The following is a 230,686-nucleotide window of genomic DNA, read 5'->3' on the forward strand; positions in this document are numbered from 1 at the left end:
TTCGTGGATCAGGTCCCGCAACGCACGCTGCACAACTGGCAGAACGCGGCCGCCCGGATCGTCGCCGCCGATCTCCGCGCCGGGCTGCACCCCGATCGGGTGCCACCACCCGGCCGCTGACCTGGGAATGGCAGTATTCGGCAGTCGTTGTGGTGGTTCCGGCAGTGCCGATCGGGCCACGGTCGAGCGGTCCGGACCCACCGACGAAAGGACCGATGGTGATGATCACCTCCACCGCACCCCGCACGGCCGGCACCACCCCGCTGCGACTCGCCCTCAACGGTGACGGCGCCGCCACGCTGGCGACCGGTGTGCTGCTGATGCCGCTCGCCTGGGTGCTCGATTCCGTGCTCGGCCTGGCCACTGCGTTGCTGTTCGGTGCCGGGGCACTGTTCGTGGCGATCGGAGCCACGGTCCTGTACCTGGGTACCCGCAGGAGGATCCCGCGCCGGGGCGCGTGGGTCGTCGTCGCGATCAATATCGGCTGGACCGTGGACAGCCTGATCACCTTGGCCGCGGACTGGCTCGATCCCACCGCACTCGGCACCGCGGCGATCCTGCTGATCGCGGCATTCACCGCGGTCATGGGCGCAGCGCAGCTCTACGGTCTGCGTTCGGAACACTGATCGGATCGCAGATACGCAGCAGGGCGCGCCCGCAATCGCGGGCGCGCCCTGAGTGTCGAGCGTCAGTCCTTGACCAGGAGCACCGGGTCCTCGGCCGGTTCCTCCGACGGATCCGCCGGGGAGTCCGCGCGGTTCGGCAACAGCACCGCCATCACGATGACGATCACGGCCAGGGCCGCCGAGATGCCGAAGGCCAGCGCCATGCCGTCGAGCTGGGCGGTCGCCGGATCTGTGCCCTCCTCGATCAGCGAGGTGGCCCGGGCCGACATCACGGTCACCACCAGCGCGGTACCGAACGCGGCGGAGACCTGCTGCAATGTGCCCAGCATGGAGCTGCCGTGCGAGTACAGATGCGGCGGCAACGCACCCAGGCCGAGGGTGAACACCGGGGTGAACGAGGCCGCCAGCGACACCATCAGCAGGCAGTGCAGGGCGAGCAGTTGCCAATACGGCATGGTCATGGAGATCTGGGTGAACCCGGCCAGGGACAGGGTCACGCCGATCGCCCCGGGGATGACCAGCGGCCGGCTGCCGAACCGGTCGAACAGGCGTCCGACGGTCGGGCCGAGCAGACCCATCGCCAGGCCGCCCGGCATCACCAGCAGGCCGGTCTGCAGTGGGCTGAGATCCCGCAGGTTCTGCAGGTACAGCGGCAGCAGGATCATCGAACCGAGCATCGCCATGAATGCCACCGACATCAGGACCAGGGCCTTGCTGTAGGTGCGCGACAGCAGGATCCGCAGGTCCAGCAGCGGTGTGCCGGTCCGCTGCAGCTGGATCTGCCGGGCGGTGAACAGCGCGACGAGCACGACACCGGCGGCAACGATCAGGGCCGGGGTGGCGACGCTGCCGACTTCGAAGCGGCTCAGCCCGAACACGAGGCCGCCGAAACCGACGCCGGCCAGTGCGACACTGAGCCAGTCGATGGCACCGGATTGCGGTTCACCGACGTTCTCCAGCTGCCGCAGCCCGAACCAGGTGACCGCACCGGCGATCGGGAGGACCAGCACGAACAACCAGCGCCAAGAGGCGACTTCGAGCACCAGCCCGGACACCACCGGCCCCATGGCAGGCGCGACCGAGATCGCGAGGGTCACATTGCCCATCACCCGGCCGCGATCCTGTTCCGGCACCACCGTCATCAGCGTGGTCATCAGCAGCGGCATCATCACCGCGGTACCACCGGCCTGAATGATCCGGCCGATCAGCAGCACCGCGAACGTGGGTGCGACCGCCGACAGCGCGGTACCGGCCAGGAAGACCCCCATCGCGATGGTGTAGGCCTGCCGGGTGGTGACCCGCTGCAGGAACCAACCGGTGACCGGGATGACCGCGGCCATGGTCAGCATGAAGGCGGTGGAGACCCACTGCGCGGCCCGCTCGGTGACCTGCATATCGGCCATCAGACGCGGGATCGCGTTGATCATGATGGTTTCGTTCAGGATCACCACGAACGTGGCGAAAACCAGCAGTCGAACGACCGTGGGGGTCCGCCGCCCGGTCGGGGGATCGGATATTTCGGCGGGCATGCATACCTCCGGTTCGTTCGTACGTGCTGGTTCCGGTGACCGAGACGGCACCGCCGGCCACATCGGATACGACGGGCTCTCCGGGCTCAACTCATCGGCCGGGCGAGTATTCCTCCGGGCACCGACAGTCGGCCAGTGGTTTTCCGTGAATGACAGTGTCCACCACTGAGTGGACGGTACTCCGACCTGGCAATATCCCCGGATCAGCTAACCGAATGGTGACACTCGTCACCGCAACCACGGAAGTCGTTTCCGGCGCAGATGTGTTTCCAGCCACTGCCGACCACACCGCAAATGACCGAATCGCCACTTCCCCTACCCGAGGCACAGTCCGATAAGCGCAGGTCAGTGGCAGCACACCCGGAAACGACGGGTGAATCCACGGAGAACCGTCGCCTGACCCCGAGCCCACGGCACGGCTGGTTCGGACACCTTACCCTCCGGTAAGCTGCACCGGCGTCGCGGCAGGACCCCGGATCGGGCGAACAGAAGCGGCACCACTGTTCGACACTTCCGGGGGGACGAGGATTCATGCACGACGCGGCACGCCCACTACCCGAACTCGGCCCCGGGACGACACCGGACACCGACGGCCACACCCCCGCCCCGGCACGGCCCCGGGTGGAATGGGTGGACACGGCCAAGGGCATCACCATCTGTCTGGTCGTCCTGCTGCACGCCGTCGATGCCCTGGACCGGCGCGGACTCACACCCGACCTGTGGCACGCCGTGAACGGGTTCGTGCAGCCGATCCGGATGCCGCTGCTGATCGCCGCCTCGGGTCTGTTCGCCGGCGGTATGCTGGCCATGCCTTGGTCGCGCATGCTGCGCACCCGGGCCGCGCATCTGTTCTACCTGTACGCACTGTGGTTGCTGGTCTTCTTCGTCGTCCACAGCCTGCTCCCGGCCGAGGCCCGCATCAGCGGATATGCCCAGCTCGACACCATTCCGGGCCGGTTGATCGACCCCAGCAACTCGCTGTGGTTCATCTACGTGCTCGCCCTGTTCGGCATCCTGGCGAAACTGATCGCGCCGCTGCCGCTGAGTGTCCAGTTCGCCGGCGCCGCGCTGATGGCGATCGCCACCTACGGCCGATACGGGTTCATCGCCGACCTCGACTTCGCCTGGCACAACTTCGGCAGTTACTTCATCTACTTCCTGCTGGCGGTGCACGCCCGGACGCTGATCGTCCGCCTCAGCAGCAGGATCGCCGGCTGGATGGTCCTGCCCGCCCTGGCCGGCTACGCCGCTACCTATCTGCTGGTGATCGGCACCGATGTGCTCGACCTGCCGGAGCTGCGGCTGATCGTCACCACCGCCGGACTGATGTTCGGGGTCGTGCTGGCCAACTGGCTGGTGCGGACTCCGGTGGGCCCGATGTTCCGCCGGATCGGCGGCCGCACACTCGCGGTGTACGTGATGATGGACATCATGATCGGCTCGGCGGTGTACCTGCTGCTGCAGCTTCCGGGCCTCGGGGAGCTGACCGCCCTGACCTTCGTGCTGCCGGCGTTGGTCACCGCCACCGCGGTCGGCGCCGCCTACTTCCTCGAGGGCGGCCTTCGCGGGATCGGGATGAACTTCCTGTTCGAGCTGCCGCCGCGGCTGCGCGGTACCGTACCCCGCCGCCCGGTCGCCGCCTGAGGCCCGGCCGGTTACACCAGGTGGTTCTCGTGTGCGAAGGCCGCCGCTGCCGTCCGCGATCGCACCGAGAGCTTGGTGAAGATGTTGGACAGGTGCCGGGCAACGGTTTTCTCGCTGAGCACCAGCCGCGCCGCGATCTCCGGGTTCGAATGCCCGGCCGCGACCAGCCGGAGCACTTCGACCTCGCGGGCGGTGAGGCCGCCGGGGAGTTGCGGGCGCGCGAGCTGTTCGGCCTGCCGCCGAGCCGGTTCGGCTCCGATCCGGTGCAGGATGTCCTGCGCGGCGCGCAACTCCGGTCCGGCCGAGGAGTCGTCCCCCAGCGCCCGTAACGACCGGCCGATACCGATGCGGCAGCAGGCGGTTTCGTAGGGGGCGTCCAACACGGTCCAGCCCCGGGCGGCCGCGCGGTAGGCCGTGAGCGCGGGCGCCCAATCGGCTCGCGCCGCGGCGATGCCGGCGGCGGCATGGTCGGCGGTGGCGCGGAGCGCCGAGCAGCCGAAGCCGGTGCCGATATCGTCCAGCTCGGCACCCAGTTCCGCGGCCTCGTCGACGGCACCGTCGGTGAGCAGGATCTCCACCGCGGCCGGCAGGATTCGACAGCGATGCACCGGATCGCCCGTCTCGGTGAGCAGGCGGCGCGCGGTGGCAGCTGCGGCCGCCGTATGGCCCTGCGCCAGCCGGAGCAGCGCGAACCCCGGCTGCGGGTCGTGGCCGTGCTCGGTCGCGTCGGCGTAGGCCCGTTCCGCCGCCGCATACTCGCCGCGCAGCCGGTGCACCTCGCCGGCTTCGGCCCGGGCCAGGCCGGCTGCCCCCGGCGTGCCGAGCGCGGTGTAGCGGCGGACGGCGCGGCCGAACTCGTCGAGCGCGGCATCGTAGGCACCGTGCAGCCGCATCAGCTGCCCGCGGTGGACCGCGCACTGCCCGGTGAACATCACCAGCCCCGGTTGTCCGTCACACCAGCCGGTCAGCGCCATCGTCCACTGTTCGGCGCGGCCGAAGTCGCAGATCTCCTGACAGGCCTCGATCATCGCGCAGTACGCCTGGCCGGCGAAGAACGTCGACACTGCGCCGCTGACCACCCCGGCCAGCGCCTCGTCCAGCTGTTCCAACCCGGCCCGGACCCGGCCGCTGTACAGCGCGAACCGGCCCTGCGCAACCAGACCGGTCGCGATCAGGTCCGGATCGCGGAACCGGTGCCCGCACGCGGTGATCTCCTCCGCGCAGCGCAGCGCGGCGCCGAAGTCCCCGGCTCCGAGCGCCGCGAACATCTCCGGGATCAGCAGGTAACCGTGCTCCACCACCGGTTCGGGCAGATCGGCGAGCAGCCGCCGGCCCCGGGCCACCCAGCCCCCGGCGACCGCCGCTTCACCACGTTCGGTCAGCACCTGCGCCAGCCAGAACGCCGTGCGGACCGCCGCCCGCGGGTCGGGAACGGCCTCCTGGATCCGGTAGGCCCGTTGCAGCGCCTGGATCGCATCGTTGCTGTGCCCGGTGAGATAGGCCGCGGCAGCCAGCCGCGCATAGTCGTCGCCGGCCAGCACGGCCGGCTCCGCCGCCTGCAACCCCGTGTAGGCGGCCACCCAGTCCCGGCGCTCGTAGTCCTCCCGGGCCTGCACCAGCCGGTCGACGATGCCCATCGCTCTCACCGCCCATCGCGATCACCCGCTTCGGACGATACGCGCGGCAGGTCACGCGCTCGGCACGATCGCGACGGGCGATCCGGCTCAGGCCGCGGCCGCGGTGGCCACCGGGCGGCGGGCCGCGATATGCCGCGCCACGTGTTCCGCGTCCCGGCCGACACCCGGGAACACCATCGAGGAGAAGGCGTACTGGAAGCTCAGCCCGCAGAAGTACAGGCCCGGCGCCTCCGCCACCACGCCACGGTACTCACGCGGCCACCCGTCCGCACCGACGACCGGCAGTTCGAGCCAGTCGAACACCTGCCGGAAGCCGGTCGCCCACACAACGGTGCGGATGTCCTCGGCCACGGTGCCGTCGTCGAACAGCGGCAGGCCGTCGCGTACCCCGCTGACCCGGGCGGTCACCCGCCGCACTCCACGGCGCGCCAGATCGGCGCGCTTGACCCGCAGCATCGGTCCACCGTGTGCCCGGGTCTCGCGCATCTGCTTGCGCCCCATCGGAGTGCGCCGGGTCAGCACATGCCGCCAGAGGAACACCAGGACCGGCAGCGCCGTCCGGATCCGGCGGGAATCCCAGCGCAGCGGGATCTCCCCCGGGTCCCGCCCGCAGAGTGTGGTCGGCCGGGTCCGGGCGAGTTCGTAGGCGATATCGGTTCCGGAATGCGAAGCACCCACCACCAGTACCGGTCCCGGCGGCAGCTGTTCGGGCCGCCGGTAGGAGCTGGAATGCAGCTGGGTGATGCCGGGGGCGAGCCGGTCGGCGAAGTCCGGAACGTTCGGTGTCCGGCCGAAGGTTCCGGTCGCGACGACCACGTTGTCGCAGGTGATCGCGCCGTCGGTGAGTTCGGCCCGGTAGCCGCCGCCGGGACGCGCGGTGAGCCGCTCGACCCGGGTGCTGGTGCGCACCGGGAGTTCCCATTCGACGGCGTAGGTCTCCAGGAACTCGGCGACCGCATCGCGGCCGGGGTAGCTCCACTTGTCCGCGGCCGGGAACGGGCTGCCGGGCAGGCCGCTGTACTTCGCCGGCGTGTACAGCTGCAGCGAGTCGTAGTGGCAGCGCCAGTTGTCACCGAGCCGGGCATTGCGCTCCACGATCAGGCAGGCGCGGCCGAACCGGCGCAGGTGGTACGCCGTGGCCAGGCCCGCCTGGCCGGCCCCGATGATCAATGTCTCGACGTGCTGGGTAGTCATGGCGACCTCCTGGTCCGTTGTCGGACCTCGACGCTATGACCGGGGTCACATCTACGGCATCGGCCGTTTCACCCATTCGGCGGCGGCACCGCATGGGTGGTCTGCCGCAGTGGCGCCGCCGACCGGTACCGTAGGCACAGATCATCTCGAGTGCCGGATCATCGACGAGAGGCGCAGCGATGAACGATGCGGAGACCGATCGGCCCCGACCCTGGCTGCTGGATCCCATCGAAGACGCGCTCACCGCACTCGCGCGCGGCCTGCCGATCGCGGTGGTGGACGCCGAACACCGCAAGAACGAGGGCGCGCTGGTACTCGCCGCGGAATGCGCCATTCCGGAATCGCTCGGATTCCTCATCCGCTACACCGGTGGGGTGATCTGCGCGCCGATGACTGCGGACCGGGCCGACCAACTGGATCTGCCGCCGATGGCGGCGCACGGCGCGAACCGGCACCGGGCTGCGTTCACCGTCTCGGTCGACGCCACCGCCGGGGTGAGCACCGGAATCAGTGCCGCCGACCGGGCACTCACCCTGCGGCGGCTGGCCGATCCCGGCACGGTGCCTGCCGATCTGCACCGGCCGGGGCATGTCTTCCCGGTGCGGGAACATCCCGGGGGGCTGGCCGCCCGGCCCGGGCACACGGAGGCGAGCACCGAACTGATGCGGCTGGCCGGGTGGCAACCGGTCGCCGCGATCAGCGAACTGTGTCACGACGACGGGACGATGATGCGGTTGCGGGCGGTGCGGAGCTTCTGTGATGCGCATCGGCTCAAGCTGATCGCCATCGATCAGGTGATCTCGTTCCGCGGCACCCCGGCAGCGCTCCGCGCCCTGGTGTGAATGCCCGTAGTGGCCCGCCGGAATCAGCCGACGTGCCGGTGCAGCCAGGTGACCTCGGCGCCGGTGGCGTCGGTGCCGCGCCGATACGATTCGAGATCGTCGTCCCAGGGGGTCCCGAGCGCCCGCTCGAGTTCGGTGGGCAGGTCGTAGGTGCCGTGCGCGTCCAGTTCCTGGGCGGCCTGCAGCATGGCGCGCACCCGCATCTCACCGAGCATGACATCACCGCTGGCGCTGGTGGAGCCGTGCCAGAGGCCGAGTCCGGGGACGAAACTGTAGCGTTCGCCGTCCACGCCTTCGCTGGGATCCTCGGTGACCTCGAAACGCAGCACCGGCCAGTCCCGTAGGGCCTGGGCGATGCGGGATGCGGTGCCGACCGGCCCGATCCAGTCGCTGGCAGCACGTAACTGTCCGTCGGCGGGCTGCGCCGTCCAGCGCAGGCCGGCCGGAGCGGACAGGGTGGTACTCAGCGCCCACTCGACGTGCGGGCACAGCGCGGCAGGCGAGGAGTGGATGTAGACCACACCCGCCGTCGCATCAGCGAACTGACTCGATGCGCGCACCAGCAACACCTCCGGCTCGACCAGGGACGTCTTCCCCAACGACCCGTCGACCCGGCGCTGCCCGAGTGTACTCGAGTGCCCGGTGTTGCACGTGGTACTTCAGGTCCCCCGGCGTGTTTCGGCGATCACGGCATCGCTGAACGGCGGCCAGGCGGCCCGCGCCCAGTCGCCGAAATCCCGGTCGGTCAGTACCACGCACGCCGTGCCGATTTCCGGATCGACCCAGATGAACGTGCCCGACTGGCCGAAATGACCGTAGGTCCGCGCCGAGTTGTCCGCACCCGTCCAATGCGGTGTCTTGCCGTCGCGGATCTCGAATCCCAGCCCCCAGTCGTTGGGCCGCTGGGACCCGAATCCGGGCAGCACTCCGTTGCGGCCCGGGAACTGCACCGACACGGCCTCGGAATGGGTTTGCGGGGAGAGTAGTTTCGGCTCCAGCAATTCTGCGGCGAACCGGGTCAGATCGGCGACGGTCGACTCCGCGGCGTGCCCGGCCGATCCGCGCAGCACCGAATTCGTCATCCCCAGCGGGACGAACACGGCTTCGTGGAGATAGTCCGGGAAGGCGATCCCGGTCTCCGCGGCCACGAAATCGGCCAGCAGCGCGAACCCGGCACTGGAGTAGATGCGGCGCTCCCCTGGCGCGGCGAGCACCTCGGCCGAGTCGAACGCCACCCCGGAGGTGTGGGCGAGCAGATGCCGCACCGTCGAACCGGGCGGCCCGGCGGGCTGGTCCAGTTCGATCGCACCTTCTTCCACCGCCACCAGGACCGCATAGGCGACCAGCGGCTTGGTCACCGAGGCCAGGCGGAACACCCGGTCGATGTCTCCGGTACCGGACGACCCGGCCGCGGTGACCACCGCGGCGGCCGCGTTCCGGGCAGGCCACTGCTCGATCCGGTCGAACGCTCGCATACCGGCAGCCTACGAGACGTCGCTACGATCGACTGCATCATGGCAGCGGTACCCACCATCCACGGCGACGTCGAGGCCGGTTACGGCCCGGTCGCCGACGCTTTCCGCCGGAACTTCGCCGAACACGGTGAGATCGGCGCCGCGGTCGCCGTCTACGAGGGCGACCGTCCCGTCGTGGACCTGTGGGCGGGTTTCCGGGACCGGCATCGGACCGTGCCGTGGGAGCGGGACACGATCGTGCCGATCTTCTCCTCCTCCAAGGGGCTCTCGGCGTTCACCCTGGCGGTCGCGGCGTCCCGGGGCCTGCTCGACTACGAAGCACCGGTGGCGCAGTACTGGCCGGAATTCGCCGCGCACGGCAAGGACCGGATCACCGTCCGTCAGCTCATCGACCACCAGGCCGGGCTGTCCGAGCTGGACCGGATCGTGAAGCTGCCGCAGCTGGCCGATCCGGACGGGCTCGCCCGCATTCTGGCCGACCAGCGCCCGGCGTGGCGGCCGGGTACCCGGCACGGCTACCACGCGCTCACCCTGGGCCTCTACCAGAGCGAGCTGCTGCGACGGGTGGACCCGGCGGGCCGCCGGCTCGGCCGGTTCTTCGCCGAAGAGATCGCCGCACCGGTCCGGGCCGATGTGTTCATCGGCCTGCCCGCCGCGGAGCCGATGGACCGGATCGCGGTGCTGTCGGCCACGAAAGGCCTCGACATCCTCCGCTACGAGCGGGACCTGCCGCTGCGTATCGGCGCGGAGGTCTACGCCAAGCGTGGGCGTTCCTATGCGGCCCTGACCAATCCGCGACCGGGCGCTCCGGCCCGAGCCGCTCGCCGGGAGTTCCTGGAGGTCGAGTGGCCCGGGATGAACGGGGTCGGCAATGCCCGGGCCCTGGCCGCCGTCTACGGCGCGGCGGCCGCCCGGACCGGTGCCCTGCCGATCTCGGACGCGGTTCTGGACCGACTGGCCGCCGCCGATACCGCCGACGATGTGCCCGCCGCGGATCTCGTCCTGCACACCGCGAGCCGCTATCATCTGGGGTTCCGGAAGTCCTGCGGCAGTTTCCGGTTCGGTTCCGACAAGCGCGCCTACGGAACCACCGGGCTCGGTGGCTCCTTCGGATTCGCCGACCCGGCGACCGGTCTCGGTTTCGGTTACACGATGAACCGGCTGGGCATGGCGATCCTCGACGACGTGCGCAGCCGCAACCTGCGCACCGCCCTCCTGGCGGCGCGCAGGCGCGGCTGATCCCCGGGGCGCTCTTACCAGTCGGCTTCGGTGTAGCGGATGATGCCGCGGATGTTCTTGCCGTCGAGCATGTCCTGATAGCCCTGGTTGATCTCCTCCAGCGAGTAGCTGCGGGTGACCATATCGTCCAGGTTCAGCTGGCCGGCCTTGTAGAGCTCCAGCAGGCGCGGCGCGTCCTGCCGGGCGTTGCCACCACCGAAGATGCAGCCCTTCACCGTCTTCTGCAGCATGCAGAGCAGGAAGCTGTTCATCTTCACATCGCCGGCATCCATCCGGCCCATCGAAGTGACCACCAGCGTACCGGCCTTCGAGGTGAGGATCAGGCCCTCCTCGACGTAGTCGCCGTGCATCTCACCCATGGTGAGGATGGTCTTGTCCGCCATCCGGCCTTCGGTGGCCTCCATCAGCGGCACCACCGCCGCCGACATGCTCTCGTAGGTGTGTGTGGCGCCGAACTTCGCCGCCTGCTCCCGCTTCCACGGGTTCGGGTCGATCGCGACCACCTTGGACGCACCGGAGAGCACGGCACCCTGCAGGGCGCTCATACCGACACCACCGACGCCGGCGATCACCACCGTCTCGCCCGGGGAAACCTCCGCGACGTGGGTGGAGGACCCGAATCCGGTGGGCACACCGCAGCCGACCAGGCAGGCGACCTCGAACGGGATCGACGGATCGATCTTCACGACCGAGGTGTGGTGCACGGTCATGTACGGCGCGAAGGTGCCGAGCAGGCACATCGGGATGACGTTCTCCCCGCGCGCCTGGATCCGGTAGGTGCCGTCACTGATCGCCTGGCCCATCAGCAACCCGGCGCCGAGATCGCACAGCGCCATATGTCCGGCCACACAGGCCGGGCACCGGCCACAGGCCGGGATGAAGGACAGAATCACGTGATCGCCGACCTGCAGGTCGGCCGGGCAGTTCGGCCCCAGTTTGGTGATGACACCGGCGCCCTCGTGCCCGCCCATCACCGGGAACGACGGCATCGGCGTCGCACCGGTGACGATGTGATGGTCCGAGTGGCACATCCCGGCGGTTTCCATGCGGATCTGCACTTCACCCGCGACCGGATCACCGATCTCGATCTCCTCCACGGACCAGGGCTCGTCGAGCCCCCACAGCACCGCACCCTTCGTCTTCATCCCGGTCGCCCTCTCACCACGGCAGTAGATCTCTGTGACAGCACTCACCCTACGAGGAATCCGGCAAAAATGAAACGTGTTCTAGAAAATTTCCGGGTGGCTCCCGCTGGATGGGATCAGTCCATCAGCCGCGACGCCCGGCCGAACAGCTCCACCGCCACGCTGTGCAGGAAATCGCCGATGGCGACCGGCGCCTGACCGGCGAAGGCGCGGGCATGGGTGCCCTCCAGAACAATGCCCAGCTTGAAGCACGCCAGCACGGTGTACCAGGGCACGGCATCGAGGTTGCGGCTGGAGAACCGGGCGTAGTGGGCGGCCATCTCCTCGGGAGTGGGCAGGCCGCCGACACTGCCGAGCGTGCCCATCAACGCGGCGCCGGCGGTGCCGGGTTCGGGCCGGGTGGCCAGCTGCCAGCCCAGGTCCAGGAGCGGATCACCGATGGTGGACATCTCCCAGTCGACCATCGCCCGCACCTGGGGTCCGGTGTAGTCGAACATCATGTTGGCCAGGTGGCAGTCGCCGTGCAGGATGCCCGGCGTCCAATCCGCCGGACGGTGCCGCTCCAGCCAGTCGGCCACCTGCTCGACGCCGGGCAGTTCCGGCCCCGGATAACCCGCGGCCGAGCCGTACGATTCGAGCTCGCCGAGCCAGCGCGGCACCTGCCGTTCCAGATAGCCTTCCGGGCGCCCGTAGTCGGCCAGGCCGAGCGCCCGGTAGTCGAGCTCACCCAGCCGGGCGATCGCCTCGACCGCGGACAGACCCATCGCATGCCGCACCGCCGGATCACCCGCATGCAGCGGCGGCAGCTCGGTCTGCGGATTGAAGCCCTCGATCGGTTCCATCAGATAGAAGGAAGCCCCGATCACCGACTCGTCCGGACAGGCGGCGATCACCTGGGGTGCGCGCACCTCGGTGGCACCGAGCACCCCGAGCAGCCGGGCTTCCCGGCGGATCACCTCGTTGCTCTTGGCGCGCAGGTGTTTCGGCCCGCGCCGCAATACGTACTCGCGGTCACCGCGGCGGAAGCGGAGCATGATGTTCTGGGTGCCGCCACCGAGCGCGACCACCTCGGTGATCGGACCGTCCGGCAGCCCCTGCCCTTCCATCCATGCACCGATGGCCGCGAAGTCCGCGGTTTCACGATCGACACCGTCCGGCTGCGAAACAGACATGGGCGACATTCTGCCGGACACCGGGACCGGGCCGGGTCCGAACGCCGAGGGTTCGCCGGAAGCCCCGCGGCGTAGGGTTCTAGCCACCATGCGCACGTTGCTGATCGACAACTACGACTCGTTCACCTTCAATCTCTACCAGCTGATCGCCGAGGTGAACGGGGTACCGCCGACGGTGGTGCGCAACGATGCGGTGGCCACCGTCGCCGACCTGCATCCGGAGAACTACGACAACATCGTCATCTCTCCCGGACCGGGCCGTCCGGACCGGCGGCGCGATATGGGTATCTCGACCGCGGTGATCGCCGAGACCGAACTGCCGCTGCTGGGCGTATGCCTCGGCCACCAGGGCGTCGTCGTCGCGGCGGGCGGTGTGGTGGACCGGGCGCCGCAGCCGCATCACGGCCACCTGGATCGGGTCCGACACTCCGGTAGCGGAATGTTCGCCGGACTCGCCCAGGACTTCACCGTGGTGCGGTACCACTCGCTGTGCGCCCGGCAGCCGCTCCCGGACGATCTGGAGGTGACCGCCAGCACCGAAGACGGTGTGGTGATGGGGGTGGCCCATCGCGGCCGCCCGCAATGGGGGGTGCAATTCCATCCGGAGTCGGTGGCCGGGGAGCACGGCGCGGCCCTGCTCGCCAACTTCGCCCGGCTGACCGAAGCGCATCACCGGGGTTCCGGGGTGGGTGGCCCCGCCGCACCGGCAGCGAATCACCCACCGGCGGCGCGCTCGATCACGGTAGGTGCGCCCGGCGCCGCGTCGGCACCACCGGTGGCCCCGACCGTGGGCAGCGGGCCCCGCAACGCACAGCCGTCCGGTGGCGCACAGCCGCCCGGTGGCGAGCCGGATGGCAACGGACCGGGCCTGCACTGGCGCCATGAGGTGCTCGAGCGGGCGGTGGATACCGAAGCGGCGTTCCTGCGGCTGTTCGCGGCCGCGCCGACGGCGTTCTGGCTGGACAGCGAACACGTCGAACCGGGGCTGGACCGGTTCTCGTTCCTCGGTGACGCGAGCGGGCCCCGGGCGGAGGTGGTGCGCTATCGGGTCGGCGACGGTGCGGTGACCGTGGAAACAGCAGCGGGCCGCCGGACGGAGGCGGGCGGGATCCTGGACTATCTCGACCGGGAGTTGCGGCGGCGCGCGTGCCCACTGCCCGATCTGCCGTTCGACTTCGCCGGCGGCTACGTCGGGTATCTGGGTTACGAGGTCAAGGCCGACTGCGGTGCTCCTGCTCCGCACCGTGCGACGACACCGGACGCCCAGTGGATCTTCGCCGACCGGTTGGTGGTGGTGGACCACGAAGCCGGGCGCACCCACCTGCTCGCCCTCACCGACCCGGCGGAACCGGACACCACCTGGTTCCGGCAGGTTCGCACCGCACTCGAGACCGTTCCCACCTGGGCGAATCCACCGGATCTCGAGGTGCCGGCCGACCCGGAGGCGGTGGCCGACCGGCTCGCCCGCGGACGCGACCGCTACCTGGCCGATATCGCGGTCTGCCAGGAGAAGCTGCGCGCCGGTGAGTCCTACGAGATCTGCCTGACCGACAGCGTCACCGCCCCGGCCCGGCCCGGTGACGGGCTCGACTTCTACCGGCGGCTCCGGCGGTGCAACCCCGCCCCGTACGCCGCCTACCTGCGTTTCGACGATCTGCACGTGGCCTGCTCCTCCCCGGAGCGCTTCCTCAAGATCGACCGGGACCGAACGGTCGAGAGCAAGCCGATCAAGGGGACCGCGCCCCGCGGCGCCACACCCGAACAGGACGAACGGCTGCGCCGGGCGCTGGCCGACGACCCCAAGACCCGCGCCGAGAATCTGATGATCGTCGACCTGCTGCGCAACGACCTCGGCCGGGTCTGCGAGGTCGGCAGCGTCCACGTGCCGAAGCTGATGGCCACCGAGACATACACGACCCTGCATCAGCTGGTCTCCACTGTTCGCGGCACCCTGCGCCCCGATGCCGGTGTGGTGGACTGCCTGCGGTCCTGTTTCCCGGGTGGTTCGATGACCGGTGCCCCGAAGCTGCGCACCATGGAGATTCTCGACGAACTGGAGACCGAAGCGCGTGGGGTCTATTCCGGCACCATCGGGTTCCTCGGCCTGGGTGGAACCGCGGACCTGAACATCGTCATCCGCACCGCCGTCCGACACCGGGACCACTGGCGGATCGGCGCAGGTGGTGCGATCGTCCTCGACTCCGATCCCCGGGCCGAATACGACGAAATGGTCCTCAAAGCCGCGGCCACCTACCGCGCCGGGGCGGTGACGACCGAAACCGGTGCTCCGGCGTGACCTCCCGACGCTCCGGCGTGACCGCCGGTCTCACGGTCGGCGAGCACGGTCGACCACACCGGCCTGCCGCACGAGGCCCGGCCGGATACCTGTTTCCCGAACCGCCCACCTCTGAGCGACAATCGCCTGACCTGGACGGGTGACCGGACATTTGTCGCTCAGAGGTGGGCGGTTTGCGACAGGTACCCGGAATCCGGGCGGCAATCGGGAAGATCTCCCGACTGCCGTCAGCTCCGGCGCCGAGGCCGTTTCCGCTGCGGCGGCTCGGGCGGTGGTTCCGGCTCGTCGCCGCGGCCGGTGATCCGGCCGAGCAGCCCGACACCCGGGAGTTTGGCCAGCGCCCCGAACAGGTCCTCGCCGAGCGAGATCATCGCCTCCAGCCGGGGCAGCAGCCGGTCGTAGGCGGCGAATGCCGGGTCCGCCAGGGCCAGCGTGCGGTCCAGCCGGTCGATGGTGCTGTTGAGCCGGTCGATGGCGATGCTGAGGTTGTCGATCAGTTCCGGCAGTTGCGCGGCCAGCTGCGCCGAGGCCGGTGGGAGCTTGACCGCCGCATCGAAGGCGTAACCAGCGGTCTGCTGGGCGGCTTCGACCGCCTGCCCGGCAGCAGCCTGCGCCGAGCCGACCGCGGCCTGCGCAGCGGCCAGCAGATCCGCCGGATTGGGTACCCGCCGCGAGGCGGGATCAGGTTCGGGTTCCTGCCCCCGGCCCCGCTTCTTCGGGTTCGTCATGAGACCACTGTGCCGCACCCGGTGCCGGATCAGCCGGTTTTCCGGCGTGTCGTACCGGCGTGGCATAGTGCGAGCACGATGAACCTCAGCAAGGGCGCGCACGCACCGGTCCCGACATCTCTTCTGACCGTGGTGATTTCATGGCGGTCCGCGCACGCCGTCGATGCGAATGCACTGCTGCTCGACGAGTCCGGACGGGTGCGCACCGACCGGGATTTCGTCTTCTACAACGCGCCCCGGCACATCTCGCAGGCCGTCACGCTGGACCAGCAGCCCGATCCGGGCACCGCCCGGCTGAGTATCTCGCTGCCCAGAACCGAGGCGGCCGTGTCCCGCATCGTCATCGGGGCCTCCCTGGAGAACGGCACCTTCGGCCACCTCGACGAGCTGACCGTGACGGTGCTCGACGCGAACGGACCGGTCGGCCGGTTTCCGGTCACCGAGGTCGAACCGGTATCGGCGCTCATGTTCGGCGAGTTCTACCGGCACCCGGACGGCTGGCGATTCCGCGCCGTAGGACAGGGCTGGGCCGGTGGACTGCCGGCACTGACCACCGAATTCGGCGTCGGCGGGCCGGACGACGACGAAACCGCCCGGGCGAACACCGCACCCGCGTTGTCCAGGCACCGGTACACGCCACCACCACCGCCGCCGCCCGATCCCGACCGGGCCGATTGGCATCCGGACCCCGGCGACGGCAGTCGCCTGCGCTGGTGGGACGGCACCGAATGGACAGGCGACCGACGGGATCGTCCCGGCGGGCTACCCGGCCGGTGCCCGCGTTGCGACCGTCCGCTGCGCCGCCGGCTGCTGCGCGGATTCGCTCCCTGCGCACCGTGCGCCGACGAGATCGGCGAGTACCTCGTGCACTGGCACAACCGGGCGGTGCGGGTACTGGCGACCGAGGGAACCGGCAGCACGACCTGGGACGAGCTGTGGTCGGCGCTGCGGTACCACCGCATCGAGGCCGAACGCGGCCGGGCGGAGCTGCGCGGGGCGGGCTTCGCGCAGGTCGAGCGGTTCGTGGCGTTCGCCTTCGCGGACGGCGAGGTCGCCCAGGACGAACTGGACGAATTCGAGCGCACCGTCACCGCACTGGACCTGCAGGGACCACTGATCGACGACCTGCGGCGCCGGATGCATCGCGGTCGCACCCTGTCCCGGCTGCGCGGTGGCGAACTACCGGTGGTCGACGCGCCGCAGCTACACCTGGATCCCGGCGAACGCGTCCACCTCGATCTGCCCGCCGAGCAGCTGCGGCAGTTGAGCCGCGGGCCGAAGCGCAGCCCGGGGCGGCTGATCGCCAGCAGCAAGAAGCTGCGGTTCGTCGGCGTCGGTGCGGGAACCGAACTGCCCTGGAACCGGATCGTCTCGGTGCACCCGGAACACGGCACTGTGGTGGTCGCGGCCACCTCGGCGCGCGGCGGTGCGACCTTCGGTGTCGCCGATCCGGACTATGTGGCCGCCGCGCTCGAGGGCGCCCTCCGGATCGCGAAGCGCCTGGTGCTGGCGCCCGGCAAACGGGACACCCGCAGCATCCCGCAGGACATGAAGGCGCAGGTGTGGCAGCGCGATGGCGGCCGCTGCGTGGAGTGCGGCGACGGGCACTACCTGGAGTTCGACCATGTGATCCCGCTCAGCCGGGGCGGTGCGACCAGCGTGCCGAATCTGCAGATCCTGTGCCGCGCCTGCAATCGCGCCAAGGGCGCCCGCCTCTGAATGACCGCGACACACCCGGAAATCGGCTGTCGTCGCAGATCAGGTGCCTATAATCGCGTTCATGATGGTGCCGCCACTGGTGGCGATGACACCGCCGGCCATGGCGCCGGCGATCATCTTCGGCGACTGCATCGCGCCGCCGCTCCACTTCTCCCAGGCGAACTTGCCGCCGGCGAAGGTGATCGCCACGACCCCGGACAGGATGGCGAACCAGGTGAAGTACTGGACCATCTGCATGATCTTGTCCTCTAGCGGCGGCGCCTCCGGGGTAGGGTTCGCGACCTGCGCAAACGTGGTGACCGCCTCGGCCGCCGACGCCATGACGATGCTCATCGACCTATCCCCTTTTCCCGCTTCCCGCGAACCGTGTTCTGCCGGTGACACATTCGAACAGACCTCCAGGATACGGCCCCTGACCGGGAATTCACACCTGCCGCAGCTCGATCCGGCGGCGAGGTACCTGCATCCGCGCGCCGGACCGGATACGATTTGCTGCAGTGCCCATGTTCCCCCCATCGCGAGTGAAGTGAGCAGACACATGATCCTGGCCGCCGTCACCGACACCCTGGCGCAGCTCGGCAACCCCACGCCGGAGGCGCCGCCGGTCTCGGACAAGATCCTCCAGCTGGTTCGCTACTTCACCTGGTTCGTGCTGCTCGCCGGCGTCACGGCCATCACCTACGCCGGTGGCCGGTTCGCCTGGGAGAAGTGGACCGGCGGAGGCCTGGAGTCCCCGAAGATGGTCGCCGGCGCCATGATCGGCGGTGCCGTGGCAACCAGCGCCGGAACCATCATGAACGCGGTCCTCTGACACCGGCTTTCGAGGGCGCGAGACGAACGAGGCGGTCCGGGTATCGACCCCGGGCCGCCTCGACCGTGTCGCCCCGGCGCCCGGCCGGGTCCGGATATCGAGTGTCGGCGCATGGCGCCTGCCTCCGTTCGAACAGCTGCGGTCATCGGTGGTTACCGGGATGGATCAGGCGTACAGGCGCTCGATGAACGCCGTCAGGTTCGCCTGCACCCGGGCCGCCTTCTCCTCGACGGTCAGATCCTCGCGGTAGCGACTGCCCGCGGCCGGCCGCAACTTGTTCCGGGCATACAGCGAGCAAGCCAGATCGGTGCAGAGATAGCTGCCGACCGTGTTACCGCGCCGCCCGGCCTCGCCGGTCTTCTTGGCCGTCATCAGCGCCACCCCGCCACCGGTGTGGGTGGTCAGGCAGAACGCGCACATCTGCGCCTTTCCCGACCCACCGGTCTGGAATCGCATCGCCACCCCGACCAGCCGGTCTGCCTGCGGCGCCACCAGATAGCACCGTCCGGCGTAGGACGCATCGTGCCAGCCGAGGAAGTCCAGTTCGTCCCAGGGCCGTTCGGCGAGATCCCGCGGCACCGACAGCCGCTTCGCCTCTCCTTTGGAACAGTTCACGAACGCCGAGCGGATCTCCGCTTCCGTGACCGACTGCATGGATTTCTCCTCTCCGTTCGCCGTTCGGCAAACAGTCGGCGACGCTACGGGGTGCCGACTGCCCGGGTCAACCGAATTTCCGCAGGTAGCCGTGGCGACTGCGCTCGCACGGAAGTCCTGTACCCCGGATCACATCCGCTGGATAATGCAACCTGATGCGCGGAGGCCATCGATGTGCGATTGTTCTGATGATGCAACGTCGGCTCCACGCCGCCACCTCACACGCCAGGGGGAGCGACCCGATGACCGAGACCACAGCTCCGGGACAGATGCGGCTCGACCCGGACGCGATCGACACCCATACCGCCACCGCCGTACGGGCCGCCACTCGGCTCGGTGACGCCGCCGCGGCGACGGCCACCGCCACCGCGACCGCCGACCTCTCCGGCCTCGGCATCCTCGGCCGCCGCTTCGCCGCGGCCTGGACGCAGGCGGCCGCCGACCACACGGTCACCCTGGACACTGCAGCTCGCCTGATCGACGCGATGGGGACCACCCTGCACACGCACGGCGACACCATGGTCGCCATCGATACCGAGACGGCGCGCCGGATCGAGCGCACCGAGGAGATCGTCTGATGGCCGTGAAGATGAACCGGGCGCCGGAGTCGTACTACGGGCCGACGATGGAAGCGTCGGTACTACCGACGATCGAGGTCGTCACCGGCCAGCTGCAGGAGATCCGGTCCTGGCTGGGCACCGGAACCGGCACCGCCGACCCCGAGCTGCTGGCCACCCTGGGCCGAGGCACGGAACTCACCGCCGACGCCGAACCTCCCCAGCGGCACGGCGTCCACGCACTGGAGTCGACCGACACCACACCGGCGGCGGTGCCCGCACTGCGCACCACGGCCCGCGAAGTCGCCGACGCCGCCGACCGGGGCGCCCAGCTGTCGACCCTGCTCACCGACGCGCACGCCACCCAGGCCACCCGCGCGGCCCAGATCGATGGGATCATCGCCCGATTCCGTGCCCAGGCCACCGCAATGGCCCGCGGCACCACCACCCCCGCCCAGGTGAATGCGATTCTCGATCTGGGGACAGCGGCGATCCGGGAAGCGGTCACCGTGGCACAGGCCGCCGCTACCGAGATGGACGATCACACGGCCCGCGCCGAGGCGCTCACCAGCGGGCTCGGCGGCAGCTGGAACACCGGGGTGACCGTCCCGCCCGGCTTCTCCTACGACCCGCAGGGCGGTATCGGTGGACCGGGTCTGTATTCCTCGTTCGCCGCACCCGCGCAGGACCTGCCCGAGGACCCGCAGCTGCGCGCCCAGGTGCTGGTGCAGCAGTACGCGATCAATGCCGGTGTGCAGTTGGCCAACAGCGCCCTGTCGGCCGGCGTCGAGGTCGGCGGCAAGCTGATCTCCGGCGTCGTCGATGTGGTGACGCACGGCATCGACGCCGGAGTGGATGTCGCCCGGCACGGCATCGACACGATGGCCGCATCGGCCGAACCCACCATCGGAAACGCGCTCGGCGGCGACCAGTCCCGGCCGGCCGGGACACCGCCCACCGCCCCCGGTGGGGAACGCGCCGGACTGTTCGGCGGGCTCGGTGGCGCACCGGCGGCGCCTGCGCCCAACGGTGGTGCGCCGCGCAGTGACGACTCGCCGGACGAACCGGAACGTGGGGCCGGGATGTTCGGCGGCCCGGCACCCGCTCCGCCCGCGGAGCCCGCGGCTCCTGAGCCCGCCCCGGCACCGGAACCGGCCCCTGACACCGAACCGGACCCGGGTCCGGCGGGCGGTGTGGTGCCGCCACCGATCCGACCGGCACCGGAGACCGAACGTCCGCGGCCGCCGGCACCGGAACCCGCTCCCGGGGAACCGACGCCCGAGCTGGCCCAGCCGGGGGTGATTCCGGACGAGGAGGGCGATCGGTGACCGATTCCGACCTGCCCCGGGCCGGGCAGCGCCCCGGCCCGTTCGACGGACTGGCGGACGCCCCGACCACCTACATCCCGGCCGCCACGCCCCGACGCACCGACCGCCCCGGCGCACCGGGGTCGGGGCGCCCGCTGCGTCGCCCTAAACCGGGACCGGCCGGCTGGCGGGATGCGGTCAGTCCCCGGGCCGTCCCCCTGGACCGGTCGCCGAACGATCAGCGGCCGCAGCCACCACCGAAACCCGCCGATCCGGAACCGCCGCAGCAGTTCTCCGGTTCCTGGAACTCCTGGGTGGAACCCGGCGATGCCGAGGCTCCGGATCAGCAACCCGTTCCGGACCACCCGGCCGAACACGACGACCCCTATCGGCCGTTGGAGTCGATCGACCTGCTCGACGACACCGACTACTACCCTGCCGAGCGCCGCCGCACCGGAAGCCGTGCCGGGATGCTGATCCTCGGTGCCGTGGCCGCCGTCTTCGGCCTGGTGCTGATCGTGATCGTCAACGTCGCCCTGGCCGGTGGCGAGGACCCCGAGCCCGAAGCCGCCCCCGCCGCAGCATCTTCCGACGGCGAAGCACCGACCTCCGCCCCGGTGGCCCCCGCTCCCCTGGCCCTGGCCGACTGCATACCCACGAAGACCGCCTTGGTCCGGATCGGCGCCGACGCCGGCGGCACCACTGCCCCCCAGGACGTCATCCTGGCCTTCCAATACCGTTACTACGTGGACCGGAACGCCACCGCCATGCGGGAATTGACCACCCCCGACGCCCGGGTCGGCTCCGCCGAGGCGATCCAGCCAGGCATCGACGCCCTCCCGACCGGCACCCGCTACTGCACCACCATCACCCGCGGCGACGGCCCCGGCACCTGGAACGTCACCATCCGCGTCCAACGCCCCGACGATCCGGACGAAAGCCTGCTGCGCCGCAGCATCACCACCACCGAACTCCCCGACGGCACCTACCGCATCACCGCCGTCGGGGCCGGGTGATGCGGGCCTGCACCGGCGGACAATACATCGCTGATGGTGCGCGGCCGTGTACCGAAACCTACGAACTACCGAGCATCACCCCAGTTCAGAGGCGATAAGTGGGGCGGGCGGGGCTCGAACCCGCGACCAATGGATTATGAGTCCACGGCTCTAACCGACTGAGCTACCGCCCCGTGTGCGGGTTACCACCGCGCGCCCGGATGATACCTGACATCCGGGCGCGCGGGCGAAACGGGTCAGGGGCCGGGGTGGACGTGCTGACGTTCCGGGTGTTGCTTGGTGCGCGCAACCTTCTTTCCCGGACTGCTCGCCAGCTGGACCACTCCGGCCACGAGGAGAAGAACACCGACTGTCACCGCGAGCACGATCAACATTTGCACGCAGGCACCGTAGCGCTCTCAACCGCGGAACGCAGCTCTTGTGATAGATACCGTGTCGATCACAGTTGCCGAGCAATCCTTTTGCCGGCCAACGTCATCCGGTATGAAAGGTTAGTTCTGCAGTAACCTCCGGCAAGTCTTTCACAACGGGTCGTTCACACAAGCCGGGTACGGGCGGCGACGAACCGGACGGCGCCGGGAACCCACCGGTTCACGCGGTACTGCAACCAGGATTCCGGTGTGACCGGGACGATTTCGCGACCGGTCCGGACGGCGTCGACGATCCGGTCGGCCACCTTCTCCGGGCCGTAGCGCCGCGCCCGGTACAGCTTGTCGAAGTGCTGCTGCCGTTCCCGCTCGTCCTCGGCGGACAGGCCCGAGAAGCGGGTGGTGGACACGATATTGGTGTGCACGATGCCGGGACACACGGTGGAGACGGCGATTCCGGAATCGGCGAGCTCGGCGCGCAGGCAGTCGGAGAACATGAACACCGCCGACTTGCTGGTGGCGTAGGCACTGAAGTTCTGCTGCGGACTGTAGGCCGCCATGCTTGACAGATTCACGATGGTGCCGCCGAGACCCCGCTCGGCCATGGCAGCGCCGAAGGCCCGGCAGCCGTTCAATACGCCACCGAGGTTGATCCGCAGCACACGTTCGAACTCATCGGACGGGGTATCGAAGAATCCGCCGGCCTGACCGACTCCCGCGTTGTTGACGAGAATGTCGGGTACGCCGTGGGTGCCGATCACCTCTTCGGCATGCCCGCTCACCTCGGCCTCGTTCGCCACGTCGAGCCGGTACGCATGGGCGCGCCCGCCTTCGGCGGCGACCAGCTCGGCGGTCTGCTTGACCGCCGCTTCGTCGATATCGGAGACCACGATCTCGGCACCGAGCCGGGCGAAGGCGAGTGCGGTCTCGCGGCCGATGCCGCTGCCCGCGCCGGTGATCACGACCAGGCGGTCGTCGAATTCCCTACGCTCGGGACCGACTTCGGCACGCCGCAGCGCGCGGGCCGGTTCGCCGCCGCCGACGGCGTCGGCCAGTTCGGTGGTGGCGGTGGCCAGCAGCTCGGGGTGGGAGAACGGCATCCAGTGTCCCGCCGGCACATTGCGGCGCCACAGCCGCGACACCCATTTGTCCTCGTCGTCGTAGCCGGCCGGCCGGACCGCGACGTCCCGGCCGGCGACGATGAGCTGCACCGGGACCTCGGTGCGCCGTTCCCGCGGCGACAGCAGCCGCTGCACGATATTGGCCCGGTAGATGAGCAGCCCGTCCACCATGTCCTGCCGGAACGTGGGACCCAGCTTCACGTTCGCCGCCGAGGTGTCGTTCATCAGCGCGACGACCCGCTGCCAGAGCCGTTCGGTGCCGATCACACCGAAGGTGGCACGCGGCAGCCCCGGGGTCATGAAGAAGAAGGTGTAGGCCGAGGAGAGCAACTGGGTGACCGGCTGCCACACATTGCGTGGCGACGGCCGGGACAGCCGATTGCGCACCCAGGCGGCCAGGTGGTCCAGGTTCGGGCCGGAGACGGAGGTGAACGAGGCCACTCGGGCGGCGGCCTGCGGTTCGCATACGGCCTCCCACACCTGCACCGATCCCCAGTCGTGGGCGAGCACGTGGACGGGCCGCTCGGGGCTGACGGCATCCAGTACGGCATAGAAGTCGCGGGACAGCTCGTCGAGGCGGAAGTCGGTGGTGCGCCGGGTGCGGGTGGAGGCGCCGTGGCCGCGGGTGTCGTAGGCGACGACGTGGAAGCGCTCGGTGAGCAGCGGGATCACCCGGTCCCACAGGTGGTGGGTATCGGGCCAGCCGTGCACCAGCACCACGGTTTCGGCGGTCGGGTCACCGTATTCGTAGACCGCGATCTCGAATTCACCGCTGCGGACGGTCCGTTCGGTCGCGTCCAGGTGTTCGTCGGTCGTCATGGATCGTCTCCTGGTTCGAGAAGGGCATCACAGGTCAAGCACGAGGCGTTCGCCTCGGCACCGCGATACACAGATGAGCATGGCACCGGCGTCGTGTTCGGCGTCGGTGAGAACGTTTTCCCGGTGTTCGGGTGCGCCGTCGAGGACCCGCACCGTGCAGGTGCGGCAGAAGCCCTGCCGGCATGAGTAGGCCTGATCGGGGCGGGCGCCGAGGACGGCGTCGAGGGCCGACCGATCGGCAGGCACCTCGATGACCTCGCCGGTGCTCGCGAGTTCGATCTCGAACCCGGCGCCGTCGACGATCGGCGGCGGCGAGAACCGCTCGGAATGCAGTTCCACTCCTGGTTCTTCCCGCAGGGCGGCGGCCACGGCGGCCGTCATCGGCACCGGACCGCAGCAGTACACGGCGGTGCCGGAGGCGACTCCGGGCAACAGGTCGGCAGCGGTCGGCAGGCCGTGCTCGTCGTCGGTGCGCACCTGCACCCGGTCGCCGAAGCCGGCCAGTTCGTCCAGGAACGGCAGGGCGTCCCGGTGCCGGCCGGTGTAGATCATCGTCCAGTCGATGCCGAGCCGGTCGACCAGGCGCAGCATCGGCAGGATCGGCGTGATCCCGATTCCACCGGCGACGAAATGCAGGCGCCGGGCGGGCGATCCGTGCCCGGGGACGGCGAACGGGAAGGCATTGCGCGGCCCGCGCAGCGTCAGTTGTGTACCCGGCGGCAGTTCGTCGTGCACCTCCTTCGACCCGCCCCCGCCGTCGGGAATCCGCCGGACGGCGATCCGGTAGGCCCGGGTGTCGGCCGGGTCGCCGCACAGCGAGTACTGACGCAGCCGCCCGGACGGCAGTTCCACATCGAGGTGGGCGCCGGGCCGCCAGCGGGGCAGTTCGCTCCCGTCCGGGGCGGTCAGCAGCAGGCTGACGACGTCCTGGTCACGCGCCTCGACCCGCCGTTCCCGCACGACCACCCGGAACCGGTGATCGTCGACCCGGGGGCGCAGGTCACGGCGGTTGACCAGCACGCTCCAGCGCAGCCGGGCGGCCGCGATCGCGTCCAGCATCCGGGTGGTGCGGTCTCGGTCGTGCAGTCCGTACAGGTCGGCCGGGATGCTCTCCGGAACGTCGCGCACGGTCACGAGGCCGCCGCCCGGGCCGCCGGGGATTCGGCCAGATATGCGATGGCCTGCGCCGTGGAACCGACCTTCTCCGGGTCGTACCCGGGCTCGAAGGTGGACAGGGCACTGCGCAGCAGCGACGGCACGCCGGGCAGCGCGCCGCGCCACATGGCCCCGAACACCCTGGTGATCAGGCGCGGATAGCCCAGGTCCGGCAGCGTGGGGTCCTGATGGACCAGGAATTTCGTCCCGCGCACCACCAGCGAGATGAAGATCGGGAACACCAGCACCATGGCCGAGGCCCGGCGCAGGTAGCCCGCACCGAAGTAGACCGCGACATCGTGCGCGACATGGCGATGTTCGACCTCCTCGGCGCCGTGCCAGCGGAACAGATCGGCCATCCGCGGATCGGCACCGAACTTCTCCAGGTCGGCATTGAGCACCCAGTCGCCCAGCCAGGCGAAGAAGTGCTCCAGGCAGGCGATGAATGCCAGCCGCTCCACCAGCACCTGCCGGGCGGCCCGGTCGTTCCCGCCCCGGGCGCCCAGGGTCTTGCGGAACAGATACTCCATCTGCCGGACGTAGGGTCCGCTGTCGATGCCGTCGGCGGCGAAGACTTCGTGCAGCACCTTCTCGTGCGTCTCGGCGTGCATGGATTCCTGCCCGATGAAGCCGAGCATGGCCTCCCGCAGCTTGTCGTCCTTGACGTAGGGCAGGGCCTCACCGTAGGTCGCGCAGAACATCCGCTCGCCCTCGGGCAGCAGCATGTTGAGCGCGCTGATCAGGTGCGACGCGATCGGCTCGGCGGGCATCCAGTGGATGTCCACCTCGGACCAGTCGAACCGGACATTGCGCGCATGCAGGGCGACCTCACCAGGGTCGACCGCCACGACGCGCCGGTCCCGTCGAAGTAGCTTCATCGATACTCCTCGATTTCACGCGGCCCGCCGGATCGAGCACCTGCCGCACCCGGCATCCCGCGACCACCTGAATCATACATCTGTGTAGGACTTCGAGTATCAGATACTTCCGCGATTGCCGCAACCGTCTCCCGGGCGCGGGTCGGCCTGGTGCGATCATGGTGGCGTGAACAACCCGGCCCTCGACAGCAGCACGCGCAAGTACCGGGGCGCCGGCCCGCGGCAGCGGCAGCAGGAACGCCGCGCCCGGCTCATCGAGGCGGCGATGGACGCGTTCGGCACCGAGGGCTACCGGTCCACCACCATCAACGCCCTGTGTGCCCGGGCCGGCGTGGGCAAGCGGTACTTCTACGAATCCTTCGACGACAGCGAGGCCCTGCTGGTCGCCACCTACGAGGTCGCGGCCGGCCGGTTGCTGGAGGGCATCGCGACCGGGGCCGGCGATCTCGCCGCCGACCTGGACACCCGGGTGCGCGGCGCACTCAGCGCATACTTCCGGGTGATCGTCGACGATCCACGGCTGGCGCGGATCATCTTCTTCGAGATCCTCGGCGTGAGCCCGGCCGTCGACGAAATGTACCGCGGCACCATGAAGTCCTTCGTCGACGTGTGCCAGGCGCTCATCACCCCGGAACTCATCGACCCGGAGGCCCCGCCGGCACATCTGCGCACCGCGATCACCGGGCTGGTGGGCGCGGTGCTGCTGATCGCCCAGCAGTGGGTGCTGGACGGCTGCCGCCGTCCGATCGCCGACGTGGTCGAGTCCGCCCACCTGGTGGTCACGGCGATCCTCGACCGCGCCGGCGCCCGGCTCACCAGCCCGGATTCCGGTCCAGCGGCACGTTGATCCAGCTCGGTCGGTTCGGGTCCAGCTCCAGGTGCTGGGTCCGCAACTGACTCTCGTTCAGCAGCGGTCGCAGCATGATGCTGCTCGGGAAGTTCCCGGCGAACACGTCCACCCGCAACCGGTGCCCCGGGAGCAGCACCCCGTCGGTGGCCCGGACGTTCAGATCGACGATGGTCGGTTCCCCCGGCACCACCGGCTGCCGGGTGCCGAGGCTCAGAATCGGATAGGGGTCGGTGTAGTCCCCGTTCGGCGAGAAGCCGGACTTACTGTCGTCGATCGCCCGCAGCGAGGCGGTCAGCTGTCCGGTGGACCACACGGTGGACCGTCCATCCGGGGCCACGTCGTTGATCGTGACGGTCCAGTAGCCGTCGGTGGCATCGAGCACCGTGTTCAGGTGGACCCCGATCGGCCCGGAGATCCGAGTCGGCTCGTCCACCGGTGCGGTGGTGAAGGTCAGCGCGGCTCCTTCACTGATCCGGGCGTCCTTGTTGCACACATCCGGCACCGGGATCAGGCCCGCCGAACCGTGCGTGGTGTCCCGGGAACAGATGGTCAGCAGGCTCGGATCCACCGACACCCGCGCCGCCCCACCGGGTGCGCCGATCAGGCTGCCGTCGTAGCGGGCACCCGGCGCGGTCCCCGACGGGGCCGGGTCCAGGTACAGCCGTCGATGCGTCATACCGGGTCGCGGGAAGGCCACATCGGAGGTCCACTGCTCGCTGCCCAGCTGCCACAGGGTGACCGGGTCGTAGCGGTCGATGCCGTTGTCGATGCCCTTGAGCCACTTGTCGAACCAGGCCCGCTGCAGGGCGTCGACCGTCGCGGGGGCGCCGGGCTCACCCATTCCGGCGGTGACGCTCACGTGGAAGTTGTCCCCCATCACGAGCTTCTTCTGCTCGGCGGGAACGTCGACGGCGTTGTAGATGCGCGGGGTGGAGTAGGTGAAGATGTCGTGCCAGCCGCCGTAGAGGAAGGTGGGCACCCGGACGTTCTCCGGCTGCGAAACCCAGGCGGTGCGCAGGTCGCTGCCGTCGTCGAGGATCGACTCCATCTCCGGCGGGATCTGATCGATGGTCGGGGTCGTCAAAGCCGCGATCAGCACGTTGAAGAAGGTGAACGGATCGCGCACCCGGTCGGCCAGCCACTGCCAGTCGAATCGGCCCTCCAGGATGGACACCAGGTCGGGCATCAGTTTGGCGCCGTCGACGGCGAGCAGCCAGGCCGGGATGAACCCGACGCCGAGCGCGCCGCCCGGTGCGGCGACATCTCGGATCAGATCGGCGCCGGGCACGACCGGGAAGATCGCCTTGAGCGCCTCGGGCTGCCGCTGCGCTGTCTGGATCTGGTTGATGCCCGAATAGGAGATGCCGCTCATCCCGATCCGGCCGTTGGACCAGGGCTGGGCGGCGGCCCAGTCGACGACCTCGACGCCGTCGAGTTGTTCGCGCTCACCGAAGACCTGCCAGGTGCCCTGCGAGAAACCGGTACCGCGAACGTCGACGACGACCTGGGTGTAACCGGCCCGCACCAGGTTCCGGTCCACCCCGAAGGTGCGCGCGGCGCCGCCGGGCAGCGCCCGCAGCATATCGCTGAGCGCGCTGAACCCGAAGGCGGAGAAGTCCAGGTTGCGCAGGATCGGCATGAGCAGATCCGCCAGGCCCGGCACCGCCAGCGCCGAGTCGGCGATATTCGACACCAGTTTGGTGTAGGGCGTCAGGTTGACGATGGTCGGCGTGGGTTCCGTGATCGGCTGTCCGTCCGGCCCCGCGGGGTGATAGACGTTGGCTTTCAGTACCGTTCCGTCGCTCATCGTGATGGGTACATCCCATTCGATGAAGACGTTCGGATACTGCTGCGGCCCGGTATGGGTGGCGACGAACTGCTCGTCCAGCGGCGTGCGCGCCGCCTCGGCCTGGCCCGCCGGGCCGGCGACCAGGAAGCCGGCCGACAGCACGATGGATACGACCGCCGCGCCCAGCACGGCGATCGGATTCCGACGTCTCATGAACTCCCCAACCTTCGAATCGGGAACCACAGCGTTCCCATCTCATCGGGCACAGTAACGTGACTCACGTCATCGATCAACAGTGACCCACGGCACGACCTGTTCCGGACAACAACACGGCGACGGTGCGGCAGTTGATCTGCAGGACGGCAATCCGTGCAGTACCGTCCTCACATCACGCCGATCGCCGGGGCCCGCGCCCGGCGGTCCAGGAACGACGGGCGGTGGATGCACGTGAACGACTTCCTCAGCGATGCAAGTAGTTTCATCTGGGGACCCTGGCTACTGATCCCGCTGCTGCTACTGACCGGGCTGTACCTTTCGGTCCTGCTGCGCGGCATCCAGCTTCGCCATCTGGTCCTCGCCTTCCGGCTCGCCTTCGTCGAACGCAAGGACCCCGAAGGCGAAGGCGACATCACCCACTACCAGGCACTGTCCACCGCATTGGCCGCCACCGTCGGTGTCGGCAATATCGCCGGCGTCGCGACCGCGATCGCCCTGGGCGGGCCGGGCGCCGTGTTCTGGATGTGGTGCACCGGTCTGGTCGGGATGGCCACCAAGTACAGCGAAGCGTTCCTCGGCGTCCGGTTCCGGCGCACCGATTCGGCCGGTGAACAGGCCGGCGGTCCGATGCACTACCTGCGCGAAGGCATCAAGGGCCCGCTGGGGATGGTGCTCGGCGGATTCTTCGCGATCGCCGGGGTACTGGCCTCGTTCGGTATCGGCAATATGACCCAGGCCAACACCGTGGCGGCCAATGTGGAGAACCAGTGGGGCGTGCCCACCTGGGTGACCGGCCTGATCATCACCGGCCTCGCCGCCGCGGTGATCCTCGGCGGAATCAAGAGCATCGGCCGGGTCACCAGCCTGTTCGTCCCGATCATGATCGTGCTCTACGTCATCGGCGCGGCCGTCGTCCTCGGCGTGCACATCGACGCGGTGCCCGACGCCCTGGAACTGATCGTCACCGACGCCTTCACCGGTACCGCCGCCACCGGCGGCTTCGTCGGCGCCGGGATCGCGGCCGCGATCCGCTACGGTGTCGCCCGCGGCATCTTCTCCAACGAGTCCGGCCTCGGCACCGGCGGGATCGCGGCAGCCGCCGCGCAGACCACCCACCCGGTCCGGCAGGCACTGGTGTCGATGACCCAGACCTTCATCGACACCCTGGTCGTGGTCACCTTCACCGCGCTGACCATCATCGTCACCGGGGTGTGGACCCAGGACGGCGATCTCGCCGCCACCTTCACCGCGGACGCCTTCAGCGAAGGACTGCCGGGCACCTGGGGCAGCATCATCGTCACCCTCTCGGTGATGTTCTTCGCCTTCTCCACCCTGCTGGGCTGGTCCTACTACGGCGACCGGTGCACCGAGTACCTGTTCGGCCGGCAACTGGTGCTGCCCTACCGGATCGTGTTCATCATCGTGGTCTACATCGGCGCCACCCAGGAACTGACCACCGTGTGGACGTTCTCCGATGTGATGAACGGCCTGATGGCCCTGCCCAACCTGATCGGCCTGCTGATCCTGTCGCCGCTGGTGTACCGGGAGACCAAGGCCTACTTCGACCGGAACCGCTCCGGTGAGGTGAGCGCCGGCGGCAAGGTCTGAGCAACGACCGGACCCGGTGGCGGGGCCGCCCAGCCGACGCACTCACGGTCTCGGCGGCCCCGCCACCGGATACGCCGGGACGATCACCCGGCCCGAGGACCGGGTGGCCGCTCCCGGGTCGCCCGCCAGTAGACTCGTCGGCGTGGCCGGACGAATCCCAGATCGTGATATCGCCGCGATCCGCGAACGCGTCCGGATCGAAGACGTGGTCGGCGAATACGTTGCCCTGAAGCGCGCGGGCGCCGACTCGATGAAGGGGCTGTGCCCGTTCCACGACGAGAAGTCGCCCTCCTTCCACGTCCGGCCCAACCACGGGCTGTTCCACTGTTTCGGCTGCGGTGAGGGCGGCGACGTCTACAAGTTCCTGCAGCAGATCGAGCACATCGGCTTCGTCGAGGCCGTCGAGCAGATGGCCGACCGGGTCGGCTACCGGATCAACTACGAAGGCGGCGGCACCTCGGTCCAGCGGGACCGCGGCACCCGTTCCCGGCTGGTCGCCGCCAATGCCGCTGCCCACGAGTTCTACATGAACCGGCTCCGCGAACCCGACGCCGAAGCCGCTCGTAAGTTCCTCACCGATCGCAGCTTCGACGGTGCCGCCGCCCAGCACTTCGGCTGCGGCTACGCACCCGGCGGCTGGGACACCCTCACCAAGCACCTGCTGCGCAAAGGCTTCGAGTTCAAGGAGCTCGAAGCCGCCGGGCTGGCCAAACAGGGACGGCACGGTCCGATCGACCGCTTCCACCGGCGGCTGCTGTGGCCGATCCGCAATCTCGGCGGCGAGGTGATCGGCTTCGGCGCCCGCAAACTGTTCGACGACGACGGGATGCCCGGCAAGTACGTCAACACGCCGGAAACGATCCTGTACAAGAAATCCCAGGTGCTGTTCGGCCTCGATCTGGCCAAACGCGAGATCGCCAAGGGCCATCAGGCCGTGGTCGTCGAGGGCTACACCGACGTCATGGCCATGCATCTGGCGGGCGTGAAAACCGCGGTCGCCTCCTGCGGTACCGCATTCGGCGAGGAACACCTCCAGGTGCTGCGCCGGCTGCTGATGGACGACAACTTCTGGCGCGGCGAGATCATCTACACCTTCGACGGCGACGCGGCCGGGCAGGCGGCGGCACTCAAGGCCTTCTCCGGTGACCAGCGCCTGGCCGGGCAGACCTACATCGCGATCGCGCCGGACGGGCAGGACCCGTGCGAACTGCGCCAGTCCGCCGGCGACGCCGCCGTGCGGGACCTGGTCGCCCGCCGGACGGCGCTGTACGAGTTCGTGATCCGCGGCATCGTCGAGAAGTACTACGACGACCCGGTGACCAAGGATATGAGCACCGCCGGTCAGGTGAACGCGCTGCGCGAGGCCGTCCCGGTGGTCGCGCAGATCAAGGACAACGCCACCCGGAAGGGGTATGCCACCAAGCTGGCCGGCTGGGTCGGCTGGGACGATATCCAGCAGGTGGTGCGGCGGGTCGGCGAAGAAGCGCGGAAGAACCGCACCGGCCGGCGCGCCGACGGACCCGGGACACGGGGCCGGGCGACGCACTCCACCACCACCGATGCTGCGCCCGCCGACCGGAGCACCAGCGCCGAGGCAGCCGCCCGACCGGCCCCCGACGATCCGGCACTGCTACCGCAGCGGCAGGCGCTGTGCGCGGCGCTGCAGTACCCGGGTATCGCGGGTGCGGTGTTCGACGCCATCGACGCCGAGGCCTTCTCCCACCCCGCCTACGTCGCCGTCCGCACCATGATCGCCACGGCCGGCGGTACCGCCGCCGGACTCGACGGCGCCGAATGGGTCGGCGCCGTCACCGGACAGGCCGAAGACCTGACGGTGGCGGCACTGGTCTCCGAACTCGCCAACGAGCCGCTGCCGGTGCGTTCCGAAGCCGATATCCCTCGGTTCGTCACCGGCGTACTGGCCCGCACCCAGGAAGCCTGGGTGGGCCGCCAGCTCGCCGCGCTCAAGTCCCGGCTGCAGCGCATCTCCTCCACCGAGGAACCGGACGCCTATATGGCGCTGTTCGGCGACCTGGTGGCGCTCGAGCAGTACCGCAAGAGCCTGCAGGCGCAGGCCATGGGCAACGCGGACGACTTCGCCGACCGTTGAACCGGGCTCAGATCCGGCCGTTCTTCCGGCCGATCTGATCCTGCGGCACCATCAAGGTGGTGCGCTCGTCCACCGGCTGCATCGGCTCCAGCTTCGGCTGCGTGCTCAGCTTGTCCGACAACCGCTGCCGGCCCACCAGGACCAGCTTGCGGGTCACCGGGCTCTCGGTCACCGCGCGGGTGGCCGCGCTGATCTGTTCGTAACGCACCCGACCGGCCTTGCTACCCAGCACGTACCCGGCCGCAACGCCGATGATCACCCGCAGCATGTCGTCGATCTCCTCCTGATTGCCTGTGCGCCGCCTATCCTGCCCGACCGCACCGACAGATGTCGATCCGCCCACATCCGCCGCGGATCCGCACCTCACAACGACACCCCGGCCACATCCACACCACCCGCATCACCCCAGGTCACAGCCCGATTTGGGAACCCGGCCGGGCATAGGCTAAAGTTTCTTCTCGGCCGGACCGATACGGATCACCCGGCAGACAATCCCCTGAGGATAGTCCCCAATAGCTCAATTGGCAGAGCAGCCGACTGTTAATCGGCAGGTTACTGGTTCGAGTCCAGTTTGGGGAGCAGCACACTGAGCCCCGGACCGAATCGGTTCGGGGCTCGTTCTTTTCGTGAGACCTCCCTTCGGGACGCCCCGCGGTGGCGCGACTCCGGGAGCCGCGCCACCGTTCGGATCAGCGCTGTTCGCCGAGGAAATCCAGGATGTGCCCGAACACGTCCACGGCGGCACCGCGGCCGATGAAGGCGTCCATATGCCCGTATCCGGGGATCTCCCGGTAGCGGACATCGAGTTGCGGGGCGCGGTCGGCCAGCACCTCGTGGCACAGCTTGTTGGCTCCGGGCCAGAAGGCGTTGTCGGTGCCGGACAGCAGCAGCACCGGACAGTCGATCCGATCCGCCCGGTCGAGGGCGTTGTCCGGCAGCGCCCGGTAGCGGTCGTCCCGGTCGTTCCAGCGCAGCAGGCTGTTCGCCAGCACGACCCGGCGCAGGTGCGGCAGAATCCACAGCGGCGCCGGGCCGAGGAGCTCGGCGAGCCGGTCGTGGGTCCGCGGATGCAGGTTGTCGTGGGCGTACAGCGGGGCACCGAGACCCCAGGCGCTCTGCAGCAGCCGGCAGGTCGGATCGGTGCAGCTGCTACCCCGACCGGCGAGCGCGAACAGCGGCGTGTACTTCGAGCGGAACCCGACGCGCCGGAAATCGGTGGGCACATGGTCGATCCGGGACCGCAGCAACTCGGTGCCGACCGTCAGCCGCCGCTGCACCCGGCCGCTCATCCGCGGCGTCAGGAACACCCCGTGCGCCACCACGCCCGCCAGACCGGGCACCAGCCCCGCCGTCATACTCATCGCCAGGGTCAACGCCCCGATGCAGTGCGCGACGACGAACAGCGGCCGATCACCGATCCGGGCCCGGATCGCGGCCACCGCCGCCGGTATGTCGTGCACGGCGACGTCGTCGTAGCTGAACCGGGTGCCGTTGTGGTTGTACGGAAGCCGGCAGCTGCCGCGCCAGTCCAGTAACCACGGCTCGTATCCCGCGTCGTCGAGAACCTGAGCGAGGCTGCGGGTCTCGGGCAGCAGGAACATATCCGAGGACGCGGCGTGGCCGTGCAACAGCAGCACGGCAGGCCGGGTGTCGTCCGAGCCGGCGGCGTACCGGCGCAATGCCAGTTCGGTGCCGTCCGTGGCGGTCAGCGGGTATTCCTCGGCGGCCTCGCGGTGGACCGGCCGGGCGGGCAGGGCGGGGGGAAGCATCAGGGCAACTCCAGAGTGTCGGCATCGCGGCCGAGGTCGAGCAGTTCGGCACCGGCGCGCAGCAGCGGGCGCAGCAGACCGCGGCCCACCTGGGATCCGAACCAGGCCAGCCAGATCACCTTGGCCCGGCGTTGTTCACGTTCGGGCAGTCGCGGATCGACCCGGATGCCGTCGATCTGGTCCCGCACGTAGCTGTCCGACGGGACGACCACTTCACCGGACCACCGGACGGGTTCGTCCACCCGGCCGAGCTCGATGCGCAGCGCCCGCGCCTGCCGCCACAGATCCCGGCCGGCGCGCGCGGTCTTCCGTCCCGACAGCCACCAGCGGCCGCCGTCGGCGTCGGCGAGTTCGAGGTGATAGCGCAACAGCGGGTGTTTCAGGCCGGCGCCGTGCGGTACGCCTTCGTGCGGACGCACCAGGATGCGGCCCGAGGTGACCGTGAGTGGTTCGGGGTGTACTGCCGGGCAGGATATTTCACCGGCCACGTCCACGGTGCGGTCGGTGACGAGCTGGTACATGCCGGCAACGGACAGGGTCAGCGACAGCGTGCACGGCTGGTCGGCGGGCCCGTCCGGTGCACCCACCTGCCCGGTCATCGTTTCCGGGAACCACAGGTACGGCGGATCCTCGGGCTGCGGCAGCCGGGCCACGCCGAGACCGGCCAGTTTCTCGAACGTCTTCTGCTGCGCGCGGGCGTCGTAGCGGGTCGCGGGCGGCAGGCCGTGGGCGGCGACGAAGGCGTTGGTCCGGGCCATGGTCGCGGCCGGGGCGGTCATCGACGCCTCGCACAGTTCCCGGGCGGTGGGGCTCTCCAGCATCCGGGCCAGGAATTCCAGCTCCCCGATGCCGTCGCGGCGGATCCGGTGCAGGGTGTCGGTGCGCCAGTCCTCCCAGTCCTGCACCACCACCCCCATACCGGCCAGCGACATCTCCTGCCGCACATCGGCCAGGGTGCTGGGGACACCGGTGAGGTGGTAGTTGTAGCCCCACGCATCCGGCTCGCCGACGACGACCGCCGCGACCCGGCTCACCCAGTTCACCGGGGCGACATTGAGGTATCGGAAGGCCGGCATGGTACGGAAGCGGGAGAACGCGGCCAGGAAGGCGCTGCTCAGATCTTGCGGGTTGTGTGCGCCGGTGTGGGTGTTCCCGCCGATGCCGGCCGGCCGCAGGAAGGTGGCGACCAGACCGTGTTCCCGAGCCCGGCGCAATGCCGCCTCGGCGGCCCATTTGGACTTGTCGTAGCCGGCGCCCAGCCGATCCACGTGCGCGACCGGGTCGTCCTCCCCCATCGACGGCGCACCGACCTCGTTGAACACGGCGACCGACGAAATATGGTGCAGCGGTTTCATCCGGCCGGTCATGGCGAGCTCGGCGAGCCGCAGCGGTCCCAGCACATTGCTCTCCCGCAGCGAATGGTAGCCGCGCAGGAAATCCACCGCCGCCGCCACATTCACGATGGCGTCGAGCTCGCCGGCCAGCAGCTCCCACCACGGGTCGGTGAGTCCGAGCCGGGTCCGGCGGACATCGCCGGCCAGTACGGTGACGCGCCGGCTCACCTCCGTCGACCACGGCAGTCCGAACCCGGTGACGGCATCGGCCAACCGGGTCAGCGCCGCCTCGTCGCTGTCGGCCCGCACCACACACACGACGTGCACATCGCTGCTGCGCAATAGATCCAGCAGCAGGTGGCTACCGAGAAAACCGGTGGCGCCGGTCAGCAGGACCCGTTGCGGCGGCCGCATCGGTGGCGGTCCCACCCAGGGCAACCGGTCCGCGAGTGCGGTATCGGCGGTGATCTGCGCCAGTTCCTCGTCGAGAAACGGGTCCCTGGCACCGGTCTCCGAGCCACTCGCCGAGACCCGGTCGGCGTGGGTCACCTCGCTGCCCACCGGGCCCGGCGTCGATCCGGCGCCGCCGGCGACCTCAGCATTCCGGTCGGCCGGGCCGGGCGGGGGCTCGGCAGACCTGGGCGCCTGTGCATCGACTCGGACACCCGGACCGCCGACTGCACCGGGATCGGGTGTTCCGGCGCCCGGGACGATCGATTCGGGGTGCGGCGGGTGCGCAACCACCGGTGTGGGAGCCATACCCCGGCGGTACAGCCAGCGCTGTGCGAGACGGCGGGGGCGGGCGTCGGCGAATACGTCGTCCAGGCTCAGTTCGACACCGTGGCTGCGGATCATGGTGGCGACCAGTTCCACGGCGGCGACGGAGGTGGCGCCGCCGTCGAAGAAGTCGGTATCGGCATCGATCGGTTCGGCCAGCAGGTCGTTGGCAGTCTCGGTGATGGTCGCGGCGAGCCGCGGCTCATCCCACTCGACAGCAGGAGCCGGCGCGGCGGCCTCCTTCGGAGGTTTCCCCGCCGCAGCCTGCCGCGGTCCGCTCGGTGGCCCACCGGTCGACGATCCCGACAGCCCGTTCGGCGCCGCCTGGGACAGTCCGGCGGCGGGTGCCGGATCGGCTGCGGCGACGGCGGGTGCCGGTGGGCGGGCCGTTTCGGTCATCTCGGCCAGCAGGGCCGCGACGGTGCGGGAGCTGCGCCCCTCCTCCAGGGACTGCGCCCGGGCAGCGTGCCGCCCGCCGGGCGGATCGCCGGGTGCACCGTTGCTCGGTCCGGTCGTCATATCTCGCTTCCACCTCATTGTTTCCAGGACCGGAACTCGCGCAGCCGGGGCGCGGTCACGGTGATGTCGATATCGCCGTCCGGTTCGGTGCCGCCGAGCGCGGCGAGCAGCCGGCGGGCAGGCACATTGCGTGGCGTCTGCCGGGCCTGCAAGCGGATCTGCGGGCAGCCGGCCTGCTCGGCCCGGTCGGCGAGCCAGGTGAGCAGGCGTTCCTCGACGCCGCGGCCGAGGGCACGGCAGCTCAGGTGCCAGCCGTCGACGTGCAGCACCGCACCGGCCGGGCGGATCGCCAGCACGCCGATCCGGCCGTAGTCGCCGAACCGGTCGCGGGCGGTCGCGGTCCACACTTCGCCGGCGGTGCGCCAGCGGTCCAGTTCGCCGTCGGGAACCTTGCGCAGCGCGAACTGATTGGTACGCCGGATCAGTTGCGCGGCCCGTTCCGCGGTGTCCTCGGTCAGCGGCTCGATGTCCACCTCGAGCTGCAGATCGGCCAGGAACTGCTCGAAATCGGTCCGGGCCTGCAGCGCGTCGCGTTGCTTCTGCTGCTGATAGAACTCGGCGCGGGCGGCGTCCTCGGCGGTGACCGGCAGCGGCGCGATCGGCCACACCCGCTTCAGGAAGGCCGGCAGACCTTCGACCGGCGGGCAGGTCAGGCTCAGGACTTCCGGCAGCGCGGCCCGCACCCCGGCGATCTCGACCGGGTTGTCGTCGATGAACACGAAACTGTCGGTGCCGAGCCGCAGTTCCGCGGCGGCGGCCTCGAGCCGCCGCGACTTCCGCTCCCAGCCGGCCGAGATCACGGCGAAGTGCTCCGGGCTCAGCAGGCTGTCCGGGCGGTCCAGGACCGCGCGGACGGTGGCTTCGTCGTTGTTGCTGACCAGCACCAGCAGGACGCCCGCGGCCCGCCACTGCAGCAGGCGCCGGGCCAGCTCCGCCCGGGCCCCCGACAGGTCGACCCGCTCGGGACCGAGTTCACCTGCGATTCCGCTCCACAGGGTCTCGTCACCGTCCACCGCGATCACCTTCGGTGGTGTCGCGGTGACCTCGCGCACCACATCGGCGAGGACGAGAGCGGCAGCGGCCTGGAATTCGGGGGTGAACGGCAGATGTGCTAGCGCATCGGCATGTTCGTCGAACCGTTCGGCGACAGCGTGGCCGTACCAGTCGTCGCCGGCGAGGATCGCGATACCCGGTACCCCGCGCAATTGCCCGGCCACCTCGGTCTCCCAGCGGTCGAGTCGCGCCGGAGTGTCCCGGGCGGGCAGGAACCCGACCACGATCGGTGTCCGGGTCCGATCGACGAGGGTGCGCAGTGCGGCGACGTACTCGGCGGCGAGCCCGGCCGGATCCGTCACCGGGCCGAACCGTTCCAGATCCGCGGCGCGCAACAACACCACACCGGCAGCCGTTTCCGGCCGGGTGAACACCCCGGCGGGGTCGCGCAGCGCTGCCAGAACCTGGTGGTACGGCGCCTCCGCCACTCCGGTGATCGGACTCTCCCACCAGGCGATCCGGCACAGATCGGGCAGCCGCCCGACCGCGAACGTGGCCGCCAACGCGATCTCGCGGGCAGCGGTGGCCGGGCCTTCACGGACCCCGACCCGCACCGCGGGGTCGTCGGCCGCGGCGGACAGCAGTTCCAGGAACTCCGTACCCAGGTCTGCGCACGCTGTTTCGTCCATGATGTCGAGGTTGTAGTTGAAGCAGATCCGGCCGAGGTCTGCCATCACGGTGATCATCAGGTCGAGATCGGAGTAGCCGGTGCCCGCCGGAAGCATCTCCAGGTGCTCGAACGCCGAGTCCGAACGCAGGAAGTTGAAGTACACCTCCACCATCGGGGCGTTGTCCCGGTAGAGGCCCTCCGCGGCCAGGGCGGCCAGGGTATCGGAGAAGTTGGCCCCCTGGCTCAGCAGGGGCCGCATCCGTGCCGCGGTGCGGTGCAGGACCTCGGCGACGGAATCGTTGCCACCGGCCTGGACGGGGAACGGCACCGGGACACCGAAGTAGCCGACACCGCGCAGTGCGTCGGCGTGGATGCGGGTATCGACCGGGACGGCGAGGGCGAACCGTTCCTGCCCGGTGCGCCGGGCCAGCAGCGCGCTCAGCGTGCCCAGGTGAAAAGCGGCGGGCGTGATGCTCAGTTCCCGGGCCCGCGCGCAGGTCCGGTCGAACAATCCGGCGGGCATGTCCAGCACCAGGGTTCCCGCCCGGTAGCTACGGACCGGCGGCCGGTCGACGGCCGGCACCAAGTCCAGACGGCGGCTGCCCCGGAAGTGCGCACGCCACCGGCCGAGCCCGGCATCGGCGACGGGCGCATCGCCGGTCGCCTGTGCCTGCACGACATGCTGGATGTCGATATCGGTGCGGGCGGCCGCCGGGCCGGAACCGGCGAGCTCGGCATCGATTTCGGCGGCCACGATCAGCATCGATTGGGCATCGGAGACGCCGTGGTGGGCACCGAAGACCAGAACCTGTTCCCCGGCCGGTGATTCGAGCAGTTCGAAACGCCACAGCGGGGTGGTGTCCAGCACGAATTCGGGTTCCAGCAGTTCCCGCAACCGTTGTGCGGCCACCGCATCGGTGACCGCTTCGACCGCGGAGCACCGCAGCAGCGGGAGATCCGGCCCGGACTGCACCACCAATTCGCGGCCGTATTCGCGGCTGGGCCGGATCGCGGTGCGCAATGCCGCATGCCGGTCGGCCAGCCGATCCACCATCGCCGACAGGTCCGCCCGGGTGACCGGGGTGGTCAGCCGGACTGCCAACCCCACGGTGTGTGCCGCACCGGGTACGCCGTTTCCGCTGCGCAGCAGCCGCATCACATCACGGGTCGCCGGGAACGTGGTCGATGCCCCGGCCTCGGCGGCTGCCGGTGCCGGAGCCGGCGTCGCGGTGGCCGCTTCGTCCAGCAGGTACCGGGCCAGTGCCGCGGGCGTCGGATGGTCGAACATGACCGACACCGTGAGCGGCAGTCCAGTCGGTTCCCGCAGCGCGTTGCGCAGCTCCACCGCCATCAGCGAATCGAAACCGAGGCTCTGGAATTCGCGGTCCGGGTCGATCGCGGCGGCATCGGTATGGCCCAGCACCCGGGCGGTGTGGCAGCGGACCAGTTCCACCGTTTCGGCCAGGGCCGCCGTTTCGGAGAGGGCGGCCAGGCGGGCAGCGAAACCGGCGGGTCCGGCCGAAGGATCCGGCCCCGCAGCGGCTCGCCGGGTGCGGGACGGCACCAGTCCGGTGAACAGTGGTGGCAGCTCCGGCCACGAGCGCAGCGCTGCGTGGTCCAGGCGGGCTGCGATCACCGCGGGTACCTCGGTGGCCAGCGCAGCATCGAACATCGCCATTCCGTGTGCCACCGAAATGGGGTGCAGGCCGGACCGTTTCATGCGGGCCCGGTCGGCTCGGTCCAGTTCACCGGCCAGCCCGAGATCCCACATCCCCCAGGCCAGCGAATGCGCGGTGAGCCCGGCGGCGCGGCGACGCACCGCGAGCGCATCGAGGAAGGCGTTGGCCGCTGCGTAGTTCGCCTGGCCGGGCGAGCCGATGGTGCCGGCCAGCGACGAGAACAGCACGAACATGGCCAGGTCGCGATCGGCGGTCAGTTCGTGCAGATGCAGGGCGGCATCCACTTTGGGGCGCAGCACGCCGGCCAGCCGGTCCGGTGTGAGGTTCGCCAGCGTCGCATCGTCGACGATGCCCGCGGCATGTACGACACCGGCCGGGTCCAGGTCGGCGAGCAGCCCGGCCAGCCGGGCCCGGTCGGTGACATCGCAGGCGACGAGCTCGACGTCCGCGCCGAGGGCCTGCAGTTTCGCCGTCAGTTCCGGCCCGCCGGGGCTCGCCGGACCCCGTCGGCTGACCAGCACCAGCCGTTTGACGCCGTGCGCGGTCACCAGGTGCTCGGCGACCACGGACCCGAGGCCACCCGGCGCACCGGTGATCAGCACCGTACCGCCGGCCACCGTGGCCGGCGGATCACCGGCCGGTACGGGGAGCCGGGCGAGCCGGGCGGCGTGGCTGCGGCCATCGCGGATCACGAGCTGTGGTTCGGCCAGGCCGAGCACCGTTGCCGGGTCGACCGGGCCGTCGGTGTCGACCAGCACGTAGCGGCCGGGGTTCTCGGCCTGGGCGGCGCGCACCAGGCCCCAGACTGCCGCGCCGGCGGGATCGGTGACCTCCGCGCCCGGCAGGGCGACGGCACCGCGGGTCACGACGAGCACTGGGGACCCGTCGTCCGGAATCTCCTGCAGCTCGGCGAGTATCCGCCGGGTAGCGGCGTGTACGGCGGCCGCATCCGCGCCGGGCACGGTCTCCACGACATGGGACTGCACCACCGCACCGCCGCGTTCCGGAACCGGGCGCCACTCCAGCCGGTACAGCTCCGCCGCCGCGGCGGCGCGGGTGGCGAGCCGGGCCGCCGACACCGGCCGCAGCAGTAGTGACGCCACGGCGAGAACCGGCAGGCCGGCCGGATCCCAGGCCTGCAGGGTCGCGGTGTCGCCGGTCGAGCTGATCAGCACCCGTAGCTCCGCCGCGCCGGTGGCGGCCGGTTCGACGCCGGTCCAGACGAGCGGTACCACGGTGTGCTGTTCGTCGGCCGCGCCCAGGGCGAGGGCGTGCAGTGCCGCATCCAGCAGGGCCGGGTGCAGGTGGTAACGGCCGGCGTCATCGGCCGCGGTGGCGGGCAGGGCGACCTCGGCGGCGATATCGTCGCCGCACCGCCAGGCAGCGCGCAGACCGCGGAAGGCGGGCCCGTAGTCGTAACCGCGGGCGGCCAGTTGCGGGTACAGGTCGTCGATACCGATCGGTGTCGCCCCGGCGGGCGGCCATGCCGCCGGGGCGGAGATCGGGCGCGGGCGGTGCTCGGTGAGCGTGCCGGTGGCATGCCGCACCCAGTGCTCGGCGCCCGTATCGGCAGGGCTGGAGTGGATGGTGACGGTACGCTGCCCGGATTCGTCCGCGGCGCCGAGCGCGACCTGCAGGCGCAGACCGGATTCGGGAATAGTCATCGGTTCGGCCAGCACCAGTTCCTGCAGGACCGGGCAGCCCGCCTCGTCGCCGGCTCGTACGGCCAGTTCCACCAGGCCGGTGCCGGGCATCAGCACGGTCCCGGCGACCGCATGCTCGGCCAGCCACGGCTGGGTCCGCGGCGACAGCCGGCCGGTGAAGGTCATCGCATCGGAATCGGGGTGCCGCAGCACGGCCGCCAGCAGCGGATGCCCGGTATCGGCCAGCCCCAGGCCGTCCGCGTCCACCGCCGGGACGGCCGCTTCCAGCCAGTACCGGGAACGCTGGAAGGCATAGGCGGGCAGCGGCACCCGGCGCGTGTCGAGATCGGCGAAGTACGCCGGCCAGTCGAGGTCGCCGCCGGTGACGGCCAGTCGTGCCGCGCCGGTGAGGAACGCGGCCCGGTTCGCGGCGTCCCGGCGGACGGTGCCGCCGATGAACACCTCGGCGGCGGGGTCGATCTCGTCTACGGTCTCACCGATCGCGGCGGTCAGCACCGGGTGCGGGCCGACTTCGAGGAACGTCCGGTGCCCGAGCCGGTAGGCGGTCCGGACCGCATCCCGGAATCGCACGGTGTCGCGGACATTGCGCAGCCAGTACGGCCCGTCCAGCTCGGCGGTGTCGCAGAGCTCGCCGGTGGTGGCGGAGACGAACGCGATCGCGGTCGACCGGGCCGGGTACCCGGACAGTGCGGGTGCGAGTTCGTCGGCCACATCGTCGATCCGGGACGAATGCGAGGCGAATTCGATGGCGACCCGGCGGGCCCGTATCCCGTCGGCCCGGCACCGGTCGATCAGGTCCTCGACGGCGGCGACCTCCCCGGACACCACGGTGGATCGTGGCCCGTTGATCGCACCGATCTCCAGGCGGTCGCCGAAATCGGCCAGCCGTTCCCGAACCTGGTCGACCGGCAGCGCGATCGAGGCCATCGCGCCGAGACCGCGCAGCGGCAGCAGTGCCCGGCCGCGGGCGGCGATCAACGCGACGGCATCGCGCAACGACAGCGCGCCCGCGATATGGGCGGCCACGATCTCCCCCTGGGAGTGCCCGAGCACGGCGGCCGGGCGCACCCCGATCGATTCCCACATCCGGGTCAGCGCCACCTGCACCGCGAACAGCACGGGCTGTACGACGTCGAGCCGGTCCGCGGGCGGCGCGCCCGGGGCACCGCGCAGCACTTCCGGCAACGACCAGTCGACGAATTCGGCCAGGGCTTCGGCGCATTCGGCGATCTGCGCAGCGAAGACCGGTGCGGAGTCCAGCAGTTCGACGGCCATTCCGGGCCATTGCGCACCGTGCCCGGAGTACACGAAGACCGGCCCGGCGGCGGGCGGCCGCCCCCGGCCGCGGAGCACGGCGGGGTCGGGACGATCGGCGGCCAGCGCACGCAGCCCGGCCAGCAGGGTGTCGCGATCCTCGCCGATCACGACCGCGCGTTCGGCGAATCGGGACCGCTGGGCCAGCGACCGGCCGATATCGGCCGGGTCCGGGCCGGGGTCGCGCTCCAGCCGATCGAGCAGGCGGGCCGCCTGCGCCCGGAGCGCGACGCCGTCGAGAGCGGACAACACCCACGGCACCGCTACCGCGGGTCGCTGCTCCGGCCGGGCAGCGACCGGATCGGCCGGGGGCTGCTCCAGGATGACGTGCGCATTGGTGCCGCTGATCCCGAAGCCGGATACGCCGGCGCGCCGCGGCCGGTCCGATTCCGGCCAGGGGCGGGCCTCGGTGAGCAGGGCGACCTCGCCTTCGCCCCAGTCCACATGCCGGCTCGGGGCGTCGACGTGCAGGGTCGCGGGCAGCGTGGCATGCCGCATGGCGGCGACCACCTTGAGCACACCGGCCAGGCCGGCGGCGGCCTGGGTGTGGCCGATATTCGATTTCACCGATCCCAGCCACAGCGGCCGTTCGGTACTGCGGTGCGCGCCGTAGGTGGCGAGCAGTGCCTGCGCCTCGATCGGGTCGCCCAGTGCGGTGCCGGTGCCGTGTGCCTCCACCAGGTCCACGTCGGCGGGGGTCAAGCCGGCGTCGGCCAGCGCCCGGCCGATCACCCGCTGCTGGGCGGGGCCGTTGGGGGCGGCCAGGCCGTTGCTCGCACCGTCCTGGTTGATCGCCGATCCGGCGAGGACCGCGAGCACCTGGTGACCGTGCTCCCGGGCCCGCGACAGCCGCTCCAGCACGACGACCGCGGCACCCTCACCGAATCCGGTTCCGTCGGCGGCGTCGGCGAAGGCCTTGCATCGCCCGTCCGGCGCCAAGCCGCGCTGGCGGGCGAAACCGATCAGGGCGCCAGGCGACGACATCACGGTGACCCCGCCGGCCAGCGCCATCGAGCACTCCTCGTTGCGCAGCGCCTGTGCTGCCAGGTGCAGTGCCACCAGCGACGAGGAACAGGCGGTGTCCACGGTGACGGCCGGACCTTCCAGCCCCAGGGTGTAGGCGACCCGGCCGGAGGCGACGCTGACGGTGCTGCTCTCCCCCAGATACGCTTCGACACCGTCGGCCACCGGCCCGTGCAGCCGGGCGGTGTAGTCGGCGTAGGTGACGCCGGTGTAGACACCGGTATCGCTGCCCTTCAGCAGTTTCGGGTCCAGGCCCGCGTGTTCGAGGGCTTCCCAGGACACCTCCAGCATCAGCCGTTGCTGCGGGTCCATGGCGAGCGCTTCCCGGGGACTGATCCGGAAGAAGGCGGCATCGAAATCCGCCACATCGTCGAGGAATCCACCCACCCGGGTGTAGGTGGTGCCTTGGACCGACGGATCCGGGTGGTACAGCCGATCCAGATCCCAGCCGCGGTCGGTGGGCAGGCCGGACAGCACATCCCGCCGCTGCGCTACCACCTCCCACAGGTCGTCCAGGGAGGCGATCCCGCCGGCGTACCGGCAACCGGCACCGACGATGACGATCGGGTCGTCGGCATCGGCTGCTCGGGCCGGGCGGGCCGGAGTAGGTGCGGACTCAGGTGTGGTGGCATCGGTGCCGGGAGCGACGCGGCTCCGCAGCCATGCCGCCAGCGTCTGGGGCGTCGGATAGTCGAACACCGCGGTGGCGGGCAGGGCGGTGCCGAGCGCACGCTGCAGCCGGTTGCGCAGTTCCATCGCGCCGAGTGAGTCGAAACCCATTTCCTTGAAGGAACGGTCGGCACCGATGGCGCTTTCCGAGGGATGCCCCAAGGTGACGGCCGCATGCTCGCGGACGATTCCCAGCAGCAGCCGCTCCTGTTCCGCCGGGGTCTGCCCGGTCAGCAGTCCGCTCGCCCCGGCCGCGGCGGCGGCGCTCGGTGCGGGGGCGGCGGCCCGGCGGCGCCGCGCCACCAGCGAACGCAGCACGGCGGGCAGCGCTTCGGGGCGGACGGCGCCCGAGTCGGCCAGCCGGGCCGGGACACTCAGCGTCTGTCCGCTGTTCAGGGCTTCGTCGAACAGTGCGAGACCGGCCGCCGGTGGCAGCGGCGCGACGCCGCCGCGGGCGAGCCGGGCCCGGTCCCGGGCATTCAGCGCGGCGGTCATCCCGTCCTCGGTGTCCCACAGTCCCCAGGCCAGCGAGGTGGCGGGCAGGCCGTGGTGGCGGCGGTGCTGGGCGAGGGCGTCGAGGAAGGTGTTGGCGGCGGCGTAGTTCGCCTGGCCCGCACCGCCGACGATGCCGGCGAGCGAGGAGAACAGCACGAAGGCCGCCGGATTCAGGTCGGCGGTCAGCTCGTGCAGATGCCAGGCGGCATCGACCTTGGGCCGCAGCACGGCCGCCAGGTGCTCCGGGGTCAGGGCGTCGAACACGGTGTCGTCGAGGACCCCGGCCGCATGGATCACGGCGGTCAGCGGGTGCTCCGGCGCGATCTCGGCGAGCACGGCGGCAACGGCGTCCCGATCGGCCAGGTCGGCGGCGACGACCCGCACCCGGGCCCCGGCGCGTTCCAGCTCGGCCACCAGTTCGGGTGCGCCCGGGGCATCGGGTCCCCGCCGGCCGGCCAGGAGGAGGTGCCGGATTCCGTACCGGGTCACCAGATGCCGGGCCAGCAGCGCACCCAGGGCACCGGTCCCGCCGGTGATCAGTACGGTCCCGGCGGTGTCCAGGGGTGCCGGAACCGTCAGCACGTTCTTGCCGACGTGCCGGGCGGCGCCGAGGTATCGCAATGCTTCCGGGGTCCGGCGGACGTCCCAGGCGGTGACCGGCAGCGGGGTCAGCGCACCGTTCTCGAACAGGCCCGTCAGTCCGGTCAGCATGCGGGCGATCCGGTCCGGGTCCAGATCCGGCAGCGAGAACGCGTGATAGCGGACCCCCGGAAACCGGGTGGCCACCGTATCCGGGTCGCGCACATCGGTTTTACCCATTTCCAGATAACGGCCGCCCGCGGTGGTGAGCCGCAGCGACGCGTCGACGAATGCACCGGCCTGCGATCCGAGCACCACGTCCATGCCGCGACCGCCGTTCGCCGCCCGCAGTTCGGATTCGAAATCGACGGTGCGGGAGTCGGCGATCCGGCCGAGGTCGAACCCGTTCGCGCGCAGCACCGGCCACTTGGCGCGGCTCGCGGTGGCATACACCTCGGCGCCCAGCTGCCGGGCCAGTTGCACCGCCGCCATCCCGACTCCGCCGGTGGCCGCATGTACCAGTACCGATTCGCCTTCGCGCAGCTGCGCCGCTTCGACCAGCGCATAGTAGGCGGTGAGGAAGGCGGCGGGAACTCCGGCCGCGACCCGGAAACTCCACTCCCGGGGGATCGGCGCGAGGAAACGGTGATCGACCACGACCTCGGGGGCGGTGGCCGGTAGCAGACCGAAGACGCGGTCGCCGGGCGCGAATCCGGCCACATCGTCGGCCACCTCGACGATCACCCCGGCCCCTTCCCCGCCGAAGGAGTCGACCGCACCGGGGACCAGGCCCAGGGCCATCGCCACATCGCGGAAGTTCAGTCCGACGGCCCGCACCGCGACCCGCACCGTTCCTGCGGTGAGCGGGGCCGATTCGCCCGCCACGACCGCGACGGTGCCGTCGCCCAGATCGCCCGAGCCGGTGACCCGCAGCTGCCAGTCATCCGTGAGCGTGCGCTCGGGTCCGGCGATGCTGCCGCGGACGCCCCGGACCAGCCGGGGTACGAACAGTTCGCCGCGCCGCACCGCGAGCTGCGGTTCCCCGGCCGCTACGGCGCAGGCGGCGGCTCGGGGCAGTTCGGCGCGGTCGTCGACGTCGATCAGCACGATCCGGTCGGGATGTTCGGACTGGGCCGCCCGGAGCAGTCCCCAGACCGGGGCGTGCCGCAGGTCCGGCACCCGGTCGCCGCCGTGCACTGCGACCGCGCCGCAGGTCGCGACGATCAGCGGCCGATCGTCCGGACGGGCCAGCGCCTCCTGGACGCGGGCCAGGCCGGCCGCCGTCGCCGCATGGACGGCCGCCGGATCGAGATCGCCGGTGCCGGTGCCGGTGCCGGACAGGTCGATGATCGCCGGTTCCGTCGGTTGCCGGTCCGGCTGCTCGTCCGACAACGCCAGCGGCGTCCAGTCCAGGGTGTACAGGGATCCGGCCGAGGCCGTCGCCACCGGCGCCGGGTCGGTGAGTGCGCGCAGCGTCAGCGATTCGACCGTGGCGACCGGCGCACCGGCAGCATCGGTGAGCCGGATCCGGAGCCGGTCCGGCGCGATCGGCGTCAACCGGACCCGCAGCGCGGTGGCACCGGTGGCGGACAGCGAGACCCCTGCCCAGGCGAACGGTACGGGTACGGCGTTCTCGGTCCGGACCACGCCGGTGAACCGGGCAGCGTGCAGGGCCGCGTCCCACAGCGCCGGATGCAGCCCGTAGTGGGCGGCATCCGATGCCGCCGTCTCCGGGAGCGCGACTTCGGCGAGGACGTCCGCTGCGCCCGCCGGTGCGTCCGGCGCCGAGGGTTCCGTGGCCCGCCACACCGCGCGCAGACCCCGGAAACTCGGACCGTATTCGTAGCCGCGGTCGGCCGACTCGGGGTAGAAGTCGGCCATCTCGACGGGAACCGCGCCGGCGACCGGCCATTCGGCCGGGCCGGACCGCACGGTATCGCCGACGGTGTCGTCGTCGGGGCTCAGCGTCCCCTCGGCATGCAGCGTCCATTCCGCGTCGGCACCGCCGGGCCGGGAGTGGACCGAGACCGGACGGTGTCCGGCCGGATCTGTGCCGCCCACGACGACCTGGAGATCCCGGCCGCCGACGACGGGCAGCGGAGCATGCAGTACGAGTTCCCGGATCTGCGGGCAGGCGACCGCATCACCGGCCCGGATGGCCAGCTCGACCAGCGCGGTGCCGGGCAGCAGGGCCGTTCCTGCGACGACATGCTCGGTCAGCCACTGCTGCGCATTCGGCGAGATCCGCCCGGTGAGCACCGCGCCGCCCGTGTTCGGCTGCAGCAGGAGTGAATTCACCAGCGGGTGACCGGTACGGTCCCAGCCCGAACCGGCTGCTGCGGCCGGTTCGGTCCAGTACGACTGCTCGTCCCAGGCGTAGGTCGGCAACGGCGTCCAGCCGCGACCGGGGGTCAGCACGGCCCAGTCCACGGGCAGTCCGGTGGCGTAGAGGGTTGCCAGCGCGCGGTCCAGGCACCGGGCACCGTCCTCGGCACGGCGCAGCGAGCCGACCGCCACGACCGGGTGGCCGGCGTCGGCGGCTACCGTTTCGACGGCAGTCAGCAGCGACGGGTGCGGACTCATCTCGACGAGGTAGCCGATCCCGTCGGCGATCATGGCCGCGACCGTTTCGGCGAACCGCACCGGTTCCCGCAGATTGCGGTACCAGTATCCGGGCCCGGCCGGCGCATCGGCACGCTGTCCGGTCACCGTGGAGTACCAGTCGAGTCGTCCTGCCGTGGTTTCGATTCCGGCCAGCTCGCGCTGCAGGAGGTCCCGGATCGGCTCGACATGTGCGGTGTGCGAGGCGTAGTCCACCGGGAGTTCCCGGGTGAACATGCCCGCCTCCGACAGCTGCGCGAGCAGCTCCCGCAAGGCGGTGCGATCACCGGCGAGAACGGTCGACCGACTGCTGTTCGTCGCCGCCACCGACACCCGGTCGTCGAGGTAGGGGGCCAGGTCCGCCGGGGCGGCCGCAGCGACCGCCATACCGCCGTCCGGCAGGGCGGACAGGGCGCGGCTGCGCAGCACCACCACGGTCACCGCATCGCGCAGCGACATCGCACCGGCCACGTAGGCGGCCGCGATCTCGCCCTGGCTGTGCCCGACCACGGCGGCGGGCTGCACACCGGCGGCCTGCCAGGACGCGGCCAGCGAGACCATCACCGCGAACAGCGTCGGCTGTACGACATCGTCGCGGGCGAGGTCCGGTGCACCGTCGGCGCCGATCAGCACGGCACGGGGCGACCAGCCGGTCAGTGCCCGCACCACCGGGTCGCACCGATCGAATTCCGCCCGGAATGCCGGGTCGGCGGCAAGCAGGTCCCGCGCCATCCCGGCCCACTGGGCGCCCTGGCCGGGGAAGACGAACGCCACCCGCCCGCCCGGCCGCGCCACGTCATCGGCCAGCGCGACATCGTCGGACACCACACCGTCGGCGAGCGCCTGCAACCCGTGCAGCAATTGCGTCCGGTCCCGCGCTGCGATTCCGGCCCGCCGGTCGAAATGCGACCGATGCCGGGCAAGTGTCCGGGCCACCACCTGAATATCGAGATCCGGGGCGGCGGACAACGCCGCATGCAACCGCGCGGCCTGCCGCCGCAACGCTGCCGCGCTCCGGGCGGAGACCGGGACCAGCCGGACCGGGGGCGAGTCGGCCGCTACGACATCCGATTCGGCGGGCGCTCCCCCGTCCCGCCCGGCCGACGGGGGCAGCGGCGCCTCCTCCAGGATCAGATGGGCATTGGTGCCGCTGATCCCGAACGAGCTGACTCCGGCGCGCCGCGGCCTGCCGGAGCGCGGCCACGGCTGCGCTGCACCGGGAACGGTCAGACCGCTGCCGGCCCAATCCACCCGCGAATTCGGTTCTTCGGCATGCAGCGACGGCGGCAGGACCTCGTGCTGCAACGCCAGTACCGTCTTGACGACACCGCCGATTCCGGCAGCGGCCTGCATATGCCCGAGGTTCGATTTGAGCGACCCCACCCTCATCGGCCGGTCGGCGGGCCGGCCGGGACCGAACACTCGGGCCAGTGCCTGGGCCTCGATCGGATCGCCCAGTTCGGTGCCGGTGCCGTGTGCCTCCACATAGTCGATATCGGCGGGCTCCAGGGCGGCGGCGGTCAGCGCGGCCCGGATCGCGCTCTCCTGCGCGGTACCGCTCGGCGCGGTCAGTCCCTGGCTGCGGCCGTCGGAGTTCAGTGCCGAACCGCGGATGACGGCGAGGATCCGGTCACCGTCGCGTTCTGCATCGGTGAGCCGCTTCACCAGCACCAGCCCGCAGCCCTCGGCCCACACCATGCCGTCGGCGGCGGCCGAGAACGGGCGGCACACCCCGGTTCGCGACAGCGCACCGAGCCGGCTGAACTCGACGTGCGCATTCGGCGTGACCATCAGCGTCGCACCGCCGGCCAGCGCCGCATCACATTCGCCGTTGCGCAGCCCCTGCACGGCCAGATGCAGCGACACCAGCGACGATGAACAGGCGGTATCCACCGTAACCGCCGGGCCGTGCAGGCCGAGGGCGTAGGCGATCCGGCCGGAGGCGACGCTGCCCGCGGACCCCACCGCCACGTGCCCGTTCAACTGGGTGAGGTCGGCCGCGGCGAGGTAGCCGCTGCCGTAGAGACCCAGATACACCCCGACCGAGGTGCCGGTCAGGGTGTCCGGGTCGATTCCGGCCCGTTCGAGGGCTTCCCAGGCGGTCTGCAGCAGCAGCCGCTGCTGCGGATCCATCGCCGCCGCCTCCCGCGGACCGATCCCGAAGAAGGCGGCATCGAAACGATCTATGCCGTCGACGAAGCCACCTCGCAGGGAGTACGCCTTCCCGGCGGCCTCCGGATCCTCGTGCCACAGCCGATCCACCTCCCACCGGCCCTCCGGTGGGTCGCCGAGCACGTCGGCGCCGGTGGCCAGCAATTCCCACAGGGTGTCCGGATCGTTTGCGCCGCCGGGGAACCGGCAGGCCATCGAAACGATGGCGACGGGCTCGCTCGCCGCCGGACCGGCCCCGCGAACCGATCCGGGCACCGTGTCGGACGATGTGGCGGCGGAGGTGGTCTGTTCGGCGGCCACGGCTTCGGCCAGCTGTGCGATGGTCGGGTGATCGAACGGCAGGCTCGCCTCCAGTCGCCGGCCGGTCGCCGTGCCGAGTTCGGTCACGAGTTCGACCAGCCCACGCGATCCCAACCCGAATTCGGCCAGCGGGCGGCCGGAGTCGATGCGGGAGCGGTCCAGTCCGGTGCGATCCGCGACCATCTCGACCAGCCGGTATCGGACCTGTTCCGCAGTGACGGTTTCGGGTGGGGCGACAGCCGGATCGGCCGGCGCGCCCGGGGCCACTGCCGGCCCGGTGGGTATCGCAACGGGAAGTTCCCCGGCCAGATAGGCGGCTCGACATGCCTGGCGCTGAATCTTGCCGCTGCTGGTTTTCGGGATCGTCCGGGGCCGGATCAGAACCACCTCACGCACCGGCAGAGTGTGTTCGCTGCTGACCGAGGCCCGGATCGCGGCCTCGATCGTGTCGGATTCGGCGATATCCTCGACCTCGGCGACCTTGACCTCGGCAACTACGACCGCCCGCTCACCGTATTCGTCGTCGTCCACCCCGAATACCGCGACACAGCCGGCGCGGACCGCCGGATGAGCGGCTTCCACGGTGATCTCGACATCCTGCGGATAGTGATTGACGCCGTCGATGACCAGCAGGTCCTTGCGGCGTCCGGTGACGAACAATTCTCCGGCGAGCACCAGCCCCAGGTCACCGGTCCGCAGGAAACCGGAGCGGCCGTCGGCCAGCCGGGCGTCGAACGTCTCCGCCGAATGTTTCGCGTCACCCAGGTACCCGCCGGCGACGCTCGCACCGGCCACCCAGATCTCGCCCTCGGTACCCGCAGCGCACTCCGCACCCGTCTCGGGGTCCGCGATCACCACCGAGATCCCGGTGGGTGCGGTGCCGACCGACACCAGCGGCGCGCGGGTTCGCGCCGGCGTGGTGACCGGCCGATCGATCACTCGCGGTGCCGTGTCCAGCGGCGCCCCGGTCACCAGCAGGGTGGCTTCGGCGAGCCCGTAGACCGGTTGCCAGGACTCGGCGCGGAAGCCGCTGCCCCGGAAAGTTTCCGCGAAACTGTGGATGGTCGAGGCACGAACCGGTTCGGCGCCGTTGAAGGCCACCCGCCAGCGCGACAGGTCCAGTCGCTCCAGCAGTTCCGGTGTCGCGCGGCGCAGTGCCAGCTCGTAGCCGAAGTTCGGGGCGCCACTGGTGTGCGCACCGAATTCCGATACCGCTTCCAGCCAGCGTTCGGGCCGCTGCAGGAAGTGTGCCGGGGCGAGCAGCAGGGCGCTGCCACCCGCATACGCCGTCTGCAGTACCGGGCCGATCAGCCCCATATCGTGATACATCGGCAGCCAGCTGACGAACATTCGCCGGTTCCATGCGGCGACCTGCTCCGGGGAATGTCCCATCGCCTCGGCGATCGCCCGCTGGTTGTCGAGGAGGTTCCCGTGCGTCACGATCACACCCCGGGGTGCGCTCGTCGACCCGGAGGTGTACTGCAGGAACGCCACCGAATCGGCGTCGGCGCGTGGATCGGTCCAGGACGCGGCCAGATCCGTCGGAATGTCCTCGACCGACAGCCTGCGCACCGCGGTCAGCTGCCCGAACCGATCACCCGCGGCGTGCACCGCCTCGGCGATCGAACGGGGCGCGAGCACCAGGTCGACCTCGGCATCCGCGACCACCTGCTGCAGGCGGCGCAGTCCGCGGTCGAATTCGTGGAACTGCGGGACCGGCATCGGCACCGCCACCACGCCGGCGACCAGGCATCCGTAGAAGCCGGTGACGAACTCCGGCCCCGGCGGATACAGCAGCAACGCGCGTTTGCCCGCATACCCGTTGCCCTGCAGCCAGGCGCCCAGCGCCCGGCTGCGTTCGCCCAGCCGGGCATAGGTCAGATCCTCGACCGGCCCGTCGATATCGCCCGTAGTCAGGAACCGATACGCGAGCTCGTCGGCCAGTTCGTGTTCGCGGGCGATGACCAGGTCGGCAAACGAACGGTGTGTTCCACCGAAGGCGTTGTAGAGAACCACTTGTCCACTGTGACGATGCCGCACCCGGTATGCAGCATGAAGTGACGGGTCACACTTGCGCGCGCCACCCACCCGCCCGGACCGGGCCCGCTCACCGGGTACGAATCCTTCCGGCGACGTTGTCGCGGAATCCAAGATCCGCTCCTCACCTTGGTGTTTCGATGCAGAGCAACTGTCGTCCGGCCGAATTCGAACCGCCCTTCTTGTCTCCCGGACCGAATTTCGGCGATTCGGCCCCATGGGGCGCTCGACCCCACCGACCGGACCGCCGTTCCCGCCCCAGGCGAACTCCCGGCCGATTCCCGGCGACGTGCCGACGACACACCAGGGCACGAGGGTTGCGGTTGGATGAACATCGGGCCGAGAACCACTCCAGAAACTGGACGTTCGACCAGCATGTCCGGCATGCGCAACCGCCTACTTCTGGCCCTCCTCTGCATCGGCACGGTCCTGCTGCCCGCGGCACCCGCCGGCGCGGAACCTGCCGACCGGACCCGGATCGCCTCCTACAACGTCTTCATGCTGTCGGACAACCTGTACCCGAACTGGGGACAGCTGGAACGCGCGGATCTGATCGCCGAACAGAACGTCCTCGCCGACCAGGATGTCGTGGTCCTGCAGGAGATCTTCGACAACGCCGCGTCCGACCGGCTGCTGGACAATCTGGCCGGCAGCTACCCGCACCGGACCCCGGTCCTCGGCCGCTCCCGCACCGGCTGGGACGACACCCAGGGCTCGTACTCGGCGACCACCCCCGAGGACGGCGGGGTCGCCGTCGTGAGCCGCTGGCCGATCAGCCGCCGGGTCCAGTACGTCTACGCCGACGCCTGTGGCGCCGACTGGTACTCCAACAAGGGCTTCGTCTACGTCGAACTCGCCGCCCCGCGAGGTCCGGTCCATGTGATCGGCACCCATATGCAATCCGAGGACGACGGCTGCAGCGCCGGTGAACCCGGCCGCATGCGCGCCGCCCAGCGGGCCGAGATCCGGTCCTTCCTCGACGCCCAGCAGATCCCCGCCGACGAACCCGTTTACGTCGCAGGCGATATGAACGTGATCGAGGCGAGCAGCGAATACCCCGCCATGATCGCCGAACTCGGCGCCGTCACCCCCACCCACACCGGCCACCCGCATTCCTGGGACTGCGCCGACAACACCGTCTGCACCGACCAGTACAGCGCCGACTACCCGTCCGAACACCTCGACTACGTACTCCCCATCGCCGGCCACGCCGTCCCCGGCAACTACGTCAACGAGACCCGCCGGGTGAAGAGCCCCGAATGGAGCGTCACCTCCTGGTGGCAGACCTACACCTACACCGACTACAGCGACCACTACCCGGTGTTCGGCTACGCGGGGTGAGGAGCAGCAGCGGTTCCCCCCGGCTTCCGTCCACGCGTGGCCGGTGCGCACAGTAGGAGTACCCGGCCGCGGTGACAGTGCGATTCGTTGCGCCGCAATGACCTTCCTCACGGAGGTGCCGTGCGCAACTCGAGTTGCGGGTCGCACTGGCAGACTTCGCCCTATGTTCAAGAGGATGCTGGCGGCCGTCGGAATCGGGGGCGCGGAAGTCGAAACCGAGCTGCACACTCCGGGTGTGCAGCCCGGCGGGGTGGTGCACGGGGTCGTCCGGCTGCGGGGTGGCGACGTCGAGCAGGAGATCTCGCGGGTGGCAGTGGAATTCGCGACACGGGTGGAAATGGAGCACGACGACTTCGAATCCCACCACCAGCGGGGGTTCGGCCCGGCCGACGTCCACGGGCCGATCACCCTGCCCCCGGGTGGCCGGTTCGAGTTCCCGTTCACCTACCGGGCGCCGATGCAGACGCCGATCACTTTCTACAACGGCCGGCACCTGCCGGGGCCGGCCGTGGCCGTGCGGACGGTACTCGACATCGATGGCGCCGCCGACGCCACCGACAGCGATCCCATCGGCATCGGCGCGTTGCCCGCGCAACACATCATCCTGGAGGCGATCGAACGGCTCGGATTCCCACTGCTGCATGCCGACGTCGAATGGGGGAACCTGCCCAACACTCGCCAGAACATACCGTTCTACCAGGAGATCGAGTTCGGGCGGTCGCCCCGCTATCCACGCCTGAACCAGCTGGAGGTGACCTTCCTCGCCGACGAACACGGCATGGACGTGGTCCTGGAAGGCGACAAATCGGCCGGCCTGATCAGCTCCGGACGGGACCTCACCACGATTCTGCGGATCGATTTCCACACCCTCGACCACGTCGACTGGGTGGCCGAACTCGATCGGCGGATCAGCCCGATGACCTCCGGCTTCCTCTGACCACCGGGCACCGCACCCCGGCCGGGTCGTCCGCTACGACCCGGCCGCCTGCTTCGCCCGAATCTCCGCGCGCCGGGCGGCCACCCGGGCCGCATATCGTTCGCGACTCGCGGCGGTACGCCGGCTGCCGCCGGGGGCCCGGTCCCGGATCTCCTCCTCCTCGAACCGAGGACCGGCGATCCGGTCCCACAGCCATGCCGCCACGACGACCAGTACGAAAACCGCTCCGAGCACCAGCAGCACCTCCGGTTCGAGGACGAGCTGCGCCGCGGGTTTCAGGATGCCCATGTGCACCCCCGGAACGGCTCACAGCCGTCGTGCCCACCGATACCCGAGTACGCCGCACCGGCGGAACTCACCCGTGAATACATCAATTCCTCTGTTGCCGAACGAAAGTGCCGCCGGGAGAGCGACCGCGTAGCTTAGCACCGTCCGACGGGACGCAGGAAGCCGCAATGCACTGCCGGACAACGCTGTCGATCGCTGTTGCGCCGCTATCCGGCGCAGTGCGGCTCGGCCCGCCACCGGGTGACTCAGCGACCGGCAGCGGGTTGGACGGCAGCCGGGATGCGGTGGCGGGCCAGGTGGGCCAGCACGGTGTGATTGGCTTCCCAGCCGTCCGGGAACTTCACCGGGGCGCCGAGGTGGACCGGTTCGGTGGAGGGATGGGCGTCGAGGAGGTCGGCGATGCCGGCGCGGCCGACCATGATGCACGCGTGGCGGTGCCGGGAAGCGAGGACGCATAGGCGACCGGCCTCCAAGTGGAAGGCTCCGGCATCGCGGCGTCCGGACAGCGGGTGCAGTACCAGGGTGACGTCGTATTCGCGGCCCTGGAGCCGGTTTGCCGTGTCTACGGTGACCGATTCGGCCGGGGTGCCGACCAGGGCGGCGCGGATAGCGCGGGCCTGGTCGCGGTGGGCGGTGCCGATGGCGATGCGGTCTGGGCCGACCGGGCCGCTGCCGGTTTCGGAATGCGCGGTGGCGCCGCGTTCCAGTAGCCGGCAGGTGAGGGCGGCCAGGGCGTGCACGGCTTCCTGGTCGGTGCGCAGGGTGTGCCGGGCCGGTAGTTCGTACCAGGCCCAGCCGTGGGTGGCGGCCTCGTCGATGGCTTCGTCGACGGGTGTGGGCAGTCCGCTGGTGGCGAGTTCGAGGCGGCGGCGACCGGGTTCGGTCCCGGCGCGGAAGCCGTTGAACGGATAGAAGGCGGCGGATACCAGGTCGGCGGCCGAGGGCGGCAGCCGCCAGGAGACCGGGAGATTGTGCACCCGGACATCGGGGTTGTTGGCGAGCAGGACGCTGACGGCGCTCATGGTGGGGTCCCAGTCCAGCCCCGCCCACCGGTCTCCGGCGACGGTCGCGAACGGGTCGAGCTGCCCGGGATCGCCGACGAACAGAGCCCGGTCGAAGCGGTTCGCGATGCGCAGCAACATGTCCGAGCGCATCTGATATGCCTCGTCGACGATCGCATGCGGCCACTGCCCCTCGCGGAGAGTGGCCCACTTGGCGGCAGTACCGATGGTGATGTCGGCGTCGCGGCAGTCGGTGAGACTCCGCGCGACGGCGACGGTGGCGTGGCCGACCCGCGCACTGGGGGTGTAGTCCTGAGCGGAGAGCCGGTCGACGGTGAGTTCGGGTGCGGCGGCAATGATCCGGGCGATCAGATCGTCGACCTGCTCGTTGGTCTGGGCGACGATCATCTGCCGCCGTCCCGCGGCGGCCAGATGCCGGGCGGCCCGGACCACCAGGGTGGATTTGCCGGCGCCCGGCGGGGAATCGACCACCACCGCCCGGTGGGCGGGGTCGGTGAGATCGGCGAGCACGGCGGCCACGACCTCGTCGGGTGTGTGCATCAGCGCTCCTCGGGGCCGATGGGCGTCGAACCATCCCGACCGGCCGCGGCGAGGGCCACCGGCTCCGAACCGGTCCGGGGCCCGGAGCCGGCGGCAGGCGCCGTCACCGATGGTGCGGCGAGGTCCGGGGGTCCACCGTGGGTCCAGGGGGTGTCCTCGGGATCCGGAAGTTTGGGCGGTTGCCCCGAGGCACCGACCGGGAAGCGGGCGAACCCGACCGAATCTCCCGGTGCCGGGACCGTGCCTGCCGGCGGGGTGAGCTTCGACCCCATACCGCCGCTCAGCTCGAGTCGGAAAGCCCCGCTCGGCGATGCGACCGAAATCACCTTCGCCTTCTGTTTCGGTCGCTCGATGCAGTACAGCGTTTCCCCGGGCTCGGGCACGAAACCGTCATCGGTGTGTACCCACAGGTGCGGACGCAGCACCGGCCGTTTGCCGGAGGTGTCGAGCCGTTCCGGTTCGGCGTCGGTGACCACACCGCGGAAAGCGGTGCCGGACAGCCGATGTTCCAGCAACACCAGCGGATCGTCGTAGGCGCGCTGATTGTCCAGGGCCTCCTGGGCGCGCTCGCGGGCGAGCAGCCGGCGCACCGCCGACACCGCACCGTCCCGGCGCGCCTGCGGACCGGTGTCCTCTTCCAGGGCACGGACGAAGTAGCCGAACGCCCTGGCGTCGTCGGCCCAGCGCTGCTCGACCGAGGCGGCGGGCGGGAGCTCGCCCAATAACTCCAGGCCCTGCCACATCAACTCCCAGGTGGGCTCCAGCTGGGTACGCAACGATTGTTCCAGCCGGTCGAGCGCCCGGGCGCAGACGGCGTCGTCGGCGGCCCGATCGAATTCGGCGATCCGGGCGGCGAGTTCCTCGTTGTCGTAGCCGGGGTCGGTGGCCGGTCCGGCGGGTGGACAGCGGATCGGGTCCTCGGCCAGCAGTGCTGCTTCCGGTCCGGTCAGCCCTTCGGGTGGTGCGATCCAGCCGAGCAGGGCGGTGAGATTGGCATCCTCGTAGGCGGATTGGCCGGTGGCCCAGTGCTCGGTGAGGGCGGCGGTCATCGACACGGCGACAGCAGAACCGGGGTGTTCGGCGCGGTCCCCGAACCAGCTGAGCCACCGGCCCAGCAGCGGGATGCCGGCGGCGACGGCATGTTCGCCCTCGGTGCTGTGGAACCGCACCGACCGGCCCAGCAACTGCAGGAACCGGAGCCCGCCACCGTTGGGGACCCACAGTTGTGGCGCATCGTCACAGGTGGGCACCTCATCGCCCGACTTGTTCACGGTGGTTTCGACCGCGGTGGCGTAATCCCCGACATAGGGCACCACAATGCCCGCGAGCCGGGCCAGGAACTGCAACCGCAACATTCGGTCGCGAGGTTGCCCGACCACCAACAGCCGGGCATCGTCCGGCGACGTCCCGGCGAGCACGGCCAGCGGTGCCGCCGTTTCTCCGGCCAGCTTCAACGGCACCAGGACCAGCGGGTTCGGGGAAAGATGGCAGTGCCGAAACGCCGTGCGCGGCTGCGCCCGGCCCGCCTGGAACGCTTCGATCTTCGTCAGCGCAGCCAGAACGCTCACGTGACCACCTCGCTATTCACATGACCACCTCGGTACGGAGCGCGCGGGCGCGCCGGAGGAGCTCGGCGATATCGGCGTCGCCCGGACCGGGATCGTGCGAGCCGTCGGCGATGGCCAGGACCGTCGCGGTGTCGTACAGGCCGCCCAGATCGTCGCAGACGCCGCGGCCGAGCGCGTCCACAGCACCCGCGCTGCGGGCGTCGTTTCGGCAGGCCTGGGCGAGTTCGCAACCGGCCAGGCATTCCGGGGCGTAACGTGCCGGAATCGCCCGGAGGGTCGCCGCCGAATCCGGTCCTCCATCGAGCGCGGCGTCCGCCGGCAGTTCGTCGAGGATGTCGGCGACCGAGGCCATCCGGGCCAGCTGCCGGGCCACCACGGCGATCTGTTTCCGCAGGTCGACCTGCCGGGCGATCGGCCGGTTGGTGAAATCGCGGGTACATACCAGGATCGCATTGTGCGAGACTCGTTCCGGCCCGTAGCCGAGATCTGCGAGCAGCGCGCGCAGCGCGATCACATAGACGGCGGACTGCCGGGCCGCGGCCGCTACCTGCACCGGGTCGGCCTGCCCGTCGACGATCGGGAACGATTTGATCTCCACGACGTGGAACTGCTCCCCGATCTGCAGCGCCACCACATCCGGCTCCAGATAGGCGGGTGCCCCGGCCACATCGAGCCGCAGCATCGGATGATCGAACAAGGTGCCCTCGCCGGAGTCGAGGGCCTGCCGCAGCACCTGCCGGGTGCGCTGGTGGCGGACGGCATTGGTGGCGGTATCGCCCACGGCGGTGAGGTCGTGGTAGCCGACCTCCGGCAGCGACAGCCCGAGCTCGTCCCGGAGCAGCGTCAGCAGCTCGGCGCAGCCGTTCGCCTTCACCATCGCCTCGAAGGTGTTGCCCCGGGTGATCGCGAACTGGGATTGACCGAACTGCGGCGGGAAGCCGAGTTCGCGGGCGATGAACGCCTTGTCGACGGCGGCCGCATCCAGCAGGGTGCGGCGGCGGCACCCGGGGTTCGCAGTGAGGGCGGCGATGGCCCGGGCATCGAGCCGGCGGACCGGTGCCGTACCACGCAACCGGTCCAATCTCGCGGTGACTGCGCTCATCGCGCCTCTTCTCGGGTAGCGGCGACACCGAGCCGGGCGCCGAACAGCTGGTCGGCGGCCGGTAGTTGCCGGGCGGCGCGCTGCGCGGCGGCGGCGCGCTGCCGGGTGTCGTCCTCGGTGTGCACGGACAGTTCCGCCTGCGCGGCCCGCCGCACCGCCGCGGGGTCGAGTTCGCCCGGTCCGCCGTCGACTCCCGGAATCGAGTTGGCCACCCGCCACAGCAGCCGCTGCCCGGGCTGTTCCGGGTGCACCGCGCATCGGTCGGCGATCCGGATAGCGCAGGTGAGCAGGTCGGCCCGCGGGCTGAGTGGCCCGATCATCCGTTGCGGCAGCGGCCAGGTACTCGAGGCCAGCAGGCCGCGTGCGGGCGCGAGCAGATCGGCGGTCAGCGCCGCGCAGACGTAGTACGGGCGCGCGGAATTCGCGGTCCGGAAAGACCGCTCCTCATCGCGCCGCAGGCTGGTGAGGCGGGCCGGGACCAGCTCACCGGAGAAGAAGGCCGCGTGGACGGCGATGATCAGCCGCGGCGGCGCCGGCACGGTGAGGAAATCGAGCACCCGGTGGACGTGTTCGCGCACCGACACCACCGGCACCACGGCCGGTTCGACCGGTTCCGGGGTGCCGAGCACTTCGGCGTCCCAGCTGGCTTCCGCGCGGCGGAGCTGTTCCCGCAGCCGCCGCGCCTCACCGCGTTCACCCGCGGCAACCGCGCGCCGAACGGCCGAGCGCATCCGAGTGATCTGCGCTTCCAGTTCGTCCACGGTTTCGGGCACGCGGGTGAGCGTAACCGGCGATTCCAGTGTTTTCCAGTATTTCCCGGGCGCGCCTCGGCTGGATCATTGCCGATAACTGGCCAGAAACCTGCCGATCCGTTCGATGATCGCCTCCAGTTCGTCGGCATGCGGCAGCGTGACGATGCGGAAATGGTCCGGGCGCGGCCAGTTGAAGCCGGTGCCCTGGACGATCTGGATCTTCTCCTGCAACAGCAGGTCGAGAACGAACTTCTCGTCGTCGTGGATCGGATAGACGTCCAGGTCGATGCGCGGGAAGGCGTACAGCGCACCCCGCGGCTTGACGCAGCTGATGCCGGGGATGGCATTGAGCGCCTCCCAGGCCCGGTCCCGCTGTTCGAGTAGGCGGCCACCCGGCAGGACGAGGTCGTTGATGCTCTGATGACCACCGAGCGCCGCCTGGATCGCCTGCTGGGCGGGCACATTCGCGCACAACCGCAGCCCGGCGAGCATCGTGAGGCCCTCGAGGTAGCTCTCGGCATGATGAGTGGGCCCGGAGACCAGCATCCAGCCGGACCGGAAACCGGCACAGCGGTAGGCCTTCGACAGACCATTGAAGGTGACGCACAGCAGGTCGGGCGCCAGACTCGCGATACAGGTGGGTTCGTTGCCGTCGTAGTAGATCTTGTCGTACATCTCGTCGGCGAAGACCACCAGACCGTTCCGGCGGGCGATTTCGAGGAGCTGTTCGAGGAGTTCCTTCGAATACACCGCGCCGGTGGGATTGTTCGGGTTGATCAGCACGAGGGCGCGGGTGCGATCGGTGATCTTGGCTTCGATATCGGCGAGGTCCGGGAACCAGTCGGCCTGCTCGTCGCACAGGTAGTGCACGGCACGACCGCCGTTGAGCGTGGTGGCGGCGGTCCACAGCGGGAAGTCCGGGGCGGGGACGAGCACTTCGTCGCCGGTCTCCAGCAGGGCGGTCATCGCCATCATGATCAGCTCGGAGGCGCCGTTGCCCAGGAAGACGTTCTCCACATCGGGGTCGGCGACGCCACGGGTCTGGTAGTACTGCACGACCGCGCGGCGGGCGGAGAGCAACCCCTTCGAGGTGCAGTAGCCGCTGGAGGCGGGCAGGTTCCGGACGATGTCCTGCAGGATGTCGGCGGGTGCGTCGAAACCGAAGGGCAACGGGTTACCGGTGTTGAGCTTCACGACGTGATGCCCCTCGGCTTCCAGCCGCGCGGCATGCTCGGCCACCGGGCCGCGGATCTCGTACGACACACCCGACAGCTTGCTGGACTGCTTGACCTGCATGAACGTCCCTTCCTGTGCTGACTCCCCGTCACTGTACTTGGTTTTTCCAAGTTTGCACTTTGTTTTTCCAAGTGTCGCGCTAGAGTGGTGACGTGCCCCGCCGCAGCTATGACCACTACTGCCCTGTCAGCCGGTCGCTGAACGTGATCGGCGACCGCTGGAACCTCCTGGTCGTCCGGGAACTCACCGCCGGCCCCCGCCGCTACAGCGACCTGTTCGCCGACCTGCCCGGAATCAGCACCGACGTGCTCGCCGCCAGGCTCAAGGACCTGGAACGTGACGGAATCCTCACCCGGCGCCGCACCGGCCCGCGCGCGGGCACTGCCGTCTACGAACTCACCGCGGACGGCCGCGCACTCCGCCCGGTTTTGGCCGCCCTGTCCGGCTGGGGCACGCCCCGCCTCGGTGATCGGCACCCCACCGATGCGATCCGGCCGCACTGGCTCGCCCTCCCGCTCGCCGACGCGGTCGCCGAACTCGTCCCCCGGGGCACCGTAACGGTCACCGTCGCCGACACCACGTTTCACTACGTGATGGCCGAGGACGGCATCACCCATCACGACGGCCCCGCCCCGACCCCCGACCTGGAGCTGAAGTTGGATCTGGCGGCGGCCATCTCGGTGGTCCGGGGGGAGACGACGCTGGCCGAAGCCGCCGAGAGCGTCTGACCACCGGCGCAGCACCGGCAGTGTCCGCTCACGCACCCCCGAATACGACTGCCATCCGTTCCAGGCGGCTCTCGGTGTAGGAAGCGATCTGGTCGACGACGACGCGGATGCGCGCGGTGTCGTCCGGTGCGGTGTCCCACCACGGGATCAGCAGCGGGTCCAGGTGCTCGGGGGCGGAATCGAGCAGGCGGCGGGACACGAAATGGATGCGATCACGCTGCGTCTGCTGGCGCAGCCGATGGCCGGGATCGGACATGACGTAGCGCAGCGCCACGGTCTTCAGCAGGGCCACCTCGGCGGCGACCACGGGCGGAACGGCCAGTTCGGCACGGTAGCGGTAGAGCGGGCCGGGGCCGGCGGCAGCGCGGGTGGCCTCGATGGCGGCAGTCGCGAACCGGCCGACGAGCTCGCTGGTGAGGCGCTTCAGGGCGACCGAGGCACTGTAGGTGCCGTCGTAGCGCGCGGCGGCCGCCACCACCTCGAGGTCGGCGAGGCGCCGGGCCGCGGCAACCAGATCGTCGATGCTGTGCCCACCGCCGGCGCCGAGCTCGGCCAGACCACGTTGTTCGGCGGGGTCGGCGAGGGCGCGCAGATCGATCCGGCCGGCGATCACACCGTCCTCGACGTCGTGCACCGAATAGGCGACGTCGTCGGACCAGTCCATGATCTGGCATTCCAGGCTGCGCACACCCTCCGGAGCGTCCTTGCGCACCCAGGCCAGCCGATCCAGGTCGACATCGTAGGCACCGAACTTGCTGCCGGAGCCGTTGCGCACCCACGGGTATTTGAGCGCGGCGTCCAGGGCCGCACGAGTCAGGTTCAGACCGGCGCCGGCACCCGAGGGTTCCAGGACCTTCGGTTCCAACCGGGTGAGGATCCGCAGGTTCTGCGCATTGCCCTCGAAGCCGCCGTGTGCATCGGCGAACTCGTCCAGAGCGCGCTCGCCGTTGTGACCGTAGGGCGGGTGCCCGATGTCGTGGGCGAGCCCGGCCAGCTCCACCAGGTCCGGATCGGCGCCGAGCCCGTCTGCGATGCTGCGGCCGATCTGGGCCACCTCGAGCGAATGGGTCAGCCGGGTGCGCGGGGTGTCGCCGTCGCGGGGGCCCATCACCTGGGTCTTGTCTGCGAGGCGGCGCAGCGCCGCGGAATGCAGCACCCGGGCCCGGTCGCGGGCGAATTCGCTGCGGTGCCCGTTCTCCGGGCCGGGCCCGTGCAGACCGGCGGTCTTGACCGGTTCGGTCACCAGTCGTTCGGCATCGGCACGCGAGTAGTCGGACATCATTGGGCCGCCGTGTACTCGAATTCCGCCGAAAAGTGGGTCAGCTGATACCACAGCAGGGCGCCGGTCTCCCGGGTGATGCCGTGCAACTGCGATTCTCGGGTGTACACGGCGGGACCGGTGCGGGTGGGTGCGGTCCAGGCGTCCAGACCGGCATCGCGCGCCATGGTGCGGGTACGCAGGGAATGCCACGGATCGCTCACCAGCACCGCGGACGACAGCTGCCGCTCCCGCATGGCGGCAGCGACCGCCTCGATACTCTGCAGGGTGTCCGAGCCGGTCTCGACTGCGAGGATCCGGTCACCGGGCACGCCGCGCGCTGCCAGGTAGTTCTTTCCGGAGGCGGCCTCGGTGTAGAGGTCGCCCTCCAGCTTCCCGCCGACGGTGATGATCATCGGCGCCACGCCCACGTCGAACAGGTGGTAGGCCTGATCCAGCCGGGCTTCGAACACCGACGACGGTGTCCCGGAGTACTGGGCGGCACCCAGCACCACGATGGCATCGGCCGGGGTGTAGTCGTCGATCCGGGCGACCTGCCACACCCGGAACGCGGTCCCGCCGACCAGGACCAGGGCGATCAGCACCGCACCCGCGATCAGGCGCGCCAGCCAGCGGCCGGGCCCGGCACCTCGCGCCGGGCCGCTCCCCTCATGCGCCCTCGTGCGCGCGGTCAACGAATCCACTCCCCAAGTTTGCCAGGTCGTACCCCGAACCTAGCGGCTGTCGCCCCGCGGGACGGGTGCCGGACGGGCGATCGTCACCGAAACGATTCCGAACCGGCAGGCGACGTTGCGGCCCGGGCCGCCGTCGAGAGCCGACCGGCTCACCAACCGCGACTACGCCACTCCGGCAGCTGCGGCCGTTCGGCACCCAGCGTGGTGTCGTCGCCGTGGCCCGGGTAGACGACGGTGGTGTCCGGGTAACGGTCGAACAGTTTCGTGGTGACGTCGGTGAACAGGGTGTCGAAGTCGGCCGGGCTGCCGGTCTTGCCCAATCCGCCCGGGAACAGGGAGTCACCGGTGAACAAGTGGGTGCGGCCGGAGCCGTCGGTGAGAGCCAGGGCGATCGAGCCCGGGGTGTGGCCGCGGAGGTGGTGCACGGCGAAGCTGAGATCACCGAGGGCCACGTCGTCGCCGTCGTTCAGCAGCCGGGCCGGTCGTACCGGGAGGGCCCCGGCGTCCAGCGGGTGTGCGGCGGTGCGGACGTCGGTGGCGTCGGCGACGTCGGTCAGGCCCTGCCAGTGGTCGGGGTGGCGGTGTGTGGTGACGATCGTGCGCAGCTGTCCGGGGACCTCCTGGGCGATCAGGTCGAGGATCCGTTCCGGTTCGGCGGCGGCGTCGATCAGCAGGGCGGCGCCGGTGGCGGTGCACTGCACCAGGTAGCAGTTGTTGTCCATCGGTCCGACGGACATCTTCAGGATCCGGGCGCCGGGCACGTCGCGCTGTTGTGGCGGCGCGCCGGGCGACACGTGGCCGGTGTAGGGCTCGATGGTCAGCACCTCGGAGATGCTGCCAGATCCGGCACCGTCTGCCGAGGCCCGGCGCGACTTCCACGCAGACCCACTGCGTGCCCTCGTGTCACGTCCACGGCCGAGTACGGCTGTCCGGCGCCATGGCAGGTCCGGCCGGACACATTCGTGCCATGCCGACCACACTCGCCCCAGCCGAGGACCGAACACGGTTCGGCCCCGGGGTAGCCGCCCGCCGGACAGCGGAACGCGGCCTGTCCGACGACCGGCGAGGCCCCGGCCGGATACATTCGTGTGATGCGGACGATGTTTCCCCCGGCTCGATCCCGTGCTGCCCTGGTCATCGTGTTGCTGACCGGAATCGCCCTGGTCGGGGCGGGGAACGCGGCGGCCGAACCACCCGGACGGATGGGCCCGCAGGTGGTCGATTCCGCCGGGGTGCTGGCGCCGGGCGAGTCCGAACAGGTACAGGCGGCGGCGGACCGGCTCTACGACGAGCAGCGGATCCGGCTGTGGGTGAACTACGTGTCCGATTTCAACGGTCTGTCCGGGGCGGAGTGGGCGGCACAGACCGCCCGGCTGTCCGGGTTCGGCGACCGGGATCTGCTGCTCGCGGTGGCCACCGAGACCGGCGACTACCGATTCGACGGCATGATCCCGCCCGGCGTCAGCGACGGGGAGCTCGACGACCTGCTGGTCGACGAGGTCGAACCGCTGTTGCGGGGCGGGGATTGGGCAGCGGCCGGCATCGCGACCGCCGACGGACTGAACTCGGCCATGAGCGGCGGCGGTGTTTCGTGGGGTGTGCTGCTGCTGATCGTGCTCGCGGTGGTGCTGGCGGCCGCGGCCCTGGTGTGGTTCTCGCGGCGGCGCCGCCGCAGCCGGGAAGCCGCCCAGCTGGCCGCCGCCCGGGAGCTCGATCCGACCGATTCGGCGGAGCTCGCCCGCCTGCCGCTGCCGGTGCTGCAGGATCGTTCTCGGGAGTTGCTGGTGGAGATCGACGATGCGATACGCACCAGTGCCGAGGAACTCGCGCTGGCCGCCGGCGAATTCGGGGACACCGCGGTCACCCCGTTCCGCACCGCGCTCGAGCATGCCCGGACCGCCGCCGGCCGGGCCTTCGAAATCCGCCAGCAGCTCGACGACGACATCCCCGAGACCCCCGACCGGCAGCGGGCGATGCTGATCGATCTGATCACCACCCTCGGCGCCGCGGACCGGGAGCTGGACGACCAGGTGGCGGCCTTCGACGAGATGCGTGATCTGCTCATCGACGCACCGGCCCGCCTGGACGGATTGACCCGGGAGCTGATCGCGCTCACCGCCCGCATCCCGGCGGCCGGCACCGAGCTCGAACGGCTGTCCGCGACGCATCCGGCCGAAGCCCTCGAATCGTTGGCGGACAATGTGGAGCTGGCGCAGGAACGCATCACCTTCGCCGAGGAGAACATCGACACCGGCCGGGCAGCGGTGGACCGGCCGGTGGGCCGGCAGGGCGGTGCGGTGGCCGCCATCCGCGCCGCCGAATCGGCCATCGGCCAGGCCCGGACGCTGCTGGATGCGGTGGACACTGCGGCGGACGATATCCGCCAGGCCACCGACGCCTTGCCCGACGCACTCGAGGAGCTGCGCACCGATATCGACACCGCGACCGGACTGGCCGACTTCGGCGGTGCCGGGCTCGCGGCGGCGGTGGGCGCAGCTCGCTCGGCAATGACCGAGGCGGGGGAACGGCAGGCGGCCGGCGATCCGCTCGGCGCCTTCCATGCGGCAGTCGCCGCGGATGCCGAACTGGACCGGGCGATCGCCGCGGCCACCGACCGCAAACTGGCCGTCGAGGAGGTGCGGCGCCGACTGCAGCGGGCCCTCACTGACGCCGGCTCCCGGGTGCAGTCGGCGGCGACGTTCATCGAAACCCGGCGCGGCGGCATCGACGCCCGGTCCCGCACCCGGTTGTCCGAGGCCCGCCGCCACCTGGACGAGGCCCGCCGGCACGCCGAAACCGACCCGCAACAGGCGCTGCGTTCGGCAGCGATGGCCGCCGACCTGGCCGGGCAGGCTCTACAGCAAGCCCAGGCCGATGTGCGTGCCTACACCGCGGCCCGGCCCCGGTCCCGCAGCGGGACCGCACAGGCCGGCGCGATCATGGGCGGCATCCTGGTGGACAGCCTGCTCCGCGGCGCGATGACCGGTGGCCGTGGTTCGTTCGGCAGGCCCGGTGGCTACCGGGCTCCGTCGTTCGGCGGGTCGTCCGGATCCCGCCGAGTCGGTCGCGGCGGACGGTTCTGAGCCGGACGGGAACTGCGGCGACCGGCTATGGGCGATGATCGGCCACACGACAGCGCCCGGCACCGGACGATCCCGCGTCCGACGAGTCGGCGCGGGCATCCCGACCTCCGGACCCGCCGCATCCCCGGACCGGCCGATGCGTCAGGCAGTGTCGTCGCGCACCGTCGGCGGCCGGACACCGGTGTCGAGGTATTCCGCGACGATCGGGCCGATGACGGCGAGCGCTTCCGGGGCGGTCAGCCGGTTGTGACCGAACGGCACCGTGCGTTCGTGGACGGTGCCCCCGATATAGGGGCGCCAGGTCTCGATGTTCGGTACCGGATCGGGATGCTCGGCGGTGGCGCTGACGAACAGCAGGTCCCCGTCGAACGAGGTCGGCCGATAGGCGGCAGTGCGGCGGAGAGTGTCCCGGAAATCCGCGTAGAGGCGTTCCAGGTCGTCGGCGCCGAAGGCGGTCAGCGCGCCACCGGTCTCCCGGAGTGCGGCGGCCGCGCGTTCCGGCGTGAGCGGGACGTCGCCGGGAACGGTGACGCCGCCGAACTCGGCCAGCAGCAGTTCCGGCGTCGGTATCGCCTCCTCGGTGACGGTCACGTCGGCCCGGCTGTCCAGCATGATCAGCGCCGGCACCGCGGCACCGCGGCGGCGCAGCTCGACCGCCATGGCGTGGGCGATGGGGCCGCCGGCCGAATATCCGAGCAGCCGGTACGGGCCGGTGGGCTGCCTCTCGACGACGCGGTCGACGTATTGCGCAGCCAGCTCGGCCAAGCCGACATCGGCGGCCGGTGCCCCCGCTGCGGCAGCGGACAACCCGGGCGATTGCAGCCCGTACACCGGATGATCGCCGAGGTAGCGGGTCAGGCCCGCATAACACCAGGCGACGCCGATGGCCGGATGCACGCAGATCAGCGCGGGACCGTCGCCACCGGTGCGCAACGGCAGCACCTGCTGCAGCGCCGCAGCACCCGGCGGCACCCCGGATTCGAGCCGCTCGGCGAGAGCGGCCGGCGTCGGTTCGAGGAACATCCACTGCAGCGGCAAGTCGCGGCCCGTGCCCGCCCCGATGTCCGCGACGACCCGCAGCGCCAGCATCGAATTGCCGCCCAGATCGAAGAAGTTGTCGTCCCGCCCGACCCGTTCGACCTCGAGTGCCGCGGCGAACGCCTGCGCGACGGCCTGTTCGGTTTCGGTGCGTGGTTTCCGATACGCCCGCCGAGCCCGGACCGGGCCCGCACCCTCCGGTGCCGCCGCGTGGACATCGGGTTCCCCCGTCCGCCCGTCTGCCGCCCCCGTCCGGATGTTCCGCACGATCGTGGCGCGCGCATCCGCGCCGGCCGCCTCGGGCACACCTGGTCCGGCCACGGCCGACTGCGACGCCGCCCGCCCGGCACGGCTCGACACATCAGCCCCGACCGGCCCAGACGCGGCCGCCCCGGCCAGGCCCGGCGCAACCGGTCCAGCGGCCTCCGACACACCCGACCTGTCGCGACCCGCCGCACCCGGTCCGGCTTCCTCGAACACATCCGACCCGGCCGACTCCGGCGCAACCGGTCCCGCACGACCGGGCGAACGCCGTCCGGACGACTCCTGCACACCCACCCCCTCGAAGCCCGCCGCACCCGCTCGGACCGACTCCGGCGGCACCCGCCCGGTACCGCTGGCCACATCAGCCCCGGCGGCCCCCGCCCCAGCCCGTCCCGCACGGCCCGGCGAACGCCGCCCGGACGACTCCTGCACACTCGCCCCGTCGAAGCCCGTCGCATCTGATCCGGCCGCCTCCGGCACAACCGCCTCGAACAGCTCCGGTATGGCCCGCCCGGCACTGTCGGGTGCACCCGGTTCGGGATGTTCCGGCGCAACCGAGTCGGGCAGCAGGTCGATGGCGCCGACGGGGGTCGCGGGATCGGTGGTGACTGCGGTCAGGACCTGGTCGAACAGCCGTACCAGCAGGTCGGCGGTGTCGGCGTCGAAGAGGTCGGTGGCATAGACGAGGGTTCCGGTCAGGCCTGCCGGGGTTCCGTCGGGAGCCGAATTCTCCACCAGCATCCATTCCAGGTCGAATTTGGCACCCGGTGCGGGGGCCGGCCACGGCCGCACCCGCAGACCGGGCAGGTCCACCTGCTGTTGCGGGATGTTCTGGAAGGCGAGCAGCACCTGGAAGAGCGGATGGCAGCCGGGGACCCGGTCCGGTGCCAGCGCTTCGACGAGCCGCTCGAACGGCAGGTCCAGGTGCCCGTAGGCGGCCAGGTCGGCGCTGCGGGTGGTGTCGACGGTGGTGGTGAAATCCGCGGCCGGGTCGACGGTCGTGCGCAGGACCACCGTGTTCACGAACATGCCGACGAGGTCGTCCAGTGCTCCCTCACCGCGTCCGGCAACCACCGTGCCGATCGCGATATCGGTGCGGCCGGATACCCGGGCGAGCAGCACGGCCAGGGCGGCGTGCACCACCATGAAGACGGTGGCACCCTGTTCGGCGGCCAGCCGCTGCAGCCGATCGTGCACCGCGGCGGCGACGGTGAACTCGCATTGTCCGGCCGCGCCGGTGACCCGGGCACCGCGCGGCCGGTCCACCGGAACATCGTGCACCGGAGCGGCTCCGGCCAGCGTCGCACGCCAGAAGCCGAGCTGCCGGTGTGCGAGTGCGGCCGGATCGTCGTCGGCACCCAGCAGATCGCGCTGCCACAGCGCATAGTCGGCATACTGGAGCGGCAACGGCTCCCAGGCCGGCTCGGCGCCGGCGCACCGGGCGGTGTAGGCGGCCAGGACGTCGCGGGCCAGCGGCGCCATCGACCACCCGTCGGCGGCGATGTGATGCACCAGCAGCACCAGCACCGCCCGGCCGGGGGTATACCGGAACACCGTGACCCGCAAGGGCAGTTCGGTCGTGACATCGAAACCCCGAGCCAGTTCCGCGGTGACCTCGGCGCGCACCCGATCCGCCTCGGTGTCGTGCACCCGCAACGGCGCCGTCCCCTGCCCAGCCGCCCGGATCTGCTGTTCCGGCAAGCCGTCCGGGCCGGTCGGGTACACGGTTCGCAATACTTCGTGGCGGGCGAGCACATCGTCGAGCGCCGCGTCGACCGCTTCGGTATCCAGGTCGCCGTCGATATCGAAAACGCCCGGGATGTTGTAGGCGGGCGAACCCGGGTCCAGGCGGTTCAGGAACCACATCCGCTGCTGCGCGGCCGACAACGGAATCCGGTCGGGCCGTTCCCGGCGCTGCGGAAGTGGACGGGAGCGGAATTCCCGGCCGCCCAGTAGTTCTGCCAGTTCGGCGACCGTCGGGGCATCGAACAGGGCGCGCACCGGCACGGCCAGCCCGAGGGCGGCACCGACGCGGGCGACGACCCGGGTGGCGATCAGCGAGTTCCCGCCGAGCGCGAAGAAATCGTCGTCGAGCCACACCCGATCGAGCTCGAGCACCTCGGCGAACACCCCCGCCACCACCCGTTCCCGGTCGGTGTCCGGCGCCCGCCGGACAGCCGCGGCAGCGACCGGGATCGGCAGGGCCGCCCGGTCCAGCTTGCCGTTCGCGGTACGCGGCAGTTCGGTGCGGATGCCGATCGCCGCCGGCACCATATAAGCGGGCAGCCGTTGCGCGAGGACCTTCTTGGCGGCCACCGGATCGAACTGCGTCCCCTCGGCCGGGACGATATGGGCGTACAGGGCGGGTCCGTGGGTGCCGTCGTCGGCGATCACGGCCACCGCGTGTGCGACGGCCGGATCGGCGAGCAGTGCGGCCTCGACCTCACCGAGTTCGATCCGCAGACCCCGCAACTTCACCTGATCGTCGGTGCGGCCGAGGAATTCGAAGAGCCCACCGCGGCGGCGGACCAGGTCACCGGTCCGGTACATCCGCAGACCGGGTCGGCCCGCCTCGTCGTCCGGCGTACCGAACGGGCAGGCCACGAACCGCTCGGCCGTGCGGCCCGGCCCTCCGAAATAGCCGCGGGCCAGCAGATCTCCGGCCAGATACAGTTCACCGACGGTACCGTCGGGCACCGGATGCAGCCGCCCGTCCAGCACGAAGGCGCGGACACCGGGCGCCGGGAAACCGATGGTGATCGGATCACCGGGCCGCAGTGGATCGGTTCCGGTCGCCCAGACGGTGGCCTCGGTCGGCCCGTAGTCGTTGTAGTGCCGCCGATCCGGCGCCGCCCACGCCTGCACCAGCTCCGGCGGGCACGCCTCTCCCCCGGTGATGATCACCCGGAGGTCGTCGAGTCCGGTGGGGTCGACAGTGTTCAGCGCCGCCGGTGTCATGGCCAGATGCGTCACCCGCTCCCGCCGCAGCAGCCCGGTCAGTTCGGCGCCGCCGAACACTCCGGGTGGCGCGATCACCAAGCAGGCACCGGCACCGACGGCCAGCAGCAGCTCCAGCACGGCGGCATCGAAGCTCGGCGACGCCACGTGCAGCACCCGGGACCCGGCATGCAGATCGTCGCGCACCTGCTGGGCCCGGGCCAGATTGGCCAGCCCCGCGTGGGTGACGACGACGCCTTTCGGCGCACCGGTGGAACCGGACGTGAACAGCACATACGCCGGATGGTGCGGACGTACCCGGTGCCACGGGATCTCCGATGCCGCAGGCGCGGTTGCGCCGGCGGGCCGTTCCGGCGCCCGGCCCGCGGTACCGGCCGGTTGCGCCGCGAACCCCAGATCCTCGGTGAGCACGGTCCAGTCGATCGTGTCCGGCAGCCGATCCCGGTCGGCCGGCCGGGTCAGGCCGAGCCGGACGCCGGAGACCTCCGCGATGCGCGCGATACGTTCCGCCGGGTAGCCGGGATCGATCGGGACGAAGGCGGCTCCGGACTTCGCGATCGCCCAGATCGCGGCGATCGATTCGATCGACCGGGACATGCCGATCGCGACCAATGTCTCCGGCCCGGCACCCGCCGCGACGAGTGCACCGGCGAGCCGGTCGGACCGGGTGTCGAGGTCCCGATAGCTGATCTCCCGGCCGGCGCAACGCACGGCCGGGGCGTCCGGGGCGGCGGCCGCGGCTGCGGTGAGCAGACCGGCCAGCGGCACCGGAGCGGCAGCCGGCAATGCGGGAGTGCGCAGCGCCGCCCGCTCCCGGCCGGCGAGAACGTCGAAATCGCCGACGGCCCGGTCGGGCTCACGCGTCGCAGTCGCCAGTACCCGGGCGAACCGGTCGGCCAGGGCGGTGATGCGGGACTCGTCGAACAGCTCGGTGGCGTAGCACAGCCGCAGTCGCAGGCCCTCCGGTTCGAGGGTGCAGGTGATGCTGAGATCGAACCGGCTGACGGTGCGCTCGGGATCGATCGGGGCCACGGTCAGGCCGGGCAGGTCCAGGGTCACCCGGTCCAGATTCTGGAAGACCAGCATCACCTGGACGATCGGATGCCGGTCGGCCGACCGGGCCGGCGCCAGGAGATCGATCAGCCGCTCGAACGGCAGGTCGGCGTGTTCGAAGGCGCTCAGGTCGTCGTGCCGGACCCGCTGCAGCAGCTCGGCGAACGATTCTTCGGGCCGGACAGCGGTGCGTAGTACCAGCGTGTTGACGAACATGCCGACCAGATCGTCGAGAACGCCAGCGCCCCGTCCGGCCACCGGGGTACCGAGCACGAGGTCGTCGGTGGCGGCGAGCCGGGCGAGCAGGACCACCCAGGCCGCATGCACCACCATGAACGGGGTCGCGGAGCCGGTGCGGGCCAGCCGGTGCACGGCGGCCCCGAGCGCGGGGTCGAGCAACCGGGTGACCTCGGCCGACCGGTGGCCGGCCCGAGCCGGGCGGGGCCGGTCCGCGGGCAGCTCGAGATGGTCCGGCAGGCCGGCGAGGCGTTCGGTCCAGTACCGGATCTGGCTCGACAGCAGCGAATCCGGGTCGTCCTCGGTACCCAGCCGCTCCCGCTGCCACAGTGTGTAATCCGCGTACTGCACCTGCAACGGCGCCCACGCCGGCGCCCGACCGGCGCATCTGGCGGTGTAGGCGGTGAGAACGTCGCGGGTGAGCGGCCCCATCGAGAAGCCGTCCACGGCGATGTGGTGGGCGACCACCACCAGGACGTGGTCGTCGGGGGCGAGTTGCAGCAGCGTCACCCGCAACGGCACTGCCGCGGTCACGTCGAAACCGGCAGTCAGCTGTTCGGCCACGAGTCGCGGCAGCCGGTCCTCGGTCACCGGAATCGGCTGCAGGGTGAGCGGAACATCGTCGGCGGCCAGGATCTGCTGGACGCCGACGCCGTCCACGTCCGGGTAGACGGTCCGCAGCGCCTCGTGCCGGCCCAGGACGTCACGCAGGGCGGCGTTCAGTGCCGTCTGGTCGAGGTGGCCGTGCAGCCGCAGCGCCGCGGGAACCGTGTACGCCGCAGCGGCCGGGTCGTAGCGGTTGACGAACCACATCCGCTGCTGGGCGAGCGAGAGCGGGATCGGCTCGGGCCGGGGCATCGGCTCGGGTCCGCGGGAGGCGCCGGCGGCGAGTTCGTCGATCCGGACGGCCAGTTCGGCCACCGTCGGTGCCTCGAACAACAGCCGGACGGGCACCTGCCGGCCGGTGCCGGCGGCCAGCCGCGCGGTCACCCGGGTCGCGGTGAGCGAATCACCGCCGAGCGCGAAGAAGTCGTCCCGAGCACCGACCTGCTCCCGGCTGAGAACAGTCGAAAATGCCTCGGCCACCGCCACTTCCGACCCGACCGGGGTGCGGTAGGCGGCGACTTCCGGTTGCGGTGCGGGCAGCGCCCGCAGGTCGATCTTCCCGCTGCGGGTGCGCGGCAGTGCGGACAGCACCGTGATCGACACCGGCACCAGGTATCTCGGCAACCGGGCGGCCAGGTCGGACCGCACCTGCGCGGCGGTCGGCTCCGCACCCACTGCGGCGGCCACATAGCAGGCCAGGGCGGTATTCCCGGAAGCCCCCGGGAACGGCACGGTGACGGCCGCCGCGATATCGGGCAGCGTCACGGCGACGGCGTCGATCTCGGCGGGCTCGATCCGGACGCCGTGCACCTTCACCTGGCGGTCGGCCCGGCCGTGGTAGCGCAACGCCGGGCCGGGCTCGAGCCGGACCCGGTCGCCGGTGCGGTACATGCGCGCCCCGGTCACCACGAACGGGTCGGCGACGAATGCGGCCGCGGTTCCGGCCGGGCGCCCGAGGTATCCGCGGGCCAGGGCCGGGCCACGCACGTACAGCTCACCGATTCCGCCCGGCACCACCGGCCGCAGCCAGCGGTCCAGAACCACCAGCGTGACACCCGGTGTCGGAGCGCCCAGTACCGAGACGGTCTCCGGGGTCATCGGTTCGGAGAAGGTGACGGCCATGGTGGTCTCGGCCGGGCCGTAGGAGTTGAGCATGCGGCGCCCGCTACCCAGTTGCCGGACCAGAGCCGGTGGGCACACCTCACCACCGGTGATCACCGTCCGCAGCTGCGCCGGAAGCCGTTCTGCCACCGTGTCGAGCACGGCGGGCGGCAGGATGAGGTGCGTGGCGGAACTGGCGGCCAGCGTGTCCGCCAGTTCCGTCCCGGTGCCCGCGTCCGGTGCGGCCACCACCAGCGTGGCACCCGCGGCCAGGGTGCCGAGGCAGACCAGGATCGATGCGTCGAAGGCGGGCTCGAGGCAGTGCACGACACGGTCACCGACCGCCGTGCGCCCCTGTGCGGCAAGCGCTGCGGTCACGTCCGCCAGGCCACGATGGGTGACGACGACACCCTTCGGGACACCGGTGGATCCCGAGGTGAACACCAGGTAGGCGGGCTGGTCCGGATCCGTCGCCGCCCGACGGTCGGCGTCGGTCACCGGCTCCGCCGACCGGCCGGCGGCCCGGGCCGCGGTGTCCGGATCGTCGAGGACGATCCAGGTGAGGTCGCCGGCCGCACCGGCCGACCGCGCATGAGTGGCTGCATCGGTGATGCCCAGTACCGCACGCGATTCCCGGGCCAGCGCGCCGATCCGGACCGGCGGCGCGGCGGAATCGGCGGCGACGAAGGCCGCGCCGGTCCGGGCGATCGCCCAGAGCGCGAGGATCCAGGCCACCGAACGGGGTACGGCCAGCAGCACCGCCGTTTCCGGGCCGGCTCCGGCATCGATCAGCAACCGCGCCCAGCGGTTCGCCTCCCGGTCCAGCTCCGCATAGGTGTACCGGCCGTCGGGTCCGGTGACGGCGATCGCCTCGGCCGGGCCGCGCAACAGCTCCGGCAGCATCCGGACCGGACCCGCGGGCGGCCCGGCCCAGCCGGATTCCTGCTCGGCGCCGCGCAGGGTGCGCACCGGCCGATCCGGGGCGCCGGCGAGCCCTTCCAGGATTTCGCCCAGCCGGGTGGTCAGTGCGGCAGCCCGATCGGCATCGAAGTACCGGGGTGACCGGGTGAGCACCAGGCGCAGCGTGTCCGCGGCATAGGTGGCCAGCGCGAGCGGATAGTGTGTCCCGTCCACGGCACGGAACCCGGTGACCCGCAGCTCGGCCGCGGCGCCGGCGGTGCGCAGCGCGGACTCGTCCAATGGATAGGACTCGAAGACCGTGGCGGTATCGAACAGCGCGCCGAATCCGGTGATCGCGTGGATCTCGTCCAGCCCGAGCAATTGATGTTCGGCCAGGGTGCTCTGTTCCCGCTGCACCCGGGCCAGCAGCTCGCCGACCCGCTCCCCCGGATCGAGGGTGATCCGGACCGGCACCGTGTTCACCAGCATGCCGACCATGCGCGCCACCTCCGGCACCGCGGGCGCGCGGCCGGAAACCGTGGCACCGAACACGATGTCGTCGGTGCCGGTGAGTTCCGAGAGCACCAGGGCCCATGCGACCTGCACGATAGTGTTGAGCGTGACCTCCGCACGCGCCGCGGTGGCCTGCAGGGTGGCCACCAGCTCCCGTGCAGGCTCCAGGGTGTGGTCGACCGGGTCGGCGGGTGTCTCGGTATCGCCCCGGCCGGCGGTGCCGGCGACCAGGGTCGGCCCGTCGAGACCGGCCAGGGCGGTGCGCCAGGCGGCCCGGGCGGCCGCGGTGTCGTAGTCCGCCAGCCAGGTCAGGTAGTCCCGGAACGGTGCCGGGGCGGGCAGGGCGGCATCGTCGCCACCGGCCGCGTACAGCGCGATCAGTTCGCCGAACAGCAGCGGCATCGACCAGCCGTCCAGCACCAGGTGGTGGTTGGTCAGCACCAGCCGGTGCCGGTTCGGGCCGGATTCGATCACACACAACCGCAGCAGCGGCGGGTGCCGCAGATCGAACGGGGTGTGCAGTTCGCGGGTGGCCTCCGCATCGGGGTCGGCTGCGTCGTCCGCAGGCACGATCCGCCACGGCACCCGTACCGTCTCGGCCACCACCTGTACCGCCCCGGCACCGGTTTCGACGAATCCGGTGCGCAGCACCGGATGCCGGCGCACCAGGGTCGCCGCGGCGGCGGCCATCCGGTCCCGGTCCAGTTCCCCTTCGATGTCGATCACGGCCTGCACCGAGTATCCGTCGGGTCCGCCGGCGGCCAGCTGGGCACGGAAGAACAGGCCGCGCTGCAGGGGTGTCGGCGGCCAGACATCGGTGAGCCGGCCGAACTCCTGCTCCCAGCTCTTCAGCTGTTCCCGGTCGACATCGACGAGCGGCACATCGGACGGGGTCAGGCCCCCCACGGCCGGGTCGCGGAGCAGGTCGGCCAGCTCGGCGAGGGCCGAACCCCATTCGGCGATCAGCAGTTCCGCGTCGTCGCCGGGGACGGTGGGAGCGCAACGCCAATGCGCCCGCAGCCGCGGGCCGTCGGTGCCGTCGACGGTTGCGGCGTCGACCGAGACCGGCGCGGTCAGCGGCATCCGGGGGTCGGGGTCACCACCGAGCCGGGCCGCGGGATCCATCGGCAGCCAGTCTCCGGCGGCTGCCCCGCCGGGCAGCCGGCCGAGGTAGTTGAGTTCCAGCTGCACCCCGGCGGTGGGCCCGAGACCGGAATCCGGGTCCAGCCAGCGCAGCAGACCGTAGCCGAACCCGTCGGCGGGGGCGGCGAGAGCGCGCTCCTTGATCGTGACGAGCGCCGAATCGATCGGCTCCGCGCCGACATCGGGCAGCCGGACGGGAACCGGCGCGGTGAACCAGCCGACCGTCCGGGACAGGTCCGCACCCGGTACCGCGGATTCGGCCCGGCCGTGCCGCTCCACCTGCGCGACGAGCTCGGCACCGGCAGCACCGCGGGTGCGCCGCAGCCGCGCGACGGCGACCGCCAGCGCGGTCAGCAGCGCTTCCTCGATACCGCATCGGAAGGCCTCCGGCAGCCGGTCCTGCAGGATCCGGGTCTGCTCGACCGAAAGTTCGACCTCCGATTCCCGCGCGACGGCGGCCGTATCGAGTTCCGGATCGAGTTCCCGGGACCCGAGCGGCGGCGCGGGGGCGAGCACCTCCTGCCAGAACGGCACCTGCGCACGCCAACCGGATTCCGCCGCCGCCCGGTGCAACGCCTCGGACCAGGTACGCACCGAGGTACCGACCGGGGCGAGCTGCACCGCCTGCCCGGCGGCCAGTTGGGCCCACGCGGTCGCCAGATCCGGCAGCAGAATGCGCCAGGAGACCGCATCGACCACCAGATGGTGCAGCGCCAGCACCAGACCGCCCGGCGCGTTCGCCCCCGCGTCCAGCCAGGTGGCGGCGCACATCACCCCGGCCTCCGGGTCCAGACGCTGCACCGCCGCCGCGATGTGCCGGTGGTGCTCGGCCGGATCGGCGGCCGAATGCGCGTCCGGTACCCGGATCCGTTCGACGGTGCCGGGAACGCTGCCGGGCGGAACGGTTTCGAGGAACGGTTCCCCCTCGGTGCGGTGCACCCGGGCGCGGAGCATGTCGTGCCGGTCGAGCACGGCACGCAGGGCCGCGGTCAGCGTGTCGTGTTCCGTCCCGGCCGGGACACGGAGGACCAGGCTCTGGGCGAAATGCTGCCACTGCGGGCGGTGCAGCAGCCAGGCCTGGATCGGAGTCGGGCGGAATCGGCCGACCCCGCCGCCGGGCAGCTCGGGCAGCGTCGGCCGGTCCTCGGTCCGGACCACGGCGGCCAGCCGGGCCGGGGTGCGGCAGTCGAAGACATCGCGGGCGGTGAACACCAGCCCGGCCGTGCGGGCCTGCGCAACCAGGGTGATGGCACTGATCGAATCACCACCGGCGGCGAAGAACGAGGTGTCCACCCCGGCCTCGGTCCCCAGCACCTCGCCGAACAGTTCGCACAGCCGCCGTTCGGTCGCCGTCCCGGCCGCAGCGGGCCGGGTGGAGGCGAACACCGGCTCCGGCAGAGCCGCCCGGTCCACCTTGCCGTTCAGCGTCATCGGCAGGGCCCCGAGCAGCGTGACCGTGGCCGGGACCATGACCGCAGGCAGCCGCTGGGCGGCGAAGTCGAGCAGATCCGTTTCATCGAGCGAACCGTCGTGCACCGGAACCACATACGCGGCGAGCGCGGGCCCGGTGCCGGTCTCGCGGACCACGGTCACCGCCATCTCGACAGCGGGGTGGTCTGCCAGCGCCGCATCGATCTCACCGAGTTCGATCCGCACACCACGCAGTTTCACCTGGAAATCCGCGCGGCCCTGATACTCCAGCACCCCCGGTGCGGTCCGGTGCACCAGATCACCGGTGCGGTACATCCGGGTACCGGGCGGACCGAACGGGGCCGCGACGAACGCCTCCGCGGTCCGGACCGGGTGGCCGAGGTAGCCGCGCGCCACCCCGGCACCGAGTACATACAGTTCGCCGGTTTCACCGAGCGGCACCGGCCGCAGCCGCCGGTCCAGCACGACCAGCCCGGCCCCTGGGATCGGAGCTCCGATTCCCGCCTCGGTGTACGGCGCCAGGGGCGGTGTGAATGTGGCAGCGACCGTGGTTTCGGAAGGGCCGTAGGAATTGCGCAGGACCCGGCCCGTCCCGCAGCGCGCCACCAGTTCCGGCGCGCACGCCTCCCCGCCGGTGGACAGCGCCACCACGCCGTCCAGTGCACCGTCCGGTAGCGTCGCCAGCACCGCCGGTGTCGAGCACAGCTGGGTCACCCGATGGCCGGCGATCACGGCCGCGAGGCTGCTGCCGATCATCGGATCGTCGGTCGCGATCACCAGGGTGGCGCCGGAGCCGAAGGCCATCAGCCATTCCAGGACGGCGGCGTCGAAACTCGGATTCAGGCATTGCGCGACCCGTGATTCCGGGGTCACGGCATAGTTCTCCCGCACCGCGGCGGCGAGCCCGGCCAGCCCTGCATGCGTCACCGCCACCCCTTTCGGCACGCCGGTGGACCCGGAAGTGAACACGATGTAGGCGGGGTTGTCGATCCGGATCGGTCCCCGTAGTTCGGCCGCCGATACCGGCCCGGATTCCGGTCCGACGGCGGGCACCTCGGCATCGACGGTCATCCAGGTCACTGTGTCGGCTGCACCGGGCACAGTCTCCGGCAAGCACAGCCCCAGGACCCGGCCCGGTTGCGTGGCACAACGCCCCGTCCGGCCCCGCATCCCGGACCGCTCCCCCGTCCCGGCACGGCACCGGTCCGGCGCCGCTGCCGTCGCATCCGGTTCGGCGACCGGCGCCGGGCTCCCGGCGGCAGGTCTCCGTGCTGCCACGTTCGGCCGGCCGGCTTCCCCGGCACCACCTCCGCTCGGAGGTTCCGCGGCCGGTCGCCGCCCCGGTACCGCACCGCGCGCCCGGTTCGGGTCCGCCGCGGCAGCTGCGGCGCCGGGCTCCTCGGCCACCCGGCATCGGGATCCGCGCGGGGACGACAATCGGTGCAGCGGGCTCGCGGCGGCACACTCGGCGGCGATCCGGGCCAGCCGGTCCGGGGGTGTCCGATCCCCGAGCGGGACGAAGGTGGCGCCGGTCTTGGTCACGGCCCAGAGCGCGATCATCGCCTCGCGGGATCGGGGCAGGGCCAGCAGGACCGGGACCTCGGGCCCCGCGCCGGCCGCGATGAGCCGGCGGGCCAGCCGGTTCGAGGCGGCCTCCAGTTCGCCGTAGGTCATCCGGTCGCCGGCGCAGATCAGTGCGGTAGCACCGGGGCCGGCACGGCGCAGGCCGTCGGCGAGCAGATCCGGCAACAGCGCGGCGGGCGGAGCGGCCGGCCCCCACCAGCCGTCGATTCCGGGCCGGTCCTCGGGCAGCAGGACGTCCAGCGATTCGACCGGAGTGGCCGGATCGGCGGCCAGCAGGGCGTCCAGCAGTGTGCGGAAGCGGCGATGATGCCGGGCCAGGGCGGGTTCGTCGTACAGCGCCGGATTGGCGGCGAAGTCGACGTGGATCGGGGCGTCGGCACCGTGCTGGTAGAAGTTGACGAACAGATCCTCGATCGGCCCGGAGGTGAGCACATGCAGGCTCGCGTCCAGCCCGGTGAAGTCGATCGCGGTGGAGAAGGTCATCACATTGACCACCGGCCCGACGAAACCGCGGCCGAAATCGCCGGTCGCCGCCTCCCGCATCTCCTCGTGCCGGAACCGCTGATGCCGCAGGGCGCCGGAGGCCGCGACCCGGACCGCATCGACCACCTCACCCACGGTGGCCCCGCCGCGCACCGGGACCCGCAGCGGCACCACATTGGCGAGCATCCCGCCGGAGCGGCGCAGCAGCGCCGTCGTCCGGCCGGACACCGGCAGGCTGACGACCACATCCTCGGTGGCCGTCAGCCGCGCGTAGTAGAGCGCGACCGCGGCGAGCACGATCCCGGCACGGCTGCTGCCGAACCGTTCCGCGGCGGCATCCAACGCCGCCACACCGGCCTCGTCGAGCCGGCCGCGCTGTTGCCGGGCGAGCGCCTGCGCCGGGGCCGTCCCGGCGACCAGGCTGCAGCGTTCGGGCAGGCCAACGAGCCGGTCACGCCAGTAGTCCCGGTCGGCGCGATAGCGGCCGGATTCCCGGTAGGCGAGTTCGGCGGCATGCACCTCGGGCAACGGCGCTGCCTTCCCCGGCGGGGCCGTCCGGCCGGCCAGTTCGGCGTTGTACAGCTCGGCCACCCGGTACAGCGACGTCGCCGAGGCGAATCCGTCGATCAGGATGTGGTGTGCCCGGGTGTACCAGAGGTAGTGGTCGGTGCCGACGTGCAGCACGGTGGAGATCCCGAGCCCGGTGCCGAGCAGGTCGATCGGCGCGGCCACGTCCCGGCGCATCCAGGCATGGGCCGCCTCGATCGGATCCCCCGCACCGCGCAGATCCAGGTAGCCGACCCGGGGGTCGATCCGCTGATCGACTTCCTGCCGGGGTTGTCCATCGACCTCGACCAGCCGCAGCACACCCGACCCGAATTCGTGTGCGGCCCGTGCACCGGCACGCCGCAGGGCCGCCAGGTCCAGTTTCCCGCGCAGTTCGATGTACTGGGCCTCCAACAGCGGCACCGACGGGTCCAGGCGTTGGGCGTACCACATGCCCAGCTGGGCCGGCGCCAGCGGAAATCTGGTGACCTCGGGCACCGGGGCCGTCCGCCGGTGCGCAGCCCGTTTCGATGCCCCGCTGTGCGTATCGGCTTCCGATGCCGGCCGCGCACCGGCATGTTCACGTGGTGCCGACGATCCGCTGTCACGTTCACTCATGCACGCTCACCTCACCGCGGGTAGCTCGGGCGGCGGACGGAGGTGTCCGGCCCGGGACGACCCGCACGGCTCGGATCGAACCCGCGCGAGCGTCTTGCAGGGAGGTACGGGAGTCGTGCGGTCCCCGTTCTATCGATTGTCCCGCTTTTCGGGGTCGAGGAACCGGGATGAGGGACAAAACAGGACCCGCCCCGGTTTTCCGGGGCGGGTCCTGCGGGTGCCGGTCTCGATCAGGCGCCGAGCAACCTGGTGGCCAGGTACTCCTCGACCTTGTCGATGGCAATCCGTTCCTGCGCCATGGTGTCGCGCTCACGCACCGTGACGGCCTGGTCGTCGAGCGTGTCGAAGTCGACGGTGATGCAGAACGGCGTGCCGATCTCGTCCTGGCGGCGGTACCGGCGGCCGATCGCACCGGCATCGTCGAACTCGACGTTCCAATTGCGGCGCAGCTGTGCGGCGAGGTCCTTCGCCTTCGGCGTGAGGTCGGCATTGCGCGACAGCGGCAGTACCGCGGCCTTGACCGGGGAAAGCCGCCGGTCCAGCCGCAGCACCGTACGGGTGTCCACGCCGCCCTTCGCGTTCGGTGCCTCGTCCTCGGCGTACGCATCGACCAGGAACGCCATCAGCGACCGGGTCAGACCGGCGGCCGGCTCGATGACGTAGGGAACGTACTTCTCCCCGGTGGCCTGATCGCGGTAGCTGAGGTCGGCACCGGAATGCTCGGCATGCGTGCTCAGGTCGTAGTCGGTGCGGTTGGCGATGCCCTCCAGCTCACCCCACTCGCCACCGGCGAACCGGAAGCGGTACTCGATATCGGTGGTGCCCGCCGAGTAGTGCGACAGCTTTTCCTTCGGGTGCTCGTAGAGCCGCAGGTTGTCCGGGTCGATACCGAGATCGGTGTACCAGGCCAGCCGGGTATCGATCCAGTACTTGTGCCATTCGGCGTCCTCGCCCGGCTTGACGAAGAATTCCATCTCCATCTGCTCGAACTCGCGGGTCCGGAAGATGAAGTTGCCCGGGGTGATCTCGTTGCGGAAGCTCTTGCCGATCTGGGCGATGCCGAACGGCGGCTTCTTGCGCGCGGTGGTCTCGACGTTCTTGTAGTTGACGAAGATGCCCTGTGCGGTCTCGGGGCGCAGGTAGTGCAGGCCCTCCTCGTCGTCGACCGGGCCGAGGAAGGTCTTGAGCAGGCCGGAGAAGTTACGCGGCTCGGTCCAGTTGCCGGGCTGGCCGGTGTCCGGATCCTTGATGTCGGCCAGGCCGTTGGCCGGCGGGTGGCCGTGCTTGTCCTCGTAGGCTTCGAGCAGATGGTCGGCCCGGTACCGCTTGTGCGTGTACAGCGATTCGACCAGCGGATCGGAGAAGGTCGCGACGTGGCCGGAGGCCTCCCAGACGGCGCGCGGCAGGATCACCGACGAGTCCAGGCCGACGACGTCGTCCCGGCTGGTGACCATGGACCGCCACCACTGGCGCTTGATGTTGTCCTTGAGTTCGACGCCGAGCGGACCGTAGTCCCACGCCGATTTGGTGCCTCCGTAGATCTCACCGCACGGGTACACCAGACCCCGGCGCTTGGCGAGGTTGGCAACGGTGTCCACCTTCGACTTGGGTGCCACGCGAGTTCTCTCCATCCACTTGCGAGTCGGATCGCGCCCGTCCCGGCACACCGACCGGCCGGGACGAGACAACTGAATGCCACCAGACTATCGGCACGCTCCGGAGCGGATGTGCACGGCACGGCCATTGCGCCCACCGGGCTCCGGGGCCGGTGACCGCGGCCCGACAGATCTCCGCGCCGTACGGTGGTGACAGGCCGGTCGCGCGCGCCTGTTTGACATGCGCACCCCTGCATATCAAAATGGTATCGGTTTCCAATAAGGAGTTGGTTCGATGACCACCGACGCGGCGCCCGCGCACGCCCACAATCCGTACCGGTCCCCCGCCGCGGCACCGGTACCCGCTCGCGCCGTACTCGAGGACGCCGGTGAGTTGCTGCGCGCCCTCGCCGCGCCGGTGCGCATTGCCATCGTGCTGCAGCTGCGCGAATCGCCGCGGTGCGTGCACGAGCTGGTCGACGCCCTCGGCGTCACCCAGCCACTGGTCAGCCAGCACCTGCGGATCCTGAAATCGGCCGGGGTCGTACACGGGGAACGGTCCGGCCGCGAAGTCCTGTACGAACTCGTCGACGACCATCTGGCGCATATCGTCGTGGACGCCGTCGCACACGCCGAAGAAGGGTGACATCCGTTGGCAGCGAAGACCTCGTCGGCCGAGACCGCCAAACCGGACCGCAAGCCGGTCGGAATCCGCAGCACCCGGCAGCGGACCGCGATCTCGGCCCTGCTCGACGACATCGAGGAGTTCCGCTCCGCGCAGGAACTGCACGACGAGCTGCGCCGCCGCGGTGAAGGCATCGGCCTGACGACCGTGTACCGCACGCTGCAGTCCCTCGCGGACGCCGGGATGGTGGACGTGCTCCGCACCGACACCGGCGAATCGATGTACCGGCAGTGTTCCACCGGCCACCACCATCATCTGGTGTGCCGGCACTGCGGCCGCACCGTCGAGGTCGAGGGCCCCACGGTGGAGGCGTGGGCCGAGACCATCGCGGGCGAACACGGCTTCTCCGAGGTGAGCCACACCCTGGAGATCTTCGGCAGCTGCCGCGACTGCACCCGCAACCGCGCCGCCGCCGAGCGGTCCCGTAGCTGAACCACGCCGACATTCCGCGGCAGCCCCAGCGGCACTCCGCGGCCGAGCCGGCGGCTCGGCCGCGCTTCATCACCGCACTGCTCGACGACGTGGCGGCGCCACCCGCCTCCCGGACGCAACACAAAGGCCGCGCCCACAGCGCGCCGGTCTGCCGGCCCACGCGACAGAACCGGCCCGCGGGACCGCACCGGCCGGACGGCCACCGACAGTAGTGGTCCGGGATCAGGAATCCTGATCCCGGACCACTCGAACCGAACGGTCAGGCGGCGACAGCCTTCGCCCGGTCCGGCACCGGAGCCGAACCGGCCTCCGCGCCCCGGCCGCGCAGGGCTCCCGCCCCGATGAGCAGCACGGCCGCACCGGCCCAGATCAGCAGCACAGTCAATGGCCCTGCGGCACCGGCACCGTCGAAGAAGGCGACCGAGCGGAGCAGCGATCCGGCCGCACCGGGCGGCAGGAGCTGGCCGAGGGCACCCCAGGGCTGCGGCAGCAGCTCGGGGGCCGAAGTGGCACCGGAGAGCGGGTTGCCGAGCAGCAGCATGGTCAGCGCCGCCAGGCCGATCCCCGGCCGGCCGAGCACGGCGGCCAGGCCGACCACGGCCCCGGCCCCGGCGAACGAGGACAGCGCGACCGCTGCGGCGAGCACCCAGTAGTCACCGGGCAGGAACGACAGCCAGCCGGCGGCGATCGCGACGCTGAGCAGACCACTCGTCACGGCGAAGCTGGTGAGTCCGGCGAGCCGGGCGCCGGCGGCCGGGATCAACAGGGCGATCAGCGCACCGGCTGCGAGGCTCGACATCACCAGCGGCAGCACCATGGTGCCGAAGGCCAGGCCACGGGGGTCGTCCGGATCCCCCGGCACGACATCCTGGACCGGTACGGGCTGCGCACCGGCCAGCTGCTGGGCCAGCCCGGTCAATTGCTGGGCGACGACCGGCGACGCACCCGAGGCCACCAGCACCTGCGGCGCCCCGGTGCCGGTCACGATCGCCCCGTAGACCTCTCGGTCCGTGACCGCAGCCCGGGCCGCGGCCTCGTCGGAGACGATATCGGCCTCGAAGGCACCGGGGCTGCGCTGCGCCAGCTGCTCGGCCACCATCGGAGCCTGCGGACCCGCTACCGCCAGGGGCAGATCCCGGGGCTCGATATTGGCGGTCGGCCAGGCGAACGCGATCAGCATCAGCGCCTGCAGGAGCGCTGCGGCGACACCGAGGGCCAGTGCGCGTTGCGTGATCTTCATGTCCATCTCCCCATCAAAGCGAATGTTCGTTCTTTTTGATGCCTACACCGTCGCACCGGCGCCGGAGCTTGTCAAGAACGAATGTTCGTTTTAGTTTGGAGGCATGCCCCGAGTCAGTGACGAACATCTGGAACGCCGCCGCCAGCAGATCCTGGATGCGGCGCAACGCTGCTTCATCCGCAAGGGGTTCCACGAGACCTCGATGCAGGACGTCTTCGCCGAATCCGGCCTCTCCGCCGGTGCGGTCTACCGATACTTCAAAGGCAAGAACGAGATCGTCGCCGCCTTGGCACACCGCGCGACCAGCGAGGTGCGCATCGGCCTGGCCGAGATGGTGCGGCGCGACGATCCGCCCAGCCCGGCCGAGATCTTCGCCGCCCTGGGCCACGAGATCCGCCGGCAGAGCGGGGCCGACGGCATGATCCCGCTCGCCCCGCACGCCTGGTCGCTGGCCCTGACCAACGAAGAGATGGCGGCCACGCTACGGGAGACCATCGGCGGGATGCGGGACCTGTGGCGCGAATACCTCACCCGGATGGCCGACGCCGGCCAGCTTCCCGCCGGAACCGATATCGATGCGCTCGCCAAGACACTGCTGAGCATGATCCCGGGCTACATCCTGCAGAGTCTGCTGATGCAGGACCTGGAGCCGGACACACTGGCCCGGGCGGTCGCCGTGCTGCTGCCGATGACCGAAACCGCGCCGGAACCGGCCGGATAGCCGAATCAGGGAGCGAGCAGGCCCTGGCGGGCTTCGCCCGTCCCCGACAGGACGAGCAGCAGCATGGTGGTCAGCGCCGCATCGTCGAGCCCGGCCGCCGGGAAGATGTAGCGCAGGACCACATCGGCGAGCTTGCCGCGGGTCATCAGCGCCAGCGAACCGAACTGCAGCGCGTTGTTGCGTTCGGCGACCCGCTTGTGCAGCTGGGGCTTCAACGGCCGATCCCAGGCCAGTACGCAGGTCAGCGACAGGACATCGAGGCCCGGGGCCAAGGTCACCGCCTGCAGCGAACAGAGCGCACCTTCGTAGCCGAAACCGAGCGAGCCGTCCGGGTCCACCCGGACGTCGATCCCGTGATTCGCCAGGCAGGCCCCCGCCCGCGCCTGGAGTTCGATCTCGGCAGTCACCGATGTCTCGGCCATCTCGGCATCGCCCGTTCCGTCGCTCATTTCACGCCGCCGAACCGACGGTCCCGGGAAGCGTACTCGACGCAGGCCCGCCACAGATCCCGCCGGTCGAAGTCCGGGAAAAGGGTGTCCTGGTAGACGAATTCGGCGTACGCCGCCTGCCAGAGGAGGAAGTTGGAGCTGCGGAATTCTCCCGAGGGCCGCAGGAACAGGTCGACGTCGGGCATATCCGGTTCGTCGAGGTACTGCGCCACCGTGGCCTCGCCGACCTTCTCCGGGTCGAGTTCACCGGCCGCCACCCGGCGCGCGATCTCCCGGGCCGCGTCCGCGATCTCGGCCCGGCCGCCGTAGTTGACGCACATGGTCAGCGTCATCACCTCGTTGTCCCGGGTGAGCTCCTCGGCGATCTCGAGCTCCTTGATGACGCTGCGCCACAGCCGCGGACGGCGGCCCGCCCAGCGGACCCGCACGCCCATCTCGTTCATCTCGTCCCGGCGGCGGCGGATCACATCCCGGTTGAACCCCATCAGGAAGCGCACCTCCTCCGGACTGCGCCGCCAGTTCTCGGTGGAGAAGGCGTAGGCCGACAGCCACTTCACGCCCAGCTCGATACAGCCCTCGACGGTGTCCATCAGCACCGCCTCACCGCGCTCGTGCCCGGCCGTACGCGGCAGCCCACGCTCCTGCGCCCACCGACCGTTTCCGTCCATCACCAGCGCGACATGTCCGGGCACCAGCTCGGCGGGCAGCTTCGGCGGCCGGGCGCCCGACGGATGCGGCGACGGCGGCCGCACGGTGCGGGTACCGGTTCGGTTCGCGGTGGGTTCACGGCGCAGAATCACGCCTCCATCCTGCCCGATCGCACTCTTCCGGTTCGTGCGGGCCCGGCGGCGACGCCCGGCGCGCCCGGCCTCCGGCCATCGTCGGGATCGGGGCCGGTTCCGGGCAGCGGCGGATCGCCGAGTTCAGCCCGCCACCGGGTCCGATGCGCGGCCTGCCCCCTGCTGCGAGCGTTCCAGCAGCGGCAGCGTGCGCAGCTGACGTTCCAGATGCCATTGCAGGTGGGCAGCCACCAGGCCGCTCGCCTGCCGGCGGACGGTCACCGGGACGGTCGCGATGTGCTCCCATTCGCCGCGCAACAGGGCGGTCAGCAGATCCAGCACACCGGGCCCCGGAATCGCCGCACCGGGTGGACGGCAGTGCACACACACTGCACCACCGGCAGCGACGTGGAAGGCACGGTGCGGTCCGGGTGTGGCACAGCGGGCACATTCGTCGAGGGCGGGCGCCCACCCGGCGAAGCCCATCGCCCGCAGCAGATAGGCATCCAGGATCAGTTCGTGCGGCCGTTGCTGGGCGGCGACGGCGCGCAGCGCGCTCGCGGTCAGCGCGTGGAGTTTGGGTGCCGGGGCCCGTTCCTCACCGGCCAGGCGCTCCGCGGTTTCCAGGATCGCGCAGGCCGTGGTGTAGCGGCCGTAGTCGTCGACGATATCGGCCGCGAAGGCCTCCACCGTGACAACCTGGGTGATCACGTCGAGGGTCCGGCCCGGATGCAGCTGCACGTCGATATAGGCGAACGGTTCCAGCCGGGCACCGAACTTCGACTTGGTGCGCCGCACTCCCTTCGCCACGGCGCGGACCAGGCCGTGCTGCCGGGTCAGCAGCGTGACGATCCGGTCCGCCTCGCCCAGCTTGTGCTGGCGAACCACCACCGCCTCGTCCCGATACAACCGCACCCGCTCAGTCTTCCACGCCCGGCCGTTACCCGCCCCGCCGACTCGGGCGGGCAGTGCGGATTTCCCGATCCCGCACCGGCCGCGACCCCGCCGCGAGCCATGGTCGGCACCCCTGGACCGATTTTCCGATACCTACATGGACGAGTGACCAGTTTCACGCTACCGTCGAATATCAAGACGAGGAGATGGAGCTCACAGATGACTGCGGCGGAGCGCCCCGACACCGATGACCGGCCGGACCCGGATCGGCTACCCGACCTCGGGCTGACCGGACTCGCAACCGCACTGGCCGCCGGTACGACCGACTCGGCGACTGCGACCGCGGCGGCCCTGGACCGAATCGAGGCGAGCCAGCCCGGTCTGAACGCCTTCCGGGTGGTGCGCCGTGCGGCCGCGCTGCGCGAGGCCGCCGAGGCAGACCGGCGGCTGGCGGCCGGTGAACGCCTGCCGCTGCTGGGGGTGCCGATCGCGGTCAAGGACGATACCGATATCGCCGGAGAGCCCACCGCCTTCGGGTGTGGCGGACCGTTCGAACCGAAGGCCACCGACGCCGAATCGGTGCGCCGGCTGCGCGCCGCCGGCGCGGTGATCGTCGGCAAGACCAACACGTGCGAACTCGGCCAGCTGCCGTTCACCAGCGGCGCCGCCTTCGGCCACACCCGCAACCCGTGGCATCGCGAGCACACCCCCGGCGGCTCCTCGGGCGGGTCCTCGGCTGCCGTCGCCGCCGGTCTGGTGCCCGCGGCACTCGGATCCGACGGCGCCGGTTCGGTGCGTATCCCCGCTGCCTGGACGAACCTGGTCGGCATCAAACCGCAACGCGGGCGCATCTCGACTTGGCCCGCCGCCGAGGCGTTCAACGGCCTGACCGTCAACGGGCCGCTGGCGCGCACCGTCGGCGATGCTGCACTGCTGCTGGACGTCGCGGCGGGACCGCACGACGGCGACCGGCACACCCCGGAACCGATCGGAGCCGTCGCCGCACTGGACCGCGACCCGGGCAGGTTGCGGATCGCGGTCTCGCTGCGCATCCCGTTCACCGCCACCCGCACCGCACTCGACCCCGAGGTCGCGGCCGGAGTGCGCCGGATCGCCGCCGCACTGCGCCGGCTCGGGCACACGGTGACCTTCACCGACCTGCACTACGGGCTGCTGATCGGCGCCTCGTTCCTGCCGCGGTCGATGGCCGGCATCCGGGCCGTCCATCAGCAGATGCCCGGTGCCGTGGTCGATCCCCGCACCACCGCCAACGTCCGGCTCGGCCGGATCCTGGGTGGCCCGGTGCTGGCCGCCGCGCGGGCCGCGGAACCCTTACTGCACAAGCGGATCGGCCGCTTCTTCGACGACTACGACATCGTGCTGGCTCCCACCACGGCAACGCCGCCGCCGCGCGCCGCCGAGATCGACGGGATCGGCGTCGGCGCGACGAATCAGCTGATCACCGAGGCCTGCCCGTACACCTGGCCGTGGAATGTCCTGGGCTGGCCGAGCATCAACGTCCCGGCCGGTTTCACCGATGCCGGACTGCCGATCGGGGCGCAGCTGATGGGGCCACGCGATGCCGAACCGACGCTGCTGCCGATCGTGGCCCAGCTCGAACACGAACTGCGGTGGGACCGGGACCGCCCCCGGCCCTGGTGGTGACCGCCGTCAGTCCGGAACCGCCCACTCCTCCAGATCGCTTTCGGTTCCCGCCGGGCAGCCGGTACCGGTCTCCGGGCGGGGATACATCAGCAGGCACCGCTGCGGGGCGCCCCGGCCGAAGCCCTCGGTGACCGCGACCACGATCGAGGATTCCTCGGCGATCCGCTTGTCGGCGAAGCCGAGCCGACCGGTCACCCCGATGTAGTCCTGCTCGCGCAGCTGTACCGCGATCGCGGTGCGATTGGGCGGCAGGTCGCCGGGCGTACTGCGGGTCACTCGGACCGCCTGCAGGAACATTCCGCTGACATCGAAGGCGAGTCCGGTGCGGTCCCCGGCCCAGGACGGTGCGTAGGAATCCATCCCGGGTTCGGTGCGCAGATCCGCGATCAGATCGGCCAGCTCGGCACACATCTGCTCGTGTTCGAGGGAACCGGGCACCTCACCGACCCGGCCGACCCCTTCGATGCAGTCGGCACCGCCCAGCAGCACCGGGGCACCCATCCCCACATAACGCACCGTCAGATTGCGCGGCAACGCATTGGTCGCCCGGGGTTCGGTCAGCAATGGGGTGACCGAATCGTTCGCGAGGATCGCCGGGACCTCACCGCTGGCGCATCCGCGGCTGACGGCCCGCGCGAAGGTCAGGAAGTCGTCGTCGCGGCCGGCGAAGAACAGCAGCGTCGCCGGATCGAACTCCTCGTCGCCGCAGCGGGCCGGAATCCGGTTCAGCTCCTGCTGCACTCGCCAGGTCCGCTCGCTCGATTCGATCCCTCTTTCGTCGAACTCCGAACGCAGATCCGCCACCAGTGTCCGGACGTACAGATCGTCCTCGTCGTCCGGGTGATACAACACCACCCGTTCATATCGCCGCGTACCGGCCTGCTCTGCACCGGCCGGATATCGGGCACCGTGCACATAGTCGGCGATCAGCCGCGCCTGCACCGCATTGCTGGGGACAGCGGAGAAATACAGCGGCGATGCCTCGTCGAACCCGTCCGCCGACAGGGTGGTGGCCACCACGGGCGCGCCGATATGCCCGAGTTCGGTGATCGCGCGGCGGGTTTCGTAGTTGCTCTGTTCCATCCCGACGACACCCAGGATGCTGGGATCGTCGTCGATCAATGTCCGCAGATGCTCGTCGACGACCTGCTCGGCATGCCGCATACCGGTGCCGCCGTTGGCGATCACCACCCGCAGCAACGGTTCGGACACATCCGAGGCCAGCAGCGCTCGCCGCTGCTGTACCGCCAGCCCCGCCAGCTCCTCGAGCTGTTCGTGCGGATAGCGGGCGTTGATGCTCGCGTAGGTCAGCCCCGCGAAATACACCAGCGAGATCAACGGCCGTCCCGGATTGTCCCGCTGCGCACGTTCGGCGGCGGCATTGAGCCGGAACACCTCTCGCTGCATCGCGACCAGGCCGGGGTCGTCGGTGAAGACCTGCGTCACGTTGTCGCTGTAGCCGACACACTCCCCCTCGACCTCGGCGACACCGACCCCGTCGGTCCAGGACCAGTGCGTACACGGCACGCCGCGAAGCGGTGGGATGTAGTAGAGCGCGGCGGCCGCCACCAGCGCGACCGGTAGCAGCACACTGAGTGCCACCACCCAGCCGCGGGCCGCGGGCGGCGGCGCCGGCGGCACGGCCAGGCGGGCCAGATCCGGATCGCGGATCTCCTCGCCGACCCGCTCCGGATCGCCGATATCGATCCGCAGCGGCAGCATCCAGGCGTTCGGCCGCCGGATGGTGCGCAGATTGTCGATCTCCCGCAGCCAGCGCTGCAACGGATCCGGGCGCTCGGTCGAATGCGGCCGGTCGAGCAACGATTCCAGGGTGTCCAATCGCCGCAGATCACCGATAGCCGACAGGTCCCGCGTGCGTGGCCGTTCCGGCTCCTCGGTGACACACGCCAGCACCACCAACGGGTCGAACAGCCCGGTTTCGTTGCGGATCTCGTTGATCCGGTCGAGCAGCCGGGCCGCGTCGCTGTCCGGCGCGACAGGCCCGAGCAGCGCGACCGGGTAGGCGGTGCGGCGCCAGCTCGACGGCCGCCACAACCGCTTGCGGTAGGCGTCCCGCAGATCGGCCAGGAACGCATTCACCAGCAGCTTGGCGACCTGCTCCTCGTTCTCCTCACCACGCCGCGAAGCGGTCAGCCGGCCCGCGAAACCCAGGAAACTGTCGGAGTACTGGGGAGCCAGATACTGCTGGTGCAGGAACCACCGGGTGACCTTGGACATCCCGGGGATCCGGCCACTGACCCACAACCACAGCCGCAGCACCGGCCACAGCGCCAGCACACCGAACACTGCCCGGGAGAGCAGGTCCCCGCTGACCCCCTCTGCCGCATCGGAACTCGAAGTCGTGGCGGGGCTGCCGCTGCGCAGCAGGCGCGGCAGGCGGGCACGCAGCTCCACCGCCGCCTCGGTCGCGTCGCTGGTGACCCGCTGCCGAGTCAACCAGTCGGCGGTCCGATAGCGCGGAAACTTGATCGGTCCCATCGCCGTATCGTCGGTGGCCAACGCCTCCACCAGGCGCTGAACGATCGGGAGGCAGTGCCCGGGCACCTCCTCCCCGGTCTCGTCCGGAGCCGGGGTCAGCGCATCCGGCGCCAGATCTGCTGCCGAAAGATCCACCCGAGCACGCGGCGTGGCCCGGCGACCGCCCGATTCACCGAGCCACCGATAGATCTCCGAAAGCAGCTCGGCACTGTCGGGCACCCCCACCAGCTGCACGATCGGCCGCGGCAGCGGCCCGCGCCGCCGCACCAGGGTACGGAACACCCGCGGCCGGGAATCGGGCACCTGCAGCGCCCGCAGCACCTCCAGCAGCTTGCCGATATCGCTGTCCTCGGGCACTTTCCCGCCCCTCCCGTACCGAACCGAGCAACCGGCCTCGCCGCAGCAAGGCACCCAGGTTGCGAACAGTACCGTCAGAGACCGACTCCGGCATGCCGATCGGCGCGGGTTTACGCCGATGCCTCAGCCGGCGGCGCGGGCAGCGTCGCGGGCCAGCGCCCGGTCGCGTTGTTCCTCGAACCGGGTGGCCATGTCATCGAGCTTGTCCAGGTGAGCAGCCAGTTCGTCGCGGGCACGTTCACCGGCAGAGCCGAGATCGGTGCGGTCGAAGACGTTCCACGCGCGCAGGACGGGGCGGAGCACCACCTCGAGATGCTGGCGCAGATCGTAGATGCCGTATTTGGCCAGTTGTACGGCGTTGCGGCGGAAGTTCGGCTGGGTCAGGCCCGGCATCTGGAAATCGGTGACCACATCGGTGATCGCGGCCAACATCCGGTCCGGGGCGAGATCCAGGGCCGCGGCACTGATGTTGCGGTAGAAGATCATATGGAGGTTCTCGTCGGCGGCGATGCGCTGCAACATCCGTTCGGCGACGGGTTCGCCGCATGCGCCACCGGTATTGCGGTGACTGATCCGGGTGGCCAATTCCTGGAAGGTCACATATGCGATCCCACGCAGCAGCTGGGACTCCGATTCGGTGGCGGATTTCGGACTGGCGATGCCGGTGGTCATATGCGTCATCCGAGCTTGTTCCAGCGCAACTGGGTCGACCGCACGGGTGACGACCAGGTAGTCCCGCATGACGATGGAATGCCGATTCTCCTCGGCCGTCCACCGGCCGACCCACGTGCCCCAGGGGCCGTCGAGACCGAAGGTGTCGGCGAGTTCGCGGTGGTAGGAGGGGAGGTTGTCCTCGGTGAGCAGATTGGTCACCATCGCCGTTTGTGCCAGCGGTGCCAGTGTCGACTGCCCGGGTTCCCAGTCGACGCCCCCCAGGGCAGCGAAGTTACGACCGTCGTCCCACGGCACATAGTCGTGCGGATGCCACTCCTTCGCCTTGTCCAGGTGGTCGTTCAGGCATTTCTCGGCGGTCGGTTCGAGTTCGACCAGCAGGTCCCGATCGGTCGTTGCAGTTGTCACGATGTCTCCCTGGTACCGAAATCATGTGCTGATTCCTCCAAGGCCGACCGTACGAATTTCGGTGGCGACAGCCCGGGATTGCCGGACGAATCTGATCCACCTCATGGAACCTGCGCGGGATACTGGGGCCGATCACACTTGCCCGTAGCGCCGATTCAGAAGCCCAGTTTGCCGAGCTGTTTCGGATCCCGCTGCCAGTCCTTGGCGACCTTCACGTGCAGGTTCAGGTAGATGCGGGTGCCGAGGATGTGCTCGATCTGTTTGCGTGCACTGGTGCCGACCTCCTTGAGCCGGCGCCCGCCCTTACCGATCACGATCGCCTTCTGGCTCGGCCGCTCCACATATATCAGCGCGTGCACATCGAGCATGTCGTCGCGCTCCTCATAGGGCAGGACCTCCTCGATGACCACCGCCAGCGAGTGGGGCAGCTCGTCGCGGACGCCTTCCAGGGCGGCCTCGCGGATGAGCTCGGCCATCAGTGTTTCTTCCGGCTCGTCGGTGAGCTCACCGTCGGGGTAGAACGCGGGCCCCTCCGGCATCTGCTGGGCGATCACGTCGATCAGCACCTCGACCTGCTCGCCCTGCACGGCCGAGACCGGCACCACTTCGGACTCCGGGCCGAGCAGCTGCGATACCGCGAGCAGCTGCTGAGCCACCTGATCGCGGCCCACCTTGTCGATCTTGGTGACCACACCCAGCAGCGTCGTCTTCGGCGCCATCTGCTTGACCTGCTGGACGATCCAGCGGTCGCCCGGGCCGATCTTCTCGTCCGCCGGAATACACACCGCGATCACATCGACCTCGGAATAGGTGTCCCGGACGAGATCGTTGAGCCGCTGCCCGAGCAGGGTCCGCGGACGATGCAGGCCCGGCGTATCCACCAGGATCAGCTGGCAGTCGTCGCGATGCACGATGCCGCGGATGGTGTGCCGGGTGGTCTGCGGCCGCGAGGAGGTGATCGCGATCTTGGCGCCGACCATGGCGTTGGTCAGCGTGGACTTGCCGGTATTCGGCCGGCCGACGAAACAGACGAACCCGGAACGGAATTCCGGCTCGGTGCGGTGCTCAGCCACCGTGCGCTCCACTCGCCACCAGCCGGTCGGTCACCGCGCCGGACCGGTCGGCCAGGATCACCGTGGCGTCGCCGGACACCTCGCGCACCGCGGCGACACCCGCGTCGTCGGCCGTGCCGCCGACGATGACGACCGCTTCGAAGCCCTCGGCGCCGCTGGAGATCGCCGCCGCCACCGCGGCCTGCAGCGCAGTCAGGTGCAGTGCCGCCAGCGACACCGCACCGGCCGCATAGGTACGCCCGTCGGAATCACGCACCGCGGCCCCGCTCGCGCCACCGGTGCGGCCGAGCGCGCCGCGCGCCAGCACCACCAGCTTGTTGTCTTCGGCATCCAGGTCGGTCATCGCGGATCTCCTGTCCTCATCGTCTCTATCGTCGCCGTCATCTCAATCGTCGCCGTCGCCGGTGCCGGACGACCGCGACACGGTGTCGAGTTGCGATTCGCCGTCGGCCGCGACGGGTGGCGGGATGCGGGACACCAGCACGGTGTGCACCCGCATCCGGCCGCGGGCATCGGCGCTGCCCTCGGCGCGCAGATCCAGGCCGTGTACCTGCACCTCGGCCCCGGGCAGCGGCACCCGGCCGAGCTCGTGGGCGAGCAGACCGCCGACGGTATCCACGTCCTCGTCCTCGATCGGGGTGCCGAACAGCTCCCCCAGGTCGGCGACCGACAGCCGGGCCGACACCCGGTACCGGCCGTCGCTCAGTTCCTCCACCGGAGGCGTCTCGTCGGTGTCGTACTCGTCGGCGATCTCACCGACGATCTCCTCCAGCACATCCTCGATGGTCACCAGCCCGGCGATGCCGCCGTATTCGTCGACCAGCAACGCCATATGGTTGCGGCGCCGCTGCATGCCGTCGAGCAGCTCGTCGAGCGGTTTCGAGTCGGGGACGAAGACGGCCGCCCGCATCAGCTCCCGGACGAGCACCGTCCGGCTGCGGTCGGCGTGTGGGACCAGGTCCTTCAGATAGGCGACGCCGAGAATGTCGTCGACGTTCTCGCCGATCACCGGGATCCGGGAATGCCCGCTGCGAACAGCCAGGGAGATCGCCTGCGCAACTGTCTTGTCCGCTTCGATCCAGATCATCTCGGTGCGCGGCACCATCACGGCGCGGGCTGTGGTGTCGCCGAGCTCGAACACCGACTGGATCATCCGGCGTTCGTCGTCGGCCACCACACCGCGCTCTTGCGCCATGTCGACGACCTCACGGAGTTCGATCTCGGAGGCGAACGGGCCGTTGCGGAAGCCCTTACCGGGGGTGAGTGCATTGCCGAGCAGGATCAGCAGCCGGCTGACCGGGCTCAGCACCGCGCCGATGAACTGCAGCGGCAGCGCGGCCGACAGCGCGATCGAATACGCATGCTGCCGTCCCAGGGTGCGCGGGCCCACGCCGATCACCACATACGAGACCACCACCATGATCATCGCGGTCACCGCCAGGGCCGCCGTCTTCGGCCAGAGCTGGATCAGGGCCGCGGCGAGCAGCACCGTCGCACCGATCTCGCACAGGATGCGCAGCAGCACCATCAGGTTCACATAGCGGGGCCGGTCCTCGACGATGCGGCGCAGCCGCGCGGCACCCGGCCGCTCGTCGCGGACCATATCCGCCAGCCGGGCCCGCGACACCGTGTTCAGCGCGGAGTCGACCGCCGCGAAAACACCACCCACCGGGACGAGCAGTACCGCGGGGATGATCAGGCTCAGTGCGGTCACGCCGATCCCAGCGAATCGCCCGGCGCGGTGAACCCGGTGTTGCCGAGCAACCGGACATCCCGTTCGGCCTGCGCAGCCCGCACCTGCGCCTCCCGCAGGCTCTCGTACCACTGCTCCAGCAACTGGGCCTGCAGGGCGAACATCTCCTTCTCTTCCTCGGGCTCGGCGTGGTCGTACCCGAGCAGATGCAGCATGCCGTGCACGGTCAGCAGGGCCAGTTCGTGGTCGAGGGAATGATCGGCCTTCTGCGCCTGTCCGATGGCGAACTCCGGGCACAGCACGATGTCACCGAGCATCGACGGCCCCGGTTCGGGAGCGTCCGGGCGGCCACCGGGCTCCAGCTCGTCCATCGGGAACGACATCACGTCGGTCGGCCCCGGGAGATCCATCCACCGCACATGCAGATCGGCCATGGTGTCGAGATCGACGAGCACCAGTGACAGTTCCGCGGCCGGATGGACGTCCATCCGGGCGATCACGAAACGCGCGACACTGACCAGGTCTTCTTCGGGGATATCCATCCCCGATTCGTTGGCGATCTCGATGCTCACCGGTTCATGCTACGGTCTGGCCCTCCCGGGACCGGGAGTGGCATGGGCACCGCGTGGCGCACGTTACCGCCGATCCGCCCGTCCGGCCGCGCGCCGCTGTGCCCGGTTGCCCGGCAGGTGCGGCCCGACCGCGGGCCGATTCGTGGCTTCGGCCCGGTCGTAGGCGTCGACGATACTCGAGACCAACCGGTGCCGGACGACATCGTTGCTGGTCAGCTCCGCGAAGTGGATATCGTCGATCCCGGACAGGATCTCCGACGCCACCCGCAGCCCGGACCTGGCGCCGGTCGGCAGATCCACCTGGGTGACATCGCCGGTCACCACGATCTTCGATCCGAAGCCGAGCCGGGTCAGGAACATCTTCATCTGCTCGGCCGTGGTGTTCTGCGCCTCGTCCAGGATGATGAACGAGTCGTTGATGGTCCGGCCACGCATGTACGCCAGGGGCGCGACCTCGATGACGCCCGCCTGCATGAGCTTCGGGATGGCCTCGGGGTCCATCATGTCGTGCAGGGCGTCGTAGAGAGGACGCAGATAGGGGTCGATCTTCTCGTTCAAGGTGCCGGGCAGGAAGCCGAGCCGCTCCCCCGCCTCGACCGCCGGTCGGGTCAGGATGATCCGGTTCACCTGCTTGGCCTGCAGCGCCTGCACAGCCTTGGCCATCCCCAGGTAGGTCTTGCCGGTACCGGCCGGGCCGATGCCGAACACGATGGTGTTGGCGTCGATGGCGTCGACGTAGCGCTTCTGGTTCAGCGTCTTGGGCCGGATGGTCTTGCCGCGCCGGGACAGGATGTCCAGGCTCAGCACCTCGGCGGGCGATTCGACCGCGCCTTCGGTGAGCATCGACACCGTGTGCCGGACCGATTCCGGGGTGATCGTCTTGTTCCGGCCGGTCAGCGCCACCAGCTGCTCGATGACCCGCTCGGCGAGCGCGACATCGGCCGCCTTACCGGTGATCGTCACCGAGTTACCGCGGACATGCACATCGGCATCCAGCAGATCCTCGAGCTCACGGAGATTCTGATCGGCGGAACCGAGGAACGGGAACACGGACTCCGGGGCGAGTTCGATGCTCGATCGCACGGTGCGCGCTGCGGGGCCTGCGCCGTTACCGCCTGCGCCATCGCCTGTTGCGGGGGTGGTTGGGTCGCCGATCTCGCCTGAAGTTCTCAAAAGAGGCTATGGCCTGCTTTCCGTGCTCGACTACTGGGCCGGGTTCCCGGCCCGCACGGGCCGTTCGCCTGTGCACAAAGTCTATCGCGGACCACCGACACTGCCCACCGGATAAACCGGCCGCAGAGTTTGCCGACACCACCACACTCGGCGCCACCGGCATAATTGCCCCATGCCTGACAAGTCTGCCGATCAGCAACCGAACCGCAACCAGCTGGCCGTCGGGATCGCCATCGGGATCGCGTTGGGCGCGGCGGTCGGCGTCGCCCTGGGCAATATCGCCCTCGGAACCGGCACCGGGGTGGCGCTCGGGATCGCGCTCGGAGCTGCGCTCAACAGTAGGAATCGGAATGATCCCGGCACGAAGAACGGCGAAGAGGGCGCGGACGCCTGACCGGCGCCCGTCGATCCACCGCCCCGCGGCGGCCGGCGACCGGCGCAACGGCTCCGGTAGCCCGGCGAACACGTCTCGACGCCGATCCGGTCGCGATCCGGTGACCGCTGCCCGACGAACGTGCGTGGGCCGGCGAATGACGGGCCTGCGCTCGTTACCAGCGCGGTGTCAGTGCGCCCAGCGCACCCAAGGCCACGGCCGCGGCGGTAGAGGTACGCAGGACGGTCGGGCCGAGGACCACCGGACGCGCGCCGGCCGCGGCGAATGCGTTGATCTCGGCATCGTCGAGCCCACCCTCCGGCCCGACGATCAGCACGACCTCGGTCGCCTCGGTGAACGGCAAGTCGGTGAACGGAACGGCACCGGACTCGTGCAGCGCGGCGACCACTCCACCGCCACCGGCCACCCTACCGACCAGGTCCTGCACTTCCCCTGTCCGGTGCAACTCGGTGACCTCCGGGATGTAGGCGCGGCGGGACTGGCGGGCCGCCGCGCGGGCCGCCGACCGCCACTTCTCCACACCCTTGCCGGCCTTGTTCGACCAGTTCGCCACACACCGAGCCGCCTGCCACGGCACGATCCGGTCGGCGCCGGCCTCGGTCATCGACTCCACGGCCAGCTCCGAACGATCCGACTTCGGCAATGCTTGGACGACCGTCACCGGCGGCGACACCGGGGTGGCGACCCGGCGATCCAGAACCCGCAGCTCCAGCCGGTCCTTCCCGGTCGCGATCACTTCGGAGGCCGCGAGCACACCGGATCCGTCGGACAGCGTGACCGGCTCGCCCACCCGGATCCGCCGGACCGTGGCGGCGTGGCGGCCCTCCGGGCCGTCCAGCACCGCCACCGCACCGGGTTCCGGGACCTCGCCGAGGTAGAAAACCGTCGCGGCCAAGGAATCAGCGCCCGCTGAACGAGGCGCGCAGCCGCGCGAAGAGTCCGCTGTTGCTCTCCGACTGAGCCGAGACCACCTCGGCCCGGTCCTTGTCCCGCATGCCCTTGAACTTGCGCAGCAGATCGGACTGCTTGCCGTCCAGTTTGGTCGGCACCACGATGTCCAGGTGGGCGAGCAGATCGCCGCGGGCGCCGGAACGCAGACGCGGCATGCCGTGCCCGCGCAGCACGGTCACCTCGCCGGGCTGGGTGCCCGCTGCCACGGTGAGCTCGACCGGGCCGTCCAGGATGGTGTCGACGACCACCGTGGTGCCGAGCACCGCGTCGACCATCGGAACCCGCACCGTGCAATGCAGGTCGTCGCCATCGCGTACGAAGGTGTCGTGCGGCTGCTCGACGACCTCGACGTACAGGTCACCGGCATGCCCACCGCCGGGACCGACCTCGCCCTGTGCGGCCAGCCGCACCCGCATGCCGTTGGCGACACCGGCCGGAATCGGCGCAGCGATCTCGCGCCGGGCGCGGACCCGCCCGTCGCCGCCACACTTGTGGCAGGGATCCGGGATGGTTTCGCCTGCGCCGCGGCAGGTCGGGCAGGGACGCGAGGTCAGCACCTGCCCCAGGAAGGAGCGCTGCACGGACTGCACTTCACCCGCACCGTCACAGGTCTCGCATCGGACCGGCTTGGAGTTGCCGTTGGCGCCGGAGCCGTGACAGGTGTCACACAGGATCGCGGTGTCCACGGTGAGGTGCTTGGTGACGCCCACGGCACACTCGGCCAGGCTCAGCCGGGTCCGGACGAGCGAGTCGGCTCCGGGCTGCACCCGGCCCCGGGGCTTGCGAGCGCCGCCGCCGGCACCGCTCATCCCGCCGAAGAACGCCTCGAAGACATCGCCGAGACCACCGAAACCTGCGCCGTTGAAGCCGGCACCACCACCCCCGGCGGTCTCGAGCGGGTCGCCACCCATATCGACGATGCGCCGCTTCTCCGGGTCGGTCAGCACCTCGTAGGCCGTCGAGACCTCTTTGAACTTGGCCTGGGCCGCTTCGTCGGGGTTGACGTCCGGGTGGAGCTCCCGAGCCAGCTTGCGATATGCGCGCTTGAGCTCCTGGTCGGTCGCGTTCTTCCCGACGCCGAGCAGTCCGTAATAATCCCGTGCCACGTGAGTCTCTTGTCCTTGGTCGTTGCTGTCTTCTGCGCTTCGCGGCGGCCTGCGCCGAACCGGCGGCGCAAGGGCCGCGCGTCGCCGACCTCAGTCGGATGCACTCAACTTTACCGGTCGAAAGCCCGACTGTAGCAGTGCCCTTGCCGATCCCTGTCCGGGTCAGCGTTCGGCCAGGACCTCACCGATGTACCGGGCCACGGTAGCGACCGAGGCGATCGTGCCCGGATAGTCCATCCGGGTCGGTCCCAGCACCCCCATGCCACCGAGGACCGCACCGGCCGCTCCGTAGCCGGTGGACACGACCGATGTGCCGCGCATCTGTTCGACCTGGGTCTCCTCCCCGATCTGGACGGTGACCCGGCCCGGCTGCTGCGCCGCGGCCAGTAGTTTGAGCACCACGACCTGCTCTTCCAACGCTTCCAGAACGGTGCGCAGCGAACCCGGGAAGCCGAAATCGCCCGCGTTGCGGGTGAGGTTGGCGGTACCACCGAGCACCAGCCGTTCCTCCGGGTGTTCGACCAGCGTCTCCACCAGCACCGTCGCCACCCGGACCAGGATGTCGCGGAGCCGTTCCGGTGCACCTTCGGGAAGGCCGGCTACCGCGGCGGAGGCCTCCGAGAGGAGTTTGCCGTCCATCGCCCCGCCCAGCATGCCGCGTAGCGCGGCCAGGTCGTCGTCCTCGACCACCTGGCCGAGGTCGACGATGCGCTGATCGACGCGGCCCGTGTCGGTGATCACGACCAGCAGCAACCGGGCCGGATTCAACGCGACCACCTCGAGATGCCGGACGGTGGATGCGGACACCGTCGGGTACTGCACCACCGCGACCTGCCTGGTCAGCTGGGCCAGTAGCCGGACACCGCGCCGCAGTACGTCGTCGAGGTCGACACCGGACTCCAGGAAGTCCAGGATCGCTCGGCGCTCGGCCGTCGACAGCGGTTTGACCTCGGAGATCCGGTCGACGAATTCGCGGTAGCCCTTGTCCGTCGGCACCCGTCCGGAGCTGGTGTGCGGCTGGGTGATGTAGCCCTCGGCCTCCAGGACCGCCATATCGTTGCGCACGGTCGCGCTCGAAACGCCCAGGTGGTGCCGTTCGACCAGCGCCTTCGACCCGATCGGTTCCTTGGTGGCCACGTAGTCCGCGACGATGGCACGCAGGACCTCGAAGCGCCGATCTTCGGTACTCGCCGCCATCGAGCCCACCTCCTCGCTCGTCCCCGGGACGATCTCCGGCCGCGTCCGGCACACACGTTCGCACACCGCCGCCCGCGGCGTTTGCACTCCAGTCTAGTTGGCAGGCCCGCGGCTCCCGGCCCGGCCGAGCCCAGCACCCGGCCGGGTCGTGGTTTACTCCACAACCGCGAGTTGTCCACAGCCCGCCCGCGAGCTGCTCCGGCAGCCCCGGGGCGCCACGTAGCGTCGATGGCAGCTTCCTCGCATATCCGCCGGTCCGGCCGTTCCAGGCCGGGAATCGCTCCCGAACTCACCTTCATCGCCGCGGCCCTGCCGGGCCGGAACGGAGAGTCATGGTCGAGAACGTGCACCACTGGACACACCCGGAGATCCACGCGGCCTTCGCGGCCACCGATCCCGGCCCGGCATTAGATCTGGCCCGGCTGCTCCGGCAAGCCGCACAAGTCTGGGAGGCCGCCGTGACCGGGTTCGGCCGCAGCCTGTCCCGGTCGATCGCCGAATCGTGGTCGGGCCGCGCAGCCGAGGCGGCGCTCGCCCGGCTCACCGACTACCGGCGGCAGGCAGACGAATTCGCCCCGGCCTTGACCCGGCTGGCCGATTCGGTGGCAGCCGCGGCCGAGGCGACCGTGACGACTCGGGCCGCGATTCCACCACCGGAACCGCCCGCGGTCACCCTCCGGTCACCCGAGTACGCCGACTACGACCGGCGGATATCCGATGCCGAAGAGCAGGCCCGCGCCGATATGCAGCACCGGTATGTGCGGCCGCTGACCGAGCTGTACCGGACGGTGCCCTGGATTCCGATCCCGATACGGGTCGGCCCGCCGACCGGCCCGGCCCCGGACCGCAGCCCCCGGACCGAGTCCGACCACGGTTCCACCCGAACCGCGGGGGCAACCGCCACTGAGATCAGCGGGGCGTTCCCGCGTACGGCATCGCCGGCCACGGTCGACAACCCGCCGTCCGGATCGACCGCCCGCAGCGGATCACCGGACGGCATCGAACCCGCCACCCGCGCACCCCGGCCCGCCGATGTCACCGTCTCCAGCCGCGGCGCCGAGGCCGCGGACGGCCTGCCCGGCTCGGCGACCACGCCGACGGCACGCTCGATGGCCGGACGCGGACCGGACGCTCCGGCAGGAGAATCGGCGCACGCTCGACAAGCCGCCGACAGCACCGCAAGCGCCGGCCAGGCGACCGAAGGTGGCTCACGGCCGGAGCCGTGGCCCGTTTCGATCGAACCCGGACACGGTGATACGGCATCGAACTGCTATGCACCCTTCGATCCAGCTCGGGCGGCCCGGGCGATGGATATCCCAGCGCAGGTCGCACACCGGCCGAACACACGCACCGCACCCCTGGACCACCTGGACGCACCCGGCCGATCCGCCGCCCCATCGGTATCGGGCCCACCGGCATCGGGTGATGCCGAGCCGCGCAGCGATTCCGGCGTCCGCCCGCCGCCCACCGCACCACCCCGGCTGCCGGACCAGGCGCAGCCCGGCGGTGCCGCAGCCGGCGCCCCCGCCGGTCGGAGCACCCCCGGCCAGACCACATATCTCGCGAGTACTTGTGCCGCACCGCATCTCCGGCACCAACCGACCGCCGGGGCACATCGCGGCGCGATTCCGGATTACCTGATCACGCGCGCCAACTCCGACGAACTTCTCGGAAGCCCCCGACCGGGTATCGCCGGCGGCGCCATCGGCGGACCGCATCCGGACGAGACACCGGTGGCCGGCCGATGACCGTACCGGCGGGCCGGGGAACGAGATCACGGCACCAGCAGGTCCCGGACGACGGCGTCGGCCAGCAGCCGACCGCGGTCGGTGAGCACGAGACGGTCACCGGAAGGTGTCGTGGACACCGGGGTGGCGAGACCGTCGGCGACGATCCGGTCGGCGGCGCGGCGGCCCGCCGGATCGAGTTCGCCGAGCGGCAGCCCGGTACGCAAGCGCACGACGAGCATCACCCGCTCGGTGTAGCGTTCCGCGGCCGTGAGCGCCTCCCAGCCGGCAGCGGGCAGGCCGCCTGCGCCGACCCGGTCGGCGTAGCGGGCCGGGTGCTTGACATTCCACCAGCGCACCCCGCCGATATGGCTGTGCGCACCGGGCCCGGCACCCAGCCAGTCACCGCCGTCCCAGTAGCCGAGGTTGTGCCGGCACTGCGCCGCCGGGCCGGCCGCCCAGTTGGACACCTCGTACCAGTCCAGGCCGGCGGCACGCAGCCGGGCGTCGATCCGCTCGTACCGGGCGGCGAGGACGTCGTCGTCGGGCGCGGGCAGCTCGCCGCGCCGCACCTTGCGGGCCATTGCGGTGCCGTCCTCGACGATCAGCGAATACGCCGAGACATGGTCGACACCGGCGTCGAGGACGGCGTCCAGGCTGGCGTCCAGGTCCGCGTCGCGTTCCCCGGGCGTCCCGTAGATCAGGTCGAGATTGACGTGTTCGAAACCGGCGGCCCGGGCCTCCCGGGCAGCGGCGACGGCGCGTCCCGGGGTGTGATTGCGTTCGAGAACTCGGAGCACGTGTGCGGCGGCGGATTGCATGCCCAGCGACACCCTGGTGTATCCGGCGTCGCGCAGCCGGGCGAAGAATTCCGGCGAGGTCGATTCGGGATTGGATTCGGTGGTGATCTCGGCGTCGGCGGCCAGGGTGAAGTTCGCCCGGACGGCGGCGAGCACGTCCGCGAGACCGGCGCCACCCAGCAACGACGGGGTGCCACCGCCCACGAACACGGTCGACACCGGCGGCGTCGCGGTGGGAAGTGCGGCGAATCGGGCCGCCGCGGCCGCCAGCTCACCCTGCAGCGCCGCCGACCAAGACTGCGGCGAGGCCGAGGTGCCGAGCTCCCCGGCGGTATAGGTGTTGAAGTCGCAGTATCCGCACCGGGTGGCACAGAACGGCACGTGGATGTAGATGCCGAACGGCCCGTCGCCGAAATCGCCCAGCACCGGCTGGTCGGCGGCGGGCTCGGCGGAAACGACACGGGAACTCACCACCCCAGTCTGCCTGGCACCGCACCCGCCCGGATCGCCCGGTCCGATGTAGCGCGAATCACAGAATTTCCCCTTGCCGGACAGGCCCGGCTATGACGCCTGTCACAAACGCATCGCACAATCCAGGGAATTTCCCGCATTCTTGCGGAGAATCCCGGATTCGGGCTCGGAACACCCCCGTTGACATGGCACAATGGTCGTCATGCGCACTTCCGGAGTACGACTCGTGGCCCGTCGCCACGTCGACTTCAAGCGCGTCTGCAGCGCCTGCTGTCTGTCCGGAATGCACCGGTAGGCCTGCCGGCTCCCCTGAGCGGCCCGGCCGCCGATCGACTTCCCTGTCGCTGACAACCCAGACACGAGCCAGCCCCTCGTGCCCGCAGCACGGACGTACTACCCCCGCAGGAGCGCCCCCATGACGTCGAGCACCGACGCCGGTTCGGCCACGCAGCCGACCTCCGAGACCCGGCCCCGCCCACGGGCCCGTACCGGTAAGCCGGTACGCCGCCGGTCCGAGGGCCAGTGGGCCCTCGGCTACCGGGAGCCACTCAATCCGAACGAGCAGAGCAAGAAGGACGACAACCCGCTCAACGTCCGGTCCCGGATCGAGAACATCTATGCCCACCAGGGCTTCGACAGCATCGACAAGAGCGATCTGCGTGGCCGCTTCCGCTGGTGGGGCCTCTACACCCAGCGCGAACAGGGCTACGACGGCACCTGGACCGGCGACGAGAACATCGACATCCTCGAAGCGAAGTACTTCATGATGCGGGTGCGTTGCGATGCCGGTGCGCTGAACGCCGCCCAGCTGCGCACCATCGGCGAGTTGTCCACCGAGTTCGCCCGCGATACCGCCGACCTGTCCGACCGCGAGAACGTCCAGTACCACTGGATCGAGGTCGAGAACGTCCCGGAGATCTGGCGGCGCCTGGAAGCGGTCGGACTGCACACCACCGAAGCCTGCGGCGACTGCCCCCGCGTCGTGCTGGGCTCGCCGCTGGCGGGTGAGTCCTTCGACGAGGTCATCGATCCCACCTGGGCGATCGACGAGATCGTGCGGCGCTACATCGGGAAGAAGGAGTACTCGAACCTTCCCCGCAAGTTCAAGACCGCGATCTCGGGCCAGCAGGACGTGGTGCACGAGATCAACGATGTCGCGTTCGTCGGCGTCGAACACCCCGAGCACGGACCGGGGCTGGACCTGTGGGTCGGTGGCGGCCTGTCCACCAACCCGATGCTCGCCAAGCGGGTGGGAGCCTGGGTTCCGCTCGCCGAGGTCCCGGAAGTGTGGGAGGCGGTCGTCGCGCTGTTCCGCGACTACGGCTATCGCCGCCTGCGCACCAAAGCCCGGCTGAAGTTCCTGATCAAGGACTGGGGCATCGAGAAGTTCCGCCAGGTACTCGAGGACGAGTACCTGAAGCGCAAGCTGATCGACGGTCCGGCGCCGGAGCAGCCGGCGAAGCCGATCGACCATGTGGGCGTGCAGAAGCTGCGCAACGGGCTCAATGCGGTCGGGTTCTCGCCCATCGCCGGGCGGGTCAGCGGCACCGTCCTGGCGAAGGTCGCCGATGCGGCCGAGCGCATCGGTTCGGACCGGGTCCGGTTCACCCCGTACCAGAAGCTGATCGTGCTCGATGTGCCCGACGACAAGGTCGAGGAGTTGATCGCCGAACTGGAACCGCTGGGCCTGCACGCCCGGCCGTCCATCTGGCGTAAGAATCTGCTCGCCTGCAGTGGCATCGAGTTCTGCAAGCTCTCCTTCGTGGAGACCCGCAAACGCTCCCAGGTTCTCGCCCCGGAGCTGGAACAGCGCCTGGCCGACATCAACGCCGAGCTGGACGTGCCGATCACCATCAACATCAACGGTTGCCCGAACTCCTGCGGTCGTTCGCAGATCGCCGATATCGGTTTCAAAGGTCAGCTGGTCGACGACGGCGACGGGAATCAAGTCGAGGGCTACCAGGTTCATCTGGGTGGCAGCCTCGGCCTGGACAGCGGGTTCGGCCGAAAGCTGCGTCAGCACAAGGTCACCAGCGCCGAACTCGGCGACTACATCGAGCGCGTGGTGCGCAACTTCGTCAAGAACCGGGACGGCGATGAGCGGTTCGCCCAGTGGGCGGTCCGTGCCGACGAGGCCGACCTGCGATAGCGGACGGGAGAGCAACTGTGACAACGAATCTCACGGAGAAGCTGAGCGAGGACGAACTGCGGGCGATCGCCGAGGCCGGCGCCGCCGAGCTCGGCCCGGATGCCTCGGCCACCGACCTGCTGGCGTGGACCGACCGCACGTTCGGCACGAATTACATCGTCGCCTCCAATATGCAGGACGGGGTGCTGGTTCAGCTGGCCGCCCAGGTCCGCCCCGGGGTGGATGTGCTGTTCCTGGACACCGGTTACCACTTCGCCGAGACGATCGGCACCCGGGATGCGGTGGAGGCCGTATACGGGGTGAACGTGATCAATGTCCGTCCCGAGCACACCGTCGCCGAACAGGACGAACTGCTCGGCAAGGATCTGTTCGCCCGGGATGCCGGTGAATGCTGCCGGCTGCGCAAGGTGGTGCCGCTGAAGAAGTCGCTCGGTGGCTACAACGCGTGGGTCACCGGCATCCGCCGGGTGGAGGCGCCGACTCGCGCCAACGCCCCGCTGATCTCCTTCGACGAGGCCTTCGGACTGGTGAAGATCAACCCGATCGCAGCATGGTCGGACGACGAGATGCAGGCCTATATCGAGCAGCACGGCATCCTGGTCAATCCCCTGGTCGAGGAGGGCTACCCGTCCATCGGCTGCGCACCCTGCACCCGAAAGCCCGAACCCGGCTCCGATCCGCGTAGCGGGCGCTGGGCGGGCCTGGCCAAGACCGAATGCGGATTGCACCAATCATGACCGCCGCGACCGACATCACCACCCGGAGTGAGCTTGTGAATACACGAACCACCGACCGTGAGCTCGGCATCACCGAGTTCGACACCCTGGCCGCGCTGGAATCGGAGGCGCTGCACATCTTCCGCGAGGTGGCCGGCGAGTTCGAGCGCCCGGTGATCCTGTTCTCCGGCGGCAAGGACTCCACCGTCCTGCTGCACCTCGCGTTGAAGGCGTTCTGGCCCGCTCCGCTGCCGTTCGCGCTGCTGCACGTCGATACCGGGCACAACCTGCCCGAGGTGCTCGAATTCCGCGACAAGGTGGTCGAGAAGTACGGCCTGCGCCTGCATGTCGCAGCCGTCGAGGAGTACCTGGCCGACGGCCGGCTGACCGAGCGCCCGGACGGCATCCGCAACCCGCTGCAGACCGTTCCGCTGCTGGATGCGATCACCGAGAACCGGTTCGACGCGGTGTTCGGTGGCGGCCGCCGCGACGAGGAGCGCTCCCGCGCCAAGGAGCGGATCTTCTCGCTGCGCAACGCCTTCGGTCAGTGGGATCCGAAGCGGCAGCGGCCCGAGCTGTGGAACCTGTACAACGGCAAGCACGCTCCGGGCGAGCATGTGCGGGTCTTCCCGCTGAGCAACTGGACCGAACTCGACATCTGGCGCTACATCGCGCGCGAGGACATCGATCTGGCGAGCATCTACTACGCGCACGAGCGCCCCGTGTACCAGCGGGACGGCATGTGGATGACGCCCGGGGTGTGGGGCGGCCCGACCGAGGACGAGGTCCTCGAGACCAGGTCGGTGCGGTATCGCACCGTCGGGGACGGTTCCACCACCGGTGCCATCCTGTCCGATGCCGCCGACAACGAGGCCATCCTGGCCGAGGTCGCCGCATCCCGACTGACCGAGCGCGGCGCCACCCGCGGAGACGACCGCGTCTCCGAGGCCGCGATGGAAGACCGCAAGCGAGAGGGTTATTTCTGATATGTCCGACCTGTTGAGGCTGGCCACCGCCGGTTCCGTCGACGACGGTAAGTCCACACTGGTCGGACGGCTGCTCTACGACACCAAGTCCGTCCTGGCCGACCAGATCGACGCGGTGACCCGCGCCTCGGTCGACAAGGGCCTGTCCACCCCCGACCTGTCGTTGCTGGTCGACGGGCTGCGCGCGGAACGCGAACAGGGCATCACCATCGATGTCGCCTACCGCTACTTCGCCACCCCGAATCGGTCGTTCGTACTCGCCGACACTCCGGGGCATGTGCAGTACACCCGCAACACCGTCTCCGGTGCCTCCACCGCGCAACTGGTGATTCTGCTGGTGGATGCCCGCAAGGGGGTCATCGAGCAGACCCGGCGGCATGCCGCGGTGCTCGCGCTGCTGGGCGTGCCGAAGCTGGTGCTGGCGGTCAACAAGATCGACCTGGTCGACGACGCGGCGGCGGTTTTCGCCGAGATCTCGCGGGAGTTCAACGAGCTCACCGCCAAACTGGGCTGGGCGAACGAGGATGTGCTCGAGATTCCGGTCTCGGCCCTGCACGGCGACAACATCGCGAGCCGTTCGGAGAACACCCCGTATTACGACGGTCCGTCGCTGATCGAGCACCTGGAGTCGGTGCCGGTGGATGCCGACAACACCGGCTCGCACGCCATCGGGCTGCGCTTCCCGGTGCAGTACGTGATCCGGCCCCGGACCCCGGAGTACCCGGACTACCGCGGTTACGCCGGCCAGATCGCCGCCGGTTCGGTCTCCCCCGGCGACGAGGTCGTCGTGCTGCCCTCCGGCATCCGGACCACCGTGGAACGCGTCGACACTCCCGACGGCGAACTGGCCGTGGCACAGGCCGGGCGCAGCGTGACGTTGCTGCTGGCCGACGAGGTGGACATCTCCCGCGGTGACATCATCGCCTCCCCGGGCGATGCCCCCGAGCCGACCGACACCTTCGACGCCACCATCTGCTGGATGGGCGACAAGCCGTTGCGCCCCGGTGCGCGGCTGCTGCTCAAGCACGGCGCGAAGACCACCCAGGCCATCGTCGGTGCGCTCATCGAACGTTTCGACGAGCAGCAACTGTCCGCCGATCCGAGCCCGGAAACCCTGGAGCTCAACGATATCGGCCGGATCTCGGTGCGCGTCGCCGAGCCGATCCCGGCCGACGACTACTCGGTGAACCGGCACACCGGCAGCTTCCTGCTGATCGATCCGTCCGGAGGCAACACCCTCGCCGCCGGGCTGGTCGGCGATGTGCTGACGTCGGTAGAGGTCGGCACCCCGGCCTGATGCCGACCGAATCCGCTCCGGACCGCGGCGCCACCCCGGTGGCGTTCGCGGTCACCGGTGGCACCGCCGGCGGAACCGGTTTCCGGACCGTCGGCCGACATCGTTCACCGGCGGAACCACCACCACCGGCACTGGTCCTGGTCGCGCACGGGAGCCGGGATCCACGCTCGGCCGCGACGATGACCGCAGTACGCGATATGGTGGCCGCGGCCCGGCCCGAGCTCACCGTGCGGCTCGCCTTCCTGGACCTGAACGCTCCATCGGTCGACCAGATCGCCGATGCGCTCGCCACGGAGGGACATCCCGAGGCCGTTGTCGTCCCGCTGCTGCTGGGCAGTGCGTACCACGCCCGGGTCGACCTGCCCGCTCTCCTCGCAGCCGCGCGCACCCGCCACCCCGGACTGCGCCTGACCCAAGCCGGTGTGCTGGGGCCGGACCCCCGGTTGATCGCGGCGCTGTGCGACCGGGTCGCCGAATCGCACCCCGGCCGACCGAGTTCCGAAGTCGGCCTGGTGACCGCTGCGGTCGGCTCTTCCTCCGCAGCGGCCAACCGGCGCACCACAGCGGTTGCGCACGCCGTGTCCGGACACACCGGGCACCGCACCGAAATCTGCTTCGCCACGGCAGAACCCACGATCGACCGGGCCGTGGCCCGGCTCCGCGACGCCGGTGCACAACAGATCATCGTGGCCCCGTGGTTCCTGGCCCCCGGGCTACTGACCGACCGCCTGCTGACGGCCGCCCCGGACGTCACCCATGCGGCGACGATCGGCGCCCATCCCGCCCTCACCGCCGTCATCCTCGACCGGTACACCCGCGCCGAAACCTTCACCCTCGCCCGGACTGCCTGACCGAGTAGCGAACTGCCCGAAGCGGTCTCGTACCGACAACGGATCCGCCACGATGACGGCAGACATCCGCCGTCGACCGACCGCGGCAGTACCACCATGTAGAGCCCGGGAGCGGGCGAGCCACGCCGTCACGAGTACCGCACCCCGGCGCCCTGCACTCCAGCCCGCGACCACCGAATACTGGACCCCTGCCCGAACAGGGCTGCTCCGGCCGACCCGTGCGCGGCAGTGCCGGTCGATTCGTCCGATACCGCGTTCGCCGCATTTCGCGACGCCTCGTCGCCCCCCCCGGTCGATCAGCCGGGCACGTGAGCCATCTCACCCGCCATATACCCCCATGGGGTATTAGTCTCGGAGGTGTCGACAGACTCCGAACGAGAGGCAGATCAATGACCGCGCACCCGGCCTCCCCCACCCACAACACCACTCCTGCCCGCCCCGGCACGACTGGCGACCATGGGCCCGAACTCGGCGATTCCGCCCCTACCGGCCACGCCGCCCACGACCGGTCCGCACAGCCCGGCGGGCATCACCACATCGACCGGGCAGCCACCGCCGGTCGCCCCACGCACAACGAACACACCGGCCACAAGCCGGCACCCCGACACAGCAACCACGCTGAACACAGCGCACGAACCGGCCACCACACACCTTCAGGACACGACGCGTACCGCGACGACGCCATACACTCGGCACTCGACACACACGCCGACCATCACGCACACCCGGGACACGGCACACACAGCGCACTCCCAGGGCACGATCCACATAGCGACCACCGCACGTTCTCAGAACACGGCGCCCACAGCGACCACCACACACCCCCCGGTCACGACGCGCACAGCAGCCACACGTCCTCAGCGCACCACGCGCACAGCAGCCACGGCAACGTTCCCGGCGGGCTGCAGATCACCGAATCCGGTTACACCCTGGATCTCGACAGCGCCGTCGCAGCTCCGGGTTCGATCGACTTCCGGTTCCGAATTCTCGGCCCCGACGGGCAGCCGGTCACCGAGTACGCCCCGATCCACGACCGGAAGCTGCACTTGATCGTGGCCCGGCGAGAGCTCGACGGATTCCGGCATGTGCATCCCGAACTCGGGACGGACGGCACCTGGGCGGTTCGGCTGGAGCTGCCGGAGGCCGGCGCGTACCGGGTGTTCACCGATATCGCACCCGCCGATCTGGGCCGCACCATCACGCTGGGCGCCGACCTGGCGGTCGCGGGCGACTACCGGCCGCAACCGGTGCCGGCACCGGACCGGGTCACCGTGCTGGGCGACTACGAGGTGGCCGTGGACGGGGAACTGCTCGGCGGCAGCGGCGGTCCGGTCACCCTGACCGTTCGACGGGACGGGACCCCGGTCACCGACCTGGAACCGTATCTCGCCGCCTTCGGGCATCTGGTGATCCTGCGCGCGGGTGACCTGGCCTACGTGCATGTCCACCCGGATGGCGCCCCGGGCGACGGCCGTACCCCCGCCGGCCCGCAGATCTCCTTCCACACAACGGTTCCCGGCCCCGGGACCTACCGCCTCTTCCTCGACTTCAAGCATGCCGGGGTGGTGCGCACGGCCGCATTCACCCTGGTCGCGAGGTAGCCACGGGACGCCACTACCGGCCGGAAACGAAAAAGTGAGTAGTTATCGAGCCGATATCCCAACAAAACTGGACAAACGCACAACTTCAGGACGTTTCACCAGGTAGAAGAACTTCCTCGCGACGCGACACCATGAACGGAAAGCGGAGTAGAAGGTGAGCGGAAACTCATCCTAAAGTCTGTCGCACGGAAGCGGAGTGTGGACCGTCACACACCGGGACCACCTTATCGGGTCCACACTCCGAAAGCACCACTGTGGCACCTCCCGCGCGGAGAGGCATCGCAGAGAGGAAGTCGACGATGACAACTCCCCAGGACACCCGGCCGAGCCTGTCCGTCTCCGGCAAGCCCATGTCGACCGCGCTGCGCGACGTCCGGACCCTGACCAGACAATTGGTCGACCACTTCGTCGACAATGTCGCTCCCTGCGGCACCCTTCCCGGCGACGCCATCAGCGGTGACGTCACCACCATCACCCGCATGTGCCTGGAACTGGCCGGCGCAATGCTCGACGGCCACGACATCGACCGTAAAACAGCCCGTCTCGCGGCCGCGGCCGCGGGCTGGGCTCGGGAAGGTGTCCCGATCGACACCGTCCTGCATGCCTTCCACGAGGGTTTCCGCATCGGCCTGGATCTGATCGTCGCCCAAGCCACCCCCGACGACCACGACAGCCTCATCGAAGGTTCCCGGATGGTCGTCCAGATGCTCGACCTGATGAGTTCCACCGTCGCCAAGGCTTATATTCGCGAGCACCGCGAGGTCGTCGGGGAACATCACACGGCGGTGCACACCCTCACCTCCGCCCTGCTCGCCGGGCAGTCCACGTCGACCATGGCCCGCGAATGCGGCATCAGCATCGCCGACAGCTACACCGTCCTCGCGCTCGCCATCCCGCCACACCCGGACGAGAACAATCCCCGGCTCAGCAGCACCGTCGTCGCCCGGCGCAAACTCCGCCGGGTTCAGGCGGCACTCGCCTGGCGCTGCGGTGACAAGGCGCTGTCCCTGCTCTCGGTCGACGGCGGAACCGTTCTCATCCCGGCGGACCTGCTCGACGGCAACGACCTCGATGCTCTGGTGGCCGAACTGTCCCGGGTCGCGCACGTCGACATCCTCGCTGCCCTGGTGACCGCCGCCACCGATCAGATCCCGGCGGCCACCGATCAGGCCCACGAAGTACTCGACATGGTCACCCGCCTCAACTGCGTCCCCGGTCTCTACCGTTTCACCGATATGGCCCTGGAATACCAGCTCACCCGCCCGGGCCCGGGTCGGGAAAGCCTCGGCGAACTGCTCGCTCCGCTCGATACGCACCCCGAGCTCCGCGAAACCCTCCAGGTACACATCGGCAACAACCTCAACCGGCAGCGCACCGCTCGCCTGCTGCACATCCACACCAACACCGTCGACTACCGGCTGCGACGCATCGGCCAGCTCACCGGTCTGGACCCCACCCAGTCGTCCGGCCTGTGGTACCTGCGATCCGCACTCATCGCCCGCACCTTCCACACCAACCCCGGACCGACCACGACCCGGCCCAAGGACCTCGCTTCGGCCGACAGCACCGACACCACAGTGAACCGGCGCCCGCAATCGCCGCCGCTGCAGCCGCTGGCCGGTTGACGCGTCCCGTCGGCAACGACAACCGGCCGGACGAACGACAACGGCCGCAACGGACCTTCGAGTCCGTTGCGGCCGTTGCGCGTGTGGTCAGCCGATCACGGCAGCACCTGCGGCACCGCCTGCGGTGCGATCGCGCCGACCAGCAGACCGACGATGGCGCCGTTCAGTGCACCACCGATCGCACCGGAGATGCCACACGGCACGGCCATCACGATGAAGCCCGGCAGGCACGCGGCGGCACCGAGCACGCCGGAGCCGGCCGCACCGACCGCAGCACCGGCCGCGGCACCGTTGGCCAGCGGATCGGAGTTCTGCGCGTTCGGATCGGTTGCCACGTCCTGCAGTTCGAGTCCGGCGGCCGGCGCCGCCTCCTGGACCTGCACCACGGGCGCGGGCGCGTCGGCGGCGATCCGACCCGGATCGGCGGACGCGACACCGGACATCGACGCGGCTACGGCCAGCGGCAGCAGACCGGCAACGACCCGACGAGCGATCTTGTTCATATAAACCCTGTTCCTCCCCGACCCCCGATATACATCGAATGTCGCTGAATAGTGCGAACTTTCGTCGGATCGATGCTCGATCCGACGGGGATATTCAATCCCGGCCGCCCCTCGGAAGGCAAATTCGCGGCGGCGCATTCAGTCCGGCCGGGCACCGTATCTGCGGGTCAGCGCGCTACCGATCCGGCCCAGTTCGTCGCGAACCGATTGCGGCTCGACGACTTCGATTTCGGCCGCCCACCCGGCCAGCTGCCGAGCCACCATCTCGGCGGTATCCGCGGTGATCCGGGCCCGGGTCCACGTCTCGTCCACCGGGCCGAGCAGTTCACAGTGCCGGCCCTGCTGATCCGCCAGAATCGGAGCCAACCGGGTGGGCACCAGAACGGTGGCCGCGACAGCGGCACGCCGTTTCTCCATCGCATCGACGATCGCCGCCCATTCCTCCGCCAAATCGAAATCGGCCGGTCGCCGGGACGTTTCGTCCAGTGTGACGACCGTTACGATACGGTCGGCGCGGAATGTTCGACGCCCATTACCGGTCCCGGCGATCAGATACCAGAGTCCGTCCTTGTCGACCAGGCCCCACGGATCCACCGTGCGTTCGGTGCGGGCCCCGCGGCGCAGGTAGACCAGCCGCACCCGGCGCCGGTCCACCACCGCCCGGCGGAGCGGCTCGACGACGGGCGGCGGCTCGGTCACGGGGCGGCCCCACCGTGCCGGATCCACCACGGTCGCCTCGGCCGCGGCCAGCGCCTCGGACCGGAAGGTCTGCGGCAGCGCCCGGACCAATTTCCGCAGTGCGGATTTCAGCTCCGGCGCGGCCGCGGCGGCCGGTCCGGCCAGCAGGAACAGCGCTCTCGTCTCGGCTGCCGACAGTCCCGACAGATCGGTCCGGGCACCGCCGATCAGGGACCAGCCACCACCCCGGCCGGGCTGCGGATAGACGGGGATGCCCGCCGCCGACAACGCTTCCAGGTCCCGGCGCGCGGTGGCCACCGACACCTCCAGTTCGGCGGCCACTTCGGCAGCGGTCACCCGCCCCCGCGCCTGCATCAGCAACAACACTGCCACCAGTCGGTCCGCTCGCACAGTAGGAGATTCTGCCCACTACGCCGACGATTTGGCTGCGGCGAAGAACTGGTACACGGAGTTCCTGGGGATCGAGCCCTACTACGAGGTACCCGGTGGCTACTACGAGTTCCGGGTGGGACCGATGCAACAGGAGCTCGGCATCATCAACCGGGCCTACGCTCCGGCGGGCGCCCGGAACGCACCCGGCGGAGGCGGCATCGTGTTCTGGCACGTCGCCGATCTGCCCGGAACGCATGCGCGCCTGCTGGAGCTCGGGGCCACCGAGTACGAGCCGATCACCCCGCGTGGGGACGGCAACGGATTCGTCACGGCCGCCGTCCTGGATCCGTTCGGCAACGTTCTCGGGATAATGTCGAATCCGCACTTCCGGGCCATGACCACGAGTTCGGACACCCAGCACTGAGTGGTGGATATCCGACACCGTCGGGCAGTACGCGCAACCGCCCAGAGCAGGCGGCCGGGCTCATGATGGTGCGGGGGTACCGGTTCTCCGCGTCGACGGTGATGTGCTGGGACCAGGCGCGCGGCAAGCCCGCGACGCTCGGTACGACGTCATAGCCGGCCCCGGTACTTCTCTGTTCCCGTGCAACAGTTGGCGCCGACATGGTGTCCGATTCGTTCCGAGAACCGTGCGGGCACCGCCACATGTCGGTGAACCATGGAGCCACCCGCCGCCCAGGTCTGCACTCAGCGCGATATCCACACGCGTCCCAGGTAGACCGGCTCGCCGCGCACGCGATGAGCCTGCTGACCGGAGTCCGGATCACCCCGGTCCCGGATCCGCGCGAATCGCCGCGGCTGCCCTGATGTCCGCCGGAGCGCGTTCAGAAGCAGAGGATCTTGCCGTCCTTTGCGTAGGCGGGCATGCCGTACCAAGTCTTGACCTGGAGGTCGGGGCGGTGGTGGTGACGAGTTCGTGCACCCGGGTGGCCAGGGTGCGGTTCGGCTCCGGCATGTCGGCGATTTGGCGAGGAAGTCGGCAGTGCCGTCCTTCTCGGCGCGCGAACCGCGGCGCGCCTTTTCTCCGGAGCGCCGGGAGTCGTTCGGCTCATCGCAGCGCCGACCGATCAGCGAACGCCGCCACCACCGAAACCGCCGCCGGAGGCACCGCCACCACCGAAACCACCACCGGAAGCACCGCCACCACCGAAACCACCACCGGAAGCACCGCCACCACCGAAACCACCACCGGAAGCACCGCCACCACCGAAACCACCACCGGAAGCACCGCCACCACCGAAACCACCACCGGAAGCACCGCCACCACCGAAACCACCACCGGAAGCACCGCCACCACCGAAACCACCACCGGAAGCACCATCACCACCGAAACCACCACCGGAAGCACCGCCACCACCGAAACCACCACCGGAAGCACCGCCACCACCGAAACCACCACCGGAAGCACCATCACCACCAAAGCCACCACCGGAAGCACCATCACCACCGAAACCACCACCCGACGCACCGCCACTCGAATGGCCGCCGTCGCCTGAGTAGCCACCGTCCGACCCGCCGTCGTCGGACAACCCGCCATCTGCGTTGTTTCCGCTATCGGCTCCGTCCCAACCTGTGCCGCCGGAGGACCCGTCGCCGATGCCGTCACCGGGCAGACCGTCGCCGGCCGGCGGCGTATACCCGTCTCCTGGTTCCGGCGTCGAGTCGCCCGGGTTAGGTGCCGGTTCGGGCGCGGGTTCCGGCGCTGGGGCGGGCTCCGGTTGAGGCGCCGGTTCAACCGGGTCCGGATCACCCGGCGCCGGTTCAACCGGGTCCGGATCACCCGGCGCCGGTTCAACCGGGTCCGGATCACCCGGCGCCGGTTCAGCCGGATCGTCGACCCCGGGATCGTCGATCCCTGGATCGGCCGGATCATCGGGACCGTCCGCCCCGGGATCGTCCGGATCGTCTACCCCCGGGTGGCCCGGATCATCTACCCCCGGCACGTCCGGATCATCCACCCCCGGCACGTCGGGGCCGGGATCAGAAATCGGATCACCGGTCACCGGGTCGTCGGTGCCGGGGCCGTCCGGGTTGTCGGTATCCGGGCCGTCCGGGTTGTCGGTATCCGGGTCGTCATCGGAATCCGGAGCCGGGTAGTCGAGGAACGGCAGCGGGTTCCGGAAGCGCGCGGGGTCGGCATAGGTGCCGACCGATGGCAGCGGACTCTCGCAGGTCCGGCTGTCGTGGCCGGGGTCGGCGGCGCCGGACCGCGGCGACGGGTCCGTGGTTCCGGTGGTTCCGACGAACAGGCTGTAGGCGTCGGCCGGGACTCGTCCCAGGAACCGGGAGGCACCGGACACGGTGTCGGCGGTCCGGATGATCCGGTCGTACTGTTCGGTCAGTGTCTCCGCGTCCAGGTCGAACAGCAGGGCGTCGCTCGGCGCCCCGAGCCCGGAGAAATGATCCAGCGCCGGTGTCAGCTCCGGATCGAACGGTCCACCGAACACGGTCATCGCCGACAGCGCCAAGGCGGACACCACTGCGGCACTGGAGAACACCGCGACGTGCGGGACACCGGTGGCGGGCCGTTCGACGGGCGCCAGGGTGCGGGCGGCGAAGGCCGCGGCACCGGCGGCGGTCACCTGCCCCGGGTCGGCACAGGTGGTCACGGGCGCGCCGAGTTCGGCCAGGGTCTGCGCCACTTCGGGTGGCCGGGCCGCACCACCGACCAGCAGGATCCGGGAGATGTCGGGCAACCGCAGGCCTGCTCCGGCCACGCACTGCTGCACCAAGGGGAAGGAGTCTCGAATGTGGTCCCGGCGCAGCGCATCGGCGTCGACCATGGCGCGGACGGCGCCGGGACCGGCCTCGATTCCGGACCCGGCGCAGGCCGCGATCATCTCGCCCAGCGGGCGGCCGCCGAAGTCGGTGGAGTGCACCGGTTCTCCGACCATCGGGTGCGTCGTCCAGTCCGGCCCGACCCGCACCACGGTCAGATCCAGACTGGTTCCACCGAGGTCGTAGACGAGAACGAACCCCGGCTCGAGCGGGCCGTGCCGGACCTCGAGCCATTCCGCCGCTGCGACCGGTTCGGGCATCATCACGACGTGATCGGCTCCGGCCAGCCGTAAGGCCTGCCGTAACAATGAGATCTGCTTCGGGGTGTAGACCGCCGGGTACGACAGCACCACTCCGGCAGCGGGTTCGGCCAATTCGAGCAGTCCACGTACCACAGCGGCGATCAATGCCGCCGGGGAGTAGATCCGTCCGCCGAGCACCACCGGCTCCGGGTCGCGCGTGAGGTCGGTGAAACCGGTGACCGCGGCGGAGAACTCGTTGATCGCGCCGATGCGGCTGCCACCTGATTCGTCGAAGGTGAGCGCCGTGCGCCGCACCCGTACCGCGGGCTTGATCGGGTCGTCGGCCACCGCCGCCGTCACCGAATTCACCGCTCCGACACTGATACCCAGACCTGTGGTCAATTTGCTATCCCGTCAACGCACCGTGACCACGCCCAGCACGCGAACGCACCATGTGGTACGCGGTCGTCTTCCAAACAGCGACCACAGATTAACCACAACATCGCCGGATCGCCGCTCAATTGATACGAAACGGCACGGCGTGCCATCGAAACAGTTCATTTTCGCAGCTAGGGCCGATTCATCCCGGATGTTCACCCCGGTTGACAAGCGAAAGCCGTGGCCATATCGGCACATTCAGCTACCCACGAGTAATCGGTACGCATTGATCCACAAACCATTCTGCCGGTTTGTTTCACCGATTTGCTGCACACTTACTGTCCGGTAAATCGAAAGTATTAGGTATGCCTAGCAATCCAGGAATACTTCGAAACTCGAGCCTCTATATTCAGTGAACCCAAGTGTCTATGACACGTCAATACAAGGGCCGAATCCCGCCAGCAGGATCGCCCCGCCCCCGCTTGACTGAAGTGCACCCGGATCGCCGGGACGAATCGGAAAATCCTGTTACAGAAGGGATCTACGCACATGTCGACACGCTTCGCCGACCGCGTCGTACTGATCACCGGAGCCACCTCGGGCATCGGCCTCGCCACCGCGCGGCGAGTCGCCGCCGAGGGCGCCGTCGTGGTCCTCGGCGCCCGCGGCGTCGCCGAAGGGACGAAAGTCGCCGCCGAGATCCGGGCCGACGGCGGCCGGGCCCTCTTCGTCCGGACCGACGTGACCGTCGACGCCGATCTCGCCCGGCTGACCGATGCCGCCCTCACCGAGTACGGACACCTGGATGCGGCGTTCAACAACGTCGGTGCGGTGCATGCCTACGGACCGGTCGCCGAGATCGACAACGACTCCTGGGCCACCGAACTGGCGACGAACCTCACGAGCGTATTCCTCGGGCTCCGGCACCAGGTTCCGGCGCTGGCGGCCGGCGGCGGCGGCGCGATCCTCAACAATGCCTCCAACCTGGGCGTGGTCGGCATGGAATCGGTGGCGCCCTATGTCGCCGCCAAACACGGGGTCGTCGGCCTGACTCGGTCGGTCGCGCTGGAAGGTGCCGCGGCGGGGGTGCGGGTCAATGCCCTGGTCTCCGGAGCCGTCGACACCCCGGCCTTCCGGAACTCGATGGGTGCCACCGAGGAGGGTGCCGCCGGTATCGCGGCACTGCACCCGCTGGGCCGGATCGCCCGGCCCGCCGAGATCGCGGCGCTGGCCGCTTTCCTGCTGAGCCCGGAGGCGAGCTTCGTCACCGGGGCGGCGGTCACCGTCGACGGCGGCTTCACCGCCCGCTGAGCCGGACCGGAACACAACGGAACCCCCACGACCGAAACGGTGTGGTCGCGGGGGTTGCGTCGGCTCGTCGGTGTCAGCTCCGGGCGAAGAGCCGCTTGAACCGGCCCTCGTGCGGCGCCACCGCACCGCCGGCCTTCACCTGCGGCTGCCGGGCCCGCACCAGGCGATCGAACTCGTGGGCGTCATGACCCGGTTCCCGCAGCCGTCCCGCATTGAAGTCGTCCGCGAGCTGCTGCACGGTCTCCTGGGCACACGACTTGTTGGTGCCGATGAAACCGGAGGGGCCACGCTTGATCCAGCCGGTCACATAGGTGCCGGGGAAGACGTCGCCACCGGCCTCGGTGAGCACGCGGCCCGATTCGTTCGGGATGACGCCGCGCGCGTCGTCGAACGGCAGATCCGGTACCGCGACGCCCTTGTACCCCACCGAGGTGAGCACCAGGCCCGCCTCCAGGGTCTCGGTCTCGCCGGTGGTCTCCGGCCGGGTGCGGCCGTCGGCGTCGGTGACCAGTTCATTGCGTGCCACCCGGAGCCCGGTGACTGCGTCACTGCCCTCGATCTCCACCGGGGAGGACAGGTAGCGGAACACGATGCGCCGACGAGCCCCGAACGGGCGATCGGCCACACTGCGCAGCAGGCGCAGCTTCTGTTCCACCTTGTACGGCTGGTCCGCGGTGGGTTCCGGCACGTCACCCTCGACGGCGATATCGATGTCGGCGGCCAGCAGGCCGACGAACTCGGGCACCGTGAAGGCCGATTCGGCGGGGCCGCGGCGGCCGAGCACCACCACTTCCTCGACCTTGCTCTCCCGCAGCGCATCCAACGCGTAGGGCGCGATATCGGTGCCGGCCAGGGTCTCCGGATCGACCGTGAGGATCCGGGCGACATCGAGGGCCACATTGCCGTTGCCGACGATCACCACTCGCTTCTGCGACAGATCGAACGCCGCATCGGCGTGATCCGGATGCCCGTTGTACCAGGCGACGAAATCGGTGGCGGACACGTTCCCGGCCAGCCCCTCGCCCGGGATGCCGAGCTTACGATCCGACGAGGCGCCGACCGCGTAGATCACCGCGTGGAAGTGATCGAGCAGCTCGGCATGGCCGACGTGCTTGCCGATCTCGACGTTCAGATACGACCCGAAATCGGGCTGCCGGGAGATGACGTCGAACAGGTGGCTCACCTGGCGGGTGCGGCCGTGATCGGGTGCCACACCGTGCCGGGCCAGCCCGTAGGGCACCGGCAACCGGTCGAACACGGTCACCGAGACGTCGGGCTGGGTGAGCAGCTCGTCGGCGGCATACATCGCCGACGGGCCGGATCCGATGATCGCCACCCGCAGCGGCGCGCGGTCGGCGGTGTCGATGGGTGCGGCCGGCACCGGCTTGGCAAGCGTCGGCCGCGGCCGGGCCTGCCGATAGAAGTCGGCGTTGATCTCGATGAACGGCTTCTGTTCATCGCGCAGCTTCTTCGACGGCACGATCGCGTCGACCGGGCAGGCCGTGGCGCACGCACCACACTCCACGCAGGCCTTCGGGTCCACGTAGAGCATCTCCGCCGTCAGGAAGTCCGGCTCATCCGGGGTCGGATGAATGCAGTTCACCGGGCATGCGTACACACACGAGGCGTCACTGCAGCAGGACTGAGTAACAACGTAGGGCATGGTTTATCGTCTCGGTCTCGGCGCCGGATCAGGCGGCGTACTTGGCCGAGCGCAGCGGCTCGGAACGGTAACGGCTCGACGGACCGTCGATGCCCAGCAGCTTCCAGACCCGCTTGGCGACCGGGTTCATCAGGCCGATCTCCTCGGCCAGCGCCCGCACGTCGACGAAGTAGTCGGCGAAGACCTGCTTGGCCTCCTTGGAACCGTAGAACAGCTCCTTCTTCACGCTCTTCGGCACGTCGAACTGGTCGAAGAAGGTCTTCGGCGGGGTCGCGATGGCCCGGCCCAGGATGAACATGATCGCCGGCATCGCGATGGACAGCACGAACTTGTTGAACTTCGGCTGCGCGGGGACGTTCTTCTTCAGGAACTCGTGCGCGAAGGAGATGTGCCGGGCTTCCTCGGCCACGTGGATCGCCATCACGCCGCGCATGATCGGGTGCACTTCCTCACCCGAGCGCAGGATGTCCTTCTGGATGTGGTCGATCGGCTCCTCGCCGGCGAGCACGGCCATGAAGAAGAAGTTCGGGAACAGCGCACCGACCGGGGCGGCCAGATGCCGCAGCTGCCGCACGAGCGGGTTCATGCCCGGCACGTCGGCGACGCGGTTCACCATCTCCTGGAACATCAGGGTGTGGTTGTGCTCCTCGATCATCTCGTGCGAGCAGTACCGGTACTCGGGCGAGTTGTTCGGCAGCTTGAAGATGTACTGCATCATGCCGACGATCAGGATCGACTCGAACTGCAGGCCGACCTTGGCGACGTTGGCCTGGCGGACCTTGCCGATCTCGATCTTCACGTCCTCGGGCAGCGACTGGTACCACGGGTGCCGGCCGATCGGGTCCGCCGACTCCACCAGGATCCAGCGTTCCGGCTTGCAGTCCGGATCGAAGTCGGGGTTATCCCAGTCGATGTCCTCGAACGGGTCGAAGTGCCGGTCGACCGAAGCCTCCGACAGCATCAGCAACTTCTCGGCGTACGCCTGAGCCTCGGCGATCACCGGGTCGACCTCAGGGGTGGTGGGCGCAGACATCGTCGTCACTGCCTCTCTCAAGGGACGTTTACTGTTTCCAATAGTTACACCTACGAAGAGTCACGTCAACTCCCGCGGTAGCCGTTTCTGCCGCGCAGAATCCGGCAAAATCCCTAGTAGATAAGCTACTGGCGAGTAGAAACGCCCCTACCTGTGCGAGTACGGGCGGCACCGGCCGTCGAAACCGACCGGCCGCCTCCTCGGAAATCTTCCGGATCCGCCCGGCGCGACTCACTGGAACCGGACAACACCTGCCCGGGATACGCGCGAACCACCAAATGCATCGGGCGTTACAGCGAACACCGCGCGTAGTCGCCGGCCGGCAGCGGCGCATCCCATCGGCGCACCACCACGAGCCATCGCACCCGATCACCGCGCCGCCGACGGCGGCGCCGTGGATACTGCTAGCCCAGCTCCGGAATCCGGGTGGCGCGGGCGTACACCGTCTCCCCCTCGGCCAGCTTCAGCGCCTCGGCATCACCGCGGGTCACCTGCGCGGCGAACAGATCGCCGGTGGCGGCGTTGCGCATCTCCACCCGGACCTCGAAGCCCAACCGGACGACCCGTTCGACGGTGGCCCGGGTTACCCCGGCCGATTCCGCCGTCCCCTCGTGCGAGGCCAGCGCCATACTCGGGTCCCGGCCGACCCGGATGTCGTGCGGGCGCACCAGATGACCGTTCAGCCGGGCCACCGCACCGAGAAAGGACATCACGAACTCGGTGGCGGGCCGGTCGTAGACGGCCTCCGGGGAACCGATCTGTTCGATGCGGCCCTTGTTCATCACGGCGATCCGGTCGGCGACGTCGAGGGCCTCCTCCTGGTCGTGCGTGACCAGCACGGTGGTGACGTGTACCTCGTCGTGCAGCCGGCGCAGCCAGGTCCGAAGGTCGGTCCGCACCTTTGCGTCCAGCGCGCCGAACGGCTCGTCGAGCAGCAGCACCTGCGGATCGACCGCGAGGGCCCGGGCGAGCGCCATCCGCTGTCGCTGCCCACCGGACAGCTGCGCCGGGTAGCGGTGCTGGAATCCGTCCAGGCCGACGATGCCGAGCAGTTCGTCGACCCGCCGGTCGATCTCCTTACGCGGGCGCTTACGGATGGTCAGCCCGAAGGCCACATTGTCCCGCACGGTCATGTGCTTGAACGCGGCGTAGTGCTGGAAGACGAACCCGATATCACGCTTCTGCGGCGGCACATGGGTCACGTCCTGTCCGGCGATCGTCACCAGGCCCGAATCCAGGCTCTCCAGCCCGGCGATGGAACGCAGCAGCGTCGACTTGCCGGACCCCGAGGGCCCCAGCAGCGCGGTCAGTTCGCCGGACGGGATATCAATGCTGACGTCGTCGAGGGCCGCGAAGGTCCCGTAGTTCTTCCGGGCGTCGGTCACAGTGATCATTCGGTGCCCCGCTTGCGTTCGAGGAAGGTCATCAGGAGGAGGGTGACCAGGGCCATGCCCATCAGCAGCGTCGCCGCGCAGTAGGCGCCGAACGTGTTGTGGTCATCCATATAGCGGCTGTGTACCAGCAGGGTGAGCGTCTGAGATTCCCCGGGGAGCGCGGTGGAGACCATGATCACCGCGCCGAACTCGCCGAGTGCCCGGGCTACGGTCAGCACCACGCCGTACGTGAGGCCCCACCGGATGGCGGGCAGGGTGATCCGCCAGAACGTCTGCCAGGGCGTTGCGCCAAGTGTCGCGGCGGCCTGTTCCTGGTCGTCGCCGATCTCGTGCAGCACCGGCTCCACCTCGCGCACCACGAACGGCAGCGTCACGAAGATGGTGGCGATGACCATGCCCGGCAGGCCGAAGATCACCTGGATCCCGACGTCGGCCAGGGCCCCGAACCACCCGCCGGCACCCCACAGCAGGATCAACGCGACGCCGACCACCACCGGAGATGTGGCGAAGGGCAGGTCGACCAGGCCCTGCACCAGGCTGCGCCCCGGGAACCGGCTGCGGACCAGCGCGAGCGCGGTGACCACGCCGAACACCACGTTCAACGGGACCACGATCGCCAGGATCAGCATCGAGAGCTGGAAAGCGGAGATCGCGGCGGGGGTGGTGATCCAGTCGACGAAGGTGCCGATGCCGTGTTCGAAGGACCGCCACAGGATGATGCCGAGTGGCAGGATCAACAGCGCGAACAGATAGCCGAGGGCGACGGTTCGCAACGACACCCGGGTCAGCGGGGACAGGTTCATCGGGCCGCCTGCTCTCTGCGCGAGGTGCGTTCGGCGAACAGCCGCAGCACCACCAGCGTGACGAACGACGTGGCCAGCAGGGTCACCGACACGGCGGCGGCGGCAACCGGCCGATCCACTTCGATCTGCTGCTGGATGTACTGGGAGGTCACCTGGGTGGCGCCGGGAATGTTGCCACCGATCAGCACCACCGACCCGTACTCGCCGATCGCCCGGGCGAAGGCGAGTCCGCCGCCGGAGATGATCGCCGGAGCCAGCGTCGGCAGCACGATCCGGCGGAAGGTGATCCAGTTGCTCGCACCCAGCGACAGCGCGGCCTGCTCGACCTCCCGGTCCACTTCGAGCAGCACCGGCTGCACCGAACGCACCACGAACGGCAGAGTGACGAACGCCAAGGCGACCACCAGACCGGGCCGGGTGGCATTCAGCTGGATGTCGATCGGGCTGTCCGGTCCGTACAGCGACAGCAGCACGATGGAGGCCACGATGGTCGGCAGCGCGAACGGGATGTCGATCAGCGTGTTCACCACGGCCTTGCCCGGAAACTCGTCCCGGACCAGCACCCAGGCGATGAGCGTGCCCATCACCACATTCACCAGTGCGACCACCGCCGAGATGCCGATGGTGACTCGCAGCGAGGCGAGTGCGGCGGGCTCGGTCACCGCGTCCAGGAATCCGGGCCAGCCGTCTTCCATCGAGGTGACCGTGAGAGCGGCCAGCGGCAGCAGGACGATGATGCTCAACCACAGCACTGCGGTCGCGATGCCGAGCGGGCCCACCGAGCCGGAGATGCGCAGCCAGGACCGCGCGGGCCGCCGCCGTGTCGAGCGCTGCGGTGTGCCTGCGGACCCCGTCGCGGTGTCGGTGTCGCTACTGCTGTCTGTCACGATTGTCGAGTATCCCGTGTGTGCGTGCTCACCCAGTTGCCTGGTCGGCTGGTCTATTTCGTGGCCGTCTCGTAGACGGCCGTGATCGCGCCGGTTCCGGGGTCGAACAGTTCGTCCTCGACTGTCTCCCAGCCGCCCAGATCGTCGATGGTCCACAGCTGCTGTGGTTGCGGGAACTCGGCGGCGAATTCGGCCGCCACCCCGGGATCGACCGGGCGGAATCCGGCCTCGGCCCAGGCTCGCTGCCCCGCCGGGGTGTACAGGAAGTCGCGGAAGGCGACCGCCAACTCCGGGTTGCGGGCGTTGTTCAGCACCGCCACCGGATTCTCGATCGCGAACGTCGTCGGCGGGACCACATATTCGACCGGTTCACCCTGGCGTTCGGTGAAGATCGCCTCGTTCTCGTAGCTGATCAGCACATCGCCGGAACCCTGCAGGAACACCTCGGTGGCTTCGCGGCCCGATGCGGGCTGCACGGTCACATGTTCACCGAGCAGTTCGGTCAGGTAGTCGAGGCCGCGCTGCGGCTCGGCACCACCGTTGCTCATCGCGGCGTACGGGGCCAGCAGATTCCATTTGGCCGAACCGGAGCTGAGCGGGTTCGGGGTCACCACGGATACGTCCGGGCGCAGCAGATCGGACCAGTCCCGGATGTCCTTCGGGTTTCCCTCGCGCACCACCAGCGCCACCACCGAGCCGAACGGAACGCCGTGGGTGGCGTCGCCGTTCCAGTCCGGGTCGACCAGACCGGCGTCGACCAGCCGGGTCATATCGGGTTCGACCGAGAAACTGACCACGTCGCCGCGGGCCCCGTCGCGGACCTTGCGGGATTGGGTACCGGAAGCGCCATAGGACTGTTTCACCTCGACACCGGCACCGGCCTCGCTCCGGTTGAATGCCGGAATCACTTCCTCGTATCCCGGTTTGGGCACCGCATAGGCGAACAGCGTGACCGAGCCGGCGCTGCCGTCCGCGCTGCCGCTGCCGTCGAGGGTGTCGTCGGCGCCGCCACCGCACGCGGTCACCGCCACCGACGCGAGCACGGCGAGTGCGGCGAACCAGGCGTTGCGGGACATCGAGTTGAGACCTTTCGGACAAGGTGTGCCCGGCCGCCGGAGATTCGTCGGGCAGCCGTCGGCGGGCACACCGCGGAGGGGTTCGCGGCCGGGCAAACGCAGGTAGTCTACCGGGGCACATCGACCGCGCGGATACGCGCTCAGCGACAGTGGATATCGGCGACGGACAGATTGCCGACAGCGATCAACGCCAGCTCATGGCGGACACGCGGGACGGCACTCGACGACACCGGCAGACTGTAGCAAGTACATCGATTTCGACTCCAGGGGGTTTCCACATGACTGCCGCACCGGACCGGGTCCGTGTCCGACTGCCCGAGATCAGCACCCGTGCCTGGGAACATCCGGCCGACCGCACGGCCCTGGTGACCTTGCGCTCGCTGGCCGGATTCGACACGGTGCTGCGGACGCTGTCGGGGCTGCTGCAGGAACGCCAGTACCGGCTGCTCTATCTGGCGACCGCGGTCCGCGTCGACGAACGCCAGTTCCGCAGCCTGCACCAGCTGCGCGCGGACTGCGCGGAGATCCTGGACGCCCCGGAGACACCGGAGATGTTCGTGCTGCAGAGCCCGATGGTGAACGCGTTCACCATCGGCATGGACCGCCCGTTCATCGTGCTGACCACCGGCCTGATCGATCTGATGGACACCGAGGAACTGCGGTTCACGATCGGACACGAACTCGGGCATGCGCTGTCCGGGCACGCGGTGTACCGAACAATGCTCATGCATCTGCTGCGGGTGTCGGCCACCTTCGGCTGGATGCCGATCGGCGGCTGGGCACTGCGCGCGATCGTGGCCGCGCTCATGGAATGGAGCCGCAAATCCGAACTGTCCGGCGACCGGGCCGGGCTGCTGTGCAGCCAGGACGTGTCGGCGTCGGTGCGGGTGCATATGAAGACGGCGGGCGGCACCTGGATCGAGGAGATGAACCACGGCGCCTTCCTGGCCCAGGCCGACGACTACGAGCGGTCGGGCGACCTGCGCGACGGGGTGCTCAAACTGCTGAACCTGGAGCTGCAGTCGCATCCGTTCGCGGTGCTGCGAGCCGCCGAACTGCGCAAATGGATCCAGTCGGGCGACTACGACCGGGTCCTCGGCGGCGACTATCCGCGCCGCGGCCAGGACCGGGAGGCCCGGATCACCGACGAGATGAAGGAAGCCGCCCGCAGCTACCGGAAGAACTTCGATGCCTCCGCCGATCCGCTGATCAAGACGATCCGCACGGTGGGCCGCGATGTCGGCGAGGCCGTCGGGACAGTCGGCCAGGAGGTCGGCCGCACCGTCAGCGACCTCGGTAAGCGGTTCGGCGAATGGCGGGGCGGCCGGTCGGAATGATCCCGGGCCTGGTGACCGCTGCGCTGCCGGGAACCGGCGGGTCCGCCGTGGATCAGCGAGTGAGGAACCAGGCGACGGCGACGAGGACCAGCAGGGCGATCAGCGCGAGCTGGACACGCGAGCGAGGCATCAGTGAGCTCCGTTCTGCGCCGGGCCGGCGGCCCGGGATGCGGGATTCGGTTCTTCCGCGGACTCCGCCTCCCGGCCGAGCGCCCGGAACACCGTCCGCAGCAGCCGGTCGAGCAGATAGGCCAGCGCGAAGCTGACCGGCACCATGCCGGTCAGCACCACCAGGAACTGCGGGATGAACGGCAAACCGGCCACCCACAGTTCGAAGCTGTCCCACCATCCCGCAACGTGCTGCACGCCGACCAGCCTAGTCGGGCCGGCAGCCGGGCTCCGGCCACGGGTCACCGGTATCCGGCACCGCGCGGTGCCTGGACGTGACGCTGCCGTACCCGTGATCATGAGGTATGGCGCACCGAGATCATCTGCACGCTGCGAACCTGCACTCCGGCCGGCACGGCGGGAGTTATCCCCCGATCGGCGACTACGCCTTCCTCTCCGACTGCGAAACCGGCTGCCTGATCTCGGCGAGCGGGGCGGTGGAATGGATGTGTGTACCGCGGCCCGATTCGCCGAGCGTGTTCGGGGCGATGCTCGACCGGGGCGCCGGGCACTTCCGGATCGGCCCGTACGGTCGCCGGGTGCCGGCCGCACGCCGATACCTGCCCGGCGGCATGATCCTGGAGACCACCTGGCAGACCGAAACCGGCTGGCTGATCGTGCGCGACGCCCTGGTGCTCGGCCCCTGGCACAACAACGACCAGCGGTCCCGCACCCACCGGCGTACACCGATGGACTGGGATGCCGAGCATATGCTGCTGCGCACGGTGCGCTGTGTCAGCGGCACCGTCGAGCTGGAACTGAGCTGTGAACCATCCTTCGATTACCACCGGGCCGGCACCCGCTGGGAGTACACCGGCAAGGTGTACGAGGAGGCGACCGCGGTGCGCGCCGATTCGCCCGGGGACGGCCCGACCCTCGTGCTGACCACCAACCTGCGGCTCGGACTGGAGGACCGGGAGGCGCGGGCTCGCACCCGAATGTCCGAGGGGGACGAGGTCTTCGTCGCGCTGACCTGGTCGGAGCTGCCGGCACCGCGCACGTACCCAGAGGCCGCGGAGAAGATGTGGCTGACGGCCGAATGCTGGCGGCGCTGGATCACGCTCGGAGACTTCCCGGACCACCCGTGGCGCAGCTATCTGCAGCGCAGCGCGCTGACATTGAAGGGCCTCACCTACGCCCCGACCGGGGCACTGCTCGCTGCCGCAACCACGTCCCTGCCGGAAACCCCCGGCGGCGAACGTAATTGGGATTACCGCTACACCTGGGTACGCGACGCCAGCTTCGCCCTGTGGGGCCTGTACACCCTGGGACTGGACCGCGAGGCCGACGACTTCTTCGCCTTCCTGCACGATGCCACCACCGGCGACAACGGCGACTCCGTACCACTGCAGGTGCTGTACGGAATCGGCGGCGAACGGGTGATCAGCGAGTCGGAACTGCCCGACCTGCACGGCTACGACGGTGCGCAGCCGGTGCGGGTCGGCAACGCCGCCTACAACCAGGATCAGCACGACATCTGGGGCACCATGCTGGATGCGGTGTACCTGCACGTGAAGTCCCGCCGGCAGATCCCGGAATCGCTGTGGCCGATGCTGGAACGGACCGTGCAGGCAGCGATCGACAACTGGCGCCGGCCCGACCGCGGCATCTGGGAGGTGCGCGGCGAGCCCCAACACTTCACCTCGTCCAAGGTGATGTGCTGGGTTGCGCTCGATCGGGGTGCCCGGCTGGCCGAGATGCACGGCCAGCTCGAGAAGGCCGCAGGCTGGTTCGAGATCGCCGAGGAGATCCGGGCCGACGTCCTGGCGCACGGCGTGAACGACGAGGGTGTGTTCACCCAGGCCTACGGCGGCGACACCCTGGACGCTTCCGCGCTACTGGCCGTACTGACCCGGTTTCTGCCGCCGGAGGACGAGCGGATCCGGGCAACCGTCCTGGCGATCGCCGACCGCCTCACCGTCAACGGGCTGGTGCTGCGGTACCGTACCGACACCACCGACGACGGTCTCGCCGGCGAGGAGGGCACCTTCACCATCTGCTCGTTCTGGCTGGTCTCGGCACTGGTGGAGATCGGCGAACTGGATCGCGCGACCGGACTGTGCCAACGCCTGCTCGGATACGCCAGCCCGTTGCGCCTCTATGCCGAAGAGATAGATCCGCACACCGGCCGGCACCTCGGCAACTTCCCCCAGGCGTTCACCCACCTCGCGCTGATCAACGCCGTCACCCACGTGATCCGGGCCGAGGAAGCGCACGGCAGCGGGCACTTCCAGCCCGCCCACCGGCAGAGCGGTCAGCAGGGATGAGACTCCGGATCATGCGGATAGATCGATACGGCCAGCCGGGCGCCGAGGTCGGCGATGCGGCGCAGCGTAGTCGGCCTCAGCGCGGGTAGGCCGGACCCGCCTCGGGGCCCGATCTCGTAGCCGAGGTCGAACACTCGATCCGCTGCGCCGTCCCATACCGCGCGGGCCGGACCGGGCAGTCGTTCGACGACCGAACACAGCGCCTGCGCCACCCGTTCCGGCTCATCGTCCGGCCCGGACGACGTCTCGAAGGTCAGCAGATTCCGGCCGGTGGCGTCGGGACCCGAGTACAGCACGAAGACCTCGGCACCGAGCGACGCCGACAACGCCGTGAGATCTCCGGCGGCCGTGACCTCGACGTCGATATTCAGGAACGAGGACTTCGACACGGTCAGCTCGGGGAAGTATCGGCGAGTTCGAGCGCACGGGCGCGGAGGGCGCGGACGCGTTGCAGGCCGTTCTCCAGTTCAGCGAGACGGTCGGTGCGGCGGGCGCCGAACTGCAGGTCGGTCTCTTCTGCGGCGCGGATCGCCTCGTCGGCGGTGCGCTGCACCTCCGTCGCGATCTCGGTGTAGTGATCGCGCAGAGTACGCTGCATGGCCCGCAGGCGGTTCCGGGATTCCTTACCCACCTGGAAGATCACATCGTCGGCCAAGCGGGCCACCGCCACCTTGGCCTCCGCCTGCCGGCGCTGCTTCCGGCTGCGGCGATCGTCCCAGATGGCGTTGATGCCCAGCAGCACGCCCGCACCGGCGGAATACCAGTTGACCAGGGACATGCCGAGCAGGCTGGTGGCCAGGCCGACCATCAGGATGCCGCCGTAGGAGCCGCGCAGACCGGACAGGACCTGCTGGGTGACCCCGGCCTTGGCGCTGTCGAGGGGTTCCAGCGCCTGCACCGGTTCCAGCACCTCGGCCGGATCGGCGAGCCGCAGTTCCGGTTGCGGGGGTGTGCGCTCACCGGGCGGGAAGGTGGCCGAGACCTCCTCGGACAGCTGCACCGCCCGATAGTGGGCCATCACGAAGTTCTCCTCGACGGCCTCGCAGATCCGGGAATCCAGTTCGGTTCCGAAATCGGACCAGCTGCGCGCCGGGTCGACCGCGCCGATCTCCGCCTCGGCATCGCGCACCAGGCGGCGCATCCGATGCCGCAGGTCGTGCTCGATATCGGCCATCAGCTCGGTACTGCCGTCGGCGAGCACCACCTGCCAGGCGGCACTGCGCTGCCGCAGTTCCTCGGCTTCGGCGCGGGCCGCGGCCAGACGCTGGGTGATCTCGGCGCGGAGCCGGGGGTCACGCAACGTATCGGCCTCGGCACCGAACACGGTGGCCAGCTGATCGGCCACCGATCCGGCATCGCGGGCGGCAGCGGCCACCGCCACCGCATCGGCGCGGGCCACCACGGCTTCCCGCAGATGCTCGATCAGCTGCGGCACCCCGGACCCTGCGGCCCGGCGCGGGTCGCCGGATTGCTCGGCCTGCTGATGCCGGACCGCCGAGACCGGGGCCACGGCGATCCCGAGCCCGGCCGAGTCCAGCAATTCGCGGTTGCGCTGCTGCATCACCGCCCAGTGCGGATTCGCATCGATCTTGCTCAGGACACAGATCACTGCGGGGCATACCCGGCGCACCCGATGCAGGTAGTCGAGCTGGGCGGCGGTCAGCTCGGTTTCGGCACCGGTCACGTAGAGCACCGCATCGGCCGCGGCGATCATCGACCAGGCCGGTGAATCGTGGGCCAGCGCACCGGGCGCGTCCATCACCACCAGGCCGTCGGCCAGCAGCGGGCTCGGTTCTCGGAATTCGGCCCGGATCACGCTGCGCGCGGACAGCGCCGGTCCGGGGTCCCGGGGATCCACCTGCTGCCGTTCGACACCGGATGTGCCGGTTCGCACCAGGGTGGCAGTCGGCGACGGACCGAACTCCACGATCACCGGAACACTCGGCTTGCCACCGGTGGCACTCACCGGCGTGCCCACCAGGGCGTTGACGAGGGTGCTCATTCCGGCGCCGGGCTCGCCGACCACCGCCAGGCGCACTCGCGGGTCGGTGACCCGGGCACGCACCATCCCGAGGCGTCCGTCCAGATCGTCACGCCCCACCGATCGGGTCATTTCCCGCAGTTCGTCGACGACGGCGACGACCGGGGCCATCGCTTCCGGGTGCTTGACCGTGGCGGCCCGGGGGCCGGCTGCGGCTGACAACTCCGCTCCTCATCTGTCGACTGTCGGCGATCTGCTCCGGCCTCGATCCGGGCGGCCACACCCGACGGCCGCAGCGCCCGATTCAGATCAGCCCGAAACCCACCCCGCCATCCGGCTGGGCCGCATCGGCCGGCGCGGCCGGTCCGGTCTGCAGCCCGTGGTCGAACAGGCCGGTCGAAAAACCATACCCGGAACCCGACGCGGTCCCCGAGTCGGCCGCGATCGGTTGCGCCGCGGGCGGCGGCACGGCGGGAGTCGGCGCCGGCAGCGTGGCGGTCGGCATCGCCGGCGGCAGCTCGACCGTGGGCGCAGGTGCCTGGGTCGGCATCGGCGCCTGGGTGGGCAGCGGCGCCTGTGTCGGCACGGGCGCCTGCGTCGGCGCAGGGGTCGGTGCCGGAACGTCCACCGTCGGCGCGGGCTGTTCCGGCATGCCGGTATCGGGCAGACCCGAGTCGGGCACTTCGGCACCCGGCGTTCCGGGATCGACGGTGGGCGCGGTCCCGGTATCCGGGGATCCGGTCCCCGGGGTTCCCGTGCCGGGGTTTTCGGTGCCGGGGTTTCCGGTACCCGGCGTCTCGGCACCAGGGGCACCGGTCCCCGGAGTACCCGTACCGGGCGTGCCCGTGCCCGGGGTATCTGTACCCGGCGTACCGGTGCCGGGGTTCCCCGTGCCCGGAGCATCCGTGCCCGGCGTACCCGTACCGGGCGTGCCCGTGCCCGGGACATCCGTACCCGGCACACCCGTGCCGGGGGTTCCGGTCGTCGGGTCGCTCGTGCCGGGTGTCCCGGTCCCCGGCCCGGTCGGCAGTGTCGGCACGGTCGGCAGCGTCGGGGTTTCGCCCGGGAGTGTGATGTCGGGAAGACTGGTGGGTGGCGTCACCTGTGCCGGATCCGGGACCCCGGTCGAACCGTTCCCCGGCGAATCCGGCAGCGCCGGTGCCGTCGGGTCCGGAACCGTGGGCACGTCGACCGGGACCACCGGCGGCGTGAACAGATCCGGGATCGCGGCGGCGGGCGCCGTGAGCGGTGACGGCCCGCTCGGGTCGCCGAAGACATCGGCGACCGGCCGCGTCGCGGCTTCCGGCTGGATGGTGGTCTGCAGCGGTGTACTCACCACCGCGGAAGGGACGGCCGCAGCCGGCGCCGGAGCGGGAGCCGGGGCAGGCACCGGGGCCGGAGCGGGAGCCGGGGCAGGCGCGAGGACCGGAGCGGGAGCAGCCGCGGATGCGGCCGGAACCGGCGCCGGAGTCGCGGCAGGAGCGATCGGACCGGGTGCCGAGACGGCAGAACCCGGCAGCCCCGCCGTCGGGGATCCGGTGGCCGCGGACGATGCCGTCCCACCGGAAGCGTGCGTGCCCGCCCCCGTGGAGCCGGCCACCGGAATGTTCCCGGCAGGTGCCTGCCCACCCGGGGCCGGATCGCCCGCATCCGGGGCGCCGCCTGCCGCCGTCGCTCCGGCAGCGGCCGGCCCACCCGGCGCCTGAGCGTCGGCGGATTCTCCAGCACCCGCCGACGGCGCATTCACCGCGGCCGGACCGGCGCCGTCGCCACCGGAAAACGGATTGTCGCCCGTCGGGCCGTTCGGGCTGTCGACCCCGGCCGGGGTGTCCACGGCGGCGAGCGGCCCCGCAGCATCGCTACCCGCCGGTCCCTCGCCCGTCGGATCCGCTGCGGTAGCGCCGGCCGCGGGGTCGAATCCGCCGGCCATCTCGGTAGCGGACGATTCGATCCGGTCGCCCAACCACTGCGAATAGTCGTCGATCTGGTCACCGACCTGCCCGGCCTGCACATCCACGGTCAGCTCCGAGGTGAACCAGAATCCGTCCGGACCGGCGTGCGCTTCGACCTCCCATTCGGTGGTCACCATCGCGCCCAGGTCACCGATACCGGCGAACGGGTCACCGTCGGTTCCTCCTCCGGGCGCACCGGGGCCGGCGACCACACTGGAACCGGGCGCGACCGGACCGGCCACGCTCTGTGCGCCGAAACCGTGTCCGTGACCGGGCAGGCCGAAACCCTGTGATCCGGGTCCTGCAAACGGATTGTCGCTGGGATCGAGCCCCGGCACGTCGGACCACCGGCTGTCTTCGTCACCCGGTGGCGGGTCGTCGCCCTCGCCTTCCTGCGGCGACCCGACCAGGCCCGGAATCTGCGGCTTCCAGTCGTCCAATCCGGGGATCCGGTCGCCCCATCCGTTGTCCAGCCCCGGGATCCGGGATCCCCAGCCGTCGTCCAGGCCCGGGATCTGTGCACCCCAGCCGTCGTCGGCGCCGGGAATTCCCGGGCCGGACTCCGGATCGGTGCCCGGGATCTGCGGGTCCCGATCGTCGGATCCGGGAATCTGCGGGCTCCAATCGTCCCCGCTACCCGGAATCCGCGGCTCCCAGTCATCGTCGGTACCCGGGATTCGCGGCTCCCAGTCATCGTCGGCACCCGGGATCCGGGGCCCGTCGTCGGAGTCCCGGCCCGGGACCCCGGCTCGGTCGGCATCCGGTCGGCCGAAGTCGAAGGGCGGCAGGACCGCGGTGGATTCGGCATCCGAGACCGCGGACGCCGGCGCATCGGGCAGGTCGGGAAACACCAGTACCGGGCTCGGCACATCCGGTTCCGGATCGACGCTCGGCTGTGCCCACCCCGCGTATCGGCTGTCGTCCTGACCGGTCCCGGGCCGCGGAGCGGCCTCCCCGGCCGCCGCCACCAGCGCCCCACCGGAGACGTAGGCACCTGCTCGGGCCACCCGGGCGACACCGTTGGCCACCCGGTACGCGGTATCCCGGTCGGGCGGCGCCGCGTTGCCTTCGTCGATAGCCTCGTCACGCTTCATTCGAGCTCCACTCTCCGGGCCGTACGCCGAGCATCCTCACCACGCCGACCGCGTGAAGATCGCCACAAGACTAGGGCCGAGCCTCGGCGCTGTCACGTCGGAACGGCCCGCAACCCGGCAGGTCGACCGGGCCGAACGGCGGGACAGCAGCTGATCACATCGCACGAACACCATTGTTCCTACCCAGGTGTCGTTTCGCCACGCGATCTTGTTACGGCCCGAACGCCTTGGGAGAGAGACAGATTGCAGCTACTTCTTGTCCTTCGGCTTGTCGCCGCCGGCATCGGAGGACAACGCGGCCACGAACGCCTCCTGCGGCACATCCACCCGGCCGATCGTCTTCATCCGCTTCTTGCCTTCCTTCTGCTTCTCCAGCAGCTTGCGCTTCCGGCTGATGTCACCGCCGTAGCACTTGGCCAGCACGTCCTTGCGGATCGCCCGGATGTTCTCGCGGGCGATGATCTTCGACCCGATGGCCGCCTGGATCGGCACCTCGAACTGCTGCCGCGGAATCAGTTCGCGCAGTTTGGTGGTCATCTTGTGGCCGTAGGCCTGGGCGGCATCGCGGTGCACGATCGCGCTGAAGGCGTCGACCGCCTCGCCCTGCAGCAGGATATCCACCTTGACCAGCGCGGCCTCCTGCTCGCCCGCCTCCTCGTAGTCGAGGCTGGCGTAGCCACGGGTCCGCGATTTCAGCGAATCGAAGAAGTCGAAGATGATCTCCGCCATCGGCAGCGTGTACCGCATCTCGACCCGGGACTCGGACAGGTAGTCCATCCCGCCCAGCTCACCGCGCCGGGACTGGCACAGCTCCATGATCGCGCCGATGAACTCGCTCGGCGCGATGATGGTGCACTTGACCACCGGTTCGAAGACCTTGCGGAGCTTGCCCTCCGGCCAGAACGAGGGATTGGTGACGACATGCTCGCTGCCGTCCTCCAGGACCACCCGATACACCACGTTGGGCGCGGTGGAGATCAGCGACAGGCCGAATTCGCGCTGCAGGCGCTCGCGGGTGATCTCCATGTGCAGCAGTCCCAGGAACCCGCACCGGAAGCCGAAGCCCAGGGCCACCGAGGTCTCCGGCTCGTAGGTCAGGGCGGCATCGTTGAGCTGCAGTTTGTCCAGCGCATCACGCAGCACCGGATAGTCCGAACCGTCGACCGGATACAGGCCCGAGTAGACCATCGGCTGGGGTTCGCGATAGCCGGTCAGCGGTTCGGTGGCGCCGCGGCGCGCCGCGGTCACCGTGTCACCGACCTTCGACTGGCGCACATCCTTCACACCGGTGATCAGATAACCCACCTCACCGACGCCGAGCCCCTCGGTGGGCTTGGGTTCCGGCGAGACGATGCCGATTTCCAGCAGCTCGTGGGTGGCACCGGTGGACATCATCTTGATCTTCTCGCGCGGCGTGAGCTTGCCGTCCACCACCCGGACATAGGTCACCACGCCCCGGTAGGTGTCGTAGACCGAGTCGAAGATCATCGCGCGCGCCGGGGCGTCGGCGTCGCCGACCGGGGGTGCCACCTGCCGGACGACCTCGTCGAGCAGCTCCGGGACACCGGCGCCGGTCTTCCCGGACACCCGCAGCACGTCCTCCGGCTCGCAGCCGACGATGTGTGCCAGTTCGGCGGCGTAGCGGTCCGGGTCCGCGGCAGGCAGGTCGATCTTGTTCAGCACCGGGATGATCGTCAGATCCTTGTCCAGGGCCAGATACAGATTCGCCAGCGTCTGCGCCTCGATCCCCTGGGCGGCGTCGACCAGCAGGATCGCGCCCTCACAGGCCTCGAGCGCCCGGGACACCTCGTAGGTGAAGTCGACGTGACCGGGCGTATCGATCAGATGCAGGACGAACGGCGTGCCGGCGTCCGGGCCGGCCTGCGGGGTCCACGGCAACCGGACGTTCTGCGCCTTGATGGTGATACCGCGTTCCCGCTCGATATCCATCCGGTCGAGGTACTGGGCGCGCATGGCCCGCTCCTCGACCACTCCGGTGAGCTGCAGCATCCGATCGGCCAGCGTCGACTTGCCGTGGTCGATGTGGGCGATGATGCAGAAGTTCCGGATCCGCTCGGGATCGGTGAACGTCTTGTCGGCGAAACTGGCAGCCACTCCACTCCTCGATGGCGTCTCGGCACGGTGCTCCCCATCGTCCCATGGACCGGATCCACACCCCGACGTGGTGCCCCCACGGGCTACCCGCCGTTATATTCCAGGAATGGCCAGCAGTTGGAACTCTCTCGGCAAGCAACTCGGCGTGATCGCGAAGGAGCAGGGTCCCAAAATCGTCCGCAAGCAGGGGCCGCGCCTGATCGAAAAGCTGGTCGGCGCGATCGGTTCCCGCAACGCTCCCGCCGTCGCGGTCCGCCCGACCGCCTCCACCCCGCTGCCCAGCTCCCATCGCGCCCGCCGGATCGTCTACTGCCCGCAGTTGGACGGACGGGCCGATCCGGGCGAGATCGTCTGGACCTGGGTACCGTTCGAGGAGGACCCCGCCAACGGCAAGGACCGCCCGGTACTGGTCGTCGGCCGCGAGCGGCGTACCCTGCTCGGTTTGATGCTGTCGTCGAACCCGGATCGGGCGTACGACCACAACTGGATCGGAATCGGGGCGGGGCCCTGGGACAATCAGGGCCGGGACAGCTGGGTCCGCCTGGATCGGGTGCTCGACGTACCCGAGGACGGAATCCGCCGGGAAGGCGCGATCGTCGCCCGCAGAACCTTCGACCGAGTGGCCCATCGGCTGTGCGCCGAGTTCGGGTGGCACTGACGCCACGCACCGGTGCACACCGCACCCACAGCACGACACCCGCACAGGGGCTAGGAGTTCGTTTCACCCATGACCGAGCTGATCAGAATCGCCATCGTCTTCGCCGTCACCGTGATCGTCGCGGTCGGCATCGGCTGGTCGATCGATCGGGCACTGGCATACCGGGCGGCACGGAAACCGGCCACCCGGCTGCCCGGCGTGGTCCGCCGGGTCCGGCTGCCGCTGCAGATGTTCCTCGCCGCCGCGGCGGTCTACTGCACGGTCCCGCTGGCGGTGTCCGACCCACGGCAGGAATTCCTGTTCCGCAACGTTCTCGGTTCGGTTGCGGTGGTCGCGGCGGCCTGGCTGGCCATCCGCACCGCCGGCGCGGTGGCCGAGAACATGATCGACCGCTATGCCACCCGCACCCGCGATATCGCCCGGGTCCGGCAGTTCCGCACCCAGCTCACGCTGGTCCGGCGCATCGTGACCTCGGTGCTGGTGGTGATCGCCACCGGGACGGCGATGCTGCTGCTGTTCCCGGACCTGCGCACGCTCGGCACCTCGATGCTGGCCTCGGCCGGTGTGCTCGGCATCATCGCCGGTGTCGCGGCACAGTCGATGATCGGGAACGTCCTCGCGGGCCTGCAGATCGCCTTCGGCGACACCGTCAAGATCGGCGACACCGTCGTGGTCGAGGGCGAACTGGGCACCATCGAGGAGATCACCCTCACCTACCTGACCGTCCGGGTCTGGGACGATCGCCGGCTGACCATGCCGGTGTCGTATTTCAACAGCAAGCCGTACGAGAACTGGTCCAAGGGCAGTGCCCAGCTGACCGGCACCGTCTCGCTGCACCTCGACCACAGCACGCCGGTTCCCGCGGTGCGCGAGCATCTGCACCGGTTCCTGCAGGAACGCGACGACTGGGACGGCCGCAGCTGGAGCCTGCTGGTGATCGACAGCACCCCCACCACCATCGTGGTGCGGGCCGCGATGTCGGCGGCCAATTCCGACGATGTGTGGACGCTGCGGTGCGCGGTCCGGGAGGAACTGCTCGCCTGGATCGGCGCCAACCATCCGTACGCGCTACCCAAGGTGCACACCGGAGTGGCGGCCGGTGCGTCCGCCTACACCAAGGGCGGGATGTCGCCACTCGAATCGGACAGCGATATCGCCGGGTACGTCGAGGAGTACTCCGCCCTCGCGGGCGGATCGGCGGCGTATGCCACCCAGGAATCCGGGCGGCAGGGGTAGCCGATTTCGTTCGCACGCCGTCGTGCTGGTAGTCTCGACCTTCGGCGCAGCGTTACCCCTACCCAGTGCGGTAGCCGCCATTGTTCGGGCACGCACGCGCCTCGCGAACTCTGCCGATCGAACTCGATCGGCGCCGACCATTCAGCGAACAGGAACCAGAGGATACAGGCGTGGCCAACATCAAGTCCCAGATGAAGCGGATCCGTACCAACGAGGCGGCGCGGCAGCGCAACCAGTCGGTCAAGTCCGCGCTGCGCACCGCGACCCGGAGCTTCCGTGAGGCCCTCGCGACCGGCGACAAGGAGGCCGCCACCGAGCGCCTGCGTTTCGTCAGCCGCAAGCTGGACAAGGCGGCCTCCAAGGGCGTCATCCACGCCAACCAGGCCGCCAACAAGAAGTCGGCGCTGGCGCTCGCGCTGAACAAGCTCTGAGCCTTCCCGCACTTCAGCGGAGCAGCCGCCGTGGCCTCGACGACCACGGCGGCTTTGTCGTGTCCATCCGGGTGCCGTTCCCCACGGGCCGGGTCCAGCGGATACCATTCCCGCCATGGTGACGGTGTATGCGAATCAGACGGTTGTCCGCGGTGAAGACCTGGCCGAGGTCGTCCGCGCCGCCGAGGTGCTGGGGATCGGGATCAAGATCGAGAATGTGATGCTGCCCGACGAGGAGGGCGGCTACTCCCTCGCGTGGGTGGTCACCCGCGAGGACGAGGTGCCGATGCACGAGGAGTGGGACGGCCGCTACGACGAGACCGACGAGGAACTGCTGACCGTCGGCGACTGAGTTCGCGTGGGCCGGACCGGGCTCCATGTCCGGCCCACCCCGCCGGTCAAGCCGCCGCGCGAAGCTCCAGGATTCGGGTCAGCGCGTATTCCAGGGCATAGGTGGTGTCGGCGGCACCGCCCTTGACGTCGGCATTCAAAGTTGCGACAACCTGCAGTGCGGTGCCGATCGTGGCCGGGGTCCAGCCCCGGGCCTGTGCCTGCGCCTTCTTCACCTTCCAGGGCGGCATGCCGAGCTGCTGGGCGAGCTTGAACGGATCACCGCGCCCGGCCGAACCCACCCGGGCGATGGTGTGCACCGAGTCGGCGAGCGCGTCGGCCAGCAGGACATGCGGCACACCCCGGTCGGTCGCCCAGCGCAATGCCTCCATTGCCGCCGGCCGGTCGCCGCCCACTGCCAGCTCCGCCACATCGAAGCCGGTCACTTCGGCGCGGCCGGAGTAGTAGCGCCGCACCGCGTCGGCATCGACCTTGCCGCCGGTGTCGGCGACCAGCTGGGAGCAGGCCGCCGCGAGTTCACGCAGCTCCGAGCCGACCGCATCCAGCAGCAGCTGCACCACCTCCGCGGAGACCTTCGCCCCGGCGGACCGGAACTCCCGGCGCACGAACTCCACCCGCTGCGCCGGTTTGCTGAGCTTCGCACAGTCGTGCACCTCGGCACCGGCCTTCTGCAACGCCGGCACCAGCGCCTTCGCCCGGCCGCCACCCGAGTGCAGCACGATCAGCACCACCCCCGGTGGCGGATCCCCGGCGGCCTCGGTGATCACCGCCACCGCGTCCTTGCCCGCCTCGGCGGCCGACTCCAGCACGATCACCCGATCCTCCGCGAACAGCGACGGACTCAACAGCTCGGCCAGCTCCGCAGTGCTCGCGTCCCCTGCCCGCAACCGATCCACCGGCACCCCCTCCGGATCCGGCGCCGACTTCCGCACCAGTCCGGTGACCCGAGACACCGCGCGCTGCATCAGCAGCTCCTCGTCACCGAGTACCAGATGTACCGCCGCAGCTCGTTCCGTCACGAGGCGATCCTACGATCCGCGGCCGACAGTCCGGTCGGCCGGGAGCGAGCGATCAGCGCCCGTGCTGCGCGCGAGCACGCTCGGCGATCCGCACGCCGAGATCATCGAGTTCGGCGAGGACGCCCGACGCTCCCCAGATCTGGTTCCGGGTCCGATTCATCCCTTGGATAGGCCGCGTGCGCGAGCCGCGGCGCGTCCGAACCAACGCTCCGTAATCGATTCGTTATCCGATGCGGTCGATTGATAGCTTCTCTACATGCCTTCTGCGCCGCCCCGAATGGGAGGACTTCATGTCAACTGGTATCCGCAACTACGAGTTTCGTAGCGACTTCGCACGGAAGTACATCGCCGAAGGTGAGGAGCGAGGGCTAGCGCGAGGTGTCGTCAAGGGGGAGGCAACGTCGATCCTTACCGTCCTCGAAGCACGCGGAATCCCAGCCACCCCCGAGATTCGGAACCGAATCCTGGAATGCACCGACACCGAGCAACTGATCAAGTGGCTGAAGATGACTCCCGAAGTCAACCACGCGCAGGAGCTCCTCACCTGATTCCCTCCGGATGCCGGCCTGTCGCAGGTAACCCACCGATCAGCGACCACGAGCGACTCGGATGGCTCATCCGGCAACGATACGCAGGTCCGGGCCGGTCAGTACGAGATCGCCCACCTGGTCGGTCCGGACGGTGCAGGAGCCGACGGTCTGCAGCGCGCGCAGCGTCGCCGGGTGCGGGTGGCCGTGGCGGTTGTTCTTCCCAGCGCTGATCAAGGCCAGGCGGGGACGGACGGACGCGAGGAATTCCGGGGTGGTGGTGTTCGAGCCGTGATGCGGAACCTTCAGGATGTCGGCACGGATCCGGTGGGTGCGTTGCAGGCCGAGCTGGGCTTCGGCCTCGATGTCGCCGGTGAGCAGGATTCGGCCGATCGGTGTGTGCACCATGACCACCAGGGAACGATCGTTGGCCGAGGTGGCGGGACCGACTCCGGGTTCCGGGGCGAGTACCTGCAGGCGCAGCGGGCCGATCGGCACCTCGTGTCCGTCGTGTAGTTCCAGGACGGGTAGCCGTGCACTTCGAATGATCCGAACCGCAGCCGGGTCCAGTTGCGAAGTCGCGGTGTCGTAGTCTTCGGCCGAACGACCAGCGCTGCCTTCCGCGTTTGCAGGCCGCGCGGCCGGTATCTCCCCCGGCCCTGTTGCCACCGCCCGGACGGTCCGGCCGTCCAGCACGCCCGCGAGGCCGCCGGTGTGGTCTGCGTGCGGATGGGTGAGCAGGACGAGGGGCACCTCGTCGATCTGCAGCCGGTCCAGGCATCGGCGGATCGAGGCGGGGTCGGGGCCGGTGTCGATGACCACGCCACGATGCCGGCCGGCGGCGAGTACCAGGCCGTCTCCCTGGCCTACATCGCACATGGCGAGAATCCAGCCCGGTGGCGGCCAGCCGGGAAACCAGCATCGGACCGGTACGAACACGGCCGCCGCGCCCAGTACTGCGACGAGAAGTGCGCGACGCAGCATCCGGAAGCGCAGCGCGACGATGGTGGCCACCACAACCGCGGCGGCCACCATGCCCGTGGCGGCGCCGGCGCCGACCGATATCGTGGCGCCGGGTAGTGCCGCCGCACGGTCGGCCACAGTGATGAGCCACCACAGCGGAATACCGGCCACCTGTACGACCAGCACCGCGCCGCCGAACCAGGCCCAGGCCAGCACTGCTGCCAGGGCACCCGAGACGGTGACGGGCCCCACCGCCGGTGCCACCAGTACGTTCGCGGCTATTGCGACGATGCTGACCTGTCCGGACAGTGCGACTGTGATCGGCAGCGTGACAACGAAAGCCGCGGCGGCCACGGCCACCAGCTCGGCGGGCAGTCGCCACCAGCCCCGGGCCCGCAGCCAGTCGGCCCAGCTCGGTGCGATGAGGATCAGCGCACCGGTCGCCAGCACCGACAGTGCGAAGCCCGCCTGTACCGCCAGCGCCGGGAAGACGAGCAGCAGACCGAGTACCGACCCGCACAGGGCGGGCATCGCCTCCTTACGGCGCCCGGACAACAAGGCGAGTACCGTCACCGACCCCATCGCCGCCGCCCGCAGGACTGCCGGGTCGGGTCGGGCGATCACCACGAACGACACGATGACCAGCATTGCGACGGCCGCAGTGAGTCGAGGGCCGGCAGTGAGTACTCGCATCAGGCCCAGCACAACGGTCAGCAGCAGCGTGAAATTGGCACCGGAGACCACGGTCAGATGGGCCAGCCCGGCAGCGTCGAAGTCATCTCGCACGGCGTCGGACAGGTTCGATGTATCGCCGAGGACCAGCGCCGGTAGGAGCCCGGCCGGTTCCGGCGCTACCGCCTGCTGGGCTGCGACGGCCAGCCGCTCGCGGACCGCCGCGGCACCGGACTGCCACCAGGGCAGCGAGCCGGTCGCGGTCGGCGGTCCCGCGGCCGCCAAGGTCGCCACGGTGAGATCGGCGCGGTAGGGCTCGAGCACCTCGGCCCGGAACCGGATGGGCAACCCGGGCAACACCTGTGCCCATTGCGACCCCGCAGCGAGGATCGTCACGGCGGCACGCCCACGAATCGTCCTGCCGTCGACCTCGAATTCGTGCACCGCCGCCCGGACGATCCAACGCTTCGATCCGTCGAACCCCTTACTCCGCATCGGCTTCGGATCATCGGCGACCACGGCCTGGAACAACACCGTCCGACCGGCGCAGGCCCGGAGCGGATGGTCCGCTACCCGCTGCTCCCGCCAGGCTGCCGCTGCCGCGAACCCGGCGATCACCAGCAATGTGGTCACCAGCGCGATGACCAGCACCCGACGGCGCTCATGCCGATGCGCCATGCGCCACAGCAACGCCGCCCACAGCAAGAGAGCGGTCAGGACGGCGACGGTGGCCAGTACCAGTCCGGCCACCCAGCCGAGCGTGATGGCAACGATCGTTGCCGCCCAGCACCCCGCGGCGGCCGGTACGAGGCGCAGATCCAGAGTCTCGATGTCGGAGTCGATTCCGCCACCTGCCGTATCCGCGCTGAACCCAGCAGCCACAGGGCGCCCGGCAGCGTCCCCGAGACCGACCTGGGAGGTGTGTCGCCCCTGCCGCACCATATTTCGCGCTCTGTTCACCGCCCCTCACCACCCAGCACCGAGCTCTCGACCGGGCAACCGAGTTCGGTGCTCGCACAGCGCGAGTATCCCGTTCGGCGTCCTGGATCCAACCGAAGGTGCGATACCCGTGCACTGCCCGATCACTTCCGGTCCGCCCGCTCACGTACCCGAAGCACCGGGCCTGCCGCGCCGGTACCGGCATTGCCCGGGAACGGAGCGTTCACAACGTCACCAGATCTCGCAGCCGGGCCAGCCGGGCGGGGCCGATTCCGTCGACTTCAGTGAGCTGGGCGATATCGGTGAAGCGCCCGTTGGCGGTCCGCCAGCTGATGATCGAGTTCGCGGTGACCGGGCCGACGCCCGGCAGTTCGTCCAGTTCGGCGGCACTGGCCGAGTTGAGGTCGACGCGCGGCATGGTGCTCTCGGTCACCGGACCGGTCGGCAGACGGTCCAACGCCCGGATGGTGACGCTGCCCAGTTCGGGTCCGTTCGATTCCGGCGCGGCGGCACCCACCACCACCTGATCGCCGTCGGCCAATCGCTGGGCCAGGTTGATTCCGGTGAGGTCGGCGTCGGGCCGAGCGCCGGCCGCGGCCACGGCATCGGCGACTCGGGATCCGGACGGCAGCCGCTGCAGGCCGGTGTGGTCGACCAAACCCACCACACTCACGACGATTTCGGCCGGATCCGGGGAACCGGTGACATGGTGCGGGGGCGTAGGTCCGGCCGTCGGGTCCCCGGCCGACGCCGGTACGGCACGCATCGGACCCGGCCCCTCGGTGCGGAGCGCCGGGAGCGGTGGCACCGCCTCGGCCACCGGCCGGTCCCGGAGCACCAGACCGGTGGTGACCAGCACTGCCAACAGACCGAGTACACCGAGGACGAGCGCACCACGGCGGCCGGGATCCAGCCGGGCACCCCGGAATCTGTTCGGCAGCAGCCGATCCCAGAACCCGGGGCGCGGACCGGTATCAAGCCATGCGGGTGCGCCGACGGGCCCGGCGGTTGCCGCCGAGACCGGTCCGGGGCCTCGCTCGCCGGCGGGATCGAGATGGTCGGCATCCCATCGGCCGCCGGATGGACGAGCGGCTTCTTCTTCGAGTTCGAGGGTGTCGCCCGCGAGCCGCCGGCGCAGGCGCTGATGCTGTTGATGTGCTGCCATGCCGGTGACGCTATTGCGCACCGGCCGCATCGGATCCGGCCCGACCAGGCAGAACAACCGCCCTGTGGACTACCTCCACATTGTGGACAACTCTGCCCCTCAGACTCGGCGCATCACCGAAACCACTTTGCCGAGCACCACCGCTTCGTCACCGTCGAGCACCGGATACGCCGGATTACGCGGCTCTAGCAGCACATGGCCGTTGCGCCGCCGATACACCTTGACGGTGGCCTCGTCACCGATCATCGCCGCGACGATGTCCCCGTTGTGTGCCTCGTGCTGCCAGCGCACGACGACCAAGTCACCATCACAGATCGCGGCGTCGACCATCGAGTCGCCGCGTACCCGCAATCCGAACACGGTGCCACGCCCGACCAGTTCACGGGGCAGCACGAGCTGGTCGTCGGCATGCTCCTCGGCGAGAATCGGGGTGCCGGCCGCGATATCGCCGACGACCGGAACGGTGACCGCAGCATCCGTCGCCATCGCCGGCGCAGCCGTGCGCAGGAACAAGCGCACGTCGACCGGTCGGGCCACCCCGGCTCCTCGCCGCAGAAAACCTCGCTCCTCCAACGTTTTCAGGTGCCGAGACACCGTGGATGGCGCCAGCCGTACCGCGTCGGCGATCTCCCGGGTACTCGGTGCATACCCGTCGGCGACCGCCCGATCCCGGATCACCTCCAGGATCCGCAGTTGCCGCGACGGCAGGGCGGATGTGTCCAGGTGGTCGTAGCCGTCGAAATCGTCGTATCCGGTCACGGGAGCATCGTAGAGCGCACCGGCGCCGGGCGATTCGCGCAGGTACCGGTCGGCTCGTGCGTGTCCGAGTTCGCAACCGATGTCGACGAGCCTCCGGCCGCCGACTCGGCCCCCGGTCCGGCACGGAGGAGATCGAACCGGCCTTCGTGAGCTGTCGGGGTCGGGGGCATTTGCTGCTGCGGCGACCAGCACTGCCCGCCGGTTTCGGCGACCGGATCAGCCACAACCGCCGGGCACCACCAGAATGCCCAGCGCACCGGCGCCGAGGTGGACACCCAAGGTCGGGCCGAACTCGGCGACATGCAGTTCACGGATCCCCGGAATCAGGTCGGTCAGTTGTGCGGCAACGGTTTCAGCGGCGTCGTGAGCGTCCAGGTGCTGCACCGCCAGCGCCGCACCGTCCTCACCGGCCGCATCCACCGCGGCCGCCACCAGCTTCGCATACGCCTTGGATCTGGTGCGGACCTTCTCCCGCAGCTCCAACCGGCCCTCGACGATCTGCAGCAGCGGTTTGCTCACCAGCTCACTGCCGAAGAAGGCGGCGGCGCTGCTCAACCGGCCACCACGCCGCAACTGTTCGGTGCGGTTCACCAGGATGAAGGTCCGGGCGCGGCCGGCGGCGGCGACGGCGGAGTCGTAGACCACATCGAGTTCGGCACCGTCGCGGGCCCGCCGGGCGGCGGACAACACCGGCAATCCGGTGGCGAGTCCGGCGCCCAGTGAATCCACCAGGCGCACCCGGTCGGCGGCGTCCATATCACGCACCGCCTGCCTTCCGGCCTCCCAGGTGGCCGACAACTGCCGGGAGATGTGCACCGCAACCACACCGTCCCCGTCGCTGCGTTCCAGCGCCGCCTCGTACGCGGCCCGCAACTCACCAGGAGATGCGGCCGAGGTGGTCACGGTATCGGCGCCGTAGTCGATCTCGATCGGGTCGACGCCCTCCCGGACGGCCCGGTCACCGACCAACACGTGCAGCGGCACCACGGCGATGTCCAGCTCCGCGGCGAGTTCGGCCGGCAGGCTGGCCGACGAGTCGGTGACCACGACGACCGCCACGCGATTACCGGACTTCCTGCAGCGTCTTCGCCATGGCGGTCGCCACCGCCCGGTGACCGGCCCAGCCCCAGTGGATGCCGTCCGGGTTGGCCTCGCCGGAGTGGATGTCGTCGCGGACCGCCTCCCCCAGGTCGACCAGCGGCACCCCGGTGCGCCCGGACCATTCACGCAGGGCCGCGACCGCCGGTTCCCGCCCGGTGTGCACCCGGCCGTAGGCGGCACAGTCGTGGACCGACGGCAGGACACCTACCATGGGCAGATCGGGGCACAACTGGTTCAGCGCAGTGCGGGACTGTTCCAGGTAGTCGACACTGATACCGGGTGGCAGGGCCACCGGCCGGCCGAGCTTCGCCAGCCGCGGCTGCAGCCAGTTGTAGGTCGCCCGCACGCGGCGCCGCAGCCCGGGCGGACGAAGATAGCGGATCGTTTCGCGAAGGGCGGTCGGCAACGGCGACGGCAGGCTGTCCATCCCACCGACGGCGAAGACGACGGCACCGGCCCGCGGCACGGCGGCCCAGATCCGTGGATCACCGATCAGCGCCCAGTAGGCGTCCCGGCAGGTCCAGCCGATCCGGGCGACCAGTTCGACATCCCAGTCGAGTTCGGCAGCAACCAGATTGGGCCAGATACGCGGATCGTCGGCCGGCAGACCGCCCTGTGGGCCGAAGTAGGCCAGCGAATCGGCGATCACAAGCAGTACCGGCCGATCGGCATCCGCATCACGCGGCGCCGGGTCGTCGCCACCGGCCGGACCGGTCAACAGGGTGTCCGGCAGGGACCGGCCGGACCGGCCGCTCGCCTGGGCGAAGAGCTCATCGGGCACCGACCGGCCATCCGCCGGTCCGGCGGGCGGCTCGTCCGGTACCGACTCGGCCGGAGCCGGGATGGGCTCTTCAGAGGACATCGGGTGCCACCTTCGCCGCCGCGTTCCACACATCGAGGCGCCAGCCGGGCCGATCGATATCCGGGCCGTGGCTGGACAGCTGCACCCAGCTGGCATTGGCCAGCCCACCGAGGGCCGGCCAGTTACCGGGCGGCAGATCCAGTAGGGCAGCCGTCAGGGCGGCGATCAACCCACCGTGCGCCACCAGGATGATAGTTCGGCCGGGCCAGTCCTGCCGGGTCTCGTACAGTTCCCGCACCACCGGCAACGACCGGGCGCCGACCTGGAGCTTGCTCTCCCCGCCCGGCGGCGAGTAGGTCGCGTCCAGCCGCCAGGCCACCCGGGCACCCGGGTAGTCGGCGTCGACCTCGATATGGGTCAGTCCCTCCCAGTCGCCGAGGTGGGTCTCACGCAACCGGCGGTCGGTGACCACCGGGAGATCGCTGAGCTCGCTGAGTGCCTGCGCGGTGTCGGCAGCCCGCCGCAGATCCGACGAATGGATGGCGATGGCGTTACGGGAGACCAGCTCGCGGGCGGCCTCCTTGGCCTGACGCCGGCCGAGGTCGGTGAGATCGGTGTCGACCTGCCCCTGCATCCGGTCGGCAGCGTTCCACTCCGTCTGGCCGTGCCGCAGCAGGATCAGGTTACGCACGTGGGCGTATTTGCTCACTCGACGCCCTCGACGGGTTCCTCGGCAGCCCGCGACGTATCCGGCGCGGCGATACCTTCCACCGCAATGGCCGGGCAGTCCTTCCAGAGCCGCTCCAGGCCGTAGAAATCACGCTCGTCGTTGTGCTGGATGTGCACGACGATGTCGACGTAGTCCAGTAGCGCCCAGCGGCCCTCCCGGGTGCCCTCCCGGCGCACCGGCTTGTGCCCGGCGGCGCGCAGCTTCTCCTCGACATTGTCGACAATGGCGTTGACCTGGCGTTCGTTCGGCGCCGAGGCGATCACGAAGCAGTCGGTGATCACCAGCTGCTCCGAGACGTCGAGCACCACGACATCCGTGGCCAGCTTCTCGTCGGCGGCCCGCGCGGCGATCTCGGCCATCTGCACTGATTCGGTGGACGCGCTCATACACGGTCCTTCCCGGCCTGGCTCAAGCTCAGCTACCTTCCGTTACCGCGGGCACGTACAGGTCCCGCTTCGATATGTACTGCACCACGCCGTCGGGGACGAGGTACCACACCGGCCGGTCCTCGGCGGCGCGGCGCCGGCATTCGCTCGACGAGATGGCCAAGGCGGGGATCTCGATCATCGTCACCGCATCGGCGGGCAGGTCCCGCAGATGTTCGGCGAGATGGTCGGTGTTCAGCTCGTATCCCGGCCGGCTCACCCCGACGAACTTCGCCAGGTCGAACAGCTCCGTCCAATCCTGCCATGTCAGGATGTTGGCCAATGCGTCCGCACCGGTGATGAAGTACAGCTCGGCGTCCGGATAGGCGGCTCGCATCTCGCGCAGGGTGTCGACCGTATAGGTCACCTTGCCGCGATCGATATCGGCCCGGCTCACCGAGAACCGGGGGTTCGATGCCGTCGCGATCACGGTCATCAGGTACCGGTCCTCGGCCGGGCTGACCACCTTCCCGGCCTTCTGCCAGGGCTGACCGGTCGGGACGAAGACGACTTCGTCCAGTCGGAAACGATGCGCCACCTCGCTGGCCGCAACGAGATGGCCGTGGTGGATTGGGTCGAAGGTGCCGCCCATCACCCCCAGTTTGCGGGGCCGCCGACCTGTCTGGTGCATGGGATCCGAGCTTAACGGTAACCGTCCGGCCGCCGCGCGCTGCCGGTCGATCAATCGGCGACGGCCCGGGCATGCGCCTGCATCCGGTGCAGCTGCCCGCGGGCGCCGGCCAGGGCCGCGGCGGTGTGCCGGGCCGGATCGTTGCGGTGACACCATTCCAGTTCGACGATCAGCGCCCGCATCGTGGCCTGCCAGGATCCGACCGTTCCGGAGCTGTCGCCGTGCAACTGCAGCCAGGCGGCGGCACACAGGCAGCGGGTCCGCTCCACCACCGCGCCCGCTTCACCCCAGACGGTGGCGGCCTGCAGATAGGTGCCGAGCGCCCGGGAGATCTGGCCGCTGCATTCGCGCGCCACGGCAGCCGCCCACAGCAGATCGGCGCGCTGCCGCTGGTGCCCGGGCAGGCTCGCGACCAGCCGCGCCGCCTCGGTGTACTGCCAGGCGGCCTCCCGGTACCGGCCCGTTCGGGTCAGCGATTCGGCGTACTCGTATCGCATCTGCGCGGCCTCCCGAGACGGGTACGACACCGGTGCCACCGACAGGGCAGCGTCGAAAGCTGTCACCGCCGCGGCGTGCTCCCCGGCCCGGCGCCAGGCTCGCGCCGCGACCACACGGTGGCAGACCGCATCGGCTGCCGAGAGCGGTGCCCAGTTCGCCGCGGCGGCCAGGGCGGCCCGAGCGACGTCCCGGTCGCGGCCGGTCTGCGCCGACAGCGCGGTGACCAGCTGCGCATGCAACTGTGCCAGCTCCACGGCGGGCAGCTGGGAACCGCCCACGAACATCGCCCGCCGCAACTGATCCTCGGCAGCCGCCGGGGCGTCCACCAATCGGGCGGCTGCCAGCCGCGCCAGCCGCCGGGCGACCGCACGGCCCCGGCCCACCCGGTCCGCGGGGTGTTCCGGAGCCGGCCGGTACGGCTCCGGAGGGGTGTTCCCGGGGACCACACCACCCGGAGCCGGTTTCGGCCCGGCGGCCGGATCCGCGGTCGCGCGACGGTCGCCCGGGGCAGCCGGGCCGGGACGATCCGCCGACATCGCGGCAACGAACAGCGGCGTCGACCCGGAACGGCCGGGCAGCTCGCGCGGGCCGGCGAACCCGGCACAGAACATCGATCCGCAGTCCCGCGGCGCCGTCGTCAGCATGGCGATGATCTTGTCGGCGTTCGGCTTTCAGTCGCTTAACGAAGGCTGAAAAGCCCTCACACCGGTAGCAGGCGGGCCACCACCTCGGTCAGCTGCCGGGCCGTCCGGCATTCGTGCATCTCGATCACCTCGGCATACTGCGGCGCCGCGGAATCGCCGGTCCCCCAATAGGTTTTCGACTCGGGGTTGAGCCAGTAGGCATGTTTGGCGATATCGATCATCTCGCGCAGCACCCCGACCTGCGGATCCCGGTAGTTGGTGCGGCCGTCGCCGAGCACCAGTAGCGAACTGCGGCTGGTGACGGCATCGGGATACCCTTGCGCGAAGCTGGTCAGCGCGCCGCCGTAGTCGGAATGGCCGTCGGCGTCGATCACTTCGGATTCGGTGAAGATCCGGGTCAGCGCGGCGTCGAGCTGAGTGTGCGGATCGAAGAACCGGGTCACCTCGTCGGTCCGATCGACGAACGCGAACACCCGCACCCGGGAGAACTGCTCCCGCAGCGCATTGACCAGCAACACGGTGAAGCTGCTGAATCCGGCCACCGAACCCGAGATGTCACACAGCAACACCAGTTCCGGCCGGCCGGGCCGGGCCTTGCGGGTGGCAAGGTCGATCGGCACCCCACCGGTGGACATGGACCGCCGCAGCGTTCTGCGTAGATCGATCTCACCACGGCGGGCATGCCGCCGGCGGACCGCCAGCCGGGACGCCAGCACGCGGGCGAGCCGCTGGGTACCGCGCCGTAGTTCGGCCAGCTCGCGTTCGGAAGCGCGCAGGAAGTCGGCGTCCTCGGCCTGGCGGGCGACGCCGTAGCCGGCGACCCGGTCCCGCCCGAGCCGTTCGGCCATCCGGCGGTTGGTCTCCGCGGTCACCGCCGCCCGGAACCGATCCAGCCGGTCGCGGGCCTGCCGCCGGGACAGTTCGGCATCGAACTCGCCCTCGGCTGCCGGGTTCCGCAGGCCGGCCAGCAGCTGCGCCAGCAGTGCGTCCGGCTCGATCTCCTTCATCGTCTGATACGCCGAATACGAAGGGCCCTGCGCGGAACCGTACTGCCCCAGCTCTTCGACCAGTTCACCGGCCAGTCGCGGGATCTCGGCACCGGCATCCGGATCGGTGAGCAGCTCGGCGAGCAGTTCCCGCACGGCCGGAAGATCGATGCGGCCGTCCGTGGTGCGCGGCAGGTCGGTCTCGGCGCCGGTGCGGGCGCCGGTGGCGACCGGGAACCACAGGTCGAACAATCCGTCGAAGGTGGCCCGGTGGGTACTGCGGCGCAGCAGGGCACAGGCCAGTCCTTCGCGGACCGCCTCGCGGTCGAGCAGGTCCAGCACGCCGAGCGCCCGGCCGGCGTCCACGGTTTCCCCCGGACCGACCGGCACCCCTCGCGCACGCAACGCCGCAACGAATCCGGTCAGGTGCCCCGGCAGGCCGTGCGGCGCCGCCACGGCTCAGGCCGGCTTCAGCTCGGACAGTGCCCGCTGCTGGTCACTGCGATGTTTCAGCACCACGCCGAGCGTCGCCCGCACCGTGGCGTCGTCGAGTTCGGTCGCGCCCAGCGCGAGCAGGGTGCGCCCCCAGTCGATCGATTCGGCGACCGAGGGCAGTTTCTTGAGCTGCATACCGCGCAGCACCCCGACGATCCGGACCAGTTGCGCCGCAACCGCTTCGGACAGCTCCGGCACCCGGCTGGTGAGGATCCGGCGCTCCAGGTCCTCGTCGGGGAAGTCCAGGTGCAGGTAGAGGCAGCGGCGTTTCAGCGCCTCGGACAGTTCCCGGGTGGCGTTGGAGGTGAGCACCACGAACGGTTTGCGGGTCGCGGTGATCGTGCCCAGTTCCGGTACGGTCACCGCGAAATCGCTGAGCACCTCGAGCAGCAGCCCCTCGATCTCGATATCGGCCTTGTCGGTCTCATCGATCAGCAGCACCGTCGGCTCGGTTCGGCGGATCGCAGTCAGCAACGGCCGCGACAGCAGGAACTCCTCGGTGAACACATCGGCCTTGGTCTCGGCCCAGTCGCCGCCGGAGTTGCTCGACGACTGGATCCGCAGGATCTGCTTCGCATGGTTCCACTCGTAGAGCGCCCGTGCCTCGTCGACACCCTCGTAGCATTGCAGCCGCACCAGCTCGGCCCCGGCCACCTCGGCCACTGCCCGGGACAGCTCCGTCTTCCCGACGCCGGCCGGGCCCTCGATCAACAGCGGCTTACCCAGGCGGTCGGCCAGGAAAACCGAGGTTGCGGTGGCCTTGTCGGCGAGATATCCGGTGGCGGCGAGCCGATCGATCACCTCATCGACCGAGGCGAAGATCGGCTCGGACTGTACTGCGTTCTCCGTCAAAACCGGGCTCCCATCAGGCCGGCCGGGTCTGGCCGTCGCCCCACACGATCCACTTGGTGGAGGTGAGCTCCGGCAGACCCATCGGCCCACGGGCGTGCAGCTTCTGGGTCGAGATTCCGATCTCGGCGCCGAAACCGAACTGTTCGCCGTCGGTGAAGGCGGTGGAGGCGTTGACCATCACCGCCGCGGCGTCGACGCGCGCACTGAACTCCCGCGCGGCGCCGAGTTCGGTGGTGACGATCGCCTCGGTATGCCCGGTGCCCCACCGGTCGATATGCGCGACGGCGGCATCCAGATCGGCGACGACCTTCAAGGCGATGTCGTCGGAGAGATATTCATCGGCCCAGTCGGAATCCGCCGCCGGGACGACATTCGGCCGATCCCCGTCCACGGTGATCCCGGCCGCCTTCATGCCGTCGACGATCTTCGATGCGACGGCGTCGGAGATCTGCTCGTCGGCCACGGTCAGGTCCTGGAGGTCACTGTGCAAGGTGACGCCGGCGTCGACCAGGGCCTTGGCGAGCCGCGGCACCGCGGTCTCCGCAATCGCGGCGTCGATCAGCACCGTCTCGGCCGCATTGCAGACGCTCGGCCGGCGGGTCTTGGAGTTGAGCAGGATCCGCTCGGCCATATCGAGATCCGCGGCCCGGTGCACGTAGACGTGGCAGTTGCCGGTGCCGGTTTCGATGGCCGGCACCTGGGCATCGCGGACGACCGCGTTGATCAGCCCGGCGCCACCGCGCGGAATCACCACGTCGACCAGGCCCCGGGCCTGGATCAGGTGGGTGACGCTGGAGCGGTCGTGGCTGGGCAGCAGCTGCACCGCATCCGCCGGCAGCTCCTGCGCGGTCAGCGCCTCCCGCAGCACCTCGACGAGGGCGGTGTTCGAATGCGCCGCCGAGGCGGAGCCGCGCAACAGTGCCGCATTGCCGGACTTCAGCGCCAGCCCGAAGGCGTCCACGGTCACGTTGGGGCGGGCCTCGTAGATCATGCCGACCACGCCGAGCGGCACCCGCACCTGACGCAGTTCCAGACCGTTGGGCAGCGTCGAACCGCGCACCACGCCACCCACCGGGTCGGGCAGACCGGCGACCTGGCGCAGACCAGCGGCGATACCGTCGATGCGGGCTTTCGTCAGCCGGAGCCGGTCCAGCAGTGAGGCCTCGATTCCGGCGGCCTGCGCGGCGGCGATGTCCTCGGCATTGGCCGCGAGCACCCGATCGGCGGCGGCCAGCAGGGCATCGGCGGCGGCATGCAGCGCATCGTTCTTCTGCGCCGTGGTCAGCTGGGCCAGCACCCGGGACGCGACGCGAGCCCTGCGGGCGGCATCGTGCACCGCTTCGCGGACATCGAGCTCGGAGGTCACTTCAACCGTCATGGGTACAGACTACGCAATTCGCCCGGACCGCCGACGCTGCCGGTCGCCGAGGACGGCGACGTACCGCATGCGCGGCAACGACGCCGCGGCCGATTGTCCGGAGCGCGGAACCGACGGTTCGGCCGCGCACACCGGCCGGCACTATACGTTCACCCGAACCGGCGAACACGCAGGCCGGACCGGCGCACCACACGCAGACCGAGCTCCGCAGCGAGCCACCGGACCCGGACCCGCCCGGTTCAGCGGACCCGAGGCCCGCTACCCCGGCGGGGCGGGCACCGCCAGTGAGTGCAGCAGCCGTTCCCGGAGCAGCACGGTGGCCGGTGCACGCTCCGCCGGGCGACTGATCACGCCGAGGCAGGCCTCGACCTCGGCGTCGGCGATCGGCACACACTGCAATCCATCGTCGGCACCGGACGCGTAGGTAAGGACGGCCGCGCCCGCGCCGCGCCGGACCAGCCCGACGAGCGCAGCCGGTGCGCCGGCGGCCAGATGCACCTGCGGTGCCACCCCGGCCCGGAGGCAGGACTGTTCGAAGGCGGTGCGTATCCCCGTCCGCGGCGGCAGGCACAGCACCCGTTCGCCGGACAGATCGGCCAGGTGGACCTCGGGACGGTCCAGGCGGTGGCCCGGCGGGACGACGACCATCAGCCGCTCGGAACTGATGATCCGCACGTCGATCCCCGGCGCGACATCGCCGGCGGCAAAGGCAACCAATGCCAGATCCAGTTCCCCGGTGCGCACGGCGGCCCGCAGCGCGGATGTGTGGTCCTCGGACAGGTCGATTTCGATCCCCGGATGAGTGTGTCCGAGTTCGGCGACGGCGTCGAGGAACCCGGGAATCGCACAGCCCAGGATCGTGCCGAGCCGCACCTGCCCACGCACCGCGGCCGAGAATTCCGCGGCGGTCTCACCGATCGCGTCGACCGTCCCGAGCGCTTGCCGGGCCAACGGCAGCACCGCAGCACCGACGCCGGTCGGCCGCACCCGGACACCGCCGCGGTCCAGCAGCCGGTGCCCCAGCTCACGTTCCAGCTTGGCCACCTGGGTGCTGACGCCGGACTGGCTCACATGCAATCGGTGTGCCGCCGCGGTGAACGATCCTTCGTCGACAACGGCAGCGAAGTACCGCAGTTGGTGCAGCTCCATAAGCAGAGATGATATTCGAGATCAGTTCTATCTGTTGGACAGATGGAGGGGGGCGCACGACGCTGGAGACATGACAAACCTGGATGCAGCAACACGACCGGCCGACGGGCAGACGGCGAACGCGACACCGGCCCGGATCAGCGAAACCTATTTCGCGGCCTGGCAGGCCCGCGACTTCGACACCCTGCGCGGTCTGCTCGCCGAGGACGTCGAGTTCACCGGCGCCCTCGGGCAGACCAGCGGGATCGAGGACACCCTGCGCGGCCTGCGGGGAATGACCGAGATCCTGGACCGGATCGAGGTGCAGGCCCGCGTCGCCGACGACACCGATGTGATCACCTGGTTCGACCTGCACACCACGGTCGCGCCGCCCACGCCCACCGCCAACTGGACGCATGTCGAGCGCGGCCGGATCACTCGGATCCGGGTGACCTTCGATCCCCGCCTGATACTGGCCGGGTCGGCAGCCCGGTAGGCGACACAGCTGCCGCTCCAGGAGGTACCCGTCCGTCGACGAGTCCGCGCATTCGGTGCCTTCGAGCGCCCCGATGCGGCTCCGACGGGCTACCGTGCGCCCATGACTGCACCGAACATCGTTGTCCTGGGCAGCGTCAATATGGATCTGGTGACAACCACCGTGTGCCGACCCCGGCCCGGTGAAACGGTCCTGGGAACCGGATTCACCACGGTGCCCGGCGGTAAGGGGGCGAACCAGGCGATTGCGGCGGCCCGATCGGGCGCACAGGTGCATTTTCTCGGCGCGGTGGGCGAGGACGGCTTCGCAGCGCCCCTGCAGGCGACACTGAACGCGGCGGGCGTCGACACCACCGGCCTGCGCACGGCGCCGGGGTCGAGCGGCGTCGCAACGATCGTGGTGGACGAGTCGGGCGAGAACACCATCATCGTGGTTCCGGGCGCCAATGCGTCGATCACCGAACTCACCGACGACGACCTGGCTACGATCGGTGCGGCCGACCTGTTGCTGTGCCAGCTGGAGATCCCGATTCCCACCATCGGGCAAGCCGTCCGGCGTGCGCAGCGTTCGGGCACGACGGTGGTACTCAACCCGTCACCGGTGCAGACGTTGCCCACCGAGCTCTGGGCCGGTGTGGACGTCGCGGTGGTCAATACCGTCGAGGCAGCTCATTTCGCCGGCGAACTCGCCGGAGTCGAGCATGTGGTGCGCACGCTGGGTGCGGACGGCGCCGCGTACCGCGGCCCGGGCGGGGAGATCGGCGAACCGGGCCGGCGGGTCCAGGTGCTCGACACCACCGGCGCCGGTGACGCCTTCACCGGCGCCTTGGCGGCCGCCTGGCACGAGGGCCCGGAATCCGCACTGTCCTGGGCGAATACGGCCGGGGCACTGGCCGCCACCGTTCTCGGAGCGAGCGCGGCCATCCCGACCGCAGCGCAGATCCGAACAGCCGCTCACCTCCGATGATTCCTCCGGCTGGTGCGGCATCCGACCGCGGCGCCTCCGGTCAGGCCGGAGTGGCCAGGGCGAACGGGAGGATCGCCGGGGCACCGGCGCCGCGCAGGGCGTGAGCGGCGACGGTGAAGGTCCACCCGGTGTCGGTGAGGGTGTCCACCAGCAGAATCGGTCCGTCGACGCCGGAGAGGTCCGGCACGTCCCACGAGTCGAGCAGACCGGCCACTCGATGGGCGGAGTTGACGGCCGACACCGGTGGCCGGTCGGGGCGGGCGTGCAGGGTGCCGAGATTGCGGAGGCGACCGATGGTGGCCAGGCGTTCGGCGAGGGTGGTGGTCAGCACGGGGTTCCGGGGCGAGTCGAGCGCCAGCACAGCAGTCGGACGGGCCGGCCAATCCCATTCCTTCAGCACCGCGATGCACGCCTCGACCACCGCATCCGGCACCGGCGCATCGGGGCCGTCCAGCAGGGTACGCAGGCGCTGCCCCCAGCCGAGATCGCTGAGCCGGCCCAGGACCCGTCCGGTCTCGGCACCGCCGGAGATCTTGCCGGACAACGAGACGCCGAGCTTGGCCATCCCGGTCGGCCACTGCTTGCGCGGGGCGAGATCGATCCCGGGGCGGTCCAGCCGGGCCCGCGTCGCCGCCAGCGATTCGACCGCCACGGTCCGGTCCGGCCGGTCTCCGGTGCAGTTGTCACAGCGCCCGCATTCGGCGGCACCCGAATCGGCCAGGCCGGGATCATCGAGCTGGGCGCGCAGGAAACTCATCCGGCAGGTCGCGGTCGCCTGATAGTCGACCATCGCCTGCTGCTCGGCTTCGCGAGCGACGGCGAGCCGCTCATAGCGTTCGGTGTCGTAGTGCCACGGCTGTCCGGTGCCGATCCAGCCGCCGCGGACCCGGCGCACCGCACCGTCCACGTCGAGCACTTTCAGCACCATCTCCAGGCGGGCGCGGTTCAGATCCACGAGCGGTTCCAGGGCCGCGGTGGAGATCGGCCGCTCGGTGTCGAGATTGTCGAGCACCGCCCGGACCAGATGTTCCCGCGGGAAGGCCACCGAGGCGAAGTAGCTCCAGATGCGGCGGTCCTCCGGGCCGGGCAGCAGCACCACCTCGGCGCGGTCGGTACCGCGGCCGGCGCGGCCGACCTGTTGATAGTAGGAGATCGGCGAGGACGGCGCCCCGACGTGCACCACGAAACCGAGATCGGGCTTGTCGAAGCCCATACCCAATGCCGAGGTGGCGACCAGCGCCTTCACCTCGTTGTTCAGCAACGCCGATTCGAGGGCCTCACGTTCGGCCGGATCGGTCCGCCCGGTATAGGCGGCGACGGTGTGCCCGTGCCCGGACAGCACATCGGCCAGATCGTGCGCGGCCGCCACCGTGAGGCAGTAGATGATGCCGGAGCCGGACAGCTCGGCCAGGCGATCGGCCAGCCAGGCGGTGCGTTCCACCGCATCGTCGAACCGCACCACCGACAGGTGTAGCGACTCCCGGTCCAGGGTGCCGCGCAGCACCAGCGTGTCGGTGCCGATCTGCCCGGCGACATCGGTGACGACACGGTCATTGGCGGTGGCGGTGGTCGCCAGCACCGGCACCTCGGAACCCAGGTCGGCGATCAGGGTGCGGATACGCCGGTAGTCCGGCCGGAAGTCGTGCCCCCAATCCGAGACACAGTGCGCCTCGTCGATCACCACCAGGCCCGCATCGGCGGCCAGCCGGGGCAGCACCTGATCCCGGAAATCGGGATTGTTCAGCCGTTCCGGGCTCACCAGCAGCACATCGACGGCGCCCGCGGCCACTCGTTCGTGGATCTCGTCCCATTCGGTGACGTTGCCGGAGTTGATCGTGGCTGCGACCACCCCGGCCCGTTCGGCCGCGGCCACCTGGTTGCGCATCAATGCGAGCAGTGGCGACACGATCACCGTCGGGCCGCGCCCGGCGGTGCGCAGCAGTTTCGCGGCGATGAAGTACACCGCCGACTTACCCCAGCCGGTGCGCTGCACCACCAGGGCCCGGCGACGCTGCACCACCAGGGCCTCGATCGCCGTCCACTGGTCCGCCCGTAACCGGGCCTGCGGGCCGGCCAGCTCCCGGAGGAGCTCTTCGGCCTGCGCACGCAGCGCGCTGTCGGTACCGGTGGTGGCGGGTTCGGCTGCGGCTGTCATGGCACCCATGGTGCCCGACAGCACCGACAACCGAACCCGCCGGCCGTCACCCCTTGACGCAGAGCACCTGGCGCAACGTCGCCACCACGTCGACCAGATCCGACTGCGCCGCGATCACCTCGTCGATGTCCTTGTATGCCGCGGGAATCTCGTCGATCACACCCGCGTCCTTACGGGACTCGACACCTTCGGTCTGCGCGACCAGGTCGGCGACGGTGTACTGCTTCTTCGCCGCCGTCCGGCTCATCCGCCGACCGGCGCCGTGCGACGCCGAGCAGAACGAGGCCGGGTTGCCCTTGCCACGCACCACGTACGACCGGGTGCCCATCGATCCCGGAATCAAGGCCAACTCGCCTGCGCCGGCCCGGACGGCGCCCTTGCGGGTCACCAGCATCGGCACCCCGTCGATCTCCTCCTCGGCCACGTAGTTGTGGTGGCAGGAGATCGGCGCATCGAACCGAACCCCGCGCTCGGCGAACTCCGCCCGCACCGCCCGGCACACCAGGGCCAGCATCACCGCCCGATTGCGGGCCGCATATTCCTGCGCCCAGGTGAGGTCGCGCCGGTAGGCGGCCATCTCCGGAGTGCCCGACAGGAAGACCGCCAGATCACGATCCGGCAGGTCCTGGTTGTGCGGCAGCTTCCGGGCGATCGCCATATGCCGCTCGGCCAGTTCCTTGCCGATGTTGCGGGAACCCGAATGCAGCAGGATCCACACGTGGTCCTCGGCGTCCAGACACACCTCGATGAAATGGTTGCCGCCACCGAGTGAGCCGATCTGCTTGTGCGCCTTCGACTCCAGCTGCTGTACGCCGGGGTGCAGCTCACCGAACGTCGTCCAGAACCGCTCCCAGCCCCGGGCCCGGCCGGACATGTGCGTCCCAGCGAATTCCGCCACCAATGCCCGGACATCCACTGCACTGCCGTGCGCGCGGAATCCGACCGGCACCGCTGCCTCGATCCGGCTGCGCAGCGAATGCAGATCGTCGGGCAGGTCGGCGGCGGTCAGGTCGGTGCGTACGCTCTCCATACCGCACCCGATGTCCACCCCGACCGCGGCCGGGGCAACGGCATCGCGCATCGCGATGACGGATCCGACGGTGGCGCCTTTGCCGAGGTGGACATCCGGCATCACCCGTACGCCGTGCACCCGATCCAGTTGCGCGATATTCCGCAGCTGGCGCAGCGCCGACTGCTCGATCTCGTGCTCGTGGGCCCACATCAGCGTCTGCGCGCGCGTACCGCGCAGCTCGACGGGAAACATGATCCGGTCCTTTCTCGAATTCCGTTCCACCTCGAAACGGTGATACCCCACGCTAAGGATCGGATCCCCGCAACGCACCCGAATTTCGACGCGGGACCTCTATGCTCATCGCTGTCCGTGCCGCACGTCCGTTCGACCGACGGAGGACCCATGGCATTCCCCGGGCGAGGCACTCCCCCGCTGCCGCTGATTCGCGCCGTCGAACGGATCCGAGACGGGCTGGGCCGCCTGCACCGGCGACTGGTGCCGGGGCATATCGCATTGATGGAGCTGGCCGGTGCCGGATTTCTCAGCCAGGCCATCGCCGCCGCCGCGGAATTGGGTATCGCCGACGTGTTGGCCGACGGCCCGAAATCCGCCGGTGAAATCGCCCGCACGGTGGGCGCCGACGAAGACGCACTGCGCAGGCTGCTGCGCCTGCTGGTCGGTTTCGACGTATTCGCCCAGCGCGACGACGGCTCCTATGCCCTGACCGGGATGTCGCAGGCACTGCGGTCCGATACGGACGTGAGCCTGCGCGATCTGTGCTTGATGTTCGGTGCCGAATTCCACCGGAACCATTGGACTCATCTCGCGGACGCGGTACGGACCGGCCGTCCCGCGGGCCAGGAACTGGACGGGATGGACATTTTCGCCCTTTCCGCCCGGGACCCCGAGGTCGCCGAGATCTTCGATCGGGCCATGACCAGCGTCGGCAGCCTTTCCCAGCAGGCTCTGCTCGACGGCTACGATTTCGGCCGGTTCGGCACCGTCGTCGATATCGGTGGCGGACGTGGCAGCCTGCTGGCGGCGATGCTGCGCAGGCATCCGCAGGCGCGCGGCATTCTGTTCGAGCTGCCCGCGGTCGCCGACCGGGCGCGCGCCGAACTGGCGGCTTCCGATGTCGCCGACCGGATCGAAACGGTTTCCGGTTCGTTCTTCGAGTCGGCACCGGCCGGTGGCGATGCCTATCTGCTCTCGCACGTCGTACACGACTGGTCGGCGGCGGAAGCCGGGCAGATTCTGCGCACGGTCCGGGAAGCCATGACCCCGGCGGGGACCCTGCTGCTGATCGAATTGGTCCTGCCCGAGCACCACCGCCCGCACCCCGGCAAGCTCATCGACCTGGAGATGCTGGTGAACACCACGGGACGGGAACGGACCGAATCCGAGTATCGGGAACTCCTCGCCCGCGCCGGATTCACGCTGGTCCGCACGGTCGCGACCGCGGGACCGGAATGCATCCTGGAGGCCCGCCCCCGCTGACCGCACCGACGTGTCGTACGACACGCCCGCCGACACGCCGCGCCGAAAGCCTGTGATGCGTAGCACTGATGTTTCAATGCCGCTATGACCTGGACCACGCTTGCTCGATCCCTGACCGTCCTGGCCGCGGGCACCGCAGCCGGGCTCACCCTCGCCACCGGCCCCGCACAGGCCACCGATGTCGACCCGCTCGACTGCCGCGGCGTCGCGCACGCCGGTGCCGTCGCCGACCGGGAGAGCGCGGCCCGCGGCGCCCAGGTGGTGCCGATCTGCATGAACAACAAGGTCTACGCCGGAATCCCGCTGCAGGTGTTCAATCCGCTGACGCTGCCCGGTACCACCACCGTGTGCCTGGCCGAGGAGGAGACCGTCGACGCGGCCAACGCCTGGAACTGGCGGGCGACCCAGGATGTGGTTCCGATGTGCATCCACAACCGGGCGTTCGGCGTCTACGAGCCCTGATCCGGATGCGGCACGGGATCTACCTGCCGCCGTTCGGCGAACTCGCCGACCCCCGCGTCCTGGCCGAACTGGCTGCCGAGGCCGAGGAGGCGGGGTTCGAGGGCGTCTTCGTCTGGGACCATGTGGTGCGCCCGCACGAACCCGGACTCGAGGTGTGCGATGCCTGGATCGCCCTCGCCGCAATGGCTGCAGCGACCACCCGGGTGCTGCTCGGGCCCCGGGTGACGCCGCTGTCCCGGCGCCGACCCGCGGTGGTGGCCCGGCAGTCGGTGGCCCTCGACCAGCTCAGCAACGGTCGCATGGTGCTCGGGGTCGGTCTCGGATCGGACACCGGTGGTGAACTGTCCCGGCTGGGTGAATGCGACCGGCCGCGGGAACGCGCCCGGCTGCTCGACGAAAGCCTCTCCGTGATCACCGAACTCTGGACCGGGCAGCCGGTCCGGCACCAGGGCCCGCACTACCTGGTCGACGAGCTGACTTTTCTGCCCCGCCCGCCCCAGCAGCCACGGATCCCGATCTGGGTGGCCGCCCAATCCGTGCACCGGGCGCCGCTGCGGCGTGCGGCCCGCTACGACGGACTGTGCCCCGAGGGCACCCCGGACCAACTGCGCGAGATGCTCGAGGTGATCGCTGAATACCGTGGCGATCCGACCGGATTCGAGGTCGTCGTGGCAGGTCGTGACGACACCGACGCCGACCGCTATGCCGCTGCGGGAGCAACCTGGTGGCTGCGGCTACTCCCCGAAGTGACCGGCCGGGCGGATGCGTTGCGCCTCATTCGGCGCGGCCCGCGCTGAGTGCCGCCACCAGGTACGGCGCGGTCCGGCTCGCCGAGGCCGCGGCAACCTGCTCGGGCAGTATCTACCACTGACGCCCGGGCCCCACCACCGGCCCCCGGATCGAACGCCGGCGAGGCCCCGGCCGATCCAGTGACGCCGGTGATGCGACCAGCGGCAGCTCCGTACCGGGTGCCGGCAGGCTCGTACCCAGCAGAGGCCCGGCAACAGTCTCCGGCCGGGGCGGCGCGCCGGACGCTGCGTTGCCGAGACCCGGCGCCCGGATACCGCTACTGTCGAACAGGTGGCCGGTAAGTCTGCGACACCGGCGGTCGAGCTCGAGGTGAGTGGGCGCACCGTCCGGATCAGCAACCCGGATCGGGTGTACTTTCCCCAGCGCGGGGCGACGAAACTCGACCTGGTGCAGTACTATCTCGGCGTCGGGGACGGGATCGTCAACGCGCTCCGGGACCGGCCGTGCATGCTGCACCGATTTCCCAAGGGCCTGCCGGGCGGCAAAGTGCATCAGAAGCGGCTGCCGACCGGGGCCCCGGGCTGGGTGCCGACCGTCCGGGTCCACTTCCCCCGCTACGGCCGCCACGCCGATGAACTGTGCGTCCACGAACTCGCGGACGTGATCTGGGCGGTCCAGATGTCGACCGTGGAGTTCCACCCGTGGAACTCTCGCGCCGCCGATACCGAACGGCCGGACGAATGGCGCATCGATCTGGACCCGATGCCCGACTGCCCCTGGTCCCGGGTCCAGCGGGTCGCGGGCGTCGTGCACGAGGTACTCGACGAACTCGGTGCGACCGGCTGGCCCAAAACCTCCGGCGGCTCCGGCCTGCACGTATATGTGCGGATCGCGCCGGATTTCAGTTTCACCGAGGTCCGCCGGGCCGCACTGGCCTTTGCCGAGGAGGTGCGGCGCCGCGCACCGGACGATGTCACCACGACCTGGTGGCGCAAGGACCGGGAGCCGGACCGCCTGTTCATCGACTACAACCAGAATGCCCGCGACCACACGATGGCCGCCGCCTATTCGGTGCGCGGTGTCGCCGCGGCGACGGTTTCCGCGCCGGTGCGCTGGGCCGAGATCCCGGATGTGCACCCGCGCGACTTCACCATCGAGACGGTGCCCGCCCGGTTCGCCGAACTCGGTGATCTGCACGCCGGCATCGATGCCGCCGTCTTCGATATCGCCCCGCTGCTGGAGCGGGCCGACCGCCTGGGCACGCCCGTCGACCTGGACGAATCCTGAGTTGCGGGGTGCTACCTTCGGCACCGGCAGCCCGCGGACCGGCCGCCCGCCCGGCCGGGACCGCCTATCGAGCAGCGATACCCGCAAGTCCGAGGAGGAGGTCCGAGTGAATCGTCGTGCGGTAGCGATCGGCCCCGGCACGCCACCGCCGGCGCTGGTGGTCAAGGCGGTGACCGGGGCCGGTGCCGAGGTGACCGGCCTCGATCGCGCTCGCGCGCTGATCTGGACCGGATCTCCCGGCGAGTTCCCCGACTCGCTGCCGAACGGCGTCGAATGGGTGCAGCTGCCCTCGGCAGGGGTGGAAGATTGGCTGGCCGCCGGCGTCCTCGACCGGAACCCGGCGGTCACCTTCAGCTCCGCGGCCGGGGCCTATGCGGCCGCCGTCGCCGAGCACGCGCTCATGCTGCTGCTCGCGGGGGTGCGGTACCTGCCCGAACAGCTCCAGGCAGATTGCTGGCGGCAGCAGGAGTTCTTCCCGCACGTGGGTTCGTTGCGTGGCAAGACGGTGACCATCGTCGGTGCGGGCGGGATCGGCCGCGCGCTGATCCCGATGCTGACTCCGCTCGGCGCGCATGTGATCGCGGTGAACCGTTCCGGGCGCCGGGTGACCGGACCCGGCATCCCGGCCGATGTGGAGACGGTGCCGGCCGAACATATCGGCCGGGTGTGGGCGCATACCGACCATGTGGTGATCGCCGCTCCCGCAACACCGGCGACGACCCGGCTGATCGGGCGAGACGAACTGGCCCGGCTCAAACCGTCGTCCTGGGTGATCAATGTGGCCCGGGGCACCCTCGTCGATACCGAGGCGCTGGTCGCGGCCCTGTCGGCGGGGGTGATCGGCGGAGCGGGACTCGATGTCACGGATCCGGAGCCGCTGCCGGACGGCCACCCGCTGTGGCAGTTGCCGAACGCCATCGTGACCCCGCACGATGCCAACCCGCCACAGCTGCGGATGGCGGCCTTCGCCGACCATGTGGCCGCCAACGTTGCCCGCTTCGTCGCCGGGGCGATACCGGCCGCGCTGGTCGATCCCGCCAACGGCTACTGATCGGCAGCGGGTACCCCATCCGGGCCGAACCGGTTAGGCTTCGATCGGCTCGACTGGATGGGACGGGATCGGCTCTATGGGTTGGACATTCACCCCGGACGAATTCACGCACGTCTGGCAGGAGACCGACCTGGACCGGGTGCCGTTCCCACTGCGCCTGCTGGCCGCCGCCCGCACCGAGGACGAGGCTCGCGCCCGGCAAGCCGAGTTGGACCATCGGCTGCCCCGCAACGGCGACCCCGACCTCACCGCCTGCCTGCGAATCCTCGCCCGCCCACAGGCCCGGATCATCATGATCGGCGGCGCGCACGCCCCGGGCAGTGAACTGCGGCTGCTGGCCTGCGCCGTATACGACCGCGCCGTCCTGGTCCGCCAGGAACCCGGCGATCGTGCCGACTTCGGCGGCCGGATCCAGCTGTCGATCGGACATACCGCCAAGATCGGTGCCCGCATCGCGGCCTGCCTGCCGAACACACCGGCCGGCCGCGAACCGGCCCGGGAGGCCGATGCCACGGCAGTCCGCGACGATGAGCAGGTGGTCGCCTCCGACCCAGCGGCGCCACGGATCCGGCGGCTGCTGCACCGGCCGCACACCGGCGAGGGCCACCTCCGCATCGAAACCGGGCTGGACCGGCACCGGCCCGCAGCGCCGATGCACTACAGCTGGATTGATGTCGCCGGTGACGGCCGGTATCTGCTCAAGGCCGCCGATGTCGTGCACGTGGTTCCGGCATCCCGCGACCAGCTCGCCCAGCACCTGCAGCGGCGAATCGGCAACTGAGATGTTCCCGCCGCCGGCCGGTGCCACCCCGTTCCGCTGCCGGTTAGGCTGGGAACGGACCGACGATCTGGAGGGGGTTGCGGAGATGACGCTCGAGACCGGTCGGGCCGATATCGCCCGGTTCGCAGCGGCGGCCAGGACGGATTCCGTCCGATTCGATCCGGATGCGGCACGCCGATGCGCCGAGATCTACGAACACCAGGCGGAACGGCTCATCGAGCTGCGCGAACAGCTCGAATCGGCGGGCGAGGTCACCGGTTTCGGCGGTTTCGTCTCGGCGCAGCAGTTGCAGGCAGGGTTCGCGCACAAGGCCCGGGACGCCGCCGATCTGCTCGGCCACTACATCGAAGCCGCCTACCGGATGAAAGAGGCCTTCCTGCTCAGCGCGGGTCTCTACGAGGAAGCCGACGCCGCCGGAGCGGCCGCCCTCCGCGCAGTCGAGTCGAGGATGCCCTGATGTCCGAACCCGACCCCACCTACATCAGCGCCATGGAGCATTTCGAATCCATGACACACGAACAGATCTACGCCGGAACCCAGCAGATCGATGCCGGTGCCGTCGCGGGCGCCTCGGCCACCTGGCTGGCTGCGGCCGCCACACTCACCACTTCCATGCCGCTGACCCGGGCGAGTGCGGACCGGGTGATGAACACCGTGGAATGGGAAGGTGCTGCAGCCGAGGCGGCGTTGGCCGGTACCCGCAGCTTCGCCGCCTCGGTCGACGAACTCGCCGCCGTACTTGGCGAAGTGGGCGCCCGGCTGGGTGCGGTGGCCGCCGCGGCCGAGGCGGTGAAACTCGCAGTGGTGCCACCCGGTGATTCCGGCCCGGTGGGCACCATCGCCCGGCTGCTGGAAGCGGCGAACGTGATCGACGCCCAGCAGGCCGCCGAAGCACTACGCCAGGAGGCGCTGCTGACCATGAACATGGTCTACAAGCCCGCCTATTCGCTGGCCGGGACCGCAGTTCCGGCGCTGCCGGAGCCCCCGGATCCGACAGCCGGTCCGGCTGTTCCGGCCGCGCCCGCCGCGACGATGCCTGCCCCGCCGCCCCCGGAACCCGCGCCGATGGCGCCGGAAGCACCGGGTGCCACCCCCGAAAATGACCGGCCGACTCCCGAATCCGGTGCTGCGCCGGAGCGCGACACCACGCCACCGGCACCCGGCGACGGCCCGACCGGCGAGCAGCCGGCCGGGCAGAATCCGGAATCCGGAACCCGGCCGCCGGACGCACCCCCGGCACCACCGAGCACCGGCGAATCTGCACCACGACCGGAATCCAGCGAAACCTCGTCCCCGGCACCGGAGTCCACCGCCCCCGCACCGGATCACGAGCCACCGACAGCATCCGACCGGTCCGGCCCCGCCGACGACGACAGCAACCGGACCACACCACCACCCGAATCCCGAGCACCGAGCGCAGACCGGCCGCCGTCGGACGAATCGACGGGACCCGGCAACGAGCAGGCAGCAGAGCCACCACCTGCCGACCCAACTCCGCCGGCCTCGCATACCCCGGCACCGACCACCCCGCCCGAACCTCCGGCTCCGGCTCCGGCTCCGGAGTATGCACCGCCCGCGCCGGCACCGAACTCCGGCACACCGGGATCTCCCGGGTTCCTCGATCCGAACGGCCAGCCCGGCATCACCGGCCCGGTTCCGGATTCGTCGACTCCGTCCGACGCAGACTCCGATACCGGAACGCCACCGACCGACCTCGACCAGCCCGGAGTAGCCGCACCCGACTACGAGCAGTGACTGACACCAGGTGTTTAACAATTTACATGATAATATTGCCTCATGGGTACCGCATTCGCTCCGGGCGACGGACCGATCCGCCCGGTCTCGGTTTCTCTCCACGAAGGCACCATCGCGGCGCTCAAGGAGCTCACGGGCAAGCGCGGCATGTCGAGCTATGTCGAGGCATTGATCCAGCGACAACTCGAGCGCGAACGCCTTCGTGAGCTGATCGAGGATGTCGAATCGGTGCACGGTCCGATGGATCGTGCGGCCGTCGCAGCGAAAGCCGCAATTCTGAGCCGCGCGGCCGACGCCACCGATCCCGCATGAGCGGGACCCTCGTCCTGGATTGTGAAGGGCTGTCCGGTCTCATCCGGCAGGTCCGCCACGTCGGCGAGTGGATCGCAGCCGCAGAAGTCGAAGACCTCCGGGTGGTGGCCAGTTCGGTGACCTTGGTCGAGGCACGCGACCCGAAAACGAATCAGGCACGCTTCGACTACGCGGTGTCCCGAGTGAATATCGTTCCCCCATCGGAGGCCGTGGCCCGCTGCGCGAGCAAGCTGCTCGCCAAGGCAAACCTACATGGTCACAAGTACGCGCTGGATGCGATCGTAGCTGCCACCGCGCTCGATTCGCCCGGGCCCGCAACGATCCTCACCTCGGACCCCGACGACCTGAGAGTCCTGTGCGGCGCTGCGGTCCGGATCGTCGAGATCTGAACGGCGCCTACACCTTCACCAGGTCGTCGGCGTGGATCACCGGACGCTGCATGGTATCCGGGAGTTCGGTGGTGGAGCGGCCGAGCATGCCGGCGAGTTCGTCGGCGTCGTATTCGACGACGCCGCGGGCGACGACGCGGTCTTCGGGGCCGATCAGGTCGACGACGTCACCGCCGACGAAACGGCCCCGGACACCGGTGATACCGGCGGCCAGCAGGGAATGGCGGCGCTGAACCACCGCGGTCACCGCACCGGCGTCCAGCGTGATGGCACCGCGGGTGTCGGCGGCATGCCGGACCCAGAACTTGCGTGCGGACAGCCGCACCGGGCGGGCCGCGAAGGCCGTGCCGACAGTGCCGGAGCCCAGGGCGGTCGCGGCATCGGTGGCCGCGGCCAGCAGCACCGGGATCCCGGCGTCCGCGGACAACCGGGCAGCGGAGAGCTTCGAAGCCATCCCGCCGGTACCGAGCGCGCCCCCGGTACCGGCGATCACCCCGTCCAGGTCGGCACTGCTGCGCACCTCCGGAATGAAGGAAGCACCGCCCTTGCGCGGATCACCATCGTAGAGTCCCTCCACATCGGAGAGCAGCACCAGTGCATCGGCGCCGACCAGGTGCGCCACCAGCGCGGCCAGCCGGTCGTTGTCGCCGAACCGGATCTCCTCGGTGGCGACGGTGTCGTTCTCGTTGACCACCGCGACCGCGCCCAGGGAGCGCAGCCGGTCCAGGGTGCGCTGGGCGTTGCGATGATGCTCACGGCGGCCGAAATCGTCTGCGGACAGCAGCACCTGCCCGACGGTACGGCCGTACCGGGCGAACGAAGTCCCCCAGGCATGGGCGAGCGCCAGCTGGCCGACACTCGCCGCCGCCTGTTTGGTGGCCAGGTCACGCGGCCGCCGGCGCAATCCCAGCGGTGCGAGTCCGGCGCCCACGGCCCCCGAGGACACCACGACCACATCGGATCCGGCCCGCATCCGGGCCTCCACTGCATCGGCGAGTCGGTCGAGCCGATCGGTGTCGATGCCGCCCTCCAGGCTGGTCAGCGCCGAGGAACCGACCTTCACGACGACACTGCGCGCCGAAACGACCTGCCGCCGCGCCGGGCTCGGTGCACCGGGAACACCCAACGGCGCCCTTCCCGCATCGTCCGCCGAGCTCACCCGAGTCATCTCCACCGCCTAGCTGTCTGCGCATGCGCCGCATCCCCGGCGCAGTCCCACTGTCTGCGAAGTATGGCCGCTACCCCGCGGGTTCCGCCGTGACCGGGCGCACACCGCACGCCGGCTCCACCGAAACTATTCCTCGCCGTCCACCAGTCCACGCCGCACCCGCGAGGCATGCTTGCGCTCGGCGGCGCCGATCCGCTCGTTGCGTTCCAGCCGCACGTCGGTGCCGCGACCGGTGGGCTGCCGGTCGACGCCCGCAGCGACCTGGGGCTCCCAGTCGAAGGTCACCGGGCCGATGGTCACCGGGCAGCCGGGTTCGGCGCCCATCCGCATCAGCTCCTCCTCGACCCCGAGCCGCGCCAGCCGGTCAGCGAGGTAGCCGACGGCCTCGTCGTTGTCGAACTGGGTCTGCCGCACCCACCGCTCCGGGCGGCTGCCGCGCACGATGAACCCGCCGGGCTCGTCCGGATCCGCGATCACGCTGAACCCGGAATCGTCGGTCGCGATCGGCCGGATCACCGGCCGCTTCGGTGCCGCCTTCGGATGTTCCTCGCGGTAGCTACGCACCAGGTCGGCGAGTGCGAATGTCAGGGGCCGCAATCCGGCCCGGCTCACCGCCGAGATCTCGAACACCGGCCAGCCACGCTCGGCGAATTCGGCACGCACCATTTCGGCGAGGTCCGCGCCATCGGGTACGTCGATCTTGTTCAGGATCACCACGCGCGGCCGGTCGGCGAGTTCACCCAGCCCGGAGTCGGCCGCCAGCGCTGGTTGATAGGCGGCCAGTTCGGCTTCGAGCGCATCGACATCGGAGACGGGGTCCCGGCCGGGCTCCAGGGTGGCGCAATCCACCACATGCGCCAGCACCGCGCAGCGCTCCAGATGCCGCAGGAAGTCCAACCCGAGGCCGCGTCCCTCGCTGGCACCCGGAATCAGCCCGGGTACATCGGCGACCGTGAAGGTGGTTTCCCCGGCGGAGACCACCCCGAGATTGGGCACCAGGGTGGTGAACGGGTAGTCGGCGATCTTCGGCTTGGCTGCCGAGAGCACCGATACCAGCGACGATTTACCGGCCGACGGGAACCCGACCAGGCCGACATCGGCCACCGACTTCAGCTCCAGGACGAGGTCGCGTTCCTCCCCCTCCTCACCGAGCAGCGCGAAGCCGGGTGCCTTACGGGCCTTGGAGACCAGCGCGGCGTTGCCGAGACCGCCGCGGCCACCCTTGGCGACGACGAAACGATTGCCGACGCCCACCAGGTCGACGAGCACGTCACCGTCCTCATCGAGAACGACGGTGCCGTCGGGAACCTTGAGCACCAGCTCGCTACCGCGTTTACCGTCCCGGTTGCCGCCCTCGCCGGGACGGCCGTTACCCGCTTTGGCGTGTGGATGGAAATGGAAGTCGAGCAGCGTGTGCACGTTGGCGTCGACCTCGAAGATCACATCGCCACCGTTGCCGCCGTTACCGCCGTCCGGCCCACCGAGGGGCTTGAACTTCTCCCGGTGCACCGAGGCACAGCCGTGACCGCCTTTGCCCGCCCGGACATGCAGCACGACGCGATCGACGAACTTGGACATCGATCGTTCCTCCTATTCTCTCGGCTGTTCCGGCGATTCGACGGACAGCGGGCGGCCGGCGCCCGAGACACGAAAAGCGGGTCAGGGTGCAACCCTGACCCGCTTCGCGTCGTATGTCTGCAGCGCCCCAGGCGGTCAGGCCTGAACCGGCTCCGGGACCACGATGTTGACGGTCTTGCGACCACGCTTGGTACCGAACGCCACCGCACCCGACTCGAGCGCGAACAGAGTGTCGTCACCGCCACGGCCGACGTTCACGCCGGGGTGGAAGTGGGTACCGCGCTGACGCACGAGGATCTCGCCGGCCTTGACGGTCTGGCCGCCGAAGCGCTTCACGCCGAGCCGCTGGGCATTCGAATCCCGGCCGTTCCGGGAGCTGGATGCACCCTTCTTATGTGCCATAGCTGCTGAATCTCCTCGGGATGCTTACTTGATGCCGGTGACCTTGAGGACCGTCAGCGGCTGACGGTGACCCTGGCGCTTGTGGTAGCCGGTCTTGTTCTTGAACTTGTGGATGCGGATCTTCGGACCCTTGGTCTGGTCGACGACCTCGGCCGCCACCGAGACCTTGGCCAGCTTGTCCGCATCGGTAGTCAGCTCGGCGCCGTCGACGACGAGAACCGGGGTCAGTGCCACGGACGTGCCGGGCGCACCCTCGATCTTCTCGACCTTCACCAGGTCACCGACCGCGACCTTGTACTGCTTTCCGCCGGTCTTGACGATCGCGTACGTTGCCATCGGTCGGCTTCCTCCACTCGCTGTGTCTAGTCATGCTTCGTTCGCGCCACCATTGCGACGCGATTGATCTGCGCTGGTTTGGTGTCAGCTTGGTTGCTGCACGGGGGCCGGGCATTCGTGCCCCGCCAGGCAGCGACCGACCAAGGCTACCAGAACCGCAGGCCCGGACCCAATTCGCCCGGTCGTCGCCGCCTCCCGGCCGGTCACCCACGCGGCTGACCGGCCGGGACGTGCTCAGTTCTGCTCGCCCGGCGGTGGTCCCGCCGGGCGTCCGACGGCCCGCCGCCGCGGCCGCGGCTGCGGTACGACCGGGGCCGTGTCGTCGGCCGGCACCACCGGTGTCGCCGGCTCGTCGTCGGCCGCCAGCACGAACACCGCCCCGGCGCTGTCGGCTGCCGGCGCCGCCGCCGAACGGGCCACACGCCGACGTCCACGGCCCCCGGCGGACTCCGCCGCGGCGGGCGTTTCGGGGACCTCGGCAGCCGGTTCCGCAGCCGCCTCCGGTTCCGGGGCCGTCCCGTTGGTGCCGTTGCCGGCGGCCACCACCGGTTCGGCCGGCGCAGCGGCCGAACGAGCGGCCCGCCGGCGACGCCGGACCGTCGGCGCGGGAGGCTCGGGCTCCGGCTCCGGTACCACCGCGACCGCCGGCTCGGGGGTGGCAGCGGGCTCGTCGGTGGCCGGCTCCGCAGCGGCCACGGCCGGTGCCTCGGCAGGCTCGGCAGTGCTGCCCACCGGTTCGGCCGAGACCGCGGCCGACGTCGCCCGGCGGCGGGCGCGGCGACGCGGCCGCGATCCCCGCTCCGGTTCGCCGTCCGCCGGGGTGTCGGCAGTCACCGTAGCCGCGTCCGACGGCGCGGTCTCGGGCGCAGCGGACGGTTCCGCCCCGGCACCGGCCGTCGTCTCCGCCGGAGCAGCTGCCGCGGCACCGGTCTCGGCCGGGGCCGCATCGGGTGCCTCCTCGTCGGCACTGTGCGAGGCCATCGCCAGCGCCACCGGGTGGGCCCGCTTGGCGGCCGCGTCCTCCTCGAAGTGCTCCTCGGGCTGCGGCGTGGCGGCCGGCTTGTCCTTTTCCTTGTCTTTTTCCTTGTCCTTGTCCTTGTCCCGGCCCCGGCGGCGCCGGCCTTCCTTGCGGCCCGAGGGCTCATCGGCGCCCGAACCACCTTCCACCGGATAGGAATGCACCAGGATGCCGCGACCGTGGCAGTGTTCGCAGGTGGTGGAGAACGCCTCGACCAGGCCGGTCCCCAGCTTCTTGCGGGTCATCTGCACCAGCCCCAGCGAGGTGACCTCGGAGACCTGGTGACGGGTCCGGTCCCGGCCGAGCGCCTCGGTGAGGCGACGCAGCACCAGATCCCGGTTGGATTCGAGCACCATGTCGATGAAGTCGACGACGATCATGCCGCCGATATCGCGCAGCCGCATCTGCCGCACGATTTCCTCGGCTGCCTCCAGATTGTTCCGGGTGACCGTTTCCTCCAGGTTGCTGCCGCCGGATCCGGTGAACTTCCCGGTGTTCACGTCGATGACGGTCATCGCCTCGGTGCGATCGATCACCAGGGTGCCACCCGAGGGCAGCCACACCTTGCGGTCCAGGGCCTTGGCCAGCTGCTCGTCGATGCGGTAGGTCTCGAAGACGTCGGTGCCGTTGTTTTCGTGCCGCGACACCCGGGCCAGCAGGTCCGGAGCGACGGTGCCGATGTACTTCTCCACCGTGTTCCAGGCCCGATCGCCCTCGATCACCAGCTTGGAGAAGTCCTCGTTGAACAGGTCACGGATCACCTTGACCAGGAGATCGGGCTCCTCGTACAGGACCTTCGGAGCGCCACCGTCCTGCTGCGCCGCCTTCTCGATGGTCTGCCAGGTGGCCTGCAGCCGCTCGACGTCCCGGGCCAGCTCGCTCTCGCTGACCCCCTCGGAGGCGGTGCGGATGATCACTCCGGCATCGGCCGGGACGATCTCGCGCAGGATCTCCTTGAGCCGCTTGCGCTCGGTGTCGGGCAGCTTGCGGCTGATTCCGGTCGACGTGCCGCCCGGTACGTACACCAGGAACCGGCCGGCCAGGCTGATCTGGGTGGTCAGCCGGGCGCCCTTGTGCCCGACCGGGTCCTTCGAGACCTGGACCAGCACCTGGTCACCGGGCTTGAGCGCCTGCTCGATCTTACGTTCCTTGCCGCCGAGCCCGGCGGCCTCCCAGTTCACCTCGCCGGCGTAGAGCACGCCGTTGCGCCCACGGCCGATATCGATGAACGCCGCCTCCATGCTGGGCAGGACGTTCTGCACCTTGCCGAGGTAGACGTTGCCCACCATCGACGCCTGCCCGGTGCTGGTGACGAAATGCTCGACCAGGATGTCGTCCTCGAGCACGCCCACCTGGGTGATCGTGGCGGGATGCGCGGCATCGCCGGCCTTCTCCCGTACCACCATGACCCGGTCCACCGACTCGCGCCGGGCCAGGAATTCCGATTCGGTCAGGATCGGCGGGCGCCGGCGCCCGGCTTCCCGTCCGTCCCGGCGGCGCTGCCGCTTCGCCTCCAGCCGGGTGGAACCGGAGATGCCCTGCACCTCGTCGCTGCCGGACCGGTTGCGGTTCTTGTTGCGCGGTTCGCGCTCGTGCACCACCGTGTTGGGCGGATCGTCAGGAGCCGAATCGGACTCCCCGGATTCGCCACCCACCTTGCGCCGACGCCGCCGCCGGCGCCGCCGGCTGGCGCCCTCGGGTACCTCCGACTCGGCGGCCGAGCCGGCCTCCTCCTCGGATTCGGTTGCCGCACTCTCGGCAGCGGACGACCCGTCCTCGTCGGCGGGCTGCTGCTCAGCTTGTTCGCCGCGTCCGGTGGTGGTCTCGGTGTCCTCGGCTCCGTCGGCCGCCTGCTCACCGCGACCGCGGCCCCGGCCACGCCGACCGCGCCGCCGGCGCCGGGGCTGGCCTTCGCCTTCCCCGGCCGCTTCGCCGGCTCCGGCCTCGGCCTCGGTGTCCGGCTCGATCTCGGCCGTGTCGTCCGGCTCCGCCGGCTCTGCCGCCGGGGCAGCGTCGAGCTGTTCGGTGCGGCGCCGCTTGCGGGCCTCCTCGGCGGCGGCCGCATCCGGCGACAGGAACAGCGGCGCCTGCACCGCAGCGGCCTCGAATGCCGCCGGTTCGGCCGGGGCCGGTTCGGTGTGCTGCGGATATGTGAACAGCTGGGTGGTCGCATCCGGTGCGGAGAACATCGGGCCCGCGGCGGCCGCACCGGTGTCCGGCTCGGCGGCCGGGACGGGTGGTTCGGCCGCGGGCTCCGCTCCGGCGGCTACCGGTTCCGGGCTCGGCGCTGCGGCCTGGGCGGCAGCTGCAGGCTCCGGGCTCGGGGCTGCGGCTTCGGGCTCGGGGCTCGGGGCTGCGGCGGGCTCGGCCGCGGCAGCTTCCTCGGCGGCGGCAGCGTTCAGCGCATCGCGGACGGATTCCGCGACGGACCGATCGACATTCGATTGCACGCTCCGCGCTTCGGTGCCCAGCTCGGCCAGTTTGGCCATGATGCGCTTACTGGTGACCCCCAACCGCTTGGCCAGCGCATGAACTCGGATTCGCTCCGGCAATTGATCGGCATCCTGTTGTGTTGTGTCCTGCGGCTCTTGATCGGCCACGAAGTCTCCTAGGGCCCCCGGGCGCGTCCCTCCCGGTACGGAGAGACGCGGCCGGCGCGGGGGCAACGTCGGTACCTCACGCCCGTCGGACGCGAGGGTCATCTGGTCTCGCCCCGCACGCCCCGCGGCCACCGGTCGATCATCTGGCGGTCCAGCGGGGCACACGGCGCCTTGCTGTACGGCTTGACGCCGCGTCGGTGGCGCTCATCCAGCGTGCCGATGCGGGTGATCCCGGTCCGGGATCACCCGCGGCAGCGATGATCGCCCATCCCACCGCGGTGTCATCCGGTTGCGTACGACACCGCTGTCGCGTACCTGCGCGACGCTTCGGTATCGATGCGCAACCGAGTCCAGTATCCCACACCCCGCGGGCAGGCTTCGCCCTCACCGGGTGCGCGGGTCGGTTCCGCGGCGGTTGTAGCGCCTACCGGGCGCTCGAGCTCGTCGCACCCGTCACCGGGCGCGACGAGCGAGGACGGCCACGGTCAGGCGTCCGGTCCTGCCGTTCAGATGGGGAACTCGGGGAACCAGAGCGCGATCTCGCGCTTGGCGGAGTCGGGCGAGTCGGATCCGTGCACCAGGTTGTACTGGGTCTCCAGGCCGAAGTCACCACGGATGCTGCCCGGTACGGCCTTCTCCACCGGGTCGGTGCCACCGGCGATCTGCCGGAACGCCGCAATCGCCCGCGGGCCCTCCAGCACCGCCGCCACCACCGGACCGGAGGTGATGAACTCGATCAGCGAACCGTAGAACGGCTTCTCGGCATGTTCGGCATAGTGCTGGCCGGCGACCTCCGCCGACACGTTCTTCAGCTCCAGGGCCTTGATGGTGAGGCCTTTGCGCTCGATCCGGGCGAGCACCTCGCCGACCAGTCCACGCGAGACGCCGTCCGGCTTGATGAGTACCAAAGTCTGCTCAGTCACGCAGCAACCTTAGCGGTGTCGATTTACGTCGGCTCCGCCGCCGCGTGTTCGCGGCCCCGAGGGGCCCGCGAGGTGACTACTTCGAGTCCGGTGGTGGCATTCGCTGACTGGGGAGCAGCCCACGATCCATGCGGCGCTGGACGTCGGCGCGCAGCATCAGGATGAAGGCCCAGACGGCGGCGAAGATCAGGCCGATGATGCCGATGGAGAGGTGGATGAAAGTGCCGAGCAGCACCAGGACCTGCAGGCCGAGGTTCATCGGGATCGCCCAGGGGCGGCGTTGCAGGCCGGCGCCGACGATCATCAGGACCGACAGGGCCACCAGATAGGTGCCGGAAAACCAGGTGACCCCGCCACCGACGTCGGCGACGACCGGCAGGGCCAGCAGGACCACGATCGCTTCCAGGACCAGGGTGCCTGCCATCACACCGCGCAGGCCCTTCCAGGGGTCCGTCGCGGGTGGGCGTACACCGGTCTCATGCGGTTGTTCCCCGCTCACTTCGTCCCCGCTCACTTCGTCGTCCTCACGTCTGGTGGTTCTCGTCATGCGGGGCTCTTGCCGAACAGGGCCCGGGCCGCGCCGGCGGTGACCACGGAGCCGGTCACCACGACACCGGCGCCGGACACCATCTCGCCCGTGTCACCGGCTTCTTCGGCCAGCGCGATCGCGGTTTCCAGGGCGTCCGGGAGGGTTTCGGCGGTGACGACCCGTTCGTCCCCGAAGCGTTGCACTGCCAGGTTCGCCAGCCCGTCCACGTCGAGCGCCCGGGGTGACCCGTTGGTGGTGACCACGATCTCGTCGAACACCGGTTCCAGGGCGTCGAGGATTCCGCCCGCGTCCTTGTCGCCGAGCACCGCGACGACGCCGACCAGTTTCCGGAAGTCGAACTCGGTGGTGAGGGTGGTGGCCAGGGCCGCGGCCCCGGCGGGATTGTGCGCAGCGTCGATGAAGATGGTCGGCGCGTTGCGCATCCGTTCCAGCCGGCCCGGGCTGGTCACGCTCTCGAACCCGGCGCGGATCGCGTCGACGTCGAGTTGCCGCTCGGCACCTGCGCCGAAGAAGGCTTCCACGGCGGCCAGCGCCAGGACGGCGTTGCGGGCCTGATGTTCGCCGTGCAGGGGCAGGAAGATCTCGTCGTACACGCCGCCGAGCCCCTGCAGGGTCAGCTGCTGTCCACCGACCGCGACCCGGCGTTCCAGCAGCCGGAACTCGGCGCCTTCCCGCGCGACGGCGGCGTCGGTCTCCACGGCCCGGCGCAGCAGGACCTCCATGGCTTCGGGTTCCTGTTCGGCGATCACCGCGACGGTATCGGTCGGGATCAGCTGCTCGGGTGCGCGTTTGATGATCCCGGCCTTCTCGCCGGCGATCGAGGACAGGTCCGGTCCGAGGTAGTCGATGTGGTCGAGGCCGATCGGGGTGATCACCGCGACCTGGGCGTCGATCACGTTGGTCGCATCCCAGGTGCCGCCCATCCCGGTTTCGACGACCGCCACGTCCACCGGCGCCTCGGCGAAGGCGGCGTACGCCATGGCGGTCAGCACTTCGAACTTGCTCATCGCCGGGCCGCCGGCCGCCTCGGACTGCTTGTCGATCATCTCGATGTAGGGCTGCAGTTCGTGGTAGGTGGACACATAGGTCGCCGGGCTGATCGGCGCGTTGTCGATCGCGATCCGTTCGGTGGCCAGCTGCAGATGCGGGCTGGTGATCCGGCCGGTGCGGCGGTGCAGCGCGGTCAGCAGCGCATCGATCATCCGGGTGACCGAGGTCTTGCCGTTGGTTCCGGCCACGTGGATCGCCGGATAGCCGCGTTGCGGCGACCCCAGCAGGTCCAGCAGGGCGTTGATCCGGGTCAGTGACGGCTCGATCTTCGTCTCCGGCCAGCGCCGGTCCAGTTCTGCTTCGACCAGCGCCAGTTCGGCCAGGTCCACCGGGGAGGGCCCGGAGCCGAGCCCTTCGTCCGGTGCGTCCGCCCCGGTCATCGGCTGCTCGCGGCGGCGCGGTCGGCGAGTTCGGTCAACCGGGCGCCGATGCGTTCCACTTCGGCGGCGGCCACGTCGCGGCGGTTGGTGATCTTGTCGACGACCTGCTGCGGCGCCTTGGCGAGGAAGGCCTCGTTGGCCAGCTTGGCGGTGGTGCCGTCGAGTTCCTTGCGGGCGGCCGCGAGGTCCTTCTCCAGACGCCGGCGTTCGGCGTCCAGGTCGACGCTGCCGGAGGTGTCGATCCGGACAGTCACGGTGGCGCCGGTGTCGTCGGCACCGGCCAGACGCACCTCGACCTCGGCGGTGGCGGCGAAATCCGGACCGGCCTCGGTGAGCCGGGCCAGGTTGGTGACCGCATCGGCGAACCCCGTCAGTCCGGCCTCGGCCAGCCCGGTCAGGTCGGCGGCCACCTTCTGTTTGTCGGCGAGGCCCTGGTCGCTGCGGAACCGGCGGATCTCGGTGATCAGCCGCTGCGCGTCCGCGATCCGGCGGGCAGCGGTCTCGTCGGCGGGCACCCCGGTGGCCTGCGGCCAGGCAGCGATCACCACCGATTCACCACCGGTCAGGGCCCGCCACAGTTCCTCGGTGACGAAGGGGATCACCGGATGCAGCAGCCGCAACACCGCATCGAGCACGGTACCGAGCACGATCCGGGTGGACTCGGCCCGTTCCTCGGACGCGGCGAACTGCACCTTCGCCAATTCGAGGTACCAGTCGCACAGTTCGTCCCAGGCGAAGTGGTACAGCGCCTCGCAGGCCTTGCCGAACTCGTAGGCGTCGAAGGCGGTGTCCACCTCGGCGCGCACCTGGTCGAGCCGGTCCAGGATCCACCGGTCGGTGTCGGTGAGGGTGTCGCGGGCGGGCAGTTCGCCGGTGTGCGCACCGTTCATCAGGGCGAACTTGGTGGCGTTGAACAGTTTGGTGACGAAGCTGCGCGAGGCCAGTGCGTGCGGTTCGCCGACCGAGAGGTCGCCGCCGGGCTGGGCACCGCGAGCGAGGGTGAAGCGCAGCGCGTCGGCGCCGTAGGAGTTGATCCAGTCCAGCGGGTCGATGCCGTTGCCGCGCGATTTCGACATCTTCTTGCCGTACTGATCGCGGATCAGACCGTGCAGGAACACGTCCCGGAACGGGACCTGCTTCTCCGCCGCGTCCTTACCGGCCGTGATGGCCGGGTCCTCGGCGGTGAACATGCCGAACATCATCATCCGGGCGACCCAGAAGAACAGGATGTCGTACCCGGTGACCAGCACGCTGGTCGGATAGAAGCGGGCGAGCTCGGGTGTGGCGTCCGGCCACCCCATCGTGGAGAACGGCCACAGGCCCGAGGAGAACCAGGTGTCGAGCACATCGGTGTCCTGCACCCAGCCTTCGGGCGCTTCCTCATCGGGTCCGAGGCAGACGACCTCGCCGTCCGGGCCGTACCAGATCGGGATCCGGTGGCCCCACCACAGCTGCCGGGAGATGCACCAGTCGTGCATATCGTCGACCCAGTCGAACCAGCGCGGTTCCTGGCTGGCCGGATGGATCCGGACGTCACCGTTGCGGACGGCGGCGCCGGCGGCCTCGGCCAGCTTCTCGACCTTGACCCACCACTGCATGGACAGCCGCGGTTCGATCGGTTCCCCGGACCGCTCGGAGTGGCCGACGCTGTGCACATAGGGCCGCTTCTCGGCGACGACCCGGCCTTCCTCGGCCAGCCGTTCGCGCACCTTCACTCGCGCCTCGAACCGGTCCATCCCGTCGAATTCGGTTCCGGTACCCGTGATCCGGCCGCTCTCGTCCATGATCGTGGGCATCGGCAGATCGTGCCGCAGCCCCATCTCGAAGTCGTTCGGATCGTGCGCGGGGGTGATCTTGACCGCGCCGGTACCGAATTCGGGGTCGACATAGTCGTCGGCGATGATCGGGATCTGCCGGCCGGTGATCGGGTGCGCCAGGGTGGTGCCGATCATCGACCGGTACCGTTCGTCGTCCGGATGCACCGCGACCGCGGTGTCACCGAGCATGGTCTCGACCCGGGTGGTCGCGACGATCACGTGTGGTTCGTCGTCGTTCAGTGAGCCGTACCGCAGCGAGACCAGCTCGCCTTCCCGGTCCTCGTATTTGACCTCGATATCGGAGATTGCGGTGCGCAGCACCGGCGACCAGTTGACGAGACGTTCGGCACGGTAGATCAGGCCGGCGTCGTAGAGCTTCTTGAAGATGGTGCGGACGGCCCGGGACAGGCCCTCGTCCATGGTGAACCGGTCGCGGCTCCAGTCGACGCCGTCACCGAGCGCACGCATCTGCCATTGGATCGCCCCACCGGATTCGCGCTTCCAATCCCACACCTTCTCGATGAAGGCTTCGCGACCCAGGTCTTCCTTGGCGGTGCCGTCGGCCGCGAGCTGCTTCTCCACCACGGTCTGGGTGGCGATTCCGGCGTGGTCCATCCCCGGCAGCCACAGCACCTCGTAACCCTGCATCCGCTTGCGTCGGGTGAGGGTGTCCATCAGGGTGTGGTCGAGGGCGTGGCCCATGTGCAGGGTGCCGGTGACATTGGGTGGCGGCAGCACGATGGAGTAGGCCGGTTTACCACTCCCCGGGTCCGCACCGAAGTACCCGGCAGCTACCCAGCGCTCGTACATCGGGGCCTCGACGTCGCTGGGGTTCCAGCTCTTGGGGAGGGCATCGGCACGATTACGCGAGTTGTCTGGGGCTGCGCTGGTCACCCGACGATTCTATGGGTTGCCCCACCGACCGCGCCGCCCTACCCCACCGGGCGCGCCGACCAGCTGGGGCCCTGTTCCCCGGGGCCGCCGACTGGCGAAGAAGTCGCCCCGTCCAGCACCGAGCGGCCCCGCCCCGATTCGGACCGGCGGAGCAAAGCAGCGAAGCACTGAGCAAGGGAAGGAAGACCGAGGCCCGAAGGGCCTCCCCCGAGCGACGTAGTCGCTCCATCCCACACCCGATGCGGCCCCCGAAGGGGCCGCGACTCGAGCGACGGAGTCGCTCGATCCCACACGGAGCGGCCCCGCCTCGATTTTGGACTGACGGAGCGAGGGAGCGAAGCGACTGAGCGGAGGAGGGAAAAATCGAGGCCCCCCAGGGGCCGCGACTCGAGCAGCGGAGCTGCTCCATCCAACACAGCGCTGCTCAATCCAACACAGGCGGAATCTTCGGTGGATGAGGGACACCGAAGATTCCGCCCTGCCCGTGATCATACCGCTGTTCGGTGCCGATCCGAAGAATCCACACCCAATTCTCAGCTTCCGGCCGCCTTCCACCACCGAATCGGAGATCACAACGAAAAATACTCCGCGAGATAATGATTCGGACCAATCCGACTCGCCCGACGCGTTGCCCGATGCCCCCGATCCGGGGAGTCTGGAGCGAGTGATCCCTTTGCACGACCCCACGGCGACACCGGACGCCGCGTATCGGATATTCATCGGCCCGGCGCCGCGTGGTGTGCTCGCCGCGGGTGACGGCCGGGCCCCGGCTTCCGGTCGGCCTACCCCGTCGGTGCACGATCTGCGCGGCCGGCGACCGACGGAGTTGCACTACCCGGAGCGGGTGGCTCTGGTGATCGGTGGCGTGCCCGGCGCCGGTAAGAGCACTGCCATGCAGCGCTGGTTCCCGGCCGGCGACGCGACGGCACCGCTGGTACTGGATTCGATCCGGGCCCGGCACCGGCTGCACCGGCGGCTGAGTGCCGTCCCGTACCCGTTGTGGCGCCCGCTGGTACACCTGGCGCACTACCGCGCCGTCTATCTCGCCCTGCGGGACGAAGCAGGGCCGGTCGTGATCCACGATTGCGTCACTTTCGGCTGGAGCCGGGCGCTGCTGAACCGGTGGGCCCGGCGGCACGGCCGGCCGCTGCACGTGATCATGCTCGACGTGGCCGGACCGACCGCGCGCGCCGGTCAGCTCCGGCGCGGCCGGCGGATCGGCCGGTTCATGTTCGCGCTGCACTGCCGGGGGTGGCGGCGGTTGCTGCGTTCCGGCGCCGGCCGGACCGGCTGGCGGCCGGCGTCGACGGTGATCGTCGACCGGCCGGCCGTCGGCACGGTGCGCCGGGTGCGGTTCGTTACGGCCCGGGAACCAGCACGGTGAGGGCACCGGGCACGGCTTCCACCTCGACCGGCAACCGGCCGGCGGGCTCGCCGTCGGCGGTTACGAGGGCGCCCGGAGCGTCGATGACGATGCGGCGCGCCCGGTAGCGCCGGGTAGCCGGGTCGTCGATGCGTTTCCCGGCGGACAGGGCCGGCAGGAATCGGGCCAGGCTCAGCCGGGACCGGGCCCCGACCACGGTGACATCGAGGTAGCCGTCGTCGTTGCGGGCATCCGGGCAGACCTGCATCCCACCACCGTAGGTCCGGGTGTTGCCGACCGGGACCATCACGGCGTCGGTGACCACGACCGGATCGCCGGCGAGTTCGGGGTTGTCCAGCTCACCGGCGGCCAGGTCGTGCAGCTCGATCCGGAAGGGCAGGGCGCAGCGGCCGAGGATCTCGATGGCCGCGGCGGCGGTGTAGCGCAGCGGTCCGCGCGGGTACCGCATCGCGTTGGCGCGCAGCGTCACCCGGGCGTCGAACCCGGTGCCCAGTACGGTGGCGAACCAGCTGGGGGCCCGGCCTGCGGCGGTGCTGCGGCCGAGGTCGAGGACCCGGGTGTGCCCGCCGAGCACGATGTCTGCGGCGGCCGATGGATCGTCGGTCGGGATGCCGAGTTCCCGGGCGAGGTCGTTACCGGTGCCCGCCGGAATCAGGCCGAGCGGCACACCGGTCTGCGCGAGGGCGTCGAGCAGCGCATTCATCAGACCGTCGCCACCGATGCAGACGACGGCGTCGGGCCGGGTGCCGGGGTCGGCGATCGCTTCCCGGACGAGCCGGACGGATTCCGCCGCGCTGCTGCCGATGAGTTCGGTCACCTCCGTACCGCGCTCGGTGAAGAGTGCCCGGGTGGTCGCGGCGACACCGTGCCCGCGGCCGATCCCGGCGGCGGGGTTCGCGACGATCGCGATCCGGCGCTGCGGGGCGGTCACGGCACCAGCTTTCCGGGATTGAGGATCCCGGCGGGGTCGAGTTCGCGTTTCACCGCGCGCAGTGCCCGGACCCCGAGGTCACCGACCTCGTCGCGCAGCCAGGGCCGGTGGTCGGCACCGACGGCGTGGTGGTGGGTGATGGTGCCGCCGGCGGCGACGATGGCGTCACCGGCGGCGACCTTCGCCTTCGTCCACTGGGTGATCGGTTCCGCCAGCGCCTTCGCCACCACGGTGAAGTACAGCGATGCCCCGGCCGGGTAGGTGTGCGAGATGTGGCACATGACGACCGGCGGCGTGCCCTGTCCACCCAGTGCGTCGGTGAGGGCTGCGGTGACCTTCGCCTTCAGCTCGGCCAGGTTCGCCCAGGTGGTCGCGGTCTCCAGGGTTTCGCATAGCACACCCGTATCCAGCAGTGCATCCCGCAGATACGGTGCGGAGAAACGGCCGTTTTCCCATTCCCGGGCGGGCTGTTCACCGACCCGGGTGCCGCCGGCTCCGGCGAGGATCGCCCCGGCTTCCACACTGCGGGCCGCGACATGTCCGGCCGTCCCTTCGAAGGTGGTGACGGCCAGGCAGCCGGCCACCGGCGTCCCGCCCACGTCCTCGGATCGGGCCAGGTTCAATCCGGTCTCGACCTCGTCGGACAGTCGCAGCACCGTGGGTGCGGCCCCGGCCTGCACGACGGCGCGCAGGGCCGCGGCACCGGTGGCGAAGTCGGGGAACGACCAGGCCTGGTGCACCACGGTTTCCGGGACCGGATGCACCCGCACGGTGACTTCGGTGATGATGCCGAGCACACCTTCCGATCCGAGGAACAGTTCACGCAAATCGGGTCCGGCCGCCGAGGCGGGCGCCCGGCCGAGGTCGAGGCTGCCCTGTGGGGTGGCGATCCGCAGCCGCTGCACCATGTCGTCGAAACGCCCGTAGCCGGCGGAGGCCTGGCCGGAGGATCGGGTGGCAGCGAAACCGCCGATGCTGGCGAATTCGAAGCTCTGCGGGAAGTGCCCGAGCGACAACCCGTGTTCGGCGAGCAGGGCTTCGGCCCGGGGGCCGGTGAGCCCGGCGCCCAGCCGGGCGGTGCCGCTCACCGGGTCGATATCCGCGATGGTGTCGAGGCGCCGCAGGTCCAGCGCGATCACGGTGTCGAAGCGCCCCCGCACCGGGTCGACGCCGCCGACGACGCTGGTACCGCCGCCGAACGGGACCACGGCCAGGTCGTGATCGGCGCAGTAGGCCAGCACCTCGAGCACTTCGGCGTGCCCGGCGGGGAAGACGACGGCGTCCGGTGCGTCCTGGGCACCGGATTCCCGCCTGCGCAGCAGGTCCAGGGTGCTCTTGCCGCCGGCGTGCAGGAGCCGGTCGCGATGCTCGGTCGAGACGTGGTCGGCACCGACCACTGCGGCCAGCCCGGCTCGCCGGTCTTCGGCCAGCGTGGACTCACGCAGCGGCACATCGCTGCCCACACGCCGCGCCGACGGTTCCCCGGAAACGCCGAAGACCTGCGTCAGCAACGTTCGAGCCTGTTCCGGCAGGGTCTTCCGCCCGGAGGGCACACCCCAGGCGTCCCACACCATATTCGGGGCCGCGTCGCCGCGTTCGGAATCGGTGCCGGTCGCCGCCGCGGCGCCGGTGGAAGGTTCGATGCTCTCGCCCATGCGTTACAGTCTGACATACAATGTCAAGCAGTAACGCGCTTCGGTGATCCCGATGCGGCTCTCGTTACCCTGAGCATCCCTGTCCGTTCCGCGCCGCGATCCGGCGCCACGACCCACGGCGGTGACCGATCGATGTCCTCCACCGAAACCGCGACCTCGGAAACCGGGCGGCCCTCGCCGACCGATACGGCAATTCTGGATGCCGCCCGGGCGTGCGTGGCGGAATTCGGCGTGCGCCGTACGACGCTCACCGAGGTGGCCCGCCGAGCGGGTGTGAGCCGGCCGACCGTCTACCGGCGGTGGCCGGATACCGGGGCACTGATCGCGGAACTGCTGGTCCGCGAATTGCGGACGATCCTGGCCGACACCATGCCCGAATCGGGTACCGGGCGTGCCCGGCTGGTGCACGGCATCGTCGACGGCGCGGCGGCCATCCGGGCCAACCCGGTGTTCGCGAAGATCTTCCGCACCGACACCGACATCATGCTCACCTACGTGTTCGGCCGGCTGGGACGCAATCAGCGCATCCTCATCGATCTGTTCACCGACGGCATCCGGACCGGTCAGCAGGACGGTTCGGTGCGCGCCGGGGAACCGAACCAGCTGGCCACCATGTTGCTGCTGCTCGCCCAATCGGCGGTGCAGTCCGCCGAGACCGTGGCCCCGCTGCTGTCCGGCGCCGACTTCGACCGGGAGCTCGGGGCCGCTGTCGACGGCTACCTGACCCCCAGACCATGACCCGGTCCCCGACCGGACCGCACGGATAGGACTGTGATGACACCCGATTCGCTCCCGACCGACAGTTCCGCATTGCATGCGGCCGGCCGGACCCGGGCCCTGTCCGCCCTCGCCGACGGAGCCGAGATCGATGTCCTCGTCATCGGCGGCGGGGTGACCGGCGCCGGCGCCGCCCTCGATGCCGCGGCCCGCGGCCTGCGCACCGTCCTGGTGGAACGCCACGACCTGGCCTTCGGCACCAGTCGGTGGAGTTCCAAACTCGTGCACGGCGGCCTGCGCTACCTGGCGAGCGGGCGGCTCGGGATCGCCCACGAAAGCGCGGTCGAGCGCGGTGTGCTGCTCGGTGTCACCGCACCGCATCTGGTCCGGCCGCTACCGCAGCTGGTACCGCTGCTGCCCGGTGTGCGGCCGACCCAGAGCGCACTGATCCGGGCCGGCTTCACCGCCGGCGACGTGCTGCGGCGCACCGCAGGCACCTCCCCCGGCACCCTGCCGCGGTCGCGTCGGGTGGCTGCCGCGGAAGCGGTACGGCTGGCACCGACGGTGCGGCGCGCGGGGCTGCGCGGCGGCCTGCAGGCATGGGACGGCCAGCTCGTCGACGACGCCCGGCTGGTCGTCACCCTCGCCCGCACGGCGGCCGCGGCCGGCGCCACCGTGCTGACCCGGGTGGAAGCCCTGACCGCGACCGGTGATTCCGCCACCCTGCGCGACACCCTGACCGGTGCGACGGTGCAGGTGCGGCCGCGGGCAGTCCTCAACGCCGGCGGTGTCTGGGCCGGAGAGGTGGACCCAGGCATCCGGTTGCGCCCCAGCCGCGGCACCCACCTGGTGTTCGACGCTGCCGCGTTCGGTGGTCTCGGCGCTGCGCTCACGGTGCCGGTACCCGGCAGCATCAGCCGGTTCGTCTTCGCCTTCCCCGCCGCGCACGGCCGCGTCTACCTGGGGCTCACCGATGAGGACGCGCCCGGTCCGATTCCGGACGAGCCGGAACCGACCGAATCCGAGATCGATTTCCTGCTCGACACCATCAACACCGCCCTGCGGGAACCCCTCACCCGTGCCGATATCCGCGGACGGTTCGCCGGGCTGCGTCCGCTCCTGGAGACCGGCGACGACACCACCGCCGACATCTCCCGCGAGCATGCGGTGCTGACCGGCGACAACGGGGTGGTGACCGTGGTCGGCGGGAAACTCACCACCTACCGGCAGATGGCCGAGGACGCCGTGGACGCGGTCGTCACCCACGCCGGGCTCACCGCCGCACCGTGCCGCACTCGCCGGTTGCCGCTGCTCGGCGCCGTCACCGGTGCCGCCCGCGACCGCATCGACGCACCACCGGTGCTGATCGACCGGTACGGCACGGAGGCCACCCGGATCACCGCTGCCTGGCTCGCCGACCCAGCGACCGCCGCACCGGTCGCCCCCGGTATCGACGTGACGGTGGCCGAATTCGACTACGGCGTCACCCATGAGGGTGCCCTCACCGTCGATGATCTGCTCGCCCGCCGGACCCGCATCGGCCTGGTACCCGACGATGCCGCGGCCGCCCGGCCGGCCGCCGAGGCTGCGCTGGAACGGCATCGCTGAGGGCCGAACACGTCCGGCAGGCCTACACTCGGCCGGGTGCTGATCTGGATCAACGGTGCGTTCGGGGCGGGGAAAACGCAGACGGCATTCGAGCTGCATCGGCGAGCGCCCGGGACACATGTTGCCGATCCGGAGCTGATCGGGTTCGCCATCCACAAGATGCTGCCGACGCCGGCGCGCGGCGATTTCCAGGATCGGCCGCAGTGGCGGGCGGCGGTCGTCGCGACGCTCACCGATGCGGTATCCGCCCACGACGGCCCGGTGATCGTGCCGATGACACTGGTCGAACCGCAGTACTTCGACGAGATCATGACCGGCCTCGCCGCCGCCGGGGTGCCCGTGCAGCATTTCGCGCTCACGGCCTCGGCGGCGACGCTGCGGAATCGGCTGCGCACCCGCAGCGCGTTCGGTCTGGGCAAGGTGCTCGGCCGCACCGATGAGTGGGCCGTCCAGCAGATCGACCGCTGCCGCACCGCCCTGACCGACGATCGGTTCGCAACCCATATCGACAACGATCACCGCAGCGTGGACGAGGTCGTCGAAGATATCGCAGCTCGCGCCGGACTCCGGCTCGACCACCCTCGTTCGAGCCCGTTTCGCTACCAGCTGCGGCGCGCCGCGGTCGGCGTACGACATATTCGGCTCTGATCCACGGCCCGGGCCGAGCCCCGGGGTTCCGGATGAGGCCGAGGGGCCGCCCGGGATCTCGCCGATCGCGGAGAAGTGGTCCCGGATCATCGAACCCGGCACATTGTGCGGCGGTTCGGCACGATCAGCGCAGTCCGCCCGGCTCCGACAGGTCCGCGCGCATACAGGCGCGCGGCCAGCGATCCAGGCCGTGCGCCGCTTCCTCGGCTCGGATCGCCCGTAGACCTGCGGTTTCCGCGGACGGCGGCAGGTAGTGGAAGCCGAGTCTGCGGTAGTACGGACCGTTCCACGGCACTTCGGTGAACGTCGTGAGGGTCAGGGCGGGCAACCGCTGCCGTTCCGCCCAGCGGGCCGCATGATCGATGAGCTGCCTGCCGATGCGCCGGCCCGCCCATTCCGGCCGTACCGAAACCTGCTCGATATGGGCGGCTCCGTCGACAACTGCGGCGAGCAGATAGGCGACCGGGCGGCCGTCGTCGGCCTGCCACACCCACGCACGCCCCGCCTCGGCGTAGTCCCGCAACGTGTCGAGGGCCGGTGGCGGATCCTCGGCGACTTCGGGCATGCCGATCGCAGCGAACGGCGCACCTGCGGCGATCTCGATCTCCTGCAGGACCGGGAGATCCGCCATGACCGCCGGCCGGATCGGATTCGCAGCGTCGTCCACAGCTGCCAAGCTAGCCGATACCGCGTTCGCCGACTCGTGCCACCGCACCCGCCCGGGTGGTGCCGCAGCACCTCGTCGAGACGTGCAACGCACCGGCGGCACCTGAACCACAGCGGACAGCGCGGATCGACGGCGGCCGAACCCACCGCATGCCGCTCCGGCTGCGCCCGAGCACCCGCGACCGGACCGAGTCCGACGCGCCGGGCAATCCAGGCCCGGCAGGTCGTCCGGTCGTCAGCTCGGTGCCGCGGCGTCGATGCTCTGCCGCCCGGTGACGACCAGCAGGATGTCGGTGACCGGCATCGGTACCGGTGTCCCCGAACCGATCGTGACCTCGGCGTCGGTGGCCACCAGTTGCCGCCCGGCCAGGTCGACACCGAAGAACGCCAGATTTCGTTCGGTCGAGTGGCCGAGCACCAGCGCCACTCGTTCCGGGGCCGGGCCGGGCAGCCCCAGCGGCACCGTGATGTCCAGTCCGTGGATGACGTCGTGGCTCAACGCCCCGGCCGCCCCGCCGCCCGGTGGGCGCCACGGGGTGCGGATGTTGTCCCGGTGCAGCGCGAGCAGTTCGGCGTCGCTGCTCCGGGCGGTCGCGGTCCGGGCATCACGGTCGGCGTAGCGCGCGAAGGAGAAGCGGGCCCGGACCATGCCCGAGACGAAACCGGGCAACCGGGTGCGGTACGGCATGGTCAGGTGCGCCAGTACCTCCCGCACCCGCCACCCGTCGCACAGTGACGGCGTCGCCCACCGGTCGGGCGTGAGTTCGGTCAGCAGCGTGTTCAGCCGCTCGCGTTCGGCGAAGGTCTCGGCATCGAGCTCGGCATCCGAGGTGGTCATCACGGTCCTTTCGATCGGTTTCACGAGTGATACGACCGGGACCAGCGAAAGTCATCGGTCCACTGCGAACGACCACACCCGGTAGCGCCGCCGACCCGCTCCGGCGGTCGAGCAGGCAACCCGAACTCCGCGAACCGCTGCTCGGTGCCCAGGAAGGTGACGGTCTGCACGATCCGGCCGGCGGACACCTCCACCACCAGCAGGGCGAAGGGCCGCAGCACACCGCCCGGGTCCGGGCGGTACTGGCCGAAACCCGGCGAGCCGTTGATCGGCACCGGCATCAGCCGGTCCCGGGCACAGGCATCACCGGCCGCCATCACCTCGGCGATCCGGGTCGCTCCGGTGATCCACCAGGCGAACGGTGGCATCGATGCCATGGCGTCCGCGCGCAGCAATGCCGTCAACGCCGGGATGTCGTGTGCCTCGAAGGCGGTGACATACCGTTCCAGCAGGTCCCGCTGCACCTCGTCGTCCGGGTCGAGGACGTCGGTCTCCCGCGGCGGATCGGCCGCGAGCGCCACCCGCGCCCGCTGCAGGGCACTGTTCACCGCCCCGACCGTGGTGTCCAGGATCTCGGCGCATTCGCGCGCGGAAAAGGCCAGCACATCGCGCAGGATCAGCACCGCACGCTGACGTGGTGCCAGTCGCTGCAGCGCCACGACGAAAGCCAGCCGTACCGACTCGCGGGCCAGCGCCCGTTCGGCCGGGTCGAGCACGCCGAAGAGCCGGGCGTCCGGCACGGGTTCCACGAATCGATCGGCGGGCAGCGGTGCTCCCGGGCCAGCTCCCTCGGCCGCCGGTCCGAGATCGATGGACAGCGCTCGCCGCCGGGCACCGCGCAGCATGTCGAGGCAGATATTGGTGGCGATCCGGTGCAACCACGTCGGCAGCGCGGCACGTCGCGGATCGTAGGTGTGCAGATTCCGGCCGGCCCGGATGAACGTCTCCTGGACCGCGTCCTCGCTGTCGGCCGCGGAGCCCAGCATCCGGTAGCAGTACCCGGTGAGGGGGCGCCGGTACGCTTCCAGATCCTCGGTGTGGACACCGTTGCTCACGCCACCGTTTCTACCGCAACCACCGGATCGGCGCCGACATCTCCGCCCGGGAGCGGGTACCGCTGCGACAATGGCCCTATGCACCGTGACGCACCGGTCGACGACATCGACAAGACCACGCTCGACACCTCGGCACCGGAAACGGCGGCGGCCGGCCTGACCGCCGTCGGTGTCGCGCTGCAACGTTCGGTCGAGCAGATGGGCGTGCTGCGCACCACGCGGGCCCTGACCCGGCTCAATCAGCGGCACGGTTTCGACTGCCCGAGCTGCGCCTGGCCGGACCCGACGGGCCGGCGACGTCCCGCGGAGTTCTGCGAAAACGGCGCCAAGGCGGTGGCCGAAGAGGCCACCTTGCGGACCGTCGGGCCGGAATTCTTCGCCGCCCATTCGACAGCCGAGCTGGCCGACCGGTCCGGGTACTGGCTGGGGCAGCAGGGCCGGCTCACCCAGCCGATGGTGCTGCGCCCCGGCGCCACCCACTACGCGCCGATCGAGTGGGAGGACGCCTACCGCCTGATCGCCGACCACCTCCGTACGCTCGCCTCCCCCGATGAGGCGGTGTTCTACACCTCCGGCCGCACCGCCAACGAGACCGCGTTCCTCTACCAGTTGCTGGCCCGCAGCTTCGGCACCAACAACCTGCCGGACTGCAGCAACATGTGCCACGAATCGTCCGGGGCGGCACTGACCTCCTCGATCGGGATCGGCAAGGGCTCGGTCACCATCGACGACTTCCCCGCCGCCGATCTGATCCTGATCGCCGGCCAGAACCCGGGCACCAATCATCCCCGGATGTTGAGTGCACTGCAGGAAGCCAAGAAACACGGCGCCCGGATCGTGGCAATCAATCCGCTGCCGGAGGCCGGGCTGCTGGGCTTCCGGGATCCGCAGACGGTTTCCGGTTACACCGGTGGCGTGCGGATCGCCGACGACTTCCTGCAGATCCGGCTGGGCGGCGATATGGCGCTGTTCCAAGGGCTGGGGAAGCTGCTGCTGGCCGCCGAGGACCGCGCGCCCGGCACCGTGCTGGACCGGCAGTTCCTGGCGGAGCACACCGCCGGATACGGCGACTACGAGTTGCATCTCCGGTCGGTCGATCTGGGGGTGGTCGAGCAGGCCACCGGCCTGACCCGCGCCGAACTGCAGCGCACCGCAGATCTGCTGGCGGGGTCGAAGGCCACCATCATGTGCTGGGCGATGGGCCTCACCCAGCATGTGCACGGTGTCGCCACCATCGAGGAAGCCACGAATCTGCTGTTGCTGCGCGGCATGATCGGCAAGCCGGGGGCCGGGGTATGCCCGGTGCGCGGCCATTCGAACGTGCAGGGCGACCGCACCATGGGCATCTGGGAGAAGATGCCGGAGAGCTTCCTGGCCGCCCTCGACCGGGAGTTCGGCATCGACAGCCCGCGGGCCGACGGCCTGGACACCGTGCACGCAATCCGGGCGATGCGCGACGGCCGGGCGGGCGTATTCATCGGGATGGGCGGCAATTTCGTCGCGGCCACCCCGGACACCGCGGTCACCGAAGCCGCGCTGCGGCAGTGCGCACTCACCGTGCAGATCTCGACGAAGCTCAACCGCAGCCATGTCGTGCACGGCCGCACCGCCCTGATCCTGCCGACGCTCGGGCGCACCGATCTGGACGTCCAGGCCGGTGTCCGCCAGCAGGTGTCGGTGGAGGATTCGATGTCGATGGTGCACCTGTCCACCGGCCGGCTGCGGCCGGTGAGCGATCGGCTGCGCAGCGAGGTCGCGATCGTCTGTGAACTCGCCGCCGAACTGTTCGGGCCGCAGCATCCGGTGCCCTGGGCGGACCTGCGCGCCGACTACGACCGGATCCGGGACGCCATCGCCCGGGTGGTGCCCGGATTTTCCGACTACAACACCCGGGTGCGCGGCCGCAACGGCTTCCAGCTGCCGCATCCGCCGCGGGATTCCCGGGAGTTCCGCACCGGCACCGGCCACGCCAACTTCGCGGTGAACGAGCTGCATTGGCTGCCGGTGCCGGAAGGGCGGCTCATCCTGCAGACGCTGCGCAGCCACGACCAGTACAACACCACGGTCTACGGGATGGACGACCGCTACCGCGGCATCCACGGCGGCCGCCGGGTGCTGCTCGCGCACGCCGACGATATCGCCGCGCTCGGTTTCGCCGCCGACGAGCTCGTCGATCTGGTCTCCGAGTTCGGCGACGGCGTCGAGCGGCGGGTGCGCGGCTTCCGGCTGGTGCCCTATCCGACACCGCGCGGCAACGCCGCGGCCTACTACCCGGAGACCAATCCGCTGGTGCCCCTGGATCATGTCGCCCACCGGTCGAACACCCCGGTCTCGAAAGCCGTCACGATCCGGCTGGAACGCCCGCGCCCCTGACTCGCGCCGGGCTACCGTGGCAGCAGCCGAACGGTTCGGAGCAGGAACGGAGCGTGCTGTGCGGTTCGCGATGGAAGGCAATGCCGGCGGGATCCGGGTTCGGATGCGGTTCGAACGGCATCGCCGGCGCCGGATCGCCACGCAGCTGGCCCTGGCCGGAATGACCCTGCAGGGTGCGATCGTCGGCCTGTGGGGCGTGCTGGCACCGCATTCCTGGTATACGAGCTTTCCCGGTTTCGGGATGCAGTGGATCGCGGTGGACGGCCCGTACAACCAGCATTTGGCGGCCGACGTCGGTGCGTTCTTCCTCGCCCTCGCCGCGGTGGGGGCCTTCGCGCTGTGGCGCGGCGGCCGTACGGCCGCACAGTCGACCGGGATCGGCTGGCTGGTCTTCGCGGTTCCGCACCTGATCTACCACGCGACCCACCGCCCGGACGGGCTCGGCGCGGCCGGCTTCACGCTCAGCCTGGTGGCTGCGGCGCTGCTGGTGGCCGGTGGGCTCGCCTGCCTGCTGCTGCCGCCACGCGAACCCGAGATCCCCGATCCGAAGCCGGTCGAGTTCCGGTTCCCGCGGCGACGCCGACAGTGAACCGCCGACTACGGCGCAACGCCCGTGGCATCATCCACGGGCGCCGAGCACATCCGATCAGTCCTTCAGCGCCTCGAGCAGGGCGGCGCGCTGCCGCGCCCCCAGCCCGCCGATGCGGCGGTCCTCCGGGATCTCGGCCTGATCCATCAGCTTCGCAGCCTTGACCGGCCCGACGCCCGGCAGCGCCTTGATCACAGCCGCCACCTTGGTCTTCTTGACCAGATCGTCGGTGTCCGCCTTCTTCAGCAGCTCGGCGACGGTGACCTTGCCCTCTTTCACCTTGCCGATCAGTTCCGAGCGCGCCTTGCGCACGGCAGCCGCTTTGGCCAACGCCTCGGTGCGCTGTTCGGCGGTCATCGTAGGCAGTGCCATGTCTCCTCCGCTTTCCACTCGTCACTCGAACATCTGGTTGACCGGACCGAGTAAACACCCAATACGCGGGATGCGACCGGTCCGACACACCGCGAGAAGCAAGGCGATGAGTTTTCGGTCGCCACCTCGTCGGAACTGGTGAACGCCGGTAACACCGGCACCCCGTACCACGACACCCAGGACAGAAGCACCCACCGGGCTGCCGAGCACCGACCGGGACCCAAGGTTCAACGGCGAACCACGGAGGATCAACGAAGCTCCTCGATCAGGGCGCGATCGCATCGTCGATCGTCACCTCGCCCCCGGCCCTGCGAAGCACCCAGCGTGCGGATGTGGCTCCAGACCGCGCGATGCGCTATGAATGAGCGCGACCCGGCGACCCCGAGCGTTCTGGAGCAGTGACGATGCGAGCCGAAACACCTGTCGACGACCTCGATGCCGGTGAGCTGGCGCTGCGGGTCGAGCGCGCCCGCGGGCGGCTCGCCTACCAGGCCGATCCGGCGCTGACCTCGGCCCTGGCCGAGCACGAACTGCAGGCCGAACGCGAACTCGCCGAACGGATTCGGAAGTTCGAACGGGAGCAACGCTGGAAGCAGGCGGAGGCCGCCGCAACCAGCGCCGACCGGCTCCGCGACACCAATGCCGCACTGGACCGCGCCGAGATGCGCGATGTGATGGCGGCCCGCAAGGCCATCGCCGCCCAGCGGCGTTCCGGCGACCCGCGGGCGAAGCTGGCGTCGCTGTACCGGCACCGCACCTGGTCGATGCGCGGACTGGCCGGAGTGGTGCTCGCCGGCATGCTGTGGTCGGCGGTGAACGTCCAGCACAACATCGCCCCGGGCGGTCCGAGCGACCCGTTGTACTGGGCCAGCTTCGGCCTGGAGGCGATGATCAGCGTCTGCCTGATCATCATCATGATCGGCTCCAGCCGGGTCGCCGAATGGGGCGTGCTCAGCAACCGCCGGCAGATCGTCGTCGCGGAGCTTTCCCTGCTGACCCTGACGATCGCACTGAACACCTACCCGCATGTTCGGGACGGCCACTGGTACGACGCCGCGGTGCACGCGGTGGCACCGGTGATGATCGGTGTCGCGCTGCTGGTGCACAACGCCGCCAGCGAGCGCTACAACCTGGCGATCATCCGGGCCAGTGCCGAGGTTCCCGATATCGAGGGTGTCGCGCCGTCGGCGGATGCGATGCGGCCGCTCGGGGATCCGGTCGGCACCACCGAATCCGCCGTCTAGCCACCTGGTCCGGACCTCGGCCAGCGGACGGCGGTGGACACGCCGCGCGGCCGGGAGACCCACCACACAACACGACCGCCGGGCCCGGCCCGGCGGTCGTAGTGCAGCTGAGTAGCCGGGGACCCCGGCAGCCTGTTCAGGCGGACTTCTCCCGGCGCTCGGCGCGCTGCGCCTTGCGGGGGACGATGGTGGGCAGCACGTTGTCGTTGACGGTGTCGGCGTTCACGACCACCTTGGCGACATCGTCGCGGCTGGGGATGTCGTACATCACCGGCAGCAGCACTTCCTCCATGATGGCGCGCAGGCCGCGGGCACCCGTACCGCGCAGGATCGCCTGGTCGGCGACGGCTTCCAGGGCGTCCTGGGTGAACTCCAGGTCCACGCCGTCCATCTCGAACAGTCGCACGTACTGCTTGACCAGTGCGTTCTTCGGCTCGGAGAGAATCTTGACCAGCGATTCCTTGTCCAGGTTGGTCACCGAGGCCACCACCGGGAGACGGCCGATGAACTCCGGAATCAACCCGAACTTGATCAGGTCCTCCGGCATCACCTCGGCGAAGTGGTCATCGGTGTCGACCTCGGCCTTGGACCGGACCTCGGCACCGAAACCGATGCCGCGATGGCCGGTGCGGTCGGAGATGATCTTCTCCAGACCGGCGAACGCCCCCGCCACGATGAACAGGACGTTCGTGGTGTCGATCTGGATGAATTCCTGGTGCGGATGCTTCCGGCCGCCCTGCGGCGGCACGCTGGCCTGGGTGCCCTCCAAGATCTTCAGCAGCGCCTGCTGCACGCCCTCACCGGAGACGTCGCGGGTGATCGACGGGTTCTCGCTCTTCCGGGCGATCTTGTCGACCTCGTCGATGTAGATGATGCCGGTCTCGGCACGCTTCACGTCGTAGTCCGCCGCCTGGATCAGCTTCAGCAGAATGTTCTCGACGTCCTCACCGACATAGCCGGCCTCGGTCAGCGCCGTGGCGTCGGCGATCGCGAACGGAACATTGAGCATCTTGGCCAGGGTCTGCGCCAGGTAGGTTTTTCCGCAGCCGGTGGGGCCGAGCATCAGGATGTTCGATTTGGCCAGCTCGACCACATCACCCCGGCTGTCCCGGCCCTTGTCGCCGGCCTGGATGCGCTTGTAGTGGTTGTAGACGGCCACGGCGAGCGTGCGCTTCGCCGGATCCTGGCCGATGACGTAATTCTCCAGGAACTCGCGGATCTCGGCCGGCTTCGGCAGCTCGTCGAGCTTGACCTCGCTCGATTCGGCGAGCTCCTCTTCGATGATCTCGTTGCACAGGTCGATGCACTCGTCGCAGATGTACACCCCTGGTCCCGCAATGAGCTTCTTGACCTGCTTCTGGCTCTTTCCACAGAACGAGCACTTCAGCAGATCGCCGCCATCTCCGATGCGCGCCATCTCGTGGGTCCCTACTTCCTTGTCCGCGTGCAATGCGACTATCACCGATTGCCGGATGTTTCCCGTCCTCGGCGATGCAGCGAGTACATCATTCGTCGATCGCGCTTTCCGGGCGGTGCCGTCAACCAGAGCAATGGTCCCTGAGTCGACCGTACCCGGTGTGCGCGACAGAGGTCGACAACTCGCGCATGTTTCTCGTTCGGGTTGTGCGGGTTCTCACCTGGCCGGAAGCCGAATCCCCGAACGACCGGCCCGCCGGCGGAGAATTCCACCGGCGGGCCCGCGCGTCACTTCTGTGCGCTGAGCTTCCGGTAATCGAACACCTGGTCGATGAGACCGTATTCGACAGCCTCTTCGGCGGTCAGGATCTTGTCGCGGTCGGTGTCCTTGCGGATCGTTTCCTTGTCCTTGCCGGTGTGCCGGGCCAGGGTTTCCTCCATCTGGGTGCGCATCCGCTCGATCTCGGCGGCCGCGATCTCGAGATCGGACACCTGACCCTGGATCCCGCCGGACTGCGGCTGGTGGATCAGCACCCGGGCGTTCGGCAGGCAGGCCCGCTTACCCGGCGTACCGGCCGCCAGCAGTACCGCCGCGGCCGAGGCCGCCTGGCCCAGGCAGACCGTCGCGACATCGGCGCGCACGTACTGCATGGTGTCGTAGATCGCCATCAGCGAGGTGAACGAACCACCCGGCGAGTTGATGTACATGGTGATGTCGCGGTCCGGATCCAGCGACTCCAGCACCAGCAGCTGCGCCATCACATCGTTGGCCACAGTGTCGTCGACCGGGGCCCCGAGGAAGATGATGCGTTCTTCGAACAGCTTGTTGTACGGGTTCGACTCCTTGACGCCGAAGCTGGAGTGCTCGACGAACGAGGGCAGGATGTAACGCGCCACCGGGTTGGACGCCGAGATCCCGGACAGGCCGGCACGCGGTTCGATCAGGTTGGCCATCTGTATCTCCAAAGTCTGTGCCGCACTGCCTTTCCGGCGCGGCGAGGAACGGGTTGGCAGAGTGCGGGCGACTACCGGGCCTGGTTCGCGTGGCTGACCACGTGATCGATGAAGCCGTAGTCCAGCGCCTGGGCGGCGGTGAACCAGCGGTCCCGGTCGGCGTCGGCGGTGACCTGCTCGACGGACTTGCCGGTGTGCAGTGCCTGCAGCTCGTTGAGCTCCTGCTTGGTGTGCGCGAACTGCTCCGCCATGATCGCGATGTCGGCGGCCGAACCACCGATACCGGCCGACGGCTGGTGCATCATGATGCGCGAATGCGGCAGTGCGTACCGCTTGCCCTTGGTGCCGGCGGTGAGCAGGAACTGCCCCATCGAGGCCGCCAGACCCATCCCCACGGTGCGGATATCGCAGTCGGCGAACTGCATCGTGTCGTAGATGGCCATCCCCGCGGTGACCGAGCCACCGGGCGAGTTGATGTAGAGCGAGATGTCCTTGGTCGGATCTTCGGCCGAGAGCAGCAGGATCTGCGCGCAGAGCTTGTTCGCGATGTCGTCGTCGACCTGGGTGCCGAGGAAGATGATGCGCTCCCGCAGCAGGCGTTCGTACACCGAATCACTGAGGTTGAGGCCAGCAGTGGGGGCCGTCATGACCGCTGCCTGGTTCTTTGTCACGGATACCTGCCTTCTCTTCGCACCGGCTGTGTCACGGACGGCCGCCCGGACCGAGCCGCCGTCGGTTCATCGTCACAAACATTAACGAAGGAGGGCGGCACCGAACTCCCGGTACCGCCCTTACTTCGCTGAGAGCGCAATCTCCTCCGCGCTCGATCGCAGCCTACGTTCCTTACTCCGCGGCGGTCTCGGCCGATTCGGTCTCCGCCGCCTCCGGGTCACCGAACATCTCGGCGGTGTCCACGGTGTTGCCCTCGGAGTCGGTGACCTTCACCTGGCCGACGATCCCCGCCAGCGCCTTGCCGCGCCGGACATCGGCGAACACCGCACCGAGCTGACCGGCCTGCTGCACCTGCTGGATGAACTGCTCCGGGGACATGCCGTAGCGCTGCGCCTGGAACAGGATCCGCTCGGTGAGTTCCTGCTGGCCCACCTGGGTGTTCTCCGCCTCGGCCACTGCGTCCAGCAGCAGCTGGGTCCGCACCGACTTCTCGGCCGACTCGCGGGTGTCCTTCTCGAACTCCTCGAGGCTGGAACCCTGCGACTCCAGCGCCTCGGCCAGCTTGGCCTCGTCGTGGTCGAAACCGTGCACCGCGTCGTGGCGCACCGCATCGATCTCGGCCTGCACGACCTTCTCCGGCAGCGGGACCTCGACGGCTTCGAGGAGGCTGTCGAGCACCTTGTCCCGGATCTCGCCGGCCTGTTCGACCTTCTTGCCCTGCTCGGCGCGGCCGGCCAGGTCCTTCTTCAGCTCGTCGAGGGTGTCGAACTCGCTGGCCAGCTGGGCGAAATCGTCGTCGGCGGCCGGCAGCTCGCGCTCCTTGACGGTCTGCACGGTCACCGTGATGACGGCCTCGGAACCGGCGTGCTCGCCGGCGACCAGCTTGGAGGTGAATTCCTTCGACTCGCCCGCCGACAGGCCGATGATCGCCTCGTCCAGCCCCTCGATCAGCTGACCCGAGCCCACCTCGTGCGACAGGCCGGTGGTGGACGCCTCCGGAACCTCGGTGCCGTCCACGGTGGCGGCGAGGTCGATCGACACGAAGTCGCCGTCCTGCGCGGCCCGCTCGACACCGGTGAGGGTGCCGAACCGCTGCCGCAGCGAGGTCAGCTGCTGCTCGATGTCCTCGTCGTCGACGGTGATCGCGTCGACGGTGACCTCGATGCCCGAGTAGTCCGGCAGGGTGATCTCCGGGCGCACATCCACCTCGGCGGTGAACACGAGCTCGTCCCCGTCCTCGATCTTGGTGATCTCGATCTCGGGCTGGCCGATGACCTTGACCTCACCGGTCTGCACGGCCTCGGAGTACCGGCCGGGCAGCGCGTCGTTGACGACCTGCTCCAGGACGGCGCCGCGGCCGACCCGAGTCTCGATCAGCTTGGCCGGGGCCTTGCCGGGCCGGAATCCGGGGATGCGAACCTGCTGGGCCAGGGCCTTGTAGGCGCGATCGAAGTCCGGCTTCAGCTCCTCGAAGGGCACCTCGACATTGATCCGGACCCGAGTCGGGCTCAGCTGCTCGACGGTGCTCTTCACGGACATGCTCCTTGTGGGTCATCCCCGCTCGGCGCGGGGAGGGTTGATTCGGGGGCAGGGGGCGCGCCGTACACGCCCCATCTCGCACAGGTTAGTCGACCGATACTCCCGGCAACGCACCCACCCGCACCGTCGCGGGGCGGCCGGCTAGGACGACGGCGCGACCTCGACGGCATCGGTTACGAACACCAGCGTCTCGTTCGGCGCGATACCGGGGACGCCCTGCTCGCCGTAGCCCAGCTCCGGCGGCACGATGAGCACCCGGCGGGCACCCTGCTGGACGCCTTCGAGCCCCTGGTCCCAGCCGGGGATGACCTGACCGGCGCCCAGGGTGAGCGTGAACGGTTCACCGCGTTCGAACGAGCTGTCCACGACCTCGCCCGTCGACCAGGCGACAAGCTGGTAGTCCATCGTCAGCGGGTTGCCCGCGACCGCGCCGGGGCCGGTACCGGCATTCAGGTCCTCGACGATCAGCTCGTCGGGCGGGGTGCAGTCGTCCGGAATCGTGACCTCGGGCGCCGTGCCGTACGCCCCCGTCACCCCGACACATTCCACGAAGACCGGCGCCGCGCCCTCGGCGGGCGTCGAGCCTTCGTCGTTGCAGGCGGTCAGGACGAAGGTGGCCGCGGCAGCCGATACCAAGCCGGCGATCTTGCCGAGAGTCTGCATGCGCGAACCCTAGCCCACCAGGGAGCCGTAGCCACCGGCAACACCCGGCAGCTGCTGCGCCCGGGCCACCCGACCCAGTACGCTGGCAGTGCATTCCGGTGGCGCCGAGCACCCGGGCACCACATGCCGAACGATCTACGCGGGTCCCGCGGAACCCGCAGCTGGACGAGCATGAGGAGACCGGCAATGACCACGACCGATGCCTCCCGCGACACCTCGGCGGATTCCGTCGGCAGCACGGGCGGGCCGACGCTGCCGCCCCGGCCACACCCGCTCGGCGATGCGCCCGGGCCGATGTCCCGCGAGGAACTGGTGGCGGTCGACACCTGGTGGCGCGCGGCGAACTACCTCTCGGTCGGGCAGATCTATCTGATGGGCAATCCGCTGCTGCGGGAGCCGCTGCGCCCCGAGCACATCAAACCGCGGCTACTCGGCCACTTCGGCACTGTGCCGGGCCTGAATCTGGTGTGGGCGCACGCCAATCGGCTCATCCGCCGGCGGGATCTGAATGCGGTGTTCGTCGCGGGGCCGGGGCACGGCGGGCCCGGGCCGAATGCCTGCGCCTGGCTGGAGGGCAGTTTCGCCGAGCTCTACGGCGACCGGTCCCGCGATGCGGCGGGCATGGCGACCCTGTTCGGCCGCTTCTCCTTCCCCGGCGGGGTACCCAGTCACTGCGCACCCGAGACGCCCGGGTCCTTCCATGAGGGCGGCGAACTCGGCTACTCGCTGCTGCACGCCTACGGTGCCGCATTCGACAACCCCGACCTGACGGTCTTCTGTGTGATCGGGGACGGCGAGGCCGAGACCGGACCGCTGGCGGCCAGCTGGCATGCGGGCAAGTTCCTGCAGCCCGCTCGCGACGGTGCGGTGCTGCCGATTCTCGCGCTCAACGAGTACAAGATCGCCAACCCGACCCTGCTGGCGCGGATTCCCGAGACCGAACTGATCTCCCTGCTGCACGGCTACGGCTACGAGCCGCTGATCGTGGCCGGCGACGATCCGGCAGCGGTGCACCAGGAACTCGCCGCCGCGATGGAAGCGGCCCTGATCCGGTATGCCCGTATTCAGGAGCTGGCGCGCACCGACCCCGTCGAGGCACACGGCCCGCTGCCGATGATCGTGCTGCGCACCCCCAAGGGCTGGACCTGTCCGCCGATGGTGGACGGCGAACCGGTGGAAGGCACTTTCCGCGCCCACCAGGTTCCGCTCCCGGCAGCCCGCGACAATCCGGACCACCGGACGGTGCTGGAGCAGTGGCTGCGCTCGTACCGGCCCGAGGAGCTGTTCGACGCCACGGGCCGGCCGGTTCCGGCGCTGCTCGAGCAGGTGCCCGAAGGCGCTCGGCGGATGAGCGCCAATCCCGTGGCCAACGGCGGTACCCGGGTTCGCGACCTGCGGCTGCCGGACTGGCGGGCCGCCGGCGTGCCGGTGGACACGCCGGGCGCAATCCGGCACGAGGCCACCCGGGTGCTGGGCAGCTGGCTGGCGGAGGTCACCGAACGCAACCCGGACAACTTCCTCACCTTCGCCCCCGACGAACTGGTCAGCAACCGGCTGCAGGACATCCTGACCGCCACCGGCCGGGACTGGCAGGCCGAGATCGGCGAGTACGACGACCGGCTGGACCGGCGCGGCCGGGTGATCGAGGTGTTGTCCGAGCATCTGTGCCAGGGCCTGCTGGAGGGATATCTGCTCACCGGCCGGCACGGGGTGTTCACCTGCTACGAGGCGTTCATCCACATCGTCGATGCCATGTTCAACCAGCACGCCAAATGGCTGGATGCCAGTTCGACGCTGCCCTGGCGGCTGCCGTTGCCCAGCCTGAACTATCTGCTGTCCTCCCACGTCTGGCGGCAGGATCACAACGGCTTCACCCACCAGGATCCCGGGTTCCTGGATGTGGTGGTCAACAAGAAACCGGCGGTGGTCCGGGTGTATCTGCCACCGGACGCCAATACCCTGCTCGCGGTGTACGACACCTGCCTGCGGTCGCGGCACAAGGTGAACGTCGTCGTGGCCGGCAAGCAGCCGCAACCGAGCTGGCTCTCGGTCGCCGCGGCCGAAGATCATTGCGCCCGCGGGATCGGCCTGTGGCCGTGGGCCGGGCACGGCGACGACGGCGGCGGTACCCCCGATGTGGTGCTGGCCTGTGCCGGGGACGTGCCGACCTCGGAAACCCTGGCCGCGGCGGCGATCCTGCGCGACCGGCTGCCCGACCTCCGCGTCCGGGTGGTCAACGTGGTCGACCTGATGCGGCTGCTTCCGGCCGATGAACATCCGCACGGGCTGCCGGACGCCCAATTCGACACCCTGTTCACCCGGGACCGCCCGGTGATCTTCGCCTTCCACGGCTACCCCTGGCTGATCCACCGGCTGACCTACCGCCGGACCAACCATGCCGGCCTGCACGTGCGCGGCTACAAGGAGCGCGGCACCACCACGACACCGTTCGACATGGTGATGCTCAACGATCTGGACCGATACCACCTGGTGATGGATGTGATCGACCGGGTGCCTCGGCTCCGGGAGACGGCCGCCGGGCTGCGTCAGGAGATGGCCGACAAGCGGTTGCGTGCCCGGCGCTGGACCCGCGAACACGGCGAGGACATCCCGGCCGTCGCCGACTGGGTCTGGCCGCAGCCCTGCTGACCCGCTCCACCCCGGACGGTCGCCGGAACAGGTGCCACCGGAATCGAGTTGCCGCATCGGGCCGGAGTACCGGACGATGGACACGATGACTCCGGACAGCCATTCGCACCGTACGCCACCCGCGGATCGTCGGGAGCTGTCCGGCCCGTTCGATCTGATCGGCGATGTGCACGGATGCCGAGCCGAACTGGACACGCTGCTCACCGAGCTCGGGTACCTGGTGGAATACGACCCGCACGGCCGGGCCGCCGGTGCCCGGCACCCGGACGGCCGCATCGCGGTGTTCGTCGGCGACCTGGTCGACCGCGGTCCGGACACCCCCGGCGTCCTGCGGCTGGTGATGGGCATGGCGGCAGCCGGAACCGGTATGTCCGTGCTGGGCAATCACGACTACAAGCTGGTGCGGGCGCTGGACGGGCGCAGGGTGCGGATCGCGCACGGTCTCGCCGAATCGCTGCGGCAACTGGCTGCGGAAGAACCGGAATTCCGAGCGGCAGCGCACGAATTCTGCCGCGGCCTGCCCGCGCATCTGCTGCTCGACGACGGCCGGCTGGTGGTGGCCCACGCCGGCCTGCCGGAGCAGTTCCACGGCGTCGACTCCGGACGCGCCCACGCGTTCGCCCTCTACGGCGCCCCGACCGGCCGAGTCGATGAGAACGGGCTACCGGAACGCTATCCGTGGGCCCGGGACTATCGGGGTGGGGCCACCGTGGTCTATGGGCACACTCCGGTCGCGACCCCGGAATGGCTCAACAACACGCTCTGCGTGGATACCGGCGCCGTGTTCGGCGGCCGGCTCACCGCGCTGCGCTATCCGGAGCGGACCGCGGTATCGGTTCCGGCCGAGCAGGTCTGGAGTTACCGGCCCGCCTGAGAACTGCAAGTTGCTACGGCGTGTCGAGGCGGATTAGCATCGTCGCGCTCACCCACCGCCACGTTCAACGGAGGAACGCCTGATGGCACGTAAGGTCACCGTCGAGTTCGTCGACGACTACGACGGACAGTCCAAGGCCGATGAGACTGTGGTTTTCGGCCTCGATGGCGTCACCTACGAAATCGACCTCTCCGTACTGAATGCCGGCGCCCTGCGCGGCATCTTCGAGCGGTGGACCCCGTACGCCCGCAAGGTGGGCAAGGCGCCCAAGAGCTCGGCGCGGACGGCGAAGTCCACCGGCAACAACCGGGAGCAGACGGCCGCAATCCGCAAGTGGGCCCGGGAGAACGGCCACGAGGTCTCCGACCGTGGCCGCATTCCGGCCGATATCGTCGAGGCCTATCAGAAGGCGAGCTGAGGCGCGAAACGGATGGGCCGGGTCATGCCGGTGTCCGAAGCACATTGCCGGACGGGATGATCCGGTCCACCGGTGCCCTACCGGCCGGCGGCCCGCGGTCGCGGCGCACTGCCCGCGATCCGCGCGGCCATTCTCCGTACCCGCCGCGCCCGTCGCATCGGCAACCGGCTGACGGCCGACCCGGCCACGCACCGGCACCGGCTCACCCGATATCCGGATTCGGTACCGTTTTGACGCCGTGACCGCGATACCGGTAGTTTGACCAGGCCGACGCCCGATTCTACGGGACGGCACACCGGGAGCGGCCCGGTAAACGGGGTGTGGCGCAGCTTGGTAGCGCACCCGCTTTGGGAGCGGGTGGTCGCAGGTTCAAATCCTGTCACCCCGACACATGGATCGACCCTCCCCTACTCAGGGAGGGTCGATTTCTTTTCTGGCCCAGGTACCGAAAAACCCGCCCTGACCAGGGCGGGTTTTTGTTGAGCGGGTGACGGGAATCGAACCCGCACCATCAGCTTGGAAGGCTGAGGTTCTACCATTGAACTACACCCGCAGGCATACGACATCGATGGGATCGCCACGATGCCGTGTGCGCCATGACTGTACCGAATCAACTGCGGTCGACGCCAATCCACCCCCCTCCCAATGCCCGAACAGCTGTTCCCGGGTGCCCGATTGGTGACTTTCGACCCTGTCGCTCACCCCCGGCGCGACCGGAAGATGGTGGCGGATCGAACTCGCTCACCACATCCCGACCCGGATTTTAAAGGAACATTTTCCTGAAAATCCCCCCGGTCGGACGGGGGTACGGAACCATGGAGGGGGCACGGCTCCGCTGCCACACCGCAGCCGCCGCCACCGACGAACATCGGTTAGGACAGCCCATGAACCACCCGGCCACTGCGGCATCCCCGCAGCCACCGCGACCGCCACCGGATCGGGGCGACACACTGCGGCTTCGCAACTTCTCGAAAAATCTCGAAAAAGTGTGTAACGCCGAGCCGGCTGCAGCGATGTCATAGCCGATCGCCATTCGCGAGGGCCCGAGCACACCAAGAACGTGTTACAAATGGTGAGTTCTCGGTTCCGAGTGGCTTGCTAGGATCCTTTTTGCCGGACGGGGGTATCTGGAAAGGGGGCGGTGAGCGTGCGCCGGATTCGGTGGGCACAACCGCGTAGCAGTGCGAACGATCGAGGTGTCACGGCCACCTGTGTGCGTACAGGGCGGCTGCACAACACCACCGGCCGCTGGTGACGGCGATGCGACAGCACGTCGAGCCACCAGTAGCCGTCATGGCCCGATCCTGGGCTCGCGCCGTATGCGCGGAGCCGGGCTCACCCGTGGCACCACACCAACTCGAACCGGTCCTCATCGACATCGTGGAGCGACTGCTCCATCTCGCCCGGACCGAGCCGTTTCCCGTCCCGCAGGCCCGCCGCCTCGGCGCCCGGCTGGCCGAGGCGCCCTTCGAGCGGACCCGGATGCTGGCCCACGCGACCCGCTGGCTGCTGGGATTTCCGTCCGGGGTACCCGGATCCCTGGTGGCCACCCGCTGGCCGCTGGTCGCCAGCCAGGCCATCGACAGCTATGCCCAGGCACTACAGGAACGGGCCCTGGCCCAGCAGGAGGAGAACATCTCGGCGAAGGTCTCGCTGCGGGTACAGGAGATCGCTGCACTGCAGCACCGACTGCAGCACGAGGCCACCCACGACGCGCTGACCGATCTCGCCAACCGCACCCTGCTGCAGGAGCGGGTGCGCACCATGGCCGCGGACCCGGCGCGAGGTGTCGGGGTGTTGGTCGTCGACCTGGACCGGTTCAAGCAGATCAACGACGGATACGGCCATGCCATCGGCGACGAGGTGCTGGTCGAACTGGCCAACCGGTTGCGTGAGGTCTGCCCGCCGGACACGGTGATCTGCCGGTACGGCGGTGACGAATTCGTCGTCGCGGCCAATCCACGGCACGACACGCTCGGCGAGCTCGCCCATCGGGTCGTTGCGGCACTGCGCGATCCGGTGTGGTCCAGTGCGGGCCCGGTTCCGGTGTCGGCCAGTGTCGGCACGGCCTTCTGCCCACCGGGCAGCAGCTGCGATTTCACCGACCTGCTGCGCCGCGCCGATCGCGCCATGTACTCCGCCAAGTCGGCCGGCGGCCGGCGCTTCGCCCTCGCCGAACCCCGCAGCCCGGGGCTGGGTGAAGCCGTCGCCGGCTGATCCGGATCAGCCGGGCTGGCAGGTCGGGCACCAGAACAGATTCCGCCCCTCCAGCACCGCATGTGCCACCGGCGTGCTGCACACCCGGCACGGCGCCCCGGCACGCCGGTACACATAGGTGCGCGGCCGGTCGGCGGCGTAGGACGGTTCACCCCGGTCGTGTTCGGGCCGCACCACGTGCATGCGCCCGGTGCGCACGCCGATCGGCATGAGCTGCACCAGGTCTGCCCACAGCTGCGCCCACTCCGCGGCCGAGATCGACCGGCCCGGACGATGCGGTGAGATCGCCTGCCGGAAAAGCACTTCCGCCCGGTAGACATTGCCGACTCCGGCGACCACCGATTGGTCCATCAGCAGCGCTCCGATCGTCCTGCGCGACCGGCGGATTCGGGTGCCGGCGCCGACGTGATCGGCTCCGGGGTCCAGCGGATCGGCGCCGAGCCGTGCGATCAGTGCGTCGACTTCGAGGGGAGTGCGGACCGAACAGGTGGTCGGCCCGCGCAGATCGCATCCGAATTCGGTGCCCTCCAACCGCATCCGCACCTGCCCCACCGGTGCGCCCAGCGGCAGCACCGCATCGGTGAAGGTGCCGTAGAGCCCCAGGTGCACATGCACCGTCAGCCCCGAGTCGTAGTGGTGCAGCAGGTGTTTACCGTGCGCCCGGGCGGACACCATGGTCTGCCCGTCCACCCGGGCGGCTCCCTCGGCGAATCTGCCCTGCGGGCTGGACACCCGGACCACACCGCCCGCGAACCGCTGCTGATGCAGCCGGGCCAGGCGGTGCAGCGTGTGGCCTTCGGGCACTGCTCAGTAGGCGGGCACGGCCGGGGCTTCCCCGGTCTTCTCGTACTCGGCGAGGATGTCGATGCGCCGCTGGTGCCGCGGCTCGTCCGACCATTCGGCCGCCAGGAACGCGTCCACGATGGCCAGCGCCTCCTCGGTGCTGTGCATCCGGCCGCCGATGCCGATCAGCTGGGCATTGTTGTGTTCGCGGGCCAGCTTCGCGGTCTCGGTGCTCCAGGCCAGCGCACACCGGGCGCCGGGCACCTTGTTCGCGGCGATCTGCTCACCGTTGCCGCTGCCGCCGAAGACCAGGCCGAGGCTGCCCGGGTCGGCCACGGTACGGCGGGCCGCCTCGATGCAGAAGGCCGGGTAGTCGTCCAGGGCGTCGTATTCGAGGGCGCCACAGTCGACGACCTCGTGTCCCGCCTGGTCCAGATGGGCCTTGACGTGATTCTTCAGTTCGAAACCGGCATGGTCGGCACCCAGGTAAACGCGCATGCCGAGATTGTGTCAGGCCGCTCGGGAACCGCTCCGGGGCGGGGTCTCTACAGTTCATTTCATGCAGCCGTACGAACCGCAGCCCGAATGGGCTCGACCTTTCACGGCCGGGGGGCCGACGTTCACCGGTGTCCCGACCGCAGGTTTTCCGGTGCCCGGACCGATCCCGGGAAGTCCACGGCCGGCGGCCCGGGGCCTGGGACCGTTCGACCGACCGGCCCGGCACCCATGGGAGATCCCCCTGCTCACCGTCGTGGTGATGGTGACCGGGGTGTCCTTCCTGATCGCCCTGCTCCTGCTGGTCCTGACCGTCCTGGACGGTCGCGAACCCGGGCTGTTCGTACTCGCGCTGGTCTTCGCCCCGATCCTGGTGTGGTTCGGCCGCGGGATGAACTTCGCGCGGATGCGGACCAACGGCGTGAAGATGTCGCCCACCCAGTTCCCCGAGGGCTATCGGATGGTGCAGGAGGCCGCTGCCCGGTTCGGGATGGCGCAGGCACCGGACGCCTACGTGGTGCTGGGCAACGGCCAGATCAATGCCTTCGCGTCCGGGCACGGATTCCGCCGGTTCGTGGTGGTCTACAGCGATCTGTTCGAAATCGGCGGTGCGGCAAGGGAACCGGACGCACTCGCATTCATCATCGGCCACGAGGTGGGGCATATCGCCGCCGGCCACGCCTCGTACTGGCGCCAGCTGGGGATGTTCGTGGCCCCGTATCTGCCGGTGCTGGGCAGCTCGCTGATCCGCGCACAGGAGTACACCGCCGACAATCACGGCTTCTGCAATCGGCCCGACGGTGCGTTGCGCGCCATGGGCACGCTGGCGGCAGGCAAGTACCTCAACACCAGGGTCGGCGCCGACGAGATGGCCGACCGGGCCGCCACCGAGCGGGGCGGCTTCATCTGGCTGACCAACGCGATGTCCACCCACCCGGTACTGACCTGGCGGATGTGGGCACTGCGGGACCGCAGCAGGCACGGCAACCTGTTCCTGCGTCCGGCCCGCCCGGCCGGGGCGGTCGTGCCACCCCCGGCCGGGTATCGACCTGCGGATCCGGCCACGGCGACGCCGCCGAAGCCGACCGAGGGTTAGTCGAAGACCGGCTCCTCGTCGCGGGTCCGCTTCAACTCGAAGAAGTGCGGGTAGGAAGCCAGCGCGACGACACCGTCCCACACGCGTCCGGCGTCCTCGCCGCGCGGAATCCGCGACAACACCGGGCCGAAGAAGGCGACACCGTTGACGTGGATGGTCGGAGTGCCGACATCGGGCCCGACAGCGTCCATCCCGGCATGGTGGCTGGCCCGCAGTGCCTCGTCGTATTCGCTGCTGGTCATGGCCTGGGTCAGATCTTCCGGCAACTCCAGTTCGGCCAGGGCGTCGGCGACCACCGCGGCAAGGGTTTCGGCCGTGCTCGCGCGCTCGTATTCCGCACGCCGGTCGTGGATCCGGCTGCCCAGCGCGGTGTAGAGCTCGGGCAGGATCGCGTCGCCGTGTTTCTGCGCAGCGGCGATCGCGACTCGGACCGGCCCCCAGCCGGCCGCCATCAATTCGACGTACTCCGGCGGCAGCTCCCGGCCTTCATTGAGCACCGCCAGGCTCATCACGTGGAACTTCACCTCGATATCGCGGACCTTCTCGACCTCGAGAATCCAGCGTGAGGTGATCCAGCACCAGGGACACAGCGGATCGAACCAGAATTCGGCGACGTCTTTCCGGGTCCGGTCGGTGGTTTCCGCTGTCGGCTCGCTCATCAGGTCTTCCTCTCGGCGGCGGGGCGCGGCGGGTCCGTGCCCACAGTTGATGCAACCGACGCGGCGGGCGAATCGTTCCCCGGCGGCGGCCGGCGGTCTACGCTCGAAGGAGCGTGCGCCGAGCCATCCGATCCGGATCGAAGAGGAGCCAGCTCATGAGCTCGAACCCGCATTTCGTCATCGTCGGCGGCGGCCTGGCCGCGGCAAAACTCGCCGAGGCGCTGCGCGCCGAGGACTTCGACGGCACCGTTACGATGCTGGCCGCCGAGGAGGAACTGCCCTACGAACGGCCACCCCTGTCGAAGGAACATCTGGCCGGTAAGCAGTCGCTCGCGGATTTCACCGTGGATACCGCCGCCTGGTATCGCGACCACCACATCGATCTGCGGCTCGGCACCACCGCCACCGCCTTCGACCCGGTCGCGCAGACGGTGTCGCTGCCGGACGGCAGCACCCTCGAATACGACCGGCTCGCACTTGCCACCGGTTCCCGGCCCCGGACGTTGCCCATACCGGGCGCGGACGCCCCGAACGTGTACACGCTGCGTACCATCGACGATTCGGACACGCTGGTGCAATTGCTGCAGTCGGCGCGCCGGATCGCCATCATCGGGGCGGGCTGGATCGGGCTGGAGGTCGCCGCGGTCGCCCGGACCCGGGGGGTCGAGGTGACCGTGCTGGAGGCCGCCGAACTGCCCTTGCTGGGTGCGCTGGGCCCGGAGATGGGCGAGGTGTTCGCCGAACTGCACCGCTCGCACGGCGTGGACCTGCGATTGGGCGCTCGGGTCCGCGAGATCCGGCTGCACGACGAGATCGCCGACGGTGTGGTGCTCGACGACGGCAGTACCGTCGATGCGGATGGCGTCCTGGTCGCGGTCGGTGCGGCACCGAATATCGAAGCGGCGGTCGCCGCCGGGATCGCCACCGATTCAGGTGTTCTGGTCGACGAGGCGCTGCGCACCAGCGATCCCGATGTGGTGGCGATGGGTGATATCGCCGAACAGCAACATCCGTTGCTGGGCCGGCGGATCCGGGTGGAGCACTGGGCGAATGCACTGAACCAGCCGGAGGTGGCGGCCCGCACCATGCTCGGCAAACCGGCGGTCTACGACCGGCTCCCCTACTTCTTCACCGACCAGTACGACCTCGGCATGGAGTACAGCGGTTTCGTTCCGCGGGACGCCGACGCCCGGGTGGTGGTCCGCGGCGATGTGCGCACTTACGAGTTCATCGCGTTCTGGCTCGATTCCGGTAACCGGGTGCTGGCCGCGATGAACGTCAATATCTGGGATGTCACCGACCGGCTGCAGGAGCTGATCCGGTCCGGCGAGCCGGTCGACCCGGATCGGCTCGCCGATCCGGCCGCACCGTTGTGACGGCTGCCCGATACAGCGCCGGAGTCCTGGTCTGCCGGCCGGCGGCGGACGGTGTCGAAGTTCTGCTGGGCCATCTCGGCGGGCCGTTCTGGGCGAAGAAGGACCGTGCGGCGTGGTCGATCCCGAAGGGGGAATACGAACCGGCCACCGAACAGCCCCGGGCGGCCGCGGCTCGCGAATTCACCGAGGAACTCGGACTGCCGGTACCCGAAGGCCCGTGGACCGACCTCGGGGAGGTGCGATACCGCAGCGGCCGGGGACCCAAGATCCTGCGGGTATGGGCGGTGTTCGGCGACCTCGACGCCACGGCGGTGGTACCCGGCACCTTCGAGATGGAATGGCCGCCGCGTTCCGGCCGCACCGGCATTTTCCCGGAGATCGACCGCGCCGCCTGGTTCACTCCGACAGTCGCCCGCGACAAGCTCGCCACCGGCCAGCATCCGTTCCTCGACCGGATCCCCCACCGCCCACCGGAGTGACCACTCACCGCGGCTGCCCCGCTCGACCGGTCCCCGGGCAGCGTCGTTGTGGGCGCGTCAGCCGGACAGCGCGACCGGGGCCGGCCGGGTGGCCGCGCGGAACGCCGTCGGACTCTGGCCACGGTGACGTTTGAACGCGGCGCTGAAACCGAACGCATCGGCATAGCCGACCGATGCGGCCACCTCGGCGACACTGCGCGCGGAATCCGCGAGGAGCTCCTCGGCCTCGGCCATCCGCCACTCGGTCAGATACGCCAGCGGCGGCTCGCCCATCAGGTCGGTGAACCGGCGGGCGAACAGCGCCCGGGACACCGCCGCCTGGGTGGCCAGCTCCGCGACCGTCCAGCGGTGGCCCGGCCGGTTGTGCATCGCGGTGAGCGCCGGCCCCACGACCGGGTCGGCCAGGCCGCGATACCAGGCGGGCGCGCAGTCGCCTGCGTTCGCCAGCCAGGTGCGCAAGGTGTGCACGAGACCCCAATCGAAGAGCCGGTCCATCAGCGCCTGCGCACCGGCCTGATTGCCGACGACCTCGGCGGCCTCACCGCACCAGCCGCACATCTGCGATTCGTCACCGACGACCAGCACCGGCGGCAGGGCGCGCAACAGCCGTTCATGCCGGTTTCCGGTCGCGCGGTAGGCCCCGACCACGAGCTCCGTCGTCGCCTCGCCGGCCGGTACCGGCGTCGGCGACCCGGGCGCCACGCCCACGGGTGAATCGCATTCGCCGGGCAGGAAACAGGAGATCTCGTAGGCGGTGTGCGCCCGGACGGCCGAGCCGGGGTGGTCCGCCAACCGGAACGGCTCCGGCCCGCGCACCACGGCGGTGTCCCCGGCGGTCAGGACGCGGGTTTCGCCGCCGGGCAGCAGCAGCGTCCCGCCGCCACGCAGGACGGTCAGCATCACCAGCGGGGCCCGATCGGTGAACTCGATCACCCAGGGTGCATCGAGCACCGCCCGCGCGACGACCGACCCTTCGGCCCGAATCCCACTCAGTAGCGAACTCAACGGATCCACACCGACATCGTAGACGATTTCCTATCGAACAGAGATCATCAACCATAGATAGTCCAGGCGATCCGGGGTGTACTCGAACAGCGGCGAAGCACCGCCGACAACATTCGAGCAGGAGGACCGCACCCGTGTACGAGCAGCCCACACCGACGCCAGCGGAGCAGCCGACGGCCCTGGTGGTGATGGCCCACCACCGCGGCGACTCACTCACCGCACATATCGCCGAACTCGCGAGCGAACGGCTCGCGGCCGCGGGCTATCGGCTCGACCGGCTCGATCTGCACGCCGAGGGCTTCGATCCGCGGATGACGGTTGCCGACCAGCCCGACTGGGGCAACCGCGAGAAGGTCTACTCGCCCGAAGCCGAGGCACAGATGCAGCGCATGTTGGCCGCCGACCTGATCGTGGTGGCCTTCCCGGTCTACTGGCAGAGCGTGCCCGCCCTGCTCAAGGGCTGGATAGACCGCGTGTGGAACTACGGCTTCGCCTACGGCCGCAGCACCCCGCGGCTCGCCGGGAAACGGATCCTCTGGCTCGGCCTGGCCGGCGCCGCGGGCGACGATCCGATCACCGACGGCATGCGCACCGTGCTGGAAAATCAGCTCAACGACGGTATCGCCTACTACTGCGGCTTCGCCGAATCCCGGGTCGGCCTGCTACTCGACGCCGAGGAACAGCCGCAACGGATCGACAGCGAGGGCAACCTGATCGTGGGTGACGCGATCACCGGCGACGCCCGGACCCAGCACTATGCGGCGCTCGACGCCCGCGCCGCCGGGTTCGTCGACGACTTCGTCGCAGCGGACCGGGTCCCCGCCTGATCAGGCTCCGTCCCAGCGATTCCCGGTGATCAGTTCGTAGGCTTCCTGGTACTTGGCCCGGGTCGCGGCCACGATATCGGCCGGGATCTCCGGGCCCGGGTACTCCTTGTTCCAGCCGGTCGAGGTGGACCAGTCCCGGACGAACTGCTTGTCGAAGGACCGCTGGGGCCGGCCCGGCTCCCAGTCGTCGGCCGGCCAGAATCGCGAGGAGTCGGAGGTCAGCACCTCGTCCCCGAGCGTGAGGGTGTCACCGTCCCAGCCGAATTCCAGTTTGGTGTCGGCCACGATCACCCCACGCTCGGCAGCGTGCGCGGCGCCGCGCGTGTAGATGTCCAGGGTCAGTTCCCGCAGCCGCTCGGCGACCTCGCGGCCCTCCTGCGCCACCACCTGGTCGAAGCTGATCGCCTCGTCGTGTCCTTCGGCCGCCTTGGTCGACGGCGTGAAGATCGGCTCCGGCAGTTTGTCGCCGTCGCGCAGCCCCGGGGGCAGCGCGATACCGGATACGGTGCCGGACTGCCGGTACTCCTTCAGCCCCGATCCGGTCAGGTAGCCCCGGGCGATGCATTCGACCTGCACCATCTTCAGCGGCTTCACCCGGATCCCGCGACCGGCGAATTCGGCGGGCACATCGGTGGCCGACACCACATGGTTCGGCACATCGGCGAAGTACTCGAACCACCAGTTGGACAGCTGTGTCAGCAGCGCGCCCTTGCCCGGGATCGGGGTGGGCAGCACCACGTCGTACACCGAGACCCGGTCGGAGGCGACGAGCAGCAGGGTGTCACCGTCGGCGTAGAGGTCGCGGACCTTCCCGGCGTGCACATGCTTCAACGGTCTTCTCCTGTGTGGTCGGCGCGGAGGCGCGGGGACGAGGACAGCGCACCGAGACTACGCCGCCACCCTCCGGTGCCCGGCAACCGCCGTCACAACCGCCTCCCGTGGTCACCCGCCCACCGAGGTCGTCCGTTCCACCGCCGGTTGCGCACGCACCGGCCCGGCTGGTGGCATTGTGGACGCTGTTGCGACGCCGGTGGCCCTCCGCCGCGCGGCTCGCCCGTGCCGTGTTCGTCCAAGAGCGAAGGAGTTCCATTGTCTGCCCCGAATCTCACCCGAGAACAGGCGATCGAGCGAGCCGCCACCGTACAGGTGCAGAACTACCGGATCGAACTGGACCTCACCGATCAACCGCGCAGTGCCGATTCCGCGGTCTCCGGCACCTTCGGCTCCACCACCACGGTCACGTTCACCGCCGCACCGGGCGCGAACACCTTCATCGACCTGGTGGCCGAACGCGTACACTCGGCGGTGCTGAACGGCACGCCGCTCGACGTGTCCGGCTACGACGAGGAGTCCGGAATCGCACTGACCGGGCTCGCCGAGCACAACGAACTGGTGGTGCGCGCCGACTGCGAATACTCGCACACCGGCGAGGGACTGCACCGCTTCGTCGACCCCGCCGACGACCGGGTCTACCTCTACTCCCAGTTCGAGACCGCCGACGCCAAGCGGATGTTCGCCTGCTTCGACCAGCCGGACCTCAAGGCCACCTACGACGTGGTGGCGACCGCTCCGGCCGACTGGGAAGTCGTCTCCAACGGGGCCCCGGTCGAACAGCACGAGGTCGGTGCGGTGGTACGGCACACCTTCGCCACCACACCGCGGATGAGCACCTACCTGGTCGCGATGATCGCCGGGCCGTACACCAAGTGGACCGACACCTACCGCGACACCCACGGCGAGATTCCGCTCGGCCTGTACTGCCGGGCCTCCCTCGCCGAGTTCATGGACGCCGAACGGCTGTTCACCGAAACGAAGCAGGGCTTCGGCTTCTATCACGCCAACTTCGGCCTGCCCTACGCCTTCGGCAAATACGATCAGCTGTTCGTTCCGGAGTTCAACGCCGGCGCGATGGAGAACGCCGGCGCGGTCACCTTCCTCGAGGACTACGTGTTCCGGTCCAAGGTCACCCGGGCCTCCTACGAGCGCCGCGCCGAGACCGTGCTGCACGAGATGGCGCACATGTGGTTCGGCGACCTGGTCACCATGAAGTGGTGGGACGATCTGTGGCTCAACGAATCGTTCGCCACCTTCGCCTCGGTGCTGTGCCAGGCAGAGGCCACCGAATACACCAGTGCCTGGACCACGTTCGCCAACGTGGAGAAGTCCTGGGCGTACCGCCAGGACCAGTTGCCCTCGACCCACCCCATCGCCGCGGACATCCCCGATCTGGCCGCGGTGGAGGTGAACTTCGACGGCATCACCTATGCCAAGGGCGCCAGCGTGCTCAAGCAACTGGTCGCCTACGTGGGCCTGCAGCCCTTCCTGGCCGGGCTGCGGGACTACTTCGCCGAGCACGCCTACGGCAATGCCACCTTCGACGATCTGCTGCAGGCACTGGAGAAGGCCTCCGGGCGGGACCTGTCCACCTGGGGTGCGCAGTGGCTCAAGACCACCGGGCTCAACATCCTGCGCCCGGACTTCGAGATCGAACCGGGCGGCACCTTCTCCCGGTTCGCCGTCGTCCAGGAGGGTGCCGAACCGGGTGCCGGGGAACATCGGGTCCACCGCATCGCCGTCGGCGTCTACGGCGAGGACGACGGCCGGATCGTCCGCACCCACCGGGTGGAGCTCGACCTGGCCGCCGCCGGCCGCACCGAGGTGCCCGAACTGGTCGGCGTCCGGGCCGGCCAGCTGGTTCTGGTCAACGACGACGACCTCACCTACTGCTCGATGCGGCTGGACCCGGATTCGCTCGACGTGGTGGTCCGGCGCATCGACGAGATCGAAGAATCGCTGCCCCGCACCCTGTGCTGGTCGGCAGCCTGGGAGATGACCCGGCAGGCCGAGATGAAGGCCCGCGACTTCGTCGCCCTGGTGCAGCGCGGCATCGGCGGCGAACCGGAGATCGGCGTGGTGCAGCGGCTGCTCATGCAGGCGCACACCGCCCTGGCGAGCTACGCCGATCCGGAGTGGGCGGACCGGCAGGGCTGGCCGGCCTTCGCCGACCGGCTGCTGGAACTGGCGCAGGCCGCCGCCCCCGGCTCCGACCACCAGCTCGCCTTCGTCAACGCCCTCACCGCCGCCAAGCTGGACGACCGGCACCTGAACGTGCTGGCCGGAGTGCGCAGCGGCGCCCCGGACAACTACGGCCTGACCGGGCTGGTGGTGGACACCGACCTGCGGTGGCGGCTGGTCCGGGCGCTCGCCGCGGCCGGCCGGGTCGACGCGGACGGTCTCGCGACACCCGAAATCGACAAGGAGCTGGCGGCCGACCCGACCGCGGCGGGCCGCCGACAGGCCGCCGCGGCCGCCGCCGCCCGGCCGATCGCGGAGGTCAAACAGCAGGCCTGGGACACCGTGGTCGGCGACGACTCGATCCCCAACATCACCGCCCGCGCCATCGTCGGCGGATTCGCACCGGCCGGCCAGGAGGACCTGCTGGCACCGTATGTGGCCCGCTACTTCGCCGACATCCCCGCAGTCTGGGAACGACGCTCCAGCGAGGTGGCCCAGACCGTGATCATCGGCCTGTACCCGAGCTGGGCGATCAGCACCGACGCCGTCGCCCGGGCCGACGAATTCCTGGCCGGCGATCACCCGCCCGCCCTGCTGCGCCTGGTCTCCGAAGGAAAGGCGGGAATCGAAAGGTCACTGCGCGCCCGCGCGCACGATGCGTGAGTGCGGAACTCTGAAGTCTGCCAGGTTCGCCCGGTTGTTCCGGGAGGCGATCCGGCGTTGGGGCGGGTGCTGGGTAGCGGTGCTGCTGTGGGCGGATCTGCCGACAGCAGCATTGCCTGCCTCGGGTGGTTGCGGGCGGGCACGGTGGGTGCATGGCACACGACGACAAGCTCCCCATGTTCGACAGGCAGGCGCGTGATCGCTTGTTCGCGCGGCGCATTCTGGTTCTCGACGGCGGACTCGACGACGACAACGGCACGCTGCTGACCACCCAGCTGCTCAGCCTCGCGGCCGAGGACGCCGAGGCACCGATCTCGCTGTGGATCCACTCCCCCGGCGGTTCGGTTCCGGCGATGCTGGCCATCCGGGATGTGATGCGGTTGATCCCGGTCCCGGTCAGCACGCTCGCGCTCGGGCTGGCCTGCAGTGCGGGTCAGTTCCTGCTCTCCTCCGGCACTCCGGGACATCGCTTTGCGCTCCCGCACGCCCGGATCCTGATGCATCAGGGATCGGCGGGGATCGGCGGGTCGGCGGTGGATGTCGAGGTGCAGGCGGACGATCTGCGGCACACGGTCGATACCGTGCTCGGACTGATCGCCGCCGACACCGGGCAACCGTTCGACCGGATCTACGAGGATTCCCTGCACGACCGCTGGTTCACCGCCGAGCAGGCCCGCGAATACGGCTTCATCGACCGGGTCGTCGATTCCTTCGAGCAGGTGCTGCCGGAGCGGCCGCGGATCGGGGTGCGGGCGTGAGCAGCTACACCATCCCCAATGTCATCTCGTCACATCGCGGCGGCGAGCGGATCACCGATATCTACTCGCACCTGCTCAGCGAGCGAATCGTCTACCTGGGCACGCCGATCGACTCCGGTGTGGCCAACGCCATGATCGCCCAGCTGCTGCATCTGGAATCGGAGAGTCCGGAACGCGAGATCAATCTCTACATCAACTGTGCGGGCGGCGATCTGCAGGCGATGCTGGCGGTCTACGACACCATGCGGTTCATCCAGGCACCGGTGGCCACCACCTGTGTCGGGCAGGCGATCGCCGTGGGCGCGGTACTGCTCGCCGCCGGTGCGCCCGGCCGCCGCTCGGTGCTCCCGCACACCCGAGTGGTGCTGCACCAGCCGGCCACCCGCGGCCAGGGCGCCATCCCGGACCTGATCCTGCAGGCCGACGAGATCGTCCGGATGCGGGCGGCCCTGGAGGAGATCCTGTCCCGGCACACCGGCCAGGAAGTGGCGACCCTGCGCCGCGACACCGACCGCGACCGGGTGTTCACCGCACCGGCCGCGATCGACTACGGACTCGCCGACCGAGTCCTGGAGGCCAGGATGTAAACGGGATCAGGCGGTGTTCATGCGCCTGACCCCCGAGGGCCTCTTCGGGACGCCGGCAGGCCCTGCCGCCTCCGGCCCACCGGGATCAGGCGGCGAGCAGCACGGTGCCGGACCCGGTCGGTCCCGAACCCGGGGCGACGGTGCCGGTGATCCGGGCCCGGCGCAGGCGCAGCACCTCGGCGACGTCACCGGTCAGTTCGGCGAGCGAGGTGCCGAGGGCGCCGGCGAGGGCGGCGATCATCTCGCTGGAGGGTTCCTTGCGGCCCCGTTCGACCTCGGACAGGTACTGCGGCGAGATCCCGGCCCGGCCGGCGGTCTCCACCAGGGTGGCCCGCTGCTGCTTGCGGCGCTCGCGCAGCCGGTCGCCGAGTACATCGCGCCACAGCGGTTCGGGCCGGTCGGTGCGGCTCGGCTCGGGCCGGCCACCGGGGATCAGCTGGAAGGGGTTGCGCTCACTCATGCGGGCACCTCGCTGCGCTCGGTTCCGGCACGAGCGAGCAGCTCGGCTGCGCCCATGATCTCGCTCATGCAGTCGAGCGTAGGCGGACGGCCTCGGCCGACCGGCCGCTTTCTGCTGTGAGCGGAAAGCCGGGCGGCTCGGGCGCCGGAAACGACTCGGCGCGTCACCTTCGGTCGGTGACGCGCCGGGAAGCCGATGCCGGGATCAGCGGCCGATGGCAGCCGCCATCACCCGCACGGCCGAGACCAGGCCGTCGATCAGATTGCCCTGCCGGATCGAGGCGAGCGCCGCGGTGGCACCGAGCTGGCACACCCGGTCGGTGGCCCGATCGGCCACGTCCTTACCGGAGCGAACCTCGATCGCCCGATCGTTCGGGGAGACGGCCAGCAGCACCGAACTCGCCGCCTCCGGGGTGTTCGGGAACACCTGGTCGGCCCCGGCGGCCGGGTCGGAGCCCAGGTCGCCGATGTAGATGTTGAACCGGACCTTGGTCGCACGGGTGGCCTCGATGAGTGCATCGTCCATCGCCACGCGTTCGTCGTCGCTGAACGGCACCTCGTCGAAGACCTGACCGGCCTCGTGCACACCGGACACCCGCCCGCTGCTCATCAGCGCGTACCCGTGCGGAAGGTCGGCCTCGACCACCGCGGGCCACTTAGAACTTGCCACTTGCCCGGCCTCCGATCAGCTCCGCCTGTGCGGCCTCGATCGCCGCATGGTCGCCGTGCGGCGCGGCATGATGTCCGCCCGCCGCGGTCACCTCGTCGGTCGCACTCCACAGCACCGGCGAATGGGTCCACTTCTGCCCGAGGTCGTAGTGGGCCGGCTTCGCACCGGGAAGCGGCTTACCGAGGTACGACAACCCGGCGATCGCGACGTAGATCGCTGCCGGAATGCCGACGAAGATCAGCACTGTCTCGAGAATGCTCACGGTCCAACGGTAGACGATGCCGTGTAGTAGTTCATCCACCACCTCATCGGTCGGCCGTTGTGTCGCCGCCGATCAGCCACGCGGCGGCATCGGCGGGCAGCGCATCCCCGGTCAGCGGAGCGCTGGCCAGCAGCAGTTCACCCGGCGGCAGCGGGGTGGGTGTACCGGAGGCGTTGAGGACACAGGTCAGCCCGCCGGGCCGCCGGAAGGCCAGGCATCCTTCGGGGCTGCCGTACCAGTCCACCCGAGCACCGGCGAACTCCGGGCGTTCCCGCAGTTCGATCGCCTGCCGGTACAGCGACAGGGTCGAGTCCACGTCTTCGAGCTGGGCTTCGACGGTACGTTCGGCCCAGTCGAGGGGCGCCGGCAACCACGCCCGGTCCGCGGTGGTGAATCCGAACGGCGGGCGGGCGCCCTCCCACGGCAGCGGCACCCGGCAGCCGTCCCGGCCGCGTTCGGCATGCCCGGACCGTTCCCAGACCGGGTCCTGCAGGACTTCCTCGGGCAGGTCGTCGACATCGGGCAGCCCCAGCTCGGCGCCGTTGTACAGGAAGACCGCCCCGGGCAGCGCCAGCTCGACCAGCAGCATCGCCTGGGCCCGGGCCAGCCCGACGGTGCCGCCGCCGTACCGGCTCACCTCCCGGGACACGTCGTGATTGGACAGCGTCCAGGTGGGCGGGGCATCGACGCCGGCGACGGCGGCCAGCGAACCGTCGATCGCGGTCCGGATGTCCTCGGCGGTGAATCGGGTCTCGGCCAGCCGGAAGTTGAACGCCAGGTGCAGCTCGTCCGGACGGAGGTATTCGGCGAACCGCTCGTTGTCGTCCACCCAGACCTCCCCGATCGACACCGCGTGCGGGTAGTCGTCCAAAACCGCCCGGAGGCGCCGGTGGATGCGATGCACGCCCGGATCATCGAAGCGGGGATCGGCGTCGTCGCGCCAGTGCAGACCGGTGGGCAACTGCTGCATATCCGGCAGTCCGTCCGGCTTCGCCATGCCGTGCGCGACATCGATCCGGAACCCGTCGACGCCGCGGTCGAGCCAGAACCGCATGGTCTTCTCGAAATCGTCCGCGACCTCGGGGTTCTCCCAGTTCAGGTCGGGCTGTTCGGGAGCGAAGAGGTGCAGGTACCACTGCCCCGGACGTCCGTCCGCCTCGGTGACCCGGGTCCAGGCCGGACCACCGAACACGCTCGGCCAGTTGTTCGGCGGTGCACTGCCGTCGGGCCCGCGGCCGTCCCGGAAGATGTAGCGCGCCCGTTCCGGGCTGCCCGGAGCCGCCGCCAGCGCCGCACCGAACCACGGATGTTCCACACTGGTGTGGTTCGGCACCAGATCCATCGTGACCTTGATTCCGCGGTCGTGGGCCTCGCCGATGAGCGCGTCCAGGGCCGCGATCCCGCCGAAGAGCGGGTCGATGTCGCGGGGATCGGCCACGTCGTAGCCACCGTCGGCCTGTGGTGAGCGCATCACCGGGCAGATCCACAAAGCGTCGACCCCGAGCAGTTCCAGATAGCCGAGTTTGTCCCGGACGCCGCCGAGATCACCCACACCGTCGCCGTCGGAATCGGCGAACGAACGTGGATATACCTGATAGAAGACGGCGGACGTCCACCACGGCTCGTCCCTGTGGTCCCCCGGCACCGGTGCAGCAGGTGTCTGTGTCACACGACGCATTATTCCCATACGGCCGCGCTACGCCACACTCGGCACGACCGAATCGACCTACTGGCTAATTGCCAGCATTCTCGAAAGAACCGTTTTCACATCACGATATCCGAGTTGCACACAGCCGAGGGACAGCTCAGCGAACGCACCGCACCCGGTCGGCGTACTTCGTCACACCGTAGCGTTCTGCAGCGAGAACGCAGCCATCTCGAAGTAGTCGAGCATCGCCTTGCGATGCTCGTCGTCCAGCACCGACGGCTCGATCTCGGCGACGGCGATGCGCATGCACCGCAACCAGGCGTCCCGCTCCAACGGACCGACACTGAACGGCATGTGCCGCATCCGCAGCCGCGGATGCCCGCGTTCGTCGGAGTAGGCCCGCGGACCACCCCAGTACTGTTCCAGGAACATCCGCAACCGCCGCTCGGCCGGGCCCAGATCCGCCTCGGGATACAGCGGACGCAGGATCTCGTCGGCAGCGACCTCACGGTAGAAGACCTCGACGAGCCGCCGGAAGGTGTCGGCACCACCGACCGCCTCGTAGAACGACGTCGTTGCCTGCTCGCGGGTGCCCTCGGGGGCGGCCCCACCCTCGGTTGTCATCGGATCCTCTCGCTCGGGTTCACCACCATTGTGCCTGCCGGACCACATCGGTTACGAACATGCGCCGCTTCAACCACAGTTCACCCGACATTGTCGGAAATTACCGTGCAACCGCGGGCGAAGCGTGGTCAACTGGGTGGCAGTATCTGCCCCGGATACCACATGATCCTGCCAATCATGAAATCGAGGTCCAGATGAAGCAGCGGCACCGCGCGCGCTCCCACCAAGCGCGGGCACACCGACAACTCCAGCCCGCCGACGTCCACAACCGTGGGTCGGGGGCTACTCCGCTGCATATCGTGTCCGATCATGGAACGGGTACGAGCGGCCGTCACGACAGATCACACGCCGCTCGCCCCGCCCCGGGCGAAGCGCCCGGTCCCGGCAACTGGCGTAAACGCCGGGTCCTCCTGCTCAACGCCACCTACGAACCACTCACCGCACTGTCCGCACGTCGCGCAGTCGTTCTGCTGATCTGCGACAAGGCCGATTCGGTGCACGACAATCCCGAGGCACCCGTACTGCACTCGGCCGGCGCCGAAGTGGCGATCCCCTCGGTCATCCGATTACGGACCTACGTCCGCGTGCCCTACCGCGCCCGGGTGCCGATGACCCGGGCCGCACTGATGCACCGGGACCGCTACCGGTGCGGCTACTGCGGCGGCAAGGCCGAGACCATCGACCATGTGATCCCGCGCAGCCGCGGCGGCGAGCACTCCTGGGAGAACTGCGTCGCCAGCTGCGCCCCGTGCAACCACCGCAAGGCCGACAAGCTGCTCGCCGAGCTCGGCTGGAGCCTGAAGGCACCGCTGGTCTCGCCGAAGGGGCCGCACTGGCGGCTGTTGTCGACGACCGCCGACCTCGATCCCACCTGGCTGCAGTATCTCGGCGAGGGCGCTGCCTGACCGGACGTCGCTACGGGGTCTCGATGACCATCGTGGCCCAGGTTCCGGGAGCCAGGGCCTCGAAGATATGCGGCAGATCACCGCGATAGCGGATGTAGTCGCCGGGACCGATCTCGACCGGGTCGTCGGCGGGCCCCACCCGGGCCCGCCCGACGGCCAGCACGACGTGCTCCACCACTCCCGGCGTATGCGGATCGGAGCTGCGCATCTGCCCGGGTTCGGCGGAGAGCCGGTAGACATCGCAGCGGGTGCTGGACTTCCCGGCGGCGAGCAAAGCTACCCGGTAGTCGGCACCGGCCGCCGGTACCTCGGCGCCTTCGTCGGCCCGGATCACCTCGACGCTCGGGCGGGGCGGGTCGAGCAGCCGGGAGAACGGCATCTCGAGTGCCACGCACAGGGCCCACAGCGTCTCCAGGCTCGGGTTACCGGTGCCCGATTCCAACTGGGAAAGTGTGGATTTCGCCACACCGGCCCGGTTCGCCACCTCGGTGAGCGACAGCCCGGCCCGGGTCCGCTCCCGCCGCAGTGACGCCGCGATCACCGCCTGCGGCGGCCCGTCGACCGCTTGCTGCCGGTCCATCCAACGCTCCCTCGGCTCGAGTTTCCGCGTTGACTTTACCCAGCCGAAGTGTTCACCATAGAAAACATGCGTTCGATGTGGCGAACACTGGATCGGGACAGCCGCACCGCGGTCGCGGCGACCTGCCTGGCGGTGGGCGTCATCGGCGTGTCGTACGGAGCCACCACGGTGGCGGCGGGATTTCCGATGTGGCTGCCCGTGCTGATGGCCGCCATCGTGGTTGCCGGCGGGTCGGAACTGCTGTTCTTCGGCATTCTCACCGCGGGCGGCAGTGTGGTCGCGGCGGCCCTGGCCGGCCTGCTGCTCAACGCCAGGCACCTGCCGTACGGGCTGTCCGCCCCGGACGTGTTCGGCCGCGGCGCTCGCCGCCTGCTCGGCGTGCACATCCTCAACGACGAATCGGTGGCCTTCGCCCTCGCCCCCGGCGGCCCGGAGCGTAAACGAGCGGCGTTCTGGAGCGCCGGACTGGGTGTTCTGCTGTGCTGGCCCGCGGGTGCCGCGATCGGGGTGCTGATCGGTGCGGCGGTACCGGACCCGGCCGCGTTCGGGCTGGATGCAGTCTTCCCAGCGGTCCTGCTGGCGCTGTTGCTGCCCGCGCTCCGGGATCGCGCCACACTGCGCGCGGCCGGGGTCGGTGCGGCGCTGGCCGTAGCCCTCGCCCCGTTCGTCCCGGCGGGCCTGCCCATTCTGCTGGCCCTGGGCGGGCTGGTATTCGCGCTCGGCCGGCCCACCACCCCCGACGACGGCACGGGCGCAGGCGCACCGGCCGCCCCGGCCACCGAGGAGGTCCCGTGTCCATCCCGCTGATCGCCGCGGTCGTCGTACTCGCCGCCGGAACCTATGCCCTGCGCTGGGCCGGTCCGGCGCTACGCACCCGGCTGCGGTTTCCCGCGACGGCGACTCGGCTGCTCGACGTCGGCGCCGTGGTCCTGCTGGCCGCCCTGGTCGCGACCACCGTGCTACCCACCGGCTCCGGCGAACTCGGGATCGCGCTGCCCGCGGGCGTCGGTATCGGTGGCCTGCTCGCCTGGCGGCGGTGCCCGCTGCTGATCACCGTGCTCGCGGCCGCAACCACCACCGCAGCTCTGCGGCTACTGGGATTGCCCTGAGCGGGCTCGACATCAGGTCGGGGTCAGCGGCAGGCCACCACCGATACGGCGGGCCACCGAACCGAAACGTGCGTCCAGACGCAGCCAGGTGCTCCTCGCCCGGACCCGCACGATCTCGGCGGGCGGAATCCGCTGCGACTCGGCTCGATCCCCGGAATGCGGCACGAAATCCATCGCGGTCAAGGCGAATACGACCCGCATCGGCACTTGCACCGCCGTCCCGGAACCGTCGGTCACGGTGAGCACCGGCTGATCCAGCAGCGAGGCGGGCGGGCCGTGGCCGGAACCGTGTTCCCGGGCCAGCCGGCTGCCCTGCTCGGCCAGCTCCACCAGGGCCCGGGCCGGAACATCATCGATATGCGCGAAGCCGTCGACGGGCGGCAGCGCCCCGCGCCAGGCCGAGTCCAGGGCATAACCCAGTTCGATCGGATGCCCGCCCGGCAAGCCGGCGAGCACCGTATCGGCGCCCACGGTCACATCGTCCACGCCGAGCGAACCGGTGACCGTCCGCGTCGCCAGCGTCTCGAACCCGGTCGGCACCCAGGCGGTGACCAGGCTCGAACCGCGGCGGCGCAGCCGCACCACCACCGCCGGGTCCAGGCGCTGCGCCCGGGTCAGGAAGGTGGCCAGATTCTCCCGCTCGGCGGGGTCGGGCAGGTACAGCACCCGCTGGTCGCTCATCGCACCCGGTCCGTCACGCCATCCATTCCGACAGATACTCGCGTTCCGCCTCGGTGAGCCGGCGCAACCGCTGGGTATCGATGTCGAAGGCGGCCAGCTGGGTGGTCGCGGTGACCGCAGGCATCGAATCGGGCGCCGCACCGCTGGGCCGGACCTCGTAGGCGACGGTGAAATCGACCGCCCGCAACTGCTCCACCCACATCGCGATATCGAGCGGAGTGTCCTCGTGCCGAAGCTGACCCCGATACTTCACGTGCAGGTCGGCGAGCACGCAGCCCTTCCGCAGCGAAGCGGTCGGGCGGCTGTCCTCGAACAGCCAAGGGATGCGGGCCTCCTCCAGCAGCGTCACCATCCGGGCGTGGTTGATGTGCTGGAACACATCCATATCCGACCAGCGCACCTCCACCGGCGAGTGATAGCGCCGGGGCAGTGTCATGGCCGCAGCGCTTCCCGAACCGTTTCCGTGCGGCGAAATCGTCACCGTGGTACCTCCGATTGGGCACCCACCCCACTCACCATGCTCCGCACCTGGCGCGCGGCAACCGACAGCGTGGCGAGGTCGTGGGTCCCGGACTCGAACAGTTCCGACAGGGCCGCACGGGCGCGGCCCAGCCGGGACTGATTCTTCGATTCCCAGTATGCAATCTTCTCGTCGGCGGTCTCCTCCGGGTCACCCGCCGACAGCACATCCAGGGTGAGTGAACGCAGCGATCCGTACATGTCGTCGCGCAGCGCGAGCCGGGCCAGTGCGTGCCAGCGATCACCGCGTTCGAGGTGACTGACCGCCTCCAGCAGCCAATCGATCTTCAGGTGCTCGTTGAGCGCGTAGTACAGCGCACCTACCTCGGTGCCGTCGCGGTCCGCGATATCGGCGATATCCACCACGTCCAACAGCGGAAACATATTGAGCAGATCGAAGACCTCGGTCGCCAGCTCGGTGGGCGCACCCTGGGCGATCAGCTCGGCGGCCCGCTCGGTCAACGTGGTCACATGGTGGCCTCGCAGCCAGCCCGGCACCTCCGGCGCCAGTTCGCGCACCCGCGCCCGGTACCGGTTGATCTCGGCGCCGACCGCGATCGGCTGCGGCCGGTTGCTCAGCAACCACCGGGAGGCCCGGTCCAGGGTCCGTTTGGACTCCAGTTCCAGCAGATCGCGCACCCGGGTCGGTGCATCGGCGGCCCGGATCCGCGACCAGATGTCCGGCAGCCCGAAGATCTCGCTGGCCGCCGCGAAGGCGCGCACCGAATCACCGGTGCTCGCCCCGATCTCCTCGCTGAGCCGGTGCGCGTAGGTGATGCCGCCGAAGTCGACCATCTCGTTGACGACCATTGTCGTCACGATCTCCCGGCTCAGCCGATGTTTCTTGATCGCCGGGGCGAATCGTTCCCGCAACGGCGTCGGGAAGTAATCCGGCAGCCGGGCGGCGAAATAGGCACTGTCGGGCAGTTCGGTGGCCAGCAGATCGGCTTTCAGCGACAGCTTGACGTGCGCCATCAGATTCGCCAACTCGGGCGAGGCCAGTCCGGTGCCCTCCTCTTCGCGCCGTTCGATCTCGGCATCCGAGGGCAGCGCCTCCAACGTCCGGTCCAGGCCGCGCCGCTGCTCCAGATCCTGGATCACCCGTTGCTGCACACTGAGCATCTGCGGCGCCTCGGTGCGCGAGATCCCCATCAGCACGTTCTGGTCGACGTTGTCCTGCAGGACCATCGAGGAGACCTCGTCGGTCATCGAAGCCAGCAGTGGATTGCGCTCGGCGTCCGGCAGCAGGCCGGCGCTCACCACACCGTCGAGCAGCACCTTGATGTTGACCTCGTGGTCGGAGCAGTCCACCCCGGCCGAGTTGTCCAACGCATCGGTGTTCATCTTGCCCCCGGCCCGGCAGAATTCGATCCGGCCGAGGGCGGTCGCCCCCAGGTTGCCGCCCTCACCGATCACCCGCACCCGCATCTGCCGGCCGTCGACGCGCACCGGATCGTTCGCCTTGTCACCCACCTCGGCATTGCTCTCGGTGCTCGCCTTGATATAGGTGCCGATACCGCCGTTCCACAGCAGCTGCACCGGGGCCAGCAGGATCGCCCGTACCAGTTCCGGCGGCGACAACGCCTGGATCGCATCCGGCAGCCCGAGCGCGGCGCGCGCCTGGGCACTGATCGGCACCGACTTCACGGTGCGGTCCCAGACCCCGCCGCCCGCGCTGATCAGCGATCGGTCGTAATCGGCCCACGACGACCGCGGGAGGGCGAACAGCCGCTGCCGTTCCGCATACGAGGTCGCGGCGTCCGGATCCGGGTCCAGGAAGATGTGCCGGTGGTCGAAGGCTGCCACCAGGCGGATGTACGGCGACAAAAGCATGCCGTTACCGAACACGTCACCGCTCATGTCGCCGATGCCCACCACGGTGAACTCCTGCGACTGGGTGTCGATGTCCATCTCCCGGAAGTGGCGTTTGACCGCTTCCCAGGCACCCTTGGCGGTGATCCCCATCGCTTTGTGGTCGTAGCCGGCCGACCCGCCGGAGGCGAACGCGTCGCCGAGCCAGAAGCCGTACTGCTGGGCGACTTCGTTGGCGATATCGGAGAAGGTCGCCGTGCCCTTGTCGGCGGCGACCACGAGGTAGGTGTCGTCACCGTCGTGGCGCACCACACGATCGGGCGGCAGCACCGCTCCGGAGGCCCGGTCGACATTGTCGGTGATATCGAGCAGACCGGAGATGAAGGTGCGGTAGCAGGCGATGCCTTCCGCACTGCGGGCCTGCCGGTCCACCGCCGCGTCGCCGGTCGCGGCCGGGGGCTGTTTCACCACGAACCCGCCCTTGGCGCCGACCGGCACGATGACGGCGTTCTTCACCGCCTGCGCCTTCACCAGGCCCAGGATCTCGGTGCGGAAATCCTCCAGCCGGTCCGACCAGCGCAGTCCGCCGCGCGCCACCGGACCGAACCGCAGGTGCACGCCTTCCACCCGGGGTGAGTACACGAAGATCTCGAATTGCGGCCGGGGCCGGGGCAATTCGGCGATCTGGCCCGGTTCGACCTTGATCGAGACGTAGTCCCGCGGCGTCCCGTCGTCCGAACGCATGTAGTAGTTGGTGCGCAGGGTCGCTTCGATCAGTCCGAGCAGGGCCCGCAGGATGCGGTCCGCATCCAGGCTCACCACCTCGTCGATCCGCTCCCGCAGCTGCTTCTCCAGCCGGGTGGCTTCCTCGGCCGATACCGTCTCCGGGTCGAAGCGGGCCGCGAACAACCCGGTGAACAGCTGGGCGGCGTCCGGGTGGGCCAGCAGAACGCGGGCGATATTGGCCTGGCTGTACGGGAATCCGGCCTGTTGCAGGTAGCGCGCGTAGGTGCGCAGGATGGACACCGACCGCCACGGCAACGCGGATCGCAGCACGAGTTCGTTGAGCCCGTCGGCCTCGGCCCGGCCGTACCAGACCGCGGCGAACGCCTCGGTGAATCGGGCCCGCAGGCCGTCGGGTGCACCCGGCCCGTGCAATTCGGCGTCCAGGTCGGCGGCCACCGATCCGCGCAGCA

Annotated in this window: 182 protein-coding genes, 4 tRNA genes and 1 pseudogene (2 of these 187 cut by a window edge); 76 read left to right on the forward strand and 111 right to left on the reverse strand. The window is 69.9% G+C overall.

Translation table 11 applies throughout. The features are described from left to right. Both AC1HFH_RS19590 and AC1HFH_RS19595 read left to right on the forward strand, forming a co-directional pair. Positions 1-120: the 3' end of a hypothetical protein gene (locus tag AC1HFH_RS19590; RefSeq protein WP_480244244.1), read on the forward strand. The gene continues 1,239 nt to the left of window position 1, outside the view; 120 of the gene's 1,359 nt are visible here — the last part of the coding sequence; its start codon lies off the left edge, out of view; the stop codon is at positions 118-120. A 101-nt stretch (positions 121-221) separates the two neighbouring features. Next, on the forward strand, positions 222-626 hold the full coding sequence (locus AC1HFH_RS19595) for a hypothetical protein (RefSeq protein WP_480244245.1): 405 nt from the start codon (positions 222-224) through the stop codon (positions 624-626). 62 nt (positions 627-688) lie between these two features. On the opposite strand, the gene AC1HFH_RS19600 is transcribed toward AC1HFH_RS19595, so the two are convergent. Next, on the reverse strand, positions 689-2,155 hold the full coding sequence (locus AC1HFH_RS19600; protein ID WP_480244246.1) for an MDR family MFS transporter: 1,467 nt from the start codon (positions 2,153-2,155) through the stop codon (positions 689-691). 531 nt (positions 2,156-2,686) lie between these two features. Between AC1HFH_RS19600 and AC1HFH_RS19605 the strand changes: the two genes are divergently transcribed. Continuing rightward, positions 2,687-3,799 (forward strand): acyltransferase family protein, encoded by a 1,113-nt coding sequence (locus AC1HFH_RS19605; RefSeq protein WP_480244247.1) that lies wholly within the window; start codon positions 2,687-2,689, stop codon positions 3,797-3,799. An 11-nt stretch (positions 3,800-3,810) separates the two neighbouring features. On the opposite strand, the gene AC1HFH_RS19610 is transcribed toward AC1HFH_RS19605, so the two are convergent. Both AC1HFH_RS19610 and AC1HFH_RS19615 read right to left on the reverse strand, forming a co-directional pair. Continuing rightward, the gene (locus AC1HFH_RS19610) at positions 3,811-5,436 is read right to left on the reverse strand and encodes a LuxR C-terminal-related transcriptional regulator (RefSeq protein WP_480244248.1); all 1,626 of its coding nucleotides are present in this window, start codon (positions 5,434-5,436) and stop codon (positions 3,811-3,813) included. Positions 5,437-5,523: 87 nt separating this feature from the next. Then, positions 5,524-6,630, reverse strand: coding sequence for a flavin-containing monooxygenase (locus AC1HFH_RS19615; protein ID WP_480244249.1), 1,107 nt, complete (start codon positions 6,628-6,630; stop codon positions 5,524-5,526). Between the two features lie 179 nt (positions 6,631-6,809). Here AC1HFH_RS19615 and ribB point away from each other — a divergent pair, with 179 nt between their 5' ends. Continuing rightward, positions 6,810-7,472, forward strand: coding sequence for a 3,4-dihydroxy-2-butanone-4-phosphate synthase (gene ribB / locus AC1HFH_RS19620; RefSeq protein WP_480244250.1), 663 nt, complete (start codon positions 6,810-6,812; stop codon positions 7,470-7,472). 23 nt (positions 7,473-7,495) lie between these two features. On the opposite strand, the gene AC1HFH_RS19625 is transcribed toward ribB, so the two are convergent. Together AC1HFH_RS19625 and AC1HFH_RS19630 are read right to left on the reverse strand one after the other, a co-directional pair. Then, entirely contained in the window at positions 7,496-8,032 is a 537-nt protein-coding gene (locus AC1HFH_RS19625) for a DUF3145 domain-containing protein (RefSeq protein WP_480244251.1), read from the reverse strand. A gap of 99 nt (positions 8,033-8,131) precedes the next feature. Further along, positions 8,132-8,947 carry a serine hydrolase domain-containing protein gene (locus tag AC1HFH_RS19630; RefSeq protein WP_480244252.1) on the reverse strand — a complete coding sequence of 272 codons (816 nt, stop codon included), beginning with the start codon at positions 8,945-8,947 and terminating at the stop codon, positions 8,132-8,134. A gap of 39 nt (positions 8,948-8,986) precedes the next feature. Between AC1HFH_RS19630 and AC1HFH_RS19635 the strand changes: the two genes are divergently transcribed. Then, complete coding sequence (locus tag AC1HFH_RS19635) at positions 8,987-10,186, forward strand: serine hydrolase domain-containing protein (protein WP_480244253.1); 1,200 nt, start codon at positions 8,987-8,989, stop codon at positions 10,184-10,186. 14 nt (positions 10,187-10,200) lie between these two features. Here AC1HFH_RS19635 and AC1HFH_RS19640 read toward each other — a convergent pair whose 3' ends face one another. Beyond that, entirely contained in the window at positions 10,201-11,331 is a 1,131-nt protein-coding gene (locus AC1HFH_RS19640; protein ID WP_480247909.1) for an NDMA-dependent alcohol dehydrogenase, read from the reverse strand. 116 nt (positions 11,332-11,447) lie between these two features. Then, a complete protein-coding gene (locus AC1HFH_RS19645) occupies positions 11,448-12,512 on the reverse strand; it encodes a phosphotransferase family protein (protein WP_480244254.1) in 1,065 nt (354 codons plus the stop codon). Between the two features lie 79 nt (positions 12,513-12,591). On the opposite strand from AC1HFH_RS19645, the gene pabB reads away from it, so the two are divergent. Then, positions 12,592-14,799, forward strand: a complete 2,208-nt coding sequence (pabB, locus tag AC1HFH_RS19650) for an aminodeoxychorismate synthase component I (protein WP_480244255.1) — start codon at positions 12,592-12,594, stop codon at positions 14,797-14,799. A 227-nt stretch (positions 14,800-15,026) separates the two neighbouring features. On the opposite strand, the gene AC1HFH_RS19655 is transcribed toward pabB, so the two are convergent. Next, positions 15,027-15,527, reverse strand: a complete 501-nt coding sequence (locus AC1HFH_RS19655; RefSeq protein WP_480244256.1) for a hypothetical protein — start codon at positions 15,525-15,527, stop codon at positions 15,027-15,029. 78 nt (positions 15,528-15,605) lie between these two features. Here AC1HFH_RS19655 and AC1HFH_RS19660 point away from each other — a divergent pair, with 78 nt between their 5' ends. After that, positions 15,606-17,246, forward strand: a complete 1,641-nt coding sequence (locus tag AC1HFH_RS19660; RefSeq protein ID WP_480244257.1) for a TerD family protein — start codon at positions 15,606-15,608, stop codon at positions 17,244-17,246. A 39-nt stretch (positions 17,247-17,285) separates the two neighbouring features. Here the strand turns inward: AC1HFH_RS19660 and AC1HFH_RS19665 are convergent, their stop codons facing one another. Continuing rightward, positions 17,286-17,579, reverse strand: a complete 294-nt coding sequence (locus AC1HFH_RS19665; protein WP_480244258.1) for a hypothetical protein — start codon at positions 17,577-17,579, stop codon at positions 17,286-17,288. A gap of 205 nt (positions 17,580-17,784) precedes the next feature. Between AC1HFH_RS19665 and AC1HFH_RS19670 the strand changes: the two genes are divergently transcribed. Further along, positions 17,785-18,057, forward strand: a complete 273-nt coding sequence (locus tag AC1HFH_RS19670; protein WP_480247910.1) for a hypothetical protein — start codon at positions 17,785-17,787, stop codon at positions 18,055-18,057. Positions 18,058-18,222: 165 nt separating this feature from the next. On the opposite strand, the gene AC1HFH_RS19675 is transcribed toward AC1HFH_RS19670, so the two are convergent. After that, on the reverse strand, positions 18,223-18,711 hold the full coding sequence (locus tag AC1HFH_RS19675) for an FBP domain-containing protein (RefSeq protein ID WP_480244259.1): 489 nt from the start codon (positions 18,709-18,711) through the stop codon (positions 18,223-18,225). A 242-nt stretch (positions 18,712-18,953) separates the two neighbouring features. Between AC1HFH_RS19675 and AC1HFH_RS19680 the strand changes: the two genes are divergently transcribed. The 3 genes from AC1HFH_RS19680 to AC1HFH_RS19690 are packed head-to-tail and all read left to right on the forward strand — an operon-like array spanning position 18,954 to position 21,591. Beyond that, a complete protein-coding gene (locus AC1HFH_RS19680) occupies positions 18,954-19,289 on the forward strand; it encodes a hypothetical protein (RefSeq protein WP_480244260.1) in 336 nt (111 codons plus the stop codon). Beyond that, positions 19,289-20,596: a hypothetical protein gene (locus AC1HFH_RS19685; protein ID WP_480244261.1), complete on the forward strand. Its 1,308-nt coding sequence runs from the start codon at positions 19,289-19,291 to the stop codon at positions 20,594-20,596. The genes AC1HFH_RS19680 and AC1HFH_RS19685 overlap by 1 nt, the downstream gene beginning before the upstream one ends. After that, positions 20,593-21,591 (forward strand): DUF8176 domain-containing protein, encoded by a 999-nt coding sequence (locus AC1HFH_RS19690; protein WP_480244262.1) that lies wholly within the window; start codon positions 20,593-20,595, stop codon positions 21,589-21,591. The genes AC1HFH_RS19685 and AC1HFH_RS19690 overlap by 4 nt, the downstream gene beginning before the upstream one ends. A 99-nt stretch (positions 21,592-21,690) precedes the next feature. On the opposite strand, the gene AC1HFH_RS19695 is transcribed toward AC1HFH_RS19690, so the two are convergent. The 4 genes from AC1HFH_RS19695 to AC1HFH_RS19710 all read right to left on the reverse strand — a co-directional run bounded on the left by AC1HFH_RS19695 (position 21,691) and on the right by AC1HFH_RS19710 (position 25,932). Then, positions 21,691-21,764 (reverse strand) — tRNA-Ile (locus AC1HFH_RS19695). A gap of 362 nt (positions 21,765-22,126) precedes the next feature. Beyond that, the gene (locus AC1HFH_RS19700) at positions 22,127-23,899 is read right to left on the reverse strand and encodes an SDR family oxidoreductase (RefSeq protein ID WP_480244263.1); all 1,773 of its coding nucleotides are present in this window, start codon (positions 23,897-23,899) and stop codon (positions 22,127-22,129) included. 27 nt (positions 23,900-23,926) lie between these two features. Further along, positions 23,927-24,958: a PDR/VanB family oxidoreductase gene (locus tag AC1HFH_RS19705; protein ID WP_480247911.1), complete on the reverse strand. Its 1,032-nt coding sequence runs from the start codon at positions 24,956-24,958 to the stop codon at positions 23,927-23,929. Between the two features lie 71 nt (positions 24,959-25,029). Continuing rightward, a complete protein-coding gene (locus AC1HFH_RS19710; RefSeq protein WP_480244264.1) occupies positions 25,030-25,932 on the reverse strand; it encodes a metal-dependent hydrolase in 903 nt (300 codons plus the stop codon). 166 nt (positions 25,933-26,098) lie between these two features. On the opposite strand from AC1HFH_RS19710, the gene AC1HFH_RS19715 reads away from it, so the two are divergent. Beyond that, entirely contained in the window at positions 26,099-26,779 is a 681-nt protein-coding gene (locus AC1HFH_RS19715) for a TetR/AcrR family transcriptional regulator (RefSeq protein WP_480244265.1), read from the forward strand. On the opposite strand, the gene AC1HFH_RS19720 is transcribed toward AC1HFH_RS19715, so the two are convergent. Further along, on the reverse strand, positions 26,745-28,784 hold the full coding sequence (locus tag AC1HFH_RS19720; RefSeq protein ID WP_480244266.1) for a CocE/NonD family hydrolase: 2,040 nt from the start codon (positions 28,782-28,784) through the stop codon (positions 26,745-26,747). The two genes, AC1HFH_RS19715 and AC1HFH_RS19720, sit on opposite strands and share 35 nt — an antisense overlap. Positions 28,785-29,012: 228 nt before the next feature. Between AC1HFH_RS19720 and AC1HFH_RS19725 the strand changes: the two genes are divergently transcribed. Both AC1HFH_RS19725 and dnaG read left to right on the forward strand, forming a co-directional pair. After that, on the forward strand, positions 29,013-30,395 hold the full coding sequence (locus tag AC1HFH_RS19725; protein WP_480244267.1) for an alanine/glycine:cation symporter family protein: 1,383 nt from the start codon (positions 29,013-29,015) through the stop codon (positions 30,393-30,395). A 142-nt stretch (positions 30,396-30,537) separates the two neighbouring features. Continuing rightward, positions 30,538-32,505, forward strand: coding sequence for a DNA primase (gene dnaG, locus AC1HFH_RS19730; RefSeq protein WP_480244268.1), 1,968 nt, complete (start codon positions 30,538-30,540; stop codon positions 32,503-32,505). A 7-nt stretch (positions 32,506-32,512) separates the two neighbouring features. Here dnaG and AC1HFH_RS19735 read toward each other — a convergent pair whose 3' ends face one another. Further along, the gene (locus AC1HFH_RS19735) at positions 32,513-32,773 is read right to left on the reverse strand and encodes a hypothetical protein (RefSeq protein WP_480244269.1); all 261 of its coding nucleotides are present in this window, start codon (positions 32,771-32,773) and stop codon (positions 32,513-32,515) included. A gap of 238 nt (positions 32,774-33,011) precedes the next feature. Between AC1HFH_RS19735 and AC1HFH_RS19740 the strand changes: the two genes are divergently transcribed. Further along, positions 33,012-33,084: transfer RNA gene (locus AC1HFH_RS19740), tRNA-Asn, on the forward strand. 110 nt (positions 33,085-33,194) lie between these two features. On the opposite strand, the gene AC1HFH_RS19745 is transcribed toward AC1HFH_RS19740, so the two are convergent. The 3 genes from AC1HFH_RS19745 to AC1HFH_RS19755 are packed head-to-tail and all read right to left on the reverse strand — an operon-like array spanning position 33,195 to position 53,079. Beyond that, positions 33,195-34,274 (reverse strand): alpha/beta hydrolase, encoded by a 1,080-nt coding sequence (locus AC1HFH_RS19745; RefSeq protein ID WP_480244270.1) that lies wholly within the window; start codon positions 34,272-34,274, stop codon positions 33,195-33,197. Next, positions 34,274-36,904, reverse strand: a complete 2,631-nt coding sequence (locus AC1HFH_RS19750) for a thioester reductase domain-containing protein (protein WP_480244271.1) — start codon at positions 36,902-36,904, stop codon at positions 34,274-34,276. Before AC1HFH_RS19750 ends, AC1HFH_RS19745 begins: the two co-directional genes overlap by 1 nt. Before the next feature lie 14 nt (positions 36,905-36,918). After that, positions 36,919-53,079 carry an SDR family NAD(P)-dependent oxidoreductase gene (locus AC1HFH_RS19755; RefSeq protein WP_480244272.1) on the reverse strand — a complete coding sequence of 5,387 codons (16,161 nt, stop codon included), beginning with the start codon at positions 53,077-53,079 and terminating at the stop codon, positions 36,919-36,921. Between the two features lie 405 nt (positions 53,080-53,484). On the opposite strand from AC1HFH_RS19755, the gene sph reads away from it, so the two are divergent. Next, positions 53,485-54,441, forward strand: a complete 957-nt coding sequence (gene sph / locus AC1HFH_RS19760) for a sphingomyelin phosphodiesterase (protein WP_480244273.1) — start codon at positions 53,485-53,487, stop codon at positions 54,439-54,441. 163 nt (positions 54,442-54,604) lie between these two features. Beyond that, the gene (locus tag AC1HFH_RS19765) at positions 54,605-55,378 is read left to right on the forward strand and encodes a sporulation protein (RefSeq protein WP_480244274.1); all 774 of its coding nucleotides are present in this window, start codon (positions 54,605-54,607) and stop codon (positions 55,376-55,378) included. Positions 55,379-55,411: 33 nt separating this feature from the next. On the opposite strand, the gene AC1HFH_RS19770 is transcribed toward AC1HFH_RS19765, so the two are convergent. The 6 genes from AC1HFH_RS19770 to AC1HFH_RS19795 form a co-directional block, all read right to left on the reverse strand. Further along, entirely contained in the window at positions 55,412-55,666 is a 255-nt protein-coding gene (locus AC1HFH_RS19770) for a hypothetical protein (protein WP_480244275.1), read from the reverse strand. A 245-nt stretch (positions 55,667-55,911) separates the two neighbouring features. Further along, complete coding sequence (locus AC1HFH_RS19775; RefSeq protein ID WP_480244276.1) at positions 55,912-57,228, reverse strand: AAA domain-containing protein; 1,317 nt, start codon at positions 57,226-57,228, stop codon at positions 55,912-55,914. Continuing rightward, positions 57,228-58,796 (reverse strand): hypothetical protein, encoded by a 1,569-nt coding sequence (locus tag AC1HFH_RS19780; protein ID WP_480244277.1) that lies wholly within the window; start codon positions 58,794-58,796, stop codon positions 57,228-57,230. The genes AC1HFH_RS19775 and AC1HFH_RS19780 overlap by 1 nt, the downstream gene beginning before the upstream one ends. Before the next feature lie 16 nt (positions 58,797-58,812). Then, entirely contained in the window at positions 58,813-59,898 is a 1,086-nt protein-coding gene (locus tag AC1HFH_RS19785) for a hypothetical protein (RefSeq protein ID WP_480244278.1), read from the reverse strand. Next, positions 59,895-60,671, reverse strand: coding sequence for a hypothetical protein (locus AC1HFH_RS19790; RefSeq protein WP_480244279.1), 777 nt, complete (start codon positions 60,669-60,671; stop codon positions 59,895-59,897). Before AC1HFH_RS19790 ends, AC1HFH_RS19785 begins: the two co-directional genes overlap by 4 nt. A 63-nt stretch (positions 60,672-60,734) precedes the next feature. Continuing rightward, a complete protein-coding gene (locus AC1HFH_RS19795; RefSeq protein ID WP_480244280.1) occupies positions 60,735-61,946 on the reverse strand; it encodes a pyridoxal phosphate-dependent aminotransferase in 1,212 nt (403 codons plus the stop codon). 92 nt (positions 61,947-62,038) lie between these two features. Here AC1HFH_RS19795 and AC1HFH_RS19800 point away from each other — a divergent pair, with 92 nt between their 5' ends. Continuing rightward, entirely contained in the window at positions 62,039-62,614 is a 576-nt protein-coding gene (locus AC1HFH_RS19800; RefSeq protein ID WP_480244281.1) for a winged helix-turn-helix transcriptional regulator, read from the forward strand. 28 nt (positions 62,615-62,642) lie between these two features. On the opposite strand, the gene AC1HFH_RS19805 is transcribed toward AC1HFH_RS19800, so the two are convergent. The 3 genes from AC1HFH_RS19805 to AC1HFH_RS19815 all read right to left on the reverse strand — a co-directional run bounded on the left by AC1HFH_RS19805 (position 62,643) and on the right by AC1HFH_RS19815 (position 65,391). Then, positions 62,643-63,893: a deoxyguanosinetriphosphate triphosphohydrolase gene (locus AC1HFH_RS19805; RefSeq protein ID WP_480247912.1), complete on the reverse strand. Its 1,251-nt coding sequence runs from the start codon at positions 63,891-63,893 to the stop codon at positions 62,643-62,645. After that, complete coding sequence (locus tag AC1HFH_RS19810) at positions 63,893-64,576, reverse strand: YdcF family protein (protein ID WP_480244282.1); 684 nt, start codon at positions 64,574-64,576, stop codon at positions 63,893-63,895. Before AC1HFH_RS19810 ends, AC1HFH_RS19805 begins: the two co-directional genes overlap by 1 nt. A gap of 140 nt (positions 64,577-64,716) precedes the next feature. Beyond that, positions 64,717-65,391 carry an MBL fold metallo-hydrolase gene (locus AC1HFH_RS19815; protein WP_480244283.1) on the reverse strand — a complete coding sequence of 225 codons (675 nt, stop codon included), beginning with the start codon at positions 65,389-65,391 and terminating at the stop codon, positions 64,717-64,719. 267 nt (positions 65,392-65,658) lie between these two features. On the opposite strand from AC1HFH_RS19815, the gene AC1HFH_RS19820 reads away from it, so the two are divergent. Next, on the forward strand, positions 65,659-67,650 hold the full coding sequence (locus AC1HFH_RS19820; protein ID WP_480244284.1) for a TPM domain-containing protein: 1,992 nt from the start codon (positions 65,659-65,661) through the stop codon (positions 67,648-67,650). 141 nt (positions 67,651-67,791) lie between these two features. On the opposite strand, the gene AC1HFH_RS19825 is transcribed toward AC1HFH_RS19820, so the two are convergent. Both AC1HFH_RS19825 and AC1HFH_RS19830 read right to left on the reverse strand, forming a co-directional pair. Then, the gene (locus AC1HFH_RS19825) at positions 67,792-82,125 is read right to left on the reverse strand and encodes an amino acid adenylation domain-containing protein (protein WP_480244285.1); all 14,334 of its coding nucleotides are present in this window, start codon (positions 82,123-82,125) and stop codon (positions 67,792-67,794) included. A gap of 230 nt (positions 82,126-82,355) precedes the next feature. Next, positions 82,356-83,756 carry a glycine--tRNA ligase gene (locus AC1HFH_RS19830; protein ID WP_480244286.1) on the reverse strand — a complete coding sequence of 467 codons (1,401 nt, stop codon included), beginning with the start codon at positions 83,754-83,756 and terminating at the stop codon, positions 82,356-82,358. 259 nt (positions 83,757-84,015) lie between these two features. Between AC1HFH_RS19830 and AC1HFH_RS19835 the strand changes: the two genes are divergently transcribed. Then, positions 84,016-84,366, forward strand: a complete 351-nt coding sequence (locus AC1HFH_RS19835) for an ArsR/SmtB family transcription factor (RefSeq protein WP_480244287.1) — start codon at positions 84,016-84,018, stop codon at positions 84,364-84,366. Between the two features lie 6 nt (positions 84,367-84,372). Further along, on the forward strand, positions 84,373-84,837 hold the full coding sequence (locus tag AC1HFH_RS19840; RefSeq protein WP_480244288.1) for a Fur family transcriptional regulator: 465 nt from the start codon (positions 84,373-84,375) through the stop codon (positions 84,835-84,837). A gap of 259 nt (positions 84,838-85,096) precedes the next feature. Here the strand turns inward: AC1HFH_RS19840 and AC1HFH_RS19845 are convergent, their stop codons facing one another. Continuing rightward, the gene (locus AC1HFH_RS19845) at positions 85,097-86,077 is read right to left on the reverse strand and encodes a hypothetical protein (protein WP_480244289.1); all 981 of its coding nucleotides are present in this window, start codon (positions 86,075-86,077) and stop codon (positions 85,097-85,099) included. Between the two features lie 103 nt (positions 86,078-86,180). Here AC1HFH_RS19845 and AC1HFH_RS19850 point away from each other — a divergent pair, with 103 nt between their 5' ends. After that, positions 86,181-86,798: a TetR/AcrR family transcriptional regulator gene (locus AC1HFH_RS19850; protein ID WP_480244290.1), complete on the forward strand. Its 618-nt coding sequence runs from the start codon at positions 86,181-86,183 to the stop codon at positions 86,796-86,798. Positions 86,799-86,803: 5 nt separating this feature from the next. Here the strand turns inward: AC1HFH_RS19850 and AC1HFH_RS19855 are convergent, their stop codons facing one another. From AC1HFH_RS19855 to recO, 3 genes are all read right to left on the reverse strand, one after another. Then, complete coding sequence (locus AC1HFH_RS19855; RefSeq protein WP_480244291.1) at positions 86,804-87,247, reverse strand: hypothetical protein; 444 nt, start codon at positions 87,245-87,247, stop codon at positions 86,804-86,806. Continuing rightward, positions 87,244-88,047 (reverse strand): isoprenyl transferase, encoded by an 804-nt coding sequence (locus AC1HFH_RS19860; protein WP_480244292.1) that lies wholly within the window; start codon positions 88,045-88,047, stop codon positions 87,244-87,246. Before AC1HFH_RS19860 ends, AC1HFH_RS19855 begins: the two co-directional genes overlap by 4 nt. Positions 88,048-88,170: 123 nt before the next feature. Next, positions 88,171-88,941 carry a DNA repair protein RecO gene (gene recO / locus AC1HFH_RS19865; protein WP_480244293.1) on the reverse strand — a complete coding sequence of 257 codons (771 nt, stop codon included), beginning with the start codon at positions 88,939-88,941 and terminating at the stop codon, positions 88,171-88,173. A 198-nt stretch (positions 88,942-89,139) separates the two neighbouring features. On the opposite strand from recO, the gene AC1HFH_RS19870 reads away from it, so the two are divergent. Next, the gene (locus AC1HFH_RS19870; RefSeq protein WP_480244294.1) at positions 89,140-90,585 is read left to right on the forward strand and encodes an amidase; all 1,446 of its coding nucleotides are present in this window, start codon (positions 89,140-89,142) and stop codon (positions 90,583-90,585) included. Positions 90,586-90,591: 6 nt separating this feature from the next. Here AC1HFH_RS19870 and AC1HFH_RS19875 read toward each other — a convergent pair whose 3' ends face one another. The 7 genes from AC1HFH_RS19875 to AC1HFH_RS19905 form a co-directional block, all read right to left on the reverse strand. Then, on the reverse strand, positions 90,592-93,441 hold the full coding sequence (locus tag AC1HFH_RS19875) for an ABC transporter substrate-binding protein (RefSeq protein ID WP_480244295.1): 2,850 nt from the start codon (positions 93,439-93,441) through the stop codon (positions 90,592-90,594). A 123-nt stretch (positions 93,442-93,564) separates the two neighbouring features. Continuing rightward, positions 93,565-94,521 carry an acyl-ACP desaturase gene (locus AC1HFH_RS19880; RefSeq protein WP_480244296.1) on the reverse strand — a complete coding sequence of 319 codons (957 nt, stop codon included), beginning with the start codon at positions 94,519-94,521 and terminating at the stop codon, positions 93,565-93,567. Positions 94,522-94,676: 155 nt separating this feature from the next. Beyond that, complete coding sequence (gene era / locus AC1HFH_RS19885; RefSeq protein ID WP_480244297.1) at positions 94,677-95,594, reverse strand: GTPase Era; 918 nt, start codon at positions 95,592-95,594, stop codon at positions 94,677-94,679. After that, a complete protein-coding gene (locus AC1HFH_RS19890) occupies positions 95,587-95,937 on the reverse strand; it encodes a cytidine deaminase (RefSeq protein ID WP_480244298.1) in 351 nt (116 codons plus the stop codon). Before AC1HFH_RS19890 ends, era begins: the two co-directional genes overlap by 8 nt. 42 nt (positions 95,938-95,979) lie before the next feature. After that, the gene (locus tag AC1HFH_RS19895) at positions 95,980-97,308 is read right to left on the reverse strand and encodes a hemolysin family protein (RefSeq protein WP_480244299.1); all 1,329 of its coding nucleotides are present in this window, start codon (positions 97,306-97,308) and stop codon (positions 95,980-95,982) included. Next, the gene (ybeY, locus tag AC1HFH_RS19900; RefSeq protein ID WP_480244300.1) at positions 97,305-97,859 is read right to left on the reverse strand and encodes an rRNA maturation RNase YbeY; all 555 of its coding nucleotides are present in this window, start codon (positions 97,857-97,859) and stop codon (positions 97,305-97,307) included. The genes AC1HFH_RS19895 and ybeY overlap by 4 nt, the downstream gene beginning before the upstream one ends. 63 nt (positions 97,860-97,922) lie before the next feature. Next, positions 97,923-99,014, reverse strand: coding sequence for a PhoH family protein (locus AC1HFH_RS19905; protein ID WP_480247913.1), 1,092 nt, complete (start codon positions 99,012-99,014; stop codon positions 97,923-97,925). Positions 99,015-99,204: 190 nt separating this feature from the next. Between AC1HFH_RS19905 and AC1HFH_RS19910 the strand changes: the two genes are divergently transcribed. Then, entirely contained in the window at positions 99,205-99,426 is a 222-nt protein-coding gene (locus AC1HFH_RS19910) for a glycine zipper domain-containing protein (RefSeq protein ID WP_480244301.1), read from the forward strand. Positions 99,427-99,580: 154 nt separating this feature from the next. On the opposite strand, the gene AC1HFH_RS19915 is transcribed toward AC1HFH_RS19910, so the two are convergent. From AC1HFH_RS19915 to hrcA, 3 genes are all read right to left on the reverse strand, one after another. Beyond that, entirely contained in the window at positions 99,581-100,321 is a 741-nt protein-coding gene (locus tag AC1HFH_RS19915) for a 16S rRNA (uracil(1498)-N(3))-methyltransferase (RefSeq protein WP_480244302.1), read from the reverse strand. Positions 100,322-100,325: 4 nt separating this feature from the next. Then, on the reverse strand, positions 100,326-101,483 hold the full coding sequence (gene dnaJ, locus AC1HFH_RS19920; RefSeq protein ID WP_480244303.1) for a molecular chaperone DnaJ: 1,158 nt from the start codon (positions 101,481-101,483) through the stop codon (positions 100,326-100,328). Positions 101,484-101,645: 162 nt separating this feature from the next. Further along, positions 101,646-102,680: a heat-inducible transcriptional repressor HrcA gene (hrcA, locus tag AC1HFH_RS19925; RefSeq protein ID WP_480244304.1), complete on the reverse strand. Its 1,035-nt coding sequence runs from the start codon at positions 102,678-102,680 to the stop codon at positions 101,646-101,648. Positions 102,681-103,012: 332 nt separating this feature from the next. Between hrcA and AC1HFH_RS19930 the strand changes: the two genes are divergently transcribed. After that, positions 103,013-104,428, forward strand: coding sequence for a PPE domain-containing protein (locus tag AC1HFH_RS19930; RefSeq protein WP_480244305.1), 1,416 nt, complete (start codon positions 103,013-103,015; stop codon positions 104,426-104,428). A gap of 26 nt (positions 104,429-104,454) precedes the next feature. Here AC1HFH_RS19930 and hemW read toward each other — a convergent pair whose 3' ends face one another. Continuing rightward, positions 104,455-105,678, reverse strand: a complete 1,224-nt coding sequence (gene hemW, locus AC1HFH_RS19935) for a radical SAM family heme chaperone HemW (protein ID WP_480244306.1) — start codon at positions 105,676-105,678, stop codon at positions 104,455-104,457. Between the two features lie 202 nt (positions 105,679-105,880). On the opposite strand from hemW, the gene AC1HFH_RS19940 reads away from it, so the two are divergent. From AC1HFH_RS19940 to AC1HFH_RS19975, 8 genes are all read left to right on the forward strand, one after another. Continuing rightward, positions 105,881-105,973, forward strand: coding sequence for an Ms4527A family Cys-rich leader peptide (locus AC1HFH_RS19940; protein ID WP_480244307.1), 93 nt, complete (start codon positions 105,881-105,883; stop codon positions 105,971-105,973). Between the two features lie 120 nt (positions 105,974-106,093). Then, positions 106,094-107,827, forward strand: a complete 1,734-nt coding sequence (locus AC1HFH_RS19945) for a nitrite/sulfite reductase (protein WP_480244308.1) — start codon at positions 106,094-106,096, stop codon at positions 107,825-107,827. A 17-nt stretch (positions 107,828-107,844) separates the two neighbouring features. Continuing rightward, positions 107,845-108,564 carry a phosphoadenylyl-sulfate reductase gene (locus AC1HFH_RS19950; protein ID WP_480244309.1) on the forward strand — a complete coding sequence of 240 codons (720 nt, stop codon included), beginning with the start codon at positions 107,845-107,847 and terminating at the stop codon, positions 108,562-108,564. After that, the gene (gene cysD / locus AC1HFH_RS19955; protein WP_480244310.1) at positions 108,561-109,529 is read left to right on the forward strand and encodes a sulfate adenylyltransferase subunit CysD; all 969 of its coding nucleotides are present in this window, start codon (positions 108,561-108,563) and stop codon (positions 109,527-109,529) included. The genes AC1HFH_RS19950 and cysD overlap by 4 nt, the downstream gene beginning before the upstream one ends. Before the next feature lies 1 nt (position 109,530). Further along, a complete protein-coding gene (locus tag AC1HFH_RS19960; protein ID WP_480244311.1) occupies positions 109,531-110,826 on the forward strand; it encodes a sulfate adenylyltransferase subunit 1 in 1,296 nt (431 codons plus the stop codon). Between the two features lie 179 nt (positions 110,827-111,005). Then, positions 111,006-111,677 carry a sirohydrochlorin chelatase gene (locus tag AC1HFH_RS19965; protein WP_480247914.1) on the forward strand — a complete coding sequence of 224 codons (672 nt, stop codon included), beginning with the start codon at positions 111,006-111,008 and terminating at the stop codon, positions 111,675-111,677. Positions 111,678-112,066: 389 nt separating this feature from the next. Then, positions 112,067-113,278: a hypothetical protein gene (locus AC1HFH_RS19970; RefSeq protein WP_480244312.1), complete on the forward strand. Its 1,212-nt coding sequence runs from the start codon at positions 112,067-112,069 to the stop codon at positions 113,276-113,278. Between the two features lie 299 nt (positions 113,279-113,577). Beyond that, positions 113,578-114,903: a PucR family transcriptional regulator gene (locus AC1HFH_RS19975; RefSeq protein WP_480244313.1), complete on the forward strand. Its 1,326-nt coding sequence runs from the start codon at positions 113,578-113,580 to the stop codon at positions 114,901-114,903. 95 nt (positions 114,904-114,998) lie between these two features. Here the strand turns inward: AC1HFH_RS19975 and AC1HFH_RS19980 are convergent, their stop codons facing one another. Both AC1HFH_RS19980 and AC1HFH_RS19985 read right to left on the reverse strand, forming a co-directional pair. Beyond that, positions 114,999-115,406: a hypothetical protein gene (locus AC1HFH_RS19980; RefSeq protein ID WP_480244314.1), complete on the reverse strand. Its 408-nt coding sequence runs from the start codon at positions 115,404-115,406 to the stop codon at positions 114,999-115,001. A 138-nt stretch (positions 115,407-115,544) separates the two neighbouring features. Beyond that, positions 115,545-116,495 carry a helix-turn-helix transcriptional regulator gene (locus AC1HFH_RS19985; RefSeq protein ID WP_480244315.1) on the reverse strand — a complete coding sequence of 317 codons (951 nt, stop codon included), beginning with the start codon at positions 116,493-116,495 and terminating at the stop codon, positions 115,545-115,547. A 31-nt stretch (positions 116,496-116,526) separates the two neighbouring features. On the opposite strand from AC1HFH_RS19985, the gene AC1HFH_RS19990 reads away from it, so the two are divergent. Next, positions 116,527-116,901, forward strand: a complete 375-nt coding sequence (locus tag AC1HFH_RS19990) for a VOC family protein (RefSeq protein ID WP_480244316.1) — start codon at positions 116,527-116,529, stop codon at positions 116,899-116,901. Positions 116,902-117,565: 664 nt separating this feature from the next. Here AC1HFH_RS19990 and AC1HFH_RS19995 read toward each other — a convergent pair. Then, a complete protein-coding gene (locus AC1HFH_RS19995; protein ID WP_480244317.1) occupies positions 117,566-119,920 on the reverse strand; it encodes an Hsp70 family protein in 2,355 nt (784 codons plus the stop codon). A gap of 525 nt (positions 119,921-120,445) precedes the next feature. Between AC1HFH_RS19995 and AC1HFH_RS20000 the strand changes: the two genes are divergently transcribed. Further along, positions 120,446-121,207 carry an SDR family NAD(P)-dependent oxidoreductase gene (locus AC1HFH_RS20000; RefSeq protein ID WP_480244318.1) on the forward strand — a complete coding sequence of 254 codons (762 nt, stop codon included), beginning with the start codon at positions 120,446-120,448 and terminating at the stop codon, positions 121,205-121,207. 73 nt (positions 121,208-121,280) lie between these two features. Here AC1HFH_RS20000 and AC1HFH_RS20005 read toward each other — a convergent pair whose 3' ends face one another. The 7 genes from AC1HFH_RS20005 to AC1HFH_RS20035 form a co-directional block, all read right to left on the reverse strand. Further along, on the reverse strand, positions 121,281-122,870 hold the full coding sequence (locus AC1HFH_RS20005) for an FAD-dependent oxidoreductase (protein ID WP_480244319.1): 1,590 nt from the start codon (positions 122,868-122,870) through the stop codon (positions 121,281-121,283). Between the two features lie 28 nt (positions 122,871-122,898). Next, on the reverse strand, positions 122,899-123,903 hold the full coding sequence (locus AC1HFH_RS20010; protein WP_480247915.1) for an AurF N-oxygenase family protein: 1,005 nt from the start codon (positions 123,901-123,903) through the stop codon (positions 122,899-122,901). Between the two features lie 404 nt (positions 123,904-124,307). Continuing rightward, positions 124,308-125,297 carry a sulfate/molybdate ABC transporter ATP-binding protein gene (locus tag AC1HFH_RS20015; protein WP_480244320.1) on the reverse strand — a complete coding sequence of 330 codons (990 nt, stop codon included), beginning with the start codon at positions 125,295-125,297 and terminating at the stop codon, positions 124,308-124,310. After that, positions 125,294-126,100 (reverse strand): sulfate ABC transporter permease subunit CysW, encoded by an 807-nt coding sequence (gene cysW, locus AC1HFH_RS20020; RefSeq protein WP_480244321.1) that lies wholly within the window; start codon positions 126,098-126,100, stop codon positions 125,294-125,296. Before cysW ends, AC1HFH_RS20015 begins: the two co-directional genes overlap by 4 nt. Then, on the reverse strand, positions 126,097-126,987 hold the full coding sequence (gene cysT, locus AC1HFH_RS20025; RefSeq protein ID WP_480244322.1) for a sulfate ABC transporter permease subunit CysT: 891 nt from the start codon (positions 126,985-126,987) through the stop codon (positions 126,097-126,099). Before cysT ends, cysW begins: the two co-directional genes overlap by 4 nt. 53 nt (positions 126,988-127,040) lie before the next feature. Beyond that, positions 127,041-128,063 carry a sulfate ABC transporter substrate-binding protein gene (locus tag AC1HFH_RS20030; protein ID WP_480244323.1) on the reverse strand — a complete coding sequence of 341 codons (1,023 nt, stop codon included), beginning with the start codon at positions 128,061-128,063 and terminating at the stop codon, positions 127,041-127,043. Positions 128,064-128,203: 140 nt separating this feature from the next. Beyond that, positions 128,204-128,407: an Ms4533A family Cys-rich leader peptide gene (locus AC1HFH_RS20035; protein ID WP_480244324.1), complete on the reverse strand. Its 204-nt coding sequence runs from the start codon at positions 128,405-128,407 to the stop codon at positions 128,204-128,206. Between AC1HFH_RS20035 and AC1HFH_RS20040 the strand changes: the two genes are divergently transcribed. After that, positions 128,342-129,400, forward strand: a complete 1,059-nt coding sequence (locus AC1HFH_RS20040; RefSeq protein ID WP_480244325.1) for a M48 family metallopeptidase — start codon at positions 128,342-128,344, stop codon at positions 129,398-129,400. The genes AC1HFH_RS20035 and AC1HFH_RS20040 overlap by 66 nt on opposite strands. A 129-nt stretch (positions 129,401-129,529) precedes the next feature. Here AC1HFH_RS20040 and AC1HFH_RS20045 read toward each other — a convergent pair whose 3' ends face one another. After that, positions 129,530-129,766 (reverse strand): hypothetical protein, encoded by a 237-nt coding sequence (locus AC1HFH_RS20045; protein WP_480244326.1) that lies wholly within the window; start codon positions 129,764-129,766, stop codon positions 129,530-129,532. Between the two features lie 107 nt (positions 129,767-129,873). Between AC1HFH_RS20045 and AC1HFH_RS20050 the strand changes: the two genes are divergently transcribed. Then, positions 129,874-131,835 carry a glycoside hydrolase family 15 protein gene (locus AC1HFH_RS20050; protein ID WP_480244327.1) on the forward strand — a complete coding sequence of 654 codons (1,962 nt, stop codon included), beginning with the start codon at positions 129,874-129,876 and terminating at the stop codon, positions 131,833-131,835. Here the strand turns inward: AC1HFH_RS20050 and AC1HFH_RS20055 are convergent. From AC1HFH_RS20055 to lepA, 4 genes are all read right to left on the reverse strand, one after another. Next, on the reverse strand, positions 131,823-132,224 hold the full coding sequence (locus AC1HFH_RS20055; protein WP_480244328.1) for a hypothetical protein: 402 nt from the start codon (positions 132,222-132,224) through the stop codon (positions 131,823-131,825). The two genes, AC1HFH_RS20050 and AC1HFH_RS20055, sit on opposite strands and share 13 nt — an antisense overlap. 2 nt (positions 132,225-132,226) lie before the next feature. After that, positions 132,227-134,038, reverse strand: a complete 1,812-nt coding sequence (locus tag AC1HFH_RS20060; protein WP_480244329.1) for a P-loop NTPase family protein — start codon at positions 134,036-134,038, stop codon at positions 132,227-132,229. A gap of 82 nt (positions 134,039-134,120) precedes the next feature. Continuing rightward, positions 134,121-136,862, reverse strand: a complete 2,742-nt coding sequence (locus AC1HFH_RS20065; protein ID WP_480244330.1) for a hypothetical protein — start codon at positions 136,860-136,862, stop codon at positions 134,121-134,123. A gap of 249 nt (positions 136,863-137,111) precedes the next feature. Further along, positions 137,112-138,977 (reverse strand): translation elongation factor 4, encoded by a 1,866-nt coding sequence (gene lepA, locus AC1HFH_RS20070; protein WP_480244331.1) that lies wholly within the window; start codon positions 138,975-138,977, stop codon positions 137,112-137,114. A gap of 106 nt (positions 138,978-139,083) precedes the next feature. Here lepA and AC1HFH_RS20075 point away from each other — a divergent pair, with 106 nt between their 5' ends. The 4 genes from AC1HFH_RS20075 (at position 139,084) to AC1HFH_RS20090 (ending at position 141,654) form a co-directional block, all read left to right on the forward strand. Further along, on the forward strand, positions 139,084-139,635 hold the full coding sequence (locus AC1HFH_RS20075) for a type II toxin-antitoxin system PemK/MazF family toxin (RefSeq protein ID WP_480244332.1): 552 nt from the start codon (positions 139,084-139,086) through the stop codon (positions 139,633-139,635). Between the two features lie 69 nt (positions 139,636-139,704). After that, entirely contained in the window at positions 139,705-140,871 is a 1,167-nt protein-coding gene (locus AC1HFH_RS20080; RefSeq protein WP_480244333.1) for a mechanosensitive ion channel family protein, read from the forward strand. Between the two features lie 170 nt (positions 140,872-141,041). After that, positions 141,042-141,302: a 30S ribosomal protein S20 gene (gene rpsT, locus AC1HFH_RS20085; RefSeq protein WP_480244334.1), complete on the forward strand. Its 261-nt coding sequence runs from the start codon at positions 141,042-141,044 to the stop codon at positions 141,300-141,302. A gap of 115 nt (positions 141,303-141,417) precedes the next feature. Further along, positions 141,418-141,654 carry a hypothetical protein gene (locus tag AC1HFH_RS20090; protein WP_480244335.1) on the forward strand — a complete coding sequence of 79 codons (237 nt, stop codon included), beginning with the start codon at positions 141,418-141,420 and terminating at the stop codon, positions 141,652-141,654. Positions 141,655-141,700: 46 nt separating this feature from the next. Here AC1HFH_RS20090 and holA read toward each other — a convergent pair whose 3' ends face one another. Next, positions 141,701-142,672 (reverse strand): DNA polymerase III subunit delta, encoded by a 972-nt coding sequence (gene holA, locus AC1HFH_RS20095; protein ID WP_480244336.1) that lies wholly within the window; start codon positions 142,670-142,672, stop codon positions 141,701-141,703. 290 nt (positions 142,673-142,962) lie between these two features. On the opposite strand from holA, the gene AC1HFH_RS20100 reads away from it, so the two are divergent. Next, positions 142,963-143,220, forward strand: coding sequence for a hypothetical protein (locus AC1HFH_RS20100; RefSeq protein WP_480244337.1), 258 nt, complete (start codon positions 142,963-142,965; stop codon positions 143,218-143,220). 66 nt (positions 143,221-143,286) lie between these two features. Here the strand turns inward: AC1HFH_RS20100 and AC1HFH_RS20105 are convergent, their stop codons facing one another. The 13 genes from AC1HFH_RS20105 to AC1HFH_RS20165 form a co-directional block, all read right to left on the reverse strand. Next, entirely contained in the window at positions 143,287-145,716 is a 2,430-nt protein-coding gene (locus tag AC1HFH_RS20105; protein ID WP_480244338.1) for a DNA internalization-related competence protein ComEC/Rec2, read from the reverse strand. A 280-nt stretch (positions 145,717-145,996) separates the two neighbouring features. After that, positions 145,997-146,938 (reverse strand): ComEA family DNA-binding protein, encoded by a 942-nt coding sequence (locus tag AC1HFH_RS20110; protein WP_480244339.1) that lies wholly within the window; start codon positions 146,936-146,938, stop codon positions 145,997-145,999. 99 nt (positions 146,939-147,037) lie between these two features. Further along, the gene (gene lexA / locus AC1HFH_RS20115) at positions 147,038-147,697 is read right to left on the reverse strand and encodes a transcriptional repressor LexA (RefSeq protein WP_480244340.1); all 660 of its coding nucleotides are present in this window, start codon (positions 147,695-147,697) and stop codon (positions 147,038-147,040) included. 216 nt (positions 147,698-147,913) lie between these two features. Continuing rightward, positions 147,914-148,756 (reverse strand): DegV family protein, encoded by an 843-nt coding sequence (locus AC1HFH_RS20120; protein WP_480244341.1) that lies wholly within the window; start codon positions 148,754-148,756, stop codon positions 147,914-147,916. Between the two features lie 4 nt (positions 148,757-148,760). Next, positions 148,761-149,660, reverse strand: coding sequence for a diglucosylglycerate octanoyltransferase (octT, locus tag AC1HFH_RS20125; protein WP_480244342.1), 900 nt, complete (start codon positions 149,658-149,660; stop codon positions 148,761-148,763). Continuing rightward, entirely contained in the window at positions 149,650-150,309 is a 660-nt protein-coding gene (locus AC1HFH_RS20130; RefSeq protein ID WP_480244343.1) for a histidine phosphatase family protein, read from the reverse strand. The genes octT and AC1HFH_RS20130 overlap by 11 nt, the downstream gene beginning before the upstream one ends. Then, a complete protein-coding gene (gene rsfS / locus AC1HFH_RS20135) occupies positions 150,306-150,716 on the reverse strand; it encodes a ribosome silencing factor (RefSeq protein ID WP_480244344.1) in 411 nt (136 codons plus the stop codon). Before rsfS ends, AC1HFH_RS20130 begins: the two co-directional genes overlap by 4 nt. A 28-nt stretch (positions 150,717-150,744) precedes the next feature. Further along, positions 150,745-151,386 carry a nicotinate-nucleotide adenylyltransferase gene (nadD, locus tag AC1HFH_RS20140; RefSeq protein WP_480244345.1) on the reverse strand — a complete coding sequence of 214 codons (642 nt, stop codon included), beginning with the start codon at positions 151,384-151,386 and terminating at the stop codon, positions 150,745-150,747. A gap of 50 nt (positions 151,387-151,436) precedes the next feature. After that, a complete protein-coding gene (locus AC1HFH_RS20145) occupies positions 151,437-152,528 on the reverse strand; it encodes a hypothetical protein (protein ID WP_480244346.1) in 1,092 nt (363 codons plus the stop codon). Between the two features lie 56 nt (positions 152,529-152,584). Continuing rightward, positions 152,585-153,970, reverse strand: coding sequence for a vWA domain-containing protein (locus AC1HFH_RS20150; RefSeq protein ID WP_480244347.1), 1,386 nt, complete (start codon positions 153,968-153,970; stop codon positions 152,585-152,587). A 3-nt stretch (positions 153,971-153,973) separates the two neighbouring features. Next, positions 153,974-154,861 carry an AAA family ATPase gene (locus AC1HFH_RS20155; protein ID WP_480244348.1) on the reverse strand — a complete coding sequence of 296 codons (888 nt, stop codon included), beginning with the start codon at positions 154,859-154,861 and terminating at the stop codon, positions 153,974-153,976. Between the two features lie 13 nt (positions 154,862-154,874). After that, positions 154,875-156,239 (reverse strand): glutamate-5-semialdehyde dehydrogenase, encoded by a 1,365-nt coding sequence (locus AC1HFH_RS20160; RefSeq protein ID WP_480244349.1) that lies wholly within the window; start codon positions 156,237-156,239, stop codon positions 154,875-154,877. 258 nt (positions 156,240-156,497) lie between these two features. Beyond that, complete coding sequence (locus AC1HFH_RS20165; RefSeq protein WP_480244350.1) at positions 156,498-157,388, reverse strand: LysR family transcriptional regulator; 891 nt, start codon at positions 157,386-157,388, stop codon at positions 156,498-156,500. 70 nt (positions 157,389-157,458) lie between these two features. Here AC1HFH_RS20165 and AC1HFH_RS20170 point away from each other — a divergent pair, with 70 nt between their 5' ends. Together AC1HFH_RS20170 and AC1HFH_RS20175 are read left to right on the forward strand one after the other, a co-directional pair. Beyond that, positions 157,459-157,863: a nuclear transport factor 2 family protein gene (locus tag AC1HFH_RS20170; protein WP_480244351.1), complete on the forward strand. Its 405-nt coding sequence runs from the start codon at positions 157,459-157,461 to the stop codon at positions 157,861-157,863. Positions 157,864-157,965: 102 nt separating this feature from the next. Beyond that, a complete protein-coding gene (locus tag AC1HFH_RS20175; RefSeq protein WP_480244352.1) occupies positions 157,966-158,829 on the forward strand; it encodes a ribokinase in 864 nt (287 codons plus the stop codon). Between the two features lie 40 nt (positions 158,830-158,869). On the opposite strand, the gene AC1HFH_RS20180 is transcribed toward AC1HFH_RS20175, so the two are convergent. Together AC1HFH_RS20180 and AC1HFH_RS20185 are read right to left on the reverse strand one after the other, a co-directional pair. Beyond that, positions 158,870-160,993, reverse strand: a complete 2,124-nt coding sequence (locus tag AC1HFH_RS20180; RefSeq protein ID WP_480244353.1) for a RecQ family ATP-dependent DNA helicase — start codon at positions 160,991-160,993, stop codon at positions 158,870-158,872. A 37-nt stretch (positions 160,994-161,030) separates the two neighbouring features. Then, positions 161,031-162,248 (reverse strand): RtcB family protein, encoded by a 1,218-nt coding sequence (locus AC1HFH_RS20185; RefSeq protein WP_480244354.1) that lies wholly within the window; start codon positions 162,246-162,248, stop codon positions 161,031-161,033. A 150-nt stretch (positions 162,249-162,398) separates the two neighbouring features. Between AC1HFH_RS20185 and AC1HFH_RS20190 the strand changes: the two genes are divergently transcribed. The 10 genes from AC1HFH_RS20190 (at position 162,399) to AC1HFH_RS20235 (ending at position 170,280) form a co-directional block, all read left to right on the forward strand. Further along, a complete protein-coding gene (locus tag AC1HFH_RS20190) occupies positions 162,399-163,493 on the forward strand; it encodes a methyltransferase (protein ID WP_480244355.1) in 1,095 nt (364 codons plus the stop codon). 84 nt (positions 163,494-163,577) lie between these two features. Beyond that, complete coding sequence (locus AC1HFH_RS20195; protein WP_480244356.1) at positions 163,578-163,955, forward strand: hypothetical protein; 378 nt, start codon at positions 163,578-163,580, stop codon at positions 163,953-163,955. Positions 163,956-163,960: 5 nt separating this feature from the next. Then, positions 163,961-164,752, forward strand: a complete 792-nt coding sequence (locus AC1HFH_RS20200) for an LLM class flavin-dependent oxidoreductase (protein WP_480244357.1) — start codon at positions 163,961-163,963, stop codon at positions 164,750-164,752. Between the two features lie 283 nt (positions 164,753-165,035). Then, complete coding sequence (gene ligD / locus AC1HFH_RS20205) at positions 165,036-165,992, forward strand: non-homologous end-joining DNA ligase (RefSeq protein WP_480244358.1); 957 nt, start codon at positions 165,036-165,038, stop codon at positions 165,990-165,992. Between the two features lie 106 nt (positions 165,993-166,098). Beyond that, on the forward strand, positions 166,099-167,043 hold the full coding sequence (locus AC1HFH_RS20210; RefSeq protein WP_480244359.1) for a D-isomer specific 2-hydroxyacid dehydrogenase family protein: 945 nt from the start codon (positions 166,099-166,101) through the stop codon (positions 167,041-167,043). A 76-nt stretch (positions 167,044-167,119) separates the two neighbouring features. Beyond that, entirely contained in the window at positions 167,120-167,824 is a 705-nt protein-coding gene (locus AC1HFH_RS20215; protein WP_480244360.1) for an ESX secretion-associated protein EspG, read from the forward strand. An 85-nt stretch (positions 167,825-167,909) separates the two neighbouring features. Then, entirely contained in the window at positions 167,910-168,281 is a 372-nt protein-coding gene (locus AC1HFH_RS20220) for a hypothetical protein (protein WP_480244361.1), read from the forward strand. Then, positions 168,281-169,579, forward strand: coding sequence for a hypothetical protein (locus AC1HFH_RS20225; protein WP_480244362.1), 1,299 nt, complete (start codon positions 168,281-168,283; stop codon positions 169,577-169,579). Before AC1HFH_RS20220 ends, AC1HFH_RS20225 begins: the two co-directional genes overlap by 1 nt. A gap of 42 nt (positions 169,580-169,621) precedes the next feature. After that, the gene (locus AC1HFH_RS20230; protein WP_480244363.1) at positions 169,622-169,891 is read left to right on the forward strand and encodes a hypothetical protein; all 270 of its coding nucleotides are present in this window, start codon (positions 169,622-169,624) and stop codon (positions 169,889-169,891) included. After that, complete coding sequence (locus tag AC1HFH_RS20235) at positions 169,888-170,280, forward strand: type II toxin-antitoxin system VapC family toxin (protein ID WP_480244364.1); 393 nt, start codon at positions 169,888-169,890, stop codon at positions 170,278-170,280. The genes AC1HFH_RS20230 and AC1HFH_RS20235 overlap by 4 nt, the downstream gene beginning before the upstream one ends. Before the next feature lie 7 nt (positions 170,281-170,287). Here the strand turns inward: AC1HFH_RS20235 and proB are convergent, their stop codons facing one another. From proB to AC1HFH_RS20280, 9 genes are all read right to left on the reverse strand, one after another. Further along, positions 170,288-171,448, reverse strand: coding sequence for a glutamate 5-kinase (proB, locus tag AC1HFH_RS20240; RefSeq protein WP_480244365.1), 1,161 nt, complete (start codon positions 171,446-171,448; stop codon positions 170,288-170,290). A gap of 126 nt (positions 171,449-171,574) precedes the next feature. Next, positions 171,575-173,026, reverse strand: coding sequence for a GTPase ObgE (obgE, locus tag AC1HFH_RS20245; protein WP_480244366.1), 1,452 nt, complete (start codon positions 173,024-173,026; stop codon positions 171,575-171,577). Between the two features lie 135 nt (positions 173,027-173,161). Then, positions 173,162-173,428 (reverse strand): 50S ribosomal protein L27, encoded by a 267-nt coding sequence (rpmA, locus tag AC1HFH_RS20250; protein WP_480244367.1) that lies wholly within the window; start codon positions 173,426-173,428, stop codon positions 173,162-173,164. Positions 173,429-173,452: 24 nt separating this feature from the next. Next, a complete protein-coding gene (gene rplU, locus AC1HFH_RS20255; protein WP_480244368.1) occupies positions 173,453-173,764 on the reverse strand; it encodes a 50S ribosomal protein L21 in 312 nt (103 codons plus the stop codon). Positions 173,765-173,998: 234 nt separating this feature from the next. Beyond that, positions 173,999-177,382 carry a translation initiation factor IF-2 N-terminal domain-containing protein gene (locus AC1HFH_RS20260; RefSeq protein WP_480244369.1) on the reverse strand — a complete coding sequence of 1,128 codons (3,384 nt, stop codon included), beginning with the start codon at positions 177,380-177,382 and terminating at the stop codon, positions 173,999-174,001. 506 nt (positions 177,383-177,888) lie between these two features. Beyond that, entirely contained in the window at positions 177,889-178,305 is a 417-nt protein-coding gene (ndk, locus tag AC1HFH_RS20265; RefSeq protein ID WP_480244370.1) for a nucleoside-diphosphate kinase, read from the reverse strand. 76 nt (positions 178,306-178,381) lie between these two features. Next, positions 178,382-178,729 (reverse strand): DUF4233 domain-containing protein, encoded by a 348-nt coding sequence (locus tag AC1HFH_RS20270; protein ID WP_480247916.1) that lies wholly within the window; start codon positions 178,727-178,729, stop codon positions 178,382-178,384. A 119-nt stretch (positions 178,730-178,848) separates the two neighbouring features. Beyond that, on the reverse strand, positions 178,849-180,285 hold the full coding sequence (folC, locus tag AC1HFH_RS20275) for a bifunctional tetrahydrofolate synthase/dihydrofolate synthase (protein ID WP_480244371.1): 1,437 nt from the start codon (positions 180,283-180,285) through the stop codon (positions 178,849-178,851). Beyond that, on the reverse strand, positions 180,282-182,996 hold the full coding sequence (locus AC1HFH_RS20280) for a valine--tRNA ligase (protein WP_480244372.1): 2,715 nt from the start codon (positions 182,994-182,996) through the stop codon (positions 180,282-180,284). The genes folC and AC1HFH_RS20280 overlap by 4 nt, the downstream gene beginning before the upstream one ends. A 664-nt stretch (positions 182,997-183,660) precedes the next feature. On the opposite strand from AC1HFH_RS20280, the gene AC1HFH_RS20285 reads away from it, so the two are divergent. Continuing rightward, complete coding sequence (locus tag AC1HFH_RS20285) at positions 183,661-184,380, forward strand: AAA family ATPase (protein WP_480244373.1); 720 nt, start codon at positions 183,661-183,663, stop codon at positions 184,378-184,380. Here AC1HFH_RS20285 and AC1HFH_RS20290 read toward each other — a convergent pair. Further along, positions 184,355-185,311, reverse strand: a complete 957-nt coding sequence (locus AC1HFH_RS20290; RefSeq protein ID WP_480244374.1) for a diacylglycerol kinase family protein — start codon at positions 185,309-185,311, stop codon at positions 184,355-184,357. The genes AC1HFH_RS20285 and AC1HFH_RS20290 overlap by 26 nt on opposite strands. Then, complete coding sequence (locus AC1HFH_RS20295) at positions 185,308-186,885, reverse strand: FAD-binding oxidoreductase (RefSeq protein ID WP_480247917.1); 1,578 nt, start codon at positions 186,883-186,885, stop codon at positions 185,308-185,310. The genes AC1HFH_RS20290 and AC1HFH_RS20295 overlap by 4 nt, the downstream gene beginning before the upstream one ends. Before the next feature lie 213 nt (positions 186,886-187,098). On the opposite strand from AC1HFH_RS20295, the gene AC1HFH_RS20300 reads away from it, so the two are divergent. From AC1HFH_RS20300 to AC1HFH_RS20310, 3 genes are read left to right on the forward strand one after another with little or no spacing between them, the layout of a single operon-like run. Then, positions 187,099-187,704, forward strand: coding sequence for a TetR/AcrR family transcriptional regulator (locus AC1HFH_RS20300; RefSeq protein WP_480244375.1), 606 nt, complete (start codon positions 187,099-187,101; stop codon positions 187,702-187,704). A 36-nt stretch (positions 187,705-187,740) separates the two neighbouring features. Next, entirely contained in the window at positions 187,741-189,291 is a 1,551-nt protein-coding gene (locus tag AC1HFH_RS20305) for a glycerol-3-phosphate dehydrogenase/oxidase (RefSeq protein ID WP_480244376.1), read from the forward strand. Positions 189,292-189,327: 36 nt separating this feature from the next. Beyond that, entirely contained in the window at positions 189,328-189,939 is a 612-nt protein-coding gene (locus AC1HFH_RS20310) for an AAA family ATPase (protein WP_480244377.1), read from the forward strand. 124 nt (positions 189,940-190,063) lie between these two features. Here AC1HFH_RS20310 and AC1HFH_RS20315 read toward each other — a convergent pair whose 3' ends face one another. The 3 genes from AC1HFH_RS20315 to AC1HFH_RS20325 form a co-directional block, all read right to left on the reverse strand. Beyond that, positions 190,064-190,606 carry a GNAT family N-acetyltransferase gene (locus tag AC1HFH_RS20315; RefSeq protein ID WP_480244378.1) on the reverse strand — a complete coding sequence of 181 codons (543 nt, stop codon included), beginning with the start codon at positions 190,604-190,606 and terminating at the stop codon, positions 190,064-190,066. 234 nt (positions 190,607-190,840) lie between these two features. Beyond that, positions 190,841-191,443 carry a maleylpyruvate isomerase family mycothiol-dependent enzyme gene (locus AC1HFH_RS20320; protein ID WP_480244379.1) on the reverse strand — a complete coding sequence of 201 codons (603 nt, stop codon included), beginning with the start codon at positions 191,441-191,443 and terminating at the stop codon, positions 190,841-190,843. A gap of 20 nt (positions 191,444-191,463) precedes the next feature. Continuing rightward, positions 191,464-192,498 (reverse strand): sigma-70 family RNA polymerase sigma factor, encoded by a 1,035-nt coding sequence (locus tag AC1HFH_RS20325; protein ID WP_480244380.1) that lies wholly within the window; start codon positions 192,496-192,498, stop codon positions 191,464-191,466. Between the two features lie 78 nt (positions 192,499-192,576). Here AC1HFH_RS20325 and AC1HFH_RS20330 point away from each other — a divergent pair, with 78 nt between their 5' ends. Together AC1HFH_RS20330 and AC1HFH_RS20335 are read left to right on the forward strand one after the other, a co-directional pair. Then, entirely contained in the window at positions 192,577-194,871 is a 2,295-nt protein-coding gene (locus AC1HFH_RS20330; RefSeq protein ID WP_480244381.1) for an FdhF/YdeP family oxidoreductase, read from the forward strand. 58 nt (positions 194,872-194,929) lie between these two features. Further along, positions 194,930-195,460, forward strand: coding sequence for a hypothetical protein (locus AC1HFH_RS20335; protein ID WP_480244382.1), 531 nt, complete (start codon positions 194,930-194,932; stop codon positions 195,458-195,460). 57 nt (positions 195,461-195,517) lie between these two features. Here AC1HFH_RS20335 and mihF read toward each other — a convergent pair whose 3' ends face one another. Then, positions 195,518-195,832: an integration host factor, actinobacterial type gene (mihF, locus tag AC1HFH_RS20340; RefSeq protein ID WP_480244383.1), complete on the reverse strand. Its 315-nt coding sequence runs from the start codon at positions 195,830-195,832 to the stop codon at positions 195,518-195,520. Positions 195,833-196,236: 404 nt separating this feature from the next. On the opposite strand from mihF, the gene AC1HFH_RS20345 reads away from it, so the two are divergent. Beyond that, positions 196,237-197,076 carry a hypothetical protein gene (locus tag AC1HFH_RS20345; RefSeq protein WP_480244384.1) on the forward strand — a complete coding sequence of 280 codons (840 nt, stop codon included), beginning with the start codon at positions 196,237-196,239 and terminating at the stop codon, positions 197,074-197,076. A gap of 136 nt (positions 197,077-197,212) precedes the next feature. Here AC1HFH_RS20345 and clpX read toward each other — a convergent pair whose 3' ends face one another. The 5 genes from clpX to AC1HFH_RS20370 form a co-directional block, all read right to left on the reverse strand. Further along, complete coding sequence (clpX, locus tag AC1HFH_RS20350; protein ID WP_480244385.1) at positions 197,213-198,493, reverse strand: ATP-dependent Clp protease ATP-binding subunit ClpX; 1,281 nt, start codon at positions 198,491-198,493, stop codon at positions 197,213-197,215. A 287-nt stretch (positions 198,494-198,780) separates the two neighbouring features. Then, entirely contained in the window at positions 198,781-199,446 is a 666-nt protein-coding gene (locus AC1HFH_RS20355; RefSeq protein WP_480244386.1) for an ATP-dependent Clp protease proteolytic subunit, read from the reverse strand. 71 nt (positions 199,447-199,517) lie between these two features. Continuing rightward, the gene (locus AC1HFH_RS20360; RefSeq protein WP_480247918.1) at positions 199,518-200,093 is read right to left on the reverse strand and encodes an ATP-dependent Clp protease proteolytic subunit; all 576 of its coding nucleotides are present in this window, start codon (positions 200,091-200,093) and stop codon (positions 199,518-199,520) included. A gap of 196 nt (positions 200,094-200,289) precedes the next feature. After that, positions 200,290-201,651 (reverse strand): trigger factor, encoded by a 1,362-nt coding sequence (tig, locus tag AC1HFH_RS20365; RefSeq protein WP_480244387.1) that lies wholly within the window; start codon positions 201,649-201,651, stop codon positions 200,290-200,292. Between the two features lie 147 nt (positions 201,652-201,798). Further along, positions 201,799-202,320: an FKBP-type peptidyl-prolyl cis-trans isomerase gene (locus tag AC1HFH_RS20370; RefSeq protein ID WP_480244388.1), complete on the reverse strand. Its 522-nt coding sequence runs from the start codon at positions 202,318-202,320 to the stop codon at positions 201,799-201,801. A 186-nt stretch (positions 202,321-202,506) separates the two neighbouring features. Between AC1HFH_RS20370 and AC1HFH_RS20375 the strand changes: the two genes are divergently transcribed. The 4 genes and pseudogenes from AC1HFH_RS20375 (at position 202,507) to AC1HFH_RS20390 (ending at position 206,649) form a co-directional block, all read left to right on the forward strand. Further along, complete coding sequence (locus AC1HFH_RS20375) at positions 202,507-204,969, forward strand: phosphoketolase family protein (RefSeq protein WP_480244389.1); 2,463 nt, start codon at positions 202,507-202,509, stop codon at positions 204,967-204,969. A gap of 124 nt (positions 204,970-205,093) precedes the next feature. Then, a pseudogene (locus AC1HFH_RS20380) lies at positions 205,094-205,837 on the forward strand (metallophosphoesterase); the annotation flags it as partial. An 88-nt stretch (positions 205,838-205,925) separates the two neighbouring features. Next, positions 205,926-206,261 carry a histone-like nucleoid-structuring protein Lsr2 gene (locus AC1HFH_RS20385; protein ID WP_480244390.1) on the forward strand — a complete coding sequence of 112 codons (336 nt, stop codon included), beginning with the start codon at positions 205,926-205,928 and terminating at the stop codon, positions 206,259-206,261. Positions 206,262-206,575: 314 nt separating this feature from the next. Continuing rightward, positions 206,576-206,649 (forward strand) — tRNA-Pro (locus tag AC1HFH_RS20390). 94 nt (positions 206,650-206,743) lie between these two features. On the opposite strand, the gene AC1HFH_RS20395 is transcribed toward AC1HFH_RS20390, so the two are convergent. After that, positions 206,744-206,814, reverse strand: a tRNA-Gly gene (locus tag AC1HFH_RS20395). 788 nt (positions 206,815-207,602) lie between these two features. Between AC1HFH_RS20395 and AC1HFH_RS20400 the strand changes: the two genes are divergently transcribed. Then, positions 207,603-208,478: a diguanylate cyclase domain-containing protein gene (locus AC1HFH_RS20400; RefSeq protein WP_480244391.1), complete on the forward strand. Its 876-nt coding sequence runs from the start codon at positions 207,603-207,605 to the stop codon at positions 208,476-208,478. Positions 208,479-208,484: 6 nt separating this feature from the next. Here the strand turns inward: AC1HFH_RS20400 and AC1HFH_RS20405 are convergent, their stop codons facing one another. Together AC1HFH_RS20405 and AC1HFH_RS20410 are read right to left on the reverse strand one after the other, a co-directional pair. Further along, the gene (locus AC1HFH_RS20405; RefSeq protein ID WP_480244392.1) at positions 208,485-209,282 is read right to left on the reverse strand and encodes an Fpg/Nei family DNA glycosylase; all 798 of its coding nucleotides are present in this window, start codon (positions 209,280-209,282) and stop codon (positions 208,485-208,487) included. Between the two features lie 3 nt (positions 209,283-209,285). Next, positions 209,286-209,759 carry a ribose-5-phosphate isomerase gene (locus tag AC1HFH_RS20410; protein WP_480244393.1) on the reverse strand — a complete coding sequence of 158 codons (474 nt, stop codon included), beginning with the start codon at positions 209,757-209,759 and terminating at the stop codon, positions 209,286-209,288. A gap of 61 nt (positions 209,760-209,820) precedes the next feature. Between AC1HFH_RS20410 and AC1HFH_RS20415 the strand changes: the two genes are divergently transcribed. After that, positions 209,821-210,852 carry a M48 family metallopeptidase gene (locus AC1HFH_RS20415; RefSeq protein ID WP_480244394.1) on the forward strand — a complete coding sequence of 344 codons (1,032 nt, stop codon included), beginning with the start codon at positions 209,821-209,823 and terminating at the stop codon, positions 210,850-210,852. Here AC1HFH_RS20415 and AC1HFH_RS20420 read toward each other — a convergent pair. Then, positions 210,849-211,511, reverse strand: a complete 663-nt coding sequence (locus AC1HFH_RS20420) for a mycothiol-dependent nitroreductase Rv2466c family protein (RefSeq protein ID WP_480244395.1) — start codon at positions 211,509-211,511, stop codon at positions 210,849-210,851. The two genes, AC1HFH_RS20415 and AC1HFH_RS20420, sit on opposite strands and share 4 nt — an antisense overlap. Positions 211,512-211,666: 155 nt before the next feature. Between AC1HFH_RS20420 and AC1HFH_RS20425 the strand changes: the two genes are divergently transcribed. Then, on the forward strand, positions 211,667-212,887 hold the full coding sequence (locus tag AC1HFH_RS20425) for an NAD(P)/FAD-dependent oxidoreductase (RefSeq protein WP_480244396.1): 1,221 nt from the start codon (positions 211,667-211,669) through the stop codon (positions 212,885-212,887). After that, entirely contained in the window at positions 212,884-213,366 is a 483-nt protein-coding gene (locus AC1HFH_RS20430) for an NUDIX hydrolase (protein ID WP_480244397.1), read from the forward strand. The genes AC1HFH_RS20425 and AC1HFH_RS20430 overlap by 4 nt, the downstream gene beginning before the upstream one ends. 57 nt (positions 213,367-213,423) lie before the next feature. Here the strand turns inward: AC1HFH_RS20430 and AC1HFH_RS20435 are convergent, their stop codons facing one another. Then, positions 213,424-214,380 carry an AraC family transcriptional regulator gene (locus AC1HFH_RS20435; protein ID WP_480244398.1) on the reverse strand — a complete coding sequence of 319 codons (957 nt, stop codon included), beginning with the start codon at positions 214,378-214,380 and terminating at the stop codon, positions 213,424-213,426. Positions 214,381-214,505: 125 nt separating this feature from the next. Between AC1HFH_RS20435 and AC1HFH_RS20440 the strand changes: the two genes are divergently transcribed. Beyond that, entirely contained in the window at positions 214,506-215,198 is a 693-nt protein-coding gene (locus AC1HFH_RS20440) for an NAD(P)H oxidoreductase (protein ID WP_480244399.1), read from the forward strand. On the opposite strand, the gene AC1HFH_RS20445 is transcribed toward AC1HFH_RS20440, so the two are convergent. Then, complete coding sequence (locus AC1HFH_RS20445) at positions 215,199-216,029, reverse strand: phosphoribosylaminoimidazolesuccinocarboxamide synthase (protein ID WP_480244400.1); 831 nt, start codon at positions 216,027-216,029, stop codon at positions 215,199-215,201. Positions 216,030-216,287: 258 nt separating this feature from the next. Here AC1HFH_RS20445 and pepN point away from each other — a divergent pair, with 258 nt between their 5' ends. The 3 genes from pepN (at position 216,288) to AC1HFH_RS20460 (ending at position 220,221) form a co-directional block, all read left to right on the forward strand. Next, on the forward strand, positions 216,288-218,876 hold the full coding sequence (gene pepN, locus AC1HFH_RS20450; protein ID WP_480244401.1) for an aminopeptidase N: 2,589 nt from the start codon (positions 216,288-216,290) through the stop codon (positions 218,874-218,876). A gap of 152 nt (positions 218,877-219,028) precedes the next feature. After that, positions 219,029-219,634, forward strand: coding sequence for a ClpP family protease (locus tag AC1HFH_RS20455; protein WP_480244402.1), 606 nt, complete (start codon positions 219,029-219,031; stop codon positions 219,632-219,634). Beyond that, positions 219,631-220,221, forward strand: coding sequence for a ClpP family protease (locus AC1HFH_RS20460; RefSeq protein ID WP_480244403.1), 591 nt, complete (start codon positions 219,631-219,633; stop codon positions 220,219-220,221). The genes AC1HFH_RS20455 and AC1HFH_RS20460 overlap by 4 nt, the downstream gene beginning before the upstream one ends. A gap of 85 nt (positions 220,222-220,306) precedes the next feature. Here the strand turns inward: AC1HFH_RS20460 and AC1HFH_RS20465 are convergent, their stop codons facing one another. The 5 genes from AC1HFH_RS20465 to AC1HFH_RS20485 all read right to left on the reverse strand — a co-directional run bounded on the left by AC1HFH_RS20465 (position 220,307) and on the right by AC1HFH_RS20485 (position 223,884). Next, a complete protein-coding gene (locus AC1HFH_RS20465; protein WP_480244404.1) occupies positions 220,307-220,681 on the reverse strand; it encodes a helix-turn-helix domain-containing protein in 375 nt (124 codons plus the stop codon). Positions 220,682-220,885: 204 nt separating this feature from the next. After that, entirely contained in the window at positions 220,886-221,290 is a 405-nt protein-coding gene (locus AC1HFH_RS20470; protein WP_480247919.1) for a DUF5130 domain-containing protein, read from the reverse strand. A 46-nt stretch (positions 221,291-221,336) separates the two neighbouring features. Then, on the reverse strand, positions 221,337-221,612 hold the full coding sequence (ctaJ, locus tag AC1HFH_RS20475; RefSeq protein WP_480244405.1) for an aa3-type cytochrome oxidase subunit CtaJ: 276 nt from the start codon (positions 221,610-221,612) through the stop codon (positions 221,337-221,339). A 43-nt stretch (positions 221,613-221,655) separates the two neighbouring features. Continuing rightward, entirely contained in the window at positions 221,656-223,281 is a 1,626-nt protein-coding gene (locus AC1HFH_RS20480; RefSeq protein WP_480244406.1) for a glycoside hydrolase family 13 protein, read from the reverse strand. Between the two features lie 171 nt (positions 223,282-223,452). Beyond that, the gene (locus AC1HFH_RS20485) at positions 223,453-223,884 is read right to left on the reverse strand and encodes a globin (RefSeq protein ID WP_480244407.1); all 432 of its coding nucleotides are present in this window, start codon (positions 223,882-223,884) and stop codon (positions 223,453-223,455) included. A 194-nt stretch (positions 223,885-224,078) separates the two neighbouring features. On the opposite strand from AC1HFH_RS20485, the gene AC1HFH_RS20490 reads away from it, so the two are divergent. Further along, on the forward strand, positions 224,079-224,789 hold the full coding sequence (locus AC1HFH_RS20490; RefSeq protein WP_480244408.1) for an HNH endonuclease: 711 nt from the start codon (positions 224,079-224,081) through the stop codon (positions 224,787-224,789). A 10-nt stretch (positions 224,790-224,799) separates the two neighbouring features. Here the strand turns inward: AC1HFH_RS20490 and AC1HFH_RS20495 are convergent, their stop codons facing one another. Beyond that, positions 224,800-225,369 (reverse strand): helix-turn-helix domain-containing protein, encoded by a 570-nt coding sequence (locus tag AC1HFH_RS20495; protein WP_480244409.1) that lies wholly within the window; start codon positions 225,367-225,369, stop codon positions 224,800-224,802. Between the two features lie 66 nt (positions 225,370-225,435). On the opposite strand from AC1HFH_RS20495, the gene AC1HFH_RS20500 reads away from it, so the two are divergent. Next, positions 225,436-226,176 (forward strand): AzlC family ABC transporter permease, encoded by a 741-nt coding sequence (locus tag AC1HFH_RS20500; protein ID WP_480247920.1) that lies wholly within the window; start codon positions 225,436-225,438, stop codon positions 226,174-226,176. Further along, a complete protein-coding gene (locus AC1HFH_RS20505; RefSeq protein ID WP_480244410.1) occupies positions 226,161-226,478 on the forward strand; it encodes an AzlD domain-containing protein in 318 nt (105 codons plus the stop codon). The genes AC1HFH_RS20500 and AC1HFH_RS20505 overlap by 16 nt, the downstream gene beginning before the upstream one ends. A gap of 12 nt (positions 226,479-226,490) precedes the next feature. Here AC1HFH_RS20505 and AC1HFH_RS20510 read toward each other — a convergent pair whose 3' ends face one another. The 3 genes in view from AC1HFH_RS20510 to AC1HFH_RS20520 are tightly spaced (at most 41 nt apart) and all read right to left on the reverse strand, a layout consistent with a single transcriptional unit that may run on beyond the window. Further along, positions 226,491-227,159 carry a DUF8185 domain-containing protein gene (locus AC1HFH_RS20510; RefSeq protein WP_480244411.1) on the reverse strand — a complete coding sequence of 223 codons (669 nt, stop codon included), beginning with the start codon at positions 227,157-227,159 and terminating at the stop codon, positions 226,491-226,493. 13 nt (positions 227,160-227,172) lie between these two features. Further along, positions 227,173-227,595, reverse strand: a complete 423-nt coding sequence (locus AC1HFH_RS20515) for an acyl-CoA thioesterase (protein ID WP_480247921.1) — start codon at positions 227,593-227,595, stop codon at positions 227,173-227,175. A gap of 41 nt (positions 227,596-227,636) precedes the next feature. Then, positions 227,637-230,686, reverse strand: the 3' portion of a protein-coding gene (locus tag AC1HFH_RS20520) for an NAD-glutamate dehydrogenase (protein ID WP_480244412.1). 1,861 nt of this gene lie beyond the right edge of the window; 3,050 of the gene's 4,911 nt are visible here — the last part of the coding sequence; its start codon lies beyond the right edge, outside the window; it ends in the stop codon at positions 227,637-227,639.

The sequence above is a fragment of the Nocardia sp. KT25-26 genome, assembly GCF_056627695.1.

What these genes read in the sequence shown, in the direction of transcription:
- AC1HFH_RS19595 (WP_480244245.1), top strand. Translation starts at nt 222, where the DNA reads ATGATCACCTCCACCGCACCCCGCACGGCCGGCACCACCCCGCTGCGA.
- AC1HFH_RS19600 (WP_480244246.1), bottom strand. Translation starts at nt 2,155, where the DNA reads ATGCCCGCCGAAATATCCGATCCCCCGACCGGGCGGCGGACCCCCACG.
- AC1HFH_RS19605 (WP_480244247.1), top strand. Translation starts at nt 2,687, where the DNA reads ATGCACGACGCGGCACGCCCACTACCCGAACTCGGCCCCGGGACGACA.
- AC1HFH_RS19610 (WP_480244248.1), bottom strand. Translation starts at nt 5,436, where the DNA reads ATGGGCATCGTCGACCGGCTGGTGCAGGCCCGGGAGGACTACGAGCGC.
- AC1HFH_RS19615 (WP_480244249.1), bottom strand. Translation starts at nt 6,630, where the DNA reads ATGACTACCCAGCACGTCGAGACATTGATCATCGGGGCCGGCCAGGCG.
- ribB (WP_480244250.1), top strand. Translation starts at nt 6,810, where the DNA reads ATGAACGATGCGGAGACCGATCGGCCCCGACCCTGGCTGCTGGATCCC.
- AC1HFH_RS19630 (WP_480244252.1), bottom strand. Translation starts at nt 8,947, where the DNA reads ATGCGAGCGTTCGACCGGATCGAGCAGTGGCCTGCCCGGAACGCGGCC.
- AC1HFH_RS19635 (WP_480244253.1), top strand. Translation starts at nt 8,987, where the DNA reads ATGGCAGCGGTACCCACCATCCACGGCGACGTCGAGGCCGGTTACGGC.
- AC1HFH_RS19640 (WP_480247909.1), bottom strand. Translation starts at nt 11,331, where the DNA reads ATGAAGACGAAGGGTGCGGTGCTGTGGGGGCTCGACGAGCCCTGGTCC.
- AC1HFH_RS19645 (WP_480244254.1), bottom strand. Translation starts at nt 12,512, where the DNA reads ATGTCGCCCATGTCTGTTTCGCAGCCGGACGGTGTCGATCGTGAAACC.
- pabB (WP_480244255.1), top strand. Translation starts at nt 12,592, where the DNA reads ATGCGCACGTTGCTGATCGACAACTACGACTCGTTCACCTTCAATCTC.
- AC1HFH_RS19655 (WP_480244256.1), bottom strand. Translation starts at nt 15,527, where the DNA reads ATGACGAACCCGAAGAAGCGGGGCCGGGGGCAGGAACCCGAACCTGAT.
- AC1HFH_RS19660 (WP_480244257.1), top strand. Translation starts at nt 15,606, where the DNA reads ATGAACCTCAGCAAGGGCGCGCACGCACCGGTCCCGACATCTCTTCTG.
- AC1HFH_RS19665 (WP_480244258.1), bottom strand. Translation starts at nt 17,579, where the DNA reads ATGAGCATCGTCATGGCGTCGGCGGCCGAGGCGGTCACCACGTTTGCG.
- AC1HFH_RS19670 (WP_480247910.1), top strand. Translation starts at nt 17,785, where the DNA reads ATGATCCTGGCCGCCGTCACCGACACCCTGGCGCAGCTCGGCAACCCC.
- AC1HFH_RS19675 (WP_480244259.1), bottom strand. Translation starts at nt 18,711, where the DNA reads ATGCAGTCGGTCACGGAAGCGGAGATCCGCTCGGCGTTCGTGAACTGT.
- AC1HFH_RS19680 (WP_480244260.1), top strand. Translation starts at nt 18,954, where the DNA reads ATGACCGAGACCACAGCTCCGGGACAGATGCGGCTCGACCCGGACGCG.
- AC1HFH_RS19685 (WP_480244261.1), top strand. Translation starts at nt 19,289, where the DNA reads ATGGCCGTGAAGATGAACCGGGCGCCGGAGTCGTACTACGGGCCGACG.
- AC1HFH_RS19700 (WP_480244263.1), bottom strand. Translation starts at nt 23,899, where the DNA reads ATGACGACCGACGAACACCTGGACGCGACCGAACGGACCGTCCGCAGC.
- AC1HFH_RS19705 (WP_480247911.1), bottom strand. Translation starts at nt 24,958, where the DNA reads ATGCTGGACGCGATCGCGGCCGCCCGGCTGCGCTGGAGCGTGCTGGTC.
- AC1HFH_RS19710 (WP_480244264.1), bottom strand. Translation starts at nt 25,932, where the DNA reads ATGAAGCTACTTCGACGGGACCGGCGCGTCGTGGCGGTCGACCCTGGT.
- AC1HFH_RS19720 (WP_480244266.1), bottom strand. Translation starts at nt 28,784, where the DNA reads ATGAGACGTCGGAATCCGATCGCCGTGCTGGGCGCGGCGGTCGTATCC.
- AC1HFH_RS19725 (WP_480244267.1), top strand. Translation starts at nt 29,013, where the DNA reads ATGCACGTGAACGACTTCCTCAGCGATGCAAGTAGTTTCATCTGGGGA.
- AC1HFH_RS19735 (WP_480244269.1), bottom strand. Translation starts at nt 32,773, where the DNA reads ATGCTGCGGGTGATCATCGGCGTTGCGGCCGGGTACGTGCTGGGTAGC.
- AC1HFH_RS19745 (WP_480244270.1), bottom strand. Translation starts at nt 34,274, where the DNA reads ATGCTTCCCCCCGCCCTGCCCGCCCGGCCGGTCCACCGCGAGGCCGCC.
- AC1HFH_RS19750 (WP_480244271.1), bottom strand. Translation starts at nt 36,904, where the DNA reads ATGACGACCGGACCGAGCAACGGTGCACCCGGCGATCCGCCCGGCGGG.
- sph (WP_480244273.1), top strand. Translation starts at nt 53,485, where the DNA reads ATGCGCAACCGCCTACTTCTGGCCCTCCTCTGCATCGGCACGGTCCTG.
- AC1HFH_RS19765 (WP_480244274.1), top strand. Translation starts at nt 54,605, where the DNA reads ATGTTCAAGAGGATGCTGGCGGCCGTCGGAATCGGGGGCGCGGAAGTC.
- AC1HFH_RS19770 (WP_480244275.1), bottom strand. Translation starts at nt 55,666, where the DNA reads ATGGGCATCCTGAAACCCGCGGCGCAGCTCGTCCTCGAACCGGAGGTG.
- AC1HFH_RS19775 (WP_480244276.1), bottom strand. Translation starts at nt 57,228, where the DNA reads ATGCACACACCCGACGAGGTCGTGGCCGCCGTGCTCGCCGATCTCACC.
- AC1HFH_RS19785 (WP_480244278.1), bottom strand. Translation starts at nt 59,898, where the DNA reads ATGAGCGCAGTCACCGCGAGATTGGACCGGTTGCGTGGTACGGCACCG.
- AC1HFH_RS19795 (WP_480244280.1), bottom strand. Translation starts at nt 61,946, where the DNA reads ATGCAGGTCAAGCAGTCCAGCAAGCTGTCGGGTGTGTCGTACGAGATC.
- AC1HFH_RS19805 (WP_480247912.1), bottom strand. Translation starts at nt 63,893, where the DNA reads ATGTCCGACTACTCGCGTGCCGATGCCGAACGACTGGTGACCGAACCG.
- AC1HFH_RS19820 (WP_480244284.1), top strand. Translation starts at nt 65,659, where the DNA reads ATGCGGACGATGTTTCCCCCGGCTCGATCCCGTGCTGCCCTGGTCATC.
- AC1HFH_RS19825 (WP_480244285.1), bottom strand. Translation starts at nt 82,125, where the DNA reads ATGAGTGAACGTGACAGCGGATCGTCGGCACCACGTGAACATGCCGGT.
- AC1HFH_RS19830 (WP_480244286.1), bottom strand. Translation starts at nt 83,756, where the DNA reads ATGGAGAGAACTCGCGTGGCACCCAAGTCGAAGGTGGACACCGTTGCC.
- AC1HFH_RS19835 (WP_480244287.1), top strand. Translation starts at nt 84,016, where the DNA reads ATGACCACCGACGCGGCGCCCGCGCACGCCCACAATCCGTACCGGTCC.
- AC1HFH_RS19845 (WP_480244289.1), bottom strand. Translation starts at nt 86,077, where the DNA reads ATGAAGATCACGCAACGCGCACTGGCCCTCGGTGTCGCCGCAGCGCTC.
- AC1HFH_RS19850 (WP_480244290.1), top strand. Translation starts at nt 86,181, where the DNA reads ATGCCCCGAGTCAGTGACGAACATCTGGAACGCCGCCGCCAGCAGATC.
- AC1HFH_RS19855 (WP_480244291.1), bottom strand. Translation starts at nt 87,247, where the DNA reads ATGAGCGACGGAACGGGCGATGCCGAGATGGCCGAGACATCGGTGACT.
- AC1HFH_RS19870 (WP_480244294.1), top strand. Translation starts at nt 89,140, where the DNA reads ATGACTGCGGCGGAGCGCCCCGACACCGATGACCGGCCGGACCCGGAT.
- AC1HFH_RS19890 (WP_480244298.1), bottom strand. Translation starts at nt 95,937, where the DNA reads ATGACCGACCTGGATGCCGAAGACAACAAGCTGGTGGTGCTGGCGCGC.
- AC1HFH_RS19910 (WP_480244301.1), top strand. Translation starts at nt 99,205, where the DNA reads ATGCCTGACAAGTCTGCCGATCAGCAACCGAACCGCAACCAGCTGGCC.
- hrcA (WP_480244304.1), bottom strand. Translation starts at nt 102,680, where the DNA reads ATGGCGGCGAGTACCGAAGATCGGCGCTTCGAGGTCCTGCGTGCCATC.
- AC1HFH_RS19930 (WP_480244305.1), top strand. Translation starts at nt 103,013, where the DNA reads ATGGTCGAGAACGTGCACCACTGGACACACCCGGAGATCCACGCGGCC.
- AC1HFH_RS19940 (WP_480244307.1), top strand. Translation starts at nt 105,881, where the DNA reads ATGCGCACTTCCGGAGTACGACTCGTGGCCCGTCGCCACGTCGACTTC.
- AC1HFH_RS19945 (WP_480244308.1), top strand. Translation starts at nt 106,094, where the DNA reads ATGACGTCGAGCACCGACGCCGGTTCGGCCACGCAGCCGACCTCCGAG.
- cysD (WP_480244310.1), top strand. Translation starts at nt 108,561, where the DNA reads ATGACCGCCGCGACCGACATCACCACCCGGAGTGAGCTTGTGAATACA.
- AC1HFH_RS19960 (WP_480244311.1), top strand. Translation starts at nt 109,531, where the DNA reads ATGTCCGACCTGTTGAGGCTGGCCACCGCCGGTTCCGTCGACGACGGT.
- AC1HFH_RS19965 (WP_480247914.1), top strand. Translation starts at nt 111,006, where the DNA reads ATGACCGCAGTACGCGATATGGTGGCCGCGGCCCGGCCCGAGCTCACC.
- AC1HFH_RS19970 (WP_480244312.1), top strand. Translation starts at nt 112,067, where the DNA reads ATGACCGCGCACCCGGCCTCCCCCACCCACAACACCACTCCTGCCCGC.
- AC1HFH_RS19975 (WP_480244313.1), top strand. Translation starts at nt 113,578, where the DNA reads ATGACAACTCCCCAGGACACCCGGCCGAGCCTGTCCGTCTCCGGCAAG.
- AC1HFH_RS19980 (WP_480244314.1), bottom strand. Translation starts at nt 115,406, where the DNA reads ATGAACAAGATCGCTCGTCGGGTCGTTGCCGGTCTGCTGCCGCTGGCC.
- AC1HFH_RS20000 (WP_480244318.1), top strand. Translation starts at nt 120,446, where the DNA reads ATGTCGACACGCTTCGCCGACCGCGTCGTACTGATCACCGGAGCCACC.
- AC1HFH_RS20005 (WP_480244319.1), bottom strand. Translation starts at nt 122,870, where the DNA reads ATGCCCTACGTTGTTACTCAGTCCTGCTGCAGTGACGCCTCGTGTGTG.
- AC1HFH_RS20010 (WP_480247915.1), bottom strand. Translation starts at nt 123,903, where the DNA reads ATGTCTGCGCCCACCACCCCTGAGGTCGACCCGGTGATCGCCGAGGCT.
- AC1HFH_RS20015 (WP_480244320.1), bottom strand. Translation starts at nt 125,297, where the DNA reads ATGATCACTGTGACCGACGCCCGGAAGAACTACGGGACCTTCGCGGCC.
- cysW (WP_480244321.1), bottom strand. Translation starts at nt 126,100, where the DNA reads ATGAACCTGTCCCCGCTGACCCGGGTGTCGTTGCGAACCGTCGCCCTC.
- AC1HFH_RS20030 (WP_480244323.1), bottom strand. Translation starts at nt 128,063, where the DNA reads ATGTCCCGCAACGCCTGGTTCGCCGCACTCGCCGTGCTCGCGTCGGTG.
- AC1HFH_RS20040 (WP_480244325.1), top strand. Translation starts at nt 128,342, where the DNA reads ATGACTGCCGCACCGGACCGGGTCCGTGTCCGACTGCCCGAGATCAGC.
- AC1HFH_RS20035 (WP_480244324.1), bottom strand. Translation starts at nt 128,407, where the DNA reads ATGTTCCCAGGCACGGGTGCTGATCTCGGGCAGTCGGACACGGACCCG.
- AC1HFH_RS20050 (WP_480244327.1), top strand. Translation starts at nt 129,874, where the DNA reads ATGGCGCACCGAGATCATCTGCACGCTGCGAACCTGCACTCCGGCCGG.
- AC1HFH_RS20065 (WP_480244330.1), bottom strand. Translation starts at nt 136,862, where the DNA reads ATGAAGCGTGACGAGGCTATCGACGAAGGCAACGCGGCGCCGCCCGAC.
- AC1HFH_RS20075 (WP_480244332.1), top strand. Translation starts at nt 139,084, where the DNA reads ATGGCCAGCAGTTGGAACTCTCTCGGCAAGCAACTCGGCGTGATCGCG.
- AC1HFH_RS20080 (WP_480244333.1), top strand. Translation starts at nt 139,705, where the DNA reads ATGACCGAGCTGATCAGAATCGCCATCGTCTTCGCCGTCACCGTGATC.
- AC1HFH_RS20090 (WP_480244335.1), top strand. Translation starts at nt 141,418, where the DNA reads ATGGTGACGGTGTATGCGAATCAGACGGTTGTCCGCGGTGAAGACCTG.
- AC1HFH_RS20100 (WP_480244337.1), top strand. Translation starts at nt 142,963, where the DNA reads ATGTCAACTGGTATCCGCAACTACGAGTTTCGTAGCGACTTCGCACGG.
- AC1HFH_RS20110 (WP_480244339.1), bottom strand. Translation starts at nt 146,938, where the DNA reads ATGGCAGCACATCAACAGCATCAGCGCCTGCGCCGGCGGCTCGCGGGC.
- octT (WP_480244342.1), bottom strand. Translation starts at nt 149,660, where the DNA reads ATGTCCTCTGAAGAGCCCATCCCGGCTCCGGCCGAGTCGGTACCGGAC.
- rsfS (WP_480244344.1), bottom strand. Translation starts at nt 150,716, where the DNA reads ATGAGCGCGTCCACCGAATCAGTGCAGATGGCCGAGATCGCCGCGCGG.
- nadD (WP_480244345.1), bottom strand. Translation starts at nt 151,386, where the DNA reads ATGCACCAGACAGGTCGGCGGCCCCGCAAACTGGGGGTGATGGGCGGC.
- AC1HFH_RS20145 (WP_480244346.1), bottom strand. Translation starts at nt 152,528, where the DNA reads ATGCTGACGACGGCGCCGCGGGACTGCGGATCGATGTTCTGTGCCGGG.
- AC1HFH_RS20160 (WP_480244349.1), bottom strand. Translation starts at nt 156,239, where the DNA reads ATGACGGTTGAAGTGACCTCCGAGCTCGATGTCCGCGAAGCGGTGCAC.
- AC1HFH_RS20165 (WP_480244350.1), bottom strand. Translation starts at nt 157,388, where the DNA reads ATGGAGCTGCACCAACTGCGGTACTTCGCTGCCGTTGTCGACGAAGGA.
- AC1HFH_RS20170 (WP_480244351.1), top strand. Translation starts at nt 157,459, where the DNA reads ATGACAAACCTGGATGCAGCAACACGACCGGCCGACGGGCAGACGGCG.
- AC1HFH_RS20175 (WP_480244352.1), top strand. Translation starts at nt 157,966, where the DNA reads ATGACTGCACCGAACATCGTTGTCCTGGGCAGCGTCAATATGGATCTG.
- AC1HFH_RS20180 (WP_480244353.1), bottom strand. Translation starts at nt 160,993, where the DNA reads ATGGGTGCCATGACAGCCGCAGCCGAACCCGCCACCACCGGTACCGAC.
- AC1HFH_RS20185 (WP_480244354.1), bottom strand. Translation starts at nt 162,248, where the DNA reads ATGTTTCCCGTCGAGCTGCGCGGTACGCGCGCGCAGACGCTGATGTGG.
- AC1HFH_RS20190 (WP_480244355.1), top strand. Translation starts at nt 162,399, where the DNA reads ATGGCATTCCCCGGGCGAGGCACTCCCCCGCTGCCGCTGATTCGCGCC.
- AC1HFH_RS20195 (WP_480244356.1), top strand. Translation starts at nt 163,578, where the DNA reads ATGACCTGGACCACGCTTGCTCGATCCCTGACCGTCCTGGCCGCGGGC.
- AC1HFH_RS20200 (WP_480244357.1), top strand. Translation starts at nt 163,961, where the DNA reads ATGCGGCACGGGATCTACCTGCCGCCGTTCGGCGAACTCGCCGACCCC.
- AC1HFH_RS20215 (WP_480244360.1), top strand. Translation starts at nt 167,120, where the DNA reads ATGGGTTGGACATTCACCCCGGACGAATTCACGCACGTCTGGCAGGAG.
- AC1HFH_RS20220 (WP_480244361.1), top strand. Translation starts at nt 167,910, where the DNA reads ATGACGCTCGAGACCGGTCGGGCCGATATCGCCCGGTTCGCAGCGGCG.
- AC1HFH_RS20225 (WP_480244362.1), top strand. Translation starts at nt 168,281, where the DNA reads ATGTCCGAACCCGACCCCACCTACATCAGCGCCATGGAGCATTTCGAA.
- AC1HFH_RS20230 (WP_480244363.1), top strand. Translation starts at nt 169,622, where the DNA reads ATGGGTACCGCATTCGCTCCGGGCGACGGACCGATCCGCCCGGTCTCG.
- AC1HFH_RS20235 (WP_480244364.1), top strand. Translation starts at nt 169,888, where the DNA reads ATGAGCGGGACCCTCGTCCTGGATTGTGAAGGGCTGTCCGGTCTCATC.
- proB (WP_480244365.1), bottom strand. Translation starts at nt 171,448, where the DNA reads ATGACTCGGGTGAGCTCGGCGGACGATGCGGGAAGGGCGCCGTTGGGT.
- obgE (WP_480244366.1), bottom strand. Translation starts at nt 173,026, where the DNA reads ATGTCCAAGTTCGTCGATCGCGTCGTGCTGCATGTCCGGGCGGGCAAA.
- rpmA (WP_480244367.1), bottom strand. Translation starts at nt 173,428, where the DNA reads ATGGCACATAAGAAGGGTGCATCCAGCTCCCGGAACGGCCGGGATTCG.
- rplU (WP_480244368.1), bottom strand. Translation starts at nt 173,764, where the DNA reads ATGGCAACGTACGCGATCGTCAAGACCGGCGGAAAGCAGTACAAGGTC.
- AC1HFH_RS20270 (WP_480247916.1), bottom strand. Translation starts at nt 178,729, where the DNA reads ATGGCAGGCACCCTGGTCCTGGAAGCGATCGTGGTCCTGCTGGCCCTG.
- folC (WP_480244371.1), bottom strand. Translation starts at nt 180,285, where the DNA reads ATGACCGGGGCGGACGCACCGGACGAAGGGCTCGGCTCCGGGCCCTCC.
- AC1HFH_RS20295 (WP_480247917.1), bottom strand. Translation starts at nt 186,885, where the DNA reads ATGGTGTGGGACGCCTGGGGTGTGCCCTCCGGGCGGAAGACCCTGCCG.
- AC1HFH_RS20300 (WP_480244375.1), top strand. Translation starts at nt 187,099, where the DNA reads ATGTCCTCCACCGAAACCGCGACCTCGGAAACCGGGCGGCCCTCGCCG.
- AC1HFH_RS20305 (WP_480244376.1), top strand. Translation starts at nt 187,741, where the DNA reads ATGACACCCGATTCGCTCCCGACCGACAGTTCCGCATTGCATGCGGCC.
- AC1HFH_RS20320 (WP_480244379.1), bottom strand. Translation starts at nt 191,443, where the DNA reads ATGACCACCTCGGATGCCGAGCTCGATGCCGAGACCTTCGCCGAACGC.
- AC1HFH_RS20330 (WP_480244381.1), top strand. Translation starts at nt 192,577, where the DNA reads ATGCACCGTGACGCACCGGTCGACGACATCGACAAGACCACGCTCGAC.
- mihF (WP_480244383.1), bottom strand. Translation starts at nt 195,832, where the DNA reads ATGGCACTGCCTACGATGACCGCCGAACAGCGCACCGAGGCGTTGGCC.
- AC1HFH_RS20345 (WP_480244384.1), top strand. Translation starts at nt 196,237, where the DNA reads ATGCGAGCCGAAACACCTGTCGACGACCTCGATGCCGGTGAGCTGGCG.
- clpX (WP_480244385.1), bottom strand. Translation starts at nt 198,493, where the DNA reads ATGGCGCGCATCGGAGATGGCGGCGATCTGCTGAAGTGCTCGTTCTGT.
- AC1HFH_RS20355 (WP_480244386.1), bottom strand. Translation starts at nt 199,446, where the DNA reads ATGGCCAACCTGATCGAACCGCGTGCCGGCCTGTCCGGGATCTCGGCG.
- AC1HFH_RS20360 (WP_480247918.1), bottom strand. Translation starts at nt 200,093, where the DNA reads ATGACGGCCCCCACTGCTGGCCTCAACCTCAGTGATTCGGTGTACGAA.
- AC1HFH_RS20370 (WP_480244388.1), bottom strand. Translation starts at nt 202,320, where the DNA reads ATGCAGACTCTCGGCAAGATCGCCGGCTTGGTATCGGCTGCCGCGGCC.
- AC1HFH_RS20375 (WP_480244389.1), top strand. Translation starts at nt 202,507, where the DNA reads ATGACCACGACCGATGCCTCCCGCGACACCTCGGCGGATTCCGTCGGC.
- AC1HFH_RS20385 (WP_480244390.1), top strand. Translation starts at nt 205,926, where the DNA reads ATGGCACGTAAGGTCACCGTCGAGTTCGTCGACGACTACGACGGACAG.
- AC1HFH_RS20410 (WP_480244393.1), bottom strand. Translation starts at nt 209,759, where the DNA reads ATGCGCGTTTACCTGGGTGCCGACCATGCCGGTTTCGAACTGAAGAAT.
- AC1HFH_RS20415 (WP_480244394.1), top strand. Translation starts at nt 209,821, where the DNA reads ATGCAGCCGTACGAACCGCAGCCCGAATGGGCTCGACCTTTCACGGCC.
- AC1HFH_RS20420 (WP_480244395.1), bottom strand. Translation starts at nt 211,511, where the DNA reads ATGAGCGAGCCGACAGCGGAAACCACCGACCGGACCCGGAAAGACGTC.
- AC1HFH_RS20425 (WP_480244396.1), top strand. Translation starts at nt 211,667, where the DNA reads ATGAGCTCGAACCCGCATTTCGTCATCGTCGGCGGCGGCCTGGCCGCG.
- AC1HFH_RS20455 (WP_480244402.1), top strand. Translation starts at nt 219,029, where the DNA reads ATGGCACACGACGACAAGCTCCCCATGTTCGACAGGCAGGCGCGTGAT.
- AC1HFH_RS20465 (WP_480244404.1), bottom strand. Translation starts at nt 220,681, where the DNA reads ATGAGTGAGCGCAACCCCTTCCAGCTGATCCCCGGTGGCCGGCCCGAG.
- AC1HFH_RS20470 (WP_480247919.1), bottom strand. Translation starts at nt 221,290, where the DNA reads ATGAGCAGCGGGCGGGTGTCCGGTGTGCACGAGGCCGGTCAGGTCTTC.
- AC1HFH_RS20485 (WP_480244407.1), bottom strand. Translation starts at nt 223,884, where the DNA reads ATGACAACCGAGGGTGGGGCCGCCCCCGAGGGCACCCGCGAGCAGGCA.
- AC1HFH_RS20490 (WP_480244408.1), top strand. Translation starts at nt 224,079, where the DNA reads ATGAAGCAGCGGCACCGCGCGCGCTCCCACCAAGCGCGGGCACACCGA.
- AC1HFH_RS20495 (WP_480244409.1), bottom strand. Translation starts at nt 225,369, where the DNA reads ATGGACCGGCAGCAAGCGGTCGACGGGCCGCCGCAGGCGGTGATCGCG.
- AC1HFH_RS20500 (WP_480247920.1), top strand. Translation starts at nt 225,436, where the DNA reads ATGCGTTCGATGTGGCGAACACTGGATCGGGACAGCCGCACCGCGGTC.
- AC1HFH_RS20510 (WP_480244411.1), bottom strand. Translation starts at nt 227,159, where the DNA reads ATGAGCGACCAGCGGGTGCTGTACCTGCCCGACCCCGCCGAGCGGGAG.
- AC1HFH_RS20515 (WP_480247921.1), bottom strand. Translation starts at nt 227,595, where the DNA reads ATGACACTGCCCCGGCGCTATCACTCGCCGGTGGAGGTGCGCTGGTCG.